Raw genomic sequence first — 230686 nt, 5'->3', positions numbered from 1 at the left:
GGTGAGTACGCTCAGCGCACCCTCGCGCAGCGGGTCGTCCAACCGGCGGCGGATCAGCACCACGACCAGGCCGACGACCAGCCCGGCGGCGACACCTCCGCCGGCCGAGCCGACGAACCGGCCCAGGAACCCGAACACTCCCGGCGCGGTGCCACCGACGATCAACCCGACCGTCACCGAGAACAGCACCAGCGCGGTGCCGTCGTTGACGAGGCTCTCCGCCCGCAGCGTGGTCAGGATGCGGCGGGGCATCCGTTTCGCCAGGCCGGCCACCGCCGCCGCGTCGGTGGGGGCGAGTACCGCGCCGAGCACCCAGGCCGCCTGCGGGCTCATCCCCAGCCCCTTGGCGACCAGCGCCACCGCCACCATGGTCACCACCACCAGCGCCACCGCCAGCGAGGCGATCACCAGCAGGTTCGCCCGGATCTCCCGCAGGCTGATCACCAGGCTCTCCCGGTAGAGCACGGCGGGCAGGAAGAGCAGCAGCACCACCTCGGGTTCGAGCACCACGTCCGACAGCGGCGGTAGCAGCGCCAGCAGGCCACCCATGGTGATCAGCAGCACCGGCGGGGCGACCCGGTACCGGCCGCCGATGGTGGTGCCGACCAGCACGGTGGCGGCCAGCACCACGATCAGGACCAGGACGTCCACGCCACCCCCCGCCTCCACCCGACATGCTGGTACGAAGTCGGCGGCGGGGCGGGGAGAATCCGGGAACTGCCCGGACCGGGTCAGGTGACCCGGGACGGCTCCGCCGGCACCTCGGTCCAGGCCCGCCGCTCGGCGATGTCCCGCAGCCGGTCCATCGCGTCCCACACGTCGACGTGGCGGGTGTAGAGCGCCGCCGGGCCGAGCCGCAGCCGGTCCGGCACCCGGTAGTCGCCGACCACCCCGGCGTCGACCAGGGCCCGGGAGATCCGCAGCGCCTCCGGGTGGTGCAGCGACACGTGGCCGCCGCGCCGATGCGGGTCGCGGGGGGAGGCGAGCTGGAAACCGTGCGGGACGAGCCAGGCGTCGGCCAGCTCGATGATCAGCTCGCCGAGGCGTAGCGACTTCTCCCGCACCCGGTCCATCCCGGCGTCGGCCAGCACGTCCAGGGCCGGGTCGAGGGCGGCCATCCCGAGTACCGGCGGGGTGCCCACCAGGAACCGCTCCGGGCCGGGCGCGGGATCGTAGCCGGCCCCCATCCGGAACTGGTCGCGCTGGCCGAACCAGCCCCAGATCGGCTGCCGCAGCGACTCCTGCAACTCCCGCCGGACATAGAGGAAGGCCGGTGCGCCGGGGCCGCCGTTGAGGTACTTGTAGGTGCAGCCGACCGCGAGGTCGACCCTGGCGGCGGTCAGCTCCAGCGGCACCGAGCCGACCGCGTGCGACAGGTCCCACAGCACCAGCGCGCCGACCCGGCGGGCCGCGTCGGTCACCGCCGCGACGTCCAGCAGGGCCCCGCAGCGGTACGACACCGCCGAGAGCACCACCAGCGCCACGTCCTCGGTCAGCGCCGCCGTCAGGGTGTCCGGGTCCAGCCCCTCGTCGAGGTCGGAGGGGAGCAGCCGCAGGGTGTGCCCACGCTGGGCGGCCAGCCCTTCGAGCAGGTACCGGTCGGTGGGGAACTCCTCGGCGTCGGCCAGGATCGTGCCCCGGCCCGGCCGGGCGTCGAGGGCGGCGGCGGCCAGCTTGTAGAGGTTGACCGAGGTCGAGTCGGAGACGATCACCTCGCCGTCGCGGGCACCCAGCGCGTGGGCGGCGATCCGGTCACCGATGCGGCGCGGCCACTCGATCCAGGTCGGCCAGCTGCGGACCAGCTCGGTGCCCCAGCCGTCGCGGACCAGGCCGGCCAGGTGGTCGCCGGTGGCGGCGGGCAGCCGGCCCAGCGAGTTGCCGTCGAGATAGAGCAGGTCGTCCACCACGAACCGGTCCCGCAGGCCGGCCAGCGGATCGGCGGCGTCCCGCTCCTGCGCGACGTGCCGGGATGTCGGTGCGGTCATGGTGTCCTCCCTCCGCCCGGGGACACCCGGGCCGATGCAGGCTAGCCGATCGTCTGGTCTGCCCACCCCGGCCGGTGTGCCCGGCACCGCAGGCCAGCGCCCCAGGCACCGCAGGCCAGCGCCCCGGCGCGGGGGAAGCGCCCGGCCGCCCCCGGGCCGTGCCGCGTACCCCGGGCGGGTCGGCGGTCGGTCAGCGGACCGGGACGGTGGCGGTGACGGTGGCCTGGTCGATGTCGCTGGTGCGGACGGTGAACCGGATCGTCCAGTCCCCGCGCGCCGGCAGGCTGATCTCGGCGCTGCCGTGGTGCGGCTCCGGGGTTTCCACCGGCACGGCCATCGGTTCGATCCCGGCCGCCGGCAGGGCGAGGCTGACCGTCCACTGGACCACCGGCAGCGGCTGCCCCTGCGGGGTGTAGACGTAGGCGTGCAGCGAGTTCGGCACGCCCACCCGTACCGGATAGATGTCGAACTGGAGGGTGTAGGTGCCGCTGGTCAGGGTCTGCGCGACGCCCTCGCGGGTGGCGCGGGCGGCCTCGGTGTCGGCGGTCCGACCGGGCGGGGTCTGCACCAGCACGGCGGTCAGCGCCAGCACCACCGCCGTGGCGGCGAGTTCCACCCAGGCGGCCCGCGCGACCCGGCCCGGCCGGTCGGCGGCCCGGCCGTCGCGCACCGCCCGGCGTTGCCAGGCGGCGACGCCGAGCACGGCGGCGAGCAGGGCCGCCTTGGCGCACAGCAGCCGACCATAGGTGGTGCCGACCAGCGCGCCGGGCCGGCCGAGTTCGATCGCGGCCTGCCCGACGCCGGAGGCGACCAGCCAGCCCACCGCGACGGTCGCCCACCGCGACCAGGCCGGCAGGATGCGGCCCAGCACCCGTCGGTGCGTGCCGCGCAGCACGAACACCGCCAGGGTGACCAGCCCGCCCAGCCAGACGCTCATCCCGGCCAGGTGCACCACGTCGGCGAGGATGCTCACCGGCGGCAGGGGCGTGGCCACCGGGTGCCCGGCCAGCGGCCAGGTCACCAGCCCGGCCAGACCCACCACCGCCAGCGCCGTCCGCCGTCCGCGCCCGGCCCGCCCGCCGGCCACCGCCGCCAACAGCCCGGCGGCGATCGCGGCGAGCGCCAGCCGGGCCCCGAGCACCGGCCCGACGTCGCTGCCTGCCACCGCCGTCAGGTCACCGCGCGACAGACCGCCCACCGGCACCCCGACCATGTCGGCGGCCTGCGCCACCCAGGTCCCGGCGGTGCCCACGGCCACCAGCGCCAGGCCGACGTACCCGGTGACGGTCACCGCGCGACGGCGGCGACGGCTCGGCCAGCGCACCGCGCCGAACAGGGTGGGGCCGACCGCCAGCACCAGGCCCAGGTAGCCGACGTACCGGGCGGCGGGGGTCCACCCGCCCGAGGGGCGCTCGTCCACGCTGACCGGCTCCGGGGGCGTCGCCGACGGCGCACCGGCCGAGTAGGCGAAGCTGCCGGCGACCGGGTGGCTGTCCGCCGAGATCACCCGGTAGCTGACCAGGTACGTGCCGAGCGGCCGGTCCGGCACCCGCACCGGGATGCGCAGCGTGGCCCCGTCCGCGACCGGCTCCCCGGCGGTGACCCGCCGCCCGTCCGGGCCGAGCACCTGCACCCGGCCGATGACCGGGGAGACCGACTCGCTGAAGACCAGCACCACCTCCCCGGGCGGGGCACCGATCACCGCGTCGCGGACCGGGCTGGTGGCGACCAGCGCGGCATGGGCGGCGGCCGGGGTCGCCGGGGTCAGCGGTACGGACAGCAGCGCGAGGAGCAACCCCAGCAGCACGGCGGAACGGGTGGTACGCACGCACAGTGGTTCGTATTTCGTGATCACATGGTTCAACCGTCGCCGGAACGATTCGGCTCACCGGTCGGGTGCTGGTGCAGGGCGAGGGTCAGCAGGAGGCGGGCGTCCGGGTCGTCGAGGGCCGGGCCGAACAGGCCGCGCAGCTGCCGCATCCGGTAGCGGACCGTCTGCGGGTGGGTGTGCAGGTCCTCGGCGACGGCGACCACCTGCCCCTGCCGGCGCAGCCAGCCGTGCAGCGTTTCGGCCAGGGCCCGGCGGGTGGTGGGCCGCAGCCCGGCCAGCGGGGCCAGCACCGTGCCGGCGAGGTGCCCGGCCAGGCCCGGCTCCCAGGCGGTGAGCAGGGTGAGCAGGTGCTCGTCGCAGGACACCACCGGGTCCGGGCCGAGCGCGCCCTGCTGGTGCAGGGCCAGCGCCCGGCGGGACAGCCGGTACGACAGCCGCGCCCGCTGCCGCTGCACCGTCGGCCCGAGCGCGGCCCGTCGCCCGACCAGCGCCTGCCGGGCCCGGTCGAGCCGTCCCGGCGTACCGGGATCGGGCAGCACCACCCGGATGGCGTCGCCGACGACGGCGGCCAGCGCGCCCGCGCCGATGCCCCGGGCCACGTGTTCGGCGTCGGTGCCGTCGACGCTGCACACGGCGACGGTCGCCGGCAACGGCCAGCGGGCCGCGTCGGCGGCGGCGTGCAGCACCGCCCCGGTCGGCGGGTCGGGCTGCACGAGGAGGGTGACCAGCCGGCGTCGGGTGGTGGCCCAGTCCTGGGCGGTGTCCCGCTGCTCGGCGAGGAACCCCTCGGCGGCGGCTCCGGCCAGCGCGTCGACGTAGCCGAACAGCGCACCGGCGATCACGTACAGGTCGGCCGGGGCCGGGCCGGGGTCCGCGCCGGCCGGCGCGGTGGCGTGTTCCACCAGGAAGGCCCAGATGTCGCGGGCCCCGAGGGTGAGCACGGCCCGCAGCGCGTCCACCCGGTGTCCCTCGCGGTACTCGGTGCGCCCCAGGGCGTGGAACACCTCCCGGGTGCCGGTCAGCTCCCGGGCCGGGTCGGCGACCGCGTCGACGAAGGTGTCGACGGCGGTCTGCACGCCCAGGGCGAGGCCCTGCCCCTGCCCGCCGGTCAGCGACCGGCCCTGGGCGGCCATCGCGGCCCGGACGGTGGCGAGGATCCGCTCGTGCAGCGGCCCGCGCAGCCCCCGCAGGCGGTCGCCGACCGACGGCGCGAGACCGGCGAGACCGGGCTCGATGTCGAGCAGGGCGTCGGACACGATCGGCCATCCTTTGTCATCCGGGTGACAATTCCGCCGGTGAATACTGCACACCGGCACGGATCATTTTGGCACCGCGCTACGTAGGGTCGGCGCATGGAGACGGATGTCATCGTGATCGGCGCCGGCCTGGCCGGTCTGGTCGCCGCCGCCGAGGCCGCCGACGCGGGCCGTCGGGTGCTGTTGCTCGACCAGGAGTCGGAGCACAACCTCGGCGGGCAGGCGTTCTGGTCGTTCGGCGGGCTGTTCTTCGTCGACTCGCCCGAGCAGCGGCGGATGGGCATCCGCGACTCGGTCGAGCTGGCCTGGCAGGACTGGACCGGCAGCGCCGCCTTCGACCGGCCCGAGGACCACTGGCCGCGCCAGTGGGCGCAGGCGTACGTGCACTTCGCCGCCGGGGAGAAGCGGGCCTGGCTGCGGTCGATGGGCCACCGGGTCTTTCCCGTGGTGAGCTGGGCCGAGCGGGGCGGGGGAGCGGCCCACGGGCACGGCAACTCGGTGCCCCGGTTCCACGTCACCTGGGGCACCGGCCCCGGCGTGGTCGAGCCGTTCGCCAGGCGGGTCCGGCAGGCCGTCGAGCAGGGCCGGGTGACGCTGCTGTTCCGGCACCGGGTCGACGAGCTCGTCACCACCGCAGGAGCCGTCACCGGGGTACGCGGCACGCTGCTCGCCCCCGACGACGCGCCCCGGGGGCGCAGTAGCTCCCGGGAGGTCGTCGGTGACTTCCAGCACGACGCCCAAGCCGTGATCATCACCTCGGGCGGCATCGGCGGCAACCACGACCTCGTCCGGCGGGCCTGGCCGGCCCGGCTCGGCACCCCGCCCACCCGGATGGTCACCGGCGTACCCGCCCACGTCGACGGCCGGATGCTCGCCATCACCGAGACCGCCGGCGGGCAGGTGATCAACCCGGACCGGATGTGGCACTACACCGAGGGGTTGCGCAACTGGGACCCGATCTGGCCCCAGCACGGCATCCGCATCCTGCCCGGCCCGTCCTCGCTCTGGCTCGACGCCACCGGGGCCCGGCTGCCGGCGCCGCTGTTCCCCGGCTTCGACACCCTGGCCACCCTGCGGCACCTGCGCGCCACCGGCCACGACTACAGCTGGTTCCTGCTCACCCAGAAGATCATCGAGAAGGAGTTCGCGCTGTCGGGCTCCGAGCAGAACCCGGACCTGACCAACCGCAGCGTCCGGCAGGTGCTGCAACGCGTCCGGCCCGGCGCACCCGGCCCGGTCGAGGCGTTCAAACGGCACGGGGCCGACTTCGTCGTCGCCGACACCCTGCCCGAGCTGGTGGCCGGGATGAACACGCTGGCCGCCGAGACCGACGGCCCGCAGCTCGACACCGCCGCGCTGACCGCGCTGGTCGAGGCGCGGGACCGGGAGATCGCCCACCCGTTCGGCAAGGACGCCCAGCTCGCCGCGATCCGGGGGGCCCGCCGCTACCGGGGTGACCGGCTGATCCGGGTCGCCACCCCGCACCGGCTGCTCGACCCGGCGGCCGGCCCGCTGATCGCGGTGCAACTGCACGTGCTGACCCGCAAGAGCCTCGGCGGGCTGCACACCGACCTGTCCGCCCGGGTGCTGCGTCCCGACGGCGAACCGCTGGCCGGGGTGTACGCGGCCGGTGAGGTCGCCGGCTTCGGCGGCGGGGGCATGCACGGCTACAGCGCACTGGAGGGCACCTTCCTCGGTGGCTGCCTCTTCTCCGGCCGCACCGCCGGCCGTGCCGCAGCGGCAGCCGTCACCCGACCGGCACCGTGAGCCGACCGGCACCGTGAGCCGACCGGCCCGGGCGGTGCCCCCGGTAGGCTCTGCGGCCGTGGACGACGACGCGCTGACCGCGCTGGTGACCGTCGCGGCGGGGCAGGTGACCCTGTCCGACAGGCGTACCGAGCGCCGCTGGTCGGTCGGGGTGGCGGCGTACCGGCTCGGCGTCGTACCGGTCACCCAGGGGTGGTACGCCCGGGTGACCGGGGAACGGCCGGGCGCCATCGGGGGCGACCGGCTGCCCGTGGAGGGGGTGTCCTGGCTGGACGCGGTGCGCTTCTGCGACGCGCTGTCCCGCCAGGAGGGGCTCACCCCGGCGTACCGGCTGCACGACGACGGTGCGGGCGTGGACTGGGACCGGGGCGCCGACGGCTACCGGCTGCCCACCGAGGCCGAGTGGGAGTACGCCTGCCGCGCCGGCACCCCGGGCCCGCGCTACGGCCCACTCGACGAGATCGCCTGGTACCGGGGCAACTCCGGTGAGCGGCCGCACCCGGTCGGCGGACGCGCCCCCAACCCGTGGGGCCTGTACGACACCCTCGGCAACGTCTGGGAGTGGTGCTGGGACGTCTACGACGCCGAGGTGTACGGCAGCTACCGGGTGCTGCGTGGGGGTGGCTGGTTCGACGAGCACTGGAGCTGCCGGGCCTCGGTGCGCCGTCGCAGCCACCCGACGTTGCGCATCGACGACGTCGGTTTCCGGGTGGCGCGTTCCCTGCCGCGCTGACCATGACCCCGGCACGGACCCTCCGGTCGGCCCGCGGGTCAGGGCACGCGTCGGGTGCTGTGCCGCGCGATCAGCGGGGTGGCCAGCTCGATCCGGTGGCTGTCCAGCCCCTCCCCGGCGATCAGGGACAGCAGCATCCGGGTCGCCATCCCGGCCATCTCGGCGAGCGGCTGACGGACGGTGGTCAGCGGCGGGGCGGCCCAGCGGGCGGAGTCGAGGTCGTCGAAGCCGACGATGCTGATGTCGTCGGGGACCCGGGCTCCGCGCTCGTAGAGCGCCTCGTAGGCGCCCAGGGCCATCTCGTCGGCGCAGGCGAACACGGCGGTGGGCGGCTGGGCGAGGTCCAGCAGGGCGTTCATCTCCCGGTAGCCCGACGGGGAGGTGAAGTCGCCGTGGCGGACGTACCCGGCGGGGATCTTGCGGTTGGCCGCGTTCATCGCGGCCCGGTACCCGTCGACCCGGGCCCGGCTGCACGGCACGTTCGGCGGCCCGCCGATCACCGCGATCCGGTGGTGACCCAGGTCGAGCAGGTGCTCGGCGGCGGCCACCCCGCCGGACCAGTTCGTCGCGCCCACCGACGGGATGCCCGCGCCGGGCTGGCCCGCCGGGTCGATGATCACCACCGGGATGCCCAGCTCGTCGAGCTGGCCCTGCTGGCTGGGGGACAGGTCGGACAGGACGAGCAGCACCCCGTCGCACCGGCGCTTGGACAGCTGCTCGATCCACCGCCGGTCGGGGCGGGTGCGGCTGCGGCCGTGCACGGCGGAGACGACCACCCCGACGCCCGCCCGGTAGGCCAGCTCCTCGACGCCGTCGAGGATCTGCATCGCCCACGGGCTGCCGAGGTCCCGGAAGACCAGGTCGATGAGGCCGGCGGCCCCGGGCATCGAGGGTGCCCGGCGGGCGGTGTACGACCGCCGGTCGAGCAGGTCCTGGATGCGCCGCCGGGTCGCCGGGGCGACGTCGGGTCGACCGTTGAGCACCTTCGAGACGGTGGGGACGGACACCCCCGCGGCGGTCGCGATCTCCGACAGCGTCGCCCGGTCCTCCGCCATGCCCATCTCCTTCGGTCGTGCGCCCGTCGGCAGCATAGCCCGAAAGTTTCGGAGGTCGGGGGTCGGGCCGGCCGGCGCGGCGGTCGGACCGCTCGTCATCGACGGTCGCCGCCGGCCCGTGTCGAGGGCCGCCGCCGCTCGACAGGGACTCGAAACTTTCTCGAAACGGAAGTATCCGGTACGTCCTGTCCCCGGTCGGCGGACCGGTCCGCCGAAATCGGGCCGGGGCGAACCGCCCACCCGGCCCGATTTCGACTCGGGCCGCCCATGCGGCATGCTGGTGCCCGGCGGCAGGAACCTCTGTCGGCGGCCGGCGACGACCCGCGGACACGCGGTCGTCCCTGCGCGGGACGTGCGGGAGGACAGGGCGGCGATGGCCGAGGCTCAGGCGAGGCGTTCCGTGTTCACCGGCACCAGTGAGATGGCCGGGCGGATGCGCGCCCACGACTGGTCCGCCACCTCCCTCGGCGCGGTCGAGAGCTGGCCGGCGAGCCTGCGTACCGCCACCCGGATCTGTCTGACCTCCCGCTTCCCCATGATCGTGTGGTGGGGGCCGGAGCTGCGGTTCCTCTACAACGACGCCTACGGTCCGCTGCTCGGCAGCAAACACCCCGCCCTCGGCAAGCCGGGCGACCAGGTGTGGGCCGAGATCTGGCACATCATCGGTCCGATGCTGCGGGGCGTGGTGGAGACCGGCGAGGCGACCTGGTCGGAGGACCTGCTGCTGCCGATGAACCGGCACGGCTACTGGGAGGAGACGTACTGGACGTACTCCTACAGCCCGCTGCACGACGACGACGGCGTGGTACGCGGCGTCTTCACCGCGGTCAGCGACACCACCGAGCGGGTGATCGGTGAGCGCCGGCTCGCCGCGTTGCAGGACCTGGGCGCCCAGGCCGGCACCGCCCGTACCGTGGGCGAGGCCTGTGACCTGGTCGTCGGTTCGCTCGGCCGGTCCGCGGTCGACGTGCCGTACGCGGCCGTGCACCTGCGGACCAGCGGCGGTGAGCTGCGCCCGGCCGCCAGCACCCTGGCCGGTGAGGTCCACCGGTCCGACCCGACCGCGCCGCCGGTGTGGCCGGTCGCCGAGGTGCTCGCCACCGGCCGGCCCGCCCACGTCACCGACGTCGTCGCCCGCATCGGTGACCTACCCACCGGCGGCTGGCAGACCGCGCCCACCGAGGCGGTGGTGCTGCCCCTGCACGGCGAGACCGGCGCCGAGGACATCGGTGTCATCGTCCTGGCCGCCAGCGCCGGACGGGCCCTCGACGACGGCTACCGCACCTTCCTCGACCTGGTCGCCCGGCAGGCCGCCGCCCTGATCAACGGTGCGGTGGCCTACGAGGTGCAGCAGCAGCGGGCCGAGGAACTGGTCGAGCTGGACCGGGCCAAGACGGCGTTCTTCTCCAACATCAGCCACGAGTTCCGCACCCCGCTCACCCTGATCAGCGGGCCGTTGCAGGAGCTACGGGCCCGCCTCGGCGACCAGGACGAGCAGGTCCGCGACGAGCTGGAGGTGATGCACCGCAACGCGTTGCGGCTGGGCAAGCTGGTCACCGCACTGCTCGACTTCTCCCGCATCGAGGCCGGCCGGATGCAGGCGAGCTACGAACCCGTCGACCTGGCCCGGTTCACCGCCGAACTGGCCAGTGTCTTCCGGGCGGCGGTCGAACGCGCCGGCCTCACCCTGGACGTCGACTGCCCACCGCTGTCCCGGCCGGTCCACGTCGACCGGACGATGTGGGAGAAGGTGCTCCTCAACCTGCTCAGCAACGCGCTGAAGTTCACCTTCCAGGGCGGTATCCGGGTGTCCGTCGCCGAGCGCGACGGCATGCCGACCGTGCAGGTCGCCGACACCGGCGTCGGGGTGCCGGCCGACGAGATCCCCCGGCTGTTCGAGCGCTTCCACCGGGTCCCGCAGGCCCGGTCCCGGTCCCACGAGGGCAGCGGCATCGGACTGGCCCTGGTGCAGGAGCTGGTCGGCCTGCACGGCGGCACCATCACCGTCGACAGCACCCCGGACGTCGGGACCGCCTTCACCGTGCGGTTGTCGTACGGCGTGGCCCACCTGCCCGCCGAGCACGTCGTCACCGGCCTCGGCACGGCGACGCCGTCGGACACCGCCGAGCCGTTCGTCCAGGAGGCGCTGCGCTGGCTGCCCGCCGACGACACCGCCGACCGGCCGGCCCCACGACCACCGTCGACCGGGCGTCCCGGCCCGGACCGTCCCCGGGTGCTCGTCGCCGACGACAACGCCGACATGCGCGAGTACCTGCACCGGCTGCTGCGTTCCCGGTACGACGTCACCGCCGTGGGCGACGGGCTCGCCGCCCTGGCGCGGGCCCGAACCGACCTGCCCGACCTGATCGTCAGCGACGTGATGATGCCCGGCCTGGACGGCCTCGAACTGGTCGCCGCGCTGCGCGCCGAACCCCGCACCATGGGGGTGCCGGTGCTGCTGTTGTCGGCCCGCGCCGGTCAGGAGGCCGCCGTCGAGGGGCTGGAGGCCGGCGCCGACGACTACCTGGTCAAGCCCTTCTCCGCCGAGGAGCTGTTGGCCCGGGTCCGGGCCAACGTCGACCTGGCCCGGTTGCGCAACCACCACGCCAACTGGCGGGCTGCGATGATCAACTCACTGCAGGAGGGCTTCTTCGTCCTCGACGCCGACGGCGCGTTGGTGGAGATGAACACCGCCTTCGCCGACCTGTTCGGCTACGGCCCGGAGGGCCTGCCCTACCGCCCGCGCTATCCGTGGTGGCCCGACGACACCACCGACCCGTCGGCACACCGGCTGGTGGCCGACACGTTCTCCCAGGCCATGACGGTGACCCACGGCTCGTTCGTGGTGCCGCAGCGGCACCGCGACGGTCACCGGCTCTGGACGGCGGTCGCCTTCAACGCGGTCACCGACGACCACGGCCGGCGGCTGGTGGTCGGCACCATCCGCGACGTCACCGCCGAACGGTACGCGGTGCAGCGGGAGACCGCCCTCAGCGCGCTCAACCAGCGGTTGTCCCGGGCCGCCAGCACCACCGAGGTGTTGCGCGCCGGAGTGGAGGAACTGCGCCAGCTGTGGCAGGCGCACCGGGTGCTCGCCACCCACTGGCCGGCGGCCGGCACCCCGGCGGTGACCGGCACGCCGACCATCGACTGGGCGCAGCTGCCCGACCCGGTGCGCGACACCGTCACCGCGCTGCGGTCGCAGCCACCGCTGCGGATCACCATCGACCCGGCCACCAGCGTCCGGCCGGCCGGGGCCGGCACCACTGTCGACTCGCCGCAGGGTCCGCTGGTGATCTGGCTCGAACTCGACCCGGCGCGGGGTTTCGGCACCGAGGACCAGATGCTGCTGCTGCTCCTGTGCGGTGCCCTCGGGCAGGCGTTGCACCGCGCGCACGCCGCCGACCAGCAACGCGAGGTGGCGGTCGCACTGCAACGGTCCATCCTCGGCCCGGCCGAGCTGCCCGCCGGCTTCGCCGTACGCTACGAGCCGGCTACCCGCCCCCTGGAGGTCGGCGGCGACTGGTACGACGCGGTGAGCCTGCCCGACGGTCGGATCGGCATCGTCGTCGGGGACTGCGTCGGCCGGGGCCTGCCCGCCGCCGCGGTGATGGGGCAACTGCGCAGTGCCTGTCGGGCCCTGCTGCTGGAGGCTTCCGGCCCGGCCCAGGTGCTCACCGCCCTGGACCGGTTCGCCCGGATGCTGCCCGGGGCGTCCTGCACCACGGTGTTCTGCGGCATCCTCGACCCGGAGACCGGCGAGCTGACCTACAGCAGCGCCGGGCACCCCCCGGCGATCCTCACCCACCCGGACGGTCGCACCGAGCTGCTGGCCGCCGGTCGGGGCAGCCCGCTGGGCATCCCGTCCCCCGGTGGACGCCCCGACGCGACAAGCGTCGTACCGCCCCGGGCCGTGCTGCTGCTCTACACCGACGGACTGGTGGAACGCCGTCGCCAGTCGCTCGACAGCGGGATCGCCCAGGCCGCCTCCGCCGTGCGGGAGCACCACACCGCCGGGGTGCAGCAGCTCGCCGACCGGGTGATGGACCGGATGACCCCGCAGGGCGGCTACGACGACATCGCCCTGCTGCTCTACCGCCACCCCGCGCCGCTGGAGTTGTCGTTTCCCGCCGACCGGTTGCAGATGGCCCCGGTGCGCTCCACGCTGCGGCAGTGGCTGCGGCGTACCGGCGCCGACCCGCACGTCGCCCAGGACGTACTCGTCGCCACCGGGGAGGCCTGCGCCAACGCGGTCGAGCACGGCCACCGCGACGCCCGCCCCGGGCTGATCCGGCTGCATGCGGTGGCCGCCGGTGCGGACCTGTTCGTCACGGTGGCCGACTCGGGGCGGTGGAAGGTGCCCGAGATCGACCATGACCGGGGGCGCGGCATCAACCTGATGCGCGCGCTGATGGCACACGTCGACATCCGGACCACCGATGCCGGCACCACCGTCGAGCTGCACACGAGGATCCCCGCATGAACACGCCCCTGGGCCTGTCCACCGGCCTGCGGGCCGACGGCGCACCGGTGCTGACCGTCACCGGCGAGATCGACATGAGCAACGCCGACGAGTTCCGGGCGGCGATCGTCGACGCCGTCGTCGACGGGCACCGGCTGACCGTCGACCTGACCGCCGTGGAATACCTGGACAGCGCCGCCCTCGCCGCGTTGTTCGCCCACGTCGACCGCCTGTCGGTGGTGGCGAACCCGCTGCTGGACAGCGTCCTGACCATCTCCGGTCTGGCTCGACTCACCACGGTCACGATCCGCGACTGAGCCGCCCCGCCGGCGGGTCACCCGGCGCCCGGGTGATCAGCTCGCCGTCACGCAGAACTCGTTGCCGTCGGGATCGGCCAGCACGATGTCGCCGTCCGCGCCGGCATCCAGCCGGGTGGCCCCGAGGGCGACCAGTCGGTCGACCTCCGCCTGCTGGTCGCCCTCGGGGGTGAGGTCCAGTCGCTGCCGGTTGCGGCCCTGCCTGGGAGCCACGGGCGGACCACCCCAGGCGATCTTCGTGCCGCCGTGCGGTGACTGGACGGCGGTCTCCTGGTCCTGGTCCCAGACCAGCGGCCAGCCCAACGCCGCGCTCCAGAAGAGACCGACCGCCCGGGTGCCGTCGCAGGCGATCTCCCCGAGTGGACCGCAACCGGCGAGGAAGTTGTTGTCCGCCTCGATGACGCAGAACTCGTTGCCCTCGGGGTCGGCCAGCACGATGTGCCCCTCCTCGGGTCGCTGCCCGACGTCGAGGTGGGCGCCGCCGAGGTCCAGCGCGGTCGCCACCTGCCGCTGCTGGTCGTCGGGGCTGGTGCTGGTCAGGTGCAGGTGCATCCGGTTCGGGCCGGCCTTGCGGGTAGGGCTCGGGACGAACCGGAGGCCGAGCTGGGTGTCCGTGCCGGGCAGGAGCGCCCCACCGGTGGCGTCCTCGACGACCTCCCGGTCGAGCAGGCCGGCCCAGAAGCGCGCCAGTCGGGTCGGATGTCGGGCGTCGAGGGTCAACGTCAGGGGTCCCGAGAGCATCACCGCACCGTAGACACCGGCCGGTGCGGCGACAAGGCAATATCGCCGGGCCCCGACCGGAGCGCGCTACGGCCCGATCCCCGCCCGCCGTGCCAGCCCGGTCTCGCGCCCCAGCCCCGCCCGTCGCGCCGGTCTCGCGCCCTCAGCTGCCCGCCCCAGCCGCCGGCGCCCGGCGGGTGCCGGTCAGTGGCCGTGCCAGGAACGCCACAGGGACGCGTAGACGCCGTCGCTGGCGACCAGGTCGTCGTGCCGGCCGATCTCGGTGATCCGGCCGTCCTCCAACACCGCCACCCGGTCGGCGTCGTGCGCGGTGTTGAGCCGGTGCGCGATGGCGATCACCGTCCGGCCCGCCAGCACCGCACCGAGCGCCCGCTCGGTGCGCCGGGCGGTCGTCGGGTCCAGCGCGGCGGTCGCCTCGTCGAGGATCAGGATGTCCGGGTCGGCCAGGACGAGCCGGGCCAACGCCAACTGCTGGGCCTCGGCCGGGCCCAGGTCGCGCACCCCGGCCCCGAGCGGGGTGTCGAGGCCGTCCGGCAGGTCGGCGAACCAGTCGGCCCCCACCGCCGCCAGTGCGGCCCGCAACTGCGCGTCGGTGCCGCCCGGCGCGGCGAACACCAGGTTGTCCCGCAACGTACCGAGGAAGACGTGGTGCTCCTGGGTGACCAGGGCGATCCGGCGGCGGCGTTCGGCCGGGTCGAGGTCGGTGACCGGGACCCCGCCGAGGCTCACCACCCCCCGGGCGGGCACGTCGATGCCGGCGAGCAACCGGGCCAGGGTGGACTTGCCCGCCCCGGACGGGCCGACCACGGCCAGCCGTTCGCCCGCCGCGACCGTCAGGTCGATGCCGTGCAGCACCTGCGGGCCGCCCGCGTACCGGAACGTCGCCCCCCGCACCTGCACCACGCGGCCGGTGGGCAGGGCCGCCCGGCCCCGGGGCTCCGGCGGCACCTGCCCCACCCCGAGCACCCGGGCGTACGAGGCGATGCCGCGCTGCGCCTGCTCCACCCACAGCAACAGCCGGTCCAGCGGGTCGATCGCCTGTTGCAGGTAGAGCGCGGCGGCGACCACCTCACCCAGGCTGACCCGTCCCCGCGACAGCAGGACACCCCCGGTGAGCAGCACGGCGGCGATCGGGAGCGGATAGCTGCCCTCCACCAGCGGAAAGAACGCCGACCGCAGGGCGAGGGTGGCCCGCCGGGTGGTCCACACCGCGCCGATGCGGGCGGTGCCGTGGGCGACCCGGTCACGGCCCAGCCGCAACGCCTCGACGGTACGGGCACCCTCGGCGGTCGTGGTCAGGGCCTCGGTCAGCTCCGCCGTCGCCGCCCCCTCGGCCAGGTAGGCGGGGGTGGCCCGGCGCAGGTACCGGTGGACCGCCACCCCGATCGACGGGAACCCGGCGAGCGCGACCAGGCCGAGCAGCGGGTCCAGCAGGAACACCGCGCCGAACAGCAGCGTCAACTGGGTGCCCGCGATGACCAGCACCGGCACCACGTCACGCAGCATGGTGCCCACCGTGGACACGTCCACCGAGCTGCGGGTGGCCAGGTCACCGGTGCCGGCGTGCTCGACCACCGAGACGGGCAGCCCGAGCAGGCGGGTCACGAAGTCCTCGCGCAGCCGCGCCACGGCCCGCTCACCGAACCGGTGCCCGGCGTACTGGGCGTAGCGGGCGAGCAGCCCCTGCACCAGCACGCAACCGCCGATGGCCAGCGCCAGCCGGTCCACCGCGCCCGCCCCGGCCCCGGCGGTGACCTGGTCGACGATCCGCCCGATCAGCCACGGCGCGGCCAGCCCGGCGAGGGCGGCGGCGCTGTGCAACGCCAGCACCCCGACGACCGCCCACCGGTCACCGGCGAGCACGTCGCGGGCGGCCCGCCGGACCACCGCCGCACTCGCGACCGGGAGCTTCGTCATCGTCCGGCCCGCCCCACCGGCGCGTCGTCGTCGGTGCCGCTGGTCCGCCAGACCAGCCGCCGGTAGTCCGGGTCGGCGGCCAGCAGCGCGGTGTGCGTCCCGGTGCCGGTGATCCGACCGTCGCGCAGGTGGGCGACCGTGTCGGCGTGCCCGAGCAGCACCGGTGAGGTGCTCAGCAGCACCGTCGTGCGGCCCGTACGGGCCAGCCGCAGGCGCTGCGCCACCCGGGCCTCGGTGTGCGCGTCCACCGCCGACGTCGGATCGACCAGGATCAGCACCTCCGGGTCGGTGAGCAGGGCGCGGGCCAGCCGGACCCGCTGCCGCTGGCCGCCGGAGAGGGTACGGGCCCGGTCGCCGACCGGGGCGTCGAGACCGTCGGGCAGCCCCTCGACGACATCGCGGGCCGACGCCACGTGCAGCGCCGCGTCGATCCGGGCGTCGTCGACGGTGCCGTGTGGACCGGCGAGGATCTGCCGCAGCGTCCCGGCGAAGAGGTACCCGTCGTGGTCGGCGACGAGGATGCGGGAGCGCACCTCGTCGAGGTCGACGGCCGTCAGCGGGACCCCGCCCCAGGTGACCGCGCCGGTGACGTACCGGCCCAGCCGGTCGGCCAGGGCCGCCGCGTCGCCCGGGTCGTCGGCGGCGACGCCGATCAACCGGCCCACCGGGATCGTCAGCCCGCTGTCGGGGTCGTGCAGCGGGGCCGGGCCGGCCGGGGCGGGACGGGTCGCCGGGCCGCCCACCGGGTCGGGGGCGAGCCGGAGCAGGTCGACGATCCGCCGGGCGGCGACCCGGCCCTGGATCAACTGGTAGCTGCCCTCCAGCAGGAACCAGACCGGCACGATGAGCACCGCCACGTAGCCGTAGACGGCCACCAGTTGCCCGACGGTGATCTCGCCCGCCGCGGCCGTGCGGGCGGCCAGCCACACCACCACGGCGAGGAACAGCCCGGGGATGACGGCGGTCAGCGCGTCGACCCAGCTGAGCACCGCACCGACCCGGTAGCCCTCGGCCCGCAGCCGTTGCGACCGGGCGGCGTACCGGCGGGCGAACAGGTGCCGGCCGCCCACCCCGGCGAGCACCCGCAGGCCGGCGACGATGTCGTCGGCCCGGGTGGTCAGCTCGCCCTGCTGTTGCCGGTAGACCGCCTCGGCCCGCTCCAGCCGGCGCAGCAGCGGGCCGACGACCAGCGCGATCACCGGCACCCCGAGCAGCGTCACCAGCGCCAGCACCGGGTCGATCGACCAGAGCACCACGGCCGCGACCGCGTACGCCAGTACCGCGCCCACCCCGGGGCCGGTCAGCGTGAGCACCTGTGAGGTGCGCACGATGTCGTACCCGCCGACGGTGGCGACGTCCCCGGCGGCGAGCCGGCGGGGCAGCACCGCCCCGACCCGGGCGAGTTGCCGCAGCAGCACGGCCGCCGAGCGGGCGCTGGCGTCCTCGCGGATGAACGTCATGGTCCGGTGCCGCATGATGCCCGCCCAGGCCAGCGCGGCCCCAGCGACGACGATCGCGGCGACCCAGCCGAGCAACGCCCCGGTGTCGCCGGTGCGCAGCCCGTCGTCGACGGCACGGGCGACCAGGAACGGCCGCACCGACAACCCCACCATCCAGACCGTGCCGAACAGTGACCCGCGCAGCACCCGCCACGGTTGGCAGCGGACCAGCCACCAGATGTACCGCAGCGGCCCCGCCGTGTCCGGGGTGTCCGGGTCCGGGTGGGGCAGGCGTGGAGGCACCGACCCAGGCTAGTCACCGGCCGTCGGCCGCACCGGCCGTCGGCCGCACCGGCCCGTACGCGGCCACGGCGCGGTGGCGTACACCTCAGTGCCCGGCGGGGTGGCGGCATTGACGCGGCGTACGGCGACCGGCAAGCTCCTGTGCTCGGATCGTCGGCGGGGGGCCGCCGGCCAGGGCGGGGGAGGGGCGATGACGCGGCGGCCGGCAACCCGCTTGTCGTCGCTGCTCACCACGCTGCTCGTCGTCGGCACGGCGACGGTGGCCGTCCCCGACCCGGCACGTGCGGCGGCACCGGCCACGGTGTGCCGGGTCCGCGACGGGCGGCTGACCGAGATCTCCGGCATGGTCGCCACCGACTCCGGGTTCGTGATGGTCAACGACGGCGCCGACGAGGCGTCCCGGCGGCGCATCTTCTTCCTCGACACCCGGTGTGCGGTGGTGCGCACGGTGGCCTACCCGTCGCGGCCCCGCGACACCGAGGACCTGGCGGTCGGCGCGGACGGCACGGTCTGGGTCGCCGACACCGGCGACAACGACCGGACCCGGTCGACGGTGGCGCTGTGGAAGCTCGCGCCCGGGGCCCGCCGGCCGGTGCTGCACCGCCTGGCGTACCCCGACGGGGCGCACGACGCGGAGGCGCTGCTGCTCGACGGGGCCGGCCGGCCGGTGCTGGTGACCAAGCAGGGCGGCAGCGCCGGCGTCTACCTGCCGGCCGGGCCGCTGCGGGCCGGCGCGACGGTGCCGTTGACGCTGGCCGGGCAGGTCCGGTTGCCGCTCACCACGACCCCGAACCCGTACTCGTTCTTCGGCCGTCGGCTGGTCACCGGCGGGGCCGTCGCCCCGGACGGTCGCCGGGTCGTGCTGCGCACCTACGCCGACGCCTTCGAGTACGAGGTGACCGACGGCGACGTGGTGGCCGCGCTGACCGGCGGCACGCCCCGGACCGTGGCGCTGCCCGACGAGCCGCAGGGCGAGTCGGTCAGCTACAGCCGCGACGGCCGCTGGCTGCTCACCGTCTCCGAGACCGCCGGTCAGCCACCCGGTACCCGGCCGACGGTGCTGCGTTACGCCCGCCCGGCGGCCCCCACGCCGGCCGTGTCGTCCCCGCCCGCCCCGACGGCGTCCGACGGAGCCCCGACAGCGGCGTCCAGTGGTGCCCCGACAGCGGCGTCCCCGGGCGCGACCGCCACCGCCGTTGCCCGGTCCGGCGTCGACGGGACCCGGTCGCTGCTGCTGGGGGTCGGGGTGATCGTCGCCGGCCTGCTGCTGGCGGCGCTGGTCGGGGTGGTCCGGGCGCGGCGGACCCGCCACTGAAGCGGGGGACGGCGACGGCCGGGTGTCCCGGTGAGGGATGCTGGACCCGTGCAGATCAGCATCCTCGGCCCGCTCGCCGTCGACGGCCGACCGGTCCGGGGCGAACGGCTCGCCGCCGTGATCCGCACGCTGGTCGACGCGCGGGGCCGGGCGGTCTCCACCCCGTTGCTGGTGGACGCGGTGTGGGACGGCACGCCCCCGGACGACGCGACCGGCGCGGTGCAGGCCCTGGTCTCCCGGGTACGCCGGCTCGGGCTGCCGGTGCTCGCGGTGCCGGGTGGCTACCGGTTGCCCGCCGAACAGGTCACCGTCGACGCGGTCCGGGCCCGGTCGCTGCTGGAGCGGGGCCGGGCCGCCCTGCGTGACGGTGCCGGGCCGGCCGCCCGGGACGCCGCCGACGCGGCCCGGGTGCTGTTCCCCGAGGTCCCGGCCTGGGACACCGAGGAGACCAGCCGGCTGTTCGTCGACGTCGTCGCGTTGCGCGCCGAGGCGGCGTTGACCGGCCCCGGCCCGTATGACGACAGTGACCTGCGGCGGCTCGTCGCGCGGACCCCGCCGGACGAGCCGTCGGCCGCCCTGCTGGTCCGGATGCTCGCCGCCCAGGGGCGCGACGCCGAGGCCCTGGAGGTGGTCGCGCGGTTGCGCACCGAACTGGCCGACCGCTACGGCACCGACCCGTCGCCGGTGATCAGCCAGGTCCACCTGGCGTTGCTGCGGGGTGAACTGACCGCCCCGACCGGCCCGGCGTCGCCGGTCACGTCGACCCGCACCGCCCTGCCGGCCGCGTGGCGGCGGCCGGCGACGGCGCTCGTCGGCCGGGAGCACGACGTCGAGGCGGTGGAGGTGGCGCTGACCGAGGCGGCGCTGGTGACCGTCGTGGCCACCGGTGGCGCGGGTAAGACCCGGCTCGCCGCCGAGGTGGTACGCCGGGCGGTGGCGGCCGGACGACCGGCCCGGGTGATCGAACTCGCCGGCCTGCGGGCCCCCGAGGAGGTGCTGCCCACCGTCCTGGCTGCTCTCGGCGGGGCGGACACCACGACGGCCGGCGGCCCCCTGGGTCTCGACCGGCGGGTGCTCACCCCGCAGGAGCGGCTGCGTGCCCTCGCGCCGGACCTCGACGGCCTGGTGGTGCTGGACAACTGTGAACACCTCCTGGATCCGGTGGCGGCCGTCGTCGCGGACCTGGTCGCGGTGTGCCCACCGGAGGTGACCGTGCTGGCGACCAGCCGGGCGCCGCTGGGGCTGGCCGGTGAACGGGTGCACCGGTTGGCCGTGCTGCCCGACGCCGACGCGGTGGCCCTGGTCGAGTCCCGGGCCCGTGCCGGTGGTGCGGTGCCCACCGGGGACACCGACCGCACGTTGGCGCTGTGTCACCGGCTGGACAACCTGCCGCTGGCCCTCGAACTGGCCGCGGCGCGGCTGCGGCACATGCCGATCGACGACGTGCTCGCCGGGCTGACCGACCGGTTCGCCCTGCTCGACGCCGCGCTGCGTGGCCTGCCGGAGCGGCACGCGAGCCTGTGGGCGATGGTCGACTGGAGCCGGGAACTCCTCGCCCCCGCCGACCGGGACCTGCTCCAGCGGGTCGCGGTGGTCCCCGCCCCGTTCACCGCCGACCTCGCCGCCGCCGTCGCCGGTGTCCCCGACGTCCGGCGTGGGTTGGCGCGGCTGGTCGAACAGTCCCTGCTGACCCTCGTCGAGGGCGACGGCCCACCCCGCTACCGGATGCTGGAGACCGTCCGCGAGTACGGCGAGGCCCGGCTCGACGCCGCCGGTGACCGCGCCACCGCCATGGCCGGCCTGGTCGGCTGGGCCCGACGGCAGGCGACCGGGCTGCTCGACCGGTTCATCGGCCCCGACCAGCTCGACGCGTTCGCCAGGTGCGCCGCCGAGCAGGACAACCTCGTCGCCGGCCTGCGGTGGGCGCTCGGGCACGACGACGAACCGGCCGTGGTGGACATCGCCACCCCGCTGTTCCACCTGTGGGCGGTACGGGGCCTGCACCTGGAGGTCTCCGGCTGGTCCCGGGGCCTGCTGCACCTGGACGCCCCCGGGCGGCGACACGGCTCGGCGATCGTCTCCGGCCGGGGCGGCGGTCGGCCGTTGCCCGACGCCGACCGGCTGGCCTGGATGTGCCTGCTGGTGGTGGTCAACGCCGGCATCACCGGCCCGCTCCGGCTCGCCGTGCTCGCCCGCCGGGCCCTGCGCCGGCTGTTGACCGAGCGGCCCCGGGAGGTCTCCTCCCGGCACGCGGTGCTCGCCTCGGTGCTGCCGGCGTTCGACCATCTCGACCCGGAGTTGGCGCTGCCGGGCACCTTCACCCTGATCGAGCATCCCGACCCGTACGTGCAGGGCTTCGGCCTGTTCGCCCGCGCGGCGATCGGGGACAGCGGGGGTCTGCCGGCGGCCTCGGTGGCCGACGCCGAGCAGGCGTACCGTCGGTTCGAGACGGCCGGCGACCACTGGGGGATGGCGATGGCGGCGCAGGTCGTCGGGCACGGCCTGACCCCCACCGACGGCAGGTCCACCGAGTGGCTGGCGCGCGGCGTGCACCACATGGAGCTGATCGGCGCCACCCAGGACGTCCGCGCCGCCCGGGTGGTGCTGGACGTGCAGCTCGCGCTGCGCGGTGACCCGGCGGCCGAGCGGCGGTTGGTCGAGACGGCGACCCCCGGCCAGGGCGAGGAGGTGGAGACCGCGCAGGCGGGCCTGGGGTTGGCCCGCCTCGCCTGGCAGCGCGGGCGGCATGCCGAGGCGCTCGACCACGCCGACGCGGTGGTCCGCGCGCTGGCCGGCTGGACCGGCCCGCCGCCGCAGCCCCGGGTCGTGCTGCGGGTCGCGGTGGCGGTGCTGCGCCTGCGGATCGCCGAGGTCTGGCCGGCCGCCCGGCGCGACGTCGACGCCCGCGCCACCGACCTGCTGGCCGCCGCCGGTGCGGAGGCGCTGTCGTCGCGGGATCTGCCGGTGATCGGGACCTGGGCGTTGGGTGGCGCCGAACTCGCCGCCTGGCGCGACGACGTCGGGACCGCCCGGGAGTTGTTCGCGCTCGGTACCCGGCTGGGCAGCAACTCGGCGGCGTTCTTCCCGTCGGGCATCGGGGAACGGCTCACCGCCGCCCTCGGTGACGAGGCGCGGCGGGAGCCGTTGCTGGCCGGGTGGCGGGCGCGGCCGGCCGCCGCGGCCGCCGCCCGCATCGGCGAGCTGATGGACGACCTGCTCGGCCGGATCACACCCGCCGACGGTACGCCCGCAGCGCCAGTGGCATGAACACCGCCACGAAGCCGGCGCACCACAGCAGCGTCCACCACACGTGGTTGCCGACCGGGGTGCCGAGGAACAGTCCGCGCATCGCCGTCACCAGGTGGGTCAGCGGGTTCACCGTCACCACCGCCTGCATCCAGCCCGGCAGGGTGCCGGCGGCGACGAACACGTTGGACGCGAAGCTCAACGGCATGATCAGCGCGAACATCACCCCCTGCACCGCGCCCGGCGTGCGGACCTTCATCCCGACGTAGACCGGCAGCCAGCTCAGGCAGAGCGCGAACAGCACCGCGAGCAGGCACCCGGCGAGGGCCTGCACCGGGCCGGACTCGACCCGGAAGCCGAGCAGGTAGCCGATCGCCAGGGTCGACACGGTCACGATCACGTACCGCACCACGTCGCCGAACACCGCGCCCACCAGCGGTGCGGACCGGGGGACGGGCAGCGAACGGAACCGGTCGAAGATGCCCTTGGCGATGTCGGTGTTGAGGTTGACACCGATCGCGATGCACCCGGTGGCGATGGTCTGCGCCAGGATGCCCGGCAGCAGGTACTGGAGGTAGTCGTGGGTGGAGCCGGCGACCGCGCCACCGAAGACGTACACGAAGATGACCAGGAACAGCACCGGTTGCAGGGTGACGTCGATCAACGCCTCCGGGGTCCGCCAGGTCTTGATCAGGCTGCGTTTGGCCAACGCCAGCGAGTGCCGCAGCAGGCGCAACGGCCGGGGCTGCGCCACGACCGTGGACAGCGTCGGCCCGGTGCGGGGCGGGGTACCGGTCAGGGTGCTCATGCGGCGACCTCCGTACGGGTGGTGTCGTCGTCGGCCGCGGTGCGGCCGGTGAGGGTGAAGAAGACCTCGTCGAGGCTCGGCAGGTGCAGCGAGAGTTCGGTGACCGCGATGCCGGCGGCGGCCAGCCGGGCGACGCTCTCGGTCAACGCGGAGTCGTCGGCGACCGGCACCGCGAGCACACCCCGGCGGATCTCGTCGGCGGGTGCGCCGGAGCCCACCCGGGACAGGATCGCCGCCGTCGGGGCCAGCTGTGCCGGGTCGGTCGGGCGTACCTCCAGGGTCTGTCCGCCGACGATCCGCTTGAGCCCGTCCGGGGTGTCGTGGGCGATGACCCGGCCGTGGTCGATCACCGTGATGGCGTCGGCCAGCGCGTCGGCCTCCTCCAGGTACTGCGTGGTGAGCAGCACGGTCGCCCCGTTGGTCACCAGCGACCGGACCACGTCCCACATGTCCTCGCGCTTGGCCGGGTCGAGGCCGGTGGTCGGCTCGTCCAGGAAGATCACGTCCGGTGAGCCGACCAGGCTGGCGGCCAGGTCCAGCCGGCGGCGCATCCCACCGGAGTAGGTCTTGGCCGGCCGGTTCGCGGCGGCGGTCAGGTCGAACCAGTCGAGCAGTTCGGCCGCCCGCCGTCGCGCGCCGGCCCGGCCGAGTTCCAGCAGCGTCCCGAACAGTTCCAGGTTCTGCCGCCCGGTCAGGTCCTCGTCGACCGAGGCGTACTGGCCGGTGAGGCCGATGGACTGCCGGACCCGCTCGGCCTGGCGTACCACGTCGAGGCCGTTGATCCGGGCGGTGCCGGCGTCGGGGACCAGCAGCGTGGACAGGATGCGCACGGCGGTGGTCTTGCCGGCGCCGTTCGGGCCGAGCACCCCGAGCACGGTGCCCCGGGGCACGGCGAGATCCACCCCCTGCAACGCCCGGGTGCGGCCGAAGGACTTGACCAGGCCCTCGGCCTCGATCATCAGTTCAGCTGTCATGCCGTGCAGCGTGCGCCGGTCGGCTGACACCGCGCCGACACGCCGCCGACACCGGCTGACATCCGCCGGCAGGGGGATGTGCGGTGGCCCGGGGGGATGGTGCCGTGGCCCGGGGATGGTGCGGTGGCCCCACCGCCGGCGGTGGGGCCGCGCGATCGTCGGCGGGTCGGGTCAGCAGCGGACGATGGTCGAGTTGGTCAGGGTGACGTTGCTGATGGTCAGGTTGTCGGCGCAGGGGTTCTCCACGATCCGGTTGTTGACCAGGGTGAAGTTGCGCAGGGTGAGGTCCCGGTTGCCGGGGAACTCGGCGCGTTCGGCCAGCCGCACCTCGCCGCCGCCGCTGATCGTGCCGCCGTTGGTGGCCAGGCTCACCCCGTAGCAGTTCTCGATCAGCACGGCGTTGTTGCCGGTGTTGGCGATGTCGACCCGGTCGATCGTCGCCCCGCCGGACTCGGAGACGCAGAAGACGCCCCGGCCGCCGCCCCGGGCCCGGACGGTGCCGACCCGGATGTTGGTCGGGTAGCTGTCGCCGATGCGGCCGTTGCGGTTGGCCATCCGGAAAGCGGCGTAGCCGGTGCCGGTGCCGGCGTTCTCGGCGTCCACGGTGGATACGGTGGCGTTGATCGTCTGGTTGAGCAGCAGGCCGGACTCGCCGACGTTGCGGGCGGTGACGGTGCCCACGGTCAGCCCGTCCACCCCGTACGTCTCGACGGCGTGCGAGCTGGCGCCCGAGACGTACACGGTGTCGATGCGCACGTTGCGGGTCCACTGGCTGGTGTCGCCCCGGTTGTCGATGCGGACCCCGAGGCCGGCGGAGAGCCGCATGTCGAGCTGCCCCAGCACGACGTTGGTGACGTTGCGCAGGAAGACCCCGTAGAGCGGGGTGCCGGTGAGGGTGAGGTGCTGCACCTCGACCTGGGTGGTGCCCCGGGAGTAGACGGGGGCCTGGTCCCCCGAGCCGGTGCCGGTGACGTTGATCGTCCCGCACACGTCGAGGGTGGTGTAGCTGGGCAGCGAGATGCGGGAGTTGGCGCTCATCGTGCCCGAGCCGCGCACCACCACCCGCTGCTTGCTGGTCCGCCCGGCGGTGAGGCTGTTCACCGCGGCCTGCACGGCGGCCCGCAGGTCGGTGCCGGTGTGCACGGTCGTGCCACCGTTGCGGACGGTCCAGGTGCCGCCGGCCAGCACCGCCTCGGCCTGGAACGCGCCGCTGCCGCAGTCGGCCGTGCCGCCCGGCCGGACGAGCTGCCACTGCTGGTTGGCCCCGTCGAGGTCCTGGTACTGGGAGATGGTCGCCCCGTCGGCGGTGGACCGTTCCCACACGTCGAGGGCCTTGCCGGAGTGCCGGTTGAGCAGTCGGACGTAACCGCCCGTGGAGTCGACGAGCCGGAAGTGCTGCCGGGTGTTGCCGCTGGCGGCCGGGTTCTGCACCAGGGCGGTGCCGTCGAGGGCGTTGGGCAGTTCGAGGACCTTGCCGCTGTGCGCCGAGCGGATCTGGTGGTAGCCGCTGCCGACGTCGACGAAGCGCCACCGCTGCACGGCGAGGTCGTTGCGGGTGTACTGCTTGACCGGTGCGCCGTCGGCGGTGGACCAGTCGTACAGGTCCATCGCCTTGCCACTGTTGCGGTTGACGAGCACGTAGTCCACGCCGGGGTCGACGGTGGCCGCCGAGGCGGCCGGTGGGGCGACGGTGGTGGCGGTGGCGACCAGGGCGAGGACGGTGACGGCCAGCAGGCCGGGTCGCCGGGCGCGGGCTCTCCGGGTGGGGGTGACGGGTGGCATGGGGCTCCTTCTGCGGGGGTGTGGTGCCGGGACGGGCGGCCTCCGGCTGTACCGTATCGACAGGGGTGGATTCGGGCAATTGCTCGCCGATCAGTGCCGATCCGGGCAGGCCGGGCCACCGTCCCGTCCGCCGACCGGGGCACCCGTGCGGCCGTCGTGCCGACCGGCCCGCCGGTGCCGGTGCGGTGCGGGGCGCTGTTATCGTCAGCGGCCGGGCGGCGACCGGGCCGCCTGCTCGTCTCCGGACAGGTGGTCGCCGTGACCCGGGCCCGTACGCTCGTCCCGCCCGTGCTGCTGGGCCTCGTCGTCGTGGCGCTGCTGCTGTCCGGCCTGCACCCTTACGACCGGCTCACCTGGCTGCTGGAGACGGTCTGGGTGATCGTCGGGGTGCCGGTGGTGCTACTGGTGTGGCGGCGGTTCCCGTTGACCACCCTGCTGTGCTGCCTGCTGGCGGCGCACGCGCTGATCCTCATCGTGGGCGGGCACTGGACCTACGCACGGGTCCCGTTGGGCGACTGGGTACGCGACGCGCTCGACCTCTCCCGCAACCCGTACGACCGGCTCGGGCACTTCGTGCAGGGCTTCGTCCCGGCGATCCTGGTCCGCGAGATCCTCGTCCGCCGGTCCCCGTTGCGGGGCAGCCGCTGGCTCGCCCCGCTGGTGGTCTGCGCCTGCCTGGCCTTCAGCGCCTTCTTCGAGATGATCGAGTGGTGGTCCTCGGTGGCCGGTGGCTCCGCCGCCGACGACTTCCTCGGCACCCAGGGCGACGTCTGGGACACCCAGTGGGACATGTTCCTCGCGCTGGTCGGGGCGGTCACCTCGCTGACCCTGCTCAGCCGGTGGCACGACCGTCAGCTGCCGGCCGCGACGCCTGCCCGCCCGGCTCCCGCCGTCGCGGTGGGCTGACCGGCCGCGACGCCTGCCCGCCCGGCTCCCGCCGTCGCGGTGGGCTGACCGGCCGGGCAGGTCACGTTCGGTCGGCCCAGTCGTCGAGGACGGTGGCGACGTCCAGCGGGTCCGCCGGGTCCGGTGCCGGGCGCGGCGCAGCGGCGGGCGTCCGGGCGAACCGGGGTGCCGGTGCCGGCTGCACCTCGCCGCCCACCGCGACGAAGGTGCCCCGGGCGGCGTTGTGCGGATGGCGGTGCGCCTCGGTGGGGGCGAGCACCGGCGCGACACAGGCGTCGAGGTCGGCGAAGACCGCCGTCCACTCGTCGCGGGTGCGTTCGGCGAACCGGGCGGTGAACCGGCGGCGCAGCTCCGGCCAGCCGTCCGGGTCGTGCTGGGCGGGCAGCGTCGGGTCGTCGGCCAGGCCAAGCCCGGTCAGCAGGGCGGCGTAGAACGCCGGCTCCAACGCGCCCACCGCCACGAACCGGTCGTCGGCGGTGCGGTAGGTGTCGTAGAACGGGGCGCCGCCGTCGAGCAGGTTGGCACCGCGGGGCGCGGACCACCGACCGTCGCCGAGCATCCCGTGCAGGAACGCGGTGAGCAGCGCCGACCCGTCGACCATCGCGGCGTCGACCACCTGCCCGAGGCCGGAGCGTTCCCGTTCCAGCAGCGCGGCCAGCACGCCGGTGGCGAGCAGCATCCCACCCCCGGCGAAGTCACCCAGCAGGTTCAGCGGGGCGTGCGGGCGTTCACCGGGACGGCCCAGCGGTTCCAGCGCGCCGGACACCGCGATGTAGTCGATGTCGTGCCCGGCGCGGGCGGCCAGCGGACCGTCCTGACCCCAGCCGGTCAACCGGGCGTACACCAGGCGGGGGTTGCGGTCCCGGCAGTTCCGGGGCCCGAAACCGAGCCGCTCGGCCACCCCCGGCCGGTACGCCTCGACCAGCACGTCGGCCCGTTCGACCAGGCGCAGCAGGTCGGCCACCCCGGCGGGGGTCTTCAGGTCCAGGGTGGTGACCCGGCGGCCCCGCTGCAGCGGCCCGGTCGTCGGGGCGGCCAGTCGTCCCGGGCCGGGGCCGCCGGGCCGGTCGACGCGCACCACGTCCGCGCCGAGGTCGGCCAGCACCATGCAGCCGAAGGGGGCCGGGGCCAGGCTCGCCAGCTCCACCACCCGCACCCCGGCCAGCGGCCCGGTGGCGTCGGGCCGGCGGTCAGAGGGCACGGGCGATCAGCTCCTTCATGATCTCGTTGGTGCCGCCGTAGATCTTCTGTACCCGGGCGTCGGCGTACATCCGGGCGATCGGGTACTCGGTGGTGTAGCCGTAGCCGCCGAACAGTTGCAGGCAGCGGTCGACGACCTCGCACTGCCCCTCGGTGAGCCAGGCCTTCGCCATCGCCGCGGTGGCCACGTCCAGCTCGCCCCGGTCGTGCCGGGCGATGCAGTCGTCGAGGAAGACCCGGCTGACCCGGGTGCGGGTGGCGCACTCGGCCAGCACCATCCGGGTGTTCTGGTGGCCGATCAGCGGTTTGCCGAAGGCGGTGCGTTCCTTGACGTACGCGGTGGTCAGCTCCACCGCCCGCTGCATCGCCGCGACCGCCCCGATGCCGATGACCAGGCGTTCCTGGGGCAGCTGCCGCATCATCTGGCCGAAGCCGAGCCCTTCGGCCCCGCCGAGCAGGTGCGTAGTCGGCACCCGCAGGTCGTCGAAGAACAGTTCGGCGGTGTCGTTGCCGTGCAGCCCGATCTTGGACAGCAGCCGGCCCCGCCGGAACCCGGCCCGGTCGTCGGCGACCTCGCAGACCAGCAGGGAGATGCCGGCGGCCCGCTGCGTCGGGTCGGTCTTGACGGCCAGGATGAGCAGGTCCGCGAGGCCGCCGTTGCTGATGAACGTCTTGGCCCCGGTGACCAGGTAGTCGTCGCCGTCGCGGACGGCCCGGGTCCGCATCGCCTGCAGGTCGGAGCCGCCGTCGGGTTCGGTCATCGCGATCGCCCCGACCAGTTCGCCGCGGCACAGGCCGGGCAGCCAGCGGCGTTTCTGTTCGGCACTGCCGTAGGCGACCAGGTAACCGGTGACGATGCCGCTGTGCACGCCGAGGCCGAGGGTGCTCTCCCCGACGTGCGCCTGCTCGTGCAGCAGGACCGCCTCGTGGGTGAAACCGCCGCCTCCGCCGCCGTACTCCTCGGGCACGGACAGGCCGAGCAGGCCCAGCTCGCCGGCACGCCGGTAGTGGTCGCGGTCCGGGTGGCCCTGCGCCAGCAGCCGTTCGGTGTGCGGCAGCACCTCCCGGGTGAAGAAGTCACGGGCCAGGTCGGCGAGGTCGTCGTGCTCGGGCGCGCGCCACGGTGGGGAGTAGTCGTGGAGTCCAGGCGTCGGCATGGATACACCCTCACGCCCTGTTGGCGGCGTGTCAACAATTCCTGATCATCGTCCGGTGGCCCGCCCGGTCTGCCCGAGCGGACCGGTGCCGCACCGGGGCGGGGACACCGGCGCAGCCGCCGCCGCCCGGCTGACGGGACCCGTCGTCGGCCCGGGTGTGTCGCGCCGACCTGCCGATAGGGTGCGGCGGGTGAGCGTTGACACGGAATCACGGCGACGGCGGCTGGAGCCCGACGCCCGGCGCGGGCAGATCCTCGCCTGCGCGGTGCGGCTGTTCGGCGCGCGCCCCTACGCCGACGTGTCCACCACCGACGTCGCCCGCGAGGCCGGGGTGGCCCGGGGCCTGATCAACCACTACTTCGGCACCAAGAAGCAGCTCTACCTGGAGGTCGTCCGGGTGATGGTGACCGTGCCCGGGGTGGCCGTCGAGCGGCTGCCCGCCGGTGACCTGCGCACCCGGGTCGACGCCAGCGTCACCTGGTTCCTCGACGTGGTGTCCCGGCACCGCGATTCCTGGCTGGCCGCGGTGACCGCCGGGGGGATGGGCCACGACGCCGACGTCGCCCGGGTGCTCACCGAGGCCGAGGAGGTCGCGGCGGACAGCGTCCTGGTGGCGGTGGGGCTGGCCGACGTGACCGTCCGCCGGGCCGAGCTGCGCGCCATGATCCGGGCGTACGGCGGGCTGGCCACCGCGACCGCCCGGGAGTGGCTCCAGCGGGGCGCGTTGGACCGTGACCAGGTGCACCTGCTGCTGACCGCCACCCTGCTGACCATCGTGGAGCAGGTCTATCCGGCGGTCGTCGGCCCGGCCGGGGCCGCTCAGGCGGGCGGAGCCGGATCGGGCCGTTGCACCGCCATCGGCACGGTGTCGAGCCGGGCCCAGTCCTGACTGATCCCGGCGGCGGTGCGCAGCAGGCGGGGCAGGTGCTCGTCGGTGAGCCGTTCCAGTGAGGTCTCGGCGGCGTGCACCGTGACGTTGAGCGCGGCCACCACCCGGCCGTCGCCGTCGCGTACCCCGGTGGCGATCGACCGGATGCCGGCGGCCAGGTCCTGGTCGGCCAGGGCCCAGCCGCGTGCCCGCACCTCACGCAGCTCCCGGTCCAGCTCGGCGCGGTCCGGCCGCCAGCGGGCGGTGATCCCGGAACGGCCGGGCACGGACAGTACGGCGGTGAGTTCCGCCGGGGTGAGGGCGGCCAGCAGCACCTTGCCCATCGAGGTGGCCACGGCCGGGAACCGGGTGCCGATGGTCACCGCGAGCGTGACGATCTTGGGCACCGCGACCCGGGACACGTAGACGATGTCGCTGCCGTCGAGCTGGGCCAGCGACGTCGACTCGTCGGTCTCGGTCACCAGCTGTCGCATGTGCGGGCGGGCCACGTCCCAGATGCTCAACGAGTTGACGTAGGCCACGCCCAGCTCCAGCACCCGGGGGGTGAGCGCGAAGCCCCGGTCGGCGGTGCGGACGTAGCCCAACTCCTCCAGGGTGAGCAGGATGCGCCGCACGGTGGGGCGGGCCAGCCCGGTCACCGCCGCGATCTCGCTGAGGGTCATCGTCGGCTGGCCCGGACGGAAGCAGCGCAGCACGTCGAGGCCGCGCGCCAGCGCCTCGATGAAGTCGGTTCCGGCCTCGCGCCCCATGGAGTCCCTTCGCTGGCTGCCCCGCGCCCGGCGGGTGGTCACCCGCCGGGCGCGTCGGATGGCTATTGTTTCCACTGCGCCGAGCCGGCGTCCCACTGGGTGTAGGTGTACGGGTTGTCCAGCACCGCGGTCTCGGGGACGTCCGGGTTCATCCCCTTCTCCCACGCGTCGACGCCCATGGTGTCGGTGAGGTGTTCGACGGTGCGTCCGACGGCGGCGCGGGCGGCGGCGAGGTCGACGCCGACCAGCCGGTGCTCGTGCTTGACCAGCCGGCCGTCGATCAGCACGGTGTGCACGTCGCCGCGCTGGGCCTGGAACACCACGTGGCCGTAGGGGTGCAGGATCGGGAACATCACCGGGGAGTTGTCGTTCTTGATCAGCACCACGTCCGCCTTGCGGCCCGGGGTGAGGGCGCCGACGAGGTGGTCGAGGCCCAGGGCCCGGGCGCCGCCCCGGGTGGCCCACTCCACCACCTGCTCGGCGCGCAGGTGGCAGTGGGTGACGGTCTCCTGCCGACCGTGCGCCTCGAGGTGTTCCCGGGACCGGTCGGCGCTCAGCGTGGCGCGCATCGCGGAGAACAGGTCCCCGCTCCACCAGACGCTGGTGTCCATGGACAGCGAGACCGGGATGTCGTGGTGCCGTAGCTGCCAGGTGGGCGGGTAGCCCTGGCCGGCGCTCTGCTCGCTCTCGGTGGACACCGAGACCGAGCCGCCGGTGGCCGCGATCCGGTGGTACGAGTCGCGGTTGAGGGTGGCGGCGTGCACGTAGACCGTCGAGTCGGTCATGAACCCGTGCTCGTGCATCAGCCGGATGCCGTCGTCGTTGGTGGCCCCCCACACCCCGGCGTGGGTGGTGACCGGCACGCCGAGGTCCCGGGCCACCTCGAAGGCGGCCCGCTCGGGGAAGGCCGGGTCGCCGGTGACGTCGAAGGCCATCTGGAAGCCGAGCCGGTCACCCCGGCCGTGGATGCGACGGGTGACGAAGTCGCGGAACTCGGGGGTGGTGGCCCACTCCCACGGCCCCTGTTGCAGGTTGCCGTAGGCGAGCACGAACCGGCCCGGCACCGCCTCCAGGGCGTCGACGGCGGCGTCGGCGTGCTGCGGGGTCTGTAGGCCGTGTGACCAGTCCACGGTGGTGGTGACGCCGGCGTCGACCGCTTCGATGGCGGCGAGCAGGTTGCCGGCGTGGACGTCCTCGGGGCGGAACAGCTTGCCGGACTCCAGGTAGTACCAGACGAAGTACTGGGTCAGCGTCCAGTCGGCACCGTAGCCGCGCATCGCGGTCTGCCACATGTGCCGGTGGGTGTCGATCATGCCGGGCATGACGATGCCGCCGGCCGCGTCGATCTCCCAGGTGCCCTCCGGCACGGCCAGTTCCGCGCCGACGGCGGCGATCCGGTCGTCGATCACCAGCACGTCGGCGCGGGGGAGCACCGTGTGGGTGTCGTCCATGGTCAGCACCAGGCCGTTGCGGAAGACCACCGGCTGGCCTGCCGCCGGTGTCCGCCCCTCGTTCGCACTCATCGCCGCCACTTCCGTTCCGGGGTGCCTGCGGACGCTTGTCCGCTCTACGGTCAGATCAGGTTTCGCCAGTGTGTTCCCGGTCACCGGCCATGTCAAGAGCACGTTACCGACGTGTCTCCGGTTGCTTTCTAACGCGTGGACCTGGGAGTTTCCCGAGAATTTAGTCGAGGTGTTGACGTCTCATAGAGTCATCGGGAAACTGATCGAGCGGACATTCGTCCGCCTGGCGGTCAACGAGAGGGTGGATCATGGCGGAGGAGACACCGGGCCGGACCGGCCCGCTGCACGGCGTCGTGGTGGCCGACTTCTCCCGCATCCTCGCCGGGCCGTACGCCACCATGCTGCTGGCCGACCTCGGCGCCGAGGTGATCAAGGTGGAAGGGCCCGGCGGCGACGACACCCGCACGTGGATGCCCCCGGTCCGCGACGACGTCTCCACCTACTACCTGGGCATCAACCGCAACAAGCGGTCCATCGCCCTCGACCTGAAGGACCCCGACGACCTGGCCGTGGCCCACCGGCTGGCCGCCCGGGCCGACGTCCTGATCGAGAACTTCAAGCCCGGCGGGCTGCGCCGCTTCGCCCTCGACTACGACACCGTGGCCGCCGGCAACCCCCGGGTGGTCTACGCCTCGATCAGCGGGTTCGGCACCGGCGCGGGCGCGGCCTACCCCGGATACGACCTGATGGTGCAGGCGATCTCCGGCCTGATGAGCCTCACCGGCGACCCGGACGGCTCGCCCTACCGGGCCGGCATCTCCGTGTTCGACGTGATGGCCGGGCTGCACGCGTCGATCGGCATCCTGGCCGCCCTGCACCACCGCCACGACTCGGGGCGCGGCCAACACGTCGAGGTCAACCTGCTTTCCTCGGCCCTGTCCGGGCTGGTCAACCACAGCAGCGGCTACGTCGCGGGCGGAGTGGTGCCCTTCCGGATGGGAAACGCCCACCCCAGCCTCTTCCCGTACGAGCCGTTGCCCGTCGCCGACGGCGAGCTGATCGTGATCGCCGGCAACGACGGGCAGTTCCGCCGGCTCTGCCAGGTGCTCGACCTGCCGGAACTGGTCGACGACCCCCGGTTCACCCGCAACCAGGACCGCACCGCCAACCGGGAGGCACTGCGCCCGCTGCTGGTCGAGCGGCTGCGCCGGCGCACCCGCGACGAGTGGTTCACCGACCTGATGGCCGCCGGGGTGCCCTGCGCCCCGATCAACACCATCGACGGCGGGGTCGCGTTCGCCGAACGCCTCGGGCTGGACCCGGTGGTCACCGTCGGCGAGGGCCCCGCCGCGGTCCCCGGCATCCGGCACCCGATCACCCTTTCGGACACCCCCGCGCGGTACGGCACCCCGCCGCCCGCGCTCGACGAACACGGCGAGGAGATCCGCGCGTGGCTGACCGGCAGCTAGACTTCCCGACCTCGATCGGCACCTCCGACCCGACCACCATCCGGCTGCTCGGTCAGGACCTGGCCGGCGACCTGATGGGCCGGGTGGGCTTCGGTGAACTGGCCTTCTGGCTGGTCGCCGGGCGTCGCCCCGGCCCCGGCGAGGTCCGCGTCTTCGAGACCGTCCTGGTGGCCCTGGCCGACCACGGCTTTACCCCCACCGCGATCGCCGCCCGGCTGACGTACCTCAGCGCGCCGGAGGCGTTGCAGGGCGCGATCGCCGCCGGTCTGCTCGGCGGCGGCTCCCGCTTCCTCGGCGTCACCGAGGACTGCGGCCGGTTCCTCGCCGACACCCTCGCCGGTCTCGCCGAGACACCCACCGACGACGCCGGCTGGGACGCCGTCGCCCTGGACGCGGTCCGCGCCGCCCGCGCCGCCAAGCGCCTGGTGCCGGGGCTCGGCCACCCGGTGCACAAGGAGACCGACCCGCGCACCCCGGTGCTGATCGCGATCGCCGAGCAGGAAGGGCTGCGCGGGCCGCACCTGCGGCTGTTCGAGGCGATCGGCCGGGTCCACCCGCAGGTGCTCGGCCGCACCCTGCCGCTCAACGGCGCGGGGGTGTGCGGCGCGGCCCTGGCCGACCTCGGCCTGCCCATCGACCTGCTGCGCGGCTTCGCGCTGCTGGCCCGCACCGCCGGCCTGCTCGGCCACCTCGCCGAGGAACGCCGCCGCCCGCTCGGCATGGACATCTACCGCACCGTCGACCGCAACGCCCGGTACGTGCCGGACGACGCCGACTGATCCCCACCCCACCGTCTGCGAGAGGAGCGGCCATGGCCCAGGTCGTCGCGGTCATCGCCTCCACCCACCACCCGTTCTACTACCGCGCCACCACCGCCACCGGCGAGGACCGGCCCCCGTTCGCCGACGAGTGGGCCCGCAAGATCCTCGCCTTCCGGGAGACCCTCACCCGGGCGAACCCGGACGTGCTGGTCATGGTCGGCTCGGACCACTTCCACCAGCTCTGGCTGGACAACATGCCGCAGTTCCTGGTCGGCAAGGCCCCGTTCTACGACGCCAACTGGTACAACGAGGAACGCGAGTTCGGGCTGCCCCGGATGCTGCTGCGCGGCCAGGAGGACCTCTCGGCCCACGTGCTGCGGGCCGGCCTGGACGCCGGTTTCGACCTGGCGTTCAGCAACGAGCTGCGCATCGACCACAGCATCACCTGCCCGATCATCACGCTGCGGCCCGAGGCGGACCTGCCGATCGTGCCGATCTACACCAACATCTTCGCCCCGCCGCTGCCGCAGCCGAAACGGTTCGTGCAGCTCGGCGCGGCCATCCGGGAGATCGTCGAGAGCTGGCCCAGCCACCTGCGGGTGGCCGTCATCGGCACCGGCCACCTGTCGTTGGAGCTGGGCGGGCCCCGCCAGTTCGGCCCCCAGGGCCCCGACCCGGAGTTCGACCGCCGGGCGGTGGAGTGGATCGCCAACGGCGACCTCGACGGCTGCCTGTCCGAGGTGACCCTGGACAGCCTGCACGCCCCCGGCAACGCCACCCACGGCTTCATGGACTTCATGCTGATGATGGGGGTGGCCGGTGCGGGCGCCAAGGCCGACCACGTGGACACCCTGGACCTGTTCCACACCATGGAGGCGTACTTCACCTGGTATCCGAACGGAGCGCCGGCATGAGCCGCTACCTGGTCGACAAGTTCCTCTACACCGTCGACCGCGATCCGGAGCTGGTCGAGCGCTACCGCACCGACCCGCACGCCACGGTCGCCTGGTGGGAGGCCGAACGCGCCAATGCCGTGCTGAACTGCACCACCGGTGAGGCGAGCACCTGGCTGCGGTTCACCGACGAGGAACGCGACGCGCTGGCCAGCCACGACCACGTCCGGCTCTTCGCTCTCGGCGCCCACCCGTTCCTGACCTTGACCCTGTTCATCGCCATGTTCGAGCGGGACCACGACGAGCCGATGGCCTACCAGAAGCAGTACGGCCTGCGGTTGGCCCACTTCTCGCTGCCCTACCCGGACATCGCCACCTGATGACCGCCGGACCCGACGCCGCGTCGATGCCCGCCGTCGTCGTCACCGGTCACGGCGAGCCACCCGAGGTGGTCACCCGCCCCCGCCCGGTGCCGGCCGAGGGTGAGGTGCGGGTACGGGTCACCGCCGCCCCGCTGACCCCGCTGGACCTGCTCTGCGCCTCGGGCACCTCCTACCTGGGCGCCCCGGCGCTGCCGTACGTCCCCGGGGTGCAGGGCGTGGGCACCCTCGACGACGGCACCCCGGTCTGGTTCCCGACCCGGGCGGGACTGGCCCCCGGTGACGGCAGCCTGGCCGGGTACGCGGTGGTTCCCGCCGCCGACCCGGTCGTGCTGCCGGACGACGCCGACCACTGCCTGGTGGCTGCCCTCGGGCTCTCGGCGGTCGCCGCCTGGGCGGCGTTGACCCTGCGGGGTGGCCTGCGCCCCGGTGAGGTGGTGCTGGTGCTGGCCGCCGGTGGCACGGTCGGTCAGGCCGCGGTGCAACTCGCCCGGCTCGCCGGGGCGGGCCGGGTGGTCGCGGCCTGCCGGTCCGACGCCGCCGTCTACTCCGCCCGCCGCTGCGGCGCGGACGCGGTGGTCCGGCTCGCCGACACCGACGAGCCGGAGACCCTTGCCCGGCGGTTCCGGCAGGCCGCCGCCGGCCCGGTGGACCTGGTGCTGGACCCCCTGTTCGGGGTGCCCGCCGCGGCGGCCCTGCGCGCCCTGGCCCCGGGTGGCCGGCTGGTCAACCTCGGCGGCTCGGCCGCACCGACCGCGACGATCGACTCGGCGACCCTGCGCGGCGGGTCGTTGCGGATCCTGGGCTACACCAACAACGAGCTGACCGCCGCCGAACGCGCCACGGCGATCGCCCTGGTCGCCGGGCACGCCGCCGCCGGTCGGCTGACCGTCACCCACCAGGTACGGCCGCTGGCCGAGGCGGCGCAAGCCTGGGCCGACCAGCGCGCCGGCACCACCGCCGGCCGGTTCGTGCTGGTGCCCCCGGGCTGACCGTCCGCTCCGTGCAGCCCGTCGGCGGCGGCGTCGGCCGGTCGGCTTCCATCCGGCCGACCGGCGATGCCGTCGGCTGCGGGCGGGAGCAGGTCGCTGACCGATTCCCGACCGCCGCTGCCGCCGGGTTGCCCACCGGCGTGAGGATGAGGCGGTGCTCGAGCTATCACCGCGGGTCGCCGACCTCGTCGTCGATGCCGCCCGTACGGCCGTCGCCCGTTACGCCCCGGAGGAGCTGGAGGTCTTCGACGCGGTCGCCGCCGACTGGCGGGCCGGCACCGGGCGACCCGCCCGGACGTCGAGGGCACCGGGCAGCGCCGTCGGCTTCGGCATCGACACGTCACTGGTCGGCGAGCTGTTCCTGCAGGCGGTCGCCGCCGCCACCAGCGAGGTGCTCGTCCTGGGTGCGACCGGGATCGGCACCGGGATCCTGGCCGGCTGGCGTCGCCGCCGTCGCCCGGCCGAACCGTCCCCGGGCACCGAACCGTCCCCGGGCACCGAACCGTCGTCGACCCCGCCGGCCGGGGACCGGGACGGCACGTCGGCCGATCCTCGACCGGCCGTCTCCGCGTCCGCCGCCCCGCTTCCCGGCACACCGGCACAGCAGGACCGGCTGGAGCTGACCGCCGAGCAGGCGGTCCTGCTGCGGGCGGCCTGCCGGCGGCACGCGCTCGCGCTGGGCCTGTCTCCGGAGGCGGCCGACCTGCTCGCCGACGCCACGATCGGCGCGACGGTCACCCCGGACGACCGGTGACCGGACCCGCCACCGGACCGCCCGGTCCGGTCGACGCGGCCGGTCCGGGCGCCACCCGTCCCGCCGGGGCACCCGCCTCGGCGTCGGGCGCCGGTGGGCCTGCCCCGGCGTCGAGCGCTGCTGGTCCCGCCTCGGCGTCGAGCGCTGCTGGTCCCGCCTCGGCGTCGAGCGCTGCTGGTCCCGCCTCGGCGTCGGGTGCCGGTGGGCCCGGCCCTCGGCACCCCGTCGGGGCGGTCGGCGCGCGATCCGGTCCCGCACCGGACCGGCTGGGCTGGTGGTACCTGCTCGTGGTGGCGGCGCTCGGCGCGGTGGGTATCGGTGCGGGAGACCTGTACTTCCTCGCCGACCGGTCGCTCAGCCTGCCCTGGGCGGTGGCGTTCGACGCCTGCGAGCGGGCGTTCGGGGCGACCACCGTCGACCCGGTGCCACCCGGGTTCACCGACTGCCTGGCCGAGCCGACCCGACAGCGGGCCCTGGTGCTGCTCGTCGCGGTCGCCGTCGTGCTGGGCTGCGCGGCGGTGCTGCTGGTGGCGGTGCCGGCGGTCGACCTGTGGCGGCTACGTCGGCACCGGCGTTACACCGTCGGCGCGGCGGCGCAGCGGTTCGCCGTGCTCTGCGCCGCCGAGGGACTGACCGGCCGGGATCGACCGCGCCTGCTGATCGCCGGTCCACCGGTGCGGCAGGCGTTCACCGTGGGGGTCGTCGGTCGACGGCCGATCGTCGTCCTCCCGGTCGGGCTCGCCCTGGCCCACCGGGACCCGCGACGGTTCGACCCGGTGGTGCGCCACGAGCTGGCCCACGTCCGGGCCCGGGACGTGGTGTGGGTGGCCGCCGTCCGCGCCCTGGTCTGGTTGCCCCTGCCGGCCGTCGCCGTCGGTGGGCTGCTGGAGGTCGGCGTGTTCGGACCGAACCGGACCGTCGCCGGGGCGTTCCTGCGGGCCGGGCTGCTGGCCACCCTGGTCGCCGTGCTGTCGGCGGCTTTGCTGCGGGCGCGTGAACGGGCGGCGGACCGGCAGGCGGCCCGGGACGACCAGGCCGGGGCACTGACCGCCCTGCTGCGCCCCGACGGCGGCGGACGGGTGCGCGGCGGGCCGGCGCGGGCAGCGCTGCGGACGGTGTTCGCCCGGCATCCGACTCCTGAGCAACGGATCAGGTCGCTGCGGGAGCCGTCGGACCGGCGCGGCGGTGAGTTCACCCAGGGGGTGGCGGTCGGCGCGGTGACGGTGGTGAGCATGGCCGCCGTCCACGAACTCGTCGCGAACGCGCACTACCCGGCGCTGGGCTGGCTGCCCCGGCTGGTCGACGTCTGGGTCGCCGCCGTGCTGCTCGTCGGCGGGCTGTTTCCGTCGCTGCTGCGGCGGGCGACCACCGCCCACCGGTCCGCGACCGCGCCCGGCTGGTGGCGTCCGGTCGCCGGTACGGGCCTGGGTCTGTTCGGCGCGACCCTGGTCGTCGCCATGCTGCCACTGCCCGGCAGTGCGGGACTCTTCCTCGCCGAGGGAGCGGTCGCCGGTCTGGTCTTCGCCGCGGTGACCGGCGTGCTCGGCGCGGGCGCGGTGGCGCTCTGCGTGCTCGTCGCGTCGGCGCTGGCCGACCTGACCCGACCTCGCACCGGCAGCTGGCGGTACGCCGGGCATGCCACCGCCCTCGCGGTGACGGTCGCGGTGCTCTGGCCGGTGCCGGGGCTGCCGCCGCTCTGGTCCGACCCGGAGCTGGTGCGGATCTGGCTGGCCTACGACCTGCCCGACACCGGTTGGCTGTTGCTCGCCCTCGGGCTGCCGGTGCTGCTGGGCGTGCGCTTCCTGGTGACCGTCCGACGCGCCGACCGGCACCACGCCGGCTCCCTGGCCCGCCGGATGGTCGACTCGACCCGGGTCCGGGTGGTCGCGGTCGCCGTGCTGGTCGGCGCCGGTGGTGCGGTCGGGCAGCTGCGGTTCGCCCCGCCGGGCACCCTCGACGAGGCGGTCGGTGACGCACAGGCCCGTGGGCTTCTCACCGGGCTCGTCGGCGTCGTCGTCCTGGTGATCACCGCAGCCGGGAGCGACCCTGGTCCGACGAGCGATCCCGGTGCCGCGTCCCCGTCGGATCCCGGGGCCGGTCATTCACCCGCCCCGGGCAGTCGGGGCGGGGTCGCGGACCGGCTCGGTGGGGCGTTGCTCGCCGCGGTCGCGGCGACCCTCGGGTCGGCGCTGGTGCAGTACCTGGACGCGGTCCTGGCCGGGCGGTCCGCCGACGGGTCGGCGTTGCGGCTGACCGTGGGCAACCCGCTGGTCTGGCTGCTGTATCTGGCGGCCCTCGTCGTGCCGGTGCTGCTGCTGCCCCGGGCCGTACCCCGCCGGTGGGTGCTGCCGACCCGGCTGGTGCTGCCGACGGTGGCGTCGATCGTGCTGACGGTGACCGTGCTGGTGCTCGGGCCGGGGGTACCCGGCGTCCGGGTCCCGGTGCCGACGGCCGGCACCTCGTCTGCCTCCCGCGCAGCCCCTGACGCGCCGACCCCGTCGGCACGGGTGGTCCCCGACCCGCCGTCCGCCGCCGCCCCGACATCCGCCGTCGGCCCGTCCGCTGCCGGCCCGCCGCCCGCTGCCGGGCGACGACTCACCACCGCCGAGACGCGGGTCGCCGTCGATGTCGTCCGGTCGGCGCTACCGACGTCGTGGGAGTCCCGACCGGTCACCGCCGCCGGCAACGATCGGATCGAGCCTACCGAGTGTGTCCCGCTGGCCCGCGACAGCTACCTCGACCGGCTCCGACCGGGGGAGCGGGCCCGGGCGGCGGCGCGGTACGCCACCCCACGCGGCCGACTCGGCATCGCCTCGACCACGGTGGAGGTCGGTGTCACCTCGTACGTCGGGCCGGTGGGCGGGGGCGTGTTCGCCGCCGCCGAGACCGCCCGGGCCGCCTGTCGGCGGTTCGTCAGCGGTGGCGTGCGGTTCACCGTCGGGGGTCGACCCGCCCCGGCCCTGGGTGAGCAGTCCTGGCGGGTCGACTATGCGCTGGCCGTCGGTAGCGGGCGGAGCCGGATCACCGGTGCGACGGCATTCGTCCTGGTGCGGGTGGGACACAACCTGGTCGCCGTGTCCATGGTCGTGACGGCACAGCCGTTGGACGAGCGGCTGCTCACCGCTGTGGTGACCACCGTGGTCGGTGCCCTCGGTCCGCCCTGACCGTCCACGACCCACACCGGGCGGCCGATCGGACGGCGTCCCGCCCGACGCGGAACCGTCTGCCACCTTACTGTTAACAAACTTTAAATTACCGTGGGGGCAGTCACCGGGTTCGATCCGAGCGGCGCGGCGCAGGGACGTCCGGCGCCCGCCGTCGACCGCACGTCCCGCCCCGAGGAGGGTCCCCATGCGTCGAACCGTCACCGTCCCCCTGCTGGCGACAGGTGCCGTCGTCACCTCCCTGGGCCTGGCCGCGCCCGCCCAGGCCCACGGCTACGTCTCCGCCCCGCCCAGTCGCCAGGCCCTCTGCGCCCAGGGGACAGTGCCCGACTGCGGTCAGATCCGGTACGAGCCGCAGAGCGTCGAGGGTCGTAAGGGGCTGCGCAGTTGCAGCGCCGGGATCGCCGGGTTCGCCGTCCTCGACGACGACAACCGGGGCTGGCCGGCCACCCCGGTCGGCAGCACACTCACCTTCACCTGGGTGAACACCGCCCGGCACGCCACCAGCAACTGGGAGTACTTCGTCGGCGACACCCGGGTCGGTGTCGTCGACGGCGGCGGCCGGCAACCCGAGGCCACCGTCTCGCACACCGTCAACCTGGGCGGCCTCACCGGCCGGCAGAAGATCCTCGCCGTCTGGAACATCGCCGACACCGCCAACGCCTTCTACTCCTGTGTGGACGTGCAACTCGGCGGCGGTGGCCCGACCCCCACGCCGACCCGTACCCCGACTCCCACCCCGACCCCCACCCGTACGGCCACCCCGCCCCCGACCACCCCGGCCCCCTCGCCGACCGTCGGCGGCACCTGGACCGCCGGCCGCAGCTACCAGGTCGGCGACCTCGTCACCTACCAGGGGGCGAGCTACCGGTGCCGGCAGGCGCACACCGCGCTCCCGGGCTGGGAACCGCCGTACGTGCCCGCCCTGTGGACCCGGGTCTGACCGGCGTCGACCGTGCCCGTCCACCGAATCCGGGCCGTGCCGGTACCCCGGCAGGCGGATGGCGTAGCGCCACCGTCCACCATCGACCGCACCCGGTCCGACCGCCGCCGTCCCGGCCTGCGCCGGCTGGGTGTCGTGGTCGGCGCGGTCGTGCTGCTCACCGGGTGCGCGCCCGCCGTGTTCCCGGCCACCCCGGGGCCGCCCCCGTCGAGCGGGTCCGGCCCGCCGCCCGTGATCGGCGGATCCGACCTGGTGTTCCTGCACACCATGACGGCCCACCAGGAGCGCACCCTGGTCATCGTCCGGGTCGCGCCGCAGCGGATCCGCCACCCACGACTGCGTACCCTGGTCGCCGCCATAGACGCGACCGAGACCGACGAGGTCGCCCAGGCCCGCGAGTGGCTGCGCGCCGCCGGGGCGGAGCCCGGCGGGCACCGGCACGAGCATCCTTCCCCGGGCGGCGGCGCACCCGACCCGGGCGGCGGCGCACCCGACCCGGTGTCCAGGCTGCGGGACACCCCCGTCACCGGGTACGACGCCGCCCTGGTGGCGGTGCTGGTGGTGCAGCAACGGCAGGCGGCCGGGCTGGCCCGGGCCCACCGGGCGTCGGCGGTCTCCCCGACCGTGCGCGACCTGGCCCGGCGCATCGACGAGTCCCGTACCGCGCAGGTCCAGCTGCTCACCGAGCTGCCGGTGGCCCGGGTCGCGCCCTGACCGGGCGGGCAGCCGGCCGGCCCCGCCAGCCGACGTCGGCAGTACGGTGGGGTGCCGGAGCCATAGCGCAAGCGGCTGAAATAACCACCCGTACGGTCAGCGGGTGGGAGTCGTTCGGCCACCCCGACGGAATCGATGTTCCTCGTCTTCCTCGGTCCCCGGTATAGTCCCGTCAATCCTCATTGGAGTGTCGCAGGGAAAGCACGTGATCTGCGTGATGGCAGCTGGGCTGGAGAACGCGGTGGCCGGCCCACCATTCGTCGGGCGGCACCCGGAGATCGCGCGTCTGCGCGCCGCGCACGTCGACCGCGTACGCACCGCGACGCAGGTGGTCTGCGAGGTGGTGGGCGACCCCGGCATCGGCAAGACCCGCTTCGTGCACGCGGCGTTGGACCGCTGCGCCCCGGCCCTGCCCCTCGTCGTCGGCACCGGCGCGGAGGCCGAACAGGGCATCCCGTTCCACGTCTTCCGGCACGCCTTCGGCACCGCCCGGCCAGCCCGGGCCGACCCACGGCGACCTCCCACCGGTGGGGCCGAACCCGACGGAGCGCTGCTGCCCCGCTTCGCCGGCCCGGTCGACGTGCGGCTGTTCCGCACCTATCAGCTGGCCCGCCGGCTGCTCGCCCTGGCCGCCCGGGACGGGCTGACCCTCGTCCTGGACGACCTGCACTGGGCCGACACCGCCTCCATCGGGCTCGTCACCCATCTGCTGCGTTACCCGGTGCCCGCGCCGCTGCTGCTGATCCTGGCCTACCGGCCCCGGCAGATGGCCACCGCGATGCCGTTCGGCCCACCGGCCACCGGCGTCCCGGCGGGTCGGTGCCGGGAACGCATCGAGCTGGAGCCGCTCAGCCTCGCCGAGACCGTCGAACTCTACCCGGACGACGACCCGGATGAGCTGGACGAACGCCACGAGTGGGCCGCCGGTGTCCCCGGCTACCTCACCGCGCTGGCCGGCGTCGTGCCGACCAGTGACCGTAACGCCCCGTCGACCGGCCCACCCCGGCTCACCGACCGGGCGGTGGCCACCCTGCGTGCCGAGTGGGCCGGCCTGCCCCCGGCCGACACGGCGTGCCTACGCGCCGCCGCAGTGCTGGACACGCCGTGCGCGGTGGAACTGCTCGCCGAGGTGGCCGGCCTGCCCCCACCGCTGGTCAACGAGTCCGCGTGGCGTCTGGTCCGCCGTGACCTGCTGCGGGTCGTCCCGGCGACCTCGCGGTTCACCTTCCGACATCCGCTGCTGCGCTCGGCGGTCCGTCAGGACACCGACCCGGCCTGGCGGGCCGAGGCCCACCACCGGGCGCTGACCGCGTTGCTCGCCGGGGACGCGCCTCCGGCGGAACGGGCGGGGCAGGCCGAACAGCTGCTCGGCCTGCCCCACGACCGGCCGGTCGAACCGTACGTCGAGGTGCTCTGCCGGGCCGCGAGGGAGATCCGCCGCGAGGCCCCGGAACTGGCCGTCCGTTGGCTGCGGGCGGCGTTGCGCGCGTTACGCCCACCGGCCGGCTCTCCCGACAGCCGGCACGACGTCACCCTGCTGTTGGCCCGGATCACCGGGGAGGCGGGCGACCTCGCCGAGAGCCGGACGTTGCTGCGGGAGGTCGTCCCGGAGCTGCCCGCCGACCCGGCGGGTCGGCGGGCAGCCGCCGTCGCCCAGTGGGTGCGGGTGGAACGACTGTTGGGCAACTACGCGGAGGCCGCCGCGATCAGCCGCCGGGAGCTGATCAGGATGCCGACGCCGAGCGCCGGGGCGTACCAGCTCGCCACCGAACTCGGTGCCGTCGGCATCCTGTCCGGCCACCCCGCGCCGGTGCCCGGCGGCGCACCCGACGGTGATGCCAGCGGCATCGACCGGGCCGGTCTGCTCGCGGTACGGGTTCTCGCCGCCGCCCACGACGGTGACGTCGCCATCGCCCGGGACCTGCTCGCCACCGCGACGCCGATCGTCGACGCGCTGCCCGACCGGGACCTGCGCGACCACCCCGACTGTCTGCTGGCCCTGGGCCTGGCCGAGCTGTTCCTGGAACGCCCCGCCGACGCCAGCCGGCACCTGGACCGCGGCATCGCCCTGGTCCGTGACGCCCACCGCGACGACGGCCTGTGCCAACTGCTGCTCGGCCGCAGCCAGGTGGCCTACCACCGGGGGCAGCTCGGCACGGTGATCGCGCTGGCCACCGAAGCCGGGACCGTCGCCCGCCGGATCGGCAGCCGTTCCCTGCTCAGCTTCGCCCTCGCGTTCGAGGCGCAGGGCACCGCCTGGCGGGGCGGCCCCCGCGACGACGAACGCGCGGTGGCGCTGGCCCGCGGCGCGGTGGAGTACGCCAGTGACCTGGACAGCTGGTCCGGACGCACCGCGGCGACCGCGTTGGCCACCGCGACCCTGCTCGCCGGTGACCCGGTCACCTGCCGGGAGATGCTCACCGACGCCGGTGGGGACAACCGACTGACCCGCCTCCAGGCATCCCTGCGTCCGATGTGGCACGAGCTGCTCTGCGCCGCGGCGCTGGCCGCCGGGGAACTGCCCGAGGCGCAGCGCCGGGCCGAGGCCGCGTTGGTGGCCGCCGACCTGATCGACCTGCCCGGGCAGCGCGCCTTCGCCGAGTCGGCGTACGGGGAGGTGCTGCTCGCCCGTGGGGAGGTGGCGGCAGCCATGCCCTACCTGCGTGCCGCGGCGGACCGGTTCCGGGCCGCCGGCATGGTGTTGCGGCACAGCCTGGCCCTGGTCTCGATCGCCCGCGCGGCGGACGTGGTGGACCAGGGCGGTCCCACCGCCGCCCGGGCCCGCCACCGGGCGTTGGAACTGGCGGCCCGGTGCGGCACCGACCGGGTCGGCCTGCGGCTGGCCCGACCGCTGCGGGCGCTCGCCGAGACCGCGCTGACCGACCGGGAGTGGCACATCGCCCGGCTGGCCACCACCGGTGTCACCAACCGGCTGATCGGCCGTCAGCTCCACATCAGCCCCCGCACCGTGGAGGCGCACCTGACCCGGATCTACCGCAAGGCGGGGGTGGAGTCCCGGTCCGGTCTGGTCGCCTGGGTGTCCCGCTTCGACGACACGGACCGCTGACCGGCCCCGCGACGCAGGAGCGGCCCACGGGTCGGTCACGACGCGGTCAGCCGTTGTCGACGGGCCGCTGCGGGCCGGGCGGATTCTCCAGCAGGTCCGCGATGTAGGCCTCCGCCTGCTCCTCCACCGCCAGCCGGAACGCCTCGGTGAGCACGTTGACCACCCCCTGGGTCAGCAGGATCGTCTCCCGGTCCACGTCGGACCACGACGGACGGTCACCGGTGCCACCCAGTTCGGGGGCGAGGGCCAACATCCGGGCGGTGACGGCCGCGACCAGCTCGTCGGCGAGGGGCCGGACGCTGTCCAGCACCTCGCTGAGCGCCTGCAACGCCGGCACCGTGCCCATCCGTACCCGGTGCAGGTCCAGCGCGGCGCGCAGCGGCCGGGGCCGCACCGTGCGGACCGTGCCGTCGGGGGCACGTCCGAGCACCCCGTGCCGGGTCAGCGCGTGGGTGAGCGCGGGCCGTTCGGTGGCCAGCCGTTGCAGCATCGCGGTCAGGCCGTCGGGTGCCTCGTCGCCGCTGCGCACGCCGAGCATCGCCTCGATGGAGACCAGGTTGAAGCCCTGCCGTTGCAGGGTCAGGATGGCCTCGAGGCGGCGGACGTGGGAGTCGTCGTAGAGCGCTACCCGACCCCGGCGCACCGGTGGGGCCAGCAGCCGGCGGGCCTGGTGGGCGCGGATGTTGCGCGCCGACATCCCCACCTTGCGGGCTAGCTCCTCCACGGTGTATCCGACCGCGGTGCCGGCGGTAGCCGGCCCGGTCGTCACCCGGTCGATGGTCACGGTGGCCTCCGCAGGCGTCGGGGACGGGGTACGGCGACCTGCCAACCGGTTGCGGCGGACGGCGGGACTCCCCGGGGCCGAGCGTATGACCGGGTAACTGCCGGGCGACAGGAGGGGAACCACTACTTGTCCCCGTCGGCGATCAACCATTATCCTCCGTGAGCGCGCGATCACTGTCCCGTATCGCCCGGTCTCTCCACTCCTGTCCCACCGGTCAGCCTGTCCCGCCGGTCAGCCGGCGCGGGCGGGCGCGGTGAACGGCAGCAGCACCCGGAACACGGTCGCCCCCGGCACGCTGTCCACCCGGATGTCGCCGTGGTGTTTGTTGACCACGATCCGGTACGAGATGTCCAACCCCAGACCGGTGCCCTCACCGACACCCTTGGTGGTGAAGAACGGCTCGAAGATGCGTGGCCGTACCGCCTCGGGAATGCCGGGTCCGGTGTCGGCCACCTCGACCGTCAACAGGTCGCCGGCCCGCCCGGTGCGCAGTGTCAGCACGCCCTGCGCGCCCATCGCCGACAGGGCGTTGTCGATGAGGTTCGTCCACACCTGGTTCAGCTCAGCCGCGTACGCCGGCAGGGGCGGCAGGTCCCGGTCGTAGTCGCGGACCACCCGTACCCCCGGCGGGATCTTGGCCTTGAACATCACCAGGGTGGCGTCGAGCAGGTCGTGCACGTCCACCACCTGGTGCGGGGCCCGGTCCAGCTGCGAGTACTGCTTGGCCGCGCCGACCAGGGTGGAGATCCGGGTGACCGCGTCGTCGATCTCGGCCATCAACTGCTCGGTGTCCAACGTGTACGCAAGCCACCGCACCGCCGACTCCAGGTCCTGCGGGCCGACCACCTCGCGGACCTGCTCCAGCCAGGCGACGTCCAGGCCGGCGGCGACCAGTGTCGGCGCCAGGTCCCAGCCGGCGGTGAGCCGCTGCCCGTCCAGCCAGTCGGCCAGCTCGTCCTCGGCGTCGCTGACGGCCATCGGGGACAGTTGCGGCGCGCGGGCGGCCCGCTTCACCGCCTCCTCCTGCAACTCCACCAGGGCGTGCAGCCGGCTGCCGTCGAGCCGGCCGTCGGCGATCATCGCCAGTTTGTGCCGCATCCCGGCGACCCGGTCCCGCAACGCCGAGGTGGCCCGTACGGCCGCGCCGGCCGGGTTGTTCAGCTCGTGGGTGAGCCCCGCCGACAACGAACCGAGGGCGAGCAGCCGTTCCCGCTCGCCGACGATGCTCTGGGTGTCGCGCATCCCGAAGAACAGCCCCTCCAGCAGGTGCATCGCCATCGGGAACCAGGTCCGCACCGCGTGGGCGAACGTCTCGGAGGGCAGCACCAGGAACTCGGCGTCGGTGACCGCCCGCAGGGTGTTCAGGTAGACCTGGTCGACCTGCCCGCCCAGGTACGCCTGGGTGGCCCCGCCGTACACCCCGCGCTGGTCGGTGCGGTTGACCTCCAGGTCGTCCCCGTGCACCCGCCGGCTCATCGACACGGTGCCGGACAGCAGGGTGAAGAAGCAGGTCGCCGGCTCGCCCTCGGCGTAGACGACGGTCCCGGCGGCCCGCTGCTCGACCCGGCCGTGCTCGGCCAGCCAGTCGAGCTGCCCGGCGTCGAGGGCGGCGAACAGGAACAGCTCCCGCAGCTGGTCCGGGGTGAGTCGTTCGTCGGAGTCGCTCACTGTGCCTCCAGATAACGGTGTACCAGCGAGACGGCCATCGCGCCCTCACCGACCGCCGAGGCGACGCGCTTGACCGACGAGGCCCGCACGTCCCCGGCGGCGAACACCCCCGGCAGGCTCGACTCGAGGTGGTACGGGTCACGGGCCAGGGTCCAGCCGGGTGGTCGCCGGCCGCCTGCGGTCAGGTCCGGGCCGGCGACGATGAAGCCCCGCTCGTCGCGGACCAGCACCCCGTCCAGCCACTCGGTGCGTGGTTCCGCGCCGATGAAGATGAACAGCCAGCTGGCGTCCATCTCGCGGACGTCGCCGCTGCGGGTGTCGCGCAGCCGCAGTCGTTCCAGGTGCCCGTCACCGTCGCCACCGACCACCTCGGTGTGCGGGTGCACGACGATCCGGTCGTTGCGTTCCAGCTGCTGGATCAGGTACGACGACATCGAGGCGGTCAGGTCGGCGCCCCGGATCAGCAGGTGCACCTGGCTTGCGTACCGGGAGAAGTGCACCGCCGCCTGGCCGGCCGAGTTGGCCCCGCCGACGATCCACACGTCCTGGTCGACGCAGCTCGGGGCCTCGGTCGACGCGGCGCCGTAGAACACCCCCAGCCCGGTCAGGTCGGCCAGGCCGGGCGCGTCGAGCACCCGGTAGGACACCCCGGTGGCCAGCACCACCGTGTGGGCGGCGATGGTGCTGCCGTCGCCGAAGTGCAGCAGCCGGGCCGCCCCGGCGCTCTCCAGCCCCACCACCTCGCGGGTGCTGAGCAGTTCCGCGCCGAACTTCAACGCCTGCCGGCGGGCCCGGTCGGTGAGCTGGGCGCCGGAGACCCCGTCGGGGAAACCGAGGTAGTTCTCGATCCGGCTGCTCTGCCCGGCCTGGCCGCCGGTGGCCCGCCGCTCCACCAGCACGGTGCGCAGCCCTTCCGACGCCCCGTAGACGGCCGCGCCGAGCCCGGCCGGCCCGCCACCGACCACCACCAGGTCGTAGAAGTCGGCGGACGGGGCGACGGTGAGCCCGGCCACCGCCGCCAACTCCGCCTCCGTCGGGGCGATCAGCGCCTTGCCGTCCGGGGTGACCACCAGCGGTACGTCGGTGGCGTCGGCCCCGGCGGCGGCGAGCAGCCGGCCACCCTCCGGGTCGTCGGTGAGCAGCCAGCGGTAGGGCACCAGGTTGCGGGCGAGGAAGTCCCGGACCGCGAACGACGGGGCCGACCAGCGGTGCCCGACCACCCGGATCTCGTCGCTGGCCTGGTCGGGGCTGGCCGCCCAGGCCTCCAGCAGGGTGTCCACCACCGGGTAGAGCTTCTCCTCCGGCGGGTGCCACGGCTTGAGCAGGTAGTGGTCCAGGTCGACCACGTTGATCGCGTCGATCGCCGCCTCGGTGTCGGCGTACGCGGTCAGCAGCACCCGGCGGGCGGCCGGGAAGAGGTCCATCGCGGCCTCCAGGAACTGGATGCCGTTCATCTCGGGCATCCGGTAGTCGGCCAGCAGCACCGCCACCCGTTCGCCGCGCAGCTTGATCTCCCGCAGCGCCTCCAACCCGCCGGAGCCGGAGTCGGCCCGGACCACCCGGTAGCGGTCGCCGTAGCGGCGGCGGATGTCCCGGGCGACCGCCCGGGAGACGGCGGGGTCGTCGTCGATGGTGAGGATCACCGGCTGTGCCATGGTGCCCATGTAAGCACAGTCGTCGGGCCGGTCGTCCGGGCCGCCGACGGCGGCCCGGCAGTGGTCGGCCCGACGGTGGTTATCCGTTGGTTTTCCCCCGGACACGGCCTATGGTGGGCCCCATGTACCCGGCCGTCAGCCCCCGCCTGACCGCCACCGGTTCCCCGGTGGCGGTGGTCGTGGTGGGCCGGGGGCGGCCGAGCCCGATCCCCGCCGGGCGTGGCCCACCCGGAGACCGCGCATCCTCCGTAACGGCCACCAGGGCGAAGCCAGCAGGCTTCGGCCCTTTTTCTTTTCCCGAAAGGACCCGTCCATGAGCACCGATCTGCACGACCAGGCCGACCAGCACCGGCTGACCATGCTCCGCGAGAGCCTCACCGACCAGTTCGCGTCGCAGACCGCCCGGTTGACCGAGTTGACCGCCGACACCGGCGACCCGGCCGAGGCGCACACCCGGGGCGCGCTGATCGCGGCCACCCGGCAGAGCCTGGACCACCTGGCCGGCGCGCTGCGCAGGATCGCCGAGGGGAGCTACGGCCGCTGCGAACGCTGCCAGGTGGCGATCCCCGCCGAACGGCTGGAGGTGCTGCCGCAGGCCCGCTTCTGCGTCCCCTGCCAGCAGAAGGCCCACGGCTGACCCGTCCGACCCGGACCCGGCGCGGCGGTGGCGTGTGCCACCGCCGGCTCCGGCCGGCGGGGTGGTCGGCCGGAGCCGGGCCCCTGCGGCGACGGGGAGCAGACGGTGGGGCCCGGACCGGCGGGCGGGACTGGTGGGTGGTTCGCGTCCTTTCGAGCTGATGACGTCGACGCATCATCCGCCGCAACGTGTCCACCCGCGCCGATGCCACACCCGCCCGTGCCGGACGACATCGGCTGACCGGTGCCGCAAGCGCCTTGAGTCGGCCGTCAGCGGGCAGGCTGCCCGGACCTGGCGACCCCGTGGGAACCGTCGCCCGGCAGCGCCGACACTCCGACCGGTCGCCGCGCGACCGGGGCACGCCGGTGCCGTCGGTGCCCCTCGGCGGGACCCTCGCCGCGGTCCCCGCCGAGGGCTGAGTCGTTGACGTCATCAGATCGAAAGGACGCGAACCGACCATCCTTGCCCCGTACGTTCGGTCCGTGAGGAATCCCGGAACGAATGGTGACGCCGAGGATGATCTCGGCGTTCCTGACGTTCGACGCACGTGCGGAGGGCCCCGGCCAACATGGCCGGGGCGGTGGCGGACTGACTGTCCGGCGTGACGTCGCTGACGCGGATCACCCGGACCCGCTTCACGGCGTGACCGTGTGGACCGCGCCGACCCGCAGGAACTCCAGGCGCTCGGCGGCGGCGCTGCCGGCCGCCGCGGTGTAGACGGTGATCCGCAGGTCGGAGCCGGCGACGGTCAGCACGTCACAGTCCAGCTCCAGATCACCGACCAGCCGGTGGTGCATCGTCTTGCGGGAGCTGACATGCCGTCCGGCCGCACCCGACCGCCACAGGCGCCGAAAGCGCGGGCTGGCCGCGCAGACCTCGTCGACGAGGGTACGCAGCTCCTCGTCCTGCGGATAGGTGGTGACGGCCTGACGCAGGTCGGCGACCAGCGCCCGGTCGATCTCCTCGTCCGGCCCGTGGCTGTTCGCCCAGTTCGGGGGAGCGCAGAAGGTCGCCCGGATCACGTTGCGGTCGGCGGGCGGGCTGCCCGCCGGGTCACCGCAGAGGGCGCTCCACATGGTGTTCCAGGTGATCAGGCTCCAGTCCGCCGCGTAGACCGCCACCGGGTAGTCGGTCATCCGGGCGACCAGCCGCTGGACCCCGGGCGGAATGCGCACCGGCACCGTCCGGCCGGTCGGCACCGGCAGCCCGGCGGCCTGGTGCAGAAGGGCGTTCTCTGCCTCGTCGAGGTGCAGCGCGCGGGCCAGCGCGGCCACGATCGGCTGACTGGGCCGCCGCGACCGGCCCTGCTCCAGGCGGACCAGATAGTCGACGCTCACCCCGGCCAGACCGGCCAGCTCCTCACGGCGCAGCCCCTGCGCCCGGCGTCGCCCGTGCCCGGACAGGCCCACGTCGGCGGGGGAACACCGGTCCCGCCACGCCCGCAGAAGACTGCCGAGATCGTTCGTCATGGCCCCATGATGGCCGGGCTCCCGGCGGGTTGCCTGGTAACGCCGTTCCTACCGTAGCGGCGGGCCCTGGCTGACCGGCCGGCACCGGACGACCCTCGACGTATGACACCATCTCTCGCCGGGCGTACCGTCGTGATCACCGGAGCCAGCAGCGGCATCGGCCGCGCCACCGCCCGTACCCTGTCCGCCCGGGGCGCCCGGGTCGTCCTCGCGGTCCGCGACCTGGGCCGGGGCCGCGCCGCCGCCGCCGACCTGCCCGGCCGGGCCGAGGTGCGGCGTCTCGACCTGGCCGACCTGTCCTCGGTCCGCGCGTTCGCGGCGGCCTGGACCGAACCGGTCGACGTGCTGATCAACAACGCCGGGGTGATGATGCCACCGCCGGGTCTGACGGTCGACGGCTTCGAACCGCACTTCGGCATCAACCACCTGGGCCACTTCGCCCTCACCAACCTGCTGCTCCCGCGGATCACCGGCCGGGTCGTCACCGTGTCCGCCGGCGGGCACCAGGCCGGCACCCTGGACCTGGACGATCCGCACTGGCGGCGTCGCCCCTACCGGCCGTTCGCGGCGTACGCCCAGTCCAAGCTCGCCAACCTGCTCTTCACCGCCGAACTCCAGCGCCGCCTCACCGCGGCCGGCTCGGCCGTCCTCGCCACCGCCGCCAACCCCGGCCTGGCCGCCACCGACCTGCTCAGTCACGGCGGCAGCCGGGCGGTCCGCTGGACGAACGCCCTGTTGCGCCCGCTGTCGCAGTCCGATGTGGGCGGCGCCCGAACCACCGTGCACGCCGCCACCGCCGACCTGCCCGGCAACAGCTACATCTCACCGAGTGGCGTGACCCAGTCCCGGGGCCGGCCCAGGGTCACCACCCCGTCGAAGGCGGCCCGCGACCCCGAACGTGCCCGCCAGCTCTGGACCCTCTCCGAGAGCATGACGGCCACCACGTTCCCCCTGCCCGAGCCACCCCACCTAGCAGCCTAGGACGCTTTAGGGGTGGTGGCTCGGCCCGCACAACCCGTCGAAGGGGGATCGGGGGTCAACCCACGGGACAGTCGAGCCGGTACGGTGCTCGCCGTGACCGCAGACGATCGCCGGCCGGCCGGTCCGGTCGCCGTGCTCGCCAACCCCGCCGCCGGCCGGGGGCGGCACCGGGCGTTGCTGCCCCGGGTCCTCGACGGCCTCGCCGCCGCCGGCCACCCGGTGGAACTGCTCACCGCGCGCGACCCCGCCGGGGCCGAGGCGGCCTGCCACGCGGCGGTCGCCGCCGGTGCGTCCGCGCTGGTCGCCGTCGGTGGCGACGGCACCGTCCACCGGGCGCTGCAGGCGGTCGGCGGTACGCCGGTGCCGTTCGCCCCGGTCCCGGTCGGCACCGGCAACGACTTCGCCGCCGACGCGGGGTTCCCGGCCGATCCACTCGCCGCCGTCGCGGTGATCGCCGCCGCGCTGCGGGCCGGCCGGACCCGTGCGGTCGATCTGGCCCGGATGACCGGCGGCGACGGCACCGACCGCTGGTACGGGGCGGTCCTCGCCGCCGGCTTCGACGCGATCGTCAACGAGCGGGCCAACCAGATGCGCTGGCCGCGCGGCCCCCGCCGGTACGACCTGGCGATCCTCGTCGAGCTGGCCCGGTTGCGCCCGCGCCGCTACACGTTGCGACTCGACGGCGTCGCGCACGAGCTGGACGCGGTGCTGGTGGCGGTGGGCAACGGTGCCCGTTACGGGGGCGGCATGCGGATCTGCCCCGCCGCCGACCTCACCGACGGGCTGCTGGACGTGGTGGTCGGCGGCCGTTTCGACAGGCGCACCCTGATCCGGGTCAAACCGCGCATCTACGCCGGCACCCACGTGACGCATCCGCTGGCGAGCAGCTTCCGGGCCCGGACCGTCGAACTGGCCGCCGAGGGCATCACCACCTACGCCGACGGGGAACGGTCCCTGGACCTGCCGGTACGGATCAGTGCGGTGCCTCGGGCGGTGCGTCTGCTGCGGTGAGCGGCCCCCGGGGTGCGGCGGCCCGGACCGCGCCGATGCTGGCGACGACCACCAGGCCGATCGCCAGCACCTCGACCGGGTGCAGGTCCTGGCCGAGGATCAGCCAGCCGGCGAGCGCGGCGAGCGCCGGCCCGAGACTCATCAGCACCGCGAAGGTCGAGGTGGCCAGCCGGCGCAGGGCCAGCAGTTCCAGGGTGTAGGGCAGCACCGAGGCGAGCAGGGCCAGCCCGGTGCCGAGGGCCAGCACCCCCGGATGCCACAGTCGCGCCCCGGCGTCGGCCAGACCGAACGGCAGGGTGAGCACGGCGGCGAGGGCGAGGGCGAGGGCCAGTCCGTCGGCGCGGGGGAACCGGCCGCCGACCCGGGCGGAGCAGACGATGTACGCCGCCCACAGCGCGCCCGCCCCGAGTGCGAGGGCGGCGCCGACCGGGTGCAGCCGGTCGAATCCGCCCTGGCCCAGCAGGGCCACCCCGGCGAGCGCGAGCCCGGCCCAGCACCAGGCCGTCCACCGGCGGGCGGTCAGCACCGACAGGGTGAGCGGCCCGAGCACCTCCAGGGTCACGGCCGGGCCGAGCGGGATGCGTTCGATGGCCTGGTAGAAGACCGAGTTCATGCCGGCCAGGGCGAGGCCGAAGGTGCCGACGGCCAGCCAGTCCGCCCGGTCGTGCCCGCGCCACCGGGGACGGCACACCAGCAGCATCAGCAGCGCCCCGATGGCCAGCCGCAGGGTGACCGTGCCGGCCACCCCGACCCGGGGGAAGAGCAGCGCGGCGACGGCGGAGCCGAAGTGCACCGACAGCGCCCCGCCGAGCACCAGTCCGACCGCCGCCGCCCGGCCGGAAGTGTCGATCATGGGGAGGGCAGGGCCAGGTCGAGCACGGCGCCGAGGCCGTTGGGGCGGCCGGGGCCGGCGGCCGGCAGCACCAGCGCGCCGCACCCGGCGGCGACCGCCCCGGCGTCGGCGGGGGTGTCGCCGACCATCAGGGTCCGCTCGGGGTCCACCCGCAGCATCCCGCAGGCCCGCAGGAAGATGCCCGGGTCCGGTTTGCACCGGCCCACCTCGTACGACAGTGCGTACGCGTCGACGAGGTCGGCCAGCCCCCAGGCGGCGAAGAACGGCCGCAGGTCGAAGCCGATGTTGCTCACCACCGCCACCGGAATCCCGGCGGCCCGCAGTGCGGTCAGCACCGGCGCGGTGTCCGGGTAGGGCACCCAGCCCTGCGGCACCAGCACCCGTTCGTAGAGCGCCTCGGCGAAGCCCTCGATCCCGGCGTCGACCGTATCGGCCAGCCCGGTGTACGCGGCCCGGTGGGCGTGCTCGTAGAGATCCCGGTCGGCCCACAGCTCGGCCAGCCGGGGTGGCACCCGGGCCGGCAGCGGTCCACCGGCCCGGCCCGCGGTGAGCAGCCGGTCGGCCAGCGCGGTGGCCCGCATCCGCTCCAGGCTCACCCCGCACGTCGCCGCGGCGGCGACCACCCAGTCGTGGGCGGGTTCGACCTGGGCGAGGGTGCCGTGGAAGTCGAAGAGCACGGCCTGCACGGGGCGGCGGGACGCGTCGGTTCGGGGGGTGTCCCCGACGCCGTTCGTGGCTTCGGGCGGTTCGACGTGATCCGGCACGTCGTGCACCCTACCGACCCGCCCCGACCCCGCTGCCGGACGGCCTTGGCGGGTGGCCGTCGGGGGTACCGATTAATCTTGCTGACATGTCGAGCCCCGCCGAGCGGTACGCCGAGGCACGCCGCCGGGCTGCCCAGGCCGCCCAGTTCCCGGCCCTGGAAGAGTTCGCCCTCGACCTGGGGTTCGATCTCGACGATTTCCAGCGCGAGGCGTGCCAGTCGTTGGAGCGGGGCAGCGGGGTGCTGGTCTGCGCCCCGACCGGGGCGGGCAAGACGGTGGTGGGTGAGTTCGCCGTCCACCTGGCGTTGCGGGGCACACCTGCGGCGGTGTCGGCGGCGGCCGACGAGCCGGCGACGCCACCGGTGCGGCGCAAGTGTTTCTACACCACGCCGATCAAGGCGCTGTCCAACCAGAAATACCACGACCTGGTGCAGCGTTACGGGGCCGCACAGGTCGGCCTGCTCACCGGCGACAACGCGATCAACGGGGACGCCCCGGTGGTGGTGATGACCACCGAGGTGCTGCGCAACATGCTCTATGCCGGGTCGACCACCCTGGCCGGCCTGGCCTACGTGGTGATGGACGAGGTGCACTACCTCGCCGACCGGTTCCGGGGCGGGGTCTGGGAAGAGGTGATCATCCACCTGCCCTCCTCGGTGACCCTGGTGTCGCTGTCGGCGACGGTCTCCAACGCCGAGGAGTTCGCCGACTGGCTGGTCACCGTGCGCGGTGAGACGGCGGTGGTGGTCAGCGAGCACCGGCCGGTGCCGCTGTGGCAGCACATGCTCGTCGGCAAGCGGATGTTCGACCTGTTCCACGACGCCGACGCGGCCCGCAAGCACGACGTGCATCCCGAGCTGCTGCGCTACACCCGGGAGCAGACCCGGCGGCTGGAGCTGGGGGAGGGGCGCAGCGCCGGCCCCGGCGGCGGGCGGCGTGGCCCGCGCTGGCGGGGGCCGATGCGCCCCGACATCGTCGACCGGCTGGACCGGGAGGGGCTGCTCCCGGCGATCCTGTTCATCTTCAGCCGGGCCGGCTGCGCCGCCGCCGTGCAGCAGTGCCTGGCGGCCGGCCTGCGGTTGACCTCGGCGGAGGAACGCGCCGAGATCCGCCGGGTGGTGGAGTCGCGGGTCACCGCGATCCCCGGTGAGGATCTCAGCGTCCTGGGCTACTGGGAGTGGCTCGACGGGTTGGAGCGTGGTCTGGCCGCCCACCACGCCGGGATGCTGCCGGTGTTCAAGGAGGTCGTCGAGGAGCTGTTCGTCCGGGGCCTGGTCAAGGCGGTCTTCGCCACCGAGACCCTGGCGTTGGGCATCAACATGCCGGCCCGGTGCGTGGTGCTGGAGCGGCTGGTCAAGTTCAACGGCGAGGCCCACGTCGATCTGACCCCGGGGGAGTACACCCAGCTCACCGGGCGGGCCGGTCGACGGGGCATCGACGTCGAGGGGCACGCGGTGGTGGTCTGGTCGCCGGAGACCGACCCCCGGCACGTGGCGGGCCTGGCCTCCACCCGCACCTATCCGCTGCGGTCGAGCTTCCGGCCGTCGTACAACATGGCGGTGAACCTGGTCGGCAGCGTCGGAGTCGAGCCGGCCCGCGCGTTGCTGGAGTCGTCGTTCGCGCAGTTCCAGGCGGACCGCTCGGTGGTCGGGCTGGCCCGCCAGGTGCAGCGCAACACCGAGACCATCGAGGCGTACGGCGCGGAGGCGGTCTGCCACCAGGGTGACTTCGACGAGTATTTCGCGTTGCGGGTGGCCATCGCCGACCGGGAGCGGGCCATCGCCCGGCAGGGGCAGACCCAGCGTAAGGCCGCCGCGGTGGCGGCGTTGGAGCGGTTGCGGGTCGGTGACGTGATCCGGGTGCCGTCCGGCCGGCGGGCCGGGCTCGCGGTCGTCCTCGACCCGGCGACCGGGGGGTTCGGGGAGCCCCGGCCGCTGGTGCTCACCCAGGACCGTTGGGCGGGGCGGATCAGTCCCGGCGACTTCACCACCCCGGCCGAGGTGCTCGCCCGCATCCGGGTGCCCAAGCACTTCAACCACCGCTCGCCGGCCGCCCGGCGGGATCTCGCGGCGGAGGTGAGCAGCACCGGGCTGGACCGGCACGGCGGTCGGCGGGGCGGGCGTTCCCGGCAGGCCGCCGGTGAGGACCACCGGCTCAGCCAGCTCCGCACCGAGCTGCGTCGGCACCCCTGCCACGCCTGCCCGGAACGGGAGGACCACGCCCGTTGGGCGGAGCGGCGACGCCGGTTGGAGAACGACACGGAGGAGCTGCGGCAGCGGGTGTCGGGGCGGACCGGCTCGTTGGCCCGGACCTTCGACCGGATCGTCGCGTTGTTGACCGCCCGGGGCTACCTGTCCGCCGACGGGCGGGTGACCGACGCCGGGCGGATGCTCGGCCGGATCTGGACCGAGGCGGACCTGCTGGTCGCCGAGTGCCTGCGGCGGGGCGTCTGGGACGGGCTGTCCCCTGCGGAGTTGGCCGCCGCCGTGTCGGTGGTGGTCTTCGAGGCCCGCCGGGACGTCGACGAGCGGGCGTCGTTGCCGCGCGGGCCGGTCGCCGACGCGGTCGACGAGACGCTCAAGTTGTGGAGCGAGATCGAGGCCGACGAGGCGCAGCGGGGGTTGACCGTGACCCGGGAACCGGATTTCGGGTTCGCCTGGCCGATCTACCGCTGGGCGCGGGGGGAGACCCTGGCCAAGGTGCTCGCCAGCGGGCACCAGATCGACGGTGAGATGCCCGCCGGGGACTTCGTCCGGTGGGCCCGGCAGGTCGCCGACCTGCTCGGTCAGCTATCCGACTCCGGTGGGGCGTCGATCGAGCTGCGGGCCACCGCGCGGCAGGCGATCGCGGCCGTGAACCGGGGCGTACTCGCCCATTACACCTCCGCCTGATCATCACTTTCGGTCACCGACGGGCGGTGAATCGACGCATCGCACGGTCACCGTGACGGCACCCGCCAGGAAACCGGGGGGCCGATGTTGCGCCTGCTCGGAGCCTCCCCGATCATTGCTCGGGCGCGGTCTCCTACGCGCCGGTAATGAGTGGGGGGAAGGCCGCCGTGGCGGAGATCAATCACTTTGAGTACGGGTGGATCACACCCGCGTTGAGTTACGCACTGTCCGTTCTCGGTTCGTTCCTCGGTCTGGTCTGCGCCGGGCGGATCCGTACCGCCTCCAGCTCCGGGCAGCGCTTCTGGTGGGGTCTGCTGGCGGCATGGGCGATCGGCGGCACGGCGATCTGGGCGATGCACTTCATGGCCATGCTCGGCTTCGCGGTCACCGGCACCCGGATCCGCTACGACGTTCCGCTCACCGTCGCCAGTACGGTGATCGCCGTCACCGCCGTCGGGATCGGCCTGGCCATCGTCGGCACCGGTCGGCTGGGTGCCGCGAAGGTCCTCGGCGGTGGCCTGTTCACCGGCATCGGTGTCGCCGCCATGCACTACACGGGGATGGCGGCGATGCGACTCAACGGCGACCTGAGCTACGACGCCACCCGGGTCGGGCTGTCGGTGGCCATCGCCGTCGTCGCGGCCACCGTGGCGCTGTGGCTGGCGATGACCGTCCGCCGGGGGCTGGCGATCGCCGGGTCGGCCCTGGTCATGGGGGTCGCCGTCAACGGTATGCACTTCACCGGGATGAGTGCCCTGTCGGTGCACCTGCACGAGCGGCGCGGCGAGCTGACCGGCGCGGGGGTGAGCACGCTGCTGGTGCCGATCGTCCTCGCGGTGATCCTCGTGGTGGTCGGGCTGGTCTACGCGTTGCTCGCCGCCCCCACCGACGACGACCGGGCCGCCGCCGCCTACCTGCACGCCCGGCAGGCCAACGCGCCGGTGGTCGAACCGGAGACCGCCCCGGACCCGGTGGGACTGCGCAGCCGGTCGGCCACCCTGGGTCGGCCGGGCACCCCGTTCCCGTCCCGCCGGGACGTCCCACCCCCGCGCTGACCGGGCCCGCACCGGGACTGTTCCCCGCCGCGCGTACCGGGCGTGCGGCGCGCGTACCGGACCCGGCCCGGCCGGGACGTCCCCCGGCCGGGCCCGCACAGCCCTCGCCGGCCGGGTCAGGGCTGCGCGGCGAGGGCGTCGACCAGCCGTCGGCAGGAGCCGGCCAGGTTCCACCGTTGGGCCAGCTCCAACAGCCGGTCGGGGTCGGCGGGCGCGGTGGGTAGCGTGGTGACCAGCGTCGGCAGCGGCACGTCGGTGGCGACCCGGACCACCTTCGGGGCCACCGCCAGATAGTCGCGGGCGCCGTCGAGCTTGGCCCGCAGCCCCGGGGCGAAGCCGGAGCCCGGGTCGTCGAGCGCGGCGAGGATGCCGGGCAGGCCGCCGTAGCGGTCGATCAGCCGGGCGGCGGTCTTCTCGCCGACCCCGGGCACCCCGGGCAGCCCGTCGCTCGGGTCGCCGCGCAGCGCGGCGAAGTCGGCGTACCGGTCGGCGGGAACACCGTAGCGGGCCCGGACCGCGGCGTCGTCGCAGTCGTCGAGCTTGGCCACCCCGCGACCGACGTAGAGCAACCGGACCCGGCGGGCGTCGTCGATGAGCTGGAACAGGTCCCGGTCGCCGGAGACCACCTCCACCGGGCCGGGTTGGGTGACCGACAGGGTGCCCAGCACGTCGTCGGCCTCGTAGCCGGTGGCCCCGGTGGCGGTGATGCCGATCGCGGCCAGCACGTCGAGGATCACCGGCACCTGCGGGGAGAGGGTGTCCGGCACCTCCTCACCTCCCTCGGGGGCGACCCGGTGCGCCTTGTACGACGGCAGCAGCTCCACCCGCCAGGCGGGCCGCCAGTCGTGGTCGAGCGCGCAGACCATCCGGTCGGGCCGGCGGGTGCGGACCAGGTGGGCGAGCATGTCGAGGAACCCGCGCACGGCGTTGACCGGCTGGCCGTCGTCGGTCCGCGCCGCCGACTCGGGCACCCCGAAGTAGGCCCGGAAGTAGAGGCTGGGGGCGTCGATCAGCAGGATCGGGGGTTGGTCTGCCACGCCCGACAGCCTGGCACACCCCACCGACGGGATGGGGGACGGCACGACGGTCGACCCGGGCCGCAGCTCGGGCCGGCCGGTGACGCGGTGTTCTCCCGCACCCGTCGGGTCACCAGGGCACCGGCACGGTGGCCACGATGACGGTGTCCCGGCCGTACCGGACCCGGAGCCGGTCGAGTAACCGGTGGTGGGCGGGAAACCGGCGTGACACCCACCGGCCGGCGGGGCGAGACTGCGGGCATGGAGTTCGTGCCCGGTCTGGTGCTGTGCCGCCGCTTCCACGACGAGGTCCTCGCGCCGCTGCTGGCGAGCCGACTGCCGGGCCTGCGGTACTCGGCGGGGTTGCTCGACGGCGGTTCGGAGCTGCTGGGTCTGGACACCGAGCGCTCCACCGACCACGACTGGGGCCCCCGGGCGCAGATCTTTCTGGCCGAGCCGGCCGACCTGGCGTCGGTGCGGGCGGCGTTGGTCGACCTGCCGACCCGGTTCCTGGGCCGACCGACCCGGTTCCTCAGCTGGCCGACCGCCCGGCTGGGGGTGCCCGATGCCGCCGGGGACCGTAGCGGGGTCGAGGTGGCGGGCTGGCGGGACTGGCTGCGGGGCCGGCTCGGTTTCGACCCCACCGTCGCGGTCACCACCGACGACTGGCTCGCCACCCCGACCCAGCGGCTGGCCGAACTGACCGCGGGTGCGGTCTTCCACGACGGGCTCGGCGGCGCGGTCGGCGCGGTCCGCGCCCGCCTGGCCTGGTATCCGGACGACGTGTGGCGGCACGTGCTGGCCGCCGGGTGGACCCGGGTGGGGCAGGCCGAGCATCTCGTCGGCCGGTGTGCCGAGGTGGGCGACGCGTTGGGCAGCCGCCTGGTGGCCGCCCGGGTGGCCCACGACCTGATGCGTCTCGGTCTGCTGCTGCACCGGCGCTGGCCGCCGTACGACAAGTGGCTCGGCACCGCGTTCGCCGCGCTGCCGGATGCCGGGCCGGTGGTGGCGGCGCTGGCGGACACCCTCTCCCCGGGCGACTGGCCGCACCGGCAGGCGGGCCTGGTGCGGGCGTTGGAGACGGTCGGGGAGTGGACCAACGCCACCGGGCTGGCCGCGCCGGTCGTCACCACGGCCCGGCCCTTCCACGGGCGGCCCTTCCTGGTGCTCGACGCGCCCCGCCTCGCCGCCGCGCTGCGGGCCGCGGTCGTGGACCCGGCACTGCGGGACCGGCCGCTGGTCGGGGCCGTGGACCAGTACGTCGACAGCGTGGACGTGCTGACCCACCCCGATCGTGCGCGCCGGGTCTGCGCCGTCGTCGCCGGCTGACGGCACCGCCGGGGGGACGTGGCGTCGCCGGGCGGCGGTCTGCGTCGGGGTGGGTCGCGGCCACCGACGGTCGGCCCCGCCGCGTGCGGCGACGCCGACCGTCGTCGTCCAGCCGGGTCAGCCCCGGATCCGGCTGCGGATGAACTCCCCCGACTCGGTCAGCACGGCGGTGCCGGTGAAATCGGTACCGGCGCAGGTGCCCCGCCGGAACACCGAGTTGCTCTCCGGCCCGTCGGAGAAGCTCCACATCGCATAGCTGATCTTCAGGCTCTTGAGCAGGTCCAGCCAGGTGTTGGCGCTGTCGAGGTCGTTGGGGCCGTCGCCGGTGAAGGTCTGGGTGCCGAACTCGCTGACGAACAGCGGCAGGCTCCGGGCGGCCCGGGCCACCGTGGCCCGTTGCAGGTCCCGGTGGGACGCGGCGTAGAAGTGGAACGTGTACATGATGTTGGTGGCGTCGACCGGGTCGTCGATCACCTCGGTCTCGTCGGCGCCCTCGGAGACGCCGAGGGAGGAGAAGCCCCGGGTGCCGACCAGCACCACGCTGTCCGGGTCGGCGGCCCGGATCACCGGGATGACCTGCTCGGCGTAGCTCTTGATGTCGGCCCAGCCGACCCCGTTGGGTTCGTTGGCGATCTCCCAGAGCACGTTGGTCCGCTCGGCGTGCCGGGCGGCGACGTCGGCGAAGAACGACTGTGCCCGCTCCAGGTTGAACCGGGGGTCACCGGGGGTCAGGATGTGGAAGTCGACCACCACGTAGAGGCCGAGCGCGCTGGCGGTCGCCACGGCCTCGTCGACCCTGCGGGTGAAGCCGGCCGGGTCGGTCTCGAAGCCGCCCTCCTGGACGTACATGGCCACCCGGACGAAGTCGGCCTGCCAGTCGGTGCGCAGCGCGGCCAGCGAGTCCGGGTTGAGGCAGTTCGGAAAGAACTGGAGACCGTGGCTGCTCATCCCGCGCAGTTGGACCGGTTCGCCGGCCTCGTCGCACAGGTTCACCCCGCACACCCGTAGCCGGCCGTGCACGGCCACCGGGGACCCGGCGGGCGCGGTGGCCGGGCCCGCGGTGGGCCCGTCGGTGGCGGTGGCCGGGGGACCGGTGGTGCCGGTGGTCGGGTCGGTGGCGACGGGGCCGGCCGTGGCCGGTGGCGCGGGCTCGGTGTCGGCACTCGCGGTGGGGACGGCCAGGGCCGCCCAGCCGGTGACCAGGGCGGCGAGGGCCACCCCGGTCCAGGTCAGTGCTGCGCGTCGGTGCATCGGAATCTCCGGTCGGGCTCGTCGGGACCCGGGGAAGGCATCCGGTGGTACGAGATCGACGCGGCCACGGTTCACCCCGGGACGTGGTCGCGTCCCGACCGCCGGACTGGGCCCTGGCCCAAACGACCGTTAAGCTGACGGGGTGGCGCCCGACGACGGGCAACGGCTCACCACCCTGGAGTTCATCGCGCTATGACTGTCGACCGGATCCTGCCCACCGACGAGGCCCACGACCTGCTCGACCTCGCCACCGAACTCGCCGACCGGGAGCTCGCGCCGAGGGCCGCCGGCTTCGAGGAGCGCGCCGAGTTCCCCCGGGACGTGCTGCGCACCCTGGGCCGGGCGGGCCTGCTGGGCCTGCCCTACGCCGAGGAGCACGGCGGCGCCGCCCAGCCGTACGAGGTGTACCTCCAGGTGCTGGAGATCCTGGCCGGGCGCTGGCTCGCGGTCGCCGAGGCGGTCAGCGTGCACACCCTGTCCTGCTACCCGCTGGCCGAGTTCGGCACCGACGCCCAACGCAAACTGCTGCCGGACCTGGTGGGCGGGGAACTGCTCGGGGCGTACTGCCTCTCCGAGCCGCAGGGGGGCTCGGACGCGGCGTCGCTGACCACCAGGGCGGTCCGCGACGGCGACGACTACCGGGTCACCGGGGTCAAGGCGTGGATCACGCACGCCCGGGTGGCGGACTTCTACAACGTCTTCTGCCGCACCGGCGAGCCGGGCCCGAAGGGCATCTCCTGCCTGTTGGCCGACCGGGACACGCCGGGCATCGTGCCGCAGGCGGCCGAGCGGACCATGGGGCTGCGCTCCTCGCCGGTGGCGCAGGTCGCCTTCGACGACGCCCGGGTGCCGGCCGACCGGCTGATCGGCGGCGAGGGGGCGGGGTTCACCATCGCGATGTCCGCGCTGGACTCGGGTCGGCTCGGCATCGCCGCCTGCGCGGTGGGCCTGGCCCAGGCGGCGCTGGACTACGCCGTCGGTTACGCCCGGGAACGGCAGCAGTTCGGCCGGTCGATCATCGACTTCCAGGGGCTGGGCTTCCTGCTGGCCGACGCGGCCACCCAGATCTCCGCCGCCCGGGCGCTCACCCTGGCCGCCGCCCGGCTGCGCGACGCCGGCCGGCCGTACTCGATCGAGGCGGCCAAGGCGAAGCTGTTCGCCACCGACGTGGCGATGCGGGTGACCACCGACGCGGTGCAGGTGCTCGGCGGGGCCGGTTACGTGTCCGACCATCCGGTCGAGCGGTACATGCGCGAGGCGAAGGTGCTCCAGATCGTCGAGGGCACCAACCAGATCCAACGGCTGGTGATCTCCCGGGCGTTGGCGAGGGACTAGCCTGTGCCGGTGACCTTTCCCCGGATCACCATCGACCCCGAGGTGATGGGTGGCGCACCCTGCGTGCGGCAGTCCCGGATCCCGGTGGCGACCCTGCTGGCGATGATGGCGGAGGGGATGTCGGTGACGGACATCCTCACCGATCTGCCCTTCCTCGACGAGGACGATCTGGCCGAGGTGTTGAACTTCGCCGCGGACGCGGTGCGCGACCGGGCGGCCCGCTGAGCGTCACCTCCGGCGGGACGTCGTCGCCAGGGGAGCGCTCCACCGGGTAGGTTGCACGCGTGGAGGAGATCGACCGTGCCATCGTCGCCGCGCTGACCGCCGACGGCCGTCTGTCGTACACGGATCTGGCGGAGCGGGTCGGCCTGTCGGTCTCGGCCGTGCACCAGCGGGTCCGCCGGCTGGAACAGCGCGGTGTGATCAACGGGTACACCGCCCGGGTGTCGTTCGAGGCGTTGGACCTGCCGATGACGGCGTTCGTGGCGATCCGGCCGTTCGACCCGTCCCAACCGGACGACGCGCCGGAGCGGCTGGCCCACCTGCCCGAGATCGACTCCTGCTACTCGGTGGCGGGGGAGGATTTCTACCTGCTGCTGGTGCGGGTGGCCGGGCCGGCCGACCTGGAACGGGTGCTCCAGGAGATCCGTACCGCGGCGAACGTCACCACCCGCACGACGGTGGTGCTGTCGACGCCGTACGAGGGGCGACCGCCGAAGATCACCGTCGGCGAGTTGCGGCCCCGGGCCCGGGGTGGCGCGGAGGCGTCGGCCTGACACCCCCGGTGGTGCCCCGTCGGCGGGTGGCGTGACGCGGGGCCCGCTCAGCGGCCGTTCCAGCGCAGGAGCACCGGTCGGCCGTGTTCGTGGCCGAGCACGCTGACGGTGGCGGTGTCCAGGCGGAGTTTGCCGCCGCCGGACGGGGGCAGCCCGATCCACCGGGCGCCGACCACCCGCAGCTGGTGGGCGTGCCCGACCAGGCCCACGTTGCCCCGCTCCAGCAGGGGAGTGAGCCGGGCGAGCAGCCGGTCGACCCGGGCGCCGATCTCGTCGGGGGCCTCCCCGTCGGGGCAGCCGTCGGTCCAGATGTCCCAGTCCGGCCGGTCGGTGTGGATGTCGGCGGTGGTGCGGCCCTCGTACCGGCCGTAGTTCCACTCCACGAGGTCGTCGTCGGTGTGGTCGACGGTGAGGCCGGCGAGCTGCGCGGTGCGCAGCGCCCGCCGCCGGGGGCTGGCGAGCACGGTGGCGAGGCGCTGGCCGGTCAGCACCCCGGCCAGCGCGCGGGCCTGCCGCTCGCCGTCGGGGGTCAGCTCCAGGTCGGTGTACGAGGTGTGCCGCCGGCTGGCGCTCCACGTCGTCTCGCCGTGCCGGATCAGGATGATCTCGCTCATCCCCCCAGTCAACCAGCATCCGCCGGGCCCGGCCCGGCTCCGCCCGCAGTTCCCGGCGCGGAGACACCGGTCCGTTCGCCGGTTTCCGCCACCGCCACCGGCACCCGCACCCGCACCGGGACCGGGACCGGGACCGGGACCGGGACCGGGACCGCAGAGCGTGCCGTCGTTCTGCGGGGTTCCCACCTGCGGCGGGAGTGGATCGTCACCCCGCCGGTCGGGTGAGTCTGGCGGCCACGGCGTCGAGGACCCAGTCCAGGCCGGTGGCGAAGGAGACCTCGGCGGCCACCTCGGTGCCGTCGTGCACGGCCCTGCTCAGCGCCGGGAAACGGCCGGTGGCCAGCATCTTCGTCACGTGCGGGCCGGAGGCACGCTGCCACTCGCGCTTGGACAGGCCGGTGGCGCGTTCGGCCCGCAGGTCGGCGACCTCGCGCCTGATCGCGCCGGTGAAGTAGGCGCTGACCGTCTCCACGGCGCGCATGACGGTGTCGACGTCGGCGAGGCCGTCGAGGGCGGCCAGCGTGGCTTCGGTGACGGCGAGGCCGTTCGGGCCCAGGGCCGGGCGGCCGCCGAGCAGGTCGGCCAGCCATTCGTGCCGCAGCGCGGCCTGTCTGGTGCGGTGGGCGAGGCCGCGCAACGCCTCCCGCCAGTCACCGGGTCGCTCCCCGGGGAGGATCTCGGCGTACACCTCGTCCACCATGAGGTCGAACAGTTGGTCCTTGGTGGAGATGTAGCCGTACAGCCGCATCGGGCCGGCGTTCAGTCGGGCGGCGACCTTACGCACCGAGACCGCCGCCAGCCCGCCCTCGTCGGCCAGCGCGATGGCGGCGGCGATGATCTGCCCCCGGTCGAGCGGTACGGGGGGGTTCGGCGGGGCGGGCCGGTCCCAGACACTCATGATCACTCCCTGTCGTTGCGCTGAATTGTAGGGGAGCTATACGGTGTATCGCCATGAGACATCGTATAGCTGTGGTCGGGGGCGGCCCGGCGGGTCTGACCTTCGCCCGGGTCCTGCACCGCCACGGCCACCGGGTCGCCGTCCTCGAACGTGATCCCTCGCCCGACTCCCGCCCCCCGGGCGGCACGCTGGACCTGCACGAGGGGCTGGGGCAGCGGGCCCTGGACAAGGCGGGGTTGCTGGCGGAGTTCGAGGCGCTGTCCCGTCCCGAAGGACAGGCCATGCGCATCCTGGACGCCGCGGGGACCGTGCTGCGGGACTGGAAACCCGCCCCGGACGAGCGGGCCAATCCGGAGATCGACCGCGGGCAACTCCGCGATCTGCTGCTCGGCTCGCTGGACGTGCGGTGGGGGCGGGAGGTGACGCGGGTGGTGCCGGGGGCGGGGGAGGGCGTCCTGGTGCATTTCGCCGACGGGCCGCCGGAGGCGTTCGATCTCGTGGTGGGCGCCGACGGCGCCTGGTCCCGGGTCCGTCCGGCGGTCTCGTCGGTGACGCCGCAGTACACCGGTGTCACCTCGGTCGAGACCTCCCTCGACGACGTCGACACCCGCCACCCTGACCTCGCCCGGCTCATCGGTGCGGGTTCGGTGTCCGTGTACGGCGTGAACCGGTCTCTCGTCGCCCAACGCAACAGCGGCGGTCACGTCAAGGTGTACGCCAGGCTCCGTGCGCCGCTGGACTGGCACGCGCACCTGGACCTGGCCGATGTCGAGGCCACCCGGTCGGGTCTGCTGGCGCTGTTCGACGGCTGGGCCGCTCCCGTGCGCGACCTGCTCGGCCACGGCACCGCCTTCGCCCACCGACCCGTCTACGTCCTACCCGCGTCCCACACCTGGGACCATGTCCGGGGGGTGACGCTACTGGGCGACGCCGCCCACCTGATGCCACCGTTGGGGGCGGGCGCGAACCTCGCGATGCTGGACGGTGCCGAGCTCGCGGAGGCCATCGCCGCCGACCCGGAGAATCTGGACGAGGCGGTCCGCGCCTTCGAGGAACGGATGTGGGCCCGGGCCGCCACCTGGTCGAGGATCACGACGGCCGGTCTGGAACGCCTGGTGAGCCCGGACCCCGCCGAAGCCCTCGCCCTCTTCGACCAGGTCCAGCCCTCCTGATCACCGGCAGCAGGCCACCGCTCGCCGCCTATTGTCCTAGGATGGCTTACCGGTGGTGTGCCACGGCACACCACGAACAGCAGCGCCTACGGCGCGAATTCGTTTCGAGCCGGACAGAGCGGGGACGCCACGGGTGCGGGGCATCGGCCCCGTGACCGCCGCAGCGACAGGAGGCGACATGAGCTTCACCGACAAGGCGAAGAACAAGGCCCAGGAGCTGACCGGCGCCGCGAAGGAACGGATCGGCGACGTCACCGACAACGAGCGGATGCGCGCCGAGGGTGCCACCGAGCAGAGCGAGGCGCGCGCCCGGCAGGCCGGTGAGCACGTCAAGGACGCCGGTCGCGACGTCCGGGACGCCATGCGCTGAGCGGATCACCCGTGCGGACAGCCCCCTGAGCATGCTCAGGGGGCTGTCCGGGTTAGCGTGCGGGCATGTTGGTCGCCCGGTCGTTGGTGTTGTTCGTCCTGGCCGCGCTCGCCGAGATCGGTGGGGCGTGGCTGATCTGGCAGGGCTGGCGGGAGCACCGGGGGCTGTGGTGGATCGCCGCCGGGGTGCTCGCGTTGGGCGTGTACGGCTTCGTGGCGACCTTCCAGCCGGATGCGAACTTCGGCCGGATCCTGGCCGCGTACGGCGGGGTGTTCGTGGCGGGATCGCTGGCGTGGGGGGTGCTGGTGGACGGTTTCCGGCCGGACCGGTGGGACCTGACGGGCGCGGCGATCTGCCTGCTCGGCGTCGCCGTGATCATGTACGCCCCGCGCGGGGCGTGACGCGCGCCGCCCCCGGGACCGGTCGGGTCGTCGGGGGCGGCGGGGTGGGTGTGTCGTGGGGTCAGTCGTCGCGGTGTGCGGCCCACCACTGCTGGCCGGCCTCGGGGAGGGTGTCGATCGGGTCGTAGTAGGCGTAGCGCTTGTTGAGCGCCTCCAGGTCGGCCGACTCGATGGAGGTGCGGTAGTTCTTGGTCCAGTAGGAGATGCCGCGTTCCCGGTCGTACTCGGTGAGCATGTGCACCCAGCGCTTGCCGACGAAGGGCACGTCGCAGACGATCCGGGGGGTGGCGTAGCCGGGCAGGTAGCCCATGATGTCGTGTTGGAGCTGCTGGGCGTGCCAGACGGGGACCCGCCAGTGTTCGGCGTTGGGGATCATGTCGCACATGTAGAAGTAGTACGGCAGGATGCCGGCCTCACCCTGCAGGGCGAAGCACAGGTCGAGCAGGTCGGGGGCGGTGGCGTTGACGCCGCGCATGAGTACGCCCTGGTTGCGCACGTCGCGGACGCCGACGTCGAGGGCGGTCTGGGCGGCCTTCGCGACCAGCGGGGTGATCGACTGGGCGTGGTTGACGTGGGTGTGGATGGCCAGGTTGACGCCGCGGCGGGCGGCGGTGCGGGCGACCCGTTCCAGGCCCTCGACGACGTCGTTCTGGAGCCAGTGCTGGGGCAGGCCCATGAGGGCCTTGGTGGCGAGCCGGATGTCGCGGACGGTTTCGAGTTCGAGCAGCCGCATGAGGTACGACTCAAGGTTGCGCCACGGGACGTTGGCCACGTCGCCGCCGGAGACGACCACGTCGCGGACGCCGGGGTGGGCCTTGAGGTAGCTGATGTGGGCGTCGTAGCGGTCGACGGGCTTGAGGGTGAGCTTGAGTTTGTCGACGGCGGGGGTGGAGTTGCCGACGAGGTCCATCCGGGTGCAGTGTCCGCAGTACTGGGGGCAGGTGGAGAGCAGTTCGGCGAGGACCTTGGTGGGGTAGCGGTGGGTGAGACCCTCGGCGACCCACATGTCGTGTTCGTGCAGTGAGTCACGGCTGGCGTAGGGGTGTGACGGCCAGTCGGTGCGCCGGTCGGCGGCGACGGGGATCATGTAGCGGCGGATCGGGTCGGCGCGGAACGCCTCGGTGGTCATCGGGGCGAACGGCACCATCGTGTTGATCATCTGGGGTGGCACCAGCATCGACATGGTGGCCAGGGCCTGCTGGTCGGCGGCGAGGTCGGTGTAGAAGGTCTCGTCGACGGTGTCGCCGAGGACGGCGCGCAGCTGCTTGATGTTCTTGACGCAGTTGACGCGTTGCCACTGGGCGTTCTCCCACTGCTCGCGGGTGACGTGACGCCAGCCGGGGAAGCGGGTCCAGTCGGGCTCGACCAGGGGGCTGCGGCGGTATTCGTAGGGCTGGCCGGCGGTCGGTACGGCGACCGGGGCGGGGCGGGGCCCAGGGATGGTCGCCATCGGTTGGGTCTGGGTCACGGCCCCTCCTCGTGGTGTGCGTGGCCGGGGTGGCCGGCGGTTGATGATCGGTAGATCCGAAGGCTACTGGAAAATATCCGGCGAAGAAATTAGTCTGCCGTAAGTTTTCCCGCGATGCGAGTCCTGGTCGGGGCTTCGGGCGGTGGAGGGGGGAGGTTGGTGTGACGTCACCGGTGGGCCTGCACCGTGTCGTGGAGCCGGCGGGGGTGCTGCCGCAGGCGGCCTGGCGGCTGGACGCCGACCCTCGGATCGCCCCGAACGAGGTGCGCATCCGGGTCGAGCGGTTGAATCTCGACGCGGCGAGTTTCCGGCAGTTGGCGCAGAAGCACGACGGGGACGGGGAGAAGATCCGCGCCGAGGTGCTGGAGATCGTGTCGACCCGGGGCAAGATGCAGAATCCGGTGACCGGGTCGGGCGGGATGCTGATCGGCACCGTGGAGGAGGTCGGCCGTCGGTCGCCGTTGGGGTTGGCGGTGGGTGACCGGGTGGCGACGCTGGTGTCGTTGACGTTGACGCCGTTGACGATCCTCGACGGGTTGGCCCGCTGGGACGGGCGCAGCGAGCAGGTGCCGTGTGACGGGTACGCGATCCTGTTCGCCCGGTCGATCGCGGCGGTGCTGCCGGGGGACCTGCATCCGGAGTTGGCGTTGGCGGTGCTGGACGTGTGCGGGGCGCCGGCGTTGACGGCCCGGGTGGTCGCCGAGCAGGTGGCGCGGCGGGAGCGCGCCGGTGACGGGTCGGCGGTGACGGTGGCGGTGATCGGTGGGGGCGGTAAGAGCGGGTCGTTGTCGTTGGCGGCGGCGCGGCGGGCGGGTGCGGGTCGTACCGTCGGGGTGGTGCCGGTGGCGGCGGAGCGGGACGCGCTGGTGGCGGCTGGTCTGGCGTCGGTGGTGGCGTTGGCCGATGCCCGGGATCCGGTGGGGTTGTCGTCGGCGGTGACGACGGCGTTGGGTGGGCCGGCGGACGTGACGGTGGTGTGCGTGGACGTGCCGGGGTGTGAGCACGGTGCGGTGTTGGCCACGGCGGACGGCGGCACGGTGATCTTCTTCTCGATGGCGACGAGTTTCGCGGCGGCGGCGTTGGGTGCGGAGGGGTTGGCGGCGGACGTGACGATGCTGGTGGGTAACGGGTTCGTGCCGGGGCATGCGGATCTGGCGTTGGGGTTGTTGCGGTCGGAGCCGGGGGTACGTGGTCTCTTCGAGTCCCGGTTGGCGGCAGACTGAGTGCCATGACGAACCCCTCGACGTTGTATCGCGGTGGAGTGCTGCACTGTCCGGCGGAGCCGAGCGCGACGGCGCTGTTGGTGCGGGACGGGCGGATCGCCTGGTTGGGTGGGGCGGCGGATGCGCCGGCCGCCGATCGGGTGGTGGAGCTGGACGGGGCGTTGGTGACGCCGGCGTTCGTGGACGCGCATGTGCACGCGACGGATACCGGGCTGGTGTTGTCGGGTCTGGAGCTGTCGTCGGTGCGGTCGGCGGGGGAGTTGCTGGCGGCGGTGTCGGCGTTCGCGGCGGGTCTGCCGGGTGACGCGGTGGTGTTGGGACACGGTTGGGACGAGTCGGCGTGGGGGGATCCGCGGCTGCCGGATGCGGTGGAGCTGGATCGGGCGGCGGGTGGCCGGCGGGTGTACCTGTCGCAGGCGTCGATCCATTCGGCGTTGGTGTCGCAGGCGTTGCTGGCGGCGTGTCCGCAGGCTGCGGTGGTGCCGGGTTTCGATGCGTCGGGGTGGTTGCGGCGCGACGCGCACCATGTGGTGCGGGCGGCGGCGCAGGGTTCGGTGGGTCGGGTGCAGCGGGTGGCGGCGCAGCGGGTGGCGTTGGCGCATGCGGCGTCGTTGGGGATCGCGGCGGTGCACGAGTGTGGTGGTCCGCAGATTTCCGACGAGGAGGACTTCACCGGGTTGTTGGCGTTGTCGGGGGCGGGGTTGCCGGAGGTGTACGGGTACTGGGGTGAGTTGTCGGGGGCGGCGCGGGCGCGGGAGTTGGGTGCGGTGGGTGCGGGTGGTGATCTGTTCGCGGACGGGGCGTTGGGGTCGCGGACGGCGCACGTGTCGCGGGATTACCTCGACGGTGAGGGTTGCGGTCACGGTTATCTGAGTGCCGGTCAGGTTCGTGATCATTTGGTGGATTGTGCGGCGCACGGGATGCAGGGCGGGTTCCATGCGATCGGTGATGCGGCGATCGCGACGGTGTTGGAGGGGTTCGCGGGGGCGGCGGCGGTGTTGGGCACGGACCGGGTGCGGGCGGCGCGGCACCGGGTGGAGCATGCGGAGATCATGAGCAAGCGGTTGATCGCGGGGTTCGTGGAGTACGGGGTGGTGGCGAGTATGCAGCCGGCGTTCGACCGGTTGTGGGGTGGTGCGGGTCGGATGTACGAGTCGCGGTTGGGTCTGGCCCGGTCGTTGGAGTCGAATCCGATGGGGGCGATGCATGCGGTGGGGGTGGCGTTGGCGTTCGGGTCGGATTCGCCGGTGACGCCGTTGGATCCGTGGGGTTCGGTGCGGGCGGCGGCGGCGCATCACAGTGTGTCGCAGCGGATGAGTGTGCGGGCGGCGTTCGCGGCGCACACCCGGGGCGGGTGGCGGGCGGTGCATCTGGACAACGAGGGGGTGATCGCGTTGGGTGCGCCGGCGACGTTCGCGGTGTGGTCGAGTCCGGCGGGGGTGGAGCGGGGGTTGCCGGTGGTGCAGGCCGAGGATCCTGAGTTGCGGGGTCCGGCGGATCCGACGCCGTTGCCGGTGTGTCGGCGCACGGTGTTGCGTGGTGAGGTCATCTATGAGGAAGGCGTTTCGTGAGCGAGCGATCCATCGGTACGGCGCGGCAGGGCGGGTCGGGCAAGCTTGGTCTTGATCCGGTGTTGGTGGGTCGGGCGCGGGAGTTGGCGCGTCGGGCCGGGCAGCCGGTGGTGGATCTGGCGCGGAGTCACACGACGGTGTCGGTGGAGCGGGCGGTGTTGCGGCTGGCGGGGGTGTCGGGGGCGGATCCGGACGGTATTCCGTGGGTGAACCGGTTGGTGGATGCGGTGGTGGCGGATGTGGGGCTGGGGCACGGGGTGGCGTTGCCGGTGTTCGACGCGTTGGCGCGGGAGGGTGTCGACGATGTGACGGTGTTGGCGCAGGAGGCGGCGGCGGGGTCGGTGCGGTTCGTGGTGCCGTCGGGGAGGGCGGCGACGGCGGCGCGGCGGGTGTCGCGGCGGGCGGTGGCGGCGGGGGTGCGGCGGGTTGATCGGCGGCGGGTGGAGCGGGAGCGTCTGGTCAGGCGGTACGGGGATCCGGTGCGGCGGCCGTGGATCTATCTGATCGTGGCGACCGGGGACATCTATGAGGACATTCCGCAGGCGCAGGCGGCGGCGCGGGCGGGTGCTGATGTGATCGCGGTGATCCGGTCGACGGGGCAGTCGTTGTTGGACTATGTGCCGGAGGGGGCGACCCGGGAGGGTTTCGCGGGGACGTATGCGACGCAGGAGAACTTCCGGTTGATGCGGGCGGCGTTGGATGAGACGTCGAAGGAGTTGGGTCGGTATGTGCGGTTGACGAATTATGCGTCTGGTTTGTGTATGCCGGAGATGGCGACGTTGGCGGGTCTGGAACGGCTGGACATGATGCTCAACGATTCGATGTACGGGATTTTGTTCCGGGACATCAATCCGATCCGGACGTTCGTGGACCAGCGGTTTTCGCGGCAGGTGCACGCGCGGGCGGGGATCATCATCAACACCGGTGAGGACAACTATCTGACCACGGCGGATGCGGTGGACGAGGCGCACACGGTGACGGTGTCGCAGTTGCTCAACGAGTTCTTCGCGCATGAGGCGGGGTTGGCGGACTGGCAGTTGGGGTTGGGGCACGCGTTCGAGATCAATCCGGATGTGCCGGAGTCGTTCCGGTTGGAGTTGGCGCATGCGTTGTTGGCGCGGGAGTTGTTTCCGGATGCGCCGTTGAAGTGGATGCCGCCGACGAAGCACATGACGGGTGACGTGTTCCGGGGGAACCTGTTGGACGGGTTCTTCAATCTGGTGGGCACGATGACGGGGCAGGGGATCCTGTTGGTGGGGATGATGACGGAGGCGGTGGTGACGCCGTGGTTGTCGGATCGGGACATCGCGTTGCAGAACGTGCGGTACGTGTTGGGTGCGGCGGGTGGGTTGCACGAGGATTTCGTGCCGGCGCCGGGTGGGTTCATCCAGCAGCGGGCGAACCGGGTGTTGGGTGAGGCGGTGCAGTTGTTGGAGCGGATCGGGGACCAGTCGTTGTTGACGGCGATCGCCGAGGGCACGTTCGGCATCATGAAGCGCCCGGCGGACCGGGGTAAGGGGTTGGCGGGGGTGGCGCGGCACGAGGCCGGCTACTACAACCCGGCGACGGAGATCCTGGAGCAGCCGGCATGAGTGAGCGCACCGAACGAAGTGAGGGCCGCGAAGGCATGCCCGACCGGAACGGCATGAGTGAGCGCACCGAACGCGGTGCGGGCCGCGAAGGCATGCCCGACCGGAACGGCATGAGTGAGCGCACCGAACGCGGTGCGGGCCGCGAGAGCATGCCCGGCGGGAACGGCACGGGTGTCGTGGGGGCTGGCGCGGTCGCGGGGAAGCGGGTCGTGCGGCCGTACGGGGACACCACCGGTGACGGGATGGTGCAGGTGTCGTTCACGTTGCCGGTGCCGCACGACAAGCGGGCCGAGGGTGCGGCGGTGCAGTTGGCGAACCGGATGGGTATCGATCCGGCGATGCTGGTGCACGCGAAGCCGATGAGTGACGGGTTCACGTTCTTCGTGGTGTACGGGCGGGTGAACCATCTGGTGGATCTGGATCAGGTGCAGGTGGTGGAGCGGGACTTTCCGCTGCTGGGCGCCAAGGAGGTCAACGCGGTGGTGAAGCAGCGGTTGCGTCGGAAGTTGTCGGTGGTGGGGGCGTGTATCGGCACGGATGCGCACACGGTGGGTATCGACGCGATCCTGAATGTGAAGGGTATCGCCGGGGAGAAGGGGCTGGAGTATTACCGGGAGTTGAAGGTGACCAATCTGGGTGCGCAGGTGAGTGTGCCGGAGCTGGTGGAGGCGGCGCGGCGGGAGCGGGCGGATGCGGTGTTGGTGTCGCAGGTGGTGACGCAGCGGGATGCGCATCTGCACAACACGCGGGAGATGTCGGCGGCGTTCCGGGAGGCGTTGCCGGCGGGTAAGCGGCCGTTGCTGATCGTGGGTGGGCCGCGGTTCGACGAGACGATGACCGCGGAGTTGGGGGTGGACCGGATCTTCGGTCGGGGCACCACGCCGGGTGAGGTGGCGTCGTATCTGGTGCACGCGTTGGTGACGAGCAGGAAGGCGGGGGCATGAGCGATTCGCGGGTCGGGTTGACGGTGACGCATCGGCGGTATGTGCCGTATTCGCACGCCCATTACGCGGGGAACCTGGTGGACGGGGCGTACACGTTGGGGTTGTTCGGGGACGTGGCGACGGAGGTGTGTATCCGTACCGATGGTGACGAGGGGTTGTTCGCGTCGTACGCGGACGTGCAGTTCCTGGCGGCGGTGCGGGCGGGTGACGTGCTGGAGGTGACGGCGACGGTGGTGCGGGTGGGTACCCGCAGCCGGACGGTCGATTTCGTGGCGCGGGTGGTGTGTCGGGGTCGGCCGGAGCGGGGTGGGTCGGCGGCGGAGGTGTTGGCGGAGCCGGTCGTGGCGGTGACGGCGACGGGCACCGTGGTCGTTCCCGGGGCGGCGTGAGTCTGGCGGTCTGCGCCGACGTCGGGTCGACCTGGACGAAGGCGGCGGTGGTGGACCTGGCCGTGGGGCGGTTGGTGGGGGCGGCGTCGGCGCCGACGACGGTCGGTACGGACGTGCTGCACGGGTTGGACGCGGCGGTGGGTGCGGCGGTCGACGGGGCCGGCGTGGGGCGTGCGGGTGCTCTGCCGTGGTACGTGTGTTCGTCGGCGGGTGGTGGGCTGCGGTTGGCGGTGGTGGGTTACGAGCCGTTGGTGACGGCGCAGGCGGGTCGGCGGGTGGGGTTGTCGGCGGGGGCGAACGTGGTGCACGTGGCGGCGGGCCGGTTGGCGGCGACGGAGCTGGCGGCGGTGCGGGCGGCGCGGCCGGATGTGGTGTTGCTGGTCGGTGGCACCGACGGTGGGGACGTCGACACGGTGACGCACAACGCGACGCGGTTGGCGCGGGCCCGGTGGCGGGTGCCGGTGGTGTTGGCCGGCAACGTGGACGTGCGGGAGGGGTTGCGGGAGGTGTTGGCGGCGGCGGGGGTGCCGGTGACGGTGGCGGACAACGTGTTGCCCCGGATCGGGGTGTTGGCGCCGGCGTCGGCGCGGGCGGCGATCCGGGAGGTGTTCCTGCGGCACGTCATCGGGGGGAAGCGGTTGTCGCGGGGGTCCCGGTTCGCCCGGTTGGTGCGGGCGGCGACCCCGGATGCGGTGTTGACCGGGGTGGAGGTCCTCGCCGACGTGGTGGGGGGTGATCTGGCGGTGGTGGACGTGGGTGGGGCGACGACCGACGTGTATTCGGTGTTGACGCCGGACGAGCGGGCCGGTGGGCCGGGTCGGGAGGTGGCTGGGGCGTTGTGGCGGGCCCGCACCGTGGAGGGTGACCTGGGGATGCGGTGGAGCGCGCCGGGGGTGGTCCGGGCGGCGGTGCAGGAACGGTTGCTCGATGCGGTCGGGCAGGAGGAGTTGGCGGCGGCGGTGGCGGTGCGGGCGGCTGATCCGGGGTTCCTGCCGGTTGACGCGGCGGGTCGGGCGGTGGACGGGCGGATCGCGGTGTTGGCGGCGACGGTGGCGTTGCGGCGGCATGCCCGGGGTGCGGCGACGGGGGAGCGGGCGGGTCGGGATCTGCGGGATGTGCGGCTGCTGGTGGGTTCCGGTGGTGTGCTGCGTCACGCGTCGGCCGGTGCCGGGGTGGGGGTGTTGGCGCAGGTGCTCGCTGATCGTGCGGGTGGGTGGCCGTTGCCGCGGGCGGCGCGGCCGGTGGTGGATGTGGATTATGTGCTGGCCGCCGGGGGGTTGCTGGCGGGGGAGCATCCGGTGGCGGCGGCGGCTTTGTTGCGTCGGCATCTCGGTGGGGATTGAGACCCGCCGACGCGACACGCCGGGTTGGTGGACGTGACTGGCCGGTGGTGGGTTGACAGCGGCGGGGGTGTAGGCCGTACCGTCTTTGAGTCCTACTACGGGAAGCGGCTGTTGTTCGCTTCGTCCCTTCGTCCGCTGGCCGAGCGACATTGTTGGTGCGTATTTGTCGCGGCGGCCAGGTCCAGCGGGCGGGGGTCGGCGGGGCGGCGCGAACCGGCCGCGGTTACCGGTGTACGGGCAGGGTGAGTGGTACGGCCAGTAGACAACGGCCGGGCGGGGGCAGCCAGTCCACCGTCGGGTCGGTCCGAAGGTCGGCGTCGCTCATTGTGTCCCACCGGCCGGGAAGGGCCTGGGAGCATCGGGGCGCGGCTGAGGCCGCGCCCCGATTTCGTGTCCGCCCGCTGCGGGGGTCGGTGTCACCGGTGTTCCCCGGGGTGGGCCGGCCGGCGTCGCGTCGTTCGGGGGCGGGTCGGTGTCGGGTGGGCTCGGGCCTGCGGCTCGGTGGTTCGGGGGTGCCGGGGTGGGGCGGGTAGCCTTCGGCCCGTGATCGTGGTGAGGTGCCGGTGACGACGCTCGACCGGGATGAGACGCGTACCCCGGTGGTGGTACGACCGACCAGGGGGCCGGTGCCGTTGCGGGTGGCGGTGCCGGTGGCGGTGGCGGCCGGGTTGGCGCTGCTGGTGGCGTTCCCGCCGTACGGGTGGTGGCCGTTGGCGCCGGTGGGGGTGGCCGGGTTGGCGGTGGCGGTGCACCGGCGGCGGTTGCGGGCCGGCGCGGGGTTGGGGTTCCTGACCGGGGTGGCGTTGTTCGCCCCGTTGTTGGCGTGGACGAATCTGCACACCGGGCTGCTGCCGTGGGTGTTGTTGTCGTTGTTGCAGGCCGGCTATCTGGCGTTGCTGGGGGCGGCGTCGGCGTGGGTGTCGCCGGTGGTGGACCGGTGGCGGTGGGCGTGGCCGGTAGTGACCGGGGTGTTGTGGGTGGGGCAGGAGGCGCTGCGCGACCGGACGCCGTTCGGGGGGTTCCCGTGGGGGCGGTTGGCGTTCAGCCAGGACGCGTCGCCGCTGCTGGGGTGGGCGTGGCTCGGTGGAGCCCCACTGGTCACCGGGGTCGTTGCGGTGGCCGGCGGGTTGCTGTTGGTGGGGTCGTGGCGGCGGTGGCCGGGCCCGGACGGGGTGTGGCGGCCGGTGGCCGGGGTCGCGGTCGGGTTGTTGCTGCTGGTGGGGGTGGGGTTGGCGGTCCCCACGGGTGCCGGCGGTGGCCGGTCGGTGCGGGTGGCGATCGTGCAGGGCAACGTGCCGCGGTTGGGGTTGGATTTCAACGCCCAGCGGCAGGCGGTGCTCAACAATCACGCCGATGCGACGGTGGAGTTGGCCGGGCGGGTCGCCGCCGGTGCGGTGCCGCGTCCGGACCTGGTGGTGTGGCCGGAGAACTCCTCGGACATCGACCCGTTGCGCAATGCCGCCGCCGGGGCGCGGATCTCCGCGGCTGCGGACGCGATCGGTGCGCCGATCCTGGTCGGTGCGGTGCTTGCCGGTCCGGGTGACGGTGAGGTGCGCAACGCCGGCATCCTGTGGCGGCCGGGCACCGGCCCGGACATGGCCCAGTTGTACACCAAGCGGCATCCGGTGCCGTTCGCCGAGTACGTGCCGATGCGGTCGTTGGCGCGGAAGGTGTCGTCGCAGGTCGACCGGGTGCGGGCGGATTTCGTGCCGGGGTCGACCCCGGGGGTGGTGGACGTGGGCCCGGTGGTCCTCGGTGACGTGATCTGCTTCGAGGTGGCCTACGACGGTCTGGTGCGCGACACCGTCGACGGTGGGGCGCAGTTGCTGGTGGTGCAGACGAACAACGCCACCTTCGACGTGGCGGAGGCCCGACAGCAGTTGGCGATGGTGCGGTTGCGGGCGGTGGAGCACGGTCGGGCGGCGTTGATGGCCTCGACGGTCGGGGTGTCCGGGTTCGTCGCCCCGGACGGGCGGGTAAGCGACGCCACCGGGTTCAACACCCGGGCGGTGGTGGTGCGGCAGGTGACGCTCTCCGACGGGCGTACCCCGGCCACCCGGGCCGGGCGGTGGCCGGAGTCGACGCTGGCGGGTCTGGCGGTGGCGGCGTTGGTCGTCGCGGGGATGCTGCGCCGTCGGCGGGAGGTCACCGTCGCCGGGTGAGCCGGCAGGAACGGGGGACAGGCGTGGGTGAGGCAGTCGCGGGGCAGCCCGGGGTGGGTCGGGTGCTGGTGGTGATTCCCACCTACAACGAGGCCGACAACGTCGCCGACGTGGTGGCCCGGGTCCGCCGGGCGGCACCGGCGGTGGACGTGCTGGTCGCCGACGACAACAGCCCCGACGGTACGGGGGCGTTGGCGGAGGCGATGGCCGGCACCGACGCGCAGGTGCACGTGCTGCACCGGCCCGGCAAGGAGGGGTTGGGGGCGGCGTACCTGGCGGGGTTCGGGTGGGCGCGGCAGCGCGGCTACGACGCGGTGGTGGAGATGGACGCCGACGGTTCGCACGCCCCGGAGGATCTGCCGGCGTTGTTGGCTGCGGCCCGCGACGCGGATGTGGTGATCGGGTCGCGGTGGGTGGGTGGGGCGCGGGTGGTGAACTGGCCGTGGCGGCGGTTGGTGCTGTCGCGGTGCGGGAACCTCTACGCGCGGATGGCGTTGGGGATGCCGGTGTCGGACGCCACCGGTGGGTTCCGGGTGTACCGGTTGTCGGCGTTGCGGGCGATGCGGCTGGAGTCGGTATGTTCCCAGGGGTATTCGTTCCAGGTGGAGTTGTCGCGGTTGGCGCACCGGGCGGGGGTGCGGATCGTGGAGGTGCCGATCACGTTCGTCGAGCGGGAGCGGGGGGCCAGCAAGATGAGTCCGTTGATCGTGGCGGAGGCGTTGTGGCGGATCACCACCTGGGGGTTGCGGGACCGGCGGCCGGGTCGGCTGCGTCGCGGTCACGACCGGTGGCCGTGAGGTGGGGCGTGGCATGCTGGAGGAGCGGGCCTGTCGCCCCGGGCGTTGTCCGGTTGACGGTGGTGGGCGGGTTCCGCGCGACGCGGATGAGGTGAGATGCGCCGATACCTGAGGTTCGTGCCACCGGCCCTGCTGTTGGCGGTGGTGGTGGAGTTGGCGGTGTTCGTCGTGGTGGGCCGGGCCGTCGGGTTCGGCACGGCGGTGCTGCTGGTGTTCGCCGCGTCCCTGGTGGGTCTGGTGTTGCTGCGCCGGGAGGGGATGCGCGCCTGGCGGGGGTTCCGTACGTCGGTGGAGTCGCGGCAGCCGCCGGGCCGGCAGGTGACCGATGGTCTGGTCGGGTTGGCCGGTGCGTTGCTGCTGGCGGTGCCGGGTCTGTTCAGTGGGGTGGTGGGTGTGGTGTTGCTGGTGCCGCCGGTGCGCCGGTTGGTGCGCTCGGGGGTGCAGCGGGCCACTGAGCGGCGGGTGTCGTCGATGGTGGCCGGTGACCTGTTCGGTCCGCGTACGGTGCGGGTGCGTCGGGAGGAGCCGGCGACGCCGACGCCGCCGGTCGACGGTGACGTGGTGGTCCCACCGCCGGTCGACGGGGGGCGGGCCATCGAGGGGGAGATCGTGGAGCCCCGCCGGCCCTGACCGGCCGGTGGTCCCGCGCAGGAGCGGGCACAGTCTTTCGGCCCGGGTGGGGCCGGGGCGTGGGCTGCGGTTGTCCCGGTGGGCGGGGAAGCGGTGGTGACACGACGGCGCCCCCGGGGAGAGATCCCCGGGGGCGCCGTCGTGGTGTGCGGTACGTCAGGCGCGGCCGCGGCGGGTGCGGACCTCCTGGAGCCGTTCGGCGAGGATGTCCTCCAGCTCGGCGATGGAGCGCCGTTCCAGCAGCATGTCCCAGTGGGTGCGTGGCGGCTTGGCCTTCTTCTGCTCCGGTTCGGTGCCGTCGACGAGCCGGGCGACGCTGCCGTCGAACTTGCACTCCCAGGTGGTGGGGACCTCGGCGTCGACGGCGAAGGGGACCTCGAACTGGTGGCCCTTGGCGCAGAGGTACTCGCGGGTCTGGCGCGGCGCGAGCTCCGTGTTGCGGTCGGATTCGTAGCTGACCGCGCCCAGTCGGCTTCCGCGCAGCATGCGCTCGCCCATGATCGACTTCCCCTCGTTCGTGGTGCTGGTCTTCCGGTGTAACGGCCGGTCACCGCCGGGGCATTCCCGCCCGTCCGGTGGGACGGCCCCCGCAAGGGTAGCCCGCCGTCGCACCGCCCCGGCGGGTTCGTCTGCGGCCGGGTCGACATCGGTGCCGTGTCCCGGGTGTGCACCGCGATGGTAGCCGCCGCCGGTGCGTCCCGCGCCGACGACGGGCCGTGCCGGGGCGGCCGGTGGCGATAGCATCCGCGGCATGGCCACCACCGTGCATCCCGGCGCGTGCCCCCTGGACTGTCCCGACACGTGTGTCTGGCAGCTCACCGTCACCGACGGGCGGCCGGTGGCGCTGCGCGGCGACCCTGGTCACCCGTTCACCCGGGGCGCGTTGTGCGGCAAGGTCAACCGTTATCTCGACGCGGTCACCGGGCCCGACCGGCTGACCACCCCCCTGGTGCGGGTCGGCCCCAAGGGGGTCGGGCCGGTGTCGTACCGGCCGGCGAGCTGGGACGAGGCGGTGCGTCGGGTCGCGGCCGGGTTGCGGGCCAGCATCGACCTCAACGGACCGGAGTCGGTCCTGCCGTACTACTTCGCCGGCACCATGGGTCTGGTGCAGGGCTGGTCGATGGGTCCCCGGCTCTTCGCCCACCTGGGGGCGTCGCGGTTGCGGACCACCATCTGCACCGCGGCGTCCCGGGCCGCCCTCGGGTCGATCTACGGCGGGTCCGTCGGTTTCGAACCGGAGTCGGTGGTCGAGGCGAAACTGATCGTCCTGTGGGGGGCGAACCTGCTCTCCACCAACCTGCACCACTGGCCGTTCGTGCGGCAGGCCCAACAACGCGGCGCGTACGTGGTCACCATCGACCCGTTGCGCACCGACACCGCGGCCCGCAGCGACGAGCACGTGGCGCCGCTGCCCGGCACCGACGCCGCCCTCGCCCTGGGGTTGATGCGGCACGTGCGGGACGTCGGTGGGGTCGACCGCGGGTGGTTGGACGCGCACACCGTCGGGTGGGAGCGGATGGCGGCCCGCCTGGACGAGTGGCCGGTGGAGCGTGCCGCCGCCGAGTGCGGCCTCGACGTCGACGTGGTGCGTCGCCTCGGCGAGCGGATCGCCACCACCCGTCCCACCGCCATCCGGATCGGGCTGGGCCTGCAACGGCACGCCGGGGCCGGGCAGGCGGTCCGGGCCATCGCGGCGATCCCCCTGCTCACCGGGGATTTCCGGTATCCCGGCGGTGGGGCGTTGGCCACCACCAGCGGGCATCACCGGGTCGACTCCGACCGGGTCGCCCGGCCCGCCGGGATGCCCGCTCCCCCGGCCCGGTCGATCAACATGAGTCGGCTCGCCGCCGCCCTGACCGGGGAGGCGGACCCGCCGGTGACCGCGCTGGTGGTGTTCGACACCAACCCGGTCGCGACCGTCCCGGACCAGAACCTGCTGCGTCGGGGGTTGACCCGTGGTGACCTGTTCACCGTGGTGCTGGAGCAGCGTTGGACCGACACCTGCGACTTCGCCGACGTGGTGCTGCCGGCCACCATGCAACCTGAGCACCTGGACCTGCACACCTCCTACGGTCACCACTACGCCACCCTGAACCTGCCGGTGCTGGACCCGCCGGGGCAGGCGCTACCCAACACGGAGATCTTCCGGCGGATCGCCGCCGCGCTCGGGCTGGACCATCCCCGGCTGCGTGACAGCGACGAGGACCTGGCCCGGCAGCTGCTCGACGGCACCGGCATCAGCTACGACGAGTTGGTACGCAGCACGTACGTGCGGGCGACGGGGGTGGCGGTGGGGTCCGCCCCGTACGCCGAGGGTGGGTTCCCCAGCCTCGACGGGCGGGCCCGGTTCCACGACCCGCGGCTGACCGCGCAGGGCGTCGACCCGCTCGTCGGGTACACCCCGCCGGTCGAGGTGGGTGACGCGGCGCTGGCCCGCCGGTTCCCCCTGGCGTTGATCTCCCCCGCCGGCCGGTTCTTCCTCAACTCGACGTTCGCGTCGTTGCCGTGGCACCTCGGTCGTACCGGCCCGCCGCGCATCCACCTGCATCCCGTCGACGCCGCCGCCCGGGGCCTGGCCGACGGTGACCCGGCGCGGGTGCACAACGACCGGGGCGAGTTCCTCGCCACTGTCGCCGTGGACGACGCGACCCGCCCCGGGTTGGCGTTCACCTACAAGGCGTACTGGGCCCGGTTGAGCCCCGGCGGCAGCACCGTCAACGCGGTGACCGGGGTCCGGGACACCGACCTCGGTGGGGGGCCCACGTTCCACGACACCCGGGTCGAGGTGCACCCCGCCCCGGTGGGCCGACCCGGCGACGCGGGCGGACCTGACCCGTCGGGGTCGACTCAGCCCGGCTGAGTGGGGCCGCTGAGCCGGGCCAGCGCGCCGGCCAGGTCACTGACCTGGTCGGCGAGTTGACCGGCCCGGCGTTGGGCGGCGTCACGGTCGGCCTGCGCCGCCGGCAGCAGCCGGTCCAGTTCGGCCAGCCGGGCCCGGTCGGCGGCGGTCGCCCGGTGCGCCTGCGTCACCTCCGCGCGGGCCCGGGTCAGCTCGGCGGTCAGCGTGTCCACCCGGGCCAGGGCGGCGGCCAGGTCCTCGGCGGCGCGGGCGGTCAGCGCGGCGGTCTCCTGCCGGGCGGCCGTCGCGTCGGCCCGTGCGGCGGCGACGTCCCGCCGGGCCGCCTCGGCGGTGGCCTCCGCCTGCCGGGCCTGCTCGGTGGCGGTGTCGGCGCGGGTACGGGCCGCCGCGGCGTCGGCGTGGGCCTGCTGGGTCTCCTGGCGGGCGGCGGCGGCCTCGGCGGCGGCGCGCTGCGCGTCGGCCAACTCCCGGGCGGCGTCGGCGCGGGCGGCGTCGCGTTCGGCGGTCAGGTCGGCGGTGCGTTGCCGCTCGGCGTCGCGTTCCGTGCGTAGGGTCCGCAGCTCGTGCCGGGCGGCGTCCCGGTCACGTTCGGCCTGCACCCGCAGCGCCTGCGCGGCGCTGGCGTCGCGGCGGGCCGCGTCGGCGGCGGTGTCGGCCTGCCCGGCCCGCTGCTGTGCTTCGGCGGCGCGGGTGTCGGCCTGCGCGGCGCGGGCCTGCGCCGCGTCGGCGGCGGCGGCCGCGGCCCGGGTCTCCTGCCGGGCCCGGGTGGTCTCCGCGGCGGCCGTCTCGGCGGCTTCGCGGGCCTCGTCGCGGGCGGCGTGGGCCTGGGCGATGGCGGTGGCGGCGTCGGCGCGGGCCTGGGCGAGTTGCCGTTCCACCCCGACCGGGGACAACTCGGCGTGCAGCGCCTCGGTGAGGGTTTCCACCACCTGGTCGAGCCGGTCGACGGCCTCCCAGGTGCGGGCCACCTGGCCGGGCAGGCCGGGGGCGTTGCGGTGGCGCATCCGGGAGTTGCGGGACGCCCGCTGGCAGGCGCCGTCGTTGTCCCGGCAGTAGCGGAACGGGCGTCCCGCGCCGGCACGTTGCGGCACGTCACGTCCACAGTGCGCGCAGGGGCGCAGGTCGGCGGGGGAGGGCTGCGGGTCCATCGCCGGGCAAGTCTAGAGGCTGCACCTGGCCCCGGGTGCGGCGGCGTCGCGCGGGCGTCGGGATGGTCCACCGGTCCCACGACCGTTACCGTGGGCCGGTGGCCGTCTCCCCGTACATCGTGAAGTTGCGTGCCCACGTCGGGCACGACCTGTTGCTGCTGCCCGGGGTGACCGGGGTGGTCCGTGACGACGCGGGCCGGGTGCTGCTGGCCCGTCGGGGCGACAACGGCCGCTGGTCGCTGCCGGCCGGGGTGGTCGACCCGGGTGAGCAGCCTGCCGAGGCCGTCGTGCGGGAGGTGTGGGAGGAGACCGGGGTACGGGTCGTCGTCGACCGGATCGCGGGGGTCGCCACCCACCCGGTGGTCTACCCCAACGGTGACGCCTGCGAGTACCTCAACGTGTGGTTCCGGTGCCGGCCGGTCGGTGGGTGGCCCCGCGCCGACGGTGACGAGTCCACCGAGGTCGGCTGGTTCGCCCCCGACGCGTTGCCGGAGCTGGACGAGTGGGCGCGGTTGCGGCTGGACACGGCCGCCGCCCCCGACGACGCCCCCTGGTATGCGCGGCCCGGGGAGCGGCATCCGGCCCTGTGCCGACCCGACGCGCTGTGACCCACCGACGCGCTGTGTCCGGCCGCAGGTGTGCCGCTCACCCGGTGCCGGCCGGCCGGCCGCCGAAGGCCACCCGCACCGCCGTGCCCGCCGGCAGGTCACAGACGGCGTCGCCGTAGGGGCTGCGCACCCGTACCCGCTGAGCGGACACGGCGACCAGGCGGGCGGTGACCCGACCCTCGTCCCAGGTCAGCTCCTCGACGGTGATCCGCCCCCGGCAGGTCACCCCGCGCAGCGTCCCCCGGGTCAGGTCCGGTGGCAGCGCCGGTAGCAGCCGCAGCAGCCCCGGCCGGGACTGCACCAGCGCCTCGATCAGCACCGCCGGCAGGGTGTGCGCGGCGTCGGCGTTGTAGGTCACCCGGCCCGGGTTGTGCGCACTCATCAGCGACCGGAAGAACATGTCCGCCGCGACGATGCGCCGCAGGTACGCCCCGACCAGTGGCCCGTCGCCCAACCGGGCCGCCACCAGGGCCCGGTGCAGGGTGCCGTGCGCGGAGCCGTCCTCGTCGCCGCGGACCGTCAACGCCCGGTGCGCCGCCGCCGCCAACTCCGGGGTGTCGTCGGGGTCGACCTCCCCGGTCGGCCACACCGGATAGAGGTGGCTGACGTGCCGGTGGTCGTCGTCGGGGCGGTAGCCGGGCCACGCCCACTCGGCCAGCGCACCGCGCTCGTCGATGCGGTAGCCGGGCAGCCGGTCCCGGGTAGCCGCCCACCGCTGCGACCCGGTCACCTCGGCGGCGACCGTCATGGCGTGCCGGGCGGCGGCGACGTCCATGGTGGCGTTCACCGCGACGGGCACCGGCCGCCCGGTGTCGTCGAGCGGCCCGGTCTCCGGCGAGTACGACGGCACCAGCGCCGGCTGCCCGTCGACGTCGGTGAGCACGTCGGTGAAGAAGTCGGCGACCTCGGCCAGCCACCCCGCCACCTCCCCCAGTGGCTCCCCGGTCACCTGGTGGTGCTCGTACAGCGGGTGCAGCAGCCAGTGCGCGCCGGCCAGCCAGGCGGTGAACGGCCAGTGCGGGTGGACGTGGAACAGGTGCCCGTGTTCGCCGTCGGTGCGGCTGGGCGCCAGCAGGCCCCGCGCCCCGTAGACGGCGCGGGCGTTGTCCCGCCAGTGGTCGACCTGGGCGCGGACCAGCCGGGCGTGCGCGGCGGTCACCTCGGGCAGCGCGCCGACGTTCGCGCCGGCCAGTTGCAGGTTGAGGTTGGCGTCGGTGGTGAAGTCCCCCGCCCAGGCGGCGTCCCAGGACCCCGTCCAGATCCCGGTCAGCCGGGGCGGCAGCACCCCGCTGGCACTGAACAGCAGGTACCGGCCGGCGTGGAAGAGCCGTTCCAGCAGTGCCGGGTCCAACCGGTCGGCGGCGACCTGCCGGGCGGTCAGCGCACCGACGGGCAGGTCCCGGTCCGCCGCCGGCACCGCCAGGTCCAGGTCGACGCGCCGGTACGGGCCGGTGTGCCGGGCGACGTGCCGGGCCAGCAGGGTCGGGTAGTCGTCCGGGCCGGCGGCCAGCCGACGTTCCTGCGCGGCGGTGCGCCACCGGGGGCTGCGGGTGCGGTCCAGGACGGTGGTCAGCAGCGCCGGCCCGTGCACCAGCACCCGGTCGCCGGCGGGTTCGGCATCCCCCCGGACCAGGGTCACCCCCTCGAACCCGTACGCCCCGCCGACGTCCGGGTAGCGGCCGCGTACCCGCAGGAACACCAGCCCGTCGTGGCGGTAGGCGGTGGTGTCGTAGTGCACCGTGTCGGGGCGGCCGGGCAGGTCACCGGTGGCCCCGACGACACACCCGCCCTGGTCGAGGTGGGTGACGACGAGCCGGTCGGCGCGGGAGACGAAGCTGCGTCGCCGTCGCCCGGACCACGACACCACCACCTCACCGGTGCGGAAGTCGGTGTGCCGCCGGTAGTCACGCACCGGGGTGGGCGCGGCGTCGACGGTCAACGCGAACCCCGGGTGGTACGGCTGGGTCCACGTCAACTCCCGGCCGCCGGTGAGCAGTTCGCCGGCCTCGGCCCGCCGGCCGGTGAGGACCAGTTCCCGGATCCGGGGCAGCAGCGCGGCCAGCTGCGGTGCCCGCGCGTCGTGGGTGCCGTTGGGCAGCACGAACCGGTGGTGGTTGAGCACGAGCCGCTCGGCGTGTGGTTCGCCGGGCACCATCAGCCCGTACTCGCCGTTGCCGGTGAGGAACGCGTCGGGCCAGTCGACGGCGGGGGCGTCGTCCCAGATCCGGTGTGCTGCCGGTGGTGGCCCGCAGGTCACGGCCGGGCCCGCACGGTCGGTGCGGCGGTGCTGTCCCGGATGGTCAGCCGGGGCGGCAGCAGGGTCACCTCCGGCACCGCCTCGTCGTGCAGTTTGCGCATCAGCAACGCCACCGCCTGCCGGCCGATCTCCTCGGCGGGCACCGGCACCGAGGTGAGCCGGGGCCCGGCCTGCTCGGCGAACTGGTCGGGGCAGATCGCCACCACCGACATGTCCTGCGGCACCCGCCGGCCGAGGGTGGGCAGGCAGGCCAGCACCGGCCCCACCGCCGCCTCGTTCTGCACCACCAGCGCGGACAGGTCGGGGTGCCGGTCGAGCAGATCGGCGAGTTCCTGCCGGATCGAGGCGGGCCCCTCCTCGAAGGGTTGGGTGACGACGGTGACGCCGTGCCGGTCGGCGGCGGCGGCCACCCCGGCGCGGGTGCGGTGGGCGAACCCGGTGCCCCGGTCGTAGACAGCGGCGGGGGCGCCGAGCAGCGCCACCCGGCGGTGCCCGAGCCGGGCCAGGTGTTCCACGCACACCTGCCCGGCGCGGTGGAAGTCCAGGTCCACGCAGGTCAGGCTGGTCGGGTCGGCGGGGACACCGATCAGGACGCTGGGTCGGGTCAGGTCCCGCAGCAGCGGCACCCGGGAGTCGTCCAACTCGACGTCCATCACCAGCATCCCGTCGACCATGGCGCTGCCGGCGATGCGGCGTAGCCCGGCCGGTCCCTCGTCGGAGGTGACCAGCAGGACGTCGTGGTCGAAGCGGCGGGCCGTGGTGACGACCGCGATGGCGAACTGCATCACCACCGGCACCTGCATGCCGGCGCGCAGCGGCAGCACCAGCGCGATGGTGTTGGCCCGGCGGCTGGCCAGTGCCCGCGCCCCGGCGTTGGGGTGGTAGCCCAACTCCCGGATGCTGGCCAGCACCCGGGTGCGGGTCACCTCGGAGATGGCTCGTTTGCCGCTGAGGACGTACGACACGGTGCTGACGGCGACCCCGGCGTGCCGGGCGACGTCGACGATGGTGACCTGGTCGGGTGACTTGCGTCCGCGCCCGGGTGCGCCGGTCACCGGGTACCGCCGCCGGCCGGGACCGCCGGGCGGGACTGCTGCGGGGCGGGGCGGGCGTGTACGGTCACCGCGCCGACGGCCCGGATGTCACGGGCGGAACGGCCGACCAGCAGGGTGTGGGTGGCGTCCTCCACGACGGGGCCGTCGCGGTGTTCGTCCCACCAGGACAGGTCGGTGGTGCGTAGCCGCAGGGTGACCCGCTGGTGTTCGCCGGGGGCGAGGGTGAGCCGGGCGAAGTCGCGCAGCTGCCGCAGGGGCTGCTTGACCCGGGAGTGTCGCTGCCGGGTGTAGAGCTGCACGATCTCCGTACCTTCCCGGTCGCCGGTGTTGCTCACCTCGACGCTCACCTCGACCTCGTCGCCGACGGGCACCGTCGGTGCGCTCACCTGCAGGTCAGCGTAGTCGAACCGGGTGTAGCTGAGGCCGTGGCCGAACGGGTACAGCGGTTCGCCCCGGTAGTAGAGGTAGGTGCTGTCCGCGCCGATGACGTCGTAGTCGAGCAGGTCGGGCAGGTCGGCGGTGTCGGCGTACCAGGTCTGGGTGAGCCGGCCGGCGGGGTCGGCGTCGCCGAGGATCACCTGCGCGAGGGCGGTGCCGTGTTCCTGCCCGCCGTGCGCCGACCACAGCACCGCCGGGACGTGTTCCTGCGCCCATCCCACCGCGTACGGGTAGCTGCTGGTGAGCACCAGCACGGTGCGCGGGTTGGCCGCGTGTACGGCGCGCAGCAGCCGGTCCTGTCCGGCGGGCAGGTCCAGGTCGGCCCGGTCCTCGGTCTCCCGGCCGTTGACCATCGGGTGGTTGCCCAGGACGACGACCGCCACGTCGGCGGCGGCGGCCAACGCGGCGGCCTCGGCCACTCCGTCGGCGACGAGTTCGACGGTGAATCCGGTGGCGGTGTCCGGGTCGGTGGCGTCGGCGCGTAACCGCCCGTCGTCGCCGACCCGCACGTACGCGCCGGTGGCGAGGTGGTGCAGCAGGGTCGTGCCGTCGGGGCGGTGGTGCAACCGGAAGGTTTCCCGCACGATCCAGCCGCCCGGTCCGGGCCGGTCGTTGATCAACGTTCCGTCGTCGTCGACGCCGACGTGCCGTCCGTTGGCGACGGCGCGGAGCGCCACCACGTCGCGTCCCCAGTCGAACACGTCGAACCAGGTGCCGTCGCGGCCCTCGTCGGCGGTCAGCGGTCCCCCCTCGGACGAGCGGGGGCAGCGGACGTGCCGGTTGCCGACGCGCAACGCGATCCGGTCGGCGCCGGGGTGGTGGGTGACCGTCGGCAGTGCCCGGGCGAGGCCCTCCCGGACGGTGACCGTGTAGGGCGGGGTGCCGCTGTACCAGTCGGTGTGGACGGTGTCGGCGAGCGGGCCGAGCACCGCCACCCGGGTCGTCGGGTCGGCCGGCAGGGGCAGCAGCCCGTCGTTGCGCAGCAGCACGACCGACTGGCGGGCGGCCTCCCGGGCCAGGTCCCGGTGGGTGGGGCTGTCGAGCACGTCGGGGGACACCCCGGCGAACGGGTCCTGCCCGGGTGGGTCCAGGTCGCCCAGCCTGATCCGGACGGTGAGGATGCGCCGTACCGCCCGGTCCACGTCGGACTCGTCGATGAGCCCCCGGTCGAGGGCTTCGGTGAGCCGTCGGATGGTCTGTCCGCTGTCGGTGTCGTCCTCGGTGAAGTTGTCGATGCCGGCGCGTAGGGCGGCGGCGAAACCGGTGACGTGGTCGGGCAGGTGACCCTGCACCCCGGCGATGTTGGTGACCGCCCCGGCGTCGCCGACGACCATCACCTCGTCGGTGGTCCACCGGCGCAGTTCGTCGTTCAGTAGTGGGCTCAGGTGCGCGGGCACCCCGTTGACCAGGTTGTACGAGGCCATCACGGCGACTGCCGCACCGGCGGCGAGCGGGGCGCGGAACGCGGGCAGTTCGTACTCGTGCAGCACCCGGGGTGGCAGGTCGCTGGAGGTGGTGGCCCGGTCGGTCTCGTTGTTGTAGCCGAGGAAGTGCTTGACCGTCGGGGCGGTACGCAGCCGGTGGGGGTGGTCGCCGCGGAGCCCGAACGCGTAGGCGGTGGCGAGGCGGCCGGTCAGCCACGGGTCCTCCGACCAGCCTTCCTCGTTGCGGCCCCACCGGGGGTCGCGCAGCGGGTTGACCACCGGTGCCCACACGTTGAGCCCGACGGCGGCCGGGTCGGCCTGGTGTTTGACCCGGACCTCGTCGCCGGCGGCGGCGCCCACCGCCCGGATCAGGTCGGGGTTCCAGCTGCTGGCCAGGCCGACGACCTGGGGGAAGACGGTGGCCGGGCCGAGCCAGGCGACCCCGTGCAGCGCCTCGGTGCCGGTGCGGAATCCGGGTAGGCCCAGGCGTGGCACCGGGGCCTGCCACTGGTGCAGCAGGCCGATCTTCTCGGGCAGGGTGAGCCGGGCCAGCAGGTCGTCGGCGTGCCCGGCGGGGGACGGGCCGGTGGCGCGGTCGGTGGGGTCGTTCATGCGGTTACCTTCCGGTGGGCTCGCGGTGAGGCGCCGGCCGGCGGTCGAAGCGCTTCGACGGCCATGGTGACGTGCGGCATCGCGTCGTGGTGGCTGCGGCGGTCGTCGGCCCGGAGCGGCGAAGCGCTTCGACGATCGCGGAGAACATGCCGCCCCGGGTGCCCGAACGACGGGGCGGCGGTTCGAGGTTGGCACCTGCGCGTCGGTCGGTCAAGGGGTGACCGGCACCGGGATCAGGCGGTGGGGAGTCGACCGGCCTCGATGGTGGCCAGCGCGGCGGCGGCGCCGCCCAGCGCGGCGGCGGCGGAGTCCAGCGTGGAGGCTTCCAGGCGGCACCCGCCGGCCTGCGGGGCGAGGGTGCGGGCGGCCAGCTCGATGCGGGCGGCCGGCAGCAGCCAGGGCGCCAGGGTGGCGAAGTGTCCGCCCACCACGATCGCCTCGGGGTTGAGCAGGTTGGCCAGGATCGACGCCCCGTGCCCGAGGTGCCGGCCGATCTCGGCGAGCCCGGCCAGCACGGCCGGGTCCCCCTGCCGGGCCGACGCCACGATCCGGTCGAGTTCCGGCAGGTAGTCGGTGACCGGGCCGTCCCGCCCGGCGTCGGGCAGCAGCCGGTCGACCACGGCCGGTAGCGCGGTCGACGCGGCCAGGCAGCCGCGTCGACCGCACGGGCAGGGTGGTCCGGCCGGGTCGAGGCAGAGGTGGCCGAGTTCGCCGGCGTGGCCCCGGCCGCCGCGCAGCAGCCGGCCGCCGGCGAGCACCCCGGCGCCGACGGAGATCCCGCCGGTGAGGTGGACCAGGTCGGTGGCTGCGGCGTACCCGCCGTGTCGCTGTTCGGCCAGGACGGCGAGGTTGGCGTCGGTGTCGACGGCCACGGTGAACCCGGTCTCCCGCAGCGCGGCCCGTAGGTCGGCGGCGAGCGGCACGTCCCGCCAGCCGAGTCCGCTGGCCAGGGGCACACCCCCGGCGGTGTCGACCAGGCCGGGCACCCCGACGGTGAGGCCGAGCACCGTCCGCCCCTGCCCGGTGACCCGGCCGATCGCCCGCCGGGCCAGGGTGACCAGGGCCCGGACGGTCTCGGCGGGGGAGGCGGTCGGGGCGGGGAACGCCCGTCGCCAGGTGAGCAGCCGGTTGCCGCCCAGGTCCACGGCGACCACCACCAGGTCGTCCGCGCCGACCTGGAGGCCCAACGCGGCGTACGGGGCGCCGTCGAGGACGAGCATGGTGGCGGGCCGGCCGACCCGGTTGCCGGTCAGTCCGGTCTCGCGGACCAGCCGCCGGTCGAGCAGTTCGGTCACCAGACTCGACACGGTGGCCTTGTTGAGGCCGGTGGCGGCGGCGATGTCGGCCCGTGAGCAGGGTGCGTGCAGGCGGACGTGTCGCAGGACCACGGCCCGGTTGGCCACCCGGACGTCGCCCAGGTCGGTCGGCTGCGGTTCGTTGTGGATGCTGATCACGATCTGCCCGCTCCCTGCGCCCGACGGTGGGTGGTGCCGGTGCATCGTCGCCCACCGCCGGCCCCCGCACGGGTACGCCGGTCGGCCGGTGGGCGATGCTGCCCGGCGGGCCGGTGCACCGTCGGAAAGTCTGTTCGGCTGGAAACTCAACTAACTCTACCGGCCCCCGATGGCGGGGTGTCCGGGCCGGTGTCACCCCGCCGGGGAAGGGTTGGCCACGATCGTCCCGTCCGGGACCAGGGGCGGTCGGTACGGCATCGGCGTCTCCTCGGCAAGCGCTCTGCGGCGGTACCGACAGTTTCTTTGCCTTCCCAACGAACTGTCAACGATTAGGTTTGATTGGGCCACGATGTAACCGATTGACATGGGCAAATAGTCTTCATAGTTTGGACACCTATCAAACAAAGTCAACGGGATGGTGGGTATGTGGGACGACGGGCGGCTCTGCCACGGCGGTGACTACAACCCCGAGCAGTGGCCCGCCACCACCTGGCGCGAGGACGTCGCCCTGATGCGCCGGGCCCGGGTCAACCTGGTCACCGTCGGCGTCTTCGCCTGGTCCCGCCTGGAGCCGGCCCCCGGCCGCTACGACTTCGGCTGGCTCGACGAGGTGCTGGACCTGCTGCACGACGGCGGCATCCGGGTCGCCCTGGCCACCCCCACCGCCTCCCCGCCGCCCTGGTTCTCCCTGGCGCACCCCGACGCGCTGCCGGTCACCGCCGACGGCGTACGACTGCACCACGGCAGCCGCGACACCTACTGCGCCGCCGCACCCGCCTACCGGGCCGCCGCCCGGGGTATCGCCGCCACCCTCGCCGCCCGCTACGCCCACCACCCGGCGCTGGCGATGTGGCACGTGCACAACGAGTACGGCACCACCTGCCACTGCCCGCACACCGAGGCCGCGTTCCGCCGCTGGCTCGTCGACCGCCACGGCGACCTGGACACCCTCAACGCCGCCTGGGCCACCAGCTTCTGGAGCCAGCACTACGCCGACTGGGCGTACGTGAGCACCCCCCGGGCCACCCAGTACCTCGGCAACCCCGGGCAGCTGCTGGACTTCCGGCGGTTCTGGTCCGACACCCTGCTCGCCGCGTACGTCGAACAACGCGACCTGCTCAAAGCGGCCAACCCGGCGGTCCCCGTCACCACCAACTACGTCCTCGGCGACTGGGTGCCCGTCGACCACGCCCGCTGGGCCGCCGAGGTGGACCTCGTCGCTATCGACCACTACCCGTCGGCGGTCGACGGCGGCGCCGAGGAACAGACCGCCCTCGCCGCCGACCTGGCCCGCGGGTGGGCCCGACACGGACGCCTGCGCTCCGCCGACCCGGCCCGCGCCACCGCCCCGGCGACGTGGCTGCTGATGGAGAGCGCCGCCAGCCAGATCCACACCCCCGGCCGGGCACACACCAAGGAGCCCGGCCGGATGGCCCGGCACAGCCTCTCCCACGTCGCCCGCGGCTCCCGGGGGGCGATGTTCTTCCAGTGGCGGGCCCCGGCCGGCGGCGCGGAGCGCTTCCACTCCGCCCTGGTGCCGCACACCGGGGCCGACAGCCGGGTGTTCCGGGAGTCGGTACGCCTCGGCGAGCACCTCGACCGGCTCGCCGAGGTCACCGCCGGCGAGACGGCCGCATCCGTCGCACTGGCCACGGACGCCGCCAGCGGCTGGGCGCTGCGCCACCCCGGGATGCCGTCCGAGCTGCTCGACGGGCACGCCGAGCTGGCCGCCGCGCACCGGGCGCTGTGGCGGGCCGGGTACGGCTGCGACGTGGTCGTCCCCGGTGACCCCCTCGACCGGTACCGGCTGCTCGTCCTGCCCGCCCTCTACCTGGCCGACGACACCACCGCCGGCTGGGTCCGCGCCCACGTCGAAGCGGGCGGGCACCTGCTGGTCAGCTACCTCAGCGGGGTCGCCGACCCGCACGCCCGGGTCCACCTCGGCGGCTACCCCGGCGCCTACCGTGACCTGCTCGGCCTGCGGGTGGAGGAGTTCCATCCGCTCGCCGCCGACGAGCAGGTGCTGCTCTCCGGCGGCGGGACCGGCCGGATCTGGTCGGAGACCGTCCAGCTGCACGGCGCCGAGCCGGTCGGCACGTACGTCGGCGGGGTCCTCGACGGCCGACCGGCGGTGACCCGGCACCGGGTCGGCGACAGCACCGCCTGGTACGTGTCGACCCGACCCGACGACGCCACCTACCGTCGCCTGCTCACCGAGGCGGCCCGGACCGCCGGCGTGCACCCGGTCTGCCCGGACGCCCCACCCGGGGTGGAGGCGGTCCGCCGCACCGCCCCCGGGGCGAGCTGGCTGTTCCTGCTCAACCACACCGACCGGCCGCAGCGGGTGCCGGCCGACGGGCTGGACCTGCTCACCGGCGTCCCCGCCGACGGGGCGGTGACCCTGCCCGCCGGGGCGGCGGCGGTGCTGCGCGAGCACCCCCGGTGACCCGCGGGTGGGTCCGCCGATGACACCCGTCACAGCCGGTCCGCCGATGACCACCCGGCCCGGCCCCGCCTACCCTTGCCCCGGTGTGGACGAGAAACACGGCACCGCAGCGGGCGCTACCCCTCTGGCCGCTGTACGCCATGTTCGCGGCGATGCCGTTGTGGTGGCTGCTCGGCGGCCTCTACCTGGGGTGGGCGCTGTTCGGAATGCTGCTGGCGGTGGTCCTGCTCACCCACGGCAAGGTGGTGTGGCCGCCCGGCTCGGCGTTGTGGTTCGTCCTCGTCGGGCTCGTCCTGATCAGCGCCACCCGGCTGGAGAAGGCCAGCGGGCTGCTCGTCTACGGACTGCGGCTCGGATTCGTGCTGACCGCCTTCGTGGTCTACCTGTACGTCTACACCGCCGCCCGGCAGGGAGCCCGGTGGGAACGGCTGTTCCAGCCGGTGCTGTTGTACTGGCTGGGGATGGTGGCGCTCGGCTGGGTCGGCGTGCTGGCCCCCCGCCTGGCGTTGACCACGCCGGTGGAGTCGCTGCTACCCGACGGGCTGGCCGGGCAGCGGATGATCCGGGCGGTCACCCACGTGCACTCCACCGAGTTCAACCCCACCGGCCGTAACCCGTACTTCCGTACGGCGGCCCCGTACCCGTACACCAACAACTGGGGGACCGGCTTCGCGCTGCTCGTGCCATGCGTGTTGGCGTACCTGTCGGCGGTGCGGACCGGCCCGCTGCGCCGGGTGCTGGTGGTGTCCCTGCCGTTGGCCCTGGTGCCGGCGTTCCTCACCCTCAACCGGGGCATGTTCATCGGCCTGGGGGTGGGGCTGGCCTACCTGGGGCTGCGGGCGCTGCTGCGCGGCGACGTCCGGCTCATCGGCACCATCACCGCCGGCGTGGCGGTGGCCTGGGTGATCACCCTGGTCGTCCCGGTCGGTGACATGATCATGAACAGGGTGGAGAACACCGACTCGACCCGCGACCGTGCCGATCTCTACCGGCAGACCCTCGACGCGGTCCTGCGTTCGCCGCTGCTCGGCTACGGCGCCCCGCGCAGCGCCGACACCACCACCGGCGCGGAGCCGCTCGGCACCCAGGGGCAGGTCTGGCTGACCATGTACAGCCACGGCGTCCCCGCGCTGCTGGCCCTGCTCGCGCTGCTCGTGGTGCTGGTCCGCAGTACGGCGGTCGCGGTGTCCGCCGCCGGCCGTTGGTTGAGCGTGGTGCCGGTGGTCGCCCTGGCCCTCGCCCCGTTCTACGGGTTCACCGACATGAACCTGTCGGTGATGTTCTTCGCGATCGGGCTGGCCGTGGCTGCCGTGGACGGCCCGGTGAACCGGGAACTACCGACGGCGGCGTCCCGACCGTCGCCGGTCTGAGCGGATCAGCCGCTGGCCACTGCCGCCCGGGACCGGTCGGCGGCGATCCGTACCGCCATCGCGGCGAGCACGCTGCCGGTCACCCACCGCTGGACCCGGGCCCAGCCCGGCCGGCGCACCAGGAAGGCCGATACCGACCCGGCGGTCAACACGATCAGGGTGTTCACCGACAGGGCCACGACGATCTGGGTGCCACCGAGCAGCAGGCTCTGCACCGCCACGTCACCCCGGGTGGGATCGACGAACTGCGGCAGCAGCGACACGTACAAGATGGCGATCTTGGGGTTGAGCAGGTTGGTGAGCAGTCCCATGGCGAACAGCCGGCGCGGCCGGTCCACCGGCAACTCCTGCGGGGTGAACGCCGACCGCCCACCCGGGCGCAACGTCCGCCACGCCAACCACAGCAGGTACGCCGCACCGGCCAGCTTCACCGCCGTGTACAGCGGCGGCACCAGCACGAAGACCGTGGCGATGCCGGCGACGGCGGCGGCCAGGTAGACCCCGAACCCGGCGGCCACCCCGAGCAGGGACACCAGCCCGGCCCGGCGGCCCTGGCTGACCGACCGCGACACCAGGTAGACCATGTTCGGCCCGGGGGTGAGCACCAGACCGAGCGCCACCAGGGCGATTCCCGCCACCGCACCGACCGTGACCATCGCCGCCCCCGCTCCGCCGTCCCCGACCGCACCCTACGCCGCCGCGCCGTCACCGGCAGTCCCGGTACGACGTGACGCCGGCCCCGAACCCGGTAAGGCAGGGGTTCCGGACCGGCGGTGACAGCGGCCACACTGCTCAGATGTCGGTGACCCTGCGGACCGCCCCCACCGCCGCCGCCCCTGCACTGGTCCTGCGCTGGTGGCGCGACGACGACGTCGACGCCCTGGTCGAGGCGCACCGGGACCCGGAGCTGCGGGCCCGGACCCGCAACCCGTTGACCACCCCGGCGCAGGCGCGACGCTGGGTGGCCGGCAACCGGCAGGGCTGGGCGGCGGACCGCCGGTTCAGCTTCGCCGTCTGCGAGCCGCTGCCCGCCGGCGAACGGCTGGTCGCCTGTGTCCTGCTCAAGGACGTGGTGCCGGGACGCGCCGACGCGGAGATCGGCTACTGGACGGCCGGGCCGGCCCGTGGCCGTGGCGTCGCGTCCCGGGCGGTGGACGCGGTGAGCCGCTGGGCGTTCACCCGGTTCGCCGCGACCGGGCTGACCCGGCTGGAACTGCTGCACCAGGTCGACAATCCGGCGTCCTGCCGGGTGGCGGAGAAGGCGGGGTTCCCCTTCGTCGAGGTGCTGCCCGCCCGGCCACCGTTTCCCCGCGACGGGCACCGCCACGTCCGCCACCACGGCTGAGCCGGCCACCGGGCAACCGGGAATGCCGGCCCCCGCGTCGGCGCTGCACCGGTGACGGCCAGGGCGGATACGGTGGACGGGGGAGGTGCCCGCGATGGTGGACGCGTGGGAGGCGGCGGTCGAGGCGCAGATCCGCAGCGCCCAGGAGCGCGGCGAGTTCGACAACCTGCCCGGCATGGGCAAACCGATCCCCGGCCGGGACCTCCCCTACGACGAGTCTTGGTGGATCAGGAGTTTCCTGGAGCGGGAGGCGCTGCCCACCGACCTGCTGCTGCCCACCCCGTTGCAGTTGCGCCGCCGGGTCGAGCAGGTCCCCGACGAGGTCCGTGACCTGCCCACCGAGGAGTCGGTCCGGGAGTTCGTCGGGCTGCTCAACCAGGAGATCGTCGCCTGGCTGCGGTACCCCGAGGGCCCCCGGGTGGTGGTCCGCCCGGTCGACACCGAGGCGGTGCTGCGCCAGTGGCGGGCCCACCGCGCCGCCCGGAACGCCGCCGCCGGGGCCGCGCCGGCACGGGCGCTCCCGCCGCGTCCCGGGCGACGGTGGCGCTGGCCGTGGCGGCGGGCCTGAACGACCGCCGTCGGCCCGCCGGCGCCCGATCCGGCCCGGCTGCGGGTCAGCCGACGGCGGCCCGCCAGGTCCAGTCGGTGCGTCGCGGCCGGCCGGCCAGGGCGATCCGCCCGGTCATCCAGAGCAGCACGTCGGCCGGATCACCGGCGGGTGCGTCGGGGAACAGCCGCCCCAGCACCGCCGCACTGGGCGCCGCCGGGGGCCGCCACGCCACCCCGAGCCCACCGGTGATGTCGTACGTGTGCAGCAGCGTCTCGGCGATGCCCATGGCGGCGAAGCCGGGCGGGTCGCAGGGCCCCCAGTGCCAGGCCCGGGTGTGCGCGGGCACGGTGTCGAGCGCGGCGGCGAGCAGCCCCCCGCAGGCGGCCACCACCACCAGCACCTGCGCCGGGGTGGCGTCGGGGCGTACCCGCAGGTCGAGCGGGAGGTAGGCGGTGTCGGGGCGGCCGGTGAGCTGGGTGGCGTAGCCGAGCAGGTCATGGGCGATGTGCGCGGCGGTCGCCCAGCACGACCAGTCCAGGCCACCGGCGGGCCCGGTCCAGTCCCGGTCGGTGTACGGGCCGAGCGTGCGGGTCGATTCGTCGATGGCGTCCCGGATCCCGCGACCGGTCAGCCGTTCCTCGGTGGGCATGCGACCGATCCTCGCACCACCGTGTCCCGCGCGCCGGGCCGTGTGGCGTGGCTCAGGCTCGACGTGCGGGCTGAGGGCCGGTGGGAGACCCGGCGGCGACGAGGGTTTCGAGCACCGACCGGGCAGGCGTCGGACGCCGGCCGAGGAGTGCCGCCAGGGTCGGGTCGGTGACGGCGAACTCGCCCCGCCGGGCCGCCCGGTACATGCCGAGGGTGAAGTCGGCGGCGGCCCCGGGCATGCCCCGGGCGACGGCGGTGGCCCGCCACTCGTCGTCGTCGAGGACGACCCGGGTGACGGTACGTCCGGTGAGGTCGGTGAGGATGCCGGCGACGTCCGCCAGGTCGAGCATCTCCCCGGCGGTCAACGCGGGGGTGACGCCGTCGAGCACGCCCTGACCGGTCAGCGCGATGGCGGCGGCCTCGGCCAGGTCGTCGTGCGCGGTCCAGGACACCGGCCCGTCGGCCGGTGCCACCAGGCGGCCGGTGGTCAGGGCGTCACCGATGACGAACCCGAGGGCGCCGGCGTAGAAGCCGTTGCGCAGGGCGGTGAAGGGCACCCCGGTCGCGGCGAGGTGCTCCTCGGTGGCGGCGTGGGTGACCTGGGCGGGGAAGAGGGAGTCGCGGGAGGCGGCCTGGTGGCTGGTGTAGAGGATGCGGGCGGCTCCCGCGGCGCGGGCGGCGTCGACGGCGGCCCGGTTCGCGGTGACCGCGTCGCCGCCCCGGATGGCGGCGGACACGATCAGCACCCGGTCGGCCCCGGCGAAGGCGTGCTCCAGCGTGGCGGGCTCGGTGAAGTCCCCCCGGCGGACCCGTACACCGCGTTCGGCCAGGTGGGCGGCCTTGTCGACGTCGCGCACGCTCACCCCCACGGTGGTGGCGGGCACCCGGGCCAGCAGTTGGTCGACGATCCGGGAGCCGAGCTGCCCGGTGGCACCGGTGATGACGAACACGAGAGCGACCCCTTCGACGAATCAACGTTACTCCGCAGACGTTAACACCGATATTTCGTCGCTAACAAGGGGCTGTTATCGTTGATTCGTGACCGTGACGCCCGACACCCCGCCCCGCGACGACGTACGATCCGACATCGTCGCGGCAGCCGCCCGCCTGCTTCGTGAACACGGGGCACACGCGGTGACCACCCGAGCCGTCGCCCAGGCCGCAGGCGTACAGGCACCCACCATCTACCGGCTGTTCGGTGACAAGAACGGCCTCGTCGATGCCGTCGCCGAACACGTGCTCGCCAGCTACGTCGCCACCAAGACGCACCGCACGGATGCCGCCCCGCTCGACCCGGTGGCCGAGCTGCGCGCCGGGTGGCGTACGCACCTGGAGTTCGGCCTGGCCAACCCCGAGTTGTTCCGGTTGCTCGGCACGCGCGGGCCCGGCGACCCGTCCCCGGCGTCGGTGGCGGGTCTCGCGGTGCTGCGCTCGCGGGTGCGCCGGCTCGCCACCGCCGGCCTGCTGCGGGTCGACGAGCAGCGGGCCACCATGATGATCCACGCCGCCGGTACCGGCGTCATCCTCACCCTGCTGGGGACCCCCACGCCGGAACGCGACCCCGGACTGGGCGACGCCGTGCTCGACGCCGTCCTCGGCGGCATCCTCACCGCCGCCCCGGTGACCCCCGACCCGACCCTGCGCACCGTCGCGGTGACCCTCGCGGCGCTGACGCCCGACCTGCCCGGCCTCACCGACGCCGAACGCACGCTGTTGACCGAGTGGCTCGACCGGTCGCTGGCCCGGCTGCGCCACCCGCAGCCGTAGCCGACCCGGACCCGCCGGCGTCCCGGTCCCGGGCGGCAGGGCCAGCGACGTCAACGTCCCCGCGCCGGTCGGCACCTCGCCACCGTGCCCGGCGACGGCGCGATCCACGTCCGGCCGCAGGCGGCGAGAACGCTCCGCAGGTGCTCGCCGCCCTCACGCCAGTGGCGGAGCCGCGGCCGTGACGCTCAGCGGAACCGGTCGACGGTGACGGGGATCAGCCCCTGGAACCGCACCTGCGCCGTCAGGCCGTGCAGGAGCACGCCGACCGGATCGTCACGGTCGCCCGTCAGGTCGCACGTCACATCCAGTCCCCAGGCGGCGCCCGCGGCGATCCGGCGCAGCTCCCAGCGGAAGGCGTCGCGGCCCACCCGACGGCGCACCGGGCCCAGGACACGCACCCCGGGATCTGCGAGGTCGCCGGTGACCGGCATCTGCCACGCCTCGCCGAGCGCCGTGAGGCCACCCGGGGTCAGCGCGCCGGCGAACAGGATCCGGTAGAGGCGCGTCTCGCGGAACCCGGGGGTGGCCTCGCGCCCGTGCAGCAGCAGAGGCGGCGACGGCGGTACGGCAGGTGCACCGAAGCACGTCCGCAGCACGGCCTCGTGCGGCAGGGCGGCCCCGCAGAGCTCCTGGTAGAGCGTCGCCGCGCCGGTCCGACTGACGGGTGTCACCCGGGCCCGTAGCGCGGGATCGACACGCAGGCGCCGGCTGGTGGCCGACGCGTCGCACCACCGGCCCTCCGAGCGGCTCCAGCCGCCACCCACCAGCCCGACGCAGGAGTGGTCCCCCGCGAGAAGGAACTCCTCGACCAGCAACCCCTCGGGCTCGCCGACGCCGTCGTGGACCACGTAGTAGTGCAGAGCCGTCGTCACCCGTCGATTGTCAGGCCGGCGGCGTACGACCACGATCCGGCTCACCGCAGCCGCTGCCCTACCCCGCTATTATCCCACGGGCGCATTCTTTCGCTACAGCGGGTAGTGACTTACGTGCGATCCGGTGACCGCTACGGTGCCGGCATGCTTACTGGCGAGGAGAAGTTCGTTCGTCGCGGGCACGTCCGGCTGTGGACCGAGCGTTTCGGCCACCCGGACCACCCCACCGTCCTATTGATCATGGGCACGTCCACCCAGGGCATCGGCTGGCCCGACGACCTGGTGGAAGCCCTGGTGGACAGTGGCCGGCAGGTGATCCGCTTCGATCACCGTGACACCGGCCGTTCCGACTCCGTCGATTTCACGGCGCACCCCTACGCGCTCGCCGACCTGGCAGCCGACGCGGCAGGTGTCCTGGACGGCCACGGCGTCACCGCCGCGCACGTCGTGGGGACGTCGCTGGGTGCGGCGATCGGGCAGTGGCTCGCCCTGCACCAGGCGTCACGGGTCCGCACGCTGACGGCGATGGCCTCTTCTCCGATGGGGAACAACCCCGGTCCGGCGTGGGCGCGGGCGATGGCGGGCCAACCGCCTGCGGCTGATGAACTCCCGCCGCCGACGGCGTGGTTCCTCGGCCATCTGATGGACGCGGCGAAGGCGCCCCGCGCGACGGCCCGTCAACGCGTGGACGCCGACGTGCGGACCTGGCGGGTGCTCAACGGTGGTGTCCTGCCCTTCGACGAGCCGGCTGCGCGGCGGTTCGTCGAGCACTGTCACCAGCGGGCCGACAACCTCGCTGCCGCCGCGAACCACGATCTGGCCGGCCGGCGCTGGGACGACGACCGGCGGGCGGCGCTGTCTGGCATCACGGCCGCGACGTTGGTCCTGCACGGCAGCGACGACCCGCTGTTCCCGCCGGCCCACGGTGAGGCCGTCGCGGCGCAGATTCCCACCGCGCGGCTGGAGGTCGTGCCCGGGATGGGCCACCACCCGTTCTTCTCGCCCGGGCTCACCGAACGGATCGCCGGCTCGATCATCCGCCACACGAGCTGAGTCGCCCACCCCGCACCCGGGCCACAGCCCGGCACGGATCCCTGCGTGGCCCGGGTGCGGTCGGTCCCGTGGGAGCCACCGTGGCGGCCATCCGGAGTGAGGACGTCCGGATGGTCACCACCCACCCCTGCATCAATTAACGGATTACCAGTAATGACAAACCAGTAATTGGATCAGCCAAAACGGGCATAACGGCGTAGCACCATAATGACTGTTATGGTGCTACACCTCGATGTTGCTTCGGCGAGGGCAGGTGACAGTGCAAGCTGCGAGTGGTGTCAACTGCCAGTTGAGGTGAGGCACTGCCAGCGTGTCTGAGGCATCTCGCTGTTGCTGCCAGTCGAGGTGAGGCACATCGTGATGGGGGGGCTGGCTTCAGCGAGGGCGGGTGGCGGTGCACGCGGCGAGAGCAATGCCTTCGGCGAGACCGGATGATCGGTTCGAGCTGCTTTACGTGGACGCTCTCGGTGAACGTCAACGAGAACCGCTGTCGCTGTGCTGGGGTTTCCGTTCGAGCGGGCTGGGGCGGTACGTCAGTTCACGTCTCGTCGCGGCCAGCGGAGCTTCTCGGGCCTGTGGTACTTCGCCAGCAGCGATGAGCACGTGGGTTTCGAGTCCTGGCTGGAGCGGGACCGGCTGATGATGTTGGACGCGGATCCCGAGGTCGTCGCGGTGTCGTCGCAGCCGTTCTGGCTGTGCGGGCAGGACGAGGATGGTCGTTCCGTACGCCACGCGCCGGACTACTTCTTCCGCCGTCGTGATGTAACCGCCGTGGTGCTCGACGTCCGGCCCGACGACCGGCCGTTACCCAGTGGATCATGGGCCAGATCGACGCCGTCCGGAAGCCGGACGACCATCGACTGCTGCGGCGTCACCAACCACCCGAGCACTACGAACGATCCGCTGGCATTCCACGCCCGAGAGACGGGACGTCCTCGTTGATGTTCAGACCGGCCCATCTGCAAGAGGCAGAGGCCAAGCCAACACACGACAAGCCTCCTTCGGAGAATCCATGCGAACCTCGCTGAGCACAACGCGTCTACTTCTGCGCCCGTTCACCTTCGCCGACGCTGAGGCACTACACGCCATCTTCTCCGATCCGGAGACCAACACCATCGGATCGGGCCCGTTCACCTCGCTACCCCAGACCCACCAGTGGATTCAGAACCGCATCGCCGCGCAGCAAGACCACGGATTGTGCTGGTATGCGCTACGAGCAATAGATACCGGCGAGCTCATCGGCAACTGCGGCGTGTTGCGCGGCCGAAGCTCCTACGCCGAGCCTGAGATCGGCTACATGATCCACAAAACGCACCAAGGGCAGGGACTGGCCACGGAGGCCGCCACGGCCGTCCTGAAGGAGTGCCGAACCTCCGGCATCCAACGCGTCTGGGCCAGCATCCGACCTCACAACACCGCGTCGCGCCGAATAGTGGAACGACTCGGCATGCACGCTGAACGCACCGATCATGACGAACGCGGCCCCCTCATCTTCTACACCGTCGACCTCCGCGCGCCCGATGCATGAGCACGCGCCGATCACGGTTTGCCGCAAGTCAACTGGCAGGAACGCTCATGCCCTTTCTGCCAGTCAATCTGAGGCACCGCAGCTCAGGAGCATCTCAGTGCCTCAACTCAACTGGCAGACGACAGCTGCGAGTGGGGTGCAGGGCGAACGCGTTGTCGACGATCTCGGCGTCATCGCCGTACTGCGCTGTCCTGCCTCGTGGGCCTGGCACAGTTGATGCTGCTCGGCGCTCGGCCGCTGTCGCGCCGTCCCGGTGAAGATCACCGATCCTGGTAGGAGATCGCCTCGACACGATGGACGGTGTCAGGCATCGCCGTCGGTCGTACGCCTGGGGCAGCGCGCAGTGCTGTGCCGACGGCGGGCGGGTACCGCCGCACCGACGCTACGGCGATCCGGTCAGCGGCTGAACTTCTCGATCGCCTCGGGGGTCACCGGGGTGAAGAAGTTGACCAGATTGCCGTCGGGGTCGCGGAAGAGCAGGGCGCGGTTACCCCAGGGCATGGTCGTGGGTTCGGTCACGAAGTCCTCTAGCGCGTTCTTCAGTTTCTCGTAGAGCGTGTCCACGTCGTCCACGAGGAACTCGATGATCACGGTGTGGTTGTCGGCCGGGCGGGCCGAGCCGGGTGCGAACAGCGGGACCGTGCGGGTGCTGCCGATCGCCAGCGTGCCGTGGGTGGTGCGCAACTCGGCGAAGTCCTCGTTGCCCCAGGCCGCCTGCACGCCCGTGATGTTCTCGTAGAAGTCGACCAGGCGGTTGACGTCGCCGGTGATGATGCGGATCGAGACGAAGTCCATGTCTTCTCCCTGCTCAGTACGGTCGTGTCAGAGACGAGACCCACGCTAGACCTGATACCGGACAGATCTGGTCCGGTATCAGGTCTAGAGTTCAGGCCGTGGCACGACCGACAGCTCAGGTACTCACGCTGCTGGAGCTCCTGCAGTCCGGCGGCATCCGGACGATGGCCGAACTTGCCGAGCGCCTGGGTGTCGAACCGCGCACGGTGAGGCGCTACGTGGGTCATCTGGTCGACCTTGAGGTGCCGGTCGAGTCGGTGCGGGGTCGCCACGGTGGGTATCGGCTCACCGCCGGATATCGTCTGCCGCCGCTGATGCTCAGTGACGACGAAGCACTGGCCGTCCTGCTCGGCCTGGTCGCCGGCCGCCGCGCCGGGTTGGCGACGGCAACGGGTACGGCGGGCGAGACGGCCGCCGCGAAGATTCGTCGCGTCCTGCCGCCGAGGATCGCGGATCGGCTGGACGCCGTACTTGAATCCCTCGCTTTCACCGCCGAACCCGGCGAATTCCCTGCGCCGCAGACAGGTGTATTGCTCACCGTCGCCGACGCGGTCCGCCATCACCGGCCGATCTCGCTCCGATACACCTCGTGTGACGGCCGGCAGAGCGCTCGCGTGCTGCATCCGTTCGGGCTGGTCAACCATGCCGGCCGGTGGTACGTCACCGGGGCCGATGCGGAGGTTGGCGAGGATCGGACCTTGCGGCTCGACCGCATCGTGGACGCGAGAACACTTCCTGGCTCGTTCGAGCCGCCGCCCGCCGGAAACGATCCGGCAGGGCGCCTGCTCACCTCGATGGCACGAGCGCCGTACCGGCATGCGGTGACGCTGCGGGTACAAGGAACACTTGAGCAGATCCGCACCCGGTTACCGGCCAGCATCGCCGAGGTGCGAGCGGACGAGGACGAAGGCTGGCAGTCGGTGGAGATCCGGGCCGAGAGTCTCGACTGGCTGCCCGCCGTGCTCGCCGCGCTCGACCTGCCGTTCGTCATCGAACGCCCGGATGAGCTCCGCGACCGTGTCATCGCGCTCGCCGACCGGCTGGCGAACTCGGGAAGGACGTTGCCGTGACGCATCCTCAGATACGGGGTCAGTCCTTCTACAGCGAGAGTGATGTCCCCGGCGAGGGCCGGCCATGGGTGCGCGGTGCGCAACGTCGGGCAAGTGTGCTGACTCGATGAGCGGGCTCGGGCGGTGGGCACCACTGACTCCACCGCAGGTGGTGGACCGGTTTCTCCACAGCGACATCCAGAAGCCCTGGTGGATGGCCGGCGGCTACGCGATCGAGCTGTTCACCGACCGTGTCCTTCGGCCTCACGGCGACATCGACGTGGTGATTCTCAGACGTGACCAACAGGTGGTCCATCAGGTTCTGCGGGGCTGGGACCTCCAGGCCGCCGATCCGCCCGGACACCTGCGGCCCTGGCCGTCCGGCGAGACGCTTCCTGAGCATGTCCATGACATCTGGTGCCGGGAAGACCGCACCTCACCCTGGCGAATCCAGTTCATGATCGAGGACGCCGAGGGTCAGCGGTGGCGCTCGCGACGCCACCCGGCGGTGACACTTCCCGTCGCCCACCTCGGGCGTCGTACGAACCGGGGCTGGCCCTACCTGGCACCAGAGGTCCAACTCCACTACAAGGCGAAGCCGGTGAACCAGCCGGCCAAGGACGAGATCGACTTCGCCGCAGCACTGCCACTTCTCGGCGGACCGGCCAGCCGATGGCTCGACAACGCTCTGCGGACCACGATCCCCGACCACCACTGGCGTGCAGCGCTGAGGACCCACCGGCGTGGGTGGTGAACGCACGCCGGGCGGCAGTTCCTCGTCGCGGCCTGCCGCACCTTGAGTAGGCGTCGGGGACGACTCGTCGTCTCGGCGGTGGCGCACCGTGGGCCACCAGGGGCAGGGCTCCCCGGGTGGTCGTCCGGCAGCGGGTGTACGCGCGCCGGCGGGTACCGACGGGGTGCCTGGGCCGGCGGTGCCAGGATGGTGCGATGAGCGACGAGCCGATCGACCTGGTGTCCGCGCTGGCCTCCTTCGACCAGTTGTGGAGCCCTCGCATCGTCACCCGGGTCAATGACTACGACGTACGGGTGGCGAAGGTGGCCGGGGAGCACGTGTGGCACACCCACGACCACACCGACGAGTTCTTCCTGGTGCTCGACGGTGAGCTGCACATCGGGCTGCGGGAGGACACCGGCGAGCGGACGGTGGTGCTGCCGCGCGGTGCGGTGTACGTGGTGCCGTGCGGGGTGGAGCACCGGCCGTCCGCGCCCGACGGGGCGTCGATCCTGATGTTCGAGCCGTCGGGGACGTCCAGTGTGGGGGACCGGCACGAGGAGGTGCCCGCGCACGTGGACGCCACCACCGGGCACGCCCTCTGAGCCGGACGGCTCCCACCCGCCAGCCACCCCGCCCGGTCCCGGTGGGCGTAAACGTCTGGCGGGGCCCGGCGGGCGCTGGCAGGGTGACCGGCATGACGGCACAGGCGCTGGCGGGTGCGCTCGCCGACGAGACGCGACGGCGGGTCTTCGCGGCGATCGTGCTCGGCGGTGGTGATGTGGCGGCGGTGGCCGACCGGGCCGCGCTGCCGCTGCGCCAGGCGGTCACCGCGGTGCGACGGTTGACCGACGCCGGGCTCGTCGTCGAGGCCGGCGGTGACCTGCGGGTGGACGCCGGGCGGCTCCGTGACTACGCGCGTGTCGCCCGCACCGCGCAGGTCGCCGAGGAGCCGGCGCAGCGGGTGCTGCGGATCTTCGTACGGAACGGGGTGTTGTGGGGTCTGCCGGCGCAGCGGGGTCGGCGTCGGTTGCTGCTCGCCCACGTCGTCACCTCGTTCACCCCTGGCGTGCGGTATCCGGAGCGGGCGGTAGACGAGGTGTTGCGGCGGTGGTGCGACGGCGGCGGCACGGACCATGTGACCCTGCGCCGGTATCTGGTCGACGAGGCGCTGCTGAGCCGGGAGCAGGGGATCTACTGGCGTACGGGGCCCTGACGGGCGGCCGGGGAGTCGACCGTGGTGCAGCCGGTCGGGGGGTGGGTTGACGGGTGGCCCGCGACGGGGTAAATACTGAAGTACGAGTTGAGTCGACCTGACTCAACTCAAGGACCTTCGGCCCGAGGAAACCGAGGAGGCACGACCATGCTGATGCGTACCGACCCCTTCCGTGAGATCGACCGGCTCACCGAGCAGCTCTTCGGCACCACCAGCCGCCCCGCCGTGATGCACCTGGACGCCTGGCGCGACGGCGACCACTTTCACGCCGCGTTCGACCTGCCCGGGGTGGACCCGGACAGCATCGACTGCACCGTGGAGCGCAACGTGCTGACCGTCCGCGCGCAGCGCCGCCGGGCCACCACCGACACCGTCGAGCTGGTCGCCGCCGAACGCCCGATGGGCACCTTCTCCCGGCAGCTGTTCCTCGGCGACACCCTCGACACCGACCGGCTGGAAGCCACCTACGAGCACGGGGTGCTGACGCTGCGCATCCCGATCGCGGAACGGGCCAAGCCGCGCCGGGTGCCCGTCACCGCCAGTAACGGCCGCAAGCAGCTGACCGCCTGATCGCCACCGCTGCGGTGGGGCCCGGCCCGGCCCCACCGCAGCGGTGCACCGGCGACACCGGCGCGCCTCACGGTGAATCCCCGCCGAGGCTGAGAGTCTTTTTCGCATGCTGCGTCCCGACGTCCCCGTCCTGCCCCGCGCCTCGGCCCGCCTGGCGCTCACCGGCACACCGGTCGACTTCACCGAGGCGTGGTTGCGTAACCGTCGGTTATCGGCGCACACCCGCGACGCGTACCGGCGCGACATCGCCGGCTGGCTCACCTGGTGCGCCGCCGGTGACCTGGACCCGTTGCGGGCCAACTTCCTCGACGTCAACGCCTACGCCCGGCAGTTGGAAGCGACCCCGTCGGCGCGCAGTGGTCGGCCGTTGACCCCGGCCACCGTCGCCCGGAAACTCTCCGCGCTGTCCAGTTGGTACGAATTCCTGGTCAAACTGCGGGCGGTGGACGCCAACCCGGTCGCCGGCGCCGACCGGCCACGCATCGACCGGGATCACTCGGTAACCGTGGGGCTCACCCCGCAGGAGGTCGACGCCCTGCTCGCCGCCGCCGACACCGACACCGGCCCGACCGCCGCCCGCAACCGGGCCGCCGTCGCCCTGCTGGCCGACCTCGGCCTACGCGTCGGTGAGCTGGTCTCGCTCGACCTGACCGATCTCGGGGCCGAGCGCGGCCACCGCAGCGTCCGGTTCGTCGGCAAGGGCGGCAAGGCCCGCCGTCGCGCGCTCACCCCCGGCACCGCCCACGCGGTCGACGCCTACCTCGCCGACCGGGCGGCGACCGCCGGGGTGAGCGTCGACGCGTTGACCGGCCCACTGCTGGCCACCGCCACCGGTGGCCGCCTCGACCGGCACTCGGTGTTCCGGCTGGTGCGCCGGTTGGCCGAGGCCGCCGGCATCGCGGCGGCGGCGAAGCTGTCCCCGCACTCGCTGCGGCACGCCTTCGCCACCACCGCCCGCGAGGAGGGGGTGCCGTTGGAGGACGTCCAGGACGCGATGGGACACGCCGACCCACGGACCACCCGCCGCTACGACCGGGACCGGCACAACCTCGACCGGGACCCGGCGTACGCCATCTGGGCGGCCCGGGCACGGCGGCGCAGCTGAGAAAACCGATTGACGGAGTAAGCGCTCACTCCCGAGCCTGGTGCCATGACGGCACCCGGGGGACGTCGGCGGCGCGCGCCGGCCATGAGCGCCGACCGACGTCGCGCCATGATCGTGCAGACCGCCCTGCCGCTGCTGACCCGCCGGGGCACCGCCCTGACCACCGCCGAGGTGGCCCGCGCCGCCGGGATCGGCGAGGCGACGGTGTTCCGTGCCTTCGCCGACAAGCAGGCCCTGCTCGACGCCTGCGTCGCCGAGGTCCTGCGCCCCGACCCGCTGCTCGACCAGTTGGCCCGGGTCGAGCGGACCCGACCCCTCACCGACCGGCTCACCGAGGCCGCCACGGTCATCCACACCCACCTGGCCCGGTTGGGTGCGGTGCTGGGCGCCCTGCACGCCGCCGGCCGCTCCCACCGGACCCCACCGCCCACCGGTGCGGCGGTCCGCGCGGCGGTGGCCGCGCTGTTCACCCCCGACGCCGACCGGCTGCGGTTGCCCGCCGACCAACTCGCCGACCTGTTCCTCGGTCTGCTGTCCCCACCCGGACCGTTGGCCACCGCAGCGCCGTCGACGACCGTCCTGGTCGACCTGTTCCTGCACGGCGCACTCACCACCCGCGACCACTGACCCCGCCCACCGGGTCGGGCCGGCGCGGCAGACCCGGCAGGTGGGCTCAGCCGAGCAGGTCGAGGTGGTGGTGGGCGTCGGCGGCGATGTCCTCGTGCCGCAGCCACCGCCGGGCCCACAACCGGGCGGCCACCTCGGCCTGCCCGTCACCCCAGGCGGCGTGTTCGACCAGCAACGCGGTGGCCAGCGCGTACGCCATCCGCAGGGCGAGACCACGCGCGCCGGCCAGCACCGCGACCGCACCCGGGTCGGCGGTGACCTCACCCAGGGTGTCCCGCAGTTCCCCGACGACCGTGGCGAGGGTGTCCGCCACCACCGGGGACAACGGCCGGGCCAGGTCCACCGCCCCGGCGAGCCGCCGCAGCAGCGGCGTACCGGCATCCTCCCGGGTGACCGCGCGCAGCACGTCCAGGGCCAGCACGTTCGTGGTGCCCTCCCAGATCGGCAGCACCTGGGCGTCGCGCAGCAACCTCGGTACCCCGGTGTCCTCGACGTAACCGGCCCCGCCGAACGCCTCCCCGTACTCGGCGGCACTGGCCACCGCCAGCCGACCGGTGGCCAGCTTCGCCAACGGCGCGACCACCCGCAGCTCGGCGGCGGCCTGCGGATCACCACCGACCTCCACCCGGCCGAGCAACGCGAACGCATGCCCGGCCAGGGCGAACGCGCCCGCCGCGTCGACCGCCAACGTACCGAGGGTGGCCCGGTGCAGGGGGTTGTCCAGCAACGACCCACCCGCGACGTGCCGGCCGCGCGCGTACGCCAGCGCGTAGGCCAGACCCCGCCGCATCCCCGACGCGGCGGCCGAGGCGTTGTGCACCCGGGTCACCACCACCAGGGTCATCGCCCGCACCAGGCCCGGCACCACCGGGTCACCCAACGGCAACGCGTACGCGTCCCGCAACCCGATCTCGGCGGTCGGCAACGCCCGGGTGCCCAACTTGTCCTTCAGCCGGTGCACCACCACCCCCGGTGCGGGGTGGTGCGCGGCGGCGGTGCTCCCCGCCAGCGGCGAGTCGGCGGCGTACCGGGGCACCAGGAACGGGGCGAGGACCCGGCTGCCCCGCCCGGCGCCCTCCGGCCGGGCCAACGCCACCGCCATCGTCGCGTCGGCCGCCGAGCAGAACCACTTCTCCCCGGTCAGCCGCCACGACCCGTCGGCGGCCGGCCGCCCCAGCGTGCTGGTGCCGGACAGGTCGGAACCGCCCTGCGACTCGGTCATCCACTGCCCGCTGACGATCGCCGTGTCCGGGTCGGTGGCGATCAACCGGGGCAGCCAGGCGTCACGGACCTGCACGTCGACGTCGGGGCTGCTCAGCAGCGCCGCCGCCCCGTCGGCCATCGCCACCGGGCAGGAGAACGTGGCCGACTCCGGCCCGTACAGGTGCAGCAGGGCGTGCTGGACGACGCGGGCGGCGGCCCCCCACCTGCCGCGCGCCGACTCCAGGTAGGGCAACGCGACCACGGCGTGCCGGGCGGCGGCGGCCCGCTGCGCCTGCCAACCGGTGCTGGTGTCGATCCGGTCGACGCGGGCACCCCACGGGTCGTAACGCACCAGCGTCGGCGGGTGGGCCTCGGCGTCGGCGTGCGCGGCCCGCAACGGCCCGACCACGTCGGCGGCCAGCGCGGTCAGCTGGTCCTGCGCGGCGGCGTGCCCGGCCGGCCCGAGCTGCCGGGTCAACCACGACCGCAGCAACCCGTCCCCGGCGTACGGGTCGTCGATGTCCGTCACCGGCTGCACGTAGCGGCTCATCCGTCGCTCCTTCACCAGGGGTGTGCGCCGACGGTAGACGATCGGCGCGGCGGCGCGACAGGGGCGAAGCGGCTGCGCGGCACCGCCCCACCCGCATACCGTCGCAGGTGATGGGTGTGGAACAGGCGTGGACCCGACCGGCGCGGCGGCACCGCCCGGTGCGCACCGGGCTGTTCCTGGGCGGCCTCGCCACCGGCCTGTGCCTGGTCGGGGTGGCCGGGCTGGGCGTGTGGAACGCGCAGGTCGTGGTGGGCGCGACCGGCCCGGTCCGGGAGACCGCCGACGGGTTCTTCCGGGAGTTGTCCGCGGGGCAGGTGGACCAGGCCTACCGGCGGTTGTGCGCGCAGACCCGGGGCCGGTGGAGCGAGGTCGGTTTCGCCGGGTGGGTCCGCACCCCGCCGGTGGTCACCGGCTACGAGATCCTCGACGTGTCGGTACGCACCAAGGGGGGTCGGCCCGCCGGTGAGGTGGCGGTGCGGGTCACCCGCGACGGTGGGGCCGCCGAGCAGCGTCGGCTGCCGGTGGTGAAGGAGGACGGCAGGTGGCGGGTCTGCGGGGACCCGTACTGAACCCGTCCCCGCTCAGGCCCGGGGGCCGAGGTCGCCGGAGCGGTAGTGCCGCCGGCACAGCACCTGGTAGCGCACGTCGGCGGTGTCGACGGTGTCCCCGATGACGACCTGCGCCCCCTCACGGACCACCCGCCCGGCGACGACCCGGGCGTTGAGCAGGCCCTCCCGGCCGCACCAGCACAGCACCTCCACCTGGATGCGGGCCACCTCGTCGGCGAGTTCGAACAACCGCCGGGCGGCCGGGAACAGGCAGGACCGGAAGTCGGTGGCCAGACCGAAGGCGTACACGTCGACGTCGTAGCCGTCGACCAGCTCGGCCATCTGCTCGACGTGCGCCACGTCGTAGAACGACGCCTCATCGCAGATCAGGTAGTCGATGCGGACCCCCTCGGCCCAGGTGTCGCGGACCAGGGCCCGCAGGTCCAACTCGTCGGTCACCTCCACCGCCGTGTGGGCCAACCCGATGCGGGTGGTCACCTGCGGGCCCAACGACCTGTCGATGCGGGTGGTGACCAGCCCCCGCCGCCCCTGCCGGGCGTGGTTGTAGTTCATCTGCAACGCCATCGTCGACTTGCCGCAGTCCATCGGACCCCAGAAGAACTTCAACGCGGCGGCGTGCAACGGGCGGCCGTCGACGCCCCGCGCGGCGGCGCAGCCGGCCCCTCCGTCATCCGGGCCGGGAAGCGGGCGGGCCAGGCAGGTGGGGGTGGCAGCGGCGTCGTCGGTCACGTCGGGGCAGCCTAGCCCATCGGCACGGGTGGATCGGGCCGATGGTCACAGCACCCGGGGCGGGGTGTTGCCGGCGGCGATGATGGCCCGGCGCATCGGCACCGCCGCCAACAACGCGAACCCGACCACGAAGAAGATCAGCAACGACACCAGACCCACCCGGTAGGAGGAGGTGAGCTGGAAGACCAACCCGAACGCCAGCGGGCCGAGCCAACTGGTGCCCTTGTCGCTGATCTCGTAGAACCCGTAGTACTCGCCTTCCTTGCCGGCGGGGATGAGCTGGCTGAACAGCGACCGGCTCAACGCCTGGCTGCCGCCGAGGACCAGACCGATCGCCCCACCGAGGATCATGAACGGCAGCGGCGCCTCGGCGGGCAACCGGAACGCCCCGATGATCACCCCGGTCCACAGCACCAGCGACAGCAGCACCGTCTTCCACGCGCCGATGCGCCGGGCCAACGCCCCCAACGCCAACGCGCCACCGAAGGCGAGGAACTGCACCAGCAGGATCGTCACGATCAGGGTGCTCTGCCCCAGCCGCAGCTCCTCGGTGCCGTACTGGCTGGCCAGGGTGATCACCGTCTGGATGCCGTCGTTGTAGACCAGGAACGCCAGCAGGAAGAACAACGTCAACGGGTACGCCTTGACCTCCCGCAGGGTCCGCCCCAGCTGCCGGAACCCGTCGGTGACCACGTTGCGGCCCGCACCGCGTACCGCCTCGACGGTGGGATGGTCGCGCAGCCACCGCAACGGCACCAGGGTGAACACCGCCCACCACACCCCGGCCGACACGATCGACCAGCGCGCCAGGTCCAGGGTGCGCTGCGGGTTGTCGTCCTCGCTGAGCAGCGTGACCGCCACCAGGTTCAACGCCAGCAGCACACCACCACCGAGGTAACCGATCGCCCAGCCGCGACTGGACACGGCGTCACGTTCGTCGGGGCCGGCGAGCTGCGGCAGGAACGAGTTGTACACCACCACCGCCGCCCCGAAGGCGATGTTGGCGACCAGGAACAACGCCCCACCGAGCAGGTACCGCTCGCCGGTGACCAACGCCATCGCGACGGTCGCCCCCGCCCCGGTGAACGCCGCCCCGGCCAGCAGCCGCTTCTTGTGCAGGGTCCGGTCGGCGATCGCCCCCACCACGGGCAGCACGAACACGGTCAGGAACACCGACAACGAGATCAGGTACGGGTAGTACGAGCCGGCGGCGATCCGGATGCCCAACGGGTACACGTACCCGTCGCAGCTGTCCGCACCGAGTTCGCAGCCGGCCGCGAGTTCGGTGACGGTGGTGAGGAACGGGCCGAGGAAGACCGTGATGACGGTGGTCTGGAAGGCCGAGTTGGCCCAGTCGTACAGGTACCAGCCACGCCGTTCCCGGCGCAGGCCCGCCGGGGCGTCGACGGCGGTGGGGGTGGTGACCGGGTCGGCCATCATGGTCCTCGGGGCTCAGGCGGCCCAGTGGCCGCGGCTGCGGTAGACGTCGCGCAGCACGCCGACGTGATCGGTCATGATGCCATCCACACCACGATCCAGTAAGTCGTGCATCTGGGCAGGTTCGTCGATCGTCCAGACGTGCACCTGCAACCCCGACCGGTGGCAGTAGGCCAGGAACCGGCGGTCGACCACCGGCACCCCGGCGTAGCGGGGCGGCACCTGCACCGCCACCACCGACTCCGGCAACCGCACCGGCCAGCCGTGCCGCGACGCCCACCACAGCCGGGCCACCCCCCGCATGCCCAGCCCGGTGGCGACCCGCCCGGCGGTGGCCGCCCGCAACCGGGCCAGCCGGGCGTCACTGAACGACGCCAGCAGCACCCGGTCGGCCGCGCCGGCCCGGGTCACCGCCGCCACCGCCGGGGCGACCCCACGGTCGGCCTTGACGTCGATGTTGAACCGGACCTGCGGCCACCCGGCCAGCACCTCGTCGAGCCGGGGTACGACCGTCGCACCGCCGACCCGCACCGACGCCAGGTCGGCCCAGCGCAGGTCGGCGATGCGTCCCCGCTGCCCGGTGACCCGGTGCAGGGTGGCGTCGTGGAAGACCACGCACACCCCGTCGGCGGTGGCGTGCACGTCGGTCTCCACGTACCGGTAGCCCAGGTCGACGGCCCGGGTGAACGCGGCGACGGTGTTCTCGTCTCCGTCGGCGGCACCCCCACGGTGGGCGAAGGCCAGCGGGGCGGGGGCGTCCAGGAAACCGGGACGGATCAGCACGCAACGCAGTATGCCCGCCCGCGGTGACCACCGGGTGGCCGACCGGCAACGTGCTTCGTGGGCGGCGGGTCAGGCCGAGGTGGGGCGGCGGTGGACCCGGCTGGTGTCGACGGGGCGGCCCGGGTCGACGTGCCGGGGCCGGTCGGGTTCGTCGGCGCGCAGCGGGGCCAGGGCGTCGGTGATGGCGTCGATGATCCGGTCGGTGCCCCGGCGGGCCGCACCGGGTGCGGTGGGGGAGAGGTCCCGCAGGTCAAGCGGCGCACCGAAGCGGACCCGGATGACCGGGCGGCGCACCAGCGCCCGGGCCAGCGCCCGCAGCATCCCCCGGGGCGCCCGGTAGGGCAGCACCTCGTGCGACCCCCACTGGGCGACGGGCACCACCGGGGCGACGCAGGCCATGGCGAGCCGGGCGGTGCCGGTCTTGCCGCGTTCGGGCCACATGCCGGGGTCCAGGCCGATGCGTCCCTCCGGGTAGACCAGCACCACCGACCCGGCGGTGACCGCGGCGGCGGCGTCGTCGAGCGCCCGGCGTACGCCGGTGGTGCCCCGGTCGACGCGCAGGTGCCCGGCGTGGCGCATCAGCGCGCCGAGGCCCGGGGTGCGGAACAGCCCACCGGTGGCCATGAAGCGGGGTGCCATGCCCCGGGCCCGGCAGGCGGCGCCCAGCACGATGGGGTCGAAGGGGCTGATGTGGTTGGCGGCCAGGATCAGTGGTCCCCGGCGCAGGTGCGCGGGGACGTCCCCGCTGACCTCCAGCCGGGCGAACAGGGCGACGACCAGCCGGGCGAACAGTTGGGCGGCACGCCAGAACAGGGGTGGCTGCCAGCCGGGGGGCGGGGTGTCCATCAGTCGCCGATGGTCGCACGGGTGTGGGGGAGGGCCGGATCCGGGTCGTGCGGCCTGTGGTGATCAGGGTCATTGGTCCCGGGCCGGATCGGGACCCCCGGCCCTGCCACCCGAGCTACGACGCGCAGTAGTATTTACTACGTCTCGTAGTATTAACGGCAGGGGGATCTCGGTGGACGCGTTGGACGTCGCCCGCTGGCAGTTCGGTGTCACCACCGTCTACCACTTTCTCTTCGTACCACTGACCATCGGACTGTCCGTCCTGGTCGCCATCCTCCAGACCCGCTGGCACCGCACCGGCGACGAGAAATACCTCAAACTCACCAAGTTCTACGGCAAACTCTTCCTGATCAACTTCGCCATGGGCGTCGTCACCGGCATCGTGCAGGAATTCCAGTTCGGCATGAACTGGTCCGACTACTCCCGCTTCGTCGGCGACATCTTCGGCGCACCCCTGGCCATCGAAGCCCTCGTCGCCTTCTTCCTCGAATCCACCTTCATCGGCCTGTGGATCTTCGGCTGGGACCGGCTCCCCAAACGCCTGCACCTGGCCAGCATCTGGGCCGCCGCCATCGGCACCAACCTGTCCGCCTACTTCATCCTCGCCGCCAACTCGTTCATGCAGAACCCCGTCGGCTACCGCTTCAACCCCGACACCGGACGCGCCGAACTCACCGACTTCGTCGCCGTCCTCACCAATAAGGTCGCCCTGATCACCTTCCCGCACACCCTCGCCGGCGCCTTCCTCGTCGCCGGCTCCCTCGTCACCACCGTCGGCCTCTGGCACCTCATGCGCCACCGCACCAGCCCCGACACCGACGCCTACCGGTACGCCACCCGCTTCGGCGCTTGGGTCGTCCTGATCTCCTCCACCCTGGTCCTGCTCACCGGCGACATCCAAGGCAAGATCATGACCCAGGTGCAGCCGATGAAGATGGCCGCCGCCGAGGGCCTCTACACCACCGAGAGCCCCGCCTCGTTCTCCGTACTCACCATCGGCAGCCTCGACGGCAGCCGCGAGGTCTTCGCCCTCAAGATCCCCTACCTGCTGTCCTACCTCGGCACCGGCGACCCCAACGGCACCGTCCACGGCATCAACGACCTCCAGGCCCAGTACGCCAGCCAGTACGGCCCCGGCAGCTACACCCCGATCATCCCGGTCACCTACTGGAGCTTCCGCTTCATGATCGGCTTCGGACTCGCCGCCGCCGCCATCGCCCTGCTCATCCTCTGGACCCAACGCAAAGGCCGCACCCCCACCAACCGCTGGCTGCTGCGCGCCGGCCTGATCATGCCCGCCCTACCGCTGCTCGCGAACTCCTTCGGCTGGATCTTCACCGAGATGGGCCGCCAACCCTGGATCGTCTTCGGCGAAATGCTCACCCGCGACGGCGTCTCCCGCAGCGTCTCCCTCACCGAAGTCCTCACCTCCTTCACGGCCTTCACCCTCATCTACGCCGTCCTCGCCGTCATCGAATTCAAACTCCTCATCCGCTACGCCCGCGCCGGCGTACCCGAGGTCACCCCCACCCCCGACGACACCGACGACGCCGAGCGCCCGCTCGCCTTCGCCTACTGACCCGGAGCCCCACCGTGGAACTCACCACCATCTGGTTTCTCCTCGTCGCCGTGCTCTTCACCGGCTACTTCATCCTCGAAGGCTTCGACTTCGGCGTCGGCATGCTCCTCCCCATCCTCGGCCGCGACGACCGGCAACGCCGCGTCCTCATCAACACCATCGGCCCCGTCTGGGACGGCAACGAGGTCTGGCTCATCACCGCCGGCGGCGCCATGTTCGCCGCCTTCCCCGAGTGGTACGCCACCCTCTTCTCCGGCTTCTACCTGCCCCTGCTACTCATCCTGCTTGCCCTCATCGCCCGCGGCGTCGCCTTCGAATACCGCCACAAACGCCCCGAAGCCTCCTGGAAACGCCGCTGGGACCACGCCATCTTCTGGGGCTCCTCCATCCCCGCCCTACTCTGGGGCGTCGCCTTCGCCAACATCTTCCGCGGCGTACCCCTCGACGCCGACCACGAATACGTCGGCGGCCTGATCGACCTGCTCCACCCCTACGCCCTGCTCGGCGGCCTCACCACCCTCGGCCTGTTCCTCACCCACGGCGCCGTCTTCCTCGCCCTCAAGACCACCGGCGACATCCGCCACCGCGCCGGCACCCTCGCCGTCCGACTCGGCGCCGGCACCGCCGTCGTCGCCGTCGCCTTCCTCACCTGGACCCTCACCATCCGCTCCAACCCGGCCGCCGTCGTCCTCGCCGCCGGCGCCGCCCTCGCCCTGATCGGCGCACTCGCCGCCGCCCGGGTACGCCGCGAAGGCTGGGCCTTCACCGGCACCGCCCTGGCCATCGCCCTCGCCGTGGCCACCCTCTTCACCGCCCTGTTCCCCAACGTCATGCCCTCGACCCTGGACCCCGCCGGCACCCTCACCGCCACCAACGCCGCCTCCACCCCCTACACCCTGAAAATCATGACCTGGGTGGCGGTGATCTTCACCCCGATCGTCCTCGCCTACCAAGGTTGGACCTACTGGGTGTTCCGCAAGCGAATCGGGGTACAGAACATCCCGCAACACTGAAAGACGCGCGAGGGGCGCGGGGACGCGGGGCCGGGGCGAGGGGGTCGCACCGGCCCCGCAACGCGCCCCGGCACAAACCGATCGCCACCCCACCCACCCACCGCTATCGTCGCCCGCATGCACCACACCCCCCACGTCCGGGAACTCACCGACGACGACGCCACCGCCGCCTGGCACCTCGGCCGCACCGCCTTCGGCTCCGACCCGCAACCCCCACCACCACCCACCACCACCCCCGGCACCACCCGCTACGGCGCGTTCGACCACACCGGCCGCCTCATCGGCAAAGCCGTCGACCTGCACCACGACCAGTGGTGGGACGGCCACACCGTCGCCGCCGCCGACATCGCCAGCGTCGCCGTCACCCCCGAAGCCCGCGGCCGGGGCGTCGCCCGAGCCCTACTCACCACCCTGCTACGCGGCGCACACGACCGGGGCGCCGCCATCAGCGCACTCTTCCCCACCGTCGCCGCCCCCTACCGGGCCTGCGGCTGGGAAACCGCCGGCACCCTCCGCACCGTCGACCTACCCACCGCCCTACTCACCCGCCACCAGCCCAGCCCACACCTCACCGTCCGCCCCGGCACCCCCGCCGACCTCACCGCCGTCGACGAACTACACACCCACACCACCCGACACCGCCGCGGCCTACTCGCCCGCACCGGCCCCCTGCACGAACACCACCGCGCCCGCCACACCACCGGCAACACCCTGCCCTACGACGGCCTCACCCTCGTCGAACACCACGGCCACCTCGTCGGCTACGCCGGCTGGAACCGCCGCGACGGCTACGGCGACCAGGGCACCCTCACCATCGAAGACCTCACCGCCACCACCGCCGACGCCGCCCGCGAACTCGTCGGCATCCTCGCCAGCTGGCACAGCGTCGCCCCCACCCTGCGCCTCACCCTGCTCCCCGGCGACCCCCTCACCCCCCACCTGCCCGTGGAGAAAGCCCGCGAACACGCCCAGGACACCTGGATGCACCGCCCCGTCGACGTCACCCGCGCCATCCGCGACCGGGGCTGGCCGGCACACCTGCACGGCACCACCACCTTCACCCTCGACGACCCCCTCGCCGACTGGAACACCGGCACCTGGCACCTGGAGATCACCAACGGCAACGCCGACCTACGCCGCACCACCGCACCCGCCGACCTGCACCTCACCGTGCGCGGCTTCGCCCTGCTCTACACCGGCACCGGCACCGCCCGCACCATCGCCCAGGCCGGCCTGCTGCACCACCCCACCGGCACCGACCCCGCCCCCCTCGACCTGCTCGCCGCCGGCGGCCCCGCCCAACTCGGCGACTACTTCTGACCCCCACAGGTTCCGGCACCCACCACGCGACCGCCACAACGCCCCCACCGCACCACACCGGTCGCTACACCACCCCGGCACACCCACCCACCCACGCCGCGGTGACGCCCCGACCGCCGCAACAGCCGCCGGGCCGCCCACCACGAACCAACCTCAACGGGCCTCGCGCAACTCCGCCAACCGCGCCTCGATCTCCGCCAACTCCGCCCGCAACTTCTCCGCCTGCTGCTCCGCCTCCGACCGCTCCGCCGACAGGATCTGCTCCACCGCCTCCTGCACCCCCGGCACATCCACCAGCGCCACCATCCGCAACGCCTCCGCAGGCTTGACCACGTACGGCTTCGCCAACGCCTTCGCCCCCTGCTGCGCCGCCACCGTCCACTCACCGTCGGCGTACGCCAACGTCACCGTCAACCCCGCCGGACCCTTCGGCTTCGCCACCTTCGCCGGCCGACGCGCCGCCGGCTTCTCCACCACCGGCTCCGGCTTCGACTCCACCCTCGACTCCTCCCGCCGCTGCACCGGCACCCGAGGGGTGTCCAGCACGAACTCCGGCTCCGCCTTCGCCGTCGACTCCACCTGCTCCACCACCGGCTCCGCCTTCGCCTCCACCACCCGACGACCCGCCCCCCGCGGCGCCACCGCCACATCGGCGGGGGAGAAGGGCAACTCGTCGCGCCCGAACCGCACCACCACGAACTCGTCGGACACCGCCGGATCGGTCAGCTCCACCACCTGACCCACCTGACCGGCGATCTGCCCCGCCGACGCGGTGAACACCACCTTCGGCTTGCGCCCCGCCGTCAACGCCTCCCGGATGCCGCGTACCTCATCATCGGACAAACCCTGGCCCACCATCACAACCCTCTTTCGTACACGTGTGTCATTCCTGCCTTGATACCAGTCGACGGCGACATCCGGAAGATCAACCCCCCAGCACCCGCAACGCCTCGTCGGCGTGCTCGTTCATCCCCAACTCGCTGTGCACCACCGCCAGCACCCGCCGGTCCACCCCGATCACGAACGTCATCCTCCGGGTGCTCAACGGCCCCAACGGCAACCGCCGCCGCACCCCGAAGGCCTGCGCCACCACACCCTCGACATCCGACAACAACGGATAGTCGAACCCGTGCAACCGGGAGAACTCAGCCTGCTTCGCCACCGGATCCCGACTGATCCCCACCCGCTGCGCACCCACCGCCGCGAACTCCGCCGCCAGATCCCGGAAATGGCAACTCTCCGCCGTGCACCCCCGGGTCATCGCCGCCGGATAGAAGAACAACACCACCGGCCCCGACGCCAACAACTCCGACAACCGCCGCGGCGTACCCGTCTGATCCGGCAGCTCGAAATCCTCCACCAGATCGCCGACACTCACACCCACCACACACCTCCACCGGTCCGTCCGAAACGCGGTGAGCGTAAGCGATCGACCCACCAACCCACCCACCACCGCACCGCAACCCGTGCACCCCGCCCACCCGCGGTACCGTCGGCGCACCGCACGCCAGGCCCACAAGGGGGAGTACCGCATTGACTCCGGTCACCATCATCACCGGCGGCAGCCGCGGCATCGGCGCCGCCACCGCCCGCCGACTCGCCACCGAAGGCCACCACCTCGTCATCGGCTACCGCCGCGACCACGCCGCCGCGGCCACCGTCACCGCCGACATCCACCGCCTCGGCCGCCGCGCCGTCGCCGTCCCCGCCGACACCACCGACCCGACCCACATCGACCGCCTCTTCACCGCCGCCGCCGACCTCGGCCCCCTCACCGCCCTGGTCAACAACGCCGGCGTCACCAGCCCCATCGGCCCCTTCACCGACCTGCGCCCCGACGACCTGCGCCGGGTCGTCGACGTCAACCTCATCGGCTACGTCCTCTGCGCCCAACAGGCCGCCCGCCGACTCACCTCCGGCGGAGCCATCGTCAACATCTCCTCCGCCGCCGCCACCCTCGGCAGCCCGGGGGAGTACGTCCACTACGCCGCCGTCAAAGCCGCCACCGACACCCTCACCATCGGCCTGGCCAAGGAACTCGCCCCCCGCGGCATCCGGGTCAACGCCGTCGCCCCCGGCATCATCCGCACCGACATCCACGCCGACTCCGGCGTACCCGACCGACCCGACACCGCCGCCGGGCGCATCCCACTGGGCCGCGCCGGCGAGCCCGACGAGGTCGCCGGCGCCGTCGCCTGGCTGCTCGGCCCCGACGCCACCTACACCACGGGCACCGTGCTGCGCGTCGCCGGCGGCCTGTAGCCGGCCCGGGGGCACGGAAAGGGACTTGCGCATCCGACACAGGCACCTAATGCTACATCCGTAGCATTTAAGGAGAGCTGATGTCACCACGTGAGACAGCGCTGCACCGCGAGGTGGTCCTGCCACCGGGCTGGGCCCCGTACGCCGTGACCGGGGACACCACCGGGAACCTGTGGATGACACTGGTGACCCCGCCGGGACTCGCACGATTCGATCCCGCGGACACCGCCACCGGCGGTGGGACCACCTCCGCGGTGCGCCACGAACGCCTCCCACACAGCCACGGCCATCCGATGCAGCTGACCGTCACCCCCGACGGCGCACTCTGGTGCACCAGCACCGACGACCGGCTCACCCGCCGAGACCTCCACGGCGACCACACGGTGATCGACCTGGCACCCGGCTCAGCGCCCTACGGCATCGCCGCCGCACCGGACGGGGAGGTCTGGTTCACCGCACCCGGGCTCAACCAGATCGGCAGGATCGTCACCGCCTCGGGGGACATCACCATGCTCGACCTGCCGATTCCCGACGCGCGGGCGGCGATGCTCACCGTCGACGACGCAGGACGGCCATGGGTCGCGCTCAACGCTGCCGGCGCCCTCGCCTACGTGCACGACGGCGCGGTACGGACCGTCGAACTACCCGGCGGCCGGGCACCGGCCGCACCGGTCGGTATCGCCGCCTGCGCCACGGGGATCTGGTACGCGGACATCGCTGGCGGCTGCGTCGGTCGGGTCGACCTGTCCGGCTCGACAGAGAAGATCAGCTTCGCCGACCCCGCCTGTCGGCCCCACGCCGTCGTGGCCGACACCGACGGCGGATGCTGGGTCACCCTCTGGGGCACCGCCCAGCTGGCCCGGATCACCGCGGACGGAGACGTGACCCTCCACCAGTTACCCGGGCGGGAACCGCACGGCCTGTGGGTCGAGGACCGCCTGGTGTGGGTGGCGATGGAGAGCGGATCCCTGGTCGCGGTCGAGAAGGGAGACAGCGCGACCCGGTGACCCGACGCCGCGACCGGCCCGCCGATCTCCCTGGTTCCTCTCCGGAACCGCGCACCCGTCGCGCACATTGTCGGGCCGACCGACGCCGCGCTGCGGGGCCACCGGAATGAACGCCGAACGGTCGACCTGCCTGGACGGCCCCTCTCCGAGGATTCGATAATGTACATTATGTAAAGTTGACCGGATCGGGGCGCTCCTCCGGTGGTCCGCGCCTGCGGCGGGACCGTGGGTGGCGACGTGGCTGCCGGTGTGGTCGCCGTCATGGGTCGACCACCGTCCGGCCTGGCGGGCCCGAAACCCGGACCCCGGCTGCCGAGCCGCTCCTGGCCGCCGTCTGAGTAGCGGCATCGCGAACCCGGTGAGCAGCCTGTGGCCGCATCAGGCGGCGCACGGACCGTCGTCGGCGGAGCCTCGCACGGACCGGCGCGGAGAGCCCGGACCAATGCTCCGGCAGCGTGTGGCCGGGATCCGCCCGACGGCATACATCCCGCGCGCCACTCCCCTTCCCGGTGGCCACGAACCCGAGAAAGCTGCATAATATCCCTTATGCATGACATTCGGGACGAATCGGTTGAACGACTCATCGAGGAGTTCCTGACCGCGCGGGCCACCCGTAAGCCCTCCCCGCACACCCAGGATGCCTACCGGCGGGACCTGCGCAGCGTCGCGGCGTTGGCGGGCGCGGAGCACTCCCCTGCCCTGCCCCTGGACGCCCTGATGATCTCCGCCCTCTCCCCCCGGGTGATGCGGGCGGCGTTCGCCAGGTTCGCCGCGCCCCGGGCGGCGGCGTCGGTGCACCGGGCCTGGTCGAGCTGGAACGGGTTCTTCTCGTTCCTGGTGGCCGAGCAGGTGGTGGCGGGCAACCCGATGCCGGCGGTGGGGCGTCCCCGTACCCCGCTCCCCCAGCCCAAGCCGTTGCGCGGTGAGGACACCCCGGAGTTGCTGCTGGCGTCGGTGTCGCGGGAGGACGGGCGGCAGCGTGATCCGTGGCCGGAGCGGGACGTCGCGGTGCTGGCGTTGGCGTTGTGCGCGGGGCTACGCCTGGCGGAGCTGCTGGCGTTGCGGGTGTCGTCGGTGTCGGGGCGGGCCGGTGAGCGGCGGGTGGCGGTGGCCGGTAAGGGTGGCCGGCCGAGGGTGGTGCCGGTGGAGCCGGAGTTGGACGAGGTGGTGTCGGCCTACCTGGACAGTCGGCGGCGGCGGTTCGGGGCGCGCAGCGTACGCCCGGACGGGGTGTTGTTGGTGGACCGGCGGGGTGATCCGCTGCGTCGGGGCGGGTTGCAGTACCTGGTGGATTCCTGTTACCGGCGGGCGGGGATCACCGACCGGGTGCCGGCGGGGGCCCGGTTGCACGCGTTGCGGCACACGTTCGCCACCCGGTTGGCCGAGGACGGGGCGGGGGCGGCGGAGATCATGCGGTTGTTGGGGCACGCGTCGTTGGCGTCGTCGCAGACGTACATCGAGGTGACGGCGGGTCAGCAACGGGCGGCGGTGCGGTCGAACCGGACGAACCGGGTGTTGGTGGGGTTGGTGTCGGGTCAGCTCGGGCGGTAGGAGCAGCGGGTGCCGGTGCTGATCGTGGTGCGTAGGTGGTCGCCGAGTACGGGGTCGCTGGTGGTGATGCGGTCCAGGGCGCGGCGGATGGCCTTGCCGACGGCGATGCGGGCCCGTTCGGTGTTGCCGGTGAAGGTGCGGTCGCGACCGTGGAGTCCGGTGCGGGCGGCGAGTTCGTCGATGAGCCACTGGCGTTCGGTGCGGGCCTGTTCGGCGCGGTGCGGGTCGTGGTCGTTGTCGGCTTCGTCGATGGCGGTGTCGAGGTCGCGTAGTCGTCGCCGGTAGGCCCGTTTGGCGGTGTCGTCGAGGACGGGCTGGCGGTCGGTGGTGGGTGTTGCGTCGCCGGCGAGTTGGATGGCGGGGATGTCGTGTCCGGGGTTGGCGATGAGGGTGGCGAGGTATCGGGCGCCGACGCAGTCGTCGATGGTGGCGGTGCGGTGGCCGAGGGTGAGTTGCCAGTGTCGGCCGTGGCGGTGGCATCGGATGTGGGGGCGGTGGGGGGTGTGTGGGCGTGGTGGTGGGGTGGGGAGGGTCATGCCGAGTTCGGTGGCGTCGGTGTGGGCGAGTTGGCGTTGTCGTTCGGCTTCTCGGCGGTCGTGTTGGCCGGAGCTTTGGTCGAGGGCCTGGGCCAGTCGGGCGCGGGAGAGGGTGGCGGCGGGGAGGTGGCCGAGTCTGAGGTTGTCGTGTACTGCTGCGTGGAGGTGGGTGATGGCGCGGTCGGTTTCCCCGGCGGTGAGGGCGGCGGTGCCGAGGGTGTGTTGGGTGCTGCCGAAGCAGGTGATGGCGAGGCTGGCGAGCATGGGTCGGTCGGCGTAGGGGGTGAGGAGGTCGTATGCCTCGGTGGCGAGGTGACCGTCGTCGAGGAGGTGGGCTGCTTCGACGATGCCGTGGAGGGTGACGAGCCAGCTGCTGGAGCGGGGCAGGGTGGTGAGTTCGTTGCCGTGGAGGCGGGCGAGGGCGGCGGTGGCTTCGCGGCGGTGTCCGGCGAGGGCGGAGGCGACGGCGAGTGCTGCCTGGTAGGAGTGGTCGACGGTGCTGAGGGTGGGTGAGACGGCCAGTGCGCGCAGCATCGGGAGATGGTCGGCGAGGTGGCCTTGGTACCAGGCGATGGTGGTGAGGTGGGCGCCGTGCCAGCCGGTGGTGTCGGCGTCGCCGGCGGTGGTGCCGCGTTGGGCGCAGGTGGCGGCGCGGGTGCGGGCTTCGGTGAGTTTGCCGGCGCGGATGGTGAGCATGACGTCGATGGCGTGGGCGACGTAGGACACGGCGAGGTGGTTGTGGTGGGTGAGGTGGGTGTGGAGTTCGGCGAGGCTGCGTTCGGCTTGGGGGTCGGTGTCGAGGAACTGGTCGACGGTGCGCCAGAGGAGGGCGACCGTGAGGTCGCTGGGGCGGCCGGTGGCGAGGGCGGCGGTGAGGGCGTCCTGGCTGAGTTCGTGGCGTAGTCGGGTGTGGTCGGGGCCGAGGAGGCAGTGGTGGGCGAGGCTTGCGGTTTCGGTGAGGGCGACGGGGTCGCCGGTGGCGCGGGCCTGGGTGACGAGGGTGAGGGTGTCGTTGTGGGTGGCGGTGCGGTAGTCCTGTTCGGCGGCGAGTCGGGCGCGTAGTCGGATGCCGAGGGGGGTGTGGGGGTCGGTGGTGGCGATGGCGTGGTGGAGGCGGTGGAGCAGGAGGGTGGCGTCGCTGGTGGTGCGGTGTTCGTGGACCCAGAGGCCGCCCATGCCGGTGACGGCGAGGGTGCGGGTGTGGTGGTCGCCGGTGGCTTCTGCGGCGCGGTAGGCGGCGTCGAAGTGGATGCGGCTGGTGGTGAGGTCGCCGTCGGTCCACAGGGCGTCGGTGGCGCGGCGTAGCAGTTCGGTGGGGTGGGTGGATGTGGTGGGTGTCCGCACGGGTCACACCTCTCAATGAACCGAGTCAATGGGGTGATTGAGGTGAGTCTCGCATCGGTTTGGTTGGTGGCGTCAACTGTGTTCGCGGCCGGGAATCCGACATTGGGGGGTTTTGCGTGGCTGGGTGTCTGTTGATTGCACCGATGTTGTGGTCGGATTGCTCGGAGGCGTTGCGGGGTGCGGTGCGGGCAGGGTTCGGTGGAGGTGAGGGGTGACGGTGCGGGACGATTTCCGGCTGGTGGCCGATGCGGTGGCGGCTGATATCCGGTCCGGGCGGATGCGGCCGGGGCAGCGGCTGCTGCCCCAGCGGGAGTTCGCCCGGCGTCACGGGATGGCGGTGTCGACGGCGGCCCGGGTCTATCAGGAGCTCGCGCGGCGGGGTCTGGTGGCCGGGGCGGTGGGTCGGGGCACGTTCGTGGTGGATTTCTCGGTGCGGTCGGGGGACGCGGACCTGGTCGATCTGGAGGCCAACTTTCCGGTGTTGCCGGGGCAGTCGTCGATGGTGGCGCGGGCGTTGGGGCGGGTGTTGGCACCGGCGGGCCTGGAGGCGGCGATGCATCCGGTGCCGGTGACCGGGTCGCGGGAGGCGCGGCGGGTCGGTGCGTCCTTCCTGTCCCGGCCGGGGTGGGTGGTGGACCCTGAGCGGTTGTTGTTCACCGGTAGTGGGCGGCAGGCGATCGCGGCGGCCATGGTGGCATTGGTGGCGCCGGGGCAGCGGCTCGGGGTGGAGGAGTTGACGTATCCGGTGGTGAAGGCGATCGCGGCGCGGCACGGTGTGACGTTGGTGCCGATCGGTATGGATGGGGAGGGGCTGAGTGCGTCGGCGTTGGAGCAGGCGCATCGTCGGGCGCCGCTCGCGGCGGTCTACCTTCAGCCCACGTTGCACAACCCGTTGGGGGTGACGATGTCGGCGGCGCGGCGGGTCGAGTTGGGTGGGCGGCTCGCGCGGTTGGGTCTGGTCGCGATCGAGGATCGGATCAATTCGTTTCTGTACGACGAGGAGTTGCCGTTGGCGGCGCATGCTCCGGAGCAGACGATCCTGGTGGACAGTTTGTCCAAGCGGGTGGGTGCGGGGCTCAATCTGGGGTTGCTGGTGTGTCCGGCGGGGTTGGCCGGGCGGGTCGCGGCGGCGGTGCGTTCCGGTACGTGGGGGGTGCCGGGTGTGGCGTTGGCGTGTGCGACGGCGGTGTTGGCCGATGGTACGGCGCAGCGGATCGTGCGGCTCAAGCAGCAGGACGCGCGGTTGCGGCAGGCGGTGGTGGCGGAGGTGCTGGCCGGGTTCGACGTACGTGCTGATCCTCGGTCGTACCACGTGTGGTGGCGGTTGCCGGGTGGGTGGTCGACGGGGGCGTTCGTGTCGGCTGCGGCCCGGCAGCGGGTGGTGGTCAGTCCGGCGGCCGACTATGCGGTGGTGGGGGTGCCGGTGCCGGATGCGGTGCGGTTGTCGACGTCGTCGCCGGATGTGGAGACGTTGCGGGGCAGTGTGGCGTTGTTGGCGGCGATTGCGCGGGGGGCGCCGGAGGAGGTGGGTGCGGGGTATTGAGGGGGCCGGAACGGGGTGGCACGGGGTGGAACGCCGTTAGGGGTGTCCGTGCTGGTGTCCTGATTCGGAGGAGACATGTCCCGTGTTCACAGAGTGCTCTGCCTGCTGGTGGCGGTGGTCGTCGCCGGGTTGACCGGTGCGGTGCCGGCGTCGGCCGGGTCGGGTGTGTTGGCGACGCCGCCGAGTGCGGTCGTCGACTGGGAGGGCCTGCCGACGTGGAGTGGTGGGTACGGTCCGATGCGTAACCAGAGCAATGGTCTCAAGGCGCTGCGGTACGCGGAGCGCGACTACGGCATCAATCTGAACTGGACCGACTGGCCGAATTCGCGGTGGGAGGTGTACGGGGAGGGTCTGCCGACGAACGCGCCGATCACGAACACCACGAAGGTGGCGTTGCGGGTTCCGGGCGGGGGTTACCTGCGGTGGGGTGCGCAGAGTTGGGGCATCGACCTGGTCTGGTCGGCCACTGCGGTCTACGAGTGGAACGTGATCACCACGGCGGGTGGTCAGGCGTTGTTCAATCGCAGCCGTAACGACTATGTGGTGTATGGCAGCCGGCCGTGGGGGGTCAACCTGATCTGGTCGGGTGATGCGATGGTCACGCCGCCGGATTCGGGGGCGACGGGGGTGCGGACGTTGTTGACGTACAACTGTCACAACGACCGGCGGCCGCTGCGCATCTGGATCAACGACATGGACGCCGGGGGTGTCTGGACGGATCTGGGTCTGCTGGGTTCGCAGTGGAGTGGCAGCAGCTGTCCGGTGGGTTCGCCGTTCAACTATTCGCCGACGGTGGCCAATCACCGGATCCAGGTGGTGGCGGTGGACTACAGCGCCCCGGGGTGTGCGAACGATCCGGTCATCGGGTCGTGTCGCCGGTCGATGGTCGGCATCATCAGCAATCCGGCTGGTGGGGTCGCGCAGATCACGGTCTCGTAGCAGGTCGGTCAGTCGGGCCCGGTCGTCGTGTGGCGGCCGGGCCCGGCGCGTGTGGGGTGGCGGGGCCCGGTGGGTGGTGGGGTGTGGCATGGTGGGGGTGGATGCGACTGGCGGCACGGGGATGGGTCAACCATCGGGGAGCTCGTCGCGGAGGTCGACCGCCTGGGCCTTCGTGGTCGAGGTGCGTCATGTCTGTTTCCTCTTGCCCCTCCCCCACGTCTGGTACGGCCCGGTTGTTGCCGGGTGGGCCGGTGGCGGAGCGGATTTTCGCCGAGGTCGCCGAGGGGGTGGCGGCGTTGCGGGCGGTCGGGGTGGTGCCGTCGTTGGCGACGGTGCTGGTCGGTGACGACGACGCGAGTGTCGGGTACATCCGGATCAAGTCCCGGCAGGCGGCGGAGTTGGGTTTCGCGTCGCCGCATGTGCGGTTGCCGGGGTCGGCGACGCAGGCGGATCTGCATCGGGTGTTGCGGGATCTCAACGACGATGCCGGGGTGCACGCGGTGTTGGTGCAGCATCCGGTTCCGGGGCAGCTGGATTATGACCGGGCGTTGGAGGTGTTGGATCCGGATTCCGACGTGGACGGGATGCATCCGGTGAACATGGGCCGGTTGGCGTTGGGGTTGCCGGGGCCGTTGCCGTGTACGCCGGCGGGGATCGAGGCGTTGTTGGCGTTCCACGGGGTGCCGGTGGCGGGGCGGGAGGTGGTGGTGCTGGGTCGGGGTGCGACGTTGGGTCGTCCGTTGGCGATGTTGTTGGCGCAGAAGCGGCCGACGGCGAATGCGGCGGTGACGGTGGTGCACACGGGGGTGGCGGACTGGCCGCGGTACACGCGGCGGGCGGAGATCCTGGTGGCGGCGGTGGGGGTGCCGGGGATCGTGCGGCCGGAGCATGTGCGTCCGGGTGCGGTGGTGGTGGGTGGTGGGGTGCGGTATGCGGGTCGCCGGTTGTTGCCGGATGTGGACGAGGCGTGTGCGCGGGTGGCGGGGGCGATCACGCCTCGGGTGGGTGGGGTGGGTCCGACGACGGTGGCGATGCTGTTCCGTAACGCGTTGCGGGCGGCGCAGCGGGCTGCGGGTAGGGGGTGACCGGTGGTGGGTCAGCCGAGGTCGACGACGAGGGGGCGGTGGTCGGAGATGGTGGAGCGTGGGTTGTCGGTGGCGGTGACGGGGGGTAGGAGGTGCCGGTCGTGGGGGTCGGCGAGGATGTGGTCGAGTTGCACGCGGGGTGCGGTGGCGGGGTAGGTGGGGCGGCGGGCCAGGGGTTGCCAGCCGGTGAGGAGGCGGGCGGGGCCGGCGGGGAGGTTGAGGTCGCCGAGGAGGATGCGGGGGGCGGGTAGTGCGCGTAGGGCGCGGACGGCGCGGCGGAGTTGGTGGGCGTTCCAGCCGGGGACGAAGGACAGGTGGGTGGCGGCGACGGTGAGGGGGCCGTGGGGGGTGTCGAGGACGGCGGCGAGGACGACGCGGGGTTCGTCGCGCAGGAGGATGAGGCCGCCGCCGGGGCCGGGGACGTAGATGGGTGAGCGGACGGGTGCGGGGTTGAGGCGGGTGACGTGCCAGTTGCGGACCGGGTGGCGGCTGATCAGGCCGATGCCGTAGCAGGGTTCGCCGTGGCCGTCGTCGTCGTGGCGTAGCGGGCGGAAGTGTTCGCCGGGGGTGCCGACGACGGCGGCGGCGAAGCGGTGTTCGGGGGCGTCGAGGGCCTGGGCGGCGAGGGTGGTGAGGTCGTGGTGGCCGCTGCGGGACTGGTCGCGGTCGACTTCCTGGAGGGCGAGGATGTCGGCGTCGAGGGCGTGGACGGCGGCGGTGAGCCGGGCGGGGTCGACGAGCCCGTCGGTCAGGGAGCGGCCGTGTAGCAGGTTGAAGGTCGCCAGGCGCACCTGTGCACCCTACGTCCGTGGCACAGTTACCGAATGATCAAGTTGTTGTGTTGTTCGATGTTGGTGTTCGTGGTGTTGGGTGTGGTGGGGGTGTGGCTGCGGCGGCGACGTGGGCGGTGAGGTGGGCCACTTGGGTGGGCGGGTGGCCGGGTGGGGTGGGGAGAATGGCCGGCCGTGGATCCTGTGTCGTTGACGACTCTGCTGGCTGCGGCTGCCCTGGCGGGGTGGGTGGATGCGGTGGTCGGTGGGGGTGGGTTGTTGTTGTTGCCGGCGTTGTTGGTGGCGGCGCCGGGGGTGCCGGTGGCGACGGCGTTGGGGACGAACAAGTTGGCGGCGATCGCGGGTACGTCGACGGCGGCGGTGACGTTCGCGCGGCGTACGCGGGTCGATTGGGCGGTGGCGGGTCCGGCGGCGGTGTTGGCGGTGGGGTGTGCGGGGGTGGGGGCGGCGTTGGCGGGGGTGGTGCCGGCGGGGGCGTACCGGCCGGTGGTGTTGGTGGTGTTGGTGGGGGTGGCGTTGTTCGTGGTGTTGCGGCCACGGTTGGGGACGGTGGCGGTGCCGGCGCGGCGGACCCGGGTGCGGGTGGTGGCGGCGGTGGGGGTGGCGGGGGTGGGTATCGCGTTGTACGACGGGTTGATCGGGCCGGGGACGGGGACGTTCCTGGTGGTGGCGTTCACGGTGTTGGTGGGGGCGGATTTTCTGGGTGGTTCGGCGATGGCGAAGGTGGTCAACGCGGGGACGAATCTGGGGGCGTTGGTGGTGTTCGCGGTGACGGGGCACGTGTGGTGGTGGTTGGGGTTGGCGATGGCGGTGTGCAACGTGGCGGGGGCGGCGGTGGGGGCGCGGATGGCGTTGCGGCGGGGTGCGGGGTTCGTGCGGGTGGTGTTGCTGGTGGTGGTGGTGGCGTTGGTGGCGCGGTTGGGTTACGACCAGTGGCTGGCCGGCTGAGCGGGTGGGTGCTCGGCGGGCCAGCCACTGGTGGGTCTGGGGTGGTTCAGGCGTGTCGGACGACGGTGTCGTAGTCGAGGCGGGGCAGGCGGGGGTGCCAGGCGTCGGGGCCGGGGTGTCCGATGTTGACCAGGAGCAGGGACTTCCAGCCGGTGTCGGTGAAGAATTCGTTGTCGACGCCGGTGGCGTCGAATCCGCCCATGGGTCCGGCGGCGAGGCCGGCGGCGCGGATGGCGAGCAGGAAGTAGCCGACCTGGAGTCCGGCGTTGAAGCGGGCCATGCCGTCGCGGACGGTGGGGTCGGCGGCGAAGTGTTCGCGCATGCCGGGGCGGATGGGGAAGACGGTGTCGAGGTGTTCGTGGAAGTTGGTGTCGGCGGCGAGGACGGCGACGACGGGGGCGGTGGCGGTTTTGGTGCGGTTGCCTTCGGCGACGTGGGTGAGGAGGCGGTCGCGGCCTTCGCCGGGGCGGACGAACAGCACCCGCAGGGGTTGGACGTTCATGGCGGTGGGTGGGTACTTGGCGAGGTCGAAGATCGCGTGGAGTTGTTCGTCGCTGACGGGGGTGTCGGTGAAGGTGTTGGCGGTGCGGGCCTCGGTGAACAGTTGGGCCTGGGCCTGCGGGTCGAGGGTGATGAGGTGGTTGGGCAGTACGTCGGTCATGGTGTCCTCCGGTCGGATCGGCGTTTGCTGCGCCCACAGTAGCAGCTAGTTTTTTCGAAGTGGCTAGGGTGAGTTACGGACCACGTATGCTGGGCTTATGACGACGTGCTCCCCGATCGACGACGGGCCCCGCGCCTGTCCCGGGGGGCTGTCCCGGGCGTTCGCGTTCCTGGGTAAACGGTGGAACGGCATGATCCTGGGCACCCTCGCCCAGGGGCCGGCGGGCTTCGCCGAGCTGGCCCGGGCACTGCCGGGGATCAGCGAGTCGGTGCTGTCGGACCGCCTCGGTGAGCTGGCCCGGGTCGACCTGGTCAGCCGCACCGTGCGGGAGGGCCCCCCGCTGGGGGTCAGCTACCAGCTGACCGGTCGGGGCGCGGCCCTGCTGCCGGCGCTGGACGAGCTGGCCCGCTGGGCCGACGAGAACCTTCCCGCAGGTCGTTGCTGAGCGGTGCCGGTCCGCGCCGAACACGACCGTGCCGTGCTGGCCGGGCTGCTGCGGCGCGATCCGGTGCTGCACGCCTACCAGCTGGGTGACCTGGACGACTTCTTCTGGCCCTACACGTCGTGGTTCCGTCGGGGTGAGCAGGTGGCGTTGCTCTACCACGGGGCGGCACAGCCGGTGCTGCTGCTGTTCGCCGCCGAACCGGACCGGCCGGCGGCGGCGCTGCTCGACGAACTGGCCCCGGTGCTGCCCGCCCGGCTGTACGCGCACCTGTCCCCCGGGCTGGAACAGGTCCTCGCGGGCCGGTACGTGATCACCCCGGCGGGGGCGCACCTGCGGATGGCGTTGACCGACCCGGCCCGGCTGGCCGGGGTCGCCGCCTCGGGAGAGGTGCTGACCGGGGCGGACCTGCCGGCGCTGCGGGCCCTGTACGCCGACGCGTACCCCGGTAACTGGTTCGACCCACGGATGCTCGACACCGGCCACTACCTGGGGGTACGTGCGGGTGGTGAACTGGTCGCGGTGGCCGGGGTGCACGTGTGGTCGCCGACCTACCGGGTGGCCGCGGTGGGCAACGTGACCACCCGCCCGCAGGCGCGGGGGCGGGGGTTGGCCCAGGCGGTCGTCGCCGCGCTGTGCGCCCGGCTACGCGACAGCGTCGATCATGTGACGTTGAACGTGCGGGCCGACAACACCACGGCGGTACGCCTCTACGGGCGGCTCGGTTTCACCACGGTGGCACGGTTCGGCGAGTACACGTTGACCAGCGGGGCGGGTTGAGCCGGCCGGTCAGCGGTGGCGGCGGGGTGAGTCGAACCGGCCGGCGCGGATCTCCCGCAGCGCCTTGCGGCGGATGTCACCGCGCAGGGTGTCGACGTAGAGCCGACCGGCGAGGTGGTCGGTCTCGTGTTGCAGGGCGCGGGCGAGGAACCCGCTGCCGGAGATGGTCAGCGGGTCGCCGTGCCGGTCCACGCCGTGCACGGTGGCGTGCAGGGCCCGACGGGTCGGGAAGTACAGCCCGGGAATGGACAGGCACCCCTCGTCGTCGTCCTGGATCTCGTCGGACAACTCGATGGTGGGGTTGATCAGGTGGCCGCGGTGACCGTCGGCGTCGTAGACGAACACCTGGGCGTCGACGCCGATCTGCGGGGCGGCGACACCGGCCCGGCCCGGTTCGCCGGTGAGGGTGTCCATCAGGTCGTCGACGAGCTGCTGCAGGGCGGTGTCGAAGCGGGTCACCGGGGTGCAGGCGGTGCGCAGGACGGGGTCACCGATGATCCTGATCGGGCGTACGGTCATGCCCGGAAGGCTATCGGGGGGTCACCGGCGGCGGTGGACCGGCGCACCGGTCGGCCACCAGGGCGGCGATGCCGTCGAGAATGCGGGCCAGTCCGAAGTCGAAGGCACGGGTCGGGTCGGTGGCGGCCTGGTACTCCTGCCCGGCGGCGGCGCCGACCCGGGCGGCGGTGGGGAAACGGGCCGGGTCCATCACCTTTTCCAGGTAGGGGGCGTGGGCGTGCCACCACTGTTCGTCGGTCAGGCCGGTGCGGGCGGTGGCCTGGGCGGCTTCCACCGCGCCGCGTACCGCACCGTGGACGTAGGAGTCGACGAGGGTGATCACGGCGTCCATCTCCAGGTCGGTCAGGCCGATGCCCTCGACGGCGCGTAGTTCGTGGTCGTAGCGGGCGGTGACCTGCGGGCCCAGGGGTGGGCGGGTGGTGGCGACCTGCAACAGCCAGGGGTGGCGCAGGTACAGCGCCCAGTTGTCGCGGGCGACGCGTTCCAGGCGGTCCCGCCAGCCGCCCGGGACGTCCGCCGGTCGGGGGGTCTCGCCGTGCACGGTGTCGAGCATGAGGTCGAGCAGTTCACCCTTGCCCGGCACGTGGGTGTAGAGGGACATGGTGCCCACGCCGAGACGTTCGGCGACCCGACGCATGGACAGCGCGGCGAGTCCGTCGGTGTCGGCGACGTCGATGGCGGCCCGGACGATCCGGTCGACGCCCAGGTCGCCGCTGCGGCTGGTGCGTTCGCGGGTGCGCCAGAGCAGGGCGAGGCTGCGGGCGGGGTCGCCGGTGCCGCTGTACTCGACGTGCATGCGGCCACCATAGCGGCCGGTGCGGTGGTCAGTCGGCGGCGAGCAGGGCACGCACCGGGGCGGCCTTGGCGGCGGCCTCGGCGACCTCGGCGTCGGGGTCACTGTCCCAGGTGATGCCGCCGCCGGCCCACAGGTGCAACCGGTCGGTGTCGGCGGCGGCGGTGCGGATGGTCAGGCCCAGGTCGAGGTGGTCGGGGCCGATCCAGCCGAACCCGCCCATGCCGGCGCCCCGGCCGACGGGTTCGACGGCGGCGACCAACGCCAGCGCGGCGTGTTTCGGGGCGCCGGTGACCGACCCGCCGGGGCAGGTGGCGCGCAGCAGGTCGGCCAGGCCGATCCCGTCGGCGAGGGCCGCGGACACGGTCGACTCGGCCTGCCACAGGTCGCACCAGCGGCGCACGGTGAACAGGTCGTCGACGGTCACCGAACCGGTGCGGGCGATCCGGGCCAGGTCGTTGCGTTCCAGGTCGACGATCATGATGTGTTCGGCGCGTTCCTTGGCGGAGGCGAGCAGTTCGCGGCGGCCGGCGGCGGTGGCCGGGCGGGTGCCCTTGATCGGGCGGGTGACGACCCGCCCGGCGTGCACGGCGACGAGGGTCTCCGGTGAGGCGCAGCCGATCGTCCAACGGTCGCCGTGCAGGGTGCCGCCGTAGCGGGCGCCGGGCAGGCCGGCGAGGCGGGCCAGGGCGGGCCGCGGGTCACCGGTGTACCCGGCGGCGGCGTGGCCGACGACGTTGACCTGGTAGACGTCGCCGCGGCCGATGGCGGCCCGGACGGTGCGTACCGCGTCGGCGTGCTGCCCGGGGGTCCAGCTGTCCCGCCAGGGGCCGACCCGCAGGTGCCCCGGTGCCGGCCCGGTCGGGGGCGGGCGGCGGGTGTCGTGGTCGTAGACGACGACGGCGACGTCGGGCAGGGCGGGCACGGGGCTCGCGGGACCGGTGGGTGCGCCGACCATCCGGGCGCCGGCGGCGGCGGAGACGAACAGGGCGGCGCCGCAGGGGCCGTCGGTGCGGTGGGTCGCCGGGCGGGTCAGGTCGTCGACGGGCAGGCCGTGCGCGGCGAGGAAACCGGCGATCTGCGCGGCCGGGTCACCACCGTCGGTGATCCGCCACTCGAAGCGGTCACGTTCGACGAGCACGCTGCGGCACCGCGCCGGCACCCCCGGTACGTCGACCGGCACCGTTGGGAGCGTTTCCACGCCGGGTGGCCCATTCCTGCTCATCCGTTCAGCGGATTTCGGGGCAACATGACCGAAGGCTGCTCGATCCGGTGCGCTGTCCCTTGGTACTGTGCGTCACTGGTCATGTGAACCATGACACAGTGCCCCCACAGTCCGGAGAACCCGATGTGTCAGCACCAGATCACCTGCCCTTCCGCCGAAGCGACCGACCGGGACGCCGCCCGGGTCATCGCCTGCTTCCCTGAGCAGGGCTGGAGCCTGCTCTGCAACGGTGTCATCGTCTTCGAGGACACCGGTGAACTCCTTCCCGACGGCAGCACCATCGCCCCGCACCGCGGGCCGGCCCGGCACGCCCTCGTCGCCTGACCGATCACGGTCCGTCGGCGTCACCAGCCACATCATCGCAGGCTGGCCCCCCGACAGGGGCCGCCCTCCCCGGTCGCCGCACCGGGGCGGCACGTCCGCCGCCCCGGCACCGCGCCTCAGCCCTCGAACGCCTCCGGCGCCGGGCACGAACACATCAGGTTCCGGTCGCCGTACGCGCCGTCGACCCGCCGCACCGGCGGCCAGTACTTCCCCGCCCGGTCCACCCCACCCGGGTACGCCCCCACCGACCGCGGATACGGATGCGGCCACTCGTCGGCCGACACCATCGCCGCGGTGTGCGGAGCGTTGGCCAGTGGATTGTCCCCGGCCGGCCACTGTCCCGACGCCACCTGGTCGATCTCCGCCCGGATCGCGATCATCGCGTCGCAGAACCGGTCCAACTCGGCCAGGTCCTCACTCTCGGTCGGCTCCACCATCAGCGTCCCCGCCACCGGGAACGACATCGTCGGCGCGTGGAACCCGTAGTCGATCAGCCGCTTCGCGACGTCGTCGACACTGACCCCGGTCGCCTTCGACAACGGACGCAGGTCCAGGATGCACTCGTGCGCCACCAGGCCCTTGTTGCCGGCGTACAGCACCGGGAAATGCTCCCGCAGCCGCACCGCCACGTAGTTCGCCGCCAGCACCGCCACACCCGTCGCCCGGGCCAGCCCCGCCGCGCCCATCATCCGCAGGTACGCCCACGGGATCGGCAGGATGCCCGCCGACCCGTACCGGGCCGCCGAGATCGCCGGCGCCCCCTGCACCCGGGCACCCGACGGGTCACCCGGCAGGTACGCCGCCAGGTGCGACCGCACCGCCACCGGACCCACCCCCGGCCCGCCCCCACCGTGCGGAATGCAGAACGTCTTGTGCAGGTTCAGGTGCGACACGTCCGCCCCGAAGCGGCCCGGCTTGGCGAACCCGACCAACGCGTTGAGGTTCGCCCCGTCGACGTACACCTGACCACCGGCGTCGTGGACCTTCGCGCACAACGACGCGATGCCCGTCTCGTACACCCCGTGCGTCGACGGGTACGTCACCATGATCGCCGCGAGAGCACCCCGATGCTTGTCGATCTTCGCGTCGAGGTCGACCAGGTCGACGTTGCCATCGGCGTCACAGGCGACCACCACCACCCGCATCCCGGCCATCACCGCCGACGCGGCGTTCGTGCCGTGCGCCGACGACGGGATCAGACACACGTCCCGGTGGGTGTCACCCCGGTCCCGGTGGTACGCGCGGATCGCCAACAACCCCGCCAACTCCCCCTGCGACCCGGCGTTGGGCTGCACACTGACCGCGTCGTACCCGGTGACCTCCGCCAGCCACCCCTCCAACTGCCCGATCAGCTCCCGGTAACCGGCGGTCTGCTCATCCGGGGCGAACGGGTGCAGATGCGCGAACTCCGGCCACGTCACCGGCTCCATCTCGGTGGTCGCGTTCAGCTTCATCGTGCACGACCCCAACGGGATCATGCCCCGGTCCAGGGCGTAGTCGAAGTCCGCCAACCGGCGCAGGTACCGCAGCATCGCCGTCTCCGAATGGTGACTGCGGAACACCGGATGGGTCAGGAAGTCGGTGTCCCGCGCCAACCCCGCCGGCAACGCCTCCTCCACGTCACCGACGACCGGGTCCACCCCGAACGCCTCCCACACCAGCGCCAGGTGCGCCCCGGTGGTCGTCTCGTCACACGACACCCCCACCCGGTCGGCGTCGACCAGCCGCAGGTTCACCCCCCGCTCCCGCGCCGCCGCCACCACCCGCGCCGCCCCACCCGGCACGACCGCCGTCACCGTGTCGAAGAACACCCCGTCGACGACCTCGACGCCACCGGCGCGCAACCCCGCCGCCAACCGCAACGCCATCGACCGGGTCCGGTCGGCGATCCGCCGCAACCCGTCCGGCCCGTGGTACACGGCGTACATGCCGGCCATCACCGCCAGCAACACCTGCGCGGTGCAGATGTTGCTGGTCGCCTTCTCCCGCCGGATGTGCTGCTCCCGCGTCTGCAACGCCAACCGGTACGCCGGCTCACCGGCCGCGTCCCGGGACACCCCGACCAGCCGACCCGGCAGCATCCGCTCCAACCCGGCCCGCACCGCCAGGTAACCGGCGTGCGGCCCACCGAAACCCATCGGCACCCCGAACCGCTGCGTGGTGCCCGCCGCGATGTCCACCCCGATGCGCCCCGGCGCCCGCAGCACCGTCAACGCCAACAGGTCCGCCGCCACCGTCACCAACGCCCCCACCGCGTGCGCGGCGTCGACCAGCGGCGCATGGTCACGCACCGCACCCGACGCCCCCGGGTACTGCAGGTGCAGACCGAAGAACTCCGCCGGCAACTCCTCCACGGCCAGGTCCACCACCCGCACCTCGATACCGAGCGGCTCGGCCCGACCCGCGAGCACCGCCACGGTCTGCGGCAACGCGTCCGCGTCCACCACGTACACCGTGCTGCGGCTCTTCGACGCCCGACGGGCCAGCGTCATCGCCTCCGCCGCCGCCGTCGCCTCGTCGAGCATCGACGCGTTCGCCGTCGCCAACCCCGTCAGGTCCGTCACCATCGTCTGGAAGTTCAGCAGCGCCTCCAACCGGCCCTGACTGATCTCCGGCTGGTACGGGGTGTACGCCGTGTACCAGGCCGGGTTCTCCAACACGTTGCGGCGGATCACCGCCGGGGTGTGGGTGCCGTGGTAACCCAGGCCGATCATCGACACCGCGACCGTGTTGCGGGACGCCACCGCGCGCAGCTCGGCGATCGCCTCCCGCTCCGTGGCCGGCGCCGGCAGATCCAGGGTGCCGTGCCACCGGATCACCTCGGGAATCGCCGCGTCCATCAGCTCGTCGATCGAGCCGTGCCCGACGACGTCCAACATGCGGCGCTCGTCATCCGGGCCGGGACCGATGTGCCGGTCGGCGAACTGTTCTGCGGTCATGCGTGCGCTCCAGACTCCACGGGGCGAGGTCGACGGATCGGCCTCCCCCTGAGTCACGCCGCACGGCGCTCCACAGTGCCTGCCCGTCGCGGTCCTTCTGCCTGAGAGGTTCCGGGGAGAATCTGCCCCTTCGGCGCCGCCCGGATACTGCTGGGCGATCTCTCCCGCGTGGGTGGTGTCGGCATGGTCAACGCTACCAGCGCGACCGTTACCGGCGGATGTCGTACCCCCCGGGTCGACCCCACCGGGCGGAGATCAACCCGCCACGGGCGTGACCGCCACCACCGGGACGGACCCGCCGACCCCGTCACCCGGGGCGCGGTCCGCGCCCGCCACCACCCGCTGCACCACCTGCGGCAACACCCGCCCCAACGGGGCATCCACCCGCAGCGCCGCATACCCGTCACCCCGGGTGACCCCCTGATTGGCGATCACCACCGCCGTGCCCAGTTTCGCCGCCCGCAACACGAACCGCCGCCCCGACCACACCGTCAACGACGACCCCAGCACCAGCAACGACCGGGCCGCGTCGACCATCGCGAAACACCGCGACACCCGGTCGGCGGGCACCGTCTCCCCGAAGAACACCACGTCCGGTTTCAGCATCCCCGCACCACAACGCGTGCAGTCGACCAACCGGAACGCGGCCACCCGCTCCTCGTCGAGTTCCACGTCACCATCCGGATTCACCACCGCGACCGTCGGGTCGAACCCCGGGTTCGCCGCCACCAACCGCCGATCCAGCTCCTCCCGCGACGTGCGGTCACCACACCGCAGACACACCACCGTGTCCAGGCGGCCGTGCAGATCCACCACCCCGGTGCTACCCGCCGCCGTGTGCAGACCATCGACGTTCTGGGTGATCACCCCGTCGACCAGACCGGCGGCCTGCAACCGGGCCACCGCACGATGCCCGTCGTTCGGCGACGCCCGCGCGACCATCCGCCACCCCAGGTGGCTACGCGCCCAGTACCGCCGCCGGGCCGCCGGCTCCCGGGTGAACGCCTGATACGTCATGGGCGGATGCCGGCGGGCCACACCCGTCGGCCCCCGGTAGTCGGGAATACCCGACTCCGTGGACAACCCGGCCCCACTCAACACCACGACCCCACCAGCGGCGACCAGGCCCGCCAACGCGTCGATCGTCTCCGTCACCCGTCCATGCTGCCTCAGCCGCCGCACCCCGGCGACCCTGCGGGTCCACTCAGCCGCCCAGGACCGCCCGCAGCTGGGCGCTCGCCCCACCCGCCGCCGCCGCATCCGCCCGCAGCTGCTCCGACTGCGCCGCCAGATACGACTGCCACCGGGTCAGCTGCTGCTGCGCCGCCGCGACCGCCGCCAACGCCGCCGCGTGCCGCTCCTCCAACGCCTGCAACTTGCCCGCCAACTCCGGCGACGGACCCCCACCGGCCGGCGGCCCCGCCCCACCCACCTCACCGGCCCGCCGGTGCGCGTCAGCGACGATCTCCTCAGCCTGCCGCCGCGCATCCGCGATGATCTCCGCGCCCTCCGCGCTGGCCTCACCGATCGTCCGGTTCGCCTCGTCCTGCGCCCGCATCGCCAACTCGACAGTCATCGGATCCGGGCCCTGCGGCGCGTTACTCGGCAACGTCCCGTGCCGCAGCATCTCCACCTGACTCAGCAGCCCCTGGTTCTCCCGCCGCTGCCGCGCCAACTCCGCCGTCAACACCCCGATCCGGTCATCCGCCGACCGGACCAACGCCGCGACCTCATCAGCGGACAACCAGTGACTGCCCCGGAACCGCCGCTCCTCCAACACCGACAACTGGCGGGCGATCTCACCCTCCTCCGCGCCGAGCCGATCGGAGTGGTCCACGCTCATCGGGCACCCGTCCCACTGAAGTCACGCGGAGCACCGGCACCGGCCTCGGCGAGCGGCGGATAGAGGGAATGATCATAGCTTTCCGTCAGGACCTGCTCCGGATCCACACCCGAACGCGCCAGGATCGCCACCGTCTCCCGGGTCATCTCCGGGCTGCCACACACCAGGATCTCCGTGTCCGCCCACGGCCCCAACCGCACCGCCGTGTCACCGGCCCGACCGATCGCCCCCTGCCAACCCCAACCCGTCTCCACCGTCGGCACGTACCGCAACCACCCCGTCCCCCCGTGCGGCCACCCCGCCGCCGGCGACAACGCCGCCAACCGCGACACCGCCACCTCGTCATACAGGTCGTCCGGGGTACGCCCACCCACCACCAGCGTCGTGCGCCGCCCCGCACCCTGCTGCACCGCCTCCACCACCGCCCGCAACGGCGCCAACCCCGTACCCCCCGCGATCAACAACAACGGCAGATGCGGTGACCGGTCGAACGACGACAACGCCGTCCCCGTCGGATGCCCCAACAACAACCGCTCACCCGCCCGCAACCGGCGCACCAGATGCGTGGAGAACCGGCCCGCCGCCCGCACATGGAACTCGATCGTCCCGTCCGCACGCGGCGCGTTCGCCGGCGACAGGTACCGCCACGTCCGCAACTGCGGCACCTGCACCGGCAACGACTGCCCCGGCCGGTAGCTACACAGGTAGTTCGGACGCACCGTGAACACCATGATGTCGGCGCGGCGCCGCTCCGCCGTCAACACCTCCGCCTCCCAGTGCGGCGGCGACGTCCGTTCCGCCTCCGCCGCACCATCGAGCATCAGCTTCGCCACCAACTCGTACGCCGCCGCCCACTGCGCCCGCAACGCCGGCGTGAAGTACGGGCCCAGGAACCGCTCCAACGTCGCCAGCAACGCCTGACCCACCCAGATGTAGTGCCGCTCCGCCAACACCACCGGATTACCCCGCTGGTCCTGACCATGGAACCGCCGATGGTCGGCACCCAACCGCTGCGCGAACGCCGACAACGCCCCCGGATCGTCCAAACTGGTGATGATGTGCCCCAACGCCGCCAGGAGCTTGTCCTCCTGATATTGCATGTTCGTCGGGAACATCGACCGCGCCTCCGGCGCCACCACGAACAACGTGGCATAGAAATACTTCGCCGCCTCCGGACCGGCAGCGGAGAACTGGCTCCAACTCTGGCGCAACGCCGCGTTGTCCATCCTCAGTCCTCCTGCGCGCGAGCCACGTCATGACGCTCACGCAACGTCATCTCCACCACACCATCCGGATCGTAGGCGCGGTCAGTCTGCCAAAGATTCGGATTCGGGACCCGGGTGTCGTAGTAGCGGTGGTGCACCGCGTGCAACGCCGCCCACCCCACACTCCCGTTGAGCCACGACCAGTCACCGTGCACCGGACGACCCGCCCGCTCCTCCTGCGCACAGAACTTCATGAACAACTCCGACTCGGTGTGCGGATCGGACACCCGCACCCCCGCCTCCCGGAACGAGTGCAACACCGCCTGGTTCAACACCAACGCCGCATGCTCCCGCCACAGAGTGTCCTCCCGCGACGTGTCCAACCCCAACCCCGCCGCCACCACCGGCAACTGGTCATACCGCTGCCGGTCACCCATGTTCCGGGTCCCGATCTCATCACCCAGATAGTGACCGTTGAACGGCGCGCAACTGTAGTCGACCCCGCCGATACGCAGACGCATGTTACTGATCACCGGCAGCGCATGCCAACGCAGCATCAGATCCGCGAACCACGGATGGTCCGGATGGGTCAACGCCACCTCCCGCACCAACTCCCGCGGCACCTGCCACACCGACGGCGACTCGTTCGCCGTCTCGATCACCCACGGCAACAGGTCGAACCGACCCGGCACCGGCGGCGGCCGCCACCCCAACCGGCGGGCCGCCCGCACCATCGCCACCTGCGCCGGATCACCCACCACCACACCGTCGTCCCGCAGATGACCGCAGTAACGGACCAACTGGTCGTTCCAGATCCGCGCCCGCGGACCCACCCCCGGCCGGTCCGGCGCGAAAACCGTGATCACCGACTGGATCCGACCCCCGTTGTCCCCCGCCGCCAGATGCGCCGACAACTCCCCGGCGATACCCGCCGCCGTCGTCACGTGCCGACGGTCCCGCACCCGCAACCCCGCCCACCGCACCCGCCCCACACACCGCGCCGACTGCCGCCACGCCACCCGCGCCCCGTACACCAACTCCTCCCGGGTGTGCCGGTACGAACCGGTCAACGCGATCTCCTCGCGCACCTCCGCCAACCGCGCCGCCAACCCCGGCAACTGCCGCTCGGCGTGCAACGCCTCCAGGAACTCCGTCGCCTCCGCCACCACCTCCCCACCGGAGTGGACCGCGACACCCGGCGGCGACACAGCGGAGACCGGACACCGCGACCCGGCATCGACACCACCGGCCCGCACGGCGCCCACGCCGACATAGTGATCAATGTGCACTGTGGTTCGTTTTCCCGTCCTCGGCGGGACCACGGATGCGACCCCCGCACCATGCTCCACGCATCAACCCGACGCCACCACCAACCGTCACTCACCGTGACCGATCGATGTTCTCTGGTGATCGCCCTGGACAGGATTCACGGCCGAACCACCGCTGTCAACAAACCCGACTCCACCCCGCAACGTCCACCATGGAACCCACCCCACCCCACACCACCCACCCGGGCACCCAGGTCACGAGCCACATCGATACGACACCCCACCACCCACACAACAAAACGCCGCGACCGGAACCCCGGCCGCGGCGTCGACGACACCACGAATCACCCCGCCCGACGCCGCGCCCGCCGCGCCGCCAACTCGTCACCCACCACCTCCGACGACGAGCCCTGCGCGACACCACCCGCAGCCGACACCGACTCCCCACCCCCGGCCACCGCCGGCTCCGCCGGCAGATGCGACAACGACCCCTGGATCTCCTTGAACGCCCCACCGATCGCGATACCGAACACCCCCTGGCCACCCTGCAACAGGTCGACCACCTCCTCCGGAGACCGGCACTCGTACACCGTCGTCCCGTCCGAGATCAGCGTTATCCCCGCCAGGTCCTCCACCCCACGCGACCGCAACGCCTCGATCGCCTTCCGGATGTTCTGCAGGGACACCCCGGCATCCAACAACCGCTTGACGACCTTCAACACCACCAGGTCCCGGAACGAATACAACCGCGACGTACCCGAACCCGACGCGTCCCGGACACTCGGCACCACCAACGTCGTCCGCGCCCAGTAGTCCAGCTGGCGGTAACTGATCCCCACCGCCGAACAGGCCGTCACACCCCGGTACCCGACCGCACCGTCGCCCTCCAGCGACGACGACACCGCGCCCGACCCGCCCCGCTCCACGCCTGGCTCAGGCTCCCGTGGCTCGTGCATCCCGACAACCTCCCCGTCAGTGCGGCACCACGTCGACTACGCCGACGCCCACCCCTCGACACGGCAACCCTAACGCCGCACCAAGGGGTTACCACGGAGAAACCGCCGCGACACGCCGCGCGACGACACACCACACACCGACGCCGCCACCACGACGCCCCGGCCTCAACCGGCGAAATCCTCCGGACGCACCTGCTCCAGGAACTCCCGGAACTTCTCCACCTCGTCCTCCTGCTCGTCGGGAATCACGATCCCCGCCTCACTGAGGACCTGCTCCGCACAACGAATAGGCGCACCCACCCGCAACGCCAACGCGATCGAATCACTCGGCCGGGCCGACACCCGCACCCCGTCACCCAGCAACAGATCAGCGTAGAAGACGTTCTCCTTCAACTCGGTGATCTCCACCGCCCGCAACGGCGCCTGCAACGCCGCCAGCACGTCCCGCAACAAATCATGCGTCAACGGCCGGGCCGGTTTGACCCCCTGCTGCTCATAAGCGATAGCCGTGGCCTCGACCGCACCGATCCAGATCGGCAGATAGCGGTCGCCCTCGACTTCCCTGAGCAGGACGATCGGCTGGTTGCTGGGCAGCTCCACCCGAACCCCGACCACGCTCAGCTCGCGCACCGCCGCCTCCGTGTCGTTGTCACCTACACCCGCACCGCGCCTGTCCCTGCACGGTACACGGACCTCGACACGGCCGTCCCATCCGCACCAGCACCCGCACCGCGCCAGAAAAGGGGTTACCCCGGCAAGCCTACGACACGCTTCCCGGGGCAGAACCTTCCGCGCACACCACCGAACCGGGTCACCGACCCAACGTCGACCGCAACCCCACCCGCACCAACGCCGCATGCAACTGCTGCGACAACGCCACCAACTCACGCGCCGTCTCCGCCGCCCGCGCCCGCGCCGCCGGATCCGACTGCCGCGCCAACGGCGCCACCAACTGCGCGAACAAACCCACCTCACGATCCGCCGACGACCGGTAACCCCGCAGATGCCGAGGCTCCAACCCGTACGCCGCCAGACCCGCCACCGCCCGCGCGATGATCAACGCATCCGCGTCGTACCACCCCGGCGGATCCGGCACCAACACACCCAGCCGCTCCAACTCACCCAACGTCGACTCGGCGATCCCACTACGCGCCACCAGATCGGCCCGCCCGAGCCGCACCTGCGACTCAGGCTCCTCCACCGACCGGCCCGGCACCTCACCACCGGGACCCACCGCCACCAACGTCGGCCGCTGCCGGCCCGGCGTCTCGTCACCACCGTCCCACTGCGCCAACTGCTCACGGATCACCCGCAACGGCAGAAACTGGTCCCGCTGCGCCGTCAACACGAAACGCAACCGGGCCACATCGTCCCAGCTGTACTTCCGGTAACCCGCCGCCGTCCGCTGCGGCTCCACCAGGCCCTCGGCCTCAAGAAACCGCAACTTGGAAATCGTGACGTCCGGAAACTCCACCCGCAGCTGACCCAGCACCTCACCGATACTCATCAGCGGGTGTGACCGGGCCGCCCCGGACGGCATGGAGGCCGCAGGCTCGTTCACCCCCGGCCGGCCTCCTCCTCCGGGCGAGGACCGGCGATGAACACCACCCGGAACTTACCGATCTGCACCTCGTCACCATTGCTCAACGTGGCCGCCTCGACCCGCTCCCGGTTCACGTAGGTGCCGTTCAGGCTCCCCACGTCCCGCACCGTGAACGTCCCCGAATCCCGATGGAACTCAGCATGCCGCCGCGACACCGTCACATCGTCCAGGAAGATGTCACTGTCCGGATGCCGGCCACTCGTCGTCACATCATGGTCCAACAGGAACCGGGCACCCGCATTCGGACCCCGACGAACCACCAGCAGCGCCATCCCCGGCGGCAACGAGCCGGACATCCGACTCGGCACCACATCGGTGTCCGGACCCTCCAGCACTTCGTCCAACGAACCGAGATTGAGCGTCGAAGTGACGTCGAGCGGGGGGAACTCGTCGCCTGGGCGCGTCATGGGACCACCTCACGGATCAGTTCGGTCAGCATCAGGATAACGGCGGGTATGGCCGCCGGGCAGATCACACACCCGGCGGCTGGCTCCCCGTGCCCAGGAAGGCAATCACCCAACGCTCAACCATTTGGGGTTCTCGGTCGACTGGGCGAGCCTAGCCAGCGCCGAAATGCAGGGCAACCGGACGCGCGGCAAACATCACCCACGCCCGGCACGACACCAATCAGCTCTCGGTGAGCTCACGGTACGCGTCAGCGGTCAACAAACCATCCACCGCCGCCGGATCCGCCGGCACGATCTCCACCAACCAACCCGCACCGTACGGATCCGAGTTGATCACCTCAGGAGAGTCACCCAACGCCTCGTTCCGCGCCGACACCGTCCCGCTCACCGGCGCGTAGAGCTCCGACACGCTCTTGGTCGACTCGATCTCACCCAACGACTCACCGGCCTCCACCACCACACCGGAGTCCGGCAACTGCACGAACACGATGTCACCCAACGCATCCTGCGCGAACTGGGTGATACCGACCCGGACGGTGCCACCCTCGGCACCCACCACCCACTCGTGCTCGGCGGTGTAACGCAGATCCTCAGGAATCACCAGCGCGTCCCTCATCCATCGGTGCACCGGGACCACCCGGCGCGGCCGCGCCGGTCTCAGGAGACCGGACGGGCGTGTTCCAGCTTCAACGGCGCGTGCAGCGCCGAAACCTCGGCAACCTCACGATCCTCGACGCTCACGTTACCGCCGTCACCGCGAACCGATGCGGCCACCCCGCCCGGAATGTTCAACGCGGTACGCATCGTCTCCGGATCACCGATCACCGTGATCGTGAACGGACCCGTCAACGTCCGCCCGTCCACCACCAACGCATCCCCCGACCCGTCCAGGAAGTACGTCGAGGCGATGATCCGCACCGTCGCCCGATCCCCACCCGAGATCTGCATCGCCTCCGCACCCGCACCCCGCAACTCCTGCACCGCATCCAACACCCGGTCCGCCCGGATCGGCTTGCCACCCGGCTCGAACCGCACCGCCAACCCCGGCCCCCGCGCCGGCAACGTACCCGCCAGAATGCCCATCTCGTCGGCCCGCTTCGTCGCCTCCTCCAACGCCGCCTGCCGACCCTGCTCCCCCGACCGCAACTGCCGCTGGCTGTCCTCCAGGCCCTCGATGTCCTGCTGCAGACGCTTCTCCCGGGAATCCAGATCCGAGAAGATCCGCACCAGGTCCTCCTGCCGGGTCGCCGCCAGCGTCGGATCCGTCGACGTGGTCTTCAACTGCACCACCAACGTGAACCCCAACAACGCCAGCAACGCCGCGATCATCACCCCCGCCGACGACACCTTCCGACCCGACACCCGCGACGACGCCGACTCCGCAGGCTCCGCCGACGACACCGGCCCGGACTCCGCCGGCCGCGCCCCGGACGACGCCACCTGCGCCAGGTTCACCGTCTCGCCGCCGTCGTCACCGGACCCCGGACCACCCTCATCCGGCACCAGCGGACTCACCTCGTCCGCATCCGGCGCGTCCGGACGCGGATCCGGGCCAACCGCCGGACGACCCGTCTCCGGCTGCGGCCACCCGGTACCCGTCTCCCGATGCTCGTCGCTCACGTCACCAACCTACGCCCGGAACAGGTGCCGGCGGATCGCCGCCACATTGCCGAAGATCCGCACCCCCAACACGACCACCACACCCGTGGACAACTGACCCCCCACCCCCAACTGGTCACCCAGATACACGATCAACCCGGCCACCAGCACGTTCGAGATGAACGACACCACGAACTGCTTGTCGTCGAAGATCCGGTCCAACTTCGCCCGCACCCCACCGAACACGGCGTCGAGCGCGGCCACCACCGCGATCGGCAGGTACGGCTGCAACGCCGCAGGCACCGTCGGATCAAGATAGATCCCCAGCACCACACCGGCGAGCAACGCCAGCACCGCGATCATCGGACACCTCCGGAAGGGCGGGAAGACGAACCCGGACCGGACGACCCGGCACCGGACGAACGAACAGCACCCGAACCCGTCGACGACGGACTCGGACTCACCGACGGCCGCGCGTAGCGTAGCCGCGGCTCCGGAGCGGCCGGCAGCGTGAGGTCGTCCGCCCGGCGCACCTCGAACGACAACCCCGTGTCCCGGGCCACCCGACGCATCAGATACGCCGAACGGCTGTCGTCGAACCGGTCCCGCAACGCCTTCGGCCCGATCGCCGAAACCTCGTACGGGCTGGTCACCGGACGGAAGTCCACCAGGATCGCCGCGCCCGCCGACCGGATCGTCGACGTCGCCGTCAACCGCTGACCGTTGATCGCGATCGCCTCCGCGCCCGCGGCCCACAGATCGTTGGCGACCTTCTGCAGATCCGAGTAGATCACCCGGGACGGTCCGGCCCCCGAGTCACCGCCCACCGCCCCGTCGTCCTTCGAGGGGGCGTCGGCCAACCGCACCACCACCCCGTCACCACGCACCCGACCGAGACCGGTCCCGGCCTCCAGGTTGCGCAACCGGGCCGCCTGCGAACCACTCAACGCCGCGTCGCGCTGCCGACCGACCTCCTCCCGCAACCGCGCCGCCCGCACGGTCATCGCGTCGGTCTCCGCCTCCCGCTGCTTGATCTGCGCGATCAACGCGGCCCGCGCCTGACTGCGACTCGGCTCGTCGGCCATCGTCTCCCGGTAGGCCACCGCGAACAGGAAACCCACCGCGACGACCACCACGATCGCCAGCACCCGCGCCGAGCCACCCCGCCAACCGGCCGTCGGCGGCGCCTCCCGTCGACGGGCCGCCGCGTCGGCGTAGCCCGGATCCAACGGATTCTGGAACAGCTCGGTGAGGAAGTCCGGGGTGAACAACCGGACCGGGGGCTTCGACCCGTCCTGTGGCGCGCTCACGCGGCAGCTCCCCCGGGACCCGACCGTGCCGACCGGACCAGCTGGGTCGCCTGCCTCACGTACATCGCCCCGGCCACCCAGTACAGCACCAGCCCCCACCAGGCCGCCCCCCAGCCGATCGCCCCGACGGTCGTCGCCGTCACCGACGTGGTCACCGACGCGACGAGCAGCAGCGGGAAGGCGGCCAGCAGTAGGAAGGTGGCGGTCTTGCCGACGTAGTGCACCGGCGGCGGGCCGTAGCCGTAGCGGCGCAGCACCGCCAGTGAGCCGAGCAGCAGCAGCTCCCGGGCCAGCAGCGCCGCGGTGAACTGCCACGGCACCACCTCGCGGGCGGTGAAGGCGAGCAGGGTGGCGAGGATGTAGAGCCGGTCGGCGAGCGGGTCGAGCAGCTCGCCCAGCCGGCTGACCTGCCCGAGCCGGCGCGCGATCCACCCGTCCACCCAGTCGGAGGTGCCGCCGAGGGCGAGCACCACGACCGCCGCGACGTCCGCCTCCACGACCAGGAACAGCCACAGGAACAGGGGTACGCCGAGCAACCGGACGAAGCTGATCAGGTTCGGCAGGGTCATCACCCGGTCTGCCCCACCCGGTGCACCCGGATGCTCTGCCCGAGCCGGCCGACGTGACACCGAACCTCCCTCCGCAGCACGATCCGCGGCGCCCCGCACGGGCGCCGCGATCAGTCGTGCGCTACCGGGCCGGCGGGTGCCGGCGTCTCGGTGATCCCGGCCGGGACCTCCCCCTGATGCGCCCCGCGGCGGTCGACACCCCGGGCCGGCAGCCACTATATCGGGCTCGTTGTGGCCTTTCGGTACGACGTGTTCGCCGTCGGCGACGCGGTTTGTCGTGTGCTGCGTCACCACCGCTAAGGCATCCTAGGATAATAGGGGAACGCGGTCCGGTCTCAGGCGGTACGCACGGCCGTGTCGGTCTGGGGCGGCGTGCCCGAGGCGGCCGCCTGGCCGAAGGCCACCAGCGCCAACAGCAGTTCGTGCTGGGCCCGCGCCGGCATCCGGTCCAGCACCGCCTGCACCGCCCGGTGCCGGCGCTCCCGGACCTCGGCCAACAGGGTGACCGCCGCGGCGGTCAGGACCAGCCGCACCTCCCGCCGGTCCCGGGGGTCCGGGGTGCGCCGCAGCAGGCCGGTGGCCTCCAGCCGGTCACAGAGGCGACTGGCCGACGACGGCACCACGTCCAGCAGCTCGGCCAACCCGTTGACGTTCGTCTCCGGCCGCTCCCTGATCAACGCCAACACCCGCAGCTGGGTCGGCGGGACCGCCACCTGGTGGCGGGAGGTGGCCGAGTCGAGCACACCGACGAGCGCCTCGGCCGCGGCATCGATCGCCGCAGCAAGATCCGGAGGTCGATCCACCCGCTGTCCCCTGCGATTCTCCGCTGTCGTGTGTCGCTGACGACCGATCACCGAGCGCGCCCCCCGCCCGGACCGCACCAGTCCAGGCACACCACGACGGCGTCGTCACGGAGATCAGTGTCGGCATGATATGCGAACAGCTCCCGCATCACCGTACCGACCGCCTCCGTCGCCGGTTGCAGCCGCGTCGACCGCATCGACCGGGCCATGGCCCGCTCACCGTATGCCTCCTGGCCGCCCGGCTGCGCGTCGTACACGCCGTCGCTGACCACGAAGAGCCGGTCACCGGGCAGCAGGTCGAACTCCTGGACCGTGTAGCGGGTCTCGGCGAACATGCCCAACGGCAGCTGCGGCTCCAGGGCGATCCGTTCGATGATGCTCCCCCGCAGCCGCAGCACCCGCGGCGAACCGGCGTCGACCGCCCGCGCGCGACCGGTGGCGGTGTCCACCGACAGCAGCAGCGTCGCCACGTGCCGCTGCCCGCGATGCTGGTAGAACAGGGTGTCCGAGGCCAGTTCGGCCTGCTCCACCAGACCACCACCCGAGCGTCTCGCGTTGCGGATGGCGTTGACCGTGAGCGCGGTGAGCATCGCGGCGGCCAACCCGGTCCCGGCCCCGTTGAGGACGGTGAGGGTGAGCCGCCCCGGGTCGACCGACCAGTCGAAGTGGTCGCCACCCACCGAGTACGCCGGTTCGAGCTGCCCGGCCAGCAGGAACGCCTCGTTGGTGACGCTGCGCCCAGGCAACAGCTCCCACTGCATCTCGGCGGCCATGCTCAGCCGCTCCCGACGCCGCGTACGCCGGTAGCGGTCGGTCTCCCGGTCGGCGGCCCGCAACGTGGTGGCCAGGTCGACGGCCAGGTCGGCGATCAGGTCCACGGTCGGGTGGTCCGGACCACCGGCCAGCTCGACCAGGAACACCCCCAGGCGTTCCCCCCACGCGGTCAGCGGCGCCCACACCCGCAAGGGCCCACCGTCGTGCGGGTCGAGCACCGGTCGCTGGCCGCTGAAGCAGCGTTGCGCCGCGCCCTGGCCGCTGAGGGACCCGGCGGACAGCTCCGGGTCGAGCACCGACCACAGCCCGCTGATCCGGTAGTCGGCCAGGAACACGTCGACCCGCACCGCGTCGAGGGCGGACCGGAGGGCCCGGTCGACGGCCTCCACCACCTGGTCGGGTGGAGCCTCACGTAGCGCACGCGACATCGCTGCGAGCGCATCCGACATGATCGTCCCTCCGAGATTCTTGCTACAGGGCAAGCATCATACGGAGCGATCGACCCCGTTCCGACCGGGGTCACCACGGCTGGGACCGCCCCCGCACCGCCGCACCGCAACCGACGACACCCTCCTTCGACCCGACCCGACCCGACCGACGCCGACAGCCGTACCGGCCGGGTCGGGGTCGGCGGTTTCCGCCCCGCCGACCCCCGCCCGGCCGTGATACTGACGCGGGCGGGAGGTGTGCGGGGTGAACTCGGCGAACGGCGCGGCGGTCGTGGTGGGCGTGGACGGCTCGGAGTCGGCGCTGCGCGCCGTCCGGCTGGCCGCGACCGAGGCGGTGCGGGGGCACCGGCCACTGCGGGTGGTGCACGGCTTCATCTGGCCGCTGCTGCGGGTGCCGATCGACCCGCTCGCCGGCAACCCACCCGGCGGCGGGTTGCGTCAGCAGGCACAGAACCTGGTGGAGGCGGCCGTGGCCGAAGCCCGCACGGCGCAGCCCGGCGTCCGGGTGACCGGAGAGATCATCGACGGTGAGGCCTCGGCGGTGCTGCTCGGCGAGACACCCGGCGCGGCGGTCATCGTGCTGGGTGACCGGGGCCTCGGCGGATTCACCGCGCTGCTGGTCGGTTCGGTGGCGATCCAGGTCGCCACGCACGCCGACTGTCCGGTCCTGGTCGCCCGGGGCGAGGAACACCCCGACGGCCCGGTGGTCGTGGGGGTCGACGGCTCGCCGGCCTCCCGCGCGGCCGTGGACTTCGCCGCCGCGCAGGCGTCCGCCCGGGGCGTCCGACTGCGGGCCCTGCACGCCTACACCCACCCGGCCTCCACCCGCCCCGGCGACATCCAACCCCTGGTGTACGACGAGTCCCGGCTGCGCGACGAGGAGGACGACATGCTCGCCGGGTGCCTCGTCGGGCTCGCCGAACGACACCCCGACGTGCCCGTCGACCGGGAGCCCGTACACGCCCGGCCGGTCGCCGCGCTCACCGAGGCGTCCCGCCGGGCACAGCTGGTGGTGGTCGGCGGTCGGGGTCACGGCGAGCTGGGCGGCCTGCTGCTCGGCTCGGTCAGCCACCGGGTGCTGCACCACAGCGCCTGCCCGGTCGCCGTGGTCCGCACCCCGACCTGACGGCACCGCCGGGCACACCCGACCCGGCGCGTGACCAGACTCCGGAACGTGGACGACACGCCACAGGAACGGCGATCCGATCACGGCTCTTCCGCAGCGCACCGGGCCCGGCCCAGCCGGGTGGACCCGGGCCCGGTGACGGCAGCACGCCGGCACCCGCACGGGCCCCGCCGTCGGGGTGGTCAGCCCCGGTCGCTGTCGTCGTCGGCGGTCTGCGCGCCCGGACCGTATGGGGACGCCTGGCCACGGGGTGTCGGGCGGCCCCGGTCACCGCGCGAGGTGCCCCGGTTGGCGGGGTGTCCGGTCGCGGGAGGCCCCGCGCTGTCCTGCACGGTCGGGTTGTTCCCGTTGCGGCGCATCTCAGGCTGCTGCACGTTCGTCACGGGTGTCTCCTTCCCGGGTGGGGGCACGGTGTTCCGCGCCCGGCAGCGGTTACCCGCCACCGGGGCCCGCATGCGGGCCCCGGCAGGTCGACCCCGGGGGCCGGGGGTGAGCTGCGGCAGGACGGGTAGTACCGGGTGATGGGGGACGATCGACGGCTGGCCCGGACGCTGCTGGACCGGCAGAGCCGCACCTACGCCGAGGAGGCCGGCATCGCGCTTGCCGACCGGCCCGGCCCGCTCTACCAACTCCTGGTGCTCACCACGTTGCTGAGCACCCGGATCCGGGCCCAGGTGGCGGTGGCCGCCGCCCGGGAACTGTTCGCCGCCGGCTGGCGCACCCCGCAGGCGATGGAGGCGGCACCATGGCAGGAGCGGGTGGACGCGTTGGGTCGCGGCCACTACCGCCGCTACGACGAGCGGACCGCCACGATGCTCGGCACCGCGGCCCGCCTGTGCCTGGACCGCTGGCACGGTGACCTGCGGCGGATGCACCGGGAGGCCGGGGGCGAACCGGCGGCGCTGCGACGGCGGCTGACCGAGTTCCCCGGCATCGGCCCGACCGGGGCGGACATCTTCCTGCGGGAGGCGCAGACGGTCTGGCCGGACGTGCGTCCGTACGCCGACCGGCGCACCCTGGCCGGCGCGAAACGACTCGGCCTACCGGCCGACCCGCACGGGTTGGCCGGGCTGGTCGCCGAACCGGACTTCGGCCGGCTGGCGTCGGCGCTGGTCCGGGTGGCCCTCGGGGAGGAGTCGGCCGGTGAGGTGACCCGCACCGCCGCCGCGACCCGCTGACCGGTCGCCCCCGCCGCGATCCCGTCGCCGCCGACGTTGATCGTGCTGGACGAGCCGGGTGGCGCACGGTGCCCACCGGGGCAGCGGTCAGTCGACCGGTTTGTTGCCCGCCGGCTTGGTCAGGTACCACACCAGCACGGCGGCGAGCAGGGCCAACAGCACCACCCCGCCGGAGACCCCACCGCCGTCCTCGGTGGAGCTCCGCCCGGTCACCCCGAAGTAGATCACCGCGAGGCCGGCGACCACCGCCAGAAACGTCCGCATTCCTCGGTCCTTCACGCCCCGCACGGTACGAGCACCCGCCCCGCCGGGCCGGGCGATCGGACCCGGTTCCCTCTTCCGGGCGACGCCGACGGACCGGGCGGGTCCACCGCGCCGACCGCCGGGGCGGGATGGGTCCGCCCGGTCAGTCGGTCTCCAGGTCGTCCAGGGAGATGGCGTGGGTCATCAACCAGCGGGCCAACGCGGCCATGCCGAACAACCACAGCGGCGCACTCTCGGTGGGGCCGTTGGTGGCGAAGATGGCGAACCGCAGGTCCGGGGCCCGGTACGCCTCGATCCGCCAGCGATGGTTCCGGTCCCGCCAGACCGCCGAAGGGTCCATGGGCGTCACGGTAGGCGACCCGGAGCCACCCGGAGGGCGGTTCGCCGGTGTGCCCGGTCCCGCCGGCCGGCCGGCGGGGGCAGGTTCAGCGCCCACCGTCGGGGCAGGGCCACCGCCCCGGCACCGGTGTCGACGGGGAACACCGCCGGCTGCCGGCGGGCCCGGCGGGCCGGTCAATCCGTCCCGGTCACCTCGCGGGCGTCGTCAGGCAACCGGCGGGTCACCCCACGGCGGTCCAGCAGCTCCAGCAGCGGCACCGCCACCCGACGGGTGGTGTCCAGGGCCTGCCGGGCGGCGCTGAGGGTGAACGGCTGCGGCAGCCGGGCGAGGACCCTCACCGCCTCGTCGGCCGCGTCGGGCAGCAGCACCACGTTGTCCGCCAGCCGCAGCAACGCACCGGCCCGTACGGCCGCACCGACCTCCCGGGGGCCGAGGCCCAGCGCGGCCAGCCGGTCGGCCTGCGGCGCGCGGAACGGGTGGGTGGCGTACTCGCTGCGGACCCGGTCGACCGCGCGGGCCACCGGCTCGGGTAGGCCGCCGGACGCCCCGGTGCCGATCCGGCCGGCCCGCAGCGTCAACGGCGGCCGGACCAACGCCTCCACTAGGGCCCGGTCGGGTAGGCCGAGGCGCTGCCGCAGCGCCTCCACCGGGGCGCCCGCCTCCAACGGGTGCGCGGCCACCCAGGCGGTCACCTCCTCGACCAGTCGTCCGCCCAGCCACCGCCAGTGCCCGGGGTCGGCCAGCCAGTCCCCGGCGACCGGGGCGACTGCGCCGGTGACTCCCATCCGGGTCAGCTCACCGGCCCGGACGAGCCGGCGGCGGCGCAGCTCCCCCGCCAGGTCGGGCTGCCCGTCCAGGTCGGTGAGGACGGTCGCGCGGGCGGCGGCGGCACCGCGTCGGCTCAACGGTGGCGGTGCCACGTCCAGCACGGTCACGCCACCGCAGACGTGGTGCCGTCCCGGATCGCGCAGCAACGCCCGGTCCCCGATCAGCAGCGGCAACGGACGGGCCAGCCGCAACCGCACGGTGTCCGCGCCGAGCGGACGGACCCGCGCCGGCACGGCCGCCGACCCGACGTGCAGGGTCAGCGTGACCGGCAGGTCACCTACCGGGTCGCCGGCCAACCGCACGTCGAGCAGGTCGGTCCGGTGGAACTCACCGGGGGTGAGCAGGGCGTCGCCCCGGCCGAGCCGGTCCCGGGGCACCCCGCGCAGGTTGACCGCCACCCGGGCCACCGCGGCGACCCGAGACGCGGCCGTCCCGAGCCGGTGCAGGCCCCGGACCCGGACCGGTTCGCCGGTGGTGGCGAGCGCCACCTGGTCACCGACGTGCAGCTCACCACCGCCGAGGGTGCCGGTGACCACCGTGCCGCTGCCCCGGATGGTGAACGCCCGGTCGATCCACAGCCGCACCGGCCCGTCGGTGCGCGGCGGGGGCAGCCGGGCCACCAACCGGCCCAGGGCGGCGCGCAGCTCGGGCAGGCCGACACCGGTGACGGCGCTGACCGCCACCGACTCGACCGCGCCCAGCGACGTCGCGGCGAGCCGCGCACGGGCCTGCGCCGCCGCCGGCCCCGGGTCGGCCAGGTCCGCCCGGGTCACCACCAGCAGCCCGTGGGACACCCCGAGGGCGTGCAGGGCGGCCAGGTGCTCGGCCGACTGCGGCATCCAGCCCTCGTCGGCGGCGACCACCACCAGCGCCGCCGGCACCGGCCCCACCCCGGCGAGCATGTTCGGCACGAACCGCTCGTGCCCGGGCACGTCGACGAACGCGACCGTGTCACCGGTGGGCAGGGCGGTCCAGGCGAAGCCGAGGTCGATGGTCATCCCCCGGCGGCGTTCCTCGGCCCACCGGTCCGGTTCCATCCCGGTCAACGCCCGGACCAGGGTGGACTTGCCGTGGTCGACGTGCCCGGCGGTCGCGACGACGTGCATCTCAGTCGGCCACCCGCAGCACCACGTCGCGCACCGTGTCGTCGGCGTCGGCGGGTACGCAGCGCAGGTCCAGCAGCAGCCGGCCCCGGACCACCCGGCCCAGCACCGGCGGGTCACCCTGCCGCAGGGCGACGGCGTACCGCTCGGGCAGGCTCAGCGCCCACGAGTCCAGCTCGACGCCCGGGGCGCCGCCGCCACCGACGACGGCGACGCTGGGCACCACCTCGGCCTTGTGTCCCTCGGCGCCGAGGGCGTCGCGCAGCCGTTCGCAGCGGTCCCGCAGCACGGCCGGGTCGGCGTGCAGGGCGGCCCGGGTCGGGGTGGTCGGCCCGTGCAGGGTGGCCGCCAGCGCGGCGAGGGTCAGCTTGTCCACCCGCAGCGCCCGGGCCAGCGGGTGGCGGCGCAACCGGTCGACCAGGTCGGCGTCGCCGAGCAGCAGCCCGGCCTGCGGGCCACCGAGGAGCTTGTCGCCGCTGGCGGTGACCAGGTGCGCCCCGGCGCGCAGGGTGCCCGCGGCGTCCGGCTCGGCGGGCAGCAGCGGGTCGGCGGTGAGCAGACCGGAACCGATGTCGGCCACCACCGGCACCCCGAGGGTGGCCAGCTCGCCGACGCCGACGGCCGAGGTGAACCCGGTGACGACGAAGTTGGACGGGTGCACCTTGAGCACGAAACCCGTGTCCGGGCCGACCGCACGGGCGTAGTCGTCGCGGGTGGTGCGGTTGGTCGTACCGACCTCGCGCAGGCGGGCGCCGGTGCTGGCCAGCAGGTCGGGCAGGCGGAACCCGTCGCCGATCTCCACCAGTTCACCCCGGCTGACCACGATCTCCCGGCCGGCGGCCAACGCGGTCGCGGCGAGCACCAGGGCCGCCGCGCCGTTGTTGACCACGTGCACGGCGGCGGCGTCGGGCACCGCGGCGGCCAGCGCGGCCAACGTGTCGCGGCCCCGGCGGGCCCGCCGACCGGTGCCGAGGTCCAGTTCCACGTCGGTGCAGCCGGCGGCGGCGACCAGCGCGTCGACGGCGGCCGGGGACAGCGGGGCCCGCCCGAGGTTGGTGTGCAGCACCACCCCGGTGGCGTTGAGCACCGACCGGGGCCCGGGGGCGGGCAGGTCGGTGAGGACGGCGTCGCGTACCTCGTCGGGGGTGATCTCACCGTGCCGGGCCCGCTGCTGGGCGCGGGCGACGGCGGCCTTCACCCGGGCCCGGCCGAGGGTGGCCACCGCGGCGGCCACCGCCGGATCGGCCAACAGCACGTCGGTACGCGGCACCCGCCGTCGCGGATCGACCGCCGCCTCGCCCATGCCTGTCAGCTCCCCCGGTGGTTGGCGGAGACGGACGGGAATCGAACCCGCCTGGCCCGGATCCCGGACCACACCAGCTTTGAAGGCTGGGAGGGGCACCAGCCGCCTGAACGCCTCCGCCCCCGAGTCAACCACAGCGCCACCCTGACGGCGCGGTGAGGTGTCAGACCTGCTCCGACCGGCGACGGATCCGTTCCCGCTGCGGCAGGACCGTGTACTTCGGGTCCCGCGCCGAGGCCACCCCGCCGTGGAAGATGCCGAACCGGGTGGCCACCGAAGCGGCCAGCAGCGCGGTGCCGGACAACGCGGACACCACCCGGCTGCGCCGGCCGGCCAGCGCCCCGACCACCCCGGCGGCGGTGAGCAGGCGACCCGCGCGCAGCAGCCGACCCGCCCTACCCAGCCGGTAGGGCTCACTGAGCAGGCCCAGCCGGGTTTCCACCGAGTGCGCACCCCACAGTTCCAGGGCGGCCCCGGCCACCGCCATCCGGCGGGCCGGCCCGGCCTGGGCACAGGGCGCGGCGAGCAACCCCACACCGGCGCCGCTGGCCAGCGCGCTGCCCGCGAAGATGGTCGGCAGCTCCGGGTACGCCTCGTGCCAGGACGGCACCGCCGTCCCGGCCAGCAGCACCCCGGTGTACGTGGCCAGCGCGGGCGCGACGGCGGCGGCGGCCAGCCCGGCGACCTGCCCGGCCGGCGGCAGCAGCCGACGGACCGGGGAGAACACGCCACGCCCCGGCAGCAGCGGTGCGGCCTCGGCGACGGCGGCCAATCCGGCGGCCGGGCCGTACGCGGTGAGGATCCAGGTGCCCACCGACATCGGCGAGGTCGGTTTCGCCACCCGCAGCATGTGGTGGAACCGGGCCGGCCGGCCCAGGTCGTTGACCAGGAAGTACGCGCTGGCGGTGACCGCGCCCAACGCGGTGACCCGGCCGGCCCGCCGCAACGCCGGCCGGCCGGTGAGCTGCCCCCCGGCGGCCAGCAGCGACGACCCGGCGGCCAGCCCACCGGTGAACAGGTATGCGGCGATGTCCCACCGCCACACCGGGGCCTTGAGGATCGGCCGGCCGTAGTAGGAGGTGAACTCCGCCTCCGGGACGCGCAGCTCCTCGCCGCCGCGCCCACCCCGGCCACCCCGGCCACGCCGCCGCGCCACCGGCGGCACGTCCCGGGGCGGCACCGGCGCGTCGGCCGAACCCGGGGCACCGGCCGGGTGCGCACCCTCGGCCGGTCCGGCACCGACCTTCGGGCCGTGGCCGAGCCGTACCGAGGAGCGCTGCGGCCGGAACACACCGTCGGCGGCGAGCCGGGCGCGGAAGCCCCGGAACCGCTCCCCCACCGGAATCCGGCCCCCGGTCACGACGACCCTCCGACGAACGCGGCGACGGCCGCCGCCGTCATGGCCAACGCGGCGAGCCCCGCCCGCCGCCACATCCGGGGCAGGTCCCGGGTGGTGACCACCGGGTCCGGGGGCAGGCCGTACACCTCGGGCTCGTCGAGGAGCAGGAAGAACGCGCCGTCACCGCCGACGCCGTCGGTCGGGTCGTGACCGTACAGCCGGGCTTCCGGCACGCCCCGGTCGTGCAGGGTGGCGACCCGCTGCGCGGCCCGCTCCCGCAGCTCGTCGAGGGGGCCGTACTGGATGGACTCGGTCGGGCAGGCCTGGGCACAGGCCGGGGTCATCCCCGCGCCGAGCCGGTCGTAGCACAGCGTGCACTTCCACGCCCGGCCGTCGCCCCTACGCTGGTCGATCACCCCGTAGGGGCAGGCGGAGATGCAGTAACCGCAGCCGTTGCAGATGTCCTCCTGCACCACCACCGTGCCGAACTCGGTGCGGAACAGCGACCCGGTTGGGCAGACGTCCAGGCAGGCGGCGTGGGTGCAGTGCTTGCAGACGTCCGACATCATCAGCCAGCGGAAGTCGGTGCGGGTCTCCACACCGGTGTCCCGGCCGGGTGGCGCGGCCCCGGGCATGCCGAGAAACCGGATGCCCGTACCGGCGGCGTCACCCGCCGACGCACCGACGGTGCCGCCCGGCGCGGTGGCCATCCGGGCGGCGGCGTCGGCATCACCCGGGGGTACGCCCGGGTCGGTGCCGGTGGTGCCGGTCGTGCCGGCGGCGACCGCCGCCGACGTCGCGCCGGCCGAAGCACCGGTCGGGTTCCCGGCGAACGGGGCGGTGCGGTGCCCGGCCGGCACCGGCTGCTCGACGAAGGCCACGTGCCGCCAGGAGTTCGCGGTCAACGCGCCGGTGTTGTCGTACGACATGCCGAGCAGGTCGAAGCCGGACTCGGGGACGGCGTTCCACTCCTTGCAGGCCACCTCGCAGGCCTTGCAGCCGATGCAGACGCTGGTGTCGGTGAAGAACCCCATCCGAGGGCCGGCAGCCGTCCAGCCCGCGTCCGGGGCCGGATCGAGTGGGCCGTAGAGGCTGTTGCCGTCAGGCATGGTCGGCGCCCTTCTCCCGTGGCCCGTCGTCGCTGCGACCCGCCGGCCGCAGCACCGGGGTCGTCACCGTCGGCGGGCGTTCCCCGGGCACGATCCCGGCCCGTCGACGGTAGTCCTCGACCAGGTCCCGCAACACCGGGCCGGTCGGTCGCCGGCCCGGCCGGACGTCGCAGGTGCCGACCTTGCTCTCCTGGATGAGCACGTTCGGGTCCAGGGTGATGCCGAACAGGTCGTTGGCCGAGTCGCCGGTGACCAGCCCCTCGTAGCCGAAGTGGTACGGCAGCCAGAGCTGGTGGATGATCCGACCGTCCACCCGCAACGGGGTGAGCCGGTCGGTGACCAGCACCTTCGCCTCGATCACCGCCCGGCCGCTGATCAGGTGCGCCCAGCCGAGGTGGGTCAGCCCCGTCTCGGCGGCCAACTCCGGGGACACCTCCACGAACATCTCCGGTTGCAGCTCCGCCAGTGGACGCACCGTACGGCTCATCGCCCCGGCGGTGTGGTGCTCGGTGAGCCGGCTGACCGTGAACACGTACGGGAAGACCTGGCTGTGTTCCTGCGGTGGGCTCGGGTTCACCGAGTTCACCGGGTGGGCGTACACCTTGCGGGTCGGGTTGGCCTGCTGGCCGTAGAGCGGGTTGCGCATCGGCGACTCCGCCGGCTCGTAGTGCGTCGGCAGCGGACCGTCGAGCACCCCGCTCGGCGCATACAGCCAGCCCTTGCCGTCGGCCTGCATGATGAACGGATCGTCGCCGGCCAGCGCCGCCGGGCCGGACGCCCCCTGCGGCGGCCGGTACGTCGGCGGTTTCGTCCGCTCGAAGTCCGGCACGTCGTGACCGGTCCACTCGCCGGCCTGCGGGTCCCACCAGACGTACTTCTTGCGCTCGCTCCACGGGCGGCCCTGCGGGTCGGCCGACGCCCGGTTGTAGAGGATGCGCCGGTTCGCCGGCCACGCCCAGCCCCACTGCGCGGCGACCCAGTCCTGTTCGTGCCGGGACCGGCGGCGGGCGGCCTGGTTGACCCCGTCGGCGTAGACACCGGAGTAGATCCAGCAGCCCACGGCGGTGCTGCCGTCGTCCTTCGCCTCGGTGAACGAGGACAGTGGACGGCCGGTGGACACGTCGTAGCCGTTGATCTCGCGCAGCACCGCCTCGGCGCTCGGCTCGTCGTGTGGGCCGTGCGTGGGGTAGTCCCAGGCCAGGTCGAGCAGGGCGCGGTCGCGGCGGTGGGGGGAACCGGCCAGCCGCTCCCGCAGCCGCCGCCCCAGGTGGTAGAAGAACCACAGCTCGGAGCGGGCGTCACCCGGTGGCTCGACGGCCTTCTCCCGCCACTGCAACAGCCGCTGGGTCTGGGTGAAGGTGCCCTCCTTCTCGACGTGCGACGCGGCCGGCAGGAAGAACACCTCGGTGCGGCACTCGGTCGGGACGATCTCGCCGGTGGCCACCTCGGGGCCGTTCTTCCAGAACGTGGCGCTCTCGATCATGAACAGGTCGCGGACCACCAGCCAGTCCAGGTTGGCCATGCCGAGCCGCTGCGCCCGCCCGTGCGCCGAGCCGACAGCCGGGTTCTGGCCGAGCAGGAAGTACCCCTTGATCTTGCCGTCGATCATGTTGAGCACCTGCTGGTAGGTGCCGTGGTCGCCGGTCATCCGGGGCAGGTGGTCATAGCAGAAGTCGTTGTCCGGGGTCGCCGCGTCCCCCCAGTACGCCTTCAACAGGCTCGCCGCGTACGCCCGCGCGTCGCCCCAGAAACCCTTCTGCCCGGGGTGGCGGATGCTGTCCACCCAGTCGTCGAACGTCGGGTGGTCGGCGTGGTGCGGCATCGGCAGGTAACCGGGCAGCAGGTTGAACAGCGTCGGGATGTCCGTGGAGCCCTGGATGCTGGCGTGCCCGCGCAACGCCAGGATGCCGCCGCCCGGCCGGCCCATGTTGCCCAGCAGCAACTGGATGATCGCCCCGGTGCGGATGTACTGCACACCGACGCTGTGCTGGGTCCAGCCCACCGAGTAGACCAGGGCGCCGGTGCGGTCCCGGCCCGAGTTCTCCGCCCAGGCCCGCGCCAGCTCCAGGAACTTGTCCCGGGGGATGCCGCAGACCCGCTCCACCATCTCCGGGGTGTAGCGGGCGAAGTGCCGGCGCAGGATCTGGTAGACGCACCGTGGATGTTGCAGGGTCTCGTCCCGCTGGGTCTGCCCGTGCACCTGCGCGCCGTGCGACTCGTGCCGCAGGCCGGCCGCGTTGTCACGTTCCTTGGCGGTGTGCCCGTTGCCGGAGTCCCCCTCGTGCCCGGCGTACTGCCAGCTGGTCTCCACGTAGCTGTCCGTGTTCGGGTCGTAGCCGGAGAACAGGCCGTCGCCGTCCTCGGTGTCGGCGAACTGCTCACTGACGATCGTCGCCGCGTTCGTGTACGCCAGCACGTACTCCCGGAAGTCCAGCTCGTTGTCCAGGATGTAGCGCACCACGCCACCGAGCAGGGCGATGTCGGTGCCCGCCCGGATCGGCAGGTAGGTGTCGGCGACCGCGCTGGTGCGGGTGAACCGGGGATCGACGTGGAAGACCTTCGCGCCGCGCCGTTTGGCCTCCATGACCCACTGGAAGCCCACCGGATGGGCCTCGGCCATGTTCGAGCCCTGGATGACGATGACGTCAGCGTTGGCGAGGTCCTGTTGGAAGTCCGTCGCGCCACCGCGACCGAAGCTGGCCCCCAGACCGGGGACGGTGGCGGAGTGTCAAATGCGGGCCTGGTTCTCGATCTGGAGCGCCCCCATCGCGGTGAACAGCTTCTTGATGAGGTAGTTCTCCTCGTTGTCCAGCGTCGCCCCACCCAGGCTGGAGATGCCCAGCGTGCGGTGCAACGGCCGGCCGTCGCTGTCGACGTCCTCCCAGGTCTGCTCGCGGGCGGCGAGGATCCGGTCGGTGATCATGTCGAGCGCGGTGTCGAGGTCGAGGTCCTCCCACTCGGTGGAATACGGTCGCCGGTAGCGGACGGTGGTCTGCCGCAGCGGGCTGGTGACCAGGCTCTTGCTGGCCGAGCCCTTCGGGCAGAGCCGCCCCCGGGAGATCGGGCTGTCCGGGTCGCCCTCGATCTGGGTGACCCGGTCGTCGGAGACGTACACCCGCTGCCCGCAGCCGACCGCGCAGTACGGGCAGACCGAGCGGGCCACCCGGTCGGCGGTCTCGGTGCGGGCGGTCAGCCCGGCGGAGCGGTCCGACTGCGCCGCCGCGCCCCGGCCGAGCGGGTCGGTGCCGGTGAGCTGGCGGTAGACCGGCCAGCCCGCGATGAAGGTACGCAGACCCACTGCGCTCCTCCCTCCCCGGCATGAACCGACCCTCTGAACATAGGCCAGCGCGGCGGAGGATGCGACCCGGTGCGGGGATCTCCACGCACCGGTATGGCGCTGCCCCCGACCGGTCCGGTCGGGGGCAGCGCCATACCGCGATGGCGGAGCGCCGATGTGCATGTCGCCTCTCGGCGCGTGGCGCAACGCGGCTCCAGCCGAACGGAACTCCGCGACGGCAATTCAGGTGAGGCCCGGGGACACTGGACACACCGACGCTCCTGCCCGCCAGCTTACCCCGCCGGGCCCTTCCGCGCGCCCGTCGCGCCCGGCCGGGAGGGCCGGCGCGGGCACCGGCAGCGGCGGTTCGTCGAAAGCCGCGTACCTGAGCTGGTCGAACCGGCGTTACCCTGACACCATGCAGGCCACCCTGGCGACCGCCCCCCACCTGGCCCGGCCGGGCCGACCGGTGGTGGTGGCGCACACCCTGGCGGAGCTGACCGGCCCCACCGGCGGGGTGGTGGAGCTGCCGGTCCGGTTGATGTGGAGCAGCGAACGCACCTTCGACCTGGCCGAACCGGACGATCTGCTCTGGTTGTACGAGAACGTGCTGCGGGAGACCACCCGCGCCGACGACCTGCGGGCACTGATCGACGGGCGCACCCTGCGCCGGGTGTGGCGGCGGCTCAACCTGCCCCGGGGGGTACGGGCGGCCTGGGAGAGCCGACACCGGGGCCTGCGGGCCGCGTGACCCACCTGCACGACTTCTACCGGGAGGTCGCCCGGGTCGCGCTCACCGCGGCCGGGCCGCACCGGTTCGTGCTCGGCGGCGGGGTGGCCTGGGCGGCGCACGGTCTGGTCACCCGGCCCACCGAGGACGTCGACCTGTTCGCCGACGTGGAGGGGGCGGCCGCCGCGGCGGCGGCGGAGGTATGCGCCGCGCTGGAACAGGCCGGGTACACCGTCGCGCCGGCCGACCCGGACAGCGACCTCGGTGACCTGTTCGAGGGCTTCGACCGGGACATCCGGGACTTCGTCGTCGGCCGGGACGACCGGCGGATCCGGCTCAGCCTGGCCCGGCTCGACCGGTACCGCTCACCGGTGGTGATGGACCTCGGCCCGGTGATGGACCTCCGCGACCTGATCGCCAACAAGACCGCCGCCCTGGTCAACCGCCGGGAGGCCCGCGACTACATCGACGTCGCCGCCGCGCTGGCGCAGTACCCGGTCGACGAGCTGCTGGCGCTGGCCCGGCAGGTGGACCCGGCGCTGGTCGACGAGGACGTCCGGGCCGCCGGCCGCTACCTGGACCGGCTGCCGGACCGTCGGCTCGCCCGCTACGGCCTGGACCCGGCGCAGATCGCGCAGGTCCGCCGCCGGATGGCCGGCTGGCCCCGCTGAGCGTCCGCCGCCGGCCCGTGCCACGGGGCGCGGGCCGGCGTCGGCAGGCCGGGCCGGGTGCGCGCGGGTGGGCCGCTCACCTGGTGAAACGACCGCCGGTGACGCCGAGGATCTCCCCGGTGACGTAGCTGGACTCCTGGGAGGCGAAGAAGACGTACGCCGGGGCCAACTCGGCGGGTTGCCCGGCCCGGCCCAGCGGGGTGTCGGTGCCGAACTTCTCCACCTTCGCAGGCGGCATGGTCGCCGGGATCAGCGGCGTCCAGATCGGGCCCGGGGCGACCGCGTTGACCCGGATGCCCCGGTCGGCGAGCTGCGCCGCGAGACCCTTGGTGAAGTTCGCGATGCCCGCCTTGGTGGTGGCGTAGTCCAGCAACGGCGGCGACGGGTCGAACGCCTGGATCGAGGTGGTGTTGATGATCGTCGCGCCCTCCTTCAGGTGCGGCACGGCGCTGCGGCAGAGCCAGAACATGGCGTACAGGTTGGTCTTCATCACCCGGTCGAACTGCCCGGTGCTGATCGACGTGATGCCGTCGTCCTGGGCCATCTGGTAGGCCGCGTTGTTGACCAGGATGTCCAACCCGCCGAGGTCGGTGACGGTCCGGTCGACCAGGTCGCGGCAGTGCTGCTCGTCGGTCAGGTCGGTGCGCACCGCCACGCCCCGCCGGCCGGCCTCCTCGACCAGCCGCACCGTCTCCCGGGCATCGGCGTCCTCCTCCTCGTCGAGGTAGGAGATGACGACGTCGGCGCCCTCCCGGGCGAAGGCGATCGCCACCGCCCGACCGATACCCGAGTCGCCGCCGGTGATCAGGGCCCGCTTGCCCGTCAACCGGTCGCTGCCCCGGTACGACGTCTCCCCGTGGTCGGGCGTCGGGCCCATCCGGTCGGTCCGGCCGGGTGCCGACTGCTGCTGGGCCGGCTGGCCGTCCTGGTGGCCGTACTGCTCGGTGGGGTCCTGCGGGGTGTACTGGTCCTGGCTCACCGTGTCGCTCCCTGCCTGGTTTGGTCCGTTCTGGGTCCCTGGCTGACCTACCCCGACGGGTACGCCGGAAACAACAGCCGGGCCCGACGGTGGAACCGGATGTGACAGGGAGATGGCCGATGGGGTCGGTGTGGTGAAACACCCCCGACCACTGTGGCGGGAGCGACGGCTGCTCGTTATGGTGCGCAGCGGCGCCCCACGAGGCGCGTCCACCCCCGATGGAAGGGCATTTTTCATGACCTCCTCCTCCGGCGCGTCGCGCCGCCAGGTGCTGGCCGTCGCCGCCGCCGCGGCGACCGCCCCGCTGATCGCCGGCGGGCCCGCCCAGGCGGCCCAGCGGCAGGGCCCGCAGGGTGCGAAGACCTGGGACCTGACCGTCCTGGGCACCTCGGACACCCACGGCAACGTCTACAACTGGGACTACTACCGCGACGCCGAGTTCGACGACAGCAAGCACAACGACGTCGGCATCGCCAAGCTCGCCACCCTGGTCAACCAGATCCGCGCCGAGCGTCGGGGCCGGGCCACCCTGGTCCTCGACGCCGGCGACACCATCCAGGGCACCCCGCTGGCCACGTACTACGCCAAGCAGGAGCCGATCACCGTCACCGGCGCGACGCACCCGATGGCCCGCGCGATGAACATCCTGCGGTACGACGCCGTGACGCTGGGCAACCACGAGTTCAACTACGGGCTGCCGCTACTGGCGACCTGGATCGACCAGCTGGGCTTCCCGGCGCTGGCCGCGAACGCGGTGAACGCCCGCACCGGCAAGCCGGCGTTCCGGCCGTTCGTGCTCAAGCGGGTCCGGCCCGGTGGGCCCGGGACGCCGACGCTGACCGTGGGCATCCTCGGCCTGACCAACCCCGGCGTGGCCATCTGGGACAAGGGCAACGTGGAGGGCAAACTGGTCTTCCCGGGCATGGTGGAGACCGCCGCGAAGTGGGTGCCGGTCATGCGGCAGCGGGGTGCCGACCTGGTCATCGTCTCCGCCCACGGTGGCGACAGCGGCACCTCCAGCTACGGCCCGGAGCTGCCCAACGAGAACCCGGTGGCGCTGATCGCCCAGCAGGTCCCCGGCATCGACGCGATCCTGTTCGGCCACGCCCACAACGAGGTGGTGGAGAAGTTCGTCACGAACACCGCCACCGGGGCGCAGGTGCTCACCGCCGAACCCTCCAAATGGGGCCAGCGGCTGACCCGGATGGACTTCACCCTGACCCGGGAGCGGGGCCGCTGGAAGGTCGTCGGCAAGGGCGCCACCATGCTCAACACCAACACCGTGGTCGAGGACCCCAAGGTGCTCGCCGCCGTACGGGGCCAGCACGCCAAGACGGTCGGCTACGTCAACACGGTGGTCGCCCGGTCCACCCAGGAACTGTCCGCCGCCGAGTCACGCTACCGGGACACCCCGATCCTGGACTTCATCAACCACGTCCAGACCGAGGTGGTCACCGCCGCGCTCACCGGTGGCCCGTACGCGGCGCTGCCGGTGCTGTCGATCGCCGCGCCGTTCAGCCGCACCGCCGTCTTCCCGCAGGGTGACGTGCGCATCCGTGACGTCGCCGGGCTGTACGTCTACGACAACACCCTGGAGGCGGTGGTGCTCACCGGTGCCGAGGTGAAGGCGTACCTGGAGTTCTCGGCGAAGTACTTCACCACGCTGCCGGTCGGCGCACCGGTCGACCCGGCGACGATCAGCGACCCGGCCGTGCCGGACTACAACTACGACGTGATCTCCGGGCTGGACTACGACGTCGACGTCTCCCGGCCGGTCGGTCAGCGGATCACCCGGCTGGTGCTGCCCGGCACCGACACCCCGGTCGCCGCCGACGCGCAGTTCGTCGTCGCGGTGAACAACTACCGGCGCAGCGGCGGCGGGAACTTCCCCGGCATCGTGAAGACCCAGGTCTACAACGCGCAGCAGGAGATCCGTCAGCTGCTCATCGACTGGGCGCAGGCCCGGGGCACCATCGACCCGGCTGACTTCTTCGTGCCGAACTGGCGGCTGGTCCGGGCCGGCGTGCCGGTGTTCTGAGCCATCCCGGCCGGCGGCTGCCACACCCGACGGGTCCCGGGGTGCCACCCCGGGGCCCGTCGCGCCGTTCAGCCGCCCGAACGCAGGTCCTGCTCGTACTGGCCGGGGGTCGGGTCGGGCTGGTAGCGGGGCGGCTCGGTCTCGGTCGACGTCGTCCGGTCCTCGGGTCGGACCGGCGGCGGCAACTCGCCGAAGCGCATGTGCCGCAGCAACGCGTGCTGCTCGTCGGTGAACGGTTCGCTCATGACGCTCAGTGTGCACCCGGCATCAAGACCGGCGGGAGGGGTAAGCGGGCGGTTCCGTCGGCGACGAGAGGACGAAACCATGCGCGCGGTACGGATGACCGCCCCCGGGGTGCTCGAACAGGTGCAGGTGCCGACGCCGACGCCCGGCCCCGGCGAGGTGCTGGTACGCGTCGGCGCGGTCGGTGCCTGCCACTCCGACCTGCACATCCTCGACGCACCGCCGGGCGTCTTCCCCACCCCGATCACCCTCGGCCACGAGATCGCCGGCACCGTGGACGCCCTCGGCGACGGCGTCACCGGCTGGTCCGCCGGGGAGCGGGTCGCCGTCTACGGGATCATCGGCTGCGGCACCTGCCGGGGCTGCCTGCGGGGCCGGGAGAACCAGTGCCGCACCGTGCCGGTGGGCGGGATCGGGCTCAGCCGTGACGGTGGGCTGGCCGAGCACGTGGTGGTGCCCGCCTCCCGGCTGCTGCCCGTCGGCGACCTGGAGCTGACCCAGGCCGCGCCGCTGACCGACGCCGGGCTGACCCCCTACCACGCGATCGAGCTGGCTCGGCCGGTGCTGCGGCCCGGGACGTCGGTCGTGGTGATCGGCATCGGCGGACTGGGGCACATGGCGGTGCAGATCCTCGCCGCCACCACCGCCGTGCGGATCATCGCGGTGGACAGCAACGTCGCCGCCCTCGACCTGGCCACCCGGGTCGGCGCGCACCACGTGGTGCCGGCCGGCCCGGACACCGTCGAGCGGATCCGGGAACTCGTCGGCCCGGCACCCGACGGCGCGGACGTGGTCATCGACTGTGTCGGGGTGGACGCCACCCTCACCACCGCCCGTGACGTCGTGGCCACCGGTGGCCGGCTGCTGCTGGTGGGTCTGGGCGGCGGCACCATGCCGGTGCGGCCGGTCGCCGACGAGCCGCCCACCGTGCCGTTGGAGACCAGCGTCGAGGTCCCGTTCTGGGGCACCCGGGCCGAACTCCAGGAGGTGATCGCCCTGGGCCGGGCCGGGCTGCTCACCGCCGACGTGCAGACCTTTCCGCTGGAACGCGCCCCGGAGGCGTACGACCTGCTGCGCGCGGGTGAGATCCACGGCCGCGCGGTGATCGTGCCCTGAGCGGCGGCGTAGGGGGTGCGGTCAGCGGCCGACGCCGGGGGCCGGCGGCTGCCCGTCCCGGGCGGGCAGCCGGTCCAGCAGGGCAAGGGTCGCGCGCACCGGCCTCCGGTCCAGGGTCCGGTCGAAGCTGGACCGGCCCTGGCAGAACCGGACGAACATCGCCCAGCCGGCCGGGGTCGCCAGGAAGGCGTGGCACACCTCGGGGCGACGGGCGAAGGTCTGCAGCAACCGGTGCCCGGCGCGCATCGACGGCACCAGCCGCTCGTGCACGTCCCGGGGGTAGCGGTCCAGGTCACCGGCGGCGACCGCCGCACCGGCCAGCGTCCCGGACCGCAGTGCGTAGCTGATTCCCTCCCGGGTCCACGGCTCCAGCAGGCCCGCCGCGTCCCCGACCACCAGCACCCGACCGTGACGCAGTGGCGCGTCGTCGGCCCGGCAGCGGGTCAGGTGCCCGGAGTCGTGCTCGGCGGCCACCTGACCCAGGCCCAACCGGTCGAGGAAGCTGTGCAGGTAGGCGCGGGTCCGGTCGCCCTCGCCACGGGCACCGATCACCCCCACGGTCAACAGGTCGCCTTTAGGGAACACCCAGCCGTACGCGCCGGGGAACGGGCCCCAGTCCAGCAGCAGCCGCCCCCGCCAGCGGGCCGCCTCGGCGGGTGACACCGGCAACTCCCGTTCCAGACCCAGATCCACCTGGCGGAACCGGACGCCCACGTGCCGGGCGGTCACCCCGGCGGAGCCGTCCGCCCCGATCACCGTGCGGGCGGTCAGGGTGGTGCCGTCGGCCAGTCGGACGCGTACCCCGTCGGGGTCCTGGTCGAGGGCGCGCACGGCGACGCCCTCGCGGACCTCGGCCCCGGCGGACACCGCCGCCGCGCGCAACCGGTCGTCGAACTCGTCGCGGCGCACCATCGTCACCAGGGGTGTGCCGTGCCGGCGGGTGAAGCCCCACCGGCCGTCCCGGGTGAAGGTGACCCGGTCGACCCGGTCGTGCGCCGGCACCTCGATGCGGCCGGCCACCATCGACAGCGAGGTGCCGATCAGGCCACCCCCGCAGGTCTTGTAACGGGGGTGCACGGCCCGGTCCAGCACCAACGTCCGCACCCCGGCCGCCGCGGCCTCCCGGGCCGCGCTGAGCCCGGCCGGCCCGGCGCCGACCACGACGAGATCCCAGATGATCATGCCGGTCAGCCTAGGGCACCCGGCCCCGCGCCGAGGGGTACGGCCGGCCGTGCGGCAGGCATTGTCGGGTGACCAGTGGGTAAACCGCGTCACCCGGCCCGCCCGACCGGTCGGCCGGGCCCACAGCAAGGAGGGGCACCATGCAGCAGGTACGTCTGTCGGAGGTCGAGGTGCGCGTCTACGAGGCGGTCAGCGTGCTGGAGATCCGCAGCCAGGTTCCCTACCCCGACCTGATCGCCGAGGAGGCGGGGCTGGCCGAGCAGGACGTCCACGCGCCGCTGCGCCAGCTCACCGAGAAGGGTCTGCTGCACCGGGAGGACTCACCGCTGGCCGGGCTGGACTTCGGCCCCCGCTGGTGCGCCCGCCAGCCGGCGTGAGCGCAGTCGCGCCCCGCCGGCCGGCCGGGTCGGGCACCGGTTTGCCGCACCGTCCCCCGGGTAGCGCTGCGGCATGCCCGATCACCGGCCCGTACGGGATCATCGGTGCGTGCCCGATCGCCGTCACGCGCCAGATCACCGGTCCGCGGTGACAGCGGCGGACGACCGCCGCCGTTGGCAGGCCCTCGGGGTCGGCCTGGTCGCGGCGTTCATGACGCTGCTGGACGTCAGCATCGTCAACGTCGCCATCCCGTCGATGGACCGGTCGTTGCAGGCCAGCCCCAGCGACCTGCAGTGGGTGCTGTCCGGCTACGCGCTGACCTTCGGGCTGGTCCTGGTGCCGGCCGGCCGGTTCGGCGACGCCCGGGGTCGACGTAACGCCTTCGTGGTCGGGGTCGCCCTGTTCACGCTCACCAGCGCACTGGCCGGGCTCGCCCAGTCCCCGACCTGGCTGGTCGCCGCCCGACTTCTGCAGGGCGTCGCCGCCGGGGTGGTCAACCCGCAGGTGACCGGCCTGATCCAGCAGCTGTTCCGGGGCGCGGAGCGGGGTCGCGCGTTCGGCCTGCTCGGCGCCGTCATCGGCATCTCCACCGCCGTCGGTCCGCTGCTGGGCGGCCTGCTGATCGAACTCGGCGGCGAGGACCACGGCTGGCGGTGGGTGTTCTTCGTGAACGTGCCGGTGGGGGTGCTCGCCGTGCTGCTCGGCTGGCGGCTGCTGCCCACCCGGGCCGCCGGCCAGCTCGACCGGCACCGGCTCGACCCGGTCGGGGTGCTGCTGCTCGGGGCCGGTGTGACACTCCTGCTGCTGCCGTTGGTGCAGCGGGAACAGTGGCCCAGCCCGTGGAAGTGGGCGCTGATCCCCGCCGGGCTGGTCGTCCTGGTCGCCTTCGGACTCTGGGAGCGCCGCTTCGGCCGCACCCGCACACCGCTGTTCGACCTGGGACTGTTCCGGTTGCGGTCGTACACCATCGGCGCGGTCATCGCGCTCATCTACTTCGGTGGCTTCACCGCGATCTTCTTCATCTTCACCCTCTACCTGCAGAACGGTCTCGGCTACCGGGCGTTGACCGCCGGCCTGGCGATCACCCCGTTCGCCCTCGGCTCGGCGCTCGCCGCCGCCCTCGGTGGCCGGCTGGTCACCCGGTTCGGCCGGCCGCTGGTCGGGCTCGGGCTGGTCCTGGTGCTGGTCGGGCTCGGTGGGGTGGTGTTCGTGCTGCGCGGCGACCCGCACGGCTCGATCCCGCTGCTCACCGCGCTGCCGCTGCTGCTCGCCGGGCTCGGCAGCGGCCTGGTGATCACCCCGAACCAGACGCTGACCCTGTCCGAGGTGCCGGTGCCGCAGGCGGGCAGCGCGGCCGGAATGCTGCAGACCGGTCAGCGGATCGGTTCGGCCGCCGGCATCGCCGCCGTCGGCGCGTTGTTCTTCTCGTCGCTGGCCAGCACCGACGGTCAGTGGGCCGCCGCGTTCCGGCATTCCCTGCTGCTGGCCATGGGCATCGTCGCGTTGGCGCTGGTCGCCGCGGCGACCGACATCATGCTGAACCACCGCGCCGCGCACCACCGCTGAGCCCGCCGACCCGGCGTCGCACCCGGGGACACGCCCCGACGCGCCGACGCCGACCGGCCGGTCCCGTGACGGAACCGGCCGGTCGGCGCTGCGTCAACTGGTCACCAGTGCTGCTGGACGAGGTCCGCAGCCTGCTGCTCCCACTGGGCGTACGCGTACGGGTAGGCCGAGACCTGCACGGTCTGCGCGGCGGTGGTCAGCGGCAGGTCCTCCCAGCCGGGCACGTTCTTCAGCGCGGAGAAGAACGCCCGGGAGGCGTACCGCGGGTCGGTGATCTGCTCCGGGCTGCCCCACCCCGACGACGGGCGCTGCTGGAACAGTCCCTGCGAGTCGTGGTCGTTGTAGGCGCCGAGGTGTCCCAGGTTGTACAGCTTCGACTCCTGCAACGAGGTGGCCACGCCGATCACGGCGCCGCGCTCCCCCACGCCGGTCCGCTTGGCCTCGGCGATGATCGCCTTGGCGTTGGCGACCTGCGCGTCGTCGAGCGGGACGCGGGACTGGGCGCCCTCCAGCCCGTGCGGGATGAGTTCGTCGGTGCTCGGCTTACCGGCCGGCACCTCGGTGGTGGGGGTGCCCGTGGTCAGGCCGGACTCGACGGTGACGCCCTGCCGGCTCTTGCCGGTGGCCAGGTCGATCGCGGCGCGGGCCCCCTGGTGGGGGCCGGTGGTGACGGGGGCGGCCACGGCCGCCGGGCCGAACGCCAGGCCGCCGAGGGCGGCGACGCCGGCGATGCCCAGTGCGGTCCTGCGGTCCTTCGCGATGGCCGGGAGCCATCGAGTGAAGTCCAGCTTCACGATGGTTGCCCTTTCGATCGTGGCGACGCGCTCCGGGGTGAGCGGGCCTCGGGGGAACTCCCACGCCAGCCGGGGGTGTGGTGGCCGGCGTATGGGGGACACAACCAGCCGGGCGTGTCGGTCATTCCGGAAATGCCGTGGCCGGCCCGGGCTGTGGTCCGGGTCACCGGCGGGCGGCTCGCGCGGTCTCATACCGGACAGACGACCCGAATCGCACGACGCGGGTCCGGACGGGCGTGGCCGTCCGGACCGGGTGTGGGCCGCCCGCGCGCAGGCAGGAGGGCACAGGACGGCCGGCAGCAGGACCCCGGCGGGCGGACCAGTGCTGGCGTCAGCCGTCGGTGCCGAAGCCGTCGGCGGTGGACCGCTCGTCGCGGTCCCGCAACTCCTGGAACAGGGTGAGCTGAAGGCCGGCGGGCGCGTCGAGTCGGGAGTTCAGCGAATGCCAGGGGGTGACGGTGGGCGGCGCGACCTCGGTGGCCCCGGCGGCGACGAGCCGACCGGTGACGGCGGCGGTGTCGTCCACCTCGAAGGCCAGTCGGAGCCTCGGGGCCACCTGACGGCCCACCTCGACGTCGTCGATCATCCGCTTCTGCGCCGGATTGGCGATCTCCAGGGTGGCCCGGCCCGCCTCCAGGATCACCACCCGGGCCTGCCCGGCACCGGAGTACGCAGCCTGCTCGGGTAGCCCCAGGGCGTCCCGGAAGAAGGCGACCGCGGCGTCGTAGTCCTCGGCCTCCACCACCAGGCGCAGCTGCCGTACGCCCGGGGGGCGGTTGTCGTCGGTCACCCGGCCGATCCTAGGCCCGCCGGGGCCGGGCGGCGGTGAAGGCCGCCCGGCCGGTGCCGTCAGTGGCCGCGGGTCAGCCACTCCTGCAGGTGGGGGGCCTCCGCGCCGATGGTGGTGTCGTCGCCGTGCCCGGTGTGCACCACCGTGTCCGCCGGCAGGGTGAGCAGGCGGGTCCGGATCGACTCCACGATCGTGGCGAAGTCGCTGTACGACCGCCCGGTTGCCCCCGGACCACCGGCGAAGAGGGTGTCGCCGGTGAAGACCGCGCCGAGCGACGGGGCGTGGAAGCTGCACGCCCCGGGGCTGTGCCCGGGGGTGTGCAGCACCCGCAGCACCGTGTCCCCGACGGTGATCTCCTGACCGTCGGACAACTCCCCGTCCGGGGCCAGCCCGGGGTGCACCAGATCCCACAGCACCCGGTCGTCGGGGTGCAGCAGGATCGGCGCACCGGTGACCTTGGCCAGTTCGGGGGCGACCCGGACGTGGTCGTCGTGGGCGTGGGTGGCGAGGATCGCCACCACCCGGCGGTCGCCGACGGCCCGGCGGATCGCGGCCACGTCGTGCGGGGCGTCGAGCACCACGCACTCGGTGTCGTCGCCGACGACCCAGACGTTGTTGTCGACGTCGAAGGTCTGCCCGTCGAGGGAGAACGTGCCGGAGGTGACGGCGTGGTCGACCCGGGCGGTCACGGGAACACCACCACCGAACGCAGCACGTCCCCGTCGTGCATCCGGTGGAACGCCTCCTCCACCTGGTCCAGGGCGATCTCCTCGGTGACGAAGGCGTCGAGGTCGAGCCGACCCTGCAGATAGAGCTGGGTGAGCAGCGGGAAGTCCCGGCTGGGCAGGCAGTCGCCGTACCAGCTGGACTTGAGCGCGCCGCCCCGGCCGAAGACGTCCAGCAGCGGCAGGTCCACGGTCATCTCCGGGGTGGGCACCCCGACCAGGACGACGGTGCCGGCGAGGTCCCGGGCGTAGAACGCCTGCTTCCAGGTCTCCGGCCGCCCCACCGCGTCGATCACCACGTCCGCGCCGAACCCACCGGTGGCGGCCCGGATCGCCTCGACGGCGTCCTCGGCGGAGGCGTCGACGGTGTGGGTGGCGCCGAACCTGCGCGCCCAGTCGAGTTTGCGACCGTCGGTGTCCACCGCGACGATCGTGGTCGCGCCGGCCAGGACGGCACCGGCGACCGCCGCGTCGCCGACCCCGCCGCAGCCGATGACGGCCACCGAGTCACCCCGGGTGACCTGCCCGGTGTTCATCGCCGCGCCGAGGCCGGCCATGACACCGCAGCCGAGCAGCCCGACGGCGGCGGGCCGGGCCGCCGGGTCGACCTTGGTGCACTGGCCGGCGTGGACCAGCGTCTTTTCCGCGAAGGAGCCGATGCCCAGCGCCGGGGTCAGTTCGGTGCCGTCGGTGAGGGTCATCTTCTGGGCGGCGTTGTGGGTGTCGAAGCAGTACCACGGCCGGCCACGGCGGCAGGCCCGACACACCCCGCACACCGCCCGCCAGTTGAGCACCACGAAGTCGCCGGGGGCGACATCGGTCACCCCGGCGCCCACCTGCTCCACCACCCCGGCCGCCTCGTGGCCGAGCAGGAAGGGGTAGTCGTCGTTGATGCCACCCTCGCGGTAGTGCAGGTCGGTGTGGCAGACCCCGCAGGACTGCACCCGTACCACCGCCTCGCCGGGCCCCGGGTCGGGCACCACGATGGTGGTGACCTCGACCGGAGCGCCCTTGCTCCGTGAAATGACGCCCCGGACTTCCTGGCTCACGTTGTGTCCTCCCTGCTTGCCGGCACGACGGCCGGGTGGGGTCCCGCTCACCGCCGAACCTACCGCGATCATGCCGCCCGCCCCACCGGTCCGCCGGACCCACCATCCGCCGGCCCGTCACCCTCCGCCGTCGGGCCCCTCCCCCGGGGGTACACGCACCGCGGCACCGGGCTCGGCCGCAGGTTCCCCCGGTCGGGTGGCGTGCCGGCGGCGGGCCGCGTTGCGGTACCGCAGCACCTGCACCGCGCCCAGCACCCACAGCAGGTACTGCACGGCGAACGCCCACCGGAACGCCGTCAGCGGTGGGGCGGCCGCACCCGCCGGGGTGGTCAGGTCCAGCACCACCCCGATCGCCAGCACCAGCACGATCGAGGCGACGAATCCGCCGACGTTGACGATGCCGGTGGCACTGCCGATGCGGTGCACCGGGTTGGACGTGCGCGCGTAGTCGAAGCCGACCACCGCACCGGGGCCGTTGAGGGCCAACACCAGCACCAGGATCACCAGCAGCCAGTACGGCGACCGGCCGGGCCAGACCAGCACCGCCGCCCACACCCCGGCGCTGGCCCCGGCGATGACGAAGATCAACACCGAGCGGTGGAACGGGTGCCGGGCGCACAGGTAGGCGACCAGCGGCCCGGCGAGCAGCGCCCCGACCGTCATCAGGGTGAGCAGGGACGCGGCGACGGTCGGCGGCAGGCCCTGCCCCTGCACCAGGAACGGGTAGCCCCACAGCAGTGCGAAGACCGCACCGGAGAACTGGGCGACGAAGTGCGACCACAGGCCCAGCCGGGTGCCCGGTTCGGCCCACGCGGCGGCCAACTCCCGGCGCACGGTGGACAGGGCGGGGGTGGCGGCGACGCCCGGCCCGACGTGCGGGCCGTCCCGGACGACCACCAGCACCAGCACCACCGCCGTCGCCCCGAGCCCGGCGGCGACCAGGAACGCCGGGGTCCAACCGGCCAGGTGCAGCAACGCCACCAGTGGCACCGCGGCGAGGATCGCCCCGACCTGGCCGAAGGTGCCGGTGAGCTGCACCAGCAGCGGGTTGCGTCGACCCGGGAACCAGAACGCGACGATCCGCAGCACGCTGATGAAGGTCATCGCGTCACCGAGGCCCACCAGCACCCGCCCGCCGACCGCCAACCGGACGTCGGTGGCGACGGCGAAGCAGAGCTGACCGGTGACCATCAGCGCGCCGCCGGCCAGCAGCAGCCGACGTGAGCCGTACCGGTCCAGGAGCACCCCGACCGGGATCTGCATGGCGGCGTACACGGCGAGCTGGGCGACCGAGAACACCGCCAGGGCGGAGGCGTTGATGTCGAAGCGGTGGGTGGCCTCCACCCCGGTCACCCCGAGGGAGCTGCGGTGGAACACCGCCGCCAGGTAGGCGGTGACGGCCACCGCCCAGACCGCGGTGGCCCGACGACCGGCGGGGCCGGCGGGGACGCTCACCGGCACGCCGAGCCGGTACCCGCCCGCGTCACCCCGACCGGCCGCCGGTCGACCCGCGCGGCGGGCACCCGTGCCGGCGTACGGCGTTTCGTCATGCCGCAATGGTGCGTCGCCCGGGGCCCGGTCGCCCCCGGCGGGTGCACCGCCGGTGGTCCGCGCCACTACCGGCACCGGGTGGCCCGTACCCCGCCGGCACCCGGTCGCCCGCGCCGGCACCGACCGGCGGGCTGCGGGGGCGCACCACCCGGGCAGGATCACCCGACCGATCGACCCCGCCACGCGGGGTGATCGGCTGACTGGGCACAATCGACACATGTCTCCCCGCCGGTGGTTGCTCGCCGATCAACTCGGGCCGCACTTCCTGGACGACGACCGGCAACCGGTGCTGCTGATCGAGGTCAGCGAGTTGTTCCGGCATAGGCGGCTGCACCGGCAGAAGGCGCACCTGATCCTCAGCGCCCTACGCCACCGCGCCGCCGAACTGGGCGACCGGGCGCTGCTGGTGCGCGCCGGCACCTTCCGGGAGGCCCTGAAGTCGGTCGACGGCCCGGTCGAGGTCTGCCACCCCAGCACCCGGGCCACCCACGACTTCGTCAGGTCCGTCCCGGGACTGACCGTGCTGCCACCCCGCGGCTTCGTCACCGACCGGGCCGACTTCGCCCACTGGGCCGACCAGCCCCGACGGGGACCGCTCCGGATGATCGACTTCTACCGGCACGCGACCCGACGGCACGGGGTGCTCACCGGCCCCGGACCGACCGCACACGGACCCACCCCCGGCGGGCGGGCCCTGGACGTACCGCCCGCACCGCCGATCGTCGAGGACGACATCGACGCCGAGGTACGGGCCGACCTGGACCGGTGGGAACGCGACGGGGTGCGGTTCGTCGGCCGGGACGCCCCCCGCGCGCACCCGGCCAGCCACGCCGAGGCCGACCAGCGCCTGGAGCACTTCCTGCGGTACCGGCTGCCCGACTTCGGCCGCTACGGCGACGTGATGAGCGCCGAGGACCCGGTGCTGGCCCACGGGATGCTCTCCGCCTCGTTCAACCTCGGGCTACTCGACCCGGCGGTGGCGGTGACCCGGGCGGAGGCCGCCTGGCGGGCCGGCGACGCCCCACTGGACTCGGTGGAGGCGTTCCTGCGCGGTCTTCTCGGCTGGCGCGAGTTCCTCTGGCAGCTCTACTGGCACGTCGAGCCGGCCCGGCCGGACACCGGCCGGTTGGCCGCGACCGAACCGCTGCCACCGTGGTTCCTCGACCTCGACGCCGACGCGGTGGAGGCACGCTGCCTCGCCGACGTGCTCGCCGGAGTCCGGGACCGGGGCTGGGCACACCAGGCCCAACGGCTCCTGGTGCTGGGCAACCACGCGTTGCAACGCGGGTGGCGCCCCGCCGAACTGGCCGACTGGTTCCAACGCTGCTTCGTCGACGGCGTCGACTGGGCGATGAACACCACCGTGATCGGCCTGAGCCAGTACGCCGACCTGCCCCGGGTCGACACCCGCCCCTACGCCGTGGACGGCCGGTACATCGACGAGATCAGCGACTACTGCACCGGCTGCCGCTACCAGCCGGACCGGGAACTCGGCGATCTCGCCTGCCCGTACACCGGGGGGTTCGCGGCGTTTCTGCACCACAACCGGGAGAAGCTGGTGGCCGACCCCCGGCTGGCCGCGGAGCTTGCCGCCCGGGACGACCCGCAGCACCGGGAGGCGGTGCTGGCGCAGGAGGAGAAACGGGGCAGCAACCCGCCCTGACCGGCGGTGCCGGGACGCGGGCCCTCACGCCACCTCACCGGCGGGCAGGTCGGTCGGGACCGGGGCCGCCGACCGGGGAGACAGGGCGGAACGCCCCGCCGCACCACCGGCGAGGCGGATACCGGCGGTGAGCAGCCGACCGTACGAGCCGGGCAGGACCCGGCCCAGCAGATCGGGCAACTTCGCCGACCAGCCGATCAGCACCCGGCCGCGACGCCGTTCGACGCCGTCGAGGATCACCTCGGCGGCCCGCTCGGGCGCGATGGACAGCAACCTCTCGAACTGCCGCAGCGTGGCCGCGAACTCCTCGCGGGCCACCCCGCTGCCGACCCGGGCGTTACGGGCGATCCGGGTGGCGATGCCGCCGGGATGCACCGACGTCACCCCGATGCCGTCCTCGGCCAACTCGTGCCGCAGCGCCTCGGTGAACCCGCGCAGCGCGAACTTGCTGGCCGCGTAGGCGGTCTGCCCGGCCGGCGCGATCAGGCCGAACAGGCTGGAGACGTTGACCAGGTGCGCGCCCGGCTCGGCCTTCAACGCCGGCAGCAGAGCATGGGTGAGCTGCACCGGAGCCCGGAAGTTGATGTCGACGACCCAGTGGAACTCGTCCATGGTGACCTGGTCGAACCGGCCACCGAGGGCCACCCCGGCGTTGTTGACGAGCAACCGGATCCGGGGATGCCGGGCCTGGATCTCCTCGGCCACCCGGGCGGTGGCGCACAGGTCGGCCACGTCGACCACGTGGGTGTCGACCCGTCGACGTGGGTGGGTGGCCCGGATCGCGGCGGCCACCGCGTCGAGCCGGTCGACGTCCCGGTCGAGCAGGACCAGGTCGCTACCGCGCCGGGCCAACCCGTGGGCGAGCGCCTCACCGATTCCGCTGGCGGCACCGGTGACCACGGCGGTCCCGGCCGGGAAAACGAAGCTACGCACGCGGCCTCCTCGCTGCGAAACAGGAACGGATTGCAGTGTGGTCGACGGGGGGTCGACTCAACCGACCGGGGTGTCGGCGGCCGCCCGGGAGAACCGCACCCCCTCGTCGACGAGCCGGCCGTGCTTCATCAGCAGGACGTCCCGGACGTAGTTCTGGTGCAGCCGCCACGGCGTCCGGGGACCCTGCTTGGGCAGACCGTCCACACTGCGCAGCACGTACCCCGACCGCAGGTCGATGATCGGTGACAACGGCCCGTCGGCGGGCGCGACGGGGGTGACGACCTGCTGGCCGGTGGCGTCCAGGTGCCGCAGCAACCGGCAGACGTAGGTGGCGACCAGGTCGGCCTTCAACGTCCAGGAGGCGTTGGTGTAACCGATGGTCAACGCGAAGTTCGGCACCCCGGAGAGCATCATCCCCTTGTACGCCACCGTCGCGCCGAGGTCGACGTCGACACCGTCCACGGTGAGGGCCATCCCGCCGAGGGCCAACAGTTGCAGGCCGGTGGCGGTGACCACGACGTCGGCGGGCAGTTCGACGCCGGAGCCGAGCCGGACGCCGCCGGGGGTGAACGTGTCGACGGTGTCGGTGACCACCGACGCCCGCCCCGACGCCACCGCCGCGAACAGGTCCCCGTCCGGTGCCACGCAGAGCCGCTGGTCCCACGGGTCGTAGCGCGGCGAGAAGTGCCGGTCCACGTCGTAGCCGGCCGGCAGCCGCCCCCGGGCCGCCCGCAGCAGGAACGCCCGCACCGCCTTCGGGGCCCGCCGGCTGAGCTGGTAGTTGACGGTGCCGAGCAGCACGTTCTTACCCCGCACCAGCGGGTACGCCAGCCGGGCGGGCAGCCCGCGGCGCAGCAGGTCGGCCACCCGGTCCCGGGTCGGCAACGCGATCACGTACGTGGGGGAACGCTGGAGCATGGTGACGTGCCCGGCCCGCCGCGCCAACGCCGGCACCAGGGTCACCGCCGTGGCACCGCTGCCGATCACCACCACCCGCCGGCCGGTGTGGTCGAGGTCCCCCGGCCAGTGCTGCGGGTGCACCAGACGGCCCGCGTACCGCTCGACACCCGGAAAGTCCGGTGTGTAGCCGGCGTCGTACCGGTAGTAACCGGTGCAGGTGAACAGGAAGTCACAGGTCAGCACCACCTCCTCGGCGGTGTCGTCGCGTCGGGCGTGGACCGTCCACCGGGCGGTGCCGCTGTCCCACCCGGCGCGGACCACCCGGTGGCGGAACCGGATGTGCTCGTCGACGCCGTACCGCCGGGCGGTGTCGCGTACGTAGCGGCGGATGGAGTCGCCGTCGGCGATGGCCTTCGGGTCGGTCCACGGCTGGAACGAGTAGCCGAGGGTGAACATGTCCGAGTCGGAACGGATACCCGGATAGCGGAACAGGTCCCAGGTGCCGCCGATCGCGTCGCGCGCCTCGAACACCGCGTACGTCTTGTCGGGGCAGTCGCGTCGCAGGTGACAGGCGGCACCGACCCCGGACAACCCCGCACCGACGATGAGCACGTCGACATGCTCGGTGGCCATCGCACCTCCCGGGTCCCGAGGCGGTGACCGGACCATATCCCACCCGGTCGCCGCCCCGTCGCCGTCCGGCGGACAATGATGGGGGCCGCAGCCGGCCCACGGGGATCTCCGGCCCGACCGGCCGGCAGCAGCGTCGAGACGGGGAGAACGGACGGCATGTCGGAAACCACCGGGCTACGGGCCGACTGCACCCGGTGCGTCGGGCTGTGCTGCGTCGCGCCCGCCTTCACCGCCTCCGCCGACTTCGCCCACGACAAGCCCGCCGGCCGGCCCTGCCCCCGACTGGGCGCCGACTCCCGGTGCGGCATCCACGACGAGCTGCGGGAACGCGGCTACCCCGGCTGCGTCGTGTTCGACTGCTTCGGTGCCGGCCAGCGGGTCAGCCAGGTCACCTACCCGGGGCGGGACTGGCGCGACGACCCGACCACCGCCGCCGGCATGTTCGCCGCGTTCGCCGTGGCGCGGCCGCTGCACGAACTGCTCTGGTACCTCACCGAAGCAATGGCGCTCACCCCGCACGGCCCGCTGCGTGACCAGCTGCGCGCCGCCCGGGACGCCACCGACACCCTGGCCGCCGGCACCCCCGGGGAGCTGGCCTCGGTCGACGTGGACGCCCACCGGGGCCGGGTGAACCCGCTGCTCGCGGCCGCCAGCGAGGCCGCCCGCGCCGGCACCGGCGGGGCCGACCGGCGGGGCGCGATGCTGCTCGGCGCGAACCTGCGCGGTGCGGACCTGACCGGGGCGAACCTGCGGGGCGCATGCCTGGTCGGCGCGGACCTGCGGGGAGCGGACCTGCGCCGGGCCGACGTCACCGGCGTCGACCTGCGCGGGGCGGACCTGCGCGGGGCGGACCTGTCCAGCACCCTCTTCCTGCACCAGTCGCAGCTGGAAGCGGCCCGGGGCGACCGGCACACCGCGCTGCCCGCCCGGCTGCGCCACCCCGGGCACTGGACCGGGCTGACCCTCACCCCGACCCGCCGCCTGGGCGCCCCCGGCCGCGGACGCCGCCCCCGCCGCTGACATCCCAGCCCGCTGGTGGGCCCAGCCGGGTGGTGGGCCCAGCCGGGTGGTGGTGGACCCGGGGCCGGTGGTCGGCCCCGTGCTCCACGGGCCGCACCGAGCGCGGCGGGAACCCGACCGGTCGGCGCGGTGCTCGACGGGCCGCACCGCCGCACGGCGGGTCGGGTTTGCCCGGCGGTGTGGCGGGCAGGTAGGTCGGCATGACGGACGAACGACACACCGACCGGGCCGACACCGACGAGCCGGACGGCGTACCGGCGTACGAGGCGTCGCTGCGCCCGCCGGGCGAGTCGCTGGGCAGCGGCGGCGACACCGGCGACGACTTCGCCGACCTGCCCGCCGAGGAACACCTGTCGGCCCGGGAGACCAGCCGCGCGGGGTACGACGTCGGTGCGGTCTCCGGCGCGGGCGACCCCGCCGAGGAGGAAGCCGCCAACCCCGCCACCGAGTGACCCGACCCACCGCCGGCCGCCGACCCGGGCCGGCGGCCGGCGGGACCGGTCGCGGGCTCGACGGCCCACCGGGAAGGCGGCAGCCGGGGCGGCGCTCAGCGGGAGGTGCCCACCGCCGACCGGGCCTCGGTCATGCCCCGGTTGGCCAACGCGTCCGCGCGTTCGTTCTCCGGGTGGCCGTTGTGCCCCTTCACCCAGTGCCAACTCACCTCGTGCCGGGCACAGGCCGCCTCCAGCCGCTGCCACAGGTCGGCGTTCTTCACCGGCTGCTTCGCCGCGGTCCGCCAGCCGTTACGCTTCCACGACGCCAACCACCCGGTGATGCCGTTACGCACATAGGTGCTGTCGGTGTGCAACCGCACCACGCACGGCCGGGTCAGCGTCTCCAACGCCTCGATCGCGGCGGTCAACTCCATCCGGTTGTTGGTGGTCGGGGTGGCCTCGCCACCGCACAGCTCCCGCTCGTGCCCGCCGAAACGCAGCAGCACACCCCAACCGCCCGGCCCGGGGTTGCCGCTGCACGCCCCGTCGGTCCAGATCTCCACGACCCTGCCGGCCGCCGCGTCCACCATGCCACCGAACCTACCGCTCCGGTCCACCGGCGACCGTCGTCACGCCCTCAGCGCCGGGTCAACCGGGCGCGCAACCGACCGGCCGCGTCACCGAACACCGCCGAGGTCATCGGCAGCAGCGGACTGGACCGCATCACCGCCAGATCCTCCGCCGGCGTGGTCGCCCCGTCGAGGAAACGCAGCACCCGCGACGCCGGGTTCCGGTCGAAGAGCCGGTCGAAGAACTCCGGACCACCGACCGCACCGGAATCCCACGCCCGCAACGCCACCGCGTCCATCCACCGGTGCCGCCCCGGGTACGCCGGCCGGGGCACCGGCGGCCGACCGGCGGCGAGCGCGGCGGCGACCTGCCCGGCCTGCCGGTGCATCGCCGAGAAGGTGAACCCGGTCGACGGGCGGGTCGCCCCACCGGCGGTGCCCAACCGCACCACCCGGGGCGACGGCCGCCGGTCGAACGGCGCATCCGTCATCGGGATCACCCCGTCCTCGACCTCCCGCACCGTCAACGCCGCCAGGTCCAGACCCAACAGCCCGGCATACCCGCGCAGCCCCGCGTCGTAGCCCGCGTCGGAGAGCACCGCCGGGGAGAACTCGGTGTACTCCACCAGCGCGTACCGGTCACTGACCGGCAGCACGTAGCCGAAGGAGACACCCCGTCGCGGCTGCGGGGTACGGAAGTCCATCAGCACCGCCCGCCCCGGATCGAACACCGGCGTCGACGACTCCAACCACCAGCCCCGGAAGTGCTGCAACCAGGCCGTCCGGCCGGGCCGACGCGGTGGACGGGGACGCGAGTCGAGCACCCAGCCGGCCCGCAGCACCGCCCGCCCGTCGGTGTCGCGCACCGACACCGCCGAGCCGTCGTCGTCGAGCACCCCCACCGCCGCGTCGTACCGGACCGCACCGAGCCGCTGCTCCGCCTCGGCGGCCCGCTCGTACACCGGCGCGGAGCGCAACATCCCGTACCGCAACGGGGTCAGGTCCAACACCCGGGCGACGGCCGGGGTGGTCACCTCCACCCGCGACCAGCTGGCGCTGAGCATCGGCTCCAGGTCGCCCCCCGGGGTGCCCCAGAACGCCCAGGTGCGGTCCTGACCACGCTTGCGCACCGGGTCCACCACGGCGACCCGCAGCCCCGGCAGCACGTGCCGGGCCAGCGCCGCGAGGACCAGCGATCCGGCCCCGCCGCCACCGACGACGGCCAGGTCGACTTCGGCCGGTACGCGCACACCCACCCGGCCACGCTGTCACACCACCACCGACCGGCGGCACGGACCCCACCCACCACGCGCACCCGCCCACACCGGGCCACCCACCGGTGGCGGCACGCCGCCGGCCGCGTACCCGGGTAGCGTGCCGCCCCATGAGCCCGTCCGCCAACGCCCTCACCGCCCGCTGGGCCGCCCGACTGGACGACCGGCAGACCGTCCTGTCCGGCGCCGGGGTGTACCCGCTGCTCGCCCTGCTCGCCCGGTACGCCACCGGCCCGGCCCGCGACGAACTGCACGCCGTCGCCCCCACCCCGGCCACCCCCGTCGACTCCCCCACCACCCGGCTGGCAACCGGCTTCTGGTCCCGCGCCGGACTGCCCCTGGGCCGGCGGTGGCGCACCGAACTGGACAACACGACCCGGGGTGAGCTGACCGGCGACCCGACGGTCGACCAGCCGCGACTCGACCAGTGGGTGCGGGAGCAGACCGACGACCTGATCGACCGGCTGCCGATCCAGGTCCGACCGGGCACCGCCCTGGTGCTGGCGAACGCGCTGACCGTCCTGGTCGACTGGGCCACCCCGTTCCGGCCGGCCCACTGCCAGCCGACGACCGGGCCGTGGCAGGGCCGCCCGCTGGCCGGACTGCACCGCGCCGGCGGCGACCCGGCCGCGCTGCGGGTCGCCGACACCCCCGCCGGCCCGATCAGCCTGCTCACCGTCACCGGGGACGCCGACGTCGACGTGCTGCTCGCCCTCGGCCCGGCCGGACAACCGGCCGCCCGGGTGCTCCCCGCCGCGCTCGCCGCCCTCGACCACCCCGCGACCCTGCCCGCACCGGCCGGACCGGGCGTCACCGAGGACACCGTCGAGGGGTACGACGACCGACCGGAACTGCTGGTGCGTACCGTCGGGTTCACCGTCACCGGCGACCACGACCTGCTCGACCACGCCGACCTGTTCGGCCTGGTCGCCGCCGGACGCGACGGCGACCACTTCCCCGACATCAGCCCCCAGTTGTCGGTCTCCGACGCCCGGCAGAGCGCCCGGGCCGAGTTCACCGCCACCGGATTCCGCGCCGCAGCCGTCACCGCCATCGGCATGCGGGCAGGCTCCGCGCCACCCCGTGCCACCGTCCGTCGACGACGGATCCGCCTCGACGTCGACCGCCCGTTCGGTTTCCTCGCCGTGCACCGCCCCACCGGTCTGGTGCTGATCGCCGGCTGGGTGACCGACCCCACGGGGGCCTGAACCGGCCGGTCACCGGCGACGCGTAGGTTCGGTGCGACCGGACGACCAGCGCCGACGATCGGGGCACCCAGCATGACGGACAGCACGCGCCAGCCACTGCGGGTCGGGCTGCTCGGCTACGGCGTCGCCGGCCGGTTCTTCCACGCCCCGCTGATCGCCGCCACCCCCGGCCTGCGGCTGAGCGCCGTCGTCACCGCCGACCCGCAACGCCGGGACCAACTGGCCACCGAGCACCCCGACGCCCGGGTCGTCGACGACGCCGGGACGCTGTGGGCCGACCCGGACGCCCTCGACCTCGTCGTGGTGGCCACCCCGAACGCCTCCCACGTGTCCCACGCCCGCGCGGCGGTCGCCGCCGGGCTGCCGGTGGTGGTGGACAAGCCGCTCGCCGCCACCGCCGACGACGCCCGCGCACTGGTCGACGAGGCACACCACCGGGGCGTCCCGCTGACCGTGTTCCAGAACCGCCGGTGGGACGGCGACTTCCGCACCGTACGACGGCTGGTCGAGGACGGCGCGCTGGGCCGGGTGACCCGCTTCGAGTCCCGCTTCGAACGCTGGCGACCGCAGATCAGGGCCGGCTGGCGGGAAGGCGGCAGCCCGGCCGACGCCGGTGGCGTCCTCTACGACCTCGGCGCCCACCTCGTCGACCAGGCCGTACAGCTGTTCGGGCCGGTCGGCACCGTCTACGCCGAGGTGGACCGGCGGCGACCCGGCGCACAGGTCGACGACGACGCGTTCGTGGCGCTCACCCACGTCGGCGGGGTCCGCTCCCACCTGTGGATGAGCGCCGTCACCGCCCAACTCGGCCCCCGGCTGCGGGTCCTCGGCGACCGGGCCGGATACACCTGCCACGGGCTCGACGGGCAGGAGGACGCGCTGCGCCACGGCGGCCGACCCGGCACCCCCGGCTGGGGCAAGGTCACCCCCGACCGGTACGGCCTGCTCGGCGCGGGCGACGACCTCCGGCCGGTGCCCACCGAACCGGGCTGCTACCAGGACTTCTACGCCCAGGTCGAGGCGGCGCTGCGCGGTGGCGGGCCGCTGCCGGTGGACCCCCGCGACGCGGTACGCACGGTCGAGCTGATCGAGCTGGCGCACCGCTCGGCCGCCGAACGGACGGTGCTACCCGTCCCCGCCTGACGTGACGGGCTGCCGGGGTGCCGTGCCCGCGTAGGCGGCGACGACGGCGGACCGGTCGAACACCCGCCAGGTCGCCGCGGACACGGCAACGGCCACCACGAACCCCGCCCAGTAGGGCGCGGTCAACCCGAACGTGCCGGCCACCACCCCGCCGAGCAGCGCGCCCGCGCAGTTGCCGCCGGCCGCGATGAACAGCGTCGTCGCACCGACCCGGCCACGCAGCTCCGACGGGGTCAGCCGCTGCCGCAGCGAGTGGAACACGATCCCCCACAGGGCGCCGTGCACGCCGAACGCGAACAGCGCGAACCCGACCAGCCAGGCGCTGGTCGAGGCGGCCAGCGCCAGGTGCAGCCCCGCCTCGACCAGCAGCCCGACCCGCACCGTCCAGGTCGGGGTGACCCGGGCGATGAGCCGGTCACCGACCACCGCGCCGAGCAGCCCACCGACCGACATGCTGGTGAACAGCAGGCCGTAACCGACGGAGTCCAGACCGAGCCGCTGCGTCGCGAGCAGCACCAGCACCGCCATCGCGGCCGTCAGGGTGAGGTTGAGCAGGCCGATCAGCACGGCCATCGCACGCAGCAGCCGCTGGCCGAGCAGGAACCGGAAGCCCGCCCCGATCTCCGCGCGCACCGACCGGGCCGCCGACGGGACCGCCTCCCCGCCGCCCCGGTACGACCCGGCGATCAGCGCGACGAGCACCGCGCTGAGCGCGTACGTGCCGGCGTTGACCAGGAACGGGAGGCTCTCGGCGAGCACGAACAGGAACCCGCCGAGCGGGCCCGCCAACATCCCCTGGGCCAGCGTGGTGCCGCCGCCGAGCCAGCCGTTGGCCCGTTCCAGCCGGGACGTCGGCACCAGCGTGGGGAGCATCGCCTGACTGGCCGACCGGAACACGATCTCGCCGGTGTTCACCACGAACAGCACGGCGTACAGCAGTGGTATGCCGGCCTGCCCGGCCAGCATCGCCGCGCCCAGCGACACCAGGGCGACCACCCGGACCCAGTCGATGACCACCATCAACCGCCGCCGGTCCAGCCGGTCGGCCAGCACCCCGCCGGGCAGGGCGAAGAGCAGCCAGGCCGCCCCGGCGGCAGCGGCGACCACCAGCGGGTCGTCGCTGCGGGCGGCCGCGTACAGCGGGGCCGCCACCGTGGCCATGCCACTGCCCAGCGCCGACAGCGTGCTCGCCGCCCAGAGCCGGCCGAACCGGGCGTCCAGGCCCTTCCCCGTCACGGTCCGGCAACCTACCAGCCAGGTCGGACACCCACCGTCGTCCACCGGCTCGGGGCGGTCGGCCGCCGAATTGCCGTTGAGCGGACCACCGGCATCTGCCACCGTCAGCCGGTGACTGACAACGACGACCCGGGCCCCGGTCGGCCCGGCACCGACTACCGCACCCTCAACCGGGCCAGCTGGGACGACCGGGCCGCCTCCCCGGACTACGCCGTGGACCGGTTCGCCGCCGACCCGGCGTACCCCAGCGATGTGGTCCGGTTCGACCTGCCCCGCCTCGGTGACGTGGCCGGGCTGCGCGGCGTGCACCTGCAGTGCCACATCGGCACCGACACCGTGTCGTTGCACCGGCTCGGCGCGCGGATGACCGGCCTGGACTTCTCCGGCGCCTCGCTGGCCCAGGCGCGGGCGCTGGCCGAGCGCACCGGCGCGGCCGTCGACTTCGTCCAGGCCGACGTCTACGACGCGCCCGACGTCCTCGGTGTCGGCGGTTTCGACCTGGTCTACACGGGCGTCGGCGCGTTGTGCTGGCTGCCGGACATCAGGCGTTGGGCGGGCGTGGTCGCCGCATTGCTGCGGCCGGGCGGGCGGCTGTTCCTGCGCGAGGGGCACCCGATGCTGTGGGCCCTGGACGAGACCCGCCCGGACGGCCTGCTGGTGGTCGACCACCCGTACTTCGAGCGCACCGAGCCGGTGGTGTGGGACGAGGGCGGCACCTATGTGAGCACCGAGGCGACCTTCACCCACAACACCACCCACGAGTGGAACCACGGGCTCGGCGAGGTGGTCACCGCCCTGCTCGACGCCGGGCTAAAGCTGACCATGCTGTGCGAGCACGACAGCGCCCCCTGGGACGCGCTGCCGGGGCGGCAGGTCCGCGACGGGCACGGCGAGTGGCGGCTGACCGAACGCCCGTGGCGACTCCCCCAGACCTACACCCTCCAGGCCCGTCGCCGCTGACCTTCCGCCGGGCCGTGCCCCGCCAGCCGCCTCCCGAAACGGGAGGCGGCTGGCGGTCTGTCGGGGTGGGTGCGGTCTGTGCCGCCCGCGGTGGTTCACAACCGCTAGGGCATCCTAGGAGGCTGGGTTGTGGTCGGGGCGGGGTGTCCGCACTGTCCCGGCATTTCCGCCGCTCGGCGGCGCGGGGGGAAAACACGTGACGGCAACGAAGATTTCTCATTTACCCCGTTACGGGGGGCCAACCCTCCTAGTGTTGGCCACACCGGTGAGTTACGGAGTTGGCCACCCGAACGACGTCCCACGCAGACAGCGGACGAAAAGTGAGGGAAGACGCGTATGAAGGCACAGAAGGTTCTCGTAACGACGGCGCTCGGCGTGGGACTCGGCACGCTCCTGCTCCCGACGGCAGCGCTCGCGGACACCACGGTGTCGCCGGCCAGCACCCCGGTCGGCGGAACGGTCGTGCTCACCGCGACGACCTGCAACCCGAAGTCCGGTGACGTGCTCTTCCACGTCACCGGCCCGGACCGGGACCAGAACGTCCGCTCCACCACCGCCGCCGCCGGCGGTGGGCTGAGCGCCGAACTCTTCACCGCCGGTTTCACCCTGGGCACCTACACCGTCGCCGCCACCTGCGGTGACGGCAGCGCCGCCGGCAGCGCCACCTTCGCCGTCACACCGATCGGCGGGGCACCCGCCGGCGGTGGCGGCAGCACCGGCAACACCGGCCTGCTGGCCGCCGGTGGCGCGCTCGCCGGGGCCGCCGCGCTCGGCACCACCGTGCTGCTGCGCCGCCGACGCCGGGCGGCGGCCACCGTCGGCTGACGGCCGGCGGCCACCCCGGCGCGACCGACGCCGGGTCGCCTGACGGCGAGCCACACACCATCCCTGGGACGGGTGCCCGCACCGGCGCGAACCGGCGCGGGCACCCCGACCACGTCGGACGTCGGGGAGGACGGGCGATGGGCGTACGCGAATGGACGGTCCGGACCCGCACCGCCGTCACGGCGGTCACGGTCAGCGGTGCCGCCGGGATCGCCCTGCTCGCCGCCGGGCTGACCATCGGACCGGTCGGGCCACCCCAGCCGAGCATCGACGTCAGCGGCGGCAACAGCAGCCGCTCCCCGATCCCGGCCCTGCCCCGCTCGACGCCGGTCCGCATCGACATCGCCGCCATCGGCGTCCACGCCGACCTGGTGCCGGTGGCGGGCGATCCGAACGGCACCCTGGAGGTGCCCCCACTGGACAGTCCCGCCGTCGCCGGCTGGTACCGGCCGGGGGCCAGCCCCGGCGAGGCGGGCAACGCCGTCGTCGTCGGGCACGTCGACACCCGGGACGGGCCGGCGGTCTTCTTCGACCTCGGGCGGCTGCGCCCCGGCGACACCGTCCGGGTGACCCGCGCCGACGGGCGGACCGTCACCTTCGCCGTCGACGGGGTCGGGACGTACCCGAAGCGGAACTTCCCCACCGCGCTGGTCTACGGGCCGGGCGGACCTGGACCGGCGTTGCGCCTGGTCACCTGCGGGGGGCGGTTCGACGAACGGTCCCGCGACTACTCCGACAACATCGTCGTGCGGGCCACCGCCGTCGGCTGACCGTCGCCCGGCCCCACCCCTGTCGCGCCGGCCTACTACGGTGGGCCGGCGGACGGGCGGCGAGGCGGAGGTACCCGGTGGAGCGGCGAGCGCTGACGACCCTGCTCGGTCCCCGACTGCACACCCTGGTCGGCCGGCTACGCCGACAGGCCGGGGAGACCACTACCGCCACCACCCGACGGGTCAACCCCGATGCCGTCGTCGACTGCGCGGTCTATGTCAACGGCCGCCGGGAGACCGGCCGGCTGCACTACGCCGACGCGTACGCCCGGGCCCGGCGCAGCCGCAACACGTTCGTCTGGTTGGGACTGCACGACCCGGGCGCGGCGGTGCTCGCCGCCGTCGGGCAGGTCTTCGGTCTCGACGAGCTGACCGTCGCACAGGCCCTCGCCGACGGGCACCGGCCCACCGTGCAACGACACGGCCCGGTCACCCTGCTGGTGCTGCGCACCGCCGCCTACGTCGCCCAGGGCGAGCTGACCGCGACCTCCGAGGTGGTGGACACCGGTGACGTGATGGTGCTGCTCGGCGACCGGTTCGTGGTCACCGTCCGGCACGGCGCCTCCGGCGCCCTCGCGCCGGTCCGCCAGGCGATCCAGGGCCGCCCGTCGCTGCTCGCCGAGGGCCCGTGGGCGGTGGCGTACGCGGTGACCGCCCGGATGGTCGACCTCTACCTGGAGGTCGCCGCCCACCTCGAGCAGGACCTGGAACGGGTCGAGGAGAGCGTCTTCGCCCCGGAGCACAACGCCGACATCCAGCAGATCTACCAGCTCAAACGGGAGTTGGTGGAGTTCAAGCGGGCGGTGCTGCCGCTCCAGGAGCCGTTGCGCGCCCTGGTCTCCGGCCCGGACGGCGGCCCGCCTGCGGGGCTGCGCCGCTGGTACGTCGACGTGGAGGGCCGGCTCACCCGGGCCGTCGACCGGATCACCTCCTACGACGAGCTGCTCAACTCGATCCTGCAGTCCCGGCTCACCCAGCTCGCGGTGGACCAGAACAACGACATGCGCAAGATCGCGGCGTGGGCGGCGATCGCCGCCACCCAGACCGCCGTGGCCGGCGTCTACGGGATGAACTTCGCGCGGATGCCCGAGCTGTCCTGGCGGTACGGCTACCCGGCCGCGTTGGCGCTGATGGCGACGGCGGCATTCACCCTGCACCGGATGTTCCGCCGATCCGGCTGGCTCTAGATCCCGCCGGCCGCGTCGACAGCCGGTCGCCGGCAGCCCGGCACGGCACGCCCGGCTGGGACCGATGAGGGGGGCCGGGCACCCGCCGTCGTGCCTGTCCGGCACCCGGCCGGGCGATCACGTCGTGCCGGTAGCGCAGGTTTCCGTGCGGGATGACGGGTTCGCCCTGCGCGGGGTCGGGCGGTGGCGGTCACCGGGCGGCGGATGGTGTCGGGTGGGTGCTTACGCCGGTGGAGGTGGGTTCGGGCGTGGTGTCCGGTTCCGTGGCGGCGCGGTGGTCCGGTGGTCGGCGGGCCGTCCCCGGTGGGTGCGGTGTCCCGTGGCCGGGGCCACCCGCACGGCGGAATCGCCGCCGGGGGCGGGGCGTTGTATCTGGCATACCACCGCCACTCCCCCACCCGAGGGGGACGGCCCCGGAACCCCGATCGCGGAATGCGGTCGCCACCGGGTCGGTTGACAATCCCCGGACGCCCGAGCAGGTCCCCCCGATCGCCGGGCGATCCCCCCGAACTTCCGGCCACGCCCCACCCCCCCTGTGGGCGTACGCCACACCCCCGATGCAGAGGAGCACGCCACCATGCGTACCGATCTGATCCGCAAGACCGCCCTGACCGCCGCCGGCCTCGCCTTCACCACCGGCGCCATCGCCGGCCCACTCACCGCCGCCTACGCCGCCGACGCCCGCACCCCCGCCTCCGTGCAGGCCGACCGCAAGCCCGCCGGCGAGCGTGAGCTGACGATGGACTACCAGGCGCAGCCGAACTTCTACTACTGCGGCCCCGCCGCCACCCGCAACGCCCTGTCCGTCCAGGGCAAGAACATCGACGTCGACGCCATGGCCAAGCAGATGCGCACCACCGAGGCCGGCACCGACAGCATCAACGACATCACCCCCGTGCTGAACAAGGAGACCGGCCGCAAGGCCTACGAGAGCACCGAGATCCGCACCGCCAAGGCCGACACCAAGCAGACCGACGAACTGCGCGCCGACATCGTGCGTACCGTCGACGACGGCCGGGCCGTAGTCGCCAACATCGCCGGCACCGCCACCGACACCGACGGCAACACCCACTCCTTCGAAGGCGGCCACTACATCAGCGTCATCGGCTACCGCGACGGTGGGAAGACCGTCACCATCGGTGACTCCGCCAACCCGAACACCGCGTCCTACCGGATGAGCGTCGACAACCTCGCCGACTGGATCGCCACCCGCGGCTACACCTCCTGACCCGCTACCCGTCCTGACCCCGAACACCGATCGGGCCGCCCCCACCCGGGGGCGGCCCGATCGTCGGTCACGGGGCGTGCGGCAGGATGGGTGTCATGGCCAAAGACGCATCCCGGCGGTCCTGCCCCTGCGGCACCGGGCTGCCGTACGACGACTGCTGCGGGCCGCTGCACCGGGGCGAGGGTACGGCCCCGACGGCGGAGGCGTTGATGCGGTCCAGGTTCAGCGCCTTCGCCGTCGGCGACCCCGCCTACCTGTTGCGCAGTTGGCACTCCCGCACCCGGCCGGGCGGGCTACGACTCGATCCCGCCCAGCGGTGGACCCGGTTGGAGATCGTGGAACGCACGCGCGGCGGCCTGCTCGACAGCACCGGCACGGTGGCGTTCCGCGCCCACTACCGCGACGCCGGGCAGCCGGGCACGGTGGACGAGCACAGCCGGTTCGTCCGCGAGGACGGCAACTGGGTCTACCTCGACGCGTTGCCGGGCTGATCCCGGCGACGCCGATCACGCCCGGGCCCCGAGCCCCGGCGGCGGGCGTCGGCCCCTGGGCAACGGCGCACGTCCGCCGCCGCCCGCTCGCCGCCCCGGTGCCGGCTCACGAAACCACCTCCACCGGCGGGCGGGGCGGCGGCACCGCACCGGACCGCCCCGACACCAGCAACGCGGCGGCGACCAGCAGGTAGGGCCCGGCCGCCGCCGCGAACGCCATCGCGTGCCCGCCCGTCGCGGCGACCAGCGCGTAACCGCCGTAGGCGACGATCATCGCCAGGTCGGTGCCCATCCCGGCGAGCGAGGTGACCGTCGCCCGCCCCGGGCCGGTGATCCGGGCCTGCAACCGGGCGTCGGCGAGCACCGTGGCCAGTTGCAGGGCGCAGAACGCCACGCCGAGCAGCACGAAGCCGCCCGGATGTCGTACGACGGCCCCGCCGGCCAGCGCGACCGCGGCCAGGGCGAGCAGCGCCGCGTACCCCCGGGTGGACAGGCGCTCCGCCGTCGGGGCGAGCAGGCCACCGACGGTCATCCCGAGCCAGACCGGCAGGAGCAGCAGTGGCACCGTGGACGTCGGGACACCGGTGTCCCGGGCCAGCAGCGGGGTGTACTCGTCGAGGATGCCCCAGAGTGCCGTCACCGCCGGGACGAGCAGCACGGCTGCGCGTACCCGCCGGTCGGCGCGCGCCTCGGCGAGACCGGTGCGCAGGCTCGCCCACCAGCCCACTTCGGCCTCCGCGCCGTCCGGTGGCCCGGGGACCGGCACGGTCGACGAGCCGTCGGCCGGCGCGGCGGGACGGTGTTCCGGGAACCGGGTGGCCACGGCGGCGGCCAGCACACCGGACAGCACGCTCGCCGCGCCGACCGCCGGCCACCCACCGACGGCGAGGACCGGGCCGGCCAGACCGAGCGAGGCGAGCACGCCGAGCACCCCGGCGGTCCGGGCCCGGCCCATCGTGCGGGCGTACCGGCCGGCAGCGCCGAGCCGGTCGAGTTCGGTGTAGACCAACGCCTCCAGGGCGCCGGAGCCGAGCGCGCCGGCGGCACCCCAGAGCACGAAGCCGAGCGCGAACGCCCACCACGACGGCACCAGCACCCACAACGCGAAGCAGGCCCCGGTGAGCAGCGGCGCGAGGCAGAGCAGCAGGCGGCGGGAGACGGTGTCGGCCCAGGCCCCGGACGGGACCTCCAGCAGGACAGCCGTCACCGACCAGAGCACGAACAGCCCGGAGATCTGCCCGACGGTGAGGCCGGTGTCGCTGAACAGCAGGACGTACACCGGATAGAGCAGGACGAGGTCGTCGAGGAACAGGTAGCAGTAGAGCGTGGTCGACAGTCGGCGGACACGGGTGTCGGGCACCCGTGTGCGGGTGAGGGTCATCAGGGCCTTTCCACGGGACGGAACGGACGCGGGAGGTACGGCGTCCGCGGCGGCCCGCGGTTTCGGCCTTCAGGGCCGGATCAACATCGCCAGGTCATCCGCCGATGCTAGCCCGTCCCGGCCCTGGGGTGCGGCCCTGCGGGGTGCACACGGCGGCGGGGCGGGACCCTGGTCCGGTCCCGCCCCGCCGCCTGCGCCGGTCAGCCTCGGGGCGTGCCCGGGTCCAGCGGGGGGATGACCATGGTGGCCTCACTGTCGGTGGTGGAGCCGTCCACCGGCCCGGCCTGGCGTGGCACCGCGACGCCTGACGCGTCGGTGGCGTCCCGGTCCGCGCCCGGCGCTGCCGGTGGGGTCGGTTCCGGGTCGGCAGGACGGGACACGACCTGGGTCTGCTCCGCCTCGTCGGACCGTGGCAGGACCTGGGTCGCCTCGGCGTCGTCGGGACGGGTCACCACCTGGGTGCGCTCGGCGTCGTCGTCCAGCGGCGTCGGTGGGGTGGGGGTGGCGGCGGTGGGCACCGGCGGGGTGCGCTCGGCCTGCGCGTACGGGCCCAACCGGGCAGCGACGTCCTGCCGGCCCGCCTGGTAGGCACGGGCGTGGGTGGCGATGGTGCGGGACTCCTGCTCGGCACGGGTCAGCCAGGACTCCCAGCGGGCCTGCATGGGACGGATCAGTCCACCGCCGACCCCGACGACGAGGATTCCGCCGACGGTGGCGAGGACGGCGATCAGCACCGGCGTGGTGACCGCGGTGGCGACACCGATCTGGTTGAGCGCGGCGATCACCCCGAGCCCGAGGATGAACACCGAGGCGATGTTGGCCAGCACCCGGCCGTAGGACAGGCCGCCGAGCGCGCTGCTGATGATGTCCTTGACCGCGTTGGCGATCGCGGCGGCGACCACCACGATGACGATGGCGACGAACGCCCGGGGCAGCCAGGCGATCACCCCGGCGATCAGGTCGGAGATCGGGTTGGGCCCCCAGATGCCGAAGGCGAGTTGGAGGGTCACCAGCAGCACCCCGTAGTAGGCGAGCTTGGCGACGATGTCGCTGGCGTCGTAGCGGGAGCGGGCCAGGGCGGTCTTGATGCCGCCACGCTCGACGGCCCGGTCGAAGTGCACCCGCTCCAGCACCTTGTCGACGATCCTGCGGACGGCCTTCGCGATCAGCCAGCCGGCCACCAGGATCGCCACGAAGGCGACCGCCTTGGGCAGGAAAAGCAGCACCGCGCGGAGGGCGTCACCCGCCGCGTCGCCGAAGTTGTCTGTCATCCGTGGTCCTCCACCGTCAGCTCGGTCGACCCCCGAAGCTACCCCCGGCCGGTGCGCCGGAAACTCCGGTCGGGACCGGACGGTCAGCCCGAGGTGCAGGTGGGCAGCAGTGACACCACGACCGGGCCGGCGGGGGCGGAGGCGTTGCCGGCGTCGTCGACGGCGATCACCTGGACCGGGATCCTGGTGGTCGCCGTGGGCGTCGGCAGGTCGCCGAGGGTGCCCGCGAAGGTGTCCGGGCCGGTCTGGGTCATGGCGACCGTGCGGATGGCCCCGTCGAGGGTGTAGCGCAACGACACCCGCAGCAGGTCGCCGGCAGCCCCGTCGTCGAGGGCCCGGGCGGTGACCGTGGTCGAGGTGGCCACGTCGGGGCAGCCCTTCGGCTCCACCGTGGCCGGGCTGGCGTCCACGGCCGACACCGTCGGCGGGAACACGTCGGGGGGCAGCAGCGGGCTGATCGCCGTGGCCGGTGGGGTGGGACTCGGGGTGCGTACCCGGGTGGTGGCGGCGGTGGCGGACCGGGCCGGGGTGGTGGGCGGTGGGTCCGTCGTGGTCGCCGCCGGGGTGGGGCTGCGGCTCGGTTCCGGCGGCACGACGCTGATGGCCGGGGCGGCGGCGAGCGGCGCGGGGCTGCGGGTGGTGGCGGCGGTCGCTCCCGGCCCGACGGCACCGTCGGCGAGGGTGAACGCCCCGGGCCCGCGGGCGACGTAGCCCAGCCCGACGACGCCGACCAGCAGTGCCGCGGTCAGCCCGACACCGACCAGGGCGTTGCGGGTGCCGCCGCGCCGGGGGCCCGGGTGGGGCCCGGCGGGGTCGACGGCCGCCGGGTCGACGTGCCCGGGGGCGCCCTCGGGGAAGGGGAGGCAGGCGGCGAGCAGCGCGACCCGTTGGGCCAGCTGACGCCGCCCCCGTTCCTCCCAGTCCCCGCCGTACGAGCGGGCGGCGGTGTGTTCCAGCTCGGTGAGGAAGATCTCGGCGGGCTGGGTCCGGTCGGCGGGGCACCAGGCCAGGCCGTGGCGGAGCAGGTCGTGCACCGGGGCGGGGGTCGGGGTGCCGGGGATCGGGGCGGCGCTGTGCTGCGCGCGCAGGGTGGCCAGGTCCCGTCCGTCGTAGGGAGGTCGGCCGGTGAGGCACTCGAAGAAGGTCGCGGTGACGGCGTAGATGTCACCGGCCGGCTCGGCGGGGGCCCCGGTCCACTGCTCGGGGGCCTGGTAGTGCCGGTTGCCGGCGGGTGGGGCGATGCCGACGTCGGTGAGCGTGGGCCACCCGTCGCGGGTGACGAGCACGTTGTCGGGGCGGTGGTCACCGTGTACCACACCGCGGGCGTGTACGGCGGCGAGCCCGGCGAGGGAGCCCTTGAGGACGCAGAGCGCGGCCTCCGGGCCGACGGGGCCGCGTGTGCGCAGCAGCTGACGCAGCGTCACCCCGTTGACCAGCTCCACCACGATCGCCGCGGCGGCGTGCGTCTCGGCGTACTCGAAGAGGCGGCAGACGTGCGGGTCGTCCACCTCGACCAGCAGTCGCGCCTGCTCGCGCAGGGCCATCCGGAAGGCCGGATCGCCGCCGAGGGCCGGGGTCAGGTAGCGGATGGCGACCGGGGTGCCGGTGGCGTCGTGGGTGGCGAGCAGCACCGGGCCGGACGTGCCCGCGCCGAGCTGCCGTACCGGGGTGTAGCCGGACAACCGCCAGTCGCCGGTCACCCGCCGGCCTTTCCGGTCCGCCGGGACTGGTCACAGGTCAGGGCCACACTGATCATTCTTACCCGGCGGGAGCTGCGGTGAATCGGCGCAACGGTTGTTTCCTCGCCTCCGGTCGTCCGGCTGCGAAGATTACTTTCGGTCACCGGGTGGGGTCGGGGGCTGTCCGCCCGGGGCGAACTGCGGGGCGACGTCGGCGACGCGTTGCCGCATCGGCCGCCGTCGCAGCGCGGCCAGCGCCTCGTCGACGAGGCGGCTCAGCGGGTACGCCAGCTCCGCCTCGAACCGGCGGGCGGCGGTGGCGGTGGCGGCGTACTCGGCGTGCAGGAGGGGCAGCAGGTGCCGGGCCCGGTCGGTGGGGGTGACGACGCGTTGCCGGGCGTCGACGCCGGGGGTGAGGGTGACCAGCCCGTCGGCTGCCATCCGGGCGACGGTCTGGCTGGCGGCGGAGTGGGTCACCCCGGTCGCCCCGGCCAGGGTACGGATCGACGCCGGCCCGAGGCGGTCCAGCGCGATCAGCACCGGGGTGTAGCGGGGTCGGAAGCCGGGCAGCCCGAGGTCGGCGTAGACGGCGGCGACGTCACCGTCGAGCAGGTCGAGCAGGTGCCGCAGTCGGGTGCCGAGCAGTGCGGGGTCGGACGGTTCGTCGGGCATGCCGTAATGTAACAGCGCTGTTGTATCTCGCGCTGCCGGGGAGGCCACCGATGGACGAGCGGTACCCACCGATCGAGCCCTACGACCAGGGCATGCTCGACGTCGGCGACGGCAACGCGGTCTACTGGGAGGTGTGCGGCAACCCGGCCGGGCGGCCCGCGCTGGTCGTCCACGGTGGACCGGGCTCGGGCTGCGGCCCGTGGGCCCGGCGGTACTTCGACCCCGACCGCTACCGGGTGGTCCTGTTCGACCAGCGCAACTGCGGACGCAGCACCCCGCACGCCGCCGACCCGGCCACCGACCTGCGGCACAACACCACCGCGCACCTGGTCGCCGACATGGAACGGCTACGCGGGCACCTTGGCGTCGACAGGTGGCTGCTCTACGGCGGCTCGTGGGGCTCGACGCTGCTGCTGGCGTACGCGCAGCGGCACCCGCAGCGGGTGTCGGCGATCGTGATCGGGGCGGTCACCACCACCCGCCGGTCGGAGATCGACTGGCTCTACCGGGGTGTCGGCCGCTACTTCCCCCGCGAGTGGGAACGGTTCCTCGCCGGCGGCGGCGTCGGCCCCGACGACGACGTGGTCGGCGCGTACGCCCGGCTGGTGCAGGACCCGGACCCGGCGGTGCGCGAGCGGGCGGTGCGGGACTGGTGCGCCTGGGAGGACGCGGTGGTCTCCGCCGAGGGGGTGGGCAACCCGTACGGTGACCGCCCGTCGGCCGAGCGGACCGCGATGGTGCGGATCTGCGCGCACTACTTCTCCCAGGGGGCATGGTTGGCCGAGGGTGAGCTGATCCGGCACGCCGGTCGGCTCGCCGGCATCCCGGGCGTGCTGATCCACGGCCGGGTCGACCTGGGCAGCCCGCTGGCGACCGCCTGGGCGCTGCACCGGGCCTGGCCGGGCTCGCGCCTGCAGGTGGTCGAGGGGGCTGGTCACTTCGGCACGGTGCAGACCCGGCGGCACCTGCTGGCCGCCCTGGACGACTTCGCCGCCGCCGACTGAGCGGTCGCCCGGGTCCATCCCCCGACGGCAGGACATTCGGACAGTTCTGCCCGGCACGCCTCGAAGACGGGCAGAATCGATCGATGCCGCCCTCTAGCGCCGACCGCCGGAGTGGCAATATCCTCCATCACACGCGGAATAACTGGAGCTAGTTTTCGTCGTCAGCGCCGCCGTCGCTCGCCGAGGAGATGCCATGTCCGTCGTACGCCCCGCACTCGACCGTCGTACGCTGCTGCGGGCCGGTCTCGGCGCGGCCACCGTCACGGTCGTCGGGTCCGACCTGGCCCTGCCGGGCGTCGCCGAGGCCGCCCCGGGCGCGGACCTGGACTGGATCATCGACTGCGACGAGTGGGACGCCCGCCCACCGGCCGACCCGCTGTCGGTCAGCACGATCCCCACCAACAAGATCATCGTGCACCACATGGCCTTCCCGAACGTCACCGACCACTCCCGCGAGCAGGCGGTCACCCTGGCCCACGACTGCCAGGACCTGCACATGGACGGCAACGGCTGGTCCGACACCGGCCAGCACTTCACCGTCAGCCGGGGCGGGTACGTCCTGGAGGGACGGCACGGCAGCCTGGAGCGGCTACGGGCCGGTGACCGGCAGATGGTCTCGGCGCACTGCCCCGGCGAGAACGGCCGGGCCATCGGCATCGAGAACGAGGGCACCTACGTCACCGACACGCCGCCGCAGGCGCTGCTCGCCTCCCTGGTCCGGCTCTGCACCACCGTCTGCCGGCAGTACGGCCTGCACGCCCACGACATCTTCGGCCACTGGGACTTCCGCGCCACGCTCTGCCCCGGCGCGCAGTTCTACCGCCTCTTCCCCGGCATCCGCCGGCAGGTCGCGCACCGGCTCGGCACCCGGGCGGGCGAGGCACCGGCCCGCCGCTGGCCCGACCTGTGGCGCTTCGTCAACGCCCCCGGTGTCCAGGTCGCCCAGTACCTGCTGGCCCACCGCGGCTACCCGGTCACCCCGAGCGGCACGTTCGACGCCGCCACCGTCGCCGCGGTCGGCGACTGGCAGGCCCGCAACGGCATCCCGGTCGACGTCGACGCCACCCTGACCGCCCCCACCTGGGAAACCCTCGCGCCCGAACTCGGCCGCGACGCCACCGGCCTGCCCGTGCAGGCGGTGCAGTTCATCCTGAACTGGAAGGGCTACGCCGAGGTCACCGTCACCGGCGGTTACGACCCGGCCACCCGCCGCGCCGTGCAGGACCTCCAGGCGCTGCACGGCCTGCCCCGCACCGGCACGGTCTCCACCGAAACCTGGTGCGCCCTGGTCGGCGGCATCGTGCGGCAGTCGCTGCGGCACTGACCACACGCCACACCGGCAGGCTGTTTGGGCGACGGTGGCAGCGGGGAGTGTGGCCGGCATGACGTGGGCCCGCCGCACCGTACCCGTGATCGCCGCCGCCGTCGCCGGCCTCGCCGCCCGGGACGTCCTCCAACGTGACCATGCGCTGCTGCGCAACTTCCCGCTGGTCGGGCGGGCCCGCTACCTGCTGGAGGCGATCGGCCCGGAGCTGCGGCAGTACATCGTCGCCGGCAACGACGAGGAACGCCCGTTCACCCGGGACCAACGGCGGTGGATCTACGCCTCGGCCAAGCAGGAGAACAACTACTTCGGCTTCGGCACCGACAACGACATCGAACGCAGCCCCGGCTACCCGATCATCAAACACCGCACGTTCGCCCGGACCGTCCCGTCGTCGGTGCCGACCGCCGGACACGACGTACGGCTGCCGGCCGCCAAGGTGCTCGGCGGGCCACGAGACCGGGCGAAGGCGTTCCGCCCCGGGTCGGTGGTCAACATCTCCGGGATGAGCTTCGGCTCGCTGTCCGGCAACGCGGTGTCCGCCCTCAACCAGGGGGCGGCGCTGGCCGGCTGCCTGCAGAACACCGGCGAGGGCGGGCTGTCGCCGTACCACCGCCACGGCGGCGAGCTGGTCTTCCAGCTCGGTACGGCGTACTTCGGCTGCCGGGACGCCCGGGGCCGGTTCGACCTCGCCCGGTTGCGCGACCTGGTGGCCGGCGCTCCGGTGCGGGCCCTGGAGATCAAGCTCAGCCAGGGTGCGAAACCCAGCCTGGGCGGGCTGCTGCCGGGGGCGAAGGTGTCCGCCGAGATCGCCGCCACCCGGGGCATCACCCCCGGGCAGGACTGCGTGAGCCCGTCGCGGCACGCCGAGTTCTCCGACTGCGACAGCCTGCTGGACTGGGTGGAGCTGCTGGCCGCCGAGACCGGGCTGCCGGTCGGCATCAAGTCCGCCGTCGGCGACCTGGGGTTCTGGGAGGAGCTGACCACGCTGATGCGCGACACCGGCCGGGGCGTCGACTTCGTCACCGTCGACGGCGGCGAGGGCGGCACCGGCGCCGCGCCGCTGATCTTCACCGACTCGGTGTCGCTGCCGTTCCAGCAGGGCTTCGCCCGGGTCTACCGGACCTTCGCCGAGCAGGGTCTGCACGAGCAGACCGTCTTCGTCGGCGCGGGCAAGCTCGGACTGCCGGACAACGCCGTGGTGGCCTTCGCACTCGGCTGCGACCTGGTCAACGTGGGCCGGGAGGCGATGCTGGCGATCGGCTGCATCCAGGCCCAGAAGTGCCACACCGACACCTGCCCCACCGGCGTCGCCACCCAGAACGCCTGGCTGGCCCGAGGGCTGGACCCGGCCCGCAAGTCGGTGCGGGCGGCGAACTACATCGGCACCCTGCGCCGGGATCTGGTCAAGGTCGCCGAGGCGTGCGGGGTGGAGCATCCGGGGCTGATCGACACCGACGCGGTCGAGATCCTCGACGGCCGGACCTCGGCCCGCCCCCTGCGGGAGGTCTACGGCTACCAGCCGCAGTGGGGGTTGCCGTCGGCGGCCGACCGGGCGGAGATCGCCCGGCTGATGGCCGGCGAGGCACCCCGGGGTGGCAGCGCCCTCCCCTCGGCCACCGCACAGCGCTGACCCGCGACCCGAACCGGGCAGCTCAGCACCATTTTTCGAACATGTGTGCGAACATGGGGCGGTGTCGACCGGAACCCGCATCCTGCACGCCGACCTGGACGCGTTCTACGCCTCGGTCGAGCAGCGGGACGACCCCCGGCTGCGCGGCCGGCCGGTGATCGTCGGCGGCGGGGTGGTCCTCGCGGCCAGCTACGAGGCGAAGGCGTACGGCGTGCAGAGCGCGATGGGCGGCCGGCAGGCCCGGCGGCTCTGCCCCGGGGCGGTCGTGGTGCCGCCGAGGATGGCCGCGTACACGGCGGCGAGCCGGGCGGTGTTCGCCATCTTCCGGGACACCACCCCCTGGGTGGAGGGGCTCTCCATCGACGAGGCGTTCCTCGACGTGGGGGGCCTGCGCCGGCTCTCCGGATCACCGGTGCAGATCGCGACCCGGCTGCGTCGGGCGGTGCGCGAGCAGGTCGGGCTGCCCATCACGGTCGGGGTGGCCCGGACGAAGTTCCTCGCCAAGGTCGCCAGCGGGGTGGCCAAGCCGGACGGCCTGCTGGAGGTGCCGCCCGACGGCGAGCTGGCATTCCTGCACCCGCTGCCGGTGGAACGGCTCTGGGGTGTCGGCCCGGTCACCGCGGCGAAGCTGCGCGCCCGGGGCATCCGGACCGTCGGCCAGGTGGCCCGCCTCGACGTTCCCGCCCTGGAGTCGCTGCTCGGCGTCGGCGCGGGCGGGCACCTGCACGCGCTGGCCCACAACCGCGACCCACGGCCGGTGCAGGTGGGCCGGCGCAGGTCGTCGATGGGCGCCCAGCACGCCCTGGGGGCCGGGCCGCACTCCCCCGCCGACGTCGACGCCACCCTGTCCGGGCTGGTCGACCGGGTGGCCCGCCGGATGCGGGCCGCCGGCCGGGCCGGCCGGACGGTGACCCTGCGGCTGCGGTTCGCCGACTACACCTCGGCCACCCGGTCCCGGACCCTGCGCCGGGCCACCGACCGGACGACACCGCTGCTGAACACCGCCCGGTCACTGCTGCGCGCCGCCCAGCCTGAGCTGACCCGACGCGGGGTCACCCTGATCGGGGTGGCGGTGGGCAACCTCGACGACGCCCCGGTGCAGCCCGAACTGCCGTTCGACGCCGACCGGGACGTCGAGCTGGACACCGCCGTCGACGCCGTCCGGGACCGGTTCGGGGCGGCGGCGCTGACCCGGGCCACCCTGCTCGGCCGTCGCCCCGGCCTGGAGATGCCCCGATTGCCCGACTGATCCGTCGGGGCTTCCCCGGCGCCGCCGGCTCGGGCATGCTGGATCGATGGGAGAGGTACTGCCGATGCCCAGCTTCGGTGACCTGTTCACCGACGTACGGGGCGACGAACGGACGATGCGGGTCAGCTACCACCCGGAACGCGGAGCAGTGGTGCTGTCCCTGTGGAGCGGCGTGACCTGTCGGGGTTCGTTCCGGATGGCCCTCGACGACGTGTCCCGGCTGCACGGCCTGCTGGCCGAGATCGGGGCCTCGCTCGCCCCGACCACGGTGCTGCCGGCCGTCCCGCCCGCCGGTGGGCCACCCGACCCGGTCGACGCCGCCGCCCGGGTCGCGCCGAGGTCACCGGTCGTCGACCAGACCGGCGACATCTCGGGCACCACCCACCGGGGCGTGCTGCCGGTCCCCCGGGTCGCCTGACCCCGGAGGCGGCCGTCCCGGGCGCGACCACGGCCCCGGCTCCGGGTCGGCCCGCCCACCGCTCACCAGGCGCAGGGCGCGTAGTCCTTGAGGAAGCAGCCGTAGAGTTCCTCGCCCCGCTCGCCACGGACGATCGGGTCGTACACCCGGGCGGCCCCGTCGACCAGGTCCAGCGGGGCGTGGAAGCCCTCGTCGGCCAGGCGCATCTTCGTCGGGTGCGGACGCTCGTCGGTGATCCAGCCGGTGTCGACGCTGGTCATCAGGATGCCGTCGGCGCGCATGTCCTCGGCGCTGGTGCGGGTGAGCATGTTCAGCGCCGCCTTCGCCATGTTGGTGTGCGGGTGCCCCGCCCCCTTGTAACCCCGGGCGAACTGCCCCTCCATCGCCGACACGTTCACCACGTACGCCCGCCCGGTCGGCGCCGCGGCCAACGCCGGCCGCAGCCGACTGACCAGCACGAACGGGGCCGTGACGTTGCACAGCTGCACCTCGAGCAGCTCGACCGGGTCGACCTCGTGCACCCGCTGCACCCAACTGTTGGTGTCCCCGAGGTCGGGGGCGAGCCCACCGGCGTCGATGGCGGTGGCGGCGGCGATCCGCTCCGGCGTGGCTGACCGGCCGGTCAGCGCCAGCGCGGTGAGGGCGTGCGGGGCGATGGCGGCCGCCGGCACGGTCCCGTCCGGCAGCGCCAGGGTGACGCCCCGGCCGCCGGTGAAGGTGAGCAGCTCCGGCAGCGGCCCCTCGGGCAGCGCCGCCGACTCGGCGGCGACCAGGTGGGCGTACGCGCCGGGGGTGCGGCGTACCGTCTGCGCGGCGTTGTTGATCAGGATGTCCAGCGGGCCCTGCGCGGCGACCGAGTCGGCCAGCGCCACCACCTGGGCGGGGTCGCGCAGGTCGATGCCGACCACGCGCAGCCGGTGCAGCCAGTCGGCGCTGTCCGGCATGGCGGTGAAGCGGCGGACCGCGTCGTGCGGGAACCGGGTGGTGATCGTGGTGTGCGCGCCGTCGCGCAGCAGGCGCAGCGCGATGTACATGCCGATCTTGGCACGTCCCCCGGTGAGCAGCGCCCGCCGCCCGGTCAGGTCGCACCGTGCGTCGCGGCGCTCCCGGTTGAGGGTGGCGCAGTCGGGGCAGAGCTGGTGGTAGAACGCGTCGACCTGGCGGTAGCGGGTCTTGCAGATGTAGCAGCCGCGCGGGTTGATCAGGGTGCCGGCGGAGTCACCGGCGGTCGGTGAGGCGAGCGGGATGCCCTTGGTCTCGTCGTCGATCCGGCCCGGTGCACCCGTCGCGGTGGCGGCGGTGACCGCGCGGTCGTGGGCCAGGACGCTCTCCCGCCGCTCCTCGCGTCGCCGCTGCTTCACCATCTTGAACAGCCGGGCGGTGGCCCGCTGCACCCGTACCACGTCCGGGTGGTCGCTGGGCAGCGCCTCCAGCGCCGCGAAGACCCGCAGCGCGACCGCCAACTCGTCCTGGTCGACACCCGGGGTGCCGGCGTCGCGCCCCCGGCTGTCGGCGTTGCCCGATTGTCCGACGTTGTCCACCGTCATGTCCGCTATCGTCCCGCCCTGCCATCCGGGGCCGACCGCCGGCCCGACCCGGGAACTCTACGCACCCGGGGCGGACCGGCGCGACGCGCGGGGCTCGGCGTCGGCGGCGAGCCGGGCCACGGCCCCCGTCCGGGGCCGCAGCCGGAGCCCGCCGGTCAGGGCAGCCTGATGCTCCTGGTGTTCGGGAAGCTGTACGGGCAGGACGCCGAGGACCCGGTGCCGACCACGACATAGCCGGCCGGGATCGGCGAGGCCGAGCAGATGGTGGTGATGCCCGTGGTGGACGGGGTGGTGATGGTCCAGGTGTTGGGGAAGCTGTACGGGCAGGACGCCGACGACCCCTGCGCGATGATCACGAAACCGGACGGCAGGGTGGACGCCTTGCACATCACGCTCGCCGAGCCGGTCGGCGGGATCTTGATGGTCCAGGTGTTGGGGAAGCTGTACGGGCAGGATGCCGACGAGCCCTCAGCCAGGATCACGTAGCCGGTCGGCACGGCGGAGGCCTTGCACATCACGGTGGTCGAGGTGGTGGAGGGCGTGGTGATCGTCCACGTGTTGGGGAAGCTGTACGGGCAGGACGCCGACGACCCCTCCGCGATGATCACGTAGCCGGCGGGGATCGGCGAGCTCTTGCAGATCGTGGTGGTCGCGGCGCTGGCCGGCGTCGCGACGGCGAGCGTGGCGGCGACCCCCGCGACCAGCACGGCGAGCAGGGCCAGGACGGCACGCAGCGGGGTGGTCGTCCCCGGGCCCCGCCGCCGCAGCAGTGGGCTGATCCGCTCGGTCCAGTTCATGCAGGGGTCCCTTCGTTCAGGCGCGTGACTACCGAGGGCATCGTCGCCGGCACGCGCTGTGAGCATAATGGACGGTGCGGCACCCCCGGACAACCCCCGGATCGTCGCGCCCCAGTCGGGAAGCCGACTCGACACCCCGCGTCGTGGCCGTCCGCCGAGACCGGCTCCGACGGGACACTGCCGTGCGTAACCGGTTGGTACGGTGTCGGTGACCACGGTCCGCCGTTGACCGAGGCGTCCCGGCCCGACCGGGCCGGCGTCGGTGACTGTCCCCCGGGGAGGGTGGAATGTGGGCGGATGAGGCGGCCCTGGACGCGGCGACCCGCCGACTCGACGGGTGGGAAGCGTCGTTCACCGACCGGGCGGAGCGGGTGCAGCGCCTCGCAGCCCAGGTGCACACCCTGACCGGCACCGCCCGCAGCCCAGACCGGAGCATCGAGGTCACCGTCGACCCCACCGGTCTGCTGGTCGACCTGCGGCTCGACGAACAGACCCGGCGACACTCCGCAGCCCACACCGCCCGGCAGATCATGGTCACCGCCCGCGCCGCGCGCACCGACCTGCTGCGGCAGCTCACCGAGGCCACCACCCGGGTCCTCGGTGCCGACGACCCGACCGCCCAGGCGATCATCGCGTCGCACCGGCAGCGGCTCGACCCCGGCCAGGACACCCCGGATGCTCACCGGTGACGGCATCCGGGTCGATCCGGACGACCTGACCACGCACGCCGCCCACCTGGACCGCTGCGCCGACAGCCTGGACACCGCCCGACAGGCCGGCCACCACGTCCGGCTCGACGCCGATGCGTACGGGCAGCTCTGCGCGGTCATGCCGACGCTGCTCGGCGGCCTCCAACGGACCCTGGTCGACGGCGTCGACACCGCCGCCGGATCGGTCCGCGACACCGCCGGCAAGCTCCGCCGCAGCGCCGAGAGCTACCGGGCCGCCGACACCCGCGCCGCCCGACAACTCGACCAGATACGGGACCGCCGGTGACCGGCAACCCGCTGGTCGCCACCGCGTCGGACGCCGGCCCCACCGCATGGGCCGGGATCTGGATCTGCGAGGACATCGAACTCATCGCCCAGGGCGTCCGCACCGGCAGCTGGATCGACGGCAGCCTCGGCGTGGTCAGCGCCGGCCTGGATGCCCTCGCCCTCGTCTCCGACCCGGTCGGCGCGCTGCTCCAGTACGGCATCGCCTGGCTCATCGAACACGTCAAACCCCTCAGCGAGGCCCTCGACTGGCTCGCCGGTGACCCCGCCCAGATCACCGCCCACGCCCAGACCTGGCGCAACGTCGCCGCCGCCCTGCGCGCAGACGCCGCCGAGTTGACCCACGCGGTGCGCACCGAGGTCGCCGGTTGGGGCGGCGACGCCGGCACCGCCTACCGGGCCTGGGCCACCGAGCAGCACCAGGCGATCACCGGCCTCGCCCGGTGCGCCGACACCCTCGCCGCCGCCACCGAGGGCGCCGCCGGCCTCGTCGCCGCCGTCCGGCTCCTCGTCCGCGACGCCATCGCCGCCTGCGTCTCCCGCCTCATCGTGTACGCGGGCGAACTGCTCGCCACCGGCGGGCTCGCCACGCCGTGGGTGGTGGAGCAGGTGACCACGCTGGTGGGATCGTGGGCGGCGCGGATCGCCCGGCTGCTGCGCGGGCTGCTGGCGAGCCTACGGCGGTTGCTGCCGGAACTGCGCCGCCTCGGCGACCTCATCGATGCCCTCAAGCAGGCCCTCAACCGGCTTGCTCGAATCGGCCCGACCGATCGGATGGGATCACGCCGCGACTGGACTGACCCACGATCCCGGCCGAGACCCCCGGAGGGCCGGCCGGACTCCCATCTCCCCGCCGGTGATCCGGTCTACCACACCAACCACTCCACGACCGTCGGGTACGACACACGCACGATGAGGAACAGCGAGAAGGTTTTGCCGCTCGATGGTCACCATGATGTGGTCGTCCACGGCACGGACAAGGGTTACTTCCTCCCCGGTAAGGTCTCGGCCGAGGGGGCGGACATGGACGGGAACCCGACCAACGCGGTGCAAATCGCCGCAGCACTCAGAGAGAATCCGGCCTATGACGGGGGCCCCGTACGCCTGGTCTCCTGCTACTCGGGCACGATTGATCCCGGTGTAATCAACGGCGTCCCGCTCGGGCAACAGGTCGCTGACGAGCTTGGCGTGAGCGTAATCGCGCCGACAAAGAGAGTGGGCACGGAACGGTGGGCGGCGGAACCGGAGCCACCTGTCGTCGAGGCCGGTGGAGTATGGAGGACCTTTGACCCGCGACCGGAAGGCCGTCGATGAAGACAGTGGGCTTCTTCCGTGAACTCGGTCCGGACCCAGCGGAGGTCTACGCCGAGAGCATCCGCACCCACCTCGCCCCGGACCCGCTACCTGACGTCGAGGGTGTGGTGCGATATCTCCGCGACGGGCATGGCCTGATCGACGTGATGGGCGCGGAGGTGGACGTCCTCGGTAGTGACCGACACCTCGTGGGCGGTGCCTCCGTCATGACGGACGGCGAATGGCTGTGGCGCGACGACCTGCGGTTCTACGTCACGACCTATCACGTACGCCTTCCCGAGGACTTGCTCGCCACCATTCGCAGGAACAACTATCACGTTCCTGAACTGCCGATCGAGGATCTTCGTGCGGCAGGGAAGGATGCAATGCGGCTCCTCGGCTACCACCGTTCCCCGCCCCCGCAGGTCGCATGACCTCCGAAGGTGAGGCGTCTAATCCCACCACATGCTTGACAGATCCGTCCCACCTGACGCTTGACGTTCGGTCTAGGTCTCTGGTCAGCCCAGGTAGTAGTTGGCCCTCCAACGGGCATCCTCGGCCACAGAGAAGTTGTCGAAGTCACCGGCGGCCTCGCAGTCGAGCAGATAGCGGAGTGCTTCTGCCGCGTCCTCGGAGCCCTCGGCTTTCAGGTGCGCCTTGGTGGCGTCCAGTCCTGCTCCGCAGAGCAGTTGGACGTCGATCGAGCAGTGTGCGTCCCAGCTCGATTCCTTGGCCTGCCAGATGACGAGCACGTCGCTCAGTTGGCCGGCGTTGAACAGTTGCAGACAGCACAGCTTCATCATCTCCGTGTCCTGGTCATGCTGCTCAAGGTCTGCTTGGGCTCGGAGTATCTTGCGGATGTGAGGCAGATCGGCGGAGGACGGCTGCAGGCCATAGCGACGAAGGCTTTCGTCTTCGTTCACTGGTCTCCCTTTGCTGGGGTTGGTACCGTACCTGGTGCGTCTTCAAGCGTTCGGTCCTGGTCAGGAATCCCCCGGTACTGGATGGTCGACCAGGATCAGGCGCAGACGGTGACGATGCACCATCTGAACGGCGGTCACTCCGCCATGCGGGCAACCATGTCGCTCGCCTGGATCCTCTCAACACCGATCCGGCAGAACACGATCTCGGCTGACAGCATCGGAATCCGGGGTCCTGCTGATCATCGGGCGCTGTCCCGTGTGGTACCGGGGGTGTTCGTGAAGCGGTCGGTCACGTCGCTTCCGTCGCGGAGGTAGTCGGCGAGCCTGATCCGTACTCCGTTTCGGACCACTTCGGTGCCCGCGCCGAACGACTCCGGCATCCGTCGGGTACGCCACCAGCGCAACGGCTCCCCCGCCGCCCGCTTCTGCCGCTTGAGGTCCGCTTCCGCCTCCATGACGTCCGCATGCCGCCCCTCGACGACCTCCACCAGTTGGGCACCGGCACGCAGGTGTTGCCGTACCCGGCTCGCCCCGCCGACGCCGAACTTCAGTAGTCCGCGGTGCCGCACCAGATACAGCAGGTACGGCGTGTCCCGCAGCACGGCGAAGGTCCGGTCGTCGGGCTCGGGCGGGCACTGGGCGCAGCTGCGGTCACGCAGCCGTTGCCACGAGCCGCAGCGCAGGTGCAGGCCCCAGGTCCCGTGCGAGAAGGGTGCCTGCCGTTCGCCGTACCACGGTAGGCCGTGGACGTCGCCGGCCAGGTCGGTCCAGCCGTCGCGGCGGTGCCGGTCGAGTTCCTCGCCGAGGGTGATCGCGGCCTGGAACTCGGCGGCGTCCCGGGTGGGGATGGTGTCGGTGTCGGCCAGGCCGGCGAAGTGGCGTACCCGGTCCGCGAGCGCGGGTTCGTCCGGCAACCTGGTCAGCAGGCGTGCCCCGGTGGCGAGGCTCGGCCCGGCGGAGCGCTCGTCCAGGCAGAGGTGGCATCGGGTCCGCCAGCCGGTACGACAAACCCGGAGGCTGCCGCAGGTGCGGCACTGGTAGACGTCGACGCCCCCGCCCGGCAGCAGGCCGAGCGGTTGCATCTGGTCGGTGACCAGGTCCGCGCAGGGTCGGCAGTGGGCGTACCAGGCGATGTCCGGCCCACGCTGGCGGGTGTTCGCCCGGCCGTGGACGGTGTCGCCGCAGTTGACGCAGACGCACTGCATCGGACGACGAACGCGTGACCTCGGTGCCGTCATCGGCCGGTGTCGGTGGAGCGCCGTTTGCCCGCCGCCTTCGCCTGCGGTGTCCCGCCCCGGCCGCCCGCTGTCCAGGAAACCCGACTGTACGAGTCCCAGCGGGCGTCGAGTGCAGCTGCATTCGCAGATCGGTCCGGGATCACGGCGAAGTCGCCTCCGATCGCCTCCAACTGCATCCACACCGCGTTGACGATGTCGGCGTACTTCTCCGGCTTTACGCCCCTGATGCGTACCGTGAAGTGCTGTTCGTCCTGGCTCACGGCAGGCAGATTCCGGCGCAGTGGTCGCCGCTGTGCGTCGGGCGGTGCCGCATCCAGAACACCACGTCGAGGACGCGGAGCAGGCTCACCGCCTCGGGCAGGCCCGCATCCTTGTGCAGTGCGTGCAGCCGCTGCCGCAGTACGCCATCGTCCTCGCGGAGCCTGCCATGCAGCCACTCCCAGAAACCGGTGCCGGTGCGGTAGGCGCAGGACACTACCGCGTCGTATACCGGCACCAGCTTCGGGCGCTTACGGGCGAGCAGCTTGCCGGCGACGACCCACCCGATGCCCTTCGCGTCGCGCAGCGCCCGCCAGGCGGTGTCGGCGGGACCACCCGCCACCACCAGGTGGTACGCCTCGTCTGCGCCCAGCGCCACGTCGACCGGAATCCTCCCCAACTCGGCGGCGACCCGCTCGCTGAGCGGCCCCTGCAACAGGTCGAGCGCCTGCTGCGGCGGCACCCGCACACGCAGCAGTTCCACGGCGACAAGGTCCTCGGCGGTGATGACGCCGGCCGTCTCGGGACGGCTCCCGCCACCACCGAGTTGGTCGAACTGTCCGCCGGTGAACGTCTCGTCGCCGGTGCCGAGGTAGTAACTGTGCAGGTCGGAAACCGACCGGGGATCATCGAGTACGGCCAGCATCTCGGCCATAGTCAGGGGTTGCGGCACGCTTCTCCTTCGAGGGCTCTGTGGTCCCCAGCAGCAAACGACAGGTACGAGCGGGGTGGTTCGCTCCGCGACGCCGGCCCTATTTCGCGGCCGCTGGCATGGAACGCTGACCCTCCACTTGCGCGGAATCGGCACACGGCACAGCGGCACCGGGTGCAGTGCCGGAACGATCCCCGGGTCGGCAAGACAACCAGATCGGTGACCGGCGGGGCAACACCACTTCGCGGCACGGCCATCACTCGTGGGTGGCCGGGGGAACACCCCCGCAGTCGTCGTCTACCTGCGCTTTCGCCCGGTCGGCGATGCCGGGGAGTGGGTACACATCACCATATCCATCGATGGCTACCGCCGTCGCGTCGTAAACATGACAGCCAGCGGAGCTGGATCACACGGTCAGCCGAGCCCTCCGGCGAACGGCGTCGACCGCCACTGGTCGAGCATGCCGCCGAGGGCGTCCGCCAGCATCGGCAACTGGGGGGCCAGGGCGAGACAGGCGACGCCCCGCAGCATTCCCACCGCCGTCACGAAGCGCAGCACGCCCTCGTCGAGTTGCCGCATGTCCCGGTGCTGCGCCGCACTCCGGTAGGCGGCTTCCCCCTCCGGACCGACGCCGACGACGTCCCACTCGACGGGCCCCAGCGTCACCATCTCGAAGTCGGCGTAGCGGTACCCGTCCACCCCGGCGACCATGTTCACGACCGGGGAGTCCCCGTGGACGGGTTGCAGGTCGACCCCGGGGAACGTCTTCTCGAACAGTTCGCGGGAGCGTACGAGTGGTGCCAGCACCTGCCATTCGCGGCGGGCGCGGTCCAGGTCCGCCGGGTCGATCAGCTCGGGCTGGCCGTCGAGCGCGACGAGGCCGTCCTCGACGAACTGGGGTTCGGCGGCGGACAGGAAGGACAACTCACCCGGATAGTCGCGCAGGGCGGCGTGCAGTTCGGGGATGAGGCCGCAGTTCGCCACGTAGTCGGGTTCCCCGGCCGGGGCCAGCTCGATCAGCTGCCAGAACGTCATCGAGAAGCCGTCGTGTCGGACGGGTTCGCGGGGCACGAGAGGGCTGGGCGGAATGACCGGCACGCCCCGCTCCGTCAGCCATCCCGTCACGTCCAGTTCCGCCCGCTGGCGACCGGCCACACTGTCGAGGTCCGCGTAGGCGGGCAGGACCGTGGGCACCCGGGCCACGACCGGCGACGGCGCGAGGTGCACGACCACGGAGAAGGCTTCGTAGAGCACGCGAGGGTCGGTCACGTCGAGTCCCTGTGCGCGTCCGGCGTGGACGGCCGCGTCTACCGCGCGCCGGGTCCGCTGGGCGATCTGCTCCGGGGTCAGGAAGCTCTGCATACCCCCATCCTTCCTCACGCACCCGACGGGCCGGGTTCTCCGTCCGCACCGGGCCGACGACACGAATGTGGTGTGGCTCACCGGCACGATCCTCGTCAAGGCGCCACGGTCATCGGGACCGGTCAGCCGGGGTGCAGTTCCTCGCCGATCTTGACAATCAGCCGGCGTGACTCCTCCTCGTCCAGGGCCGCCCCGACGAGGTCGGCCCAGACCTGCTCGTAGGCAGCCAACTCCGCCGGCCGGTCGAGGTAGAGCGCCCCGGTCAACGACTCCTGGTAGACCACCGGCGGGTCGGGGTCGGCGCGCAGGCCGAGCGGGAAGTCCAGCAACACGAACGAGCCCGTGAGCGCCCCGTCGTGCGCCCCGGCGGCGAGCGGCAGCACCCGGATCGACACCTGCGGCAACCGGCTCACCTCCGCCAGGTGCCGGAGCTGCCCGGCCATGGCCGCCGCGCCGCCCACCTCCCGCAGCAGCACCGCCTCGGCGAGCAGTACCTCGTACCGTGGTGGTCGGGGTAGCCGACGCCGGAGCAGGTCCTGCCGTCGCAGTCGCGCCTCGACCGGCCGTTCCCGCTCCTCGCCGGTCGCGCCGGGCCGGTGCGGGCAGGTCGCGGCAGCGTACGCCCGGGTCTGCAACAGGGCGGGGACGAGCGCCCCGGCGTGCTCGCGGAGTCGGCACGCGGCGGACTCCAGGCCGCCGTAGAGGTCGAACCATTCGGGTACGGGGTGCCCGTACGCGTGCCACCAGCCCCTCCCCCGCGTCTCGCCGGCCAGCGCGATCAGCGCGCCGGTCAGCTCGCGCCGCGCCCCGTACAGCTCGCACATGGCCCGCACGTCGACCGCGCGCACCATGCCGAGGCCGCTCTCGATCCGCCACATCTTGTGCCGGCTGCACTCCAACGCCTCGGCCGCCGCGTCCAGCGTCATGCACGCCTCGGTACGCAACTCCCGCAGCACCCGGCCGAGATGCCGGCGCGGCACCGACGAGCCGGTGGCCTCAACCATCGGAACCCGCCCGCCGCCGCTGGCGGGGCAGCTGCGGCCGGTAACGGTCCGCGCGCTGGTTGGGCGTCTCCCCCGCCCGCCGCACCGGCCACCCGTGGCCGAACGCGCCGTCGCACCGCGACGTCTCCACCTGATCGGGTACGACGCCCTCGACCGTCCTGCGCCGCCAGCGCCCCGGGCCGCCCACGTCGGGCACCACCTGCCCGGTCAGGTCCACCGCGACCGTCCCCGCCCGCAGAAACCACTTCCACCGCCTACCCATGCTGCCTCCCCATTCTCGCCACGTCGGACGCCCTCCGAGAGTGAACAGGTGAACAGCCTACAGGCTAAGGGTGCACATGGGCAGTGCATCTGATCAGGAAGCAAGTGTTCAGTTCGCCTGCTCTTAACGTGACGGAGTGGGAAAACTTCGGCTGGTGGCGAGCCAAGAGGTACAGGAGATGCTCGGCGTCTCCCGCACGCGCGCCTACCAGATCACCAACTCGAAGACCTTCCCCGACCCGGCTGCCGTCCTGTCGGTGGGGCGGATCTGGCTCACCGAGGACGTGGAGCGGTGGATCAGGGACCACCGGCCGGACCTTCAGGACCGGGAGCCGTAACCGGCGCGATCGCAGCCGACCTATCAGCCCGCTGCTCAACGAGCCCGTCGGCATACCCGCCAACCGATCCACCTCCCGGCTCCATTCGGCACAGGAGGCGCGTGACGGGTTCCGACGTCCCTTTCCCCGCCCCGCCGGGTCACCCCCCGAAGATCATCGGCCCTGGTCCCGGGCTCACCCCGTCGACCGTCGACCCGGGCATGCTCGTCCTGCGCAGGGCGGTGGCCCTCAGGTGGCGGGTGGGCGGCGGGTGCCGGTGACCACGGTGCGGGGCAGCCGGCCCGCGCGGGAGTGACCGGCCAGGGTGTCGCCGTCCACCACCACGTCGAAGTCGAGGTGCAGGCGCATCGGCCGGGTCACCGACTGTCGCCAGGTCACCCGGGGGCCGGTGCAGGTGACCGCCGCCAGCGCCACGGTCTCCGCCGCCGTCGACGCGGTGCCGGCGGGCACCCCGCCGGTGTCGTGGAAGACGTAGGTGGCGCGGAGCGTGCCGATGGGGGTCTTCAGGCTGACGTCCCAGGTGCCGATGACGGGATGTGCCACCGTTTCTCCTCAGACCGTGACGGAGAGGTGGCCGGCGGCACGCCACACGGTGCCGCGTCGCTCGTACTCGAAGAGGGTCTCCACGGCATGCGCGACCCGGGGGCCGAACTCCCGTTCCAGGATGTGCAGGCCGAGGTCCAGGCCGGAGGTGACGCCGCCCGCGGTGACGAGGTCGCCGTCGTCGACGACCCGCGCCGGCACCGCGTGCACGCCGGTGGCGTCGAGCGCGTCCATGCCGAGGTGGTGGGTCACCGCGTGGCGGCCCTCGATCAGGCCGGCCATGGCCAGGGCGAGCGACCCGCCGCAGACGGCCGCCACCGTCACGTCGGGGTTGTCGATGGCGGCGCGCAGCGGTACGGCCGCCGAGTCGGCGAACCGGGACAGCAGCACGGGAATCGTCGCCACGCCCTCGTCGGGGTCGCCGGTGGTGGGTCCGCTGGCACCGGGCACCACGACGTAGCCGGGCCGGGCCGGGTCCAGCCGGGCGGTCGCTCGCAGCGTCAGGCCGCGGGTGCCACCGACCACCTCCCGGGGGCCCTCGACCGAGACGAGTTCCACCGTCAGGGCACTCCCGGCGGCGTCGACGCCGGCGGCCAGGACCTCGAAGGGCGCGATGACATCGAGCGGGTCGAACCCGTCGAACAACACGATCTGGATCGGCATGTCCACGATCCTCGGCCTCGCCGCAGCCGCCGGCCAGTGGCAGGATTGCCATTGCCCGACGGCTTCTTGCCATCCCGCCCGTTGCGGGGTGCCCGCCGTCGATCCGAAGGAGGTGCCGCTGTGCACACCGTGCTGGTCCTGGCGCTCCCGGGCACCATCGCGTTCGACCTGGCCACCCCGATCGAGGTGCTGGGCCGGGTGCGGTTGCCGGGCGGCCGGGCCGGCTACCGGGTACTGGCCTGCGGCAGCGGACCGGTCGTCGACGCCGGCCCGCTGCGGCTGGCCGTCGACCACGGCCTCGACGCGCTCGCCGACGCCGACACCGTCATCGTGCCCGGCCGGTACGACCCGGCCGCGCCGGTGCCCGGTGCGGTGCTGGACGCGCTGCGGGCGGCCGCCGCCGCCGGCGTACGGATCGCCTCGATCTGCGTGGGCGCGTTCACCCTCGCCGCCGCCGGGTTGCTCGACGGTCGACGGGCCACCACGCACTGGGCCGCCGCCGAGCGGTTCCAGGCGATGTTCCCGGCCGTCCGGGTGGACCCGGCGGTGCTGTACGTCGACACCGGCCAGTTCGTCACCTCCGCCGGGGCGACCGCAGGCGTGGACATGTGCCTGCACCTGGTCCGCCGTGACCACGGGGCGGCGGTCGCCGCCGACGCGTCCCGGCAGGCCGTGGCCCCGCTGCACCGCGACGGCGGGCAGGCGCAGTTCATCGTGCGCCCCGGCGCGGACCCCGCCGGGGTGGGTCTCGGCCCGGTCCTGGAGTGGTTGGAGTCGCACGCGGACGAGCGGCTGACCCTGGCCGACGTGGCCGCCCGGGCCGGGCTCAGCGTGCGGACGCTCAACCGCCGTTTCCACGAGGAGACCGGCCTCACCCCGATGCAGTGGGTCGCGGCCGTGCGTATCCGCCGGGCGCAGGAGTTGCTGGAACGCACCGACCACGGCGTCGACCGGATCGCCCACCTCGTCGGTTTCGCCTCACCGGCGCACTTCCGGGTCCAGTTCAAGCGGCTCAGTGGAGTGTCACCGCAGGCGTACCGCAGGACTTTCGTCGCCGGGTCGGTGCCCGGCTGAACGGGCGTTCCGCCGGGGACGGCGGGTGGTGCACCGTCGCCGCCGGGAGTGACCGGCCCCGGGTACACCCGATGCTGTGCCAGCGGCTGGACGGCGGTTACGCCGTGTTCGTCGCCAGGCCGGCCCGCCCACCGGTCCCGACCGGTACCACGACGCGCCCGCCCATCCTCGGGTCCGGTCAGTACAACGCGGTGCCGGCGGCGGCCCGGACCGCCGCCGTCAGCGCTGTCAGCGCCGTGGACTCCAGCCGCCAGCACTGCCAGTAGAGCGGCACGTCGAGGTGCCGGCCGGCGGCCAGGTCGACGAGGCGACCGGCGGCGAGGTCGGGTCGGGCGACGGCCTCGGGGAGCAGTCCCCAGCCGAGGCCGAGCCGGATCGCCTCGGTGAAGGCGGCCGTCCCCGGAACGAAGTGTGTCGGCGGGTCGACGTCGCGGCGGGTGAGCGTACGGGCGAAGCGGTGTTGCAGGGTGTCCTTGCGGTCGAAGCGGATCATCGGCGCGGTCGGGAACGCGGTGGCGGGCTCCCGGTCGGCGAAGTGCGCCGAGTGGGCGGCGGGTGTGGCGACGGCGAGGTAGCGCAGCGCGCCGAGGCGCAGGACCCGGCAGCCCTGCACGGCCGTGCGTTCGGTGGTGACGGCCGCCATCACGGTGCCGTCGCGCAGCAGCTGCGCGGTGTGCGCCTCGTCGTCGGTGCGCAGGTCGACCAGCATGTCGGGGACGGCGGTCAGGGCCGGTAGGAACCAGCCGGCGAGGGAGTCGGCGTTGACCACGACGGTGACCCGGGTGTGGTCGCGCAGGGCGCCGCGCCCGGCGTCGAGGGCTTCCTGTTCGAGCAGCGCCACCTGCCCGCCGAGGCGGATCAGGGGCGCTCCGGCCGCCGTCGGCACACACGGCCGGGCGCGGCGCACGAGGACCTGCCCGACGGCGCGTTCGAGGGCCTTGATGCGCTGGCTGACCGCTGAGGGGGTGACGCGCAGCGCCTGCGCGGCGGCGTCGAAGCTGCCGTGGGTGACGACCGCCCGGAAGGTCGCCAGCTGGACCGGGTCGAGTGACATAAGCAATTTAATGCTACTGAAGAATCTTTAGCTGGAGCGTGGGAGTGGCCCACCCTAGCCTGGCCGCCATGGGTTCCGTGCTCGCCGGTTTCGGCTTCTCCCTCGCGTTGATCGTCGCCATCGGGGCGCAGAACGCCTTCGTGCTGCGCCAGGGGCTACGTCGGGAGCACGTACTCCCGGTGGTGGCGGTCTGCGTGGCCGGCGACGCCACGCTGATGGCCGCCGGCATCGCCGGCCTGGGGGCGTTGCTCACCGGGACGCCCGCCGTCCTGACCGCGGTCCGGTGGGGCGGGGTCGCCTTCCTGCTCGGGTACGCGGTGCTGGCCGCCCGCCGCGCCCTGCGCCCGACCGCCCTCGCCCCGCTGGACCGTCCGCCGGCCACGCTGCGCGCGACACTGCTGGCCTGCCTCGCGTTCACCTTCCTCAACCCGCACGTCTACCTGGACACGGTGGTGCTGCTCGGCACGGTCGCCCACCAGGACCCGAACCGGTGGGCGTTCGGTGCCGGAGCGGTGACGGCGAGCCTGGTCTGGTTCGCCGGGTTGGGGCTCGGTGCCCGCCGGCTGGGTCCGGTGCTCGCCCATCCGGCGGCGTGGCGGGTCATCGACGGGGTGATCGCCGTGATCATGGTGGTCGTCGCCGTCTCGGTCGCCGTCGGCTGAGCGGCGCGGACCCTCCGGACGGGGCTCGGGACCGTAGGATCGACATCCTTCAACCCCACACTCCACTTTGGAGGAAACCGCGCATGACGGGTCCACTCACCCGACTCCTCGCCACCGCCCGGCTGACGCTCGCGACCGCCGGCGTCGCCGTGCTCGCGCTCGCGGGCACCGCCGCCGTCGTGACCACCCCGGCCCAGGCCGCCGGCCCCCGACCGAACTTCCAGATGCCGGTACCCTGCGGCGAGACCTGGCGGATGGCCACCTACTACGGTCACGACGACTACGACATCGACCTGACCTTCACCGGCGGGGCCAGCAACGGCCGCCCGATCCTCGCCTCCGCCAGCGGCACGGTCTCCTTCGCCGGCTGGGGCAGCGGCGGCGGCTGGTACGTGGTCATCGAACACGGCGACGGCTGGCGGACGCTCTACCTGCACATGATCGAGACGCCGATGGTCGGCGCCGGGCAGTGGGTGTCGACCGGCCAGCAGCTCGGCCGGGTGGGTAGCACCGGCAACTCCACCGGCCCGCACCTGCACTACGAGCAGGTCCGCGACGGCGTCAAGACCGAGTCGTACTTCAACGGCGTGCCCTCCGGCATCACCTCCGACGGCAGCCCGTCCACCGGCCCGCTCTACGTCTCCGGCCCCACCTCGCCGGCCCGGAACATGACCAGCCAGAACTGCGGTCAGGCCGCCAACCGCCAGGTGTACGAGTCCGGCAGCCACAGCGGCTGGCAGATGCTGCCGGTCAACAGCATCACCGGCTCGGCCACCGCGGCCATGGTCATGGGCACCAACAAGCTGCTCTACACGGTCAACAACGGCCTGGTGTACGAGGCGTCCAGCGACACCGGCTGGCGCAACCTGTGGACCGGCATCTCCGGCGTCAGCAACAACGCCCTCGCCGTGATCAACGTGGGCGGCGTCAAGTACATCTACACCGTGGTCGGCGGCTGGGTGCACGAAGCGTCAAGCGCCAACGGCTGGAAGAACCTGAACACCGGCATCTCCGGGGTCAGCAACAACGCCCTGGCCGCCATCAACCACAACGGCGTGAAGATCATCTACACCGTGGTCGGTGGCCTGGTGCACGAGGCGGCCAGCAACAACGGCTGGCGCAACCTGTGGACCGGCATCTCCGGGGTCAGCAACAACGCCCTGGCCGTGATCAGTATGGACGGCGTCAAGTACATCTACACGGTCGTCAACGGCCTGGTGCACGAGGCGAACAGCATCAACGGCTGGCGCAACCTGTGGACCGGCATCTCCGGGGTCAGCTCCGACGCCCTCGCCGCGATCAGCTTCAACGGCGTGAAGATCATCTACACCGTGGTCGGCGGCCTGGTGCACGAGGCCGCCAGCAACAACGGCTGGCGCAACCTCAACTCCAACGTCCGGGGCACCGCCGTCTCGGCGACCACCGTCAGCGGCGTGAAGGTCCTCTACACCGTCTGACGACACCTCGGCCCGCGACACAGCCGGGCCACCGACGCCGACCGGGTCGCGGCACGGCCGGCGTACTCCCGCACGACTCCGCGCGTCGCCCGACCGGCGACGCGCGGAGTCGGCGTGCCCGGGTGGTCAGCACCGACCACGTCGCCCGGAGGGGCCGGGATCGGGGCAGCCGCCCCGGCGCGGCGCGGACCGCCCCGGGGGTGTCCACCTGCACCGCCCGCAGGTGATGCCGTATTCACGATTTCAAACTCCGCCATTGTCACGAGTTTCCGCCCGGAATCTCACCGCTGGTCGATGACGCATCGCACTGTGCCCGACGGCCCACTGATCGCAGGATTGACATCAACCGATCAGGGGATGGGAGGCAGCCGAGATGGACGACAGATACGACGCGTACTGCGCGGTCGACCCGCTCTTCTACGACTCGTTGTCCAGCGCGAGCGCCACCGCCACCGGCATCGGCTACGCCGCGGACCGCCCGCAGCCGGCGGGCTGGGAGTCCGAGGTCAAGGACGACTGGCTGATCCACGCGCCGGTCGGCGGCACCCTGCCCGCCCAGGGCTGGAAGATCCACGTCTCGGCCCGGTTGGACAACGCCGAGCGGGTGCTGACCCAGGTGATGGACTACTGCCAGCCGCGCGGCATCCCGTTCAAGCACCTGCGTGGCCCCCGGATGCTGCTGATGCGCAACAGCAAGTACGCCCGCCGCGGCGGCAGCGGCAAGTTCGTCACCGTCTACCCGCGCGACGACGCCGAGCTGGAGCTGACCGCAAAGGAGTTGTCGGCGCTGCTCGACGGCGAGCAGGGGCCCTACATCCTCAGCGACCTGCGCTACGGCGACGGACCGGTCTACCTGCGCTACGGCGGTTTCGCCGCCCGCTACTGCCTCTCACCCGAGGGTCAGGTGGTGCCCGCCATCGCCGACGCCACCGGCACCCTGGTCCCCGACCGCCGCGACCCGGTGTTCCACCTGCCCGACTGGGTGACCCTGCCGGACTTCCTCGCCCCGCACCTGGCCGCCCGCAACGCCGCCAGCACCACCGAGCTGCCCTACCGGATCGAGAAGGTCGTCCACTTCTCCAACGGCGGCGGCCTGTACGAGGCCCGGGACACCCGGACCGACACCCGGGTGGTGCTGAAGGAGGCCCGCCCGTACGCCGGCCTCGACGCCACCGGGGCGGACGCGGTGACCCGGCTGCGCCGGGAGGCCGAGGTGCTGCGCCAACTCGCCGACGTCCCGCACCTGGTCCGGGTGCACGACGAGTTCAGCTTCGGCGGGCACGAGTTCCTGGCCCTGGAGTTCGTCGAGGGCCGCCCGCTCAACCAGGAGGTGGTGCAGCGCTACCCGCTGGTGCACCCCGACGCCGACCGGGCCGGCTACACCCGCTGGGCGCTGGACGTGCACCGGCAGGTCGCCGAGGCGGTCGAGGCCATCCACGCGCACGGCATCGTCTACGGCGACCTGCACATGTTCAACATCATGGTCGGCGACGACGGGGCGGTCACCCTGATCGACTTCGAGGTCGCCGCACCCGCCGCCGAGGCGAGCCGCCCGGCGCTGCGCAACCAGGCGTTCGCCGCGCCCCGCGACCGGGTCGGCCCCGACGTCGACCGGTACGCCCTGGCCTGCCTGCGGCTGGCCCTGTTCCTGCCGCTGACCGCGATGCTGCGGCTGGTGCCGACGAAGGCGGCGCACCTGGCCGACGTGGTGGCCGAGCACTTCCCGGTCGACCGGGCGGTGCTCGACGAGACCGTCGCGGTGATCGTCGGCGACCCACCGGCCACCGGCACACCCGACGCAGCCACCCCGACGACACCCGACACGGCCACCCGGCCCCGGCTGGACCCGGACGTGGTGCGCATCGACCCGGACGACTGGCCGGGCCTGCGCGACCGGTTGGTCCGGGCGATCACCGCCAGCGCCACGCCCCAGCGCGACGACCGACTCTTCCCCGGCGACATCCGGCAGTTCAGCGGCAACGACGGCGGGCTGAACCTCGCCCACGGCGCGGCCGGGGTGCTCTGGGCGTTGCACGCCACCGGCGCCCCCGTCGACCCCCGCCACGTCCGGTGGCTGATCGACCGGGTCCGGGAACCCGCCTCCGGCAGCCGGCTCGGCTTCTTCGACGGGCTGCACGGGGTGGCGTACGTGCTGGACCTGCTCGGGCACCGCGACGAGGCCCGCCGGCTGCTCGACCGCTGCCTCGACGAACCGTGGCCGGAACTCGGCAACGACCTCGTCGGCGGCCTGCCCGGCATCGCGCTGAACCTGACCCACTTCGCCGCGCTGACCGGCGAGGACCGCTACGAGGCCGCCGCCCGGCACGCCGTCGACCTGGTCGTCGACCGGCTCGGCGACGTCGACTCGGTGGCCGAGGTCAGCGGCGGCCGGCACCCGTACGCGGGACTGATGCGCGGCGGGGCGGGGGTGGCGCTGATGCTGCTGGGCCGGCACGAACGGGAACCCGACGAGCGGCTCCTCGACCACGCCGCCACCGCGCTACGGCAGGACCTGCGCCGGTGCGTCCGCCGCGACGACGGGCACCTGGAGGTCAACGAGGGCTGGCGGACCATGCCGTACCTCGCCGAGGGCAGCGTCGGGGTGGGACTGGTGCTCGACCGCTACCTGCGCCACCGGCCCGACGAGGGCCTGGCCGAGCAGGCCGAGGCGATCCGCCGCTGCGCCGACTTCCCGTTCTACGCCCAGTCCGGACTGTTCGCCGGACGCGCCGGCATCGTGGCCTACCTGGCCGGCCGGGGCGAGCACGAGGTGGCCCACGCCCAGGCCCGGCTGCTGGGTTGGCACGCCCTGCCGTACGCCGACGGGACCGCCTTCCCCGGCGACCAGTTGCTGCGGCTCTCCATGGACCTGGCCACCGGCACCGCCGGCGTGCTGGCCGCCGTCGCGGCCAGCCGGCCCACCGACCCGGTCCGGTTGCCGCTGCTCGGCCCGACCGGCGACACCACCCCGGCCGACTGACGGCCCACCCGCTCCCCGGGGGTCACCCCGGGGCAACCCGACCCGACGAGTGTGGAAAGGAGGGAAAGACATGGCCCTGCTCGACCTTCAGGGGATGGAGCTGCCGGCCGCCGAGCGTACCGGCGGCGGAAGCCGGGCGAGTCTGCTGCTCTGCGGCGACAGCTCGCTCAGCGTCACCACCTGCAACTGAGCCGACGGTCGTCGACCGACGACCCGACGAGGTTCACCACCAGGCACGTCCAATGACGACAGAAAGAGGTAAGACCATGGCTCTGCTCGACCTCCAGGCGATGGAACTGCCGGCCACCGAGCGTACCGGCGGCGGAAGCCAGGCCAGCCTGCTGCTCTGCGGCGACAGCTCGCTCAGCGTCACCACCTGCAACTGATCGACCGGTATCGCATGGCCCCGGACCGGCACCTGCCGGTCCGGGGCCGCGCGGCGTGGGAAGGGGCGCGATGACACCGGACGACCGGCTCCTGCTGCGGGCGGTGCGCGCTGCCGGCTGGTGGACCCCGACGTTGGCCGTGGTCACCGTGGCCGGTACCGCAGCCGAACTGGCCCTGCCGGCCGTGCTGGGACGGGCCGTCGACGCCGCCGTCGGAGCCGCCCCGCAGTCCTCCCCCGGCCGTTGGCTGGCCGCCGTCGCCGCCCTGGTCGCCCTGCTGGTCGTCGTCGGCGTCATCCGCGACTACGGCACCGGCGCGGCCACCGCCCGGTCGGTGGCGCACCTGCGGCACACCCTGGTCCGGCACCTGTTCGCCCTCGACCCGCGCACCGCCGCCCGCCGCCCGGTGGGTGACCTGGCCGGCCGGGTGGTGGGGCAGGTGGCCGACGCCGGGCAGGCCGCGCCCACCGTCGTCACGGCCGCCACCGTGGCGTTGCCGCCGGTGGGCAGCCTGGTGGCGCTCACCCTGATCGACCCGTGGCTCGGTGTCACCTTCGTGCTGGGCCTGCTGCTGCTCGCCCTGCTGCTGCGCGGCTTCGTCGCCGACGCCTCCGCCGCCGTCGCCGGCTACCAGCAGGCCCAGGGCGACCTCGCCGGCCGGCTGGTGGAGACCCTCGCCGGGGCGCGCACCATCGCCGCCGCCGGCACCGGCGAACGGGAGGTCGACCGGGTGCTGACCCCCCTCGCCGCGCTGCACCGGCACGGCGCACGCACCTGGACGGTGCTGGCCGGGGCGGCGACCCGGGGTGCCGTGCTCAACCCGCTGCTCCAGGTCGCGATCGTCGCCGTCGGTGGGTTGTCGCTGACCGCCGGCCGGCTGACACCCGGAGAACTGCTGGCCGCCATCCAGTACGCCGCGCTCGGTGCCGGCCTCGGCACCGTGGTCGCCGCCCTGAACACCGCCGTCCGGGTACGCGCCGGCTGCCGCCGGGCCGCCGAGGTGCTCGCCGAACCCGCCCGGCCGTACGGCACCCGGGCCCTGCCACCCGGACCGGGCACCCTGGAACTGCGCGGGGTCACCGTGCGCGACGCCGAGGGCCGGGCCCTACTCGACCGGGTGGACCTGCGGGTGCCCGGTGGCACCCTGCTGGCCGTCGTGGGTACCTCGGGTGCGGGCAAGTCCCTGCTCGCCGCCGTCGCCGGCCGGCTGCGCGACCCCGACGACGGCGTGGTGCTCCTGGACGGCGTACCGCTGCCGGAGCTGGCCCCGGCAGCCCTGCACGCCGCGGTGGGTTACGGGTTCGAACGGCCGGTGCTGGTCGGCGACACGGTGGGTGCCGCCGTCGGGGTCGGCGTGGACCCGGTGCCGCTGGCCAGGGCCGCCGCCATCCACGACTTCGTCGAACGGCTGCCCGACCGGTACGGCACCCCGCTGGCCGAGGTCGCCATGTCCGGCGGTGAACGGCAGCGGCTCGGGCTGGCCCGCGCGTTGCGCGCCGAACGGCTGCTCATCCTCGACGACGCCACGTCCAGCCTGGACACCGCCACCGAGTACCAGGTGACCCGGGCGCTGACCGGCCCCGGTGACCGGCGTACCCGGGTGGTGGTCAGTCACCGGCTCGGCATGGCGGCCCGCGCGGACCTGGTGGCGTGGGTGGCGGGCGGTCGGGTCCGGGCGGTCGGCCCGCACCCGACACTGTGGGCCGACCCCGACTACCGGGAGGTGTTCCGGTCGTGAGCACCGTCGTCGGGGTGACCCGGGCCGCGCTGCGGGCCCGCCGGGCGCAGCTGTGGCGGTTGGCCGGCTGGTCGGCGGCGGAGGTGCTCCCGGCGGCCCTGTCCGGGCTGCTGACCGCCCGCGCCGTCGACAGCGGCTTCCTGGCCGGCCGGCCGGACGTCGGGCTGGCCTGGTTGGCCCTGCTGGGGCTGGCGGTGCTGGTCGGCGCGGCCGGCACCCACCGGTCGTACGCGCTGCTCGGGGCCGTGGTCGAACCGTTCCGCGACGACCTGCTCCGCCGGGTGGTACGCGGCGCGGTCGCCGCTGCGGCCGGCGGCCGGGCCGACAATGCGGCGGTCGCCCGCCTCACCCATCAGGTGGAGCTGGTCCGGGACACCTACGCCGGTCTCCTGATGGTGGTACGCGGTTTCCTGTTCGCGCTCGGCGCCGCCGTGCTCGGTCTGTTCTCGCTGGCCGCCCCGGTGGCCCTGGTGGTGGCGGTGCCGGTGCTGGCCGGTCTCGTCCTGTTCGCCGTGGCACTGCCGGTGATGGTGACCCGGCAACGGGAGTACGTGCAGGCCGACGAGCAGTTGGGGCGGGCCGTGGTGACCGCGGTGACCGGCCATCGTGACGTCGCCGCCAGCGGCGCACGGGACCAGGTCACCGGCTGGGTCGGCGGGTCCGTCGACGCCCAGGCCCGGGTGGAGCGGCGGCTGGCCACCATGGCGGCGACGCGCGGTCTGAGCCTGGCACTGGGCGGCTGGCTGCCCGTTCCGGTGCTGCTGCTGGCCACGCCCTGGCTGGTCCGCCAGGGCCTGGGGCCGGGTGCCGTGCTCGGCGCGCTGGTCTACGTGACGCGCGGGGTGCAGCCGGCGCTGCACAGCCTGGTGCAGGGGGTGGCTGCCGGTGGCCTCCGGTTCGCGGTCACCCTGGACCGGCTGCTACGCACCGCCGCACCGGCGGACACCACACCCACCGGCACCACCGGCGGCCGGCCCGCCGCGCCACGGCCCGCCGGCCCGGCCGCTGCCGCACCTGCGCTCCCCCCTGACGACTACCGGCCCGCTGCCGGCCCGCCCAGGTGGTCGCCCCCCGGAGCGCAGCGGGCCGCGACGGCGTTGTCGCTGCGTGCGGTGACCTTCCGGTACGGCCCCCACGCCGACCCGGTGCTCGACCACCTCGACCTCGACGTGCCCGTCGGGGACCACCTGGTGATCGTCGGGGCCAGCGGGATCGGCAAGTCGACCCTGGCGGGTCTGATCGCCGGGGTGCTGTATCCGCAGTCCGGCACCATCCACGTCGGAGGGTTGCCGGTGACCGGTGCCACACCGGGAGAGCTGGCCGACCGGCGGGTGCTCATCCCCCAGGAGGCGTACGTCTTCACCGGCACGCTGCGCGACAACCTCGGCTACCTGGCGCCCGGCCTGCCGGACGAGACGGTCGACCGGGCGGCGGCCCGGCTCGGCCTGACCGGGCTGCTGGCCCGGCTCGGCGGCCACGACGCACTGCTGTGCCCGGGGAAGCTGTCCGCAGGGGAACGCCAGCAGATCGCGCTGCTGCGGGCCTGGCTCTCCCCCGCCCCGCTGATCATCCTCGACGAGGCCACCTGCCACCTCGACCCGGCGACCGAGGCCCGACTGGAGAGCGTCTTCGCCACCCGCCCGGGCACCCTGGTGGTCATCGCACACCGGGTCAGTTCGGCCCTGCGGGCCCGGCGGGTCCTGCTGCTGGACGGACGGACCGCGCTGCTGGACACCCACGAAGGGTTGCTCACCCGCTCGGCGGCCTACCGCGCCCTGGTCGGCTACGGCGAGACGCAGGACGAGCCGCCGGCGATCGCCACCTGCTGGACGACACCGGACGACAAGGCGGGGACCGGCCCGGCGTCGAAGCCAGGGACGGAACCGGCCGTAGGGACGGACAGGACGCCCCGCACCGGGACGGTCCGGGGCGCGAGGGTGGCGACGGCTCGGGCCGGGTCGGAGGCGACAGCCCGGACCGCAACGGGGTCGACGACCGGAGCGGGGGGTGCCGCGTAGGCCGCCGGTGCCGGGTCGTCACCGGGGGTTGCGCCACGCAACGGGGCGGGGCGGGCAACGGGGTAGGGCGGACGGGTCACAGCCAGCCCGACTCGCGGGCGATACGCACCGCCTCCCAACGGGTCCGGGCCCCGGTCTTCGCCATGATCCGCGACAGGTGGTTGCGCACCGTCCCGGTCGACAGCACCAGCCGATCAGCGATCTCCTGGACCGGATGCCCCTCGGCGACCACGTCGAGCACCTCACGCTCCCGATTGGTCAACGGACTGGCGGCGACCTCCAGGGCGGCGACCACCAGATCCGGATCGAGGACGACCCGGCCCTCGGCGAGCTGGCGCACCCCATCGACGATCCGCCCGGGTGGAACGTCCCGACTGAGGAAGCCGATCCGGTTCCCGTACTCGGCGAGCACCGACCCGAGCCGCCCCGCCCGCCGCTGCTCCACCAGGACCAGCAGGGACCCTGCGCGGGTGACCGGAGAAGCAGTGCGCTGCCGCAGGGACGCGGCACCGACGATGTCCGTGGCCACCGGACCACAACCCGCCGTCACGGTGTCGGCCCGGCCGATGGCCCCCGCTCCGGGATCGGCCATGGGGTCGGCACCGGGCTCGGCCGTCGCCAGGTGGATCAGTTCCGCCACGGTCAGCATGTCGAACTCGATCACGGCCACGTCGGGGCGTTCGGCCCGGACCGCAGCGCGCAGCTGGTGCGGGCTGTCCACCTCGCCGACGATCTCGATGTCGTGCTCGGCCGAGAGCACCTGAGCGAGGGCGCCACGGAGCAGCCCGCCCTGGAGAGCGAGCAGTGTGCGGACCATAAGCAACTCCCGAGATCAAGCAGGTGTTGACGAAATGTGCGCAACCCATGACGCACGGTTGGGAATCTTATTGAACTCGTAACTGAACCGACACCCCTTCTCACGGTTGGTCAGATCCAGCCTGCGTCCTGGGCGCGCAGGACAGCTTCCCAACGATTGCGGGCACCGGTCTTGCGCAGCACCGCCGACAGGTGATTGCGGACGGTGCCGGGGGCCAGATGCAGGTGGGCGGCGATCTCCTTGGTCGACAGACCGCGTGCAGCTGCGGCGGTCACCTCCCGTTCCCGCTCGTTCAACGGGTTGACCGCGGCGTCGAGCGCGGCCAGCGCGGTCACCGGGTCGATCATCCGGTTGCCCTCGGCGACCAGCCGCAGTTGATCCAGTAGTTCCTGCGGCGGGACGTCCTTGGCGATGATGCCCCGCACCCGCGCCCCGAGCGCCCGCCGCAGCACCCGCGCGGTCCGCCGGGACGTCAACACCACCACGGCGCACTCCGGCACCCTGGCGTGCCACCGTCCGGTGAGGACGGCCGGGTCGTCGATCCCGTCCAGGTCGACCAGGACCACGTGTGGACGGCGGGTGACGACCCGATCGGTGACCTGGTGGTCGGGGTCACTCTCCCCCGCCAGCTCGAACCCGGGGGCGGCGGCCAACACCGCTGCCAACGCGGTACGCAGCAGGCCCGGTGGGCCCACCACGACGACCCGGATCGTCGACGATTCGGCTTCTGCTGGCCGGCCCGGACCCGACGAAGACTGTTTCCGGTTGGTCAGTTCGTCCATCCATCACATCTTCCCGAGACAACGGAAGAAGAGTCATGAATGTCAGAATGACGACGCAATAAAGGTCAACAAAAATGGTGGTGATCTGCATTCGTCGATACGGTCGCAGTATCGTCGGGGCCGGGCGGGCCCGGGCGGGTGGCAGAACGCCAGGAACCGGGACTGCTGGTGCTGACCGAAATCGGCAGCAGAGGGGACGGTGTGGCGTGGCGTGTTCGGGGCGTGAAAACAGTTGAGGCCGACCCCGAAGGGTCGGCCTCAACTAAAGATTGTCCGGCGGTGTCCTACTCTCCCACACCCTCCCGAGTGCAGTACCATCGGCGCTGGAGGGCTTAGCTTCCGGGTTCGGAATGTAACCGGGCGTTTCCCCTCCGCCATGACCGCCGTAACACTATGAACATATCAAACAACACACACACCCACACCCGAACACTCCCGAATGCAGGGGGCTGTTTGGTGTTTGTTCAGAGTTGCACAGTGGACGCGTAGCAGCTTCGTAGTCAAGTCCTCGGCCTATTAGTACCGGTCAACTGAACCCGTTACCG

Annotated in this window: 210 protein-coding genes, 1 tRNA gene, 1 rRNA gene, 1 pseudogene and 2 riboswitches (1 of these 215 cut by a window edge); of the genes and pseudogenes, 107 read left to right on the top strand and 106 right to left on the bottom strand. The window is 73.3% G+C overall.

The annotated features are described in order from the left end of the window. The 4 genes from AB0B63_RS15125 to AB0B63_RS15110 form a co-directional block, all read right to left on the bottom strand. Nucleotides 1-651: the 5' portion of a Na+/H+ antiporter gene (locus tag AB0B63_RS15125; protein ID WP_357018636.1), read on the bottom strand. 915 nt of this gene lie to the left of the window's left edge; the window shows 651 of its 1566 coding nt (coding positions 1-651); its start codon is at nt 649-651; its stop codon lies beyond the left edge, outside the window. A gap of 80 nt (nt 652-731) precedes the next feature. Next, entirely contained in the window at nt 732-1985 is a 1254-nt protein-coding gene (kynU, locus tag AB0B63_RS15120) for a kynureninase (protein ID WP_357018633.1), read from the bottom strand. 190 nt (nt 1986-2175) lie between these two features. Continuing rightward, nucleotides 2176-3813 carry a copper resistance protein CopC gene (locus AB0B63_RS15115; protein ID WP_357018630.1) on the bottom strand — a complete coding sequence of 546 codons (1638 nt, stop codon included), beginning with the start codon at nt 3811-3813 and terminating at the stop codon, nt 2176-2178. A 32-nt stretch (nt 3814-3845) separates the two neighbouring features. Continuing rightward, complete coding sequence (locus AB0B63_RS15110) at nt 3846-5072, bottom strand: helix-turn-helix domain-containing protein (protein ID WP_357018627.1); 1227 nt, start codon at nt 5070-5072, stop codon at nt 3846-3848. 96 nt (nt 5073-5168) lie between these two features. Between AB0B63_RS15110 and AB0B63_RS15105 the strand changes: the two genes are divergently transcribed. Then, nucleotides 5169-6839, top strand: a complete 1671-nt coding sequence (locus tag AB0B63_RS15105; protein WP_357018623.1) for an FAD-binding dehydrogenase — start codon at nt 5169-5171, stop codon at nt 6837-6839. Nucleotides 6840-6897: 58 nt separating this feature from the next. Continuing rightward, nucleotides 6898-7572 carry a formylglycine-generating enzyme family protein gene (locus AB0B63_RS15100; RefSeq protein WP_307799041.1) on the top strand — a complete coding sequence of 225 codons (675 nt, stop codon included), beginning with the start codon at nt 6898-6900 and terminating at the stop codon, nt 7570-7572. Nucleotides 7573-7610: 38 nt separating this feature from the next. Here AB0B63_RS15100 and AB0B63_RS15095 read toward each other — a convergent pair whose 3' ends face one another. Continuing rightward, the gene (locus tag AB0B63_RS15095) at nt 7611-8627 is read right to left on the bottom strand and encodes a LacI family DNA-binding transcriptional regulator (RefSeq protein ID WP_208566004.1); all 1017 of its coding nucleotides are present in this window, start codon (nt 8625-8627) and stop codon (nt 7611-7613) included. A 373-nt stretch (nt 8628-9000) separates the two neighbouring features. Here AB0B63_RS15095 and AB0B63_RS15090 point away from each other — a divergent pair, with 373 nt between their 5' ends. Next, nucleotides 9001-13110 (top strand): SpoIIE family protein phosphatase, encoded by a 4110-nt coding sequence (locus AB0B63_RS15090; RefSeq protein WP_357018619.1) that lies wholly within the window; start codon nt 9001-9003, stop codon nt 13108-13110. Further along, nucleotides 13107-13406, top strand: coding sequence for an STAS domain-containing protein (locus AB0B63_RS15085; RefSeq protein WP_208566002.1), 300 nt, complete (start codon nt 13107-13109; stop codon nt 13404-13406). Before AB0B63_RS15090 ends, AB0B63_RS15085 begins: the two co-directional genes overlap by 4 nt. Nucleotides 13407-13442: 36 nt before the next feature. Here AB0B63_RS15085 and AB0B63_RS15080 read toward each other — a convergent pair whose 3' ends face one another. From AB0B63_RS15080 to AB0B63_RS15070, 3 genes are all read right to left on the bottom strand, one after another. Then, nucleotides 13443-14147, bottom strand: coding sequence for a VOC family protein (locus tag AB0B63_RS15080; protein ID WP_208566001.1), 705 nt, complete (start codon nt 14145-14147; stop codon nt 13443-13445). A gap of 183 nt (nt 14148-14330) precedes the next feature. Further along, on the bottom strand, nt 14331-16064 hold the full coding sequence (locus tag AB0B63_RS15075) for an ABC transporter ATP-binding protein (RefSeq protein ID WP_357018615.1): 1734 nt from the start codon (nt 16062-16064) through the stop codon (nt 14331-14333). Further along, on the bottom strand, nt 16061-17710 hold the full coding sequence (locus AB0B63_RS15070) for an ABC transporter ATP-binding protein (RefSeq protein WP_357018722.1): 1650 nt from the start codon (nt 17708-17710) through the stop codon (nt 16061-16063). The genes AB0B63_RS15075 and AB0B63_RS15070 overlap by 4 nt, the downstream gene beginning before the upstream one ends. Nucleotides 17711-17996: 286 nt before the next feature. Between AB0B63_RS15070 and AB0B63_RS15065 the strand changes: the two genes are divergently transcribed. Together AB0B63_RS15065 and AB0B63_RS15060 are read left to right on the top strand one after the other, a co-directional pair. Beyond that, nucleotides 17997-19121, top strand: coding sequence for a hypothetical protein (locus tag AB0B63_RS15065; RefSeq protein WP_357018612.1), 1125 nt, complete (start codon nt 17997-17999; stop codon nt 19119-19121). A 48-nt stretch (nt 19122-19169) separates the two neighbouring features. Then, a complete protein-coding gene (locus AB0B63_RS15060; RefSeq protein ID WP_357018609.1) occupies nt 19170-22388 on the top strand; it encodes a BTAD domain-containing putative transcriptional regulator in 3219 nt (1072 codons plus the stop codon). On the opposite strand, the gene AB0B63_RS15055 is transcribed toward AB0B63_RS15060, so the two are convergent. The 3 genes from AB0B63_RS15055 to AB0B63_RS15045 form a co-directional block, all read right to left on the bottom strand. Next, a complete protein-coding gene (locus AB0B63_RS15055; RefSeq protein WP_208565998.1) occupies nt 22348-23175 on the bottom strand; it encodes an ABC transporter permease in 828 nt (275 codons plus the stop codon). The two genes, AB0B63_RS15060 and AB0B63_RS15055, sit on opposite strands and share 41 nt — an antisense overlap. Next, entirely contained in the window at nt 23172-24149 is a 978-nt protein-coding gene (locus tag AB0B63_RS15050; RefSeq protein WP_357018606.1) for an ATP-binding cassette domain-containing protein, read from the bottom strand. Before AB0B63_RS15050 ends, AB0B63_RS15055 begins: the two co-directional genes overlap by 4 nt. A 171-nt stretch (nt 24150-24320) precedes the next feature. Continuing rightward, nucleotides 24321-25931, bottom strand: a complete 1611-nt coding sequence (locus AB0B63_RS15045) for an RICIN domain-containing protein (RefSeq protein ID WP_357018603.1) — start codon at nt 25929-25931, stop codon at nt 24321-24323. Between the two features lie 258 nt (nt 25932-26189). Here AB0B63_RS15045 and AB0B63_RS15040 point away from each other — a divergent pair, with 258 nt between their 5' ends. Next, nucleotides 26190-26837, top strand: coding sequence for a DUF2238 domain-containing protein (locus AB0B63_RS15040; protein WP_208565995.1), 648 nt, complete (start codon nt 26190-26192; stop codon nt 26835-26837). A 61-nt stretch (nt 26838-26898) separates the two neighbouring features. Here AB0B63_RS15040 and AB0B63_RS15035 read toward each other — a convergent pair whose 3' ends face one another. Continuing rightward, nucleotides 26899-28038, bottom strand: coding sequence for a CaiB/BaiF CoA-transferase family protein (locus AB0B63_RS15035; RefSeq protein ID WP_357018599.1), 1140 nt, complete (start codon nt 28036-28038; stop codon nt 26899-26901). Further along, a complete protein-coding gene (locus tag AB0B63_RS15030; RefSeq protein ID WP_357018595.1) occupies nt 28028-29194 on the bottom strand; it encodes an acyl-CoA dehydrogenase family protein in 1167 nt (388 codons plus the stop codon). Before AB0B63_RS15030 ends, AB0B63_RS15035 begins: the two co-directional genes overlap by 11 nt. 190 nt (nt 29195-29384) lie before the next feature. Between AB0B63_RS15030 and AB0B63_RS15025 the strand changes: the two genes are divergently transcribed. Continuing rightward, nucleotides 29385-30083 (top strand): TetR/AcrR family transcriptional regulator, encoded by a 699-nt coding sequence (locus AB0B63_RS15025; RefSeq protein ID WP_208565992.1) that lies wholly within the window; start codon nt 29385-29387, stop codon nt 30081-30083. On the opposite strand, the gene AB0B63_RS15020 is transcribed toward AB0B63_RS15025, so the two are convergent. After that, entirely contained in the window at nt 30014-30832 is an 819-nt protein-coding gene (locus tag AB0B63_RS15020; protein WP_357018592.1) for an IclR family transcriptional regulator C-terminal domain-containing protein, read from the bottom strand. The two genes, AB0B63_RS15025 and AB0B63_RS15020, sit on opposite strands and share 70 nt — an antisense overlap. Before the next feature lie 62 nt (nt 30833-30894). Next, complete coding sequence (locus AB0B63_RS15015) at nt 30895-32355, bottom strand: amidohydrolase family protein (protein WP_208565990.1); 1461 nt, start codon at nt 32353-32355, stop codon at nt 30895-30897. A 248-nt stretch (nt 32356-32603) separates the two neighbouring features. Between AB0B63_RS15015 and AB0B63_RS15010 the strand changes: the two genes are divergently transcribed. The 10 genes from AB0B63_RS15010 to AB0B63_RS14965 all read left to right on the top strand — a co-directional run bounded on the left by AB0B63_RS15010 (nt 32604) and on the right by AB0B63_RS14965 (nt 45432). After that, nucleotides 32604-33764 carry a CoA transferase gene (locus AB0B63_RS15010; protein ID WP_357018587.1) on the top strand — a complete coding sequence of 387 codons (1161 nt, stop codon included), beginning with the start codon at nt 32604-32606 and terminating at the stop codon, nt 33762-33764. After that, complete coding sequence (locus tag AB0B63_RS15005) at nt 33746-34543, top strand: citryl-CoA lyase (protein WP_357018584.1); 798 nt, start codon at nt 33746-33748, stop codon at nt 34541-34543. The genes AB0B63_RS15010 and AB0B63_RS15005 overlap by 19 nt, the downstream gene beginning before the upstream one ends. A 32-nt stretch (nt 34544-34575) precedes the next feature. After that, the gene (locus tag AB0B63_RS15000; protein WP_067308360.1) at nt 34576-35439 is read left to right on the top strand and encodes an extradiol ring-cleavage dioxygenase; all 864 of its coding nucleotides are present in this window, start codon (nt 34576-34578) and stop codon (nt 35437-35439) included. After that, entirely contained in the window at nt 35436-35798 is a 363-nt protein-coding gene (locus AB0B63_RS14995) for a hypothetical protein (protein WP_208565987.1), read from the top strand. Before AB0B63_RS15000 ends, AB0B63_RS14995 begins: the two co-directional genes overlap by 4 nt. Then, on the top strand, nt 35798-36790 hold the full coding sequence (locus AB0B63_RS14990) for a zinc-binding dehydrogenase (RefSeq protein ID WP_244251840.1): 993 nt from the start codon (nt 35798-35800) through the stop codon (nt 36788-36790). The genes AB0B63_RS14995 and AB0B63_RS14990 overlap by 1 nt, the downstream gene beginning before the upstream one ends. A gap of 154 nt (nt 36791-36944) precedes the next feature. Beyond that, the gene (locus AB0B63_RS14985; RefSeq protein WP_357018580.1) at nt 36945-37544 is read left to right on the top strand and encodes a hypothetical protein; all 600 of its coding nucleotides are present in this window, start codon (nt 36945-36947) and stop codon (nt 37542-37544) included. Between the two features lie 290 nt (nt 37545-37834). Then, on the top strand, nt 37835-40708 hold the full coding sequence (locus tag AB0B63_RS14980) for a M48 family metalloprotease (protein ID WP_357018577.1): 2874 nt from the start codon (nt 37835-37837) through the stop codon (nt 40706-40708). A gap of 187 nt (nt 40709-40895) precedes the next feature. Beyond that, nucleotides 40896-41651: a lytic polysaccharide monooxygenase gene (locus tag AB0B63_RS14975; RefSeq protein WP_357018574.1), complete on the top strand. Its 756-nt coding sequence runs from the start codon at nt 40896-40898 to the stop codon at nt 41649-41651. A gap of 36 nt (nt 41652-41687) precedes the next feature. Next, nucleotides 41688-42365, top strand: coding sequence for a DUF305 domain-containing protein (locus AB0B63_RS14970; protein ID WP_357018571.1), 678 nt, complete (start codon nt 41688-41690; stop codon nt 42363-42365). A gap of 187 nt (nt 42366-42552) precedes the next feature. After that, nucleotides 42553-45432: an AAA family ATPase gene (locus tag AB0B63_RS14965; RefSeq protein WP_357018569.1), complete on the top strand. Its 2880-nt coding sequence runs from the start codon at nt 42553-42555 to the stop codon at nt 45430-45432. 46 nt (nt 45433-45478) lie between these two features. Here the strand turns inward: AB0B63_RS14965 and AB0B63_RS14960 are convergent, their stop codons facing one another. From AB0B63_RS14960 to AB0B63_RS14950, 3 genes are all read right to left on the bottom strand, one after another. Then, nucleotides 45479-46216 carry a MerR family transcriptional regulator gene (locus tag AB0B63_RS14960; protein ID WP_208565982.1) on the bottom strand — a complete coding sequence of 246 codons (738 nt, stop codon included), beginning with the start codon at nt 46214-46216 and terminating at the stop codon, nt 45479-45481. Between the two features lie 231 nt (nt 46217-46447). Next, nucleotides 46448-47884, bottom strand: a complete 1437-nt coding sequence (locus AB0B63_RS14955; RefSeq protein WP_357018565.1) for an ATP-binding protein — start codon at nt 47882-47884, stop codon at nt 46448-46450. Beyond that, nucleotides 47881-49539, bottom strand: coding sequence for an FAD-dependent oxidoreductase (locus tag AB0B63_RS14950; RefSeq protein WP_357018562.1), 1659 nt, complete (start codon nt 49537-49539; stop codon nt 47881-47883). Before AB0B63_RS14950 ends, AB0B63_RS14955 begins: the two co-directional genes overlap by 4 nt. Nucleotides 49540-49852: 313 nt before the next feature. Between AB0B63_RS14950 and AB0B63_RS14945 the strand changes: the two genes are divergently transcribed. Next, a complete protein-coding gene (locus tag AB0B63_RS14945) occupies nt 49853-50176 on the top strand; it encodes a TraR/DksA C4-type zinc finger protein (RefSeq protein WP_208565979.1) in 324 nt (107 codons plus the stop codon). A gap of 635 nt (nt 50177-50811) precedes the next feature. Here the strand turns inward: AB0B63_RS14945 and AB0B63_RS14940 are convergent. Beyond that, nucleotides 50812-51645, bottom strand: coding sequence for a helix-turn-helix domain-containing protein (locus AB0B63_RS14940; protein ID WP_357018559.1), 834 nt, complete (start codon nt 51643-51645; stop codon nt 50812-50814). Nucleotides 51646-51747: 102 nt separating this feature from the next. On the opposite strand from AB0B63_RS14940, the gene AB0B63_RS14935 reads away from it, so the two are divergent. Both AB0B63_RS14935 and AB0B63_RS14930 read left to right on the top strand, forming a co-directional pair. Beyond that, complete coding sequence (locus AB0B63_RS14935) at nt 51748-52626, top strand: oxidoreductase (RefSeq protein ID WP_357018556.1); 879 nt, start codon at nt 51748-51750, stop codon at nt 52624-52626. A 93-nt stretch (nt 52627-52719) separates the two neighbouring features. Then, nucleotides 52720-53637: a diacylglycerol kinase family protein gene (locus AB0B63_RS14930; protein WP_357018553.1), complete on the top strand. Its 918-nt coding sequence runs from the start codon at nt 52720-52722 to the stop codon at nt 53635-53637. Here the strand turns inward: AB0B63_RS14930 and AB0B63_RS14925 are convergent. Together AB0B63_RS14925 and AB0B63_RS14920 are read right to left on the bottom strand one after the other, a co-directional pair. Next, a complete protein-coding gene (locus AB0B63_RS14925) occupies nt 53600-54490 on the bottom strand; it encodes an EamA family transporter (RefSeq protein WP_357018550.1) in 891 nt (296 codons plus the stop codon). The genes AB0B63_RS14930 and AB0B63_RS14925 overlap by 38 nt on opposite strands. Then, nucleotides 54487-55176, bottom strand: coding sequence for an HAD-IA family hydrolase (locus AB0B63_RS14920; protein ID WP_357018719.1), 690 nt, complete (start codon nt 55174-55176; stop codon nt 54487-54489). Before AB0B63_RS14920 ends, AB0B63_RS14925 begins: the two co-directional genes overlap by 4 nt. Nucleotides 55177-55340: 164 nt before the next feature. Between AB0B63_RS14920 and AB0B63_RS14915 the strand changes: the two genes are divergently transcribed. Together AB0B63_RS14915 and AB0B63_RS14910 are read left to right on the top strand one after the other, a co-directional pair. Beyond that, on the top strand, nt 55341-58145 hold the full coding sequence (locus AB0B63_RS14915) for a DEAD/DEAH box helicase (protein ID WP_208565974.1): 2805 nt from the start codon (nt 55341-55343) through the stop codon (nt 58143-58145). Nucleotides 58146-58312: 167 nt separating this feature from the next. After that, a complete protein-coding gene (locus AB0B63_RS14910) occupies nt 58313-59200 on the top strand; it encodes an MHYT domain-containing protein (RefSeq protein ID WP_208565973.1) in 888 nt (295 codons plus the stop codon). Between the two features lie 116 nt (nt 59201-59316). Here AB0B63_RS14910 and AB0B63_RS14905 read toward each other — a convergent pair whose 3' ends face one another. Beyond that, entirely contained in the window at nt 59317-60237 is a 921-nt protein-coding gene (locus tag AB0B63_RS14905) for a 5'-3' exonuclease (protein WP_208565972.1), read from the bottom strand. 240 nt (nt 60238-60477) lie between these two features. Between AB0B63_RS14905 and AB0B63_RS14900 the strand changes: the two genes are divergently transcribed. After that, nucleotides 60478-61545, top strand: coding sequence for a DUF4037 domain-containing protein (locus AB0B63_RS14900; RefSeq protein ID WP_357018546.1), 1068 nt, complete (start codon nt 60478-60480; stop codon nt 61543-61545). A gap of 117 nt (nt 61546-61662) precedes the next feature. Here AB0B63_RS14900 and AB0B63_RS14895 read toward each other — a convergent pair whose 3' ends face one another. Beyond that, entirely contained in the window at nt 61663-62796 is a 1134-nt protein-coding gene (locus AB0B63_RS14895; RefSeq protein WP_357018543.1) for a glycoside hydrolase family 5 protein, read from the bottom strand. A gap of 192 nt (nt 62797-62988) precedes the next feature. Here AB0B63_RS14895 and AB0B63_RS14890 point away from each other — a divergent pair, with 192 nt between their 5' ends. From AB0B63_RS14890 to AB0B63_RS14880, 3 genes are read left to right on the top strand one after another with little or no spacing between them, the layout of a single operon-like run. Next, entirely contained in the window at nt 62989-64131 is a 1143-nt protein-coding gene (locus tag AB0B63_RS14890; RefSeq protein ID WP_219461965.1) for an acyl-CoA dehydrogenase family protein, read from the top strand. A gap of 9 nt (nt 64132-64140) precedes the next feature. Beyond that, nucleotides 64141-64356 (top strand): DUF433 domain-containing protein, encoded by a 216-nt coding sequence (locus tag AB0B63_RS14885; protein WP_208565968.1) that lies wholly within the window; start codon nt 64141-64143, stop codon nt 64354-64356. A 59-nt stretch (nt 64357-64415) separates the two neighbouring features. Then, entirely contained in the window at nt 64416-64907 is a 492-nt protein-coding gene (locus AB0B63_RS14880) for an Lrp/AsnC family transcriptional regulator (RefSeq protein WP_208565967.1), read from the top strand. Between the two features lie 47 nt (nt 64908-64954). Here the strand turns inward: AB0B63_RS14880 and AB0B63_RS14875 are convergent, their stop codons facing one another. Both AB0B63_RS14875 and AB0B63_RS14870 read right to left on the bottom strand, forming a co-directional pair. Beyond that, complete coding sequence (locus AB0B63_RS14875; protein ID WP_208565966.1) at nt 64955-65521, bottom strand: histidine phosphatase family protein; 567 nt, start codon at nt 65519-65521, stop codon at nt 64955-64957. 205 nt (nt 65522-65726) lie between these two features. Next, nucleotides 65727-66419 carry a TetR/AcrR family transcriptional regulator C-terminal domain-containing protein gene (locus AB0B63_RS14870; RefSeq protein WP_208565965.1) on the bottom strand — a complete coding sequence of 231 codons (693 nt, stop codon included), beginning with the start codon at nt 66417-66419 and terminating at the stop codon, nt 65727-65729. 53 nt (nt 66420-66472) lie between these two features. Here AB0B63_RS14870 and AB0B63_RS14865 point away from each other — a divergent pair, with 53 nt between their 5' ends. From AB0B63_RS14865 to AB0B63_RS14855, 3 genes are all read left to right on the top strand, one after another. Next, nucleotides 66473-67591, top strand: a complete 1119-nt coding sequence (locus AB0B63_RS14865; protein ID WP_208565964.1) for an NAD(P)/FAD-dependent oxidoreductase — start codon at nt 66473-66475, stop codon at nt 67589-67591. A gap of 178 nt (nt 67592-67769) precedes the next feature. Then, the gene (locus AB0B63_RS14860) at nt 67770-67961 is read left to right on the top strand and encodes a CsbD family protein (protein ID WP_208565963.1); all 192 of its coding nucleotides are present in this window, start codon (nt 67770-67772) and stop codon (nt 67959-67961) included. Between the two features lie 65 nt (nt 67962-68026). Continuing rightward, nucleotides 68027-68362, top strand: a complete 336-nt coding sequence (locus AB0B63_RS14855; protein WP_357018536.1) for a YnfA family protein — start codon at nt 68027-68029, stop codon at nt 68360-68362. A gap of 61 nt (nt 68363-68423) precedes the next feature. Here AB0B63_RS14855 and AB0B63_RS14850 read toward each other — a convergent pair whose 3' ends face one another. Then, the gene (locus AB0B63_RS14850) at nt 68424-69812 is read right to left on the bottom strand and encodes a lysine 2,3-aminomutase (protein ID WP_357018716.1); all 1389 of its coding nucleotides are present in this window, start codon (nt 69810-69812) and stop codon (nt 68424-68426) included. Between the two features lie 191 nt (nt 69813-70003). Here AB0B63_RS14850 and AB0B63_RS14845 point away from each other — a divergent pair, with 191 nt between their 5' ends. From AB0B63_RS14845 to AB0B63_RS14805, 9 genes are all read left to right on the top strand, one after another. Then, complete coding sequence (locus AB0B63_RS14845) at nt 70004-71053, top strand: zinc-binding alcohol dehydrogenase (RefSeq protein ID WP_208566446.1); 1050 nt, start codon at nt 70004-70006, stop codon at nt 71051-71053. A gap of 5 nt (nt 71054-71058) precedes the next feature. Beyond that, on the top strand, nt 71059-72624 hold the full coding sequence (locus AB0B63_RS14840; protein ID WP_357018533.1) for an amidohydrolase family protein: 1566 nt from the start codon (nt 71059-71061) through the stop codon (nt 72622-72624). After that, nucleotides 72621-74216: a lysine 5,6-aminomutase subunit alpha gene (locus tag AB0B63_RS14835; protein ID WP_307799036.1), complete on the top strand. Its 1596-nt coding sequence runs from the start codon at nt 72621-72623 to the stop codon at nt 74214-74216. Before AB0B63_RS14840 ends, AB0B63_RS14835 begins: the two co-directional genes overlap by 4 nt. A gap of 149 nt (nt 74217-74365) precedes the next feature. Continuing rightward, nucleotides 74366-75160 carry an OAM dimerization domain-containing protein gene (locus tag AB0B63_RS14830; protein WP_208566444.1) on the top strand — a complete coding sequence of 265 codons (795 nt, stop codon included), beginning with the start codon at nt 74366-74368 and terminating at the stop codon, nt 75158-75160. After that, complete coding sequence (locus AB0B63_RS14825) at nt 75157-75549, top strand: hotdog domain-containing protein (RefSeq protein WP_208565960.1); 393 nt, start codon at nt 75157-75159, stop codon at nt 75547-75549. Before AB0B63_RS14830 ends, AB0B63_RS14825 begins: the two co-directional genes overlap by 4 nt. Next, complete coding sequence (locus AB0B63_RS14820; RefSeq protein WP_357018528.1) at nt 75546-76892, top strand: glutamate mutase L; 1347 nt, start codon at nt 75546-75548, stop codon at nt 76890-76892. The genes AB0B63_RS14825 and AB0B63_RS14820 overlap by 4 nt, the downstream gene beginning before the upstream one ends. Before the next feature lie 602 nt (nt 76893-77494). Beyond that, nucleotides 77495-79054, top strand: coding sequence for an apolipoprotein N-acyltransferase (gene lnt, locus AB0B63_RS14815; RefSeq protein WP_357018712.1), 1560 nt, complete (start codon nt 77495-77497; stop codon nt 79052-79054). Between the two features lie 23 nt (nt 79055-79077). Beyond that, nucleotides 79078-79851 (top strand): polyprenol monophosphomannose synthase, encoded by a 774-nt coding sequence (locus tag AB0B63_RS14810; RefSeq protein ID WP_208566443.1) that lies wholly within the window; start codon nt 79078-79080, stop codon nt 79849-79851. 96 nt (nt 79852-79947) lie between these two features. Next, a complete protein-coding gene (locus AB0B63_RS14805; protein WP_357018524.1) occupies nt 79948-80481 on the top strand; it encodes an FxsA family protein in 534 nt (177 codons plus the stop codon). A gap of 156 nt (nt 80482-80637) precedes the next feature. Here AB0B63_RS14805 and AB0B63_RS14800 read toward each other — a convergent pair whose 3' ends face one another. Further along, complete coding sequence (locus AB0B63_RS14800) at nt 80638-80979, bottom strand: RNA polymerase-binding protein RbpA (RefSeq protein ID WP_007070998.1); 342 nt, start codon at nt 80977-80979, stop codon at nt 80638-80640. A gap of 253 nt (nt 80980-81232) precedes the next feature. Between AB0B63_RS14800 and AB0B63_RS14795 the strand changes: the two genes are divergently transcribed. Then, nucleotides 81233-83341, top strand: coding sequence for a molybdopterin oxidoreductase family protein (locus AB0B63_RS14795; protein ID WP_208565956.1), 2109 nt, complete (start codon nt 81233-81235; stop codon nt 83339-83341). Here AB0B63_RS14795 and AB0B63_RS14790 read toward each other — a convergent pair. Beyond that, nucleotides 83329-84489, bottom strand: coding sequence for a hypothetical protein (locus AB0B63_RS14790; RefSeq protein ID WP_357018519.1), 1161 nt, complete (start codon nt 84487-84489; stop codon nt 83329-83331). The genes AB0B63_RS14795 and AB0B63_RS14790 overlap by 13 nt on opposite strands. Nucleotides 84490-84587: 98 nt before the next feature. Between AB0B63_RS14790 and AB0B63_RS14785 the strand changes: the two genes are divergently transcribed. Next, nucleotides 84588-85097 (top strand): NUDIX domain-containing protein, encoded by a 510-nt coding sequence (locus AB0B63_RS14785; RefSeq protein WP_208565954.1) that lies wholly within the window; start codon nt 84588-84590, stop codon nt 85095-85097. Between the two features lie 37 nt (nt 85098-85134). Here AB0B63_RS14785 and AB0B63_RS14780 read toward each other — a convergent pair whose 3' ends face one another. From AB0B63_RS14780 to AB0B63_RS14765, 4 genes are all read right to left on the bottom strand, one after another. Beyond that, a complete protein-coding gene (locus tag AB0B63_RS14780) occupies nt 85135-87354 on the bottom strand; it encodes a glycoside hydrolase N-terminal domain-containing protein (protein ID WP_357018516.1) in 2220 nt (739 codons plus the stop codon). After that, nucleotides 87351-88409, bottom strand: coding sequence for a LacI family DNA-binding transcriptional regulator (locus AB0B63_RS14775; RefSeq protein WP_357018513.1), 1059 nt, complete (start codon nt 88407-88409; stop codon nt 87351-87353). Before AB0B63_RS14775 ends, AB0B63_RS14780 begins: the two co-directional genes overlap by 4 nt. Beyond that, entirely contained in the window at nt 88406-90883 is a 2478-nt protein-coding gene (locus tag AB0B63_RS14770) for a glycoside hydrolase family 3 C-terminal domain-containing protein (RefSeq protein WP_357018509.1), read from the bottom strand. The genes AB0B63_RS14775 and AB0B63_RS14770 overlap by 4 nt, the downstream gene beginning before the upstream one ends. A 233-nt stretch (nt 90884-91116) precedes the next feature. Beyond that, on the bottom strand, nt 91117-92337 hold the full coding sequence (locus tag AB0B63_RS14765) for an ROK family transcriptional regulator (RefSeq protein ID WP_208565950.1): 1221 nt from the start codon (nt 92335-92337) through the stop codon (nt 91117-91119). A gap of 415 nt (nt 92338-92752) precedes the next feature. Between AB0B63_RS14765 and AB0B63_RS14760 the strand changes: the two genes are divergently transcribed. Continuing rightward, nucleotides 92753-94783, top strand: coding sequence for a beta-galactosidase (locus tag AB0B63_RS14760; protein WP_357018507.1), 2031 nt, complete (start codon nt 92753-92755; stop codon nt 94781-94783). An 83-nt stretch (nt 94784-94866) separates the two neighbouring features. Then, nucleotides 94867-96153 carry an O-antigen ligase family protein gene (locus AB0B63_RS14755; protein WP_357018504.1) on the top strand — a complete coding sequence of 429 codons (1287 nt, stop codon included), beginning with the start codon at nt 94867-94869 and terminating at the stop codon, nt 96151-96153. A 5-nt stretch (nt 96154-96158) separates the two neighbouring features. Here the strand turns inward: AB0B63_RS14755 and AB0B63_RS14750 are convergent, their stop codons facing one another. After that, nucleotides 96159-96809: a LysE family translocator gene (locus AB0B63_RS14750; protein WP_208565948.1), complete on the bottom strand. Its 651-nt coding sequence runs from the start codon at nt 96807-96809 to the stop codon at nt 96159-96161. Nucleotides 96810-96949: 140 nt separating this feature from the next. Here AB0B63_RS14750 and AB0B63_RS14745 point away from each other — a divergent pair, with 140 nt between their 5' ends. Next, nucleotides 96950-97498 (top strand): GNAT family N-acetyltransferase, encoded by a 549-nt coding sequence (locus tag AB0B63_RS14745; RefSeq protein ID WP_208565947.1) that lies wholly within the window; start codon nt 96950-96952, stop codon nt 97496-97498. Nucleotides 97499-97592: 94 nt separating this feature from the next. Further along, on the top strand, nt 97593-98066 hold the full coding sequence (locus tag AB0B63_RS14740; protein WP_219462006.1) for a DUF1992 domain-containing protein: 474 nt from the start codon (nt 97593-97595) through the stop codon (nt 98064-98066). 46 nt (nt 98067-98112) lie between these two features. Here AB0B63_RS14740 and AB0B63_RS14735 read toward each other — a convergent pair whose 3' ends face one another. Together AB0B63_RS14735 and AB0B63_RS14730 are read right to left on the bottom strand one after the other, a co-directional pair. Next, on the bottom strand, nt 98113-98697 hold the full coding sequence (locus tag AB0B63_RS14735; RefSeq protein WP_357018499.1) for a maleylpyruvate isomerase N-terminal domain-containing protein: 585 nt from the start codon (nt 98695-98697) through the stop codon (nt 98113-98115). Nucleotides 98698-98749: 52 nt separating this feature from the next. Then, nucleotides 98750-99646, bottom strand: a complete 897-nt coding sequence (locus tag AB0B63_RS14730) for an NAD(P)H-binding protein (protein ID WP_357018496.1) — start codon at nt 99644-99646, stop codon at nt 98750-98752. Between the two features lie 88 nt (nt 99647-99734). Between AB0B63_RS14730 and AB0B63_RS14725 the strand changes: the two genes are divergently transcribed. Next, nucleotides 99735-100463, top strand: a complete 729-nt coding sequence (locus AB0B63_RS14725; RefSeq protein ID WP_357018493.1) for a TetR/AcrR family transcriptional regulator — start codon at nt 99735-99737, stop codon at nt 100461-100463. A 185-nt stretch (nt 100464-100648) separates the two neighbouring features. Here the strand turns inward: AB0B63_RS14725 and AB0B63_RS14720 are convergent, their stop codons facing one another. Continuing rightward, on the bottom strand, nt 100649-101335 hold the full coding sequence (locus AB0B63_RS14720) for a hypothetical protein (protein ID WP_208565943.1): 687 nt from the start codon (nt 101333-101335) through the stop codon (nt 100649-100651). Here AB0B63_RS14720 and AB0B63_RS14715 point away from each other — a divergent pair. The 3 genes from AB0B63_RS14715 to AB0B63_RS14705 all read left to right on the top strand — a co-directional run bounded on the left by AB0B63_RS14715 (nt 101318) and on the right by AB0B63_RS14705 (nt 103916). Then, complete coding sequence (locus AB0B63_RS14715; protein WP_357018490.1) at nt 101318-102388, top strand: alpha/beta hydrolase; 1071 nt, start codon at nt 101318-101320, stop codon at nt 102386-102388. The genes AB0B63_RS14720 and AB0B63_RS14715 overlap by 18 nt on opposite strands. Before the next feature lie 495 nt (nt 102389-102883). Then, a complete protein-coding gene (locus AB0B63_RS14710; RefSeq protein WP_357018487.1) occupies nt 102884-103330 on the top strand; it encodes a TnsA-like heteromeric transposase endonuclease subunit in 447 nt (148 codons plus the stop codon). A gap of 70 nt (nt 103331-103400) precedes the next feature. After that, on the top strand, nt 103401-103916 hold the full coding sequence (locus AB0B63_RS14705; RefSeq protein WP_357018484.1) for a GNAT family N-acetyltransferase: 516 nt from the start codon (nt 103401-103403) through the stop codon (nt 103914-103916). Nucleotides 103917-104312: 396 nt separating this feature from the next. On the opposite strand, the gene AB0B63_RS14700 is transcribed toward AB0B63_RS14705, so the two are convergent. Further along, nucleotides 104313-104711 carry a VOC family protein gene (locus tag AB0B63_RS14700; protein WP_357018481.1) on the bottom strand — a complete coding sequence of 133 codons (399 nt, stop codon included), beginning with the start codon at nt 104709-104711 and terminating at the stop codon, nt 104313-104315. Nucleotides 104712-104809: 98 nt separating this feature from the next. Here AB0B63_RS14700 and AB0B63_RS14695 point away from each other — a divergent pair, with 98 nt between their 5' ends. The 7 genes from AB0B63_RS14695 to AB0B63_RS14665 all read left to right on the top strand — a co-directional run bounded on the left by AB0B63_RS14695 (nt 104810) and on the right by AB0B63_RS14665 (nt 110011). After that, entirely contained in the window at nt 104810-105781 is a 972-nt protein-coding gene (locus tag AB0B63_RS14695; protein ID WP_357018478.1) for a YafY family protein, read from the top strand. 148 nt (nt 105782-105929) lie between these two features. Then, nucleotides 105930-106514 carry a hypothetical protein gene (locus AB0B63_RS14690; protein WP_357018475.1) on the top strand — a complete coding sequence of 195 codons (585 nt, stop codon included), beginning with the start codon at nt 105930-105932 and terminating at the stop codon, nt 106512-106514. A gap of 194 nt (nt 106515-106708) precedes the next feature. Beyond that, entirely contained in the window at nt 106709-107098 is a 390-nt protein-coding gene (locus AB0B63_RS14685) for a cupin domain-containing protein (RefSeq protein WP_208565939.1), read from the top strand. Nucleotides 107099-107190: 92 nt separating this feature from the next. After that, nucleotides 107191-107709, top strand: coding sequence for a DUF2087 domain-containing protein (locus AB0B63_RS14680; protein WP_357018472.1), 519 nt, complete (start codon nt 107191-107193; stop codon nt 107707-107709). Nucleotides 107710-107856: 147 nt separating this feature from the next. After that, nucleotides 107857-108279: an Hsp20/alpha crystallin family protein gene (locus tag AB0B63_RS14675; RefSeq protein WP_357018469.1), complete on the top strand. Its 423-nt coding sequence runs from the start codon at nt 107857-107859 to the stop codon at nt 108277-108279. Nucleotides 108280-108385: 106 nt separating this feature from the next. After that, nucleotides 108386-109384 (top strand): tyrosine-type recombinase/integrase, encoded by a 999-nt coding sequence (locus AB0B63_RS14670; RefSeq protein ID WP_357018465.1) that lies wholly within the window; start codon nt 108386-108388, stop codon nt 109382-109384. Nucleotides 109385-109468: 84 nt separating this feature from the next. Next, a complete protein-coding gene (locus AB0B63_RS14665; protein WP_208565936.1) occupies nt 109469-110011 on the top strand; it encodes a TetR/AcrR family transcriptional regulator in 543 nt (180 codons plus the stop codon). Nucleotides 110012-110057: 46 nt separating this feature from the next. Here AB0B63_RS14665 and AB0B63_RS14660 read toward each other — a convergent pair whose 3' ends face one another. After that, a complete protein-coding gene (locus tag AB0B63_RS14660; protein WP_357018461.1) occupies nt 110058-111764 on the bottom strand; it encodes an acyl-CoA dehydrogenase family protein in 1707 nt (568 codons plus the stop codon). Nucleotides 111765-111874: 110 nt separating this feature from the next. Between AB0B63_RS14660 and AB0B63_RS14655 the strand changes: the two genes are divergently transcribed. Continuing rightward, nucleotides 111875-112333 carry a hypothetical protein gene (locus AB0B63_RS14655; RefSeq protein WP_208565934.1) on the top strand — a complete coding sequence of 153 codons (459 nt, stop codon included), beginning with the start codon at nt 111875-111877 and terminating at the stop codon, nt 112331-112333. A 12-nt stretch (nt 112334-112345) separates the two neighbouring features. On the opposite strand, the gene AB0B63_RS14650 is transcribed toward AB0B63_RS14655, so the two are convergent. From AB0B63_RS14650 to AB0B63_RS14635, 4 genes are all read right to left on the bottom strand, one after another. Further along, nucleotides 112346-113062 carry a thymidine kinase gene (locus tag AB0B63_RS14650; protein ID WP_208565933.1) on the bottom strand — a complete coding sequence of 239 codons (717 nt, stop codon included), beginning with the start codon at nt 113060-113062 and terminating at the stop codon, nt 112346-112348. Between the two features lie 45 nt (nt 113063-113107). Next, nucleotides 113108-114499 (bottom strand): MFS transporter, encoded by a 1392-nt coding sequence (locus tag AB0B63_RS14645; protein WP_357018456.1) that lies wholly within the window; start codon nt 114497-114499, stop codon nt 113108-113110. 15 nt (nt 114500-114514) lie between these two features. Then, complete coding sequence (locus AB0B63_RS14640; protein WP_357018453.1) at nt 114515-115282, bottom strand: glycerophosphodiester phosphodiesterase; 768 nt, start codon at nt 115280-115282, stop codon at nt 114515-114517. 69 nt (nt 115283-115351) lie between these two features. Beyond that, complete coding sequence (locus AB0B63_RS14635) at nt 115352-116128, bottom strand: lysophospholipid acyltransferase family protein (RefSeq protein ID WP_208565930.1); 777 nt, start codon at nt 116126-116128, stop codon at nt 115352-115354. A 172-nt stretch (nt 116129-116300) separates the two neighbouring features. Between AB0B63_RS14635 and AB0B63_RS14630 the strand changes: the two genes are divergently transcribed. The 3 genes from AB0B63_RS14630 (at nt 116301) to AB0B63_RS14620 (ending at nt 120040) form a co-directional block, all read left to right on the top strand. Beyond that, nucleotides 116301-117707, top strand: coding sequence for a cytochrome ubiquinol oxidase subunit I (locus AB0B63_RS14630; protein ID WP_357018449.1), 1407 nt, complete (start codon nt 116301-116303; stop codon nt 117705-117707). A gap of 14 nt (nt 117708-117721) precedes the next feature. Further along, the gene (gene cydB, locus AB0B63_RS14625) at nt 117722-118720 is read left to right on the top strand and encodes a cytochrome d ubiquinol oxidase subunit II (protein ID WP_357018447.1); all 999 of its coding nucleotides are present in this window, start codon (nt 117722-117724) and stop codon (nt 118718-118720) included. Nucleotides 118721-118837: 117 nt separating this feature from the next. After that, complete coding sequence (locus AB0B63_RS14620) at nt 118838-120040, top strand: GNAT family N-acetyltransferase (protein ID WP_357018444.1); 1203 nt, start codon at nt 118838-118840, stop codon at nt 120038-120040. Between the two features lie 153 nt (nt 120041-120193). Here AB0B63_RS14620 and AB0B63_RS14615 read toward each other — a convergent pair whose 3' ends face one another. Then, nucleotides 120194-120898: a hypothetical protein gene (locus tag AB0B63_RS14615; protein ID WP_208565926.1), complete on the bottom strand. Its 705-nt coding sequence runs from the start codon at nt 120896-120898 to the stop codon at nt 120194-120196. A 67-nt stretch (nt 120899-120965) separates the two neighbouring features. Then, nucleotides 120966-121424, bottom strand: coding sequence for a peroxiredoxin (locus tag AB0B63_RS14610; protein WP_308290743.1), 459 nt, complete (start codon nt 121422-121424; stop codon nt 120966-120968). 149 nt (nt 121425-121573) lie between these two features. On the opposite strand from AB0B63_RS14610, the gene AB0B63_RS14605 reads away from it, so the two are divergent. From AB0B63_RS14605 to AB0B63_RS14595, 3 genes are all read left to right on the top strand, one after another. Next, on the top strand, nt 121574-122302 hold the full coding sequence (locus AB0B63_RS14605; protein ID WP_219462046.1) for an SDR family oxidoreductase: 729 nt from the start codon (nt 121574-121576) through the stop codon (nt 122300-122302). A gap of 80 nt (nt 122303-122382) precedes the next feature. Next, complete coding sequence (locus AB0B63_RS14600) at nt 122383-123309, top strand: hydrolase (RefSeq protein ID WP_357018439.1); 927 nt, start codon at nt 122383-122385, stop codon at nt 123307-123309. 546 nt (nt 123310-123855) lie between these two features. Then, nucleotides 123856-124860 (top strand): tyrosine-type recombinase/integrase, encoded by a 1005-nt coding sequence (locus AB0B63_RS14595; RefSeq protein ID WP_208565922.1) that lies wholly within the window; start codon nt 123856-123858, stop codon nt 124858-124860. Here AB0B63_RS14595 and AB0B63_RS14590 read toward each other — a convergent pair. Then, the gene (locus AB0B63_RS14590; protein WP_357018435.1) at nt 124845-126740 is read right to left on the bottom strand and encodes a hypothetical protein; all 1896 of its coding nucleotides are present in this window, start codon (nt 126738-126740) and stop codon (nt 124845-124847) included. The two genes, AB0B63_RS14595 and AB0B63_RS14590, sit on opposite strands and share 16 nt — an antisense overlap. A gap of 217 nt (nt 126741-126957) precedes the next feature. On the opposite strand from AB0B63_RS14590, the gene AB0B63_RS14585 reads away from it, so the two are divergent. The 3 genes from AB0B63_RS14585 to AB0B63_RS14575 all read left to right on the top strand — a co-directional run bounded on the left by AB0B63_RS14585 (nt 126958) and on the right by AB0B63_RS14575 (nt 130307). Then, nucleotides 126958-128283: a PLP-dependent aminotransferase family protein gene (locus tag AB0B63_RS14585; RefSeq protein ID WP_357018432.1), complete on the top strand. Its 1326-nt coding sequence runs from the start codon at nt 126958-126960 to the stop codon at nt 128281-128283. A gap of 75 nt (nt 128284-128358) precedes the next feature. Further along, nucleotides 128359-129222 (top strand): hypothetical protein, encoded by an 864-nt coding sequence (locus tag AB0B63_RS14580; RefSeq protein ID WP_357018429.1) that lies wholly within the window; start codon nt 128359-128361, stop codon nt 129220-129222. A 93-nt stretch (nt 129223-129315) separates the two neighbouring features. After that, nucleotides 129316-129397, top strand: a riboswitch (ZMP/ZTP riboswitch). 13 nt (nt 129398-129410) lie between these two features. Further along, nucleotides 129411-130307 carry a tetrahydrofolate dehydrogenase/cyclohydrolase catalytic domain-containing protein gene (locus AB0B63_RS14575; protein WP_357018426.1) on the top strand — a complete coding sequence of 299 codons (897 nt, stop codon included), beginning with the start codon at nt 129411-129413 and terminating at the stop codon, nt 130305-130307. Between the two features lie 11 nt (nt 130308-130318). On the opposite strand, the gene AB0B63_RS14570 is transcribed toward AB0B63_RS14575, so the two are convergent. Then, complete coding sequence (locus AB0B63_RS14570) at nt 130319-131098, bottom strand: endonuclease/exonuclease/phosphatase family protein (RefSeq protein ID WP_208565917.1); 780 nt, start codon at nt 131096-131098, stop codon at nt 130319-130321. 189 nt (nt 131099-131287) lie between these two features. Between AB0B63_RS14570 and AB0B63_RS14565 the strand changes: the two genes are divergently transcribed. Continuing rightward, nucleotides 131288-132046, top strand: coding sequence for a TSUP family transporter (locus AB0B63_RS14565; protein WP_244251836.1), 759 nt, complete (start codon nt 131288-131290; stop codon nt 132044-132046). Nucleotides 132047-132092: 46 nt separating this feature from the next. Here the strand turns inward: AB0B63_RS14565 and AB0B63_RS14560 are convergent, their stop codons facing one another. After that, nucleotides 132093-132707: a malonic semialdehyde reductase gene (locus tag AB0B63_RS14560; protein ID WP_208565915.1), complete on the bottom strand. Its 615-nt coding sequence runs from the start codon at nt 132705-132707 to the stop codon at nt 132093-132095. 97 nt (nt 132708-132804) lie between these two features. Between AB0B63_RS14560 and AB0B63_RS14555 the strand changes: the two genes are divergently transcribed. Together AB0B63_RS14555 and AB0B63_RS14550 are read left to right on the top strand one after the other, a co-directional pair. Beyond that, complete coding sequence (locus AB0B63_RS14555; RefSeq protein WP_208565914.1) at nt 132805-133152, top strand: helix-turn-helix domain-containing protein; 348 nt, start codon at nt 132805-132807, stop codon at nt 133150-133152. A gap of 3 nt (nt 133153-133155) precedes the next feature. Next, nucleotides 133156-133929 (top strand): GNAT family N-acetyltransferase, encoded by a 774-nt coding sequence (locus AB0B63_RS14550; protein ID WP_357018420.1) that lies wholly within the window; start codon nt 133156-133158, stop codon nt 133927-133929. Nucleotides 133930-133938: 9 nt separating this feature from the next. On the opposite strand, the gene def is transcribed toward AB0B63_RS14550, so the two are convergent. Genes def through AB0B63_RS14535 form a run of 3 tightly spaced genes read right to left on the bottom strand, consistent with a single transcriptional unit; the run spans nt 133939 to nt 136466 of the window. Next, nucleotides 133939-134448 (bottom strand): peptide deformylase, encoded by a 510-nt coding sequence (def, locus tag AB0B63_RS14545; protein ID WP_208565912.1) that lies wholly within the window; start codon nt 134446-134448, stop codon nt 133939-133941. 10 nt (nt 134449-134458) lie between these two features. Then, nucleotides 134459-135244: a TetR/AcrR family transcriptional regulator gene (locus tag AB0B63_RS14540; protein ID WP_219462062.1), complete on the bottom strand. Its 786-nt coding sequence runs from the start codon at nt 135242-135244 to the stop codon at nt 134459-134461. Nucleotides 135245-135272: 28 nt separating this feature from the next. Beyond that, on the bottom strand, nt 135273-136466 hold the full coding sequence (locus tag AB0B63_RS14535; RefSeq protein ID WP_208565910.1) for a chorismate-binding protein: 1194 nt from the start codon (nt 136464-136466) through the stop codon (nt 135273-135275). Nucleotides 136467-136589: 123 nt separating this feature from the next. On the opposite strand from AB0B63_RS14535, the gene AB0B63_RS14530 reads away from it, so the two are divergent. Further along, nucleotides 136590-136790 (top strand): DUF5999 family protein, encoded by a 201-nt coding sequence (locus AB0B63_RS14530; protein ID WP_067311530.1) that lies wholly within the window; start codon nt 136590-136592, stop codon nt 136788-136790. Nucleotides 136791-136906: 116 nt separating this feature from the next. Here AB0B63_RS14530 and gcvP read toward each other — a convergent pair whose 3' ends face one another. The 16 genes from gcvP to AB0B63_RS14450 all read right to left on the bottom strand — a co-directional run bounded on the left by gcvP (nt 136907) and on the right by AB0B63_RS14450 (nt 152515). After that, nucleotides 136907-139729, bottom strand: a complete 2823-nt coding sequence (gcvP, locus tag AB0B63_RS14525) for an aminomethyl-transferring glycine dehydrogenase (protein WP_357018413.1) — start codon at nt 139727-139729, stop codon at nt 136907-136909. A 79-nt stretch (nt 139730-139808) separates the two neighbouring features. Then, nucleotides 139809-139906: riboswitch (glycine riboswitch) on the bottom strand. Nucleotides 139907-139984: 78 nt separating this feature from the next. Then, the gene (locus AB0B63_RS14520) at nt 139985-140884 is read right to left on the bottom strand and encodes an NAD-dependent protein deacetylase (protein ID WP_357018410.1); all 900 of its coding nucleotides are present in this window, start codon (nt 140882-140884) and stop codon (nt 139985-139987) included. Between the two features lie 49 nt (nt 140885-140933). Further along, entirely contained in the window at nt 140934-141572 is a 639-nt protein-coding gene (locus AB0B63_RS14515; RefSeq protein ID WP_208565907.1) for a hypothetical protein, read from the bottom strand. After that, complete coding sequence (locus tag AB0B63_RS14510) at nt 141569-142798, bottom strand: globin domain-containing protein (RefSeq protein ID WP_208565906.1); 1230 nt, start codon at nt 142796-142798, stop codon at nt 141569-141571. The genes AB0B63_RS14515 and AB0B63_RS14510 overlap by 4 nt, the downstream gene beginning before the upstream one ends. A gap of 2 nt (nt 142799-142800) precedes the next feature. Continuing rightward, entirely contained in the window at nt 142801-143985 is a 1185-nt protein-coding gene (locus tag AB0B63_RS14505; RefSeq protein ID WP_357018405.1) for a nitric oxide synthase oxygenase, read from the bottom strand. A 404-nt stretch (nt 143986-144389) separates the two neighbouring features. Beyond that, nucleotides 144390-145001 carry a MerR family transcriptional regulator gene (locus AB0B63_RS14500; protein WP_208565905.1) on the bottom strand — a complete coding sequence of 204 codons (612 nt, stop codon included), beginning with the start codon at nt 144999-145001 and terminating at the stop codon, nt 144390-144392. Nucleotides 145002-145166: 165 nt separating this feature from the next. Further along, entirely contained in the window at nt 145167-145631 is a 465-nt protein-coding gene (locus AB0B63_RS14495) for a bifunctional nuclease family protein (protein WP_088647333.1), read from the bottom strand. A 181-nt stretch (nt 145632-145812) separates the two neighbouring features. After that, nucleotides 145813-146508 (bottom strand): MerR family transcriptional regulator, encoded by a 696-nt coding sequence (locus AB0B63_RS14490; protein ID WP_208566438.1) that lies wholly within the window; start codon nt 146506-146508, stop codon nt 145813-145815. A gap of 50 nt (nt 146509-146558) precedes the next feature. Then, nucleotides 146559-147011 (bottom strand): FHA domain-containing protein, encoded by a 453-nt coding sequence (locus tag AB0B63_RS14485; protein ID WP_067311506.1) that lies wholly within the window; start codon nt 147009-147011, stop codon nt 146559-146561. A gap of 220 nt (nt 147012-147231) precedes the next feature. Then, entirely contained in the window at nt 147232-147612 is a 381-nt protein-coding gene (gene gcvH / locus AB0B63_RS14480) for a glycine cleavage system protein GcvH (RefSeq protein ID WP_208565904.1), read from the bottom strand. Nucleotides 147613-147668: 56 nt separating this feature from the next. After that, entirely contained in the window at nt 147669-148631 is a 963-nt protein-coding gene (locus AB0B63_RS14475) for a DUF881 domain-containing protein (RefSeq protein ID WP_357018400.1), read from the bottom strand. A 9-nt stretch (nt 148632-148640) separates the two neighbouring features. Continuing rightward, the gene (locus AB0B63_RS14470) at nt 148641-148973 is read right to left on the bottom strand and encodes a small basic family protein (protein WP_067311500.1); all 333 of its coding nucleotides are present in this window, start codon (nt 148971-148973) and stop codon (nt 148641-148643) included. After that, complete coding sequence (locus AB0B63_RS14465) at nt 148970-149920, bottom strand: DUF881 domain-containing protein (protein ID WP_357018396.1); 951 nt, start codon at nt 149918-149920, stop codon at nt 148970-148972. The genes AB0B63_RS14470 and AB0B63_RS14465 overlap by 4 nt, the downstream gene beginning before the upstream one ends. Further along, nucleotides 149917-150549, bottom strand: coding sequence for a CDP-alcohol phosphatidyltransferase family protein (locus tag AB0B63_RS14460; RefSeq protein WP_357018394.1), 633 nt, complete (start codon nt 150547-150549; stop codon nt 149917-149919). Before AB0B63_RS14460 ends, AB0B63_RS14465 begins: the two co-directional genes overlap by 4 nt. Nucleotides 150550-150824: 275 nt before the next feature. Further along, a complete protein-coding gene (locus AB0B63_RS14455; protein WP_208565900.1) occupies nt 150825-151292 on the bottom strand; it encodes a MarR family transcriptional regulator in 468 nt (155 codons plus the stop codon). A 47-nt stretch (nt 151293-151339) separates the two neighbouring features. Next, entirely contained in the window at nt 151340-152515 is a 1176-nt protein-coding gene (locus tag AB0B63_RS14450) for a PP2C family protein-serine/threonine phosphatase (RefSeq protein WP_357018390.1), read from the bottom strand. Nucleotides 152516-152759: 244 nt separating this feature from the next. On the opposite strand from AB0B63_RS14450, the gene AB0B63_RS14445 reads away from it, so the two are divergent. Both AB0B63_RS14445 and AB0B63_RS14440 read left to right on the top strand, forming a co-directional pair. Continuing rightward, nucleotides 152760-153641 (top strand): universal stress protein, encoded by an 882-nt coding sequence (locus AB0B63_RS14445; RefSeq protein WP_357018387.1) that lies wholly within the window; start codon nt 152760-152762, stop codon nt 153639-153641. Between the two features lie 521 nt (nt 153642-154162). Then, nucleotides 154163-154819, top strand: coding sequence for a hypothetical protein (locus tag AB0B63_RS14440; protein ID WP_357018384.1), 657 nt, complete (start codon nt 154163-154165; stop codon nt 154817-154819). Between the two features lie 87 nt (nt 154820-154906). Here AB0B63_RS14440 and AB0B63_RS14435 read toward each other — a convergent pair whose 3' ends face one another. From AB0B63_RS14435 to fdh, 8 genes are all read right to left on the bottom strand, one after another. Continuing rightward, nucleotides 154907-155083 (bottom strand): amidophosphoribosyltransferase, encoded by a 177-nt coding sequence (locus AB0B63_RS14435; RefSeq protein WP_208565895.1) that lies wholly within the window; start codon nt 155081-155083, stop codon nt 154907-154909. Nucleotides 155084-155225: 142 nt separating this feature from the next. After that, complete coding sequence (locus AB0B63_RS14430) at nt 155226-155423, bottom strand: hypothetical protein (RefSeq protein ID WP_091240450.1); 198 nt, start codon at nt 155421-155423, stop codon at nt 155226-155228. 173 nt (nt 155424-155596) lie between these two features. Next, complete coding sequence (selB, locus tag AB0B63_RS14425; RefSeq protein WP_357018379.1) at nt 155597-157357, bottom strand: selenocysteine-specific translation elongation factor; 1761 nt, start codon at nt 157355-157357, stop codon at nt 155597-155599. Nucleotide 157358: 1 nt separating this feature from the next. Further along, nucleotides 157359-158657, bottom strand: a complete 1299-nt coding sequence (selA, locus tag AB0B63_RS14420; RefSeq protein WP_357018376.1) for an L-seryl-tRNA(Sec) selenium transferase — start codon at nt 158655-158657, stop codon at nt 157359-157361. Nucleotides 158658-158679: 22 nt separating this feature from the next. After that, nucleotides 158680-158775: transfer RNA gene (locus AB0B63_RS14415), tRNA-Sec, on the bottom strand. A gap of 45 nt (nt 158776-158820) precedes the next feature. Next, nucleotides 158821-160017, bottom strand: coding sequence for an NrfD/PsrC family molybdoenzyme membrane anchor subunit (gene nrfD, locus AB0B63_RS14410; RefSeq protein WP_357018373.1), 1197 nt, complete (start codon nt 160015-160017; stop codon nt 158821-158823). Next, nucleotides 160014-161105, bottom strand: coding sequence for a 4Fe-4S dicluster domain-containing protein (locus AB0B63_RS14405; protein ID WP_357018370.1), 1092 nt, complete (start codon nt 161103-161105; stop codon nt 160014-160016). Before AB0B63_RS14405 ends, nrfD begins: the two co-directional genes overlap by 4 nt. Then, nucleotides 161098-164403 carry a formate dehydrogenase gene (gene fdh / locus AB0B63_RS14400; protein WP_357018367.1) on the bottom strand — a complete coding sequence of 1102 codons (3306 nt, stop codon included), beginning with the start codon at nt 164401-164403 and terminating at the stop codon, nt 161098-161100. The genes AB0B63_RS14405 and fdh overlap by 8 nt, the downstream gene beginning before the upstream one ends. A gap of 397 nt (nt 164404-164800) precedes the next feature. On the opposite strand from fdh, the gene AB0B63_RS14395 reads away from it, so the two are divergent. Both AB0B63_RS14395 and AB0B63_RS14390 read left to right on the top strand, forming a co-directional pair. Further along, nucleotides 164801-165133 carry a hypothetical protein gene (locus AB0B63_RS14395; protein WP_357018364.1) on the top strand — a complete coding sequence of 111 codons (333 nt, stop codon included), beginning with the start codon at nt 164801-164803 and terminating at the stop codon, nt 165131-165133. Beyond that, a complete protein-coding gene (locus AB0B63_RS14390) occupies nt 165130-165783 on the top strand; it encodes a nucleotidyl transferase AbiEii/AbiGii toxin family protein (protein WP_208565889.1) in 654 nt (217 codons plus the stop codon). The genes AB0B63_RS14395 and AB0B63_RS14390 overlap by 4 nt, the downstream gene beginning before the upstream one ends. A 76-nt stretch (nt 165784-165859) precedes the next feature. Here the strand turns inward: AB0B63_RS14390 and AB0B63_RS14385 are convergent, their stop codons facing one another. Beyond that, nucleotides 165860-166762 carry an SDR family oxidoreductase gene (locus AB0B63_RS14385; RefSeq protein WP_357018360.1) on the bottom strand — a complete coding sequence of 301 codons (903 nt, stop codon included), beginning with the start codon at nt 166760-166762 and terminating at the stop codon, nt 165860-165862. A 235-nt stretch (nt 166763-166997) separates the two neighbouring features. Between AB0B63_RS14385 and AB0B63_RS14380 the strand changes: the two genes are divergently transcribed. Then, nucleotides 166998-168800: a 5'-nucleotidase C-terminal domain-containing protein gene (locus tag AB0B63_RS14380; RefSeq protein ID WP_357018357.1), complete on the top strand. Its 1803-nt coding sequence runs from the start codon at nt 166998-167000 to the stop codon at nt 168798-168800. A gap of 68 nt (nt 168801-168868) precedes the next feature. On the opposite strand, the gene AB0B63_RS14375 is transcribed toward AB0B63_RS14380, so the two are convergent. Continuing rightward, complete coding sequence (locus AB0B63_RS14375) at nt 168869-169045, bottom strand: hypothetical protein (RefSeq protein ID WP_357018354.1); 177 nt, start codon at nt 169043-169045, stop codon at nt 168869-168871. Nucleotides 169046-169124: 79 nt separating this feature from the next. Between AB0B63_RS14375 and AB0B63_RS14370 the strand changes: the two genes are divergently transcribed. Then, nucleotides 169125-170159, top strand: coding sequence for an NAD(P)-dependent alcohol dehydrogenase (locus tag AB0B63_RS14370; RefSeq protein ID WP_357018350.1), 1035 nt, complete (start codon nt 169125-169127; stop codon nt 170157-170159). A gap of 21 nt (nt 170160-170180) precedes the next feature. On the opposite strand, the gene AB0B63_RS14365 is transcribed toward AB0B63_RS14370, so the two are convergent. Then, entirely contained in the window at nt 170181-171341 is a 1161-nt protein-coding gene (locus AB0B63_RS14365; RefSeq protein ID WP_357018347.1) for a geranylgeranyl reductase family protein, read from the bottom strand. Between the two features lie 140 nt (nt 171342-171481). On the opposite strand from AB0B63_RS14365, the gene AB0B63_RS14360 reads away from it, so the two are divergent. Continuing rightward, complete coding sequence (locus AB0B63_RS14360) at nt 171482-171718, top strand: hypothetical protein (RefSeq protein WP_208565883.1); 237 nt, start codon at nt 171482-171484, stop codon at nt 171716-171718. Nucleotides 171719-171866: 148 nt separating this feature from the next. After that, nucleotides 171867-173285, top strand: coding sequence for an MFS transporter (locus AB0B63_RS14355; protein WP_357018344.1), 1419 nt, complete (start codon nt 171867-171869; stop codon nt 173283-173285). Nucleotides 173286-173386: 101 nt separating this feature from the next. Here the strand turns inward: AB0B63_RS14355 and AB0B63_RS14350 are convergent, their stop codons facing one another. The 5 genes from AB0B63_RS14350 to AB0B63_RS14330 form a co-directional block, all read right to left on the bottom strand. Further along, nucleotides 173387-174079 (bottom strand): hypothetical protein, encoded by a 693-nt coding sequence (locus AB0B63_RS14350; RefSeq protein WP_357018341.1) that lies wholly within the window; start codon nt 174077-174079, stop codon nt 173387-173389. 331 nt (nt 174080-174410) lie between these two features. Further along, the gene (locus AB0B63_RS14345) at nt 174411-174869 is read right to left on the bottom strand and encodes a VOC family protein (protein WP_357018338.1); all 459 of its coding nucleotides are present in this window, start codon (nt 174867-174869) and stop codon (nt 174411-174413) included. Nucleotides 174870-174928: 59 nt separating this feature from the next. Continuing rightward, nucleotides 174929-175558 carry an MBL fold metallo-hydrolase gene (locus AB0B63_RS14340; RefSeq protein ID WP_208565880.1) on the bottom strand — a complete coding sequence of 210 codons (630 nt, stop codon included), beginning with the start codon at nt 175556-175558 and terminating at the stop codon, nt 174929-174931. Continuing rightward, complete coding sequence (locus AB0B63_RS14335) at nt 175555-176643, bottom strand: S-(hydroxymethyl)mycothiol dehydrogenase (protein ID WP_208565879.1); 1089 nt, start codon at nt 176641-176643, stop codon at nt 175555-175557. The genes AB0B63_RS14340 and AB0B63_RS14335 overlap by 4 nt, the downstream gene beginning before the upstream one ends. Before the next feature lie 117 nt (nt 176644-176760). Beyond that, nucleotides 176761-178104 (bottom strand): MFS transporter, encoded by a 1344-nt coding sequence (locus tag AB0B63_RS14330; RefSeq protein WP_357018333.1) that lies wholly within the window; start codon nt 178102-178104, stop codon nt 176761-176763. A 307-nt stretch (nt 178105-178411) separates the two neighbouring features. On the opposite strand from AB0B63_RS14330, the gene AB0B63_RS14325 reads away from it, so the two are divergent. After that, nucleotides 178412-179857 carry a cryptochrome/photolyase family protein gene (locus AB0B63_RS14325; RefSeq protein WP_357018330.1) on the top strand — a complete coding sequence of 482 codons (1446 nt, stop codon included), beginning with the start codon at nt 178412-178414 and terminating at the stop codon, nt 179855-179857. Nucleotides 179858-179881: 24 nt separating this feature from the next. Here the strand turns inward: AB0B63_RS14325 and AB0B63_RS14320 are convergent, their stop codons facing one another. Then, nucleotides 179882-180790 (bottom strand): SDR family NAD(P)-dependent oxidoreductase, encoded by a 909-nt coding sequence (locus AB0B63_RS14320; protein ID WP_208565876.1) that lies wholly within the window; start codon nt 180788-180790, stop codon nt 179882-179884. A 57-nt stretch (nt 180791-180847) separates the two neighbouring features. Beyond that, nucleotides 180848-182323, bottom strand: coding sequence for an NAD(P)/FAD-dependent oxidoreductase (locus AB0B63_RS14315; RefSeq protein ID WP_219462101.1), 1476 nt, complete (start codon nt 182321-182323; stop codon nt 180848-180850). 156 nt (nt 182324-182479) lie between these two features. Between AB0B63_RS14315 and AB0B63_RS14310 the strand changes: the two genes are divergently transcribed. Then, nucleotides 182480-183343: a pentapeptide repeat-containing protein gene (locus tag AB0B63_RS14310; protein WP_357018325.1), complete on the top strand. Its 864-nt coding sequence runs from the start codon at nt 182480-182482 to the stop codon at nt 183341-183343. A 200-nt stretch (nt 183344-183543) separates the two neighbouring features. Then, nucleotides 183544-183795, top strand: coding sequence for a hypothetical protein (locus AB0B63_RS14305; protein WP_208565873.1), 252 nt, complete (start codon nt 183544-183546; stop codon nt 183793-183795). Nucleotides 183796-183890: 95 nt separating this feature from the next. On the opposite strand, the gene rnhA is transcribed toward AB0B63_RS14305, so the two are convergent. Together rnhA and AB0B63_RS14295 are read right to left on the bottom strand one after the other, a co-directional pair. Then, nucleotides 183891-184367, bottom strand: coding sequence for a ribonuclease HI (gene rnhA / locus AB0B63_RS14300; RefSeq protein WP_208565872.1), 477 nt, complete (start codon nt 184365-184367; stop codon nt 183891-183893). Nucleotides 184368-184414: 47 nt separating this feature from the next. After that, nucleotides 184415-185602: a lycopene cyclase family protein gene (locus AB0B63_RS14295; RefSeq protein ID WP_357018321.1), complete on the bottom strand. Its 1188-nt coding sequence runs from the start codon at nt 185600-185602 to the stop codon at nt 184415-184417. 128 nt (nt 185603-185730) lie between these two features. Here AB0B63_RS14295 and AB0B63_RS14290 point away from each other — a divergent pair, with 128 nt between their 5' ends. Then, nucleotides 185731-186828 carry a serpin family protein gene (locus AB0B63_RS14290; protein WP_208565870.1) on the top strand — a complete coding sequence of 366 codons (1098 nt, stop codon included), beginning with the start codon at nt 185731-185733 and terminating at the stop codon, nt 186826-186828. Between the two features lie 72 nt (nt 186829-186900). Continuing rightward, nucleotides 186901-187971 (top strand): Gfo/Idh/MocA family oxidoreductase, encoded by a 1071-nt coding sequence (locus AB0B63_RS14285; protein WP_357018318.1) that lies wholly within the window; start codon nt 186901-186903, stop codon nt 187969-187971. Here AB0B63_RS14285 and AB0B63_RS14280 read toward each other — a convergent pair. Then, nucleotides 187954-189207 (bottom strand): MFS transporter, encoded by a 1254-nt coding sequence (locus AB0B63_RS14280; RefSeq protein WP_357018315.1) that lies wholly within the window; start codon nt 189205-189207, stop codon nt 187954-187956. The two genes, AB0B63_RS14285 and AB0B63_RS14280, sit on opposite strands and share 18 nt — an antisense overlap. Before the next feature lie 111 nt (nt 189208-189318). On the opposite strand from AB0B63_RS14280, the gene AB0B63_RS14275 reads away from it, so the two are divergent. From AB0B63_RS14275 to AB0B63_RS14250, 6 genes are all read left to right on the top strand, one after another. Further along, nucleotides 189319-190167 (top strand): class I SAM-dependent methyltransferase, encoded by an 849-nt coding sequence (locus AB0B63_RS14275; RefSeq protein ID WP_357018312.1) that lies wholly within the window; start codon nt 189319-189321, stop codon nt 190165-190167. Nucleotides 190168-190503: 336 nt separating this feature from the next. Then, nucleotides 190504-190992, top strand: coding sequence for a hypothetical protein (locus AB0B63_RS14270; protein WP_208565866.1), 489 nt, complete (start codon nt 190504-190506; stop codon nt 190990-190992). Nucleotides 190993-191129: 137 nt separating this feature from the next. Next, the gene (locus AB0B63_RS14265; RefSeq protein WP_208565865.1) at nt 191130-191762 is read left to right on the top strand and encodes a class F sortase; all 633 of its coding nucleotides are present in this window, start codon (nt 191130-191132) and stop codon (nt 191760-191762) included. A gap of 77 nt (nt 191763-191839) precedes the next feature. After that, the gene (locus AB0B63_RS14260) at nt 191840-192949 is read left to right on the top strand and encodes a magnesium and cobalt transport protein CorA (RefSeq protein WP_357018307.1); all 1110 of its coding nucleotides are present in this window, start codon (nt 191840-191842) and stop codon (nt 192947-192949) included. A gap of 577 nt (nt 192950-193526) precedes the next feature. Then, complete coding sequence (locus tag AB0B63_RS14255) at nt 193527-194177, top strand: C39 family peptidase (protein WP_357018304.1); 651 nt, start codon at nt 193527-193529, stop codon at nt 194175-194177. 95 nt (nt 194178-194272) lie between these two features. Continuing rightward, a complete protein-coding gene (locus AB0B63_RS14250; RefSeq protein WP_208570799.1) occupies nt 194273-194668 on the top strand; it encodes a YchJ family metal-binding protein in 396 nt (131 codons plus the stop codon). A 106-nt stretch (nt 194669-194774) separates the two neighbouring features. Here the strand turns inward: AB0B63_RS14250 and AB0B63_RS14245 are convergent, their stop codons facing one another. The 4 genes and pseudogenes from AB0B63_RS14245 to AB0B63_RS14230 all read right to left on the bottom strand — a co-directional run bounded on the left by AB0B63_RS14245 (nt 194775) and on the right by AB0B63_RS14230 (nt 199671). After that, entirely contained in the window at nt 194775-196049 is a 1275-nt protein-coding gene (locus AB0B63_RS14245) for an MFS transporter (RefSeq protein WP_357018300.1), read from the bottom strand. A gap of 551 nt (nt 196050-196600) precedes the next feature. Then, a pseudogene (locus AB0B63_RS14240) lies at nt 196601-197320 on the bottom strand (hypothetical protein); the annotation flags it as partial. Nucleotides 197321-197403: 83 nt separating this feature from the next. Then, entirely contained in the window at nt 197404-199020 is a 1617-nt protein-coding gene (locus AB0B63_RS14235; protein WP_357018298.1) for a protein kinase, read from the bottom strand. A 129-nt stretch (nt 199021-199149) separates the two neighbouring features. Next, a complete protein-coding gene (locus AB0B63_RS14230; RefSeq protein WP_357018295.1) occupies nt 199150-199671 on the bottom strand; it encodes a MarR family transcriptional regulator in 522 nt (173 codons plus the stop codon). Nucleotides 199672-199721: 50 nt separating this feature from the next. Between AB0B63_RS14230 and pip the strand changes: the two genes are divergently transcribed. The 5 genes from pip to AB0B63_RS14205 all read left to right on the top strand — a co-directional run bounded on the left by pip (nt 199722) and on the right by AB0B63_RS14205 (nt 205299). Then, complete coding sequence (gene pip, locus AB0B63_RS14225; protein WP_357018292.1) at nt 199722-200675, top strand: prolyl aminopeptidase; 954 nt, start codon at nt 199722-199724, stop codon at nt 200673-200675. Between the two features lie 193 nt (nt 200676-200868). After that, the gene (locus AB0B63_RS14220) at nt 200869-201999 is read left to right on the top strand and encodes an N-acetylmuramoyl-L-alanine amidase (RefSeq protein ID WP_357018289.1); all 1131 of its coding nucleotides are present in this window, start codon (nt 200869-200871) and stop codon (nt 201997-201999) included. A gap of 58 nt (nt 202000-202057) precedes the next feature. Further along, the gene (locus AB0B63_RS14215) at nt 202058-203632 is read left to right on the top strand and encodes an FMN-binding glutamate synthase family protein (protein ID WP_357018286.1); all 1575 of its coding nucleotides are present in this window, start codon (nt 202058-202060) and stop codon (nt 203630-203632) included. A 61-nt stretch (nt 203633-203693) separates the two neighbouring features. Next, nucleotides 203694-204881: a DNA polymerase IV gene (gene dinB, locus AB0B63_RS14210; RefSeq protein WP_357018283.1), complete on the top strand. Its 1188-nt coding sequence runs from the start codon at nt 203694-203696 to the stop codon at nt 204879-204881. A 46-nt stretch (nt 204882-204927) separates the two neighbouring features. Beyond that, complete coding sequence (locus AB0B63_RS14205; protein ID WP_357018280.1) at nt 204928-205299, top strand: hypothetical protein; 372 nt, start codon at nt 204928-204930, stop codon at nt 205297-205299. 62 nt (nt 205300-205361) lie between these two features. On the opposite strand, the gene AB0B63_RS14200 is transcribed toward AB0B63_RS14205, so the two are convergent. After that, complete coding sequence (locus AB0B63_RS14200) at nt 205362-206846, bottom strand: SDR family oxidoreductase (RefSeq protein ID WP_208570789.1); 1485 nt, start codon at nt 206844-206846, stop codon at nt 205362-205364. A 155-nt stretch (nt 206847-207001) separates the two neighbouring features. Further along, nucleotides 207002-207643 (bottom strand): hypothetical protein, encoded by a 642-nt coding sequence (locus AB0B63_RS14195; RefSeq protein ID WP_219462152.1) that lies wholly within the window; start codon nt 207641-207643, stop codon nt 207002-207004. Between the two features lie 287 nt (nt 207644-207930). Between AB0B63_RS14195 and AB0B63_RS14190 the strand changes: the two genes are divergently transcribed. From AB0B63_RS14190 to AB0B63_RS14175, 4 genes are read left to right on the top strand one after another with little or no spacing between them, the layout of a single operon-like run. Beyond that, nucleotides 207931-208332 carry a YbaB/EbfC family DNA-binding protein gene (locus AB0B63_RS14190; RefSeq protein ID WP_357018277.1) on the top strand — a complete coding sequence of 134 codons (402 nt, stop codon included), beginning with the start codon at nt 207931-207933 and terminating at the stop codon, nt 208330-208332. Next, nucleotides 208319-208639 (top strand): type VII secretion target, encoded by a 321-nt coding sequence (locus tag AB0B63_RS14185; RefSeq protein WP_357018274.1) that lies wholly within the window; start codon nt 208319-208321, stop codon nt 208637-208639. Before AB0B63_RS14190 ends, AB0B63_RS14185 begins: the two co-directional genes overlap by 14 nt. Continuing rightward, nucleotides 208636-209952, top strand: a complete 1317-nt coding sequence (locus AB0B63_RS14180) for a WXG100 family type VII secretion target (protein ID WP_357018271.1) — start codon at nt 208636-208638, stop codon at nt 209950-209952. The genes AB0B63_RS14185 and AB0B63_RS14180 overlap by 4 nt, the downstream gene beginning before the upstream one ends. After that, nucleotides 209949-210365 (top strand): hypothetical protein, encoded by a 417-nt coding sequence (locus AB0B63_RS14175; RefSeq protein WP_357018268.1) that lies wholly within the window; start codon nt 209949-209951, stop codon nt 210363-210365. The genes AB0B63_RS14180 and AB0B63_RS14175 overlap by 4 nt, the downstream gene beginning before the upstream one ends. An 84-nt stretch (nt 210366-210449) precedes the next feature. Here AB0B63_RS14175 and AB0B63_RS14170 read toward each other — a convergent pair whose 3' ends face one another. The 7 genes from AB0B63_RS14170 to AB0B63_RS14140 form a co-directional block, all read right to left on the bottom strand. Further along, a complete protein-coding gene (locus tag AB0B63_RS14170; RefSeq protein WP_357018265.1) occupies nt 210450-210854 on the bottom strand; it encodes a hypothetical protein in 405 nt (134 codons plus the stop codon). Nucleotides 210855-211093: 239 nt separating this feature from the next. Beyond that, nucleotides 211094-212059, bottom strand: coding sequence for a hypothetical protein (locus AB0B63_RS14165; protein ID WP_357018262.1), 966 nt, complete (start codon nt 212057-212059; stop codon nt 211094-211096). A 29-nt stretch (nt 212060-212088) separates the two neighbouring features. Continuing rightward, the gene (locus AB0B63_RS14160) at nt 212089-212352 is read right to left on the bottom strand and encodes a hypothetical protein (RefSeq protein ID WP_357018259.1); all 264 of its coding nucleotides are present in this window, start codon (nt 212350-212352) and stop codon (nt 212089-212091) included. Next, nucleotides 212349-213023: a DUF6308 family protein gene (locus AB0B63_RS14155; protein WP_357018256.1), complete on the bottom strand. Its 675-nt coding sequence runs from the start codon at nt 213021-213023 to the stop codon at nt 212349-212351. The genes AB0B63_RS14160 and AB0B63_RS14155 overlap by 4 nt, the downstream gene beginning before the upstream one ends. 393 nt (nt 213024-213416) lie before the next feature. Then, nucleotides 213417-214364 (bottom strand): hypothetical protein, encoded by a 948-nt coding sequence (locus AB0B63_RS14150; protein ID WP_357018253.1) that lies wholly within the window; start codon nt 214362-214364, stop codon nt 213417-213419. Nucleotides 214365-214486: 122 nt separating this feature from the next. Then, complete coding sequence (locus AB0B63_RS14145) at nt 214487-215368, bottom strand: helix-turn-helix transcriptional regulator (protein ID WP_357018250.1); 882 nt, start codon at nt 215366-215368, stop codon at nt 214487-214489. Beyond that, nucleotides 215361-215630, bottom strand: a complete 270-nt coding sequence (locus AB0B63_RS14140; RefSeq protein ID WP_357018247.1) for a hypothetical protein — start codon at nt 215628-215630, stop codon at nt 215361-215363. Before AB0B63_RS14140 ends, AB0B63_RS14145 begins: the two co-directional genes overlap by 8 nt. Nucleotides 215631-215784: 154 nt before the next feature. Here AB0B63_RS14140 and AB0B63_RS14135 point away from each other — a divergent pair, with 154 nt between their 5' ends. Continuing rightward, on the top strand, nt 215785-215967 hold the full coding sequence (locus tag AB0B63_RS14135; RefSeq protein WP_357018244.1) for a helix-turn-helix domain-containing protein: 183 nt from the start codon (nt 215785-215787) through the stop codon (nt 215965-215967). Between the two features lie 228 nt (nt 215968-216195). Here the strand turns inward: AB0B63_RS14135 and AB0B63_RS14130 are convergent, their stop codons facing one another. Together AB0B63_RS14130 and AB0B63_RS14125 are read right to left on the bottom strand one after the other, a co-directional pair. Then, nucleotides 216196-216510, bottom strand: coding sequence for a hypothetical protein (locus AB0B63_RS14130; RefSeq protein WP_357018241.1), 315 nt, complete (start codon nt 216508-216510; stop codon nt 216196-216198). 9 nt (nt 216511-216519) lie between these two features. Beyond that, nucleotides 216520-217173, bottom strand: a complete 654-nt coding sequence (locus AB0B63_RS14125) for a DJ-1/PfpI family protein (RefSeq protein WP_357018238.1) — start codon at nt 217171-217173, stop codon at nt 216520-216522. A 120-nt stretch (nt 217174-217293) separates the two neighbouring features. On the opposite strand from AB0B63_RS14125, the gene AB0B63_RS14120 reads away from it, so the two are divergent. Further along, complete coding sequence (locus AB0B63_RS14120) at nt 217294-218247, top strand: helix-turn-helix domain-containing protein (RefSeq protein ID WP_357018235.1); 954 nt, start codon at nt 217294-217296, stop codon at nt 218245-218247. A gap of 178 nt (nt 218248-218425) precedes the next feature. Here the strand turns inward: AB0B63_RS14120 and AB0B63_RS14115 are convergent, their stop codons facing one another. After that, nucleotides 218426-219301, bottom strand: coding sequence for a LysR family transcriptional regulator ArgP (locus AB0B63_RS14115; protein ID WP_357018231.1), 876 nt, complete (start codon nt 219299-219301; stop codon nt 218426-218428). 68 nt (nt 219302-219369) lie between these two features. Here AB0B63_RS14115 and AB0B63_RS14110 point away from each other — a divergent pair, with 68 nt between their 5' ends. The 7 genes from AB0B63_RS14110 (at nt 219370) to AB0B63_RS14080 (ending at nt 228542) form a co-directional block, all read left to right on the top strand. Next, nucleotides 219370-219963: a LysE/ArgO family amino acid transporter gene (locus AB0B63_RS14110; RefSeq protein WP_357018228.1), complete on the top strand. Its 594-nt coding sequence runs from the start codon at nt 219370-219372 to the stop codon at nt 219961-219963. Nucleotides 219964-220046: 83 nt separating this feature from the next. Then, the gene (locus AB0B63_RS14105) at nt 220047-221420 is read left to right on the top strand and encodes a M23 family metallopeptidase (RefSeq protein WP_357018224.1); all 1374 of its coding nucleotides are present in this window, start codon (nt 220047-220049) and stop codon (nt 221418-221420) included. 373 nt (nt 221421-221793) lie between these two features. After that, nucleotides 221794-224400: a class III lanthionine synthetase LanKC gene (lanKC, locus tag AB0B63_RS14100; protein ID WP_357018221.1), complete on the top strand. Its 2607-nt coding sequence runs from the start codon at nt 221794-221796 to the stop codon at nt 224398-224400. A 70-nt stretch (nt 224401-224470) separates the two neighbouring features. Beyond that, entirely contained in the window at nt 224471-224590 is a 120-nt protein-coding gene (locus tag AB0B63_RS14095) for a SapB/AmfS family lanthipeptide (RefSeq protein ID WP_088647629.1), read from the top strand. Nucleotides 224591-224666: 76 nt separating this feature from the next. Next, the gene (locus AB0B63_RS14090; RefSeq protein WP_067312693.1) at nt 224667-224786 is read left to right on the top strand and encodes a SapB/AmfS family lanthipeptide; all 120 of its coding nucleotides are present in this window, start codon (nt 224667-224669) and stop codon (nt 224784-224786) included. Between the two features lie 70 nt (nt 224787-224856). Further along, nucleotides 224857-226524, top strand: a complete 1668-nt coding sequence (locus AB0B63_RS14085) for an ABC transporter ATP-binding protein (RefSeq protein WP_357018217.1) — start codon at nt 224857-224859, stop codon at nt 226522-226524. Beyond that, nucleotides 226521-228542, top strand: coding sequence for an ATP-binding cassette domain-containing protein (locus AB0B63_RS14080; protein ID WP_357018215.1), 2022 nt, complete (start codon nt 226521-226523; stop codon nt 228540-228542). The genes AB0B63_RS14085 and AB0B63_RS14080 overlap by 4 nt, the downstream gene beginning before the upstream one ends. A 76-nt stretch (nt 228543-228618) precedes the next feature. Here AB0B63_RS14080 and AB0B63_RS14075 read toward each other — a convergent pair whose 3' ends face one another. From AB0B63_RS14075 to rrf, 3 genes are all read right to left on the bottom strand, one after another. Continuing rightward, on the bottom strand, nt 228619-229359 hold the full coding sequence (locus AB0B63_RS14075) for a response regulator transcription factor (RefSeq protein WP_357018211.1): 741 nt from the start codon (nt 229357-229359) through the stop codon (nt 228619-228621). A gap of 110 nt (nt 229360-229469) precedes the next feature. Next, entirely contained in the window at nt 229470-230141 is a 672-nt protein-coding gene (locus tag AB0B63_RS14070) for a response regulator transcription factor (RefSeq protein ID WP_208570766.1), read from the bottom strand. A gap of 271 nt (nt 230142-230412) precedes the next feature. Continuing rightward, a 5S ribosomal RNA gene (gene rrf / locus AB0B63_RS14065) occupies nt 230413-230529 on the bottom strand. Between the last annotated feature and the right edge of the window lie 157 nt (nt 230530-230686).

It is taken from the genome of Micromonospora sp. NPDC049081, assembly GCF_040648835.1.
Classification (GTDB): domain Bacteria; phylum Actinomycetota; class Actinomycetes; order Mycobacteriales; family Micromonosporaceae; genus Micromonospora; species Micromonospora antibiotica.
The sequence above is the reverse complement of the archived record's forward strand: the minus strand, read 5'-3'. Positions and strand labels throughout refer to the sequence as shown.

Excerpts from the sequence above, each read along its gene's own strand:
- AB0B63_RS14805 (WP_357018524.1), top strand. The coding sequence starts at position 79,948 with ATGCGCCGATACCTGAGGTTCGTGCCACCGGCCCTGCTGTTGGCGGTG.
- AB0B63_RS14485 (WP_067311506.1), bottom strand. The coding sequence starts at position 147,011 with ATGACGCGCCCAGGCGACGAGTTCCCCCCGCTCGACGTCACTTCGACG.
- AB0B63_RS15055 (WP_208565998.1), bottom strand. The coding sequence starts at position 23,175 with ATGAGCACCCTGACCGGTACCCCGCCCCGCACCGGGCCGACGCTGTCC.
- AB0B63_RS14595 (WP_208565922.1), top strand. The coding sequence starts at position 123,856 with ATGCATGACATTCGGGACGAATCGGTTGAACGACTCATCGAGGAGTTC.
- AB0B63_RS14395 (WP_357018364.1), top strand. The coding sequence starts at position 164,801 with ATGCAGGCCACCCTGGCGACCGCCCCCCACCTGGCCCGGCCGGGCCGA.
- AB0B63_RS14405 (WP_357018370.1), bottom strand. The coding sequence starts at position 161,105 with ATGCCTGACGGCAACAGCCTCTACGGCCCACTCGATCCGGCCCCGGAC.
- selB (WP_357018379.1), bottom strand. The coding sequence starts at position 157,357 with ATGCACGTCGTCGCGACCGCCGGGCACGTCGACCACGGCAAGTCCACC.
- AB0B63_RS15000 (WP_067308360.1), top strand. The coding sequence starts at position 34,576 with ATGGCCCAGGTCGTCGCGGTCATCGCCTCCACCCACCACCCGTTCTAC.
- AB0B63_RS15050 (WP_357018606.1), bottom strand. The coding sequence starts at position 24,149 with ATGACAGCTGAACTGATGATCGAGGCCGAGGGCCTGGTCAAGTCCTTC.
- AB0B63_RS14540 (WP_219462062.1), bottom strand. The coding sequence starts at position 135,244 with ATGCACGTCGAGTACAGCGGCACCGGCGACCCCGCCCGCAGCCTCGCC.
- AB0B63_RS14530 (WP_067311530.1), top strand. The coding sequence starts at position 136,590 with ATGTGTCAGCACCAGATCACCTGCCCTTCCGCCGAAGCGACCGACCGG.
- def (WP_208565912.1), bottom strand. The coding sequence starts at position 134,448 with ATGACCGTACGCCCGATCAGGATCATCGGTGACCCCGTCCTGCGCACC.
- AB0B63_RS14325 (WP_357018330.1), top strand. The coding sequence starts at position 178,412 with ATGTCTCCCCGCCGGTGGTTGCTCGCCGATCAACTCGGGCCGCACTTC.
- AB0B63_RS14195 (WP_219462152.1), bottom strand. The coding sequence starts at position 207,643 with ATGAACTGGACCGAGCGGATCAGCCCACTGCTGCGGCGGCGGGGCCCG.
- AB0B63_RS14935 (WP_357018556.1), top strand. The coding sequence starts at position 51,748 with ATGACACCATCTCTCGCCGGGCGTACCGTCGTGATCACCGGAGCCAGC.
- AB0B63_RS14865 (WP_208565964.1), top strand. The coding sequence starts at position 66,473 with ATGAGACATCGTATAGCTGTGGTCGGGGGCGGCCCGGCGGGTCTGACC.
- AB0B63_RS14140 (WP_357018247.1), bottom strand. The coding sequence starts at position 215,630 with ATGGGTAGGCGGTGGAAGTGGTTTCTGCGGGCGGGGACGGTCGCGGTG.
- AB0B63_RS14175 (WP_357018268.1), top strand. The coding sequence starts at position 209,949 with ATGAAGACAGTGGGCTTCTTCCGTGAACTCGGTCCGGACCCAGCGGAG.
- AB0B63_RS14825 (WP_208565960.1), top strand. The coding sequence starts at position 75,157 with ATGAGCGATTCGCGGGTCGGGTTGACGGTGACGCATCGGCGGTATGTG.
- AB0B63_RS14265 (WP_208565865.1), top strand. The coding sequence starts at position 191,130 with ATGGGCGTACGCGAATGGACGGTCCGGACCCGCACCGCCGTCACGGCG.
- AB0B63_RS14995 (WP_208565987.1), top strand. The coding sequence starts at position 35,436 with ATGAGCCGCTACCTGGTCGACAAGTTCCTCTACACCGTCGACCGCGAT.
- AB0B63_RS14305 (WP_208565873.1), top strand. The coding sequence starts at position 183,544 with ATGACGGACGAACGACACACCGACCGGGCCGACACCGACGAGCCGGAC.
- AB0B63_RS14850 (WP_357018716.1), bottom strand. The coding sequence starts at position 69,812 with ATGGCGACCATCCCTGGGCCCCGCCCCGCCCCGGTCGCCGTACCGACC.
- AB0B63_RS14735 (WP_357018499.1), bottom strand. The coding sequence starts at position 98,697 with ATGCCCACCGAGGAACGGCTGACCGGTCGCGGGATCCGGGACGCCATC.
- AB0B63_RS14245 (WP_357018300.1), bottom strand. The coding sequence starts at position 196,049 with ATGACCCTCACCCGCACACGGGTGCCCGACACCCGTGTCCGCCGACTG.
- AB0B63_RS14555 (WP_208565914.1), top strand. The coding sequence starts at position 132,805 with ATGACGACGTGCTCCCCGATCGACGACGGGCCCCGCGCCTGTCCCGGG.
- AB0B63_RS14870 (WP_208565965.1), bottom strand. The coding sequence starts at position 66,419 with ATGAGTGTCTGGGACCGGCCCGCCCCGCCGAACCCCCCCGTACCGCTC.
- AB0B63_RS14760 (WP_357018507.1), top strand. The coding sequence starts at position 92,753 with ATGGTGGGTATGTGGGACGACGGGCGGCTCTGCCACGGCGGTGACTAC.
- AB0B63_RS14250 (WP_208570799.1), top strand. The coding sequence starts at position 194,273 with ATGGCCAAAGACGCATCCCGGCGGTCCTGCCCCTGCGGCACCGGGCTG.
- AB0B63_RS14635 (WP_208565930.1), bottom strand. The coding sequence starts at position 116,128 with ATGGACACCCCGCCCCCCGGCTGGCAGCCACCCCTGTTCTGGCGTGCC.
- AB0B63_RS14290 (WP_208565870.1), top strand. The coding sequence starts at position 185,731 with ATGAGCCCGTCCGCCAACGCCCTCACCGCCCGCTGGGCCGCCCGACTG.
- AB0B63_RS14490 (WP_208566438.1), bottom strand. The coding sequence starts at position 146,508 with ATGAGTATCGGTGAGGTGCTGGGTCAGCTGCGGGTGGAGTTTCCGGAC.
- AB0B63_RS14875 (WP_208565966.1), bottom strand. The coding sequence starts at position 65,521 with ATGAGCGAGATCATCCTGATCCGGCACGGCGAGACGACGTGGAGCGCC.
- AB0B63_RS14200 (WP_208570789.1), bottom strand. The coding sequence starts at position 206,846 with ATGACGGTGGACAACGTCGGACAATCGGGCAACGCCGACAGCCGGGGG.
- AB0B63_RS14310 (WP_357018325.1), top strand. The coding sequence starts at position 182,480 with ATGTCGGAAACCACCGGGCTACGGGCCGACTGCACCCGGTGCGTCGGG.
- AB0B63_RS14150 (WP_357018253.1), bottom strand. The coding sequence starts at position 214,364 with ATGCAGAGCTTCCTGACCCCGGAGCAGATCGCCCAGCGGACCCGGCGC.
- AB0B63_RS14560 (WP_208565915.1), bottom strand. The coding sequence starts at position 132,707 with ATGACCGACGTACTGCCCAACCACCTCATCACCCTCGACCCGCAGGCC.
- selA (WP_357018376.1), bottom strand. The coding sequence starts at position 158,657 with ATGGGCGAGGCGGCGGTCGATCCGCGACGGCGGGTGCCGCGTACCGAC.
- AB0B63_RS14510 (WP_208565906.1), bottom strand. The coding sequence starts at position 142,798 with ATGGACAACGCGGCGTTGCGCCAGAGTTGGAGCCAGTTCTCCGCTGCC.
- AB0B63_RS15015 (WP_208565990.1), bottom strand. The coding sequence starts at position 32,355 with ATGAGTGCGAACGAGGGGCGGACACCGGCGGCAGGCCAGCCGGTGGTC.
- kynU (WP_357018633.1), bottom strand. The coding sequence starts at position 1,985 with ATGACCGCACCGACATCCCGGCACGTCGCGCAGGAGCGGGACGCCGCC.
- AB0B63_RS14285 (WP_357018318.1), top strand. The coding sequence starts at position 186,901 with ATGACGGACAGCACGCGCCAGCCACTGCGGGTCGGGCTGCTCGGCTAC.
- AB0B63_RS14185 (WP_357018274.1), top strand. The coding sequence starts at position 208,319 with ATGCTCACCGGTGACGGCATCCGGGTCGATCCGGACGACCTGACCACG.
- AB0B63_RS14900 (WP_357018546.1), top strand. The coding sequence starts at position 60,478 with ATGGAGTTCGTGCCCGGTCTGGTGCTGTGCCGCCGCTTCCACGACGAG.
- AB0B63_RS14895 (WP_357018543.1), bottom strand. The coding sequence starts at position 62,796 with ATGCACCGACGCGCAGCACTGACCTGGACCGGGGTGGCCCTCGCCGCC.
- AB0B63_RS14075 (WP_357018211.1), bottom strand. The coding sequence starts at position 229,359 with ATGGTCCGCACACTGCTCGCTCTCCAGGGCGGGCTGCTCCGTGGCGCC.
- AB0B63_RS14110 (WP_357018228.1), top strand. The coding sequence starts at position 219,370 with ATGGGTTCCGTGCTCGCCGGTTTCGGCTTCTCCCTCGCGTTGATCGTC.
- AB0B63_RS14095 (WP_088647629.1), top strand. The coding sequence starts at position 224,471 with ATGGCCCTGCTCGACCTTCAGGGGATGGAGCTGCCGGCCGCCGAGCGT.
- AB0B63_RS15085 (WP_208566002.1), top strand. The coding sequence starts at position 13,107 with ATGAACACGCCCCTGGGCCTGTCCACCGGCCTGCGGGCCGACGGCGCA.
- AB0B63_RS14665 (WP_208565936.1), top strand. The coding sequence starts at position 109,469 with ATGAGCGCCGACCGACGTCGCGCCATGATCGTGCAGACCGCCCTGCCG.
- AB0B63_RS14700 (WP_357018481.1), bottom strand. The coding sequence starts at position 104,711 with ATGGACTTCGTCTCGATCCGCATCATCACCGGCGACGTCAACCGCCTG.
- AB0B63_RS14435 (WP_208565895.1), bottom strand. The coding sequence starts at position 155,083 with ATGCGGACGTTTCTGGCGGTGGTCGCCGGCCTCGCGGTGATCTACTTC.
- AB0B63_RS15105 (WP_357018623.1), top strand. The coding sequence starts at position 5,169 with ATGGAGACGGATGTCATCGTGATCGGCGCCGGCCTGGCCGGTCTGGTC.
- lanKC (WP_357018221.1), top strand. The coding sequence starts at position 221,794 with ATGGACGACAGATACGACGCGTACTGCGCGGTCGACCCGCTCTTCTAC.
- AB0B63_RS15045 (WP_357018603.1), bottom strand. The coding sequence starts at position 25,931 with ATGCCACCCGTCACCCCCACCCGGAGAGCCCGCGCCCGGCGACCCGGC.
- AB0B63_RS15095 (WP_208566004.1), bottom strand. The coding sequence starts at position 8,627 with ATGGCGGAGGACCGGGCGACGCTGTCGGAGATCGCGACCGCCGCGGGG.
- AB0B63_RS15020 (WP_357018592.1), bottom strand. The coding sequence starts at position 30,832 with ATGGGGCGCGAGGCCGGAACCGACTTCATCGAGGCGCTGGCGCGCGGC.
- AB0B63_RS14090 (WP_067312693.1), top strand. The coding sequence starts at position 224,667 with ATGGCTCTGCTCGACCTCCAGGCGATGGAACTGCCGGCCACCGAGCGT.
- AB0B63_RS14620 (WP_357018444.1), top strand. The coding sequence starts at position 118,838 with ATGCACCACACCCCCCACGTCCGGGAACTCACCGACGACGACGCCACC.
- AB0B63_RS14770 (WP_357018509.1), bottom strand. The coding sequence starts at position 90,883 with ATGAACGACCCCACCGACCGCGCCACCGGCCCGTCCCCCGCCGGGCAC.
- AB0B63_RS14470 (WP_067311500.1), bottom strand. The coding sequence starts at position 148,973 with ATGATCGCGGTGCTGGCGTTGCTCGCCGGTGTGGTGCTGGGGATCTAT.
- AB0B63_RS14220 (WP_357018289.1), top strand. The coding sequence starts at position 200,869 with ATGTCCGTCGTACGCCCCGCACTCGACCGTCGTACGCTGCTGCGGGCC.
- AB0B63_RS14085 (WP_357018217.1), top strand. The coding sequence starts at position 224,857 with ATGACACCGGACGACCGGCTCCTGCTGCGGGCGGTGCGCGCTGCCGGC.
- AB0B63_RS14645 (WP_357018456.1), bottom strand. The coding sequence starts at position 114,499 with ATGGCCGACCCGGTCACCACCCCCACCGCCGTCGACGCCCCGGCGGGC.
- AB0B63_RS14255 (WP_357018304.1), top strand. The coding sequence starts at position 193,527 with ATGCGTACCGATCTGATCCGCAAGACCGCCCTGACCGCCGCCGGCCTC.
- AB0B63_RS14580 (WP_357018429.1), top strand. The coding sequence starts at position 128,359 with ATGTCCCGTGTTCACAGAGTGCTCTGCCTGCTGGTGGCGGTGGTCGTC.
- AB0B63_RS14270 (WP_208565866.1), top strand. The coding sequence starts at position 190,504 with ATGAAGGCACAGAAGGTTCTCGTAACGACGGCGCTCGGCGTGGGACTC.
- AB0B63_RS14975 (WP_357018574.1), top strand. The coding sequence starts at position 40,896 with ATGCGTCGAACCGTCACCGTCCCCCTGCTGGCGACAGGTGCCGTCGTC.
- AB0B63_RS14660 (WP_357018461.1), bottom strand. The coding sequence starts at position 111,764 with ATGAGCCGCTACGTGCAGCCGGTGACGGACATCGACGACCCGTACGCC.
- AB0B63_RS14165 (WP_357018262.1), bottom strand. The coding sequence starts at position 212,059 with ATGCAGTGCGTCTGCGTCAACTGCGGCGACACCGTCCACGGCCGGGCG.
- AB0B63_RS14670 (WP_357018465.1), top strand. The coding sequence starts at position 108,386 with ATGCTGCGTCCCGACGTCCCCGTCCTGCCCCGCGCCTCGGCCCGCCTG.
- AB0B63_RS14615 (WP_208565926.1), bottom strand. The coding sequence starts at position 120,898 with ATGGTGGGCCAGGGTTTGTCCGATGATGAGGTACGCGGCATCCGGGAG.
- AB0B63_RS14675 (WP_357018469.1), top strand. The coding sequence starts at position 107,857 with ATGCTGATGCGTACCGACCCCTTCCGTGAGATCGACCGGCTCACCGAG.
- AB0B63_RS14680 (WP_357018472.1), top strand. The coding sequence starts at position 107,191 with ATGACGGCACAGGCGCTGGCGGGTGCGCTCGCCGACGAGACGCGACGG.
- pip (WP_357018292.1), top strand. The coding sequence starts at position 199,722 with ATGGACGAGCGGTACCCACCGATCGAGCCCTACGACCAGGGCATGCTC.
- AB0B63_RS14070 (WP_208570766.1), bottom strand. The coding sequence starts at position 230,141 with ATGGACGAACTGACCAACCGGAAACAGTCTTCGTCGGGTCCGGGCCGG.
- AB0B63_RS14450 (WP_357018390.1), bottom strand. The coding sequence starts at position 152,515 with ATGTCGGATGCGCTCGCAGCGATGTCGCGTGCGCTACGTGAGGCTCCA.
- AB0B63_RS14575 (WP_357018426.1), top strand. The coding sequence starts at position 129,411 with ATGTCTGTTTCCTCTTGCCCCTCCCCCACGTCTGGTACGGCCCGGTTG.
- AB0B63_RS15065 (WP_357018612.1), top strand. The coding sequence starts at position 17,997 with ATGACGCGGCGGCCGGCAACCCGCTTGTCGTCGCTGCTCACCACGCTG.
- AB0B63_RS14215 (WP_357018286.1), top strand. The coding sequence starts at position 202,058 with ATGACGTGGGCCCGCCGCACCGTACCCGTGATCGCCGCCGCCGTCGCC.
- rnhA (WP_208565872.1), bottom strand. The coding sequence starts at position 184,367 with ATGGTGGACGCGGCGGCCGGCAGGGTCGTGGAGATCTGGACCGACGGG.
- AB0B63_RS14925 (WP_357018550.1), bottom strand. The coding sequence starts at position 54,490 with ATGATCGACACTTCCGGCCGGGCGGCGGCGGTCGGACTGGTGCTCGGC.
- AB0B63_RS15080 (WP_208566001.1), bottom strand. The coding sequence starts at position 14,147 with ATGCTCTCGGGACCCCTGACGTTGACCCTCGACGCCCGACATCCGACC.
- AB0B63_RS14315 (WP_219462101.1), bottom strand. The coding sequence starts at position 182,323 with ATGGCCACCGAGCATGTCGACGTGCTCATCGTCGGTGCGGGGTTGTCC.
- AB0B63_RS14105 (WP_357018224.1), top strand. The coding sequence starts at position 220,047 with ATGACGGGTCCACTCACCCGACTCCTCGCCACCGCCCGGCTGACGCTC.
- AB0B63_RS14860 (WP_208565963.1), top strand. The coding sequence starts at position 67,770 with ATGAGCTTCACCGACAAGGCGAAGAACAAGGCCCAGGAGCTGACCGGC.
- AB0B63_RS15010 (WP_357018587.1), top strand. The coding sequence starts at position 32,604 with ATGGCGGAGGAGACACCGGGCCGGACCGGCCCGCTGCACGGCGTCGTG.
- AB0B63_RS14855 (WP_357018536.1), top strand. The coding sequence starts at position 68,027 with ATGTTGGTCGCCCGGTCGTTGGTGTTGTTCGTCCTGGCCGCGCTCGCC.
- AB0B63_RS14375 (WP_357018354.1), bottom strand. The coding sequence starts at position 169,045 with ATGAGCGAACCGTTCACCGACGAGCAGCACGCGTTGCTGCGGCACATG.
- AB0B63_RS14535 (WP_208565910.1), bottom strand. The coding sequence starts at position 136,466 with ATGAGCAGGAATGGGCCACCCGGCGTGGAAACGCTCCCAACGGTGCCG.
- AB0B63_RS14750 (WP_208565948.1), bottom strand. The coding sequence starts at position 96,809 with ATGGTCACGGTCGGTGCGGTGGCGGGAATCGCCCTGGTGGCGCTCGGT.
- AB0B63_RS15075 (WP_357018615.1), bottom strand. The coding sequence starts at position 16,064 with ATGACGAAGCTCCCGGTCGCGAGTGCGGCGGTGGTCCGGCGGGCCGCC.
- AB0B63_RS14190 (WP_357018277.1), top strand. The coding sequence starts at position 207,931 with ATGTGGGCGGATGAGGCGGCCCTGGACGCGGCGACCCGCCGACTCGAC.
- gcvP (WP_357018413.1), bottom strand. The coding sequence starts at position 139,729 with ATGACCGCAGAACAGTTCGCCGACCGGCACATCGGTCCCGGCCCGGAT.
- AB0B63_RS14115 (WP_357018231.1), bottom strand. The coding sequence starts at position 219,301 with ATGTCACTCGACCCGGTCCAGCTGGCGACCTTCCGGGCGGTCGTCACC.
- AB0B63_RS14945 (WP_208565979.1), top strand. The coding sequence starts at position 49,853 with ATGAGCACCGATCTGCACGACCAGGCCGACCAGCACCGGCTGACCATG.
- AB0B63_RS14125 (WP_357018238.1), bottom strand. The coding sequence starts at position 217,173 with ATGCCGATCCAGATCGTGTTGTTCGACGGGTTCGACCCGCTCGATGTC.
- AB0B63_RS14230 (WP_357018295.1), bottom strand. The coding sequence starts at position 199,671 with ATGCCCGACGAACCGTCCGACCCCGCACTGCTCGGCACCCGACTGCGG.
- AB0B63_RS14940 (WP_357018559.1), bottom strand. The coding sequence starts at position 51,645 with ATGACGAACGATCTCGGCAGTCTTCTGCGGGCGTGGCGGGACCGGTGT.
- AB0B63_RS14515 (WP_208565907.1), bottom strand. The coding sequence starts at position 141,572 with ATGAGCGTGGACCACTCCGATCGGCTCGGCGCGGAGGAGGGTGAGATC.
- AB0B63_RS14990 (WP_244251840.1), top strand. The coding sequence starts at position 35,798 with ATGACCGCCGGACCCGACGCCGCGTCGATGCCCGCCGTCGTCGTCACC.
- AB0B63_RS14830 (WP_208566444.1), top strand. The coding sequence starts at position 74,366 with ATGCCCGGCGGGAACGGCACGGGTGTCGTGGGGGCTGGCGCGGTCGCG.
- AB0B63_RS14600 (WP_357018439.1), top strand. The coding sequence starts at position 122,383 with ATGTCACCACGTGAGACAGCGCTGCACCGCGAGGTGGTCCTGCCACCG.
- AB0B63_RS14145 (WP_357018250.1), bottom strand. The coding sequence starts at position 215,368 with ATGGTTGAGGCCACCGGCTCGTCGGTGCCGCGCCGGCATCTCGGCCGG.
- AB0B63_RS15030 (WP_357018595.1), bottom strand. The coding sequence starts at position 29,194 with ATGCCGACGCCTGGACTCCACGACTACTCCCCACCGTGGCGCGCGCCC.
- AB0B63_RS14655 (WP_208565934.1), top strand. The coding sequence starts at position 111,875 with ATGGGTGTGGAACAGGCGTGGACCCGACCGGCGCGGCGGCACCGCCCG.
- AB0B63_RS14685 (WP_208565939.1), top strand. The coding sequence starts at position 106,709 with ATGAGCGACGAGCCGATCGACCTGGTGTCCGCGCTGGCCTCCTTCGAC.
- AB0B63_RS14370 (WP_357018350.1), top strand. The coding sequence starts at position 169,125 with ATGCGCGCGGTACGGATGACCGCCCCCGGGGTGCTCGAACAGGTGCAG.
- AB0B63_RS14380 (WP_357018357.1), top strand. The coding sequence starts at position 166,998 with ATGACCTCCTCCTCCGGCGCGTCGCGCCGCCAGGTGCTGGCCGTCGCC.
- AB0B63_RS14790 (WP_357018519.1), bottom strand. The coding sequence starts at position 84,489 with ATGGACCCGCAGCCCTCCCCCGCCGACCTGCGCCCCTGCGCGCACTGT.
- AB0B63_RS14360 (WP_208565883.1), top strand. The coding sequence starts at position 171,482 with ATGCAGCAGGTACGTCTGTCGGAGGTCGAGGTGCGCGTCTACGAGGCG.
- AB0B63_RS14745 (WP_208565947.1), top strand. The coding sequence starts at position 96,950 with ATGTCGGTGACCCTGCGGACCGCCCCCACCGCCGCCGCCCCTGCACTG.
- AB0B63_RS14800 (WP_007070998.1), bottom strand. The coding sequence starts at position 80,979 with ATGGGCGAGCGCATGCTGCGCGGAAGCCGACTGGGCGCGGTCAGCTAC.
- AB0B63_RS15090 (WP_357018619.1), top strand. The coding sequence starts at position 9,001 with ATGGCCGAGGCTCAGGCGAGGCGTTCCGTGTTCACCGGCACCAGTGAG.
- AB0B63_RS14915 (WP_208565974.1), top strand. The coding sequence starts at position 55,341 with ATGTCGAGCCCCGCCGAGCGGTACGCCGAGGCACGCCGCCGGGCTGCC.
- AB0B63_RS14950 (WP_357018562.1), bottom strand. The coding sequence starts at position 49,539 with ATGGCACAGCCGGTGATCCTCACCATCGACGACGACCCCGCCGTCTCC.
- AB0B63_RS14840 (WP_357018533.1), top strand. The coding sequence starts at position 71,059 with ATGACGAACCCCTCGACGTTGTATCGCGGTGGAGTGCTGCACTGTCCG.
- AB0B63_RS14365 (WP_357018347.1), bottom strand. The coding sequence starts at position 171,341 with ATGATCATCTGGGATCTCGTCGTGGTCGGCGCCGGGCCGGCCGGGCTC.
- AB0B63_RS14795 (WP_208565956.1), top strand. The coding sequence starts at position 81,233 with ATGGCCACCACCGTGCATCCCGGCGCGTGCCCCCTGGACTGTCCCGAC.
- AB0B63_RS14205 (WP_357018280.1), top strand. The coding sequence starts at position 204,928 with ATGGGAGAGGTACTGCCGATGCCCAGCTTCGGTGACCTGTTCACCGAC.
- AB0B63_RS14740 (WP_219462006.1), top strand. The coding sequence starts at position 97,593 with ATGGTGGACGCGTGGGAGGCGGCGGTCGAGGCGCAGATCCGCAGCGCC.
- AB0B63_RS14890 (WP_219461965.1), top strand. The coding sequence starts at position 62,989 with ATGACTGTCGACCGGATCCTGCCCACCGACGAGGCCCACGACCTGCTC.
- AB0B63_RS14430 (WP_091240450.1), bottom strand. The coding sequence starts at position 155,423 with ATGGACCCTTCGGCGGTCTGGCGGGACCGGAACCATCGCTGGCGGATC.
- AB0B63_RS14440 (WP_357018384.1), top strand. The coding sequence starts at position 154,163 with ATGGGGGACGATCGACGGCTGGCCCGGACGCTGCTGGACCGGCAGAGC.
- AB0B63_RS14705 (WP_357018484.1), top strand. The coding sequence starts at position 103,401 with ATGCGAACCTCGCTGAGCACAACGCGTCTACTTCTGCGCCCGTTCACC.
- AB0B63_RS14500 (WP_208565905.1), bottom strand. The coding sequence starts at position 145,001 with ATGCACGAGCCACGGGAGCCTGAGCCAGGCGTGGAGCGGGGCGGGTCG.